Below are 230,686 nucleotides of genomic sequence, written 5' to 3' on the forward strand. Positions count from 1 at the left end.
TTCCGTATTGACCTGCATATCAAAGATCTAGCGAATGCGCTGGACACTTCTCATGGCGTTGGCGCTCAGTTGCCGCTGACTGCTGCAGTCATGGAGATGATGCAGGCGCTACGCGCAGATGGATTGGGTACTGCCGATCACAGCGCGCTTGCATGCTACTACGAAAAACTGGCGAAAGTGGAAGTCACTCGCTAACAAGAAGGGCGCGGATGCGCGCCCTGTATTTCTTGCCTTGCGCGGCACAGTCAGGCTACATAACTATGAAAATCGTAATTGCCCCAGACTCTTATAAAGAAAGCCTTTCTGCCACCGAGGTAGCTCAGGCAATAGAAAAAGGATTTCGGGAAATTTTCCCCGATGCGCAATATGTTTCTGTTCCGGTTGCCGATGGTGGCGAAGGAACGGTCGAAGCCATGATTGCCGCGACGCAAGGGAGTGAACATTCAGCGCAAGTAACGGGGCCGCTGGGCGAAAAAGTGAATGCCTGCTGGGGCATGTCCGGAGATGGTAAAACCGCGTTTATCGAAATGGCGGCAGCCAGCGGTCTGGCGTTAGTGCCTCCTGAAAAGCGCAACCCTTTAGTCACTACGTCGCGTGGCACCGGGGAGCTGATTTTGCAGGCGCTGGATAGCGGTGCGCAGAGCATCATTATTGGCATCGGCGGCAGTGCTACCAACGACGGTGGCGCGGGTATGGTGCAGGCGCTGGGGGCAAAACTTTGCGACGCCAACGGGACAGAGATTGGCTACGGTGGTGGAAGCCTGATGAGTCTGAACACTATCGATATCTCGGGCCTGGATCCGCGCTTAAAAACCTGTTCCATTCGCGTGGCCTGCGATGTGACTAATCCTCTCATCGGTGATTCTGGCGCTTCGCGCATTTTTGGCCCGCAGAAAGGGGCGACGGAAGAACGCATTCTCGAACTGGACCGTAATCTGTCTCACTATGCCGACATCATTAAAAAATCGCTGCGGGTCGATGTGAAAGATGTGCCAGGCTCCGGTGCGGCAGGCGGAATGGGCGCGGCATTAATGGCTTTTTTAGGCGCCGAGCTACGCAGCGGTATCGAGATTGTGACCCAGGCGCTCAATCTGGAAGAGCATATTCACGACTGTACGCTGGTGGTGACCGGCGAAGGGCGGATCGACAGCCAGAGCATTCACGGCAAAGTGCCAGTAGGCGTGGCGAATGTCGCGAAGAAGTACCACAAGCCGGTTATTGGTATTGGTGGCAGCCTGACGCGCGATGTGGAGATAGTGCATCAATATGGTATCGATGCGGTGTTTAGCGTATTGACCAGCATCAGCACGCTGGAAGAGGCCTTCCGTGGGGCATTTGATAATATTTATCGCGCCTCAAGAAACATCGCTGCCACGTTAGCGATAGGAATGCGCAGTGCGGGGTGACATTGCCCCGCAAACCCTCTATACTGCGCGCCGAAGCTGACCAGACAGTCGCCGCTTCGTCGTCGTCCTCTTCGGGGGAGACGGGCGGAGGGGAGGAAAGTCCGGGCTCCATAGGGCAGGGTGCCAGGTAACGCCTGGGGGGGAAACCCACGACCAGTGCAACAGAGAGCAAACCGCCGATGGCCCATGCAAGTGGGATCAGGTAAGGGTGAAAGGGTGCGGTAAGAGCGCACCGCGCGGCTGGTAACAGTCCGTGGCACGGTAAACTCCACCCGGAGCAAGGCCAAATAGGGGTTCACAAGGTACGGCCCGTACTGAACCCGGGTAGGCTGCTTGAGCCAGTGAGCGATTGCTGGCCTAGATGAATGACTGTCCACGACAGAACCCGGCTTATCGGTCAGCTTCAACTTCTTCTAAAACAATACGTTGGTGTGTCTCAGGCCTTCATAGGTGAAAATGTGACACAGACTTTGATACAAACGAGGCACACCAACGGCTGTTCCATCCCGAATATTCTAAAGCGCGGCAACCGCTACTGCCTTCATTTCCGACTACCTTCAGGCGGTTTTTTTCGCGTGTCTCTGGGCTGCGATTCAGCCAGCAGAGCAAGGTTTATATCTTCCCGTCTCACTATGTTCATTTCTCTTGTAAAATCGTCCAAGATGGAGCCAGCCCTACTATTGGACATAGTGCATAAAATGAAGAAATTAGAACAAAAAGACATTGATGATTATTTGCTCAGTATTCAGGCCGCTTTTTATTCCGCAGCAAAAAAAATTCCAACAAATGTACGTAAGAGACTGCGTAGCTCGACTTCATTAATGAATCGCCACGGGTTTAACAGACACCTCGGAGTCATTTAAGATGACTTAAAGAGAGGTGCCCATGAGCGGTAAACGTTATCCCGAAGAGTTTAAAATTGAAGCAGTCAAACAGGTTATTGATCGCGGTCATTCTGTTTCCAGCGTTGCAACACGTCTCGATATCACCACCCACAGCCTTTACGCCTGGATAAAGAAGTACGGTCCGGACTCATCCACTAATAAAGAACAGTCAGATGCTCAGGCCGAGATCCGCCGACTCCAGAAGGAGTTGAAGCGGGTTACTGACGAACGGGACATATTAAAAAAAGCCGCGGCGTACTTCGCAAAGCTGTCCGACTGAGGTACGCCTTTATTCGTGACAACTCCCGTTGCTGGCCTGTTCGTCTGCTCTGCAGGGTGCTGGATGTTCATCCCAGTGGCTTTTACGCCTGGTTTAAGCAACCGTATTCTCAGCGCCACCAGGTAGATCTGAGACTGACGGGACAGATCAAACAGTTCTGGCTGGAGTCCGGTTGCGTTTATGGTTATCGCAAGATCCATCTGGACTTGCGGGATAGCGGTCAACAGTGCGGAGTGAACAGAGTCTGGCGACTGATGAATCGTGCCGGGATAAAGGCTCAGGTCGGGTACCGGAGCCCGTGGGCACGCAAAGGCGAGGCCAGTATCGTATCGCCCAACAGGCTCCAGCGACAGTTCAATCCGGATGCTCCGGATAAGCGTTGGGTAACGGACATAACCTACATCAGGACCCACGAAGGCTGGCTGTATCTTGCTGTGGTTGTTGATCTGTTCTCACGCAAAATTATCGGCTGGTCAATGCAATCCCGGATGACAAAGGACATTGTCCTGAACGCACTGCTGATGGCTGTATGGCGGCGTAATCCCCAAAAACAGGTGCTGGTTCATTCGGACCAGGGCAGTCAGTACACAAGCCATGAGTGGCAGTCGTTCCTGAAATCACACGGCCTGGAGGGGAGCATGAGCCGTCGCGGTAACTGTCACGATAATGCGGTTGCAGAAAGCTTTTTCCAGTTGCTGAAACGCGAACGGATAAAGAAAAAGATCTACGGAACGCGGGAAGAAGCCCGCAGCGATATTTTTGATTACATCGAAATGTTTTATAACAGTAAGCGTCGGCATGGTTCGAGCAATCAGATGTCACCGACAGAATATGAAAACCAGTATTATCAACGGCTCGGAAGTGTCTAGATTATCCGTGGCGATTCAGCTTTGCTTCTTTCTCCATCCTCCATACTGAGACGAACGGGCATAAATTGATTGCCAGTTTGTAACTCAATGACGACATCATTTTTGAAGTCTTTTCGGATTTCTTGAATAGGCCCAGTTATCTCGATTTTTCGTCCGCCGATTTTATTGTTAGCAGCTATTTCGTTCTCACTGTAAATATTGCTCAGGGATTTGGCTGTAGTACGATAAATCAAGGCGTTGCTGAGTGCTATCATCGCTTGTTCAGGTTCAGACACAAAGCTGTTGATGATGTTGTCCTTAAATCCTGGTTGGCTAAGAGCATAACTACCGAAGTCGCCGCAACTATTGAGCATCACGCCATCTTTAGTTGGGCCCCCTCCATTCTTTTTTAGACGGCTTCCGAATCTAGATCCAAATACTATGGAGTTATGCACAACAGCGTAACTTTCTGACTTCTTGTTCATACCGTTGGCAGCGTCAGCGATGAGGCCATCAGTATCGTCATCGTTCATAGCCCCCATACAACCTGCCATGACTAGACCCTTTATGTAAATCGCGACATTCTGTTCATCTAACTGTCCTTTTTTTGTACTGATATCCCTGGCGGCATTCGTATCAGCAAGCACGCAACCATAGACACTAAGTCCTAATGCTACAGCAAAAATCTTTTTCAAAATCAGTCTCCTTACCAAAATGAGTAGAAGTAAAACGGCACAAGATTCTTATATTTTTAATTACTTTAATCGATCGAAATTATAAAATCGATCGGTAAAATTGATCAATGTGATTATCATTTATACATGAGTGAATGTTGGGTGAATTTTCACCCTCCATTGGGAGTTTAGGGGGGAGACATGAAAGGTATTGTGTTGATAGTAATCGGTATGTTGCTGGCTTTTAATGCTTCAGCCGGACGCGTGACCATGAGCAACCCGGACCAGACAACTACGGCGAACGGGCAGACCTTATGCGTGTACAGCAATAGCATTTACACATTCACCTACGTCACCAGGTCGAAACATTGTCCTTACAGCAAAACCTTCAATACTTCACAAGCTGAATGAAAACACAAAAAATATTCATCCAAAGAATGTTTTGAAACGCAGTTTCACTTTAAGGAAAAATCACTTCCTACCTGTGGATGTTATTCGTACAATGAATACCGTATGTGAATTAATGCATTGTAAGTAGAGGGAATTATGGCTAAGGGATACATCCTTCATATGTAGGACCCCACCACTTGTGGCGGTCGCGTACTAGAAGGGGCACCAAACAGAAGAACTAATGGGACTTCTGTTGCCCGGATGGGTGACCGGGTATCATGTGGTAAAGATGGCAATACTTACCGCATTGTCGGTGGCATTGGATGGATTAAAACGGATGGTCGCCTTGTGGCAGGCAGTCTGGACAGCTTCAGCAGTTGCCCCTGTAATGCAAAAATCATCCCGCAAATAACCGTACAAACCTATGAATCGCGCAGTGATTCCAGAACGTCGGCACCAGTAACAGCAACCACACCGCCGACAATCGTTTCCTCAAGTTCATCACCAGCGGCTAGCCCCGCTGCACTGCTGCCTGTCCCAGTCTTCGCTAAATCCCGCGAGCGTGGCTCAGGGAATACTGATGCAGGGAAGCAACAAGAACCGCATACTAATTTTGCAGAGATGGGCCTTTTCCGGGCAGCGCCTGCTGTTGACGCCGTAACAGATTCAGATGCCCCACAACACGCACAAACAGCAAAGAAAAAACCACAAGCCCCGGAAGATATTCCAAAACCGAAAAAGCGAAGCGCCCTGTATAAGTGGCTCAACGGCAATCACGAAGAGGTGCAATATCAGGCCGCAGTCGCAGCCGCTGCCAGTGCGACCAGAGCACAAACAGCCACCGCAGGTGCTGGCGTTCTGGAACAAGTTGCCGGGCGATTTGCTACATATGGAACATGGGCTGTACGAGGTGCGGAAATTGCCGCTGGTGGCGCTGGTGCCTCCGTTGCCGGATTCTTAGTAGGCATGATGCCTGGCAAACTCAATGAAGGAGAACAGGACTTCATCGACCGTATGCGGCTTGCACAAATGCGGGAAGCCCCTACGCGTGTTCGCTATTCGTGGGAGAATGACACCAACGGAAATCCCGTACCGCGTGGATATCACACGCCACCGGGTAAAGATATGGTGCGAGTCCGTAAGATGGAATGGGACCGCCGCTATGAGACTTACACTTTCACCACTGAGGAAGAAAACCCCGTTACCCTTATCTGGACCCCGGACAGTTCGGGAGTTGACACTCCATCAAACACAGGCAACCAGACACCGCCAAGGCTACCGGGAACCATCCTTGTTAATCCGTTACCCGATGGAACACAGATCAGCAGTACGACAACCCCTGCACCGGATGAGAAAAATTTTGCGGATTACATTCTGATCCTTCCGGTATCAGATATCCCACCGATTTATATCTACATTCGAAACAATCCGGGACAAGTCACAGGCAAAGGCCAGAAGGTCACAGGCACCTGGTTAGCTGATGCGAATCAAGGCAACGGATCACCGATACCATCTCAGATTGCCGATAAACTGCGTGGGCGTACATTCTCCAACTTTGATAGATTCAGGGAAGCGTTCTGGCTAGAAGTTTCAAAAGACCCTGAATTGAGCCAACAATTTAAACGAGGAAACTTGGGAAATATTCGGGCAGGTAAAGCTCCAGCGCCAAGAGAATCTGAACAAGTTGGTGGCAAAATAAAATACAATATCCACCATATCAGGCCGATAAGTGAAGGTGGTGAAGTGTACGACGTCGACAACATGGGCGTAGTAACGCCAAAACGCCACATTGAGATCCATCGAGGTGAGTAAGTGAGCAGCATTAACGACTATACAGAAAGTGAATTTTTGGAATTTGTCCGTAAGTTATTCGATGTAGCGAATACTTCTGAAAGCGAAGACATTAAAAACATATTGGAGTTTAAGCGCTTGACTGAACACCCTGACGGATCGGACCTCATTTACTATCCCCGTGATGACCGCGAAGATAGTCCTGAAGGTGTTGTTCAAGAAGTCAAAGAATGGCGTAAAGCCAATGGAAAACCCGGCTTTCGAGATGAATAAGTCGCAAATTTTTGAGGCGAAGATGTTATGTCCCTGTTGTGAGCTGTTCGAGTTTAGCGGAGAGGGAAGTTTTGAATTATGCCCTGTCTGTGACTGGGAAAATGATTCAGTTCAGAGCAGTGATCCTGATTATGCTGGTGGAGCTAATATCATGAGCTTGAACGAAGCGCGCGAAGCATTCCGGCAAGGTCGAAAGGTAGGGTAACCCTGCTTTGGCAAATTCAATCTGTGAGTTGAACGGCTGGGTTTTGCCCCGGCCTTTCTTTTGTCTGTTAACCTGCTTTATCTGCCACACAAAGTGCGATACAGTCTGCGACACAAGACAACTCCAGCGCCGTAGATGCCTGACGTACAGTTGAACGAAGCCGCCTTATCGGTCAGCTTCACTCTTTATAAAACCCCGCTTCTGCGGGGTTTTTGCTTTCTGGGCAGGTTGCCATGCCTGATGGCGCTGCGCTTATCAGGCCTACTGGGGGAGAGACTGGTTTTGTAGGCCGGATAAGGTGTTTACACCGCCATCCGGCAGAGGTTTTACAGCGAGCATTGAGATTGGTTTTCGAGGATGCAGGCGCTTATTTCCTTCTTATCTAATTTTTATATCCCTATTATTTATGCACCGAATTTCTTTTATCTGAGGGGAATGTGTCGGTGGATATTTCTAATTTTGTGACGACCAACACAAAACACTGTGCGATACGTTTTTATCGAGAATAATCGAACGCAATCGATCGCCATCACAAAATTACTTGCTAATAAATTGCACAAAATCAGTGTTAATATAATGTTGTATATGATAATTGTTTGTGTTTTTTAGATTGAATTTTAATAAATGCAATGTTTCTTTACAAACAAATATGGCGAAAAAATGTGATGCATAACGTTATTTAATCGCCATAATCATTAAAATATAATTAAATTTGATAAGTTGTTTATTAAATTTAAGCGCCATCTTGCCTGATAATTGTTCTGTAATTGATTGAAATATAGCCTTTCATGGTTTTAAAAAATAGTGGAAAAAATGGGGTGGTTATAGCCATAAAAAATCGTTATCCCCCCATCTTTTTTTGACTAAAATCAGGATAAAGTGAGATCGATAATTCGTATCTATATGATTATTAAGTGATTTAAATTTCAACGATAGTCTTACAAAATGTAAGTCAAGGGGATTTGTGAGGGGTAGCACATATCCTTGTTCGCTTAATTTGGTACACTTCCTGCCGTCAACAAAGTAATTAACGCAGGTCGATATGAATACTATTACACTCCCTAAAACACAGCACTTAGTGGTCTTTCAGGAAGTCATTAGAAGCGGTTCTATCGGCTCAGCTGCAAAAGAATTAGGTTTAACCCAACCCGCTGTCAGTAAAATCATCAATGATGTTGAGGCTTATTTTGGTATTGAGTTAGTTGTACGTAAAAATACTGGTGTGACATTGACTCAGGCAGGTCAGGTGATGCTCTCATGGTCTGAATCTATTACCCGTGAAATGAAAAACATGGTTGATGAGATGAACAGTATGACGAGCAATGCGGTCGTTGATGTGTCGTTTGGCTTTCCTTCACTGATTGCCTTCACCATCATGTCCGGCATGATTAAAAAATTCAAAGAAGTGTTCCCGAAAGCGCAGGTTTCTATGTATGAAGCTCAGCTCTCCTCCTTCTTACCGGCGATTCGTGACGGACGGCTGGATTTCGCCATCGGTACGCTGAGTGATGAGATGAAACTGCACGATCTGCATGTTGAGCCGCTCTTTGAGTCAGACTTTATCCTGGTTGCCAGCAAGTCCCGAACATGCACCGGCATCACCTCGCTGAGCGCGTTGAAAAACGAACAGTGGGTGTTGCCACAAACGAATATGGGGTACTACAGCGAACTTCTTACCACGTTACAGAATAATGGCATCAGCAGTGAAAACATCGTTAAAACAGACTCTGTCGTTACGATTTATAATCTTGTTCTCAATGCTGATTTCTTAACAGTAATTCCCTGCGATATGACCACACCGTTTGGCTCAAACCAGTTTATTACTATCCCGGTAGAAGAAACCTTACCCGTCGCGCGTTATGCCGCCGTGTGGTCGAAAAATTATCGAATTAAAAAAGCAGCATCTATTTTGGTGGAATTAGCCAAAGAGTATTCATCATATAATTGTCGGAGACGAAGGCAATTAATTGAAATTGATTAAAGATTAAATTTGTTTTAACACGAAATAAACGCCATTTGTCTATATCTGACAATGGTCACGGCTATCTATTTACTTTAATACCCAGGTAAGAGGTTCTAATGCACATTACATACGATCTCCCAGTTGCAATTGAAGATATCCTCGAAGCGAAAAAAAGACTTGCGGGGAAAATTTATAAAACGGGAATGCCTCGCTCTAACTATTTTAGTGAACGTTGCAAAGGGGAAATTTTCCTCAAGTTTGAAAACATGCAGCGTACCGGTTCATTTAAAATCCGTGGTGCTTTTAACAAGCTCAGTTCATTAACCGAAGCTGAAAGATGTAAGGGCGTGGTGGCTTGCTCTGCAGGTAACCACGCGCAAGGTGTTTCTCTCTCCTGCGCTATGCTCGGAATCGACGGCAAAGTGGTGATGCCGAAAGGCGCACCGAAGTCTAAAGTAGCGGCAACCTGCGATTATTCCGCAGAAGTTGTACTGCACGGCGACAACTTCAACGACACCATCGCTAAGGTTAGCGAGATTGTGGAAACTGAAGGCCGCATCTTTATTCCACCTTATGATGACCCGAAAGTTATTGCTGGTCAGGGCACTATTGGTCTGGAAATTCTGGAAGATCTGTACGATGTCGATAACGTGATTGTGCCAATTGGCGGTGGTGGACTGATTGCTGGTATTGCGGTGGCAATTAAATCTATTAACCCGACCATTAAAATTATTGGCGTACAGTCTGAAAACGTTCACGGCATGGCGGCTTCTTTCCACGCTGGAGAAATAACCACGCACCGAACGACCGGCACCCTGGCGGATGGCTGTGACGTTTCCCGCCCGGGTACTTTAACGTATGAAATTGTTCGTGAGTTGGTGGATGACATTGTCCTGGTCAGCGAAGATGAAATTCGCAACAGCATGGTGGCATTAATTCAGCGAAATAAAGTTGTGACTGAAGGTGCCGGCGCGCTGGCATGCGCAGCATTATTAAGCGGGAAATTAGATAGCTATATCCAGAACAGAAAAACAGTCAGCATTATTTCTGGCGGTAATATCGACCTTTCTCGTGTATCTCAAATTACTGGTTTAGTTGACGCTTAATATACTTCGTTGAGGATAGGATATGAGTACTACTGATAGCATTGTATCCAGCCAGACAAAACAGTCGTCCTGGCGCAAATCGGACACCACCTGGACACTGGGTTTATTTGGTACAGCCATCGGCGCTGGGGTGCTGTTCTTCCCTATCCGCGCAGGTTTTGGCGGACTGATCCCCATTCTGATCATGCTGGTGTTAGCATACCCCATCGCTTTCTATTGCCACCGTGCGCTGGCACGCCTGTGTCTTTCCGGTTCTAACCCTTCCGGTAACATCACAGAAACGGTTGAAGAGCACTTTGGTAAAACGGGCGGCGTGGTTATCACGTTCCTCTACTTCTTTGCGATTTGTCCGCTGCTGTGGATTTATGGCGTCACCATTACCAACACCTTTATGACCTTCTGGGAAAACCAGCTGCAGATGCCAGCGTTAAACCGTGGCTTCGTGGCGCTGTTCCTGCTGCTGTTGATGGCATTCGTCATCTGGTTTGGTAAAGATCTGATGGTTAAAGTGATGAGCTACCTGGTATGGCCGTTCATTGCCAGCCTGGTGCTTATTTCTCTGTCACTGATTCCTTACTGGAACTCTGCGGTTATCGATCAGGTTGATATCAGCAATATCGCCCTGACTGGCCATGACGGCATCCTGGTTACCGTATGGCTGGGTATTTCCATCATGGTGTTCTCTTTCAACTTCTCGCCAATCGTTTCTTCCTTCGTCGTCTCTAAACGTGAAGAGTATGAGAAAGATTACGGTCGTGAATTTACCGAGCAGAAGTGTTCCAAAATCATCTCCCGCGCCAGTATGCTGATGGTTGCGGTGGTAATGTTCTTCGCCTTTAGCTGCCTGTTCACGCTGTCTCCGGCAAACATGGCGGATGCGAAAGCGCAAAACATTCCTGTGCTGTCTTACCTGGCGAACCACTTCGCTTCACTGTCCGGTACGAAGTCCACCTTCGCAACTGTTCTGGAGTACGGTGCTTCAATCATCGCCCTGGTTGCTATCTTCAAATCTTTCTTCGGCCACTATCTGGGCACGCTGGAAGGTCTGAACGGTCTGGTGCTGAAGTTTGGTTATAAAGGCGATAAAACGAAAGTTTCTGCCGGCAAACTTAATACCATCAGCATGATCTTCATCATGGGCTCCACCTGGGTTGTGGCTTACGCCAACCCGAACATCCTGGACCTGATTGAAGCAATGGGCGCGCCGATTATTGCCTCTCTGCTCTGCCTGCTGCCGATGTATGCCATCCGTAAAGCGCCATCACTGGCGAAATACCGTGGCCGTCTGGATAACGTGTTTGTTACCGTGATTGGTCTGCTGACCATCCTGAACATCGTCTACAAACTGTTTTAATCCTTAAGCTCAGGATGAGCGGAGTAGTGAAATGAATGAGTTTCCGGTAGTACTGGTTATTAACTGTGGTTCGTCTTCCATTAAATTCTCAGTGCTGGATGCAGCAAACTGTGAAGTTTTAATGGCGGGAATTGCAGACGGTATTAACTCTGAAAATGCGTTCATAGCAATTAATGGAGGAGAGCCAGCTAAGCTGGCTCACCACAGCTACGAAGACGCATTAAAAGCAATTGCCGTTGAACTGGAGAAACGTAATTTAATGGACAGCGTGGCCTTAATTGGCCACCGCATTGCCCACGGCGGAAATATCTTTACCGAATCAGCAATTATTACTGACGAAGTTATCGACAATATTCGCCGGGTATCGCCACTAGCACCGCTACATAATTATGCGAACCTGAGCGGGATTGAATCTGCTCAGCACCTTTTCCCAGGCGTGCAGCAGGTCGCGGTATTTGATACCAGCTTCCACCAGACGATGGCCCCTGAGGCCTATCTGTACGGTTTACCGTGGAAATATTATGAGGAGTTGGGCGTTCGTCGTTATGGCTTCCACGGCACGTCGCACCGCTATGTTTCTCAACGGGCGCATGAGCTTCTTGACCTGCAGAGTGATGACTCCGGTCTGGTTGTGGCGCACCTGGGCAACGGCGCGTCAATCTGTGCGGTACGTAATGGACAGAGCGTTGATACCTCAATGGGCATGACGCCGCTGGAAGGGCTGATGATGGGCACACGCAGTGGCGACGTCGATTTCGGCGCCATGGCGTGGATTGCCAGCGAAACCAACCAGACGCTCGGCGACCTTGAGCGCGTAGTGAATAAAGAGTCCGGTTTACTGGGTATTTCCGGTTTGTCCTCTGACTTACGTACGTTAGAAAAAGCCTGGCACGAAGGACATGAGCGTGCGCAGCTGGCGATTAAAACGTTTGTGCATCGTATTGCACGCCATATCGCCGGACATGCCGCATCGCTGCATCGTCTTGATGGGATTATTTTCACCGGCGGAATTGGTGAGAACTCGGTATTAATTCGTCGTCTGGTTATTGAACATCTCGCCGTTTTAGGGGTGAATATCGACAGCGAAATGAATAGCCTGCCAAATTCCCATGGCGAAAGAATTATCTCTAATAAAGATGCTCGTGTTATTTGTGCGGTTATTCCCACAAATGAAGAGAAAATGATTGCGCGTGATGCCATTGCCTTAGGCAAAATTAATACACCAGTAGAATTTGCATAATTAAATTTCAGCAGAGAGATTATTTTTCATGAAGGTAAATATCGATACCAGCGATATGCTGTATGCCGAAGCCTGGAATGGCTTTAAAGGTACGGACTGGAAAGAAGAAATTAATGTCCGTGATTTTATTCAGCACAACTATACGCCTTATGAAGGGGATGAATCTTTCCTCGCCGAAGCAACGCCTGCGACCACTGCATTGTGGGAAAAAGTTATGGCGGGCATCCGTATTGAAAACTCGACGCACGCGCCGGTTGATTTCGATACCAATATTGCGACCACGATAACCGCGCATGACGCCGGTTATATTGAACAAGAACTGGAAAAAATCGTCGGTCTACAAACGGATAAGCCGCTCAAGCGTGCTCTGCATCCGTTTGGCGGCATCAATATGATCAAAAGCTCTTTTGATGCTTATGGTCGTGAGATGGATGCTGATTTTGAATACCAGTTTACTGAACTGCGTAAAACCCATAACCAGGGCGTATTCGACGCCTACTCTCCGGATATGCTGCGCTGCCGTAAATCCGGCGTGTTGACCGGCCTGCCGGATGGTTACGGTCGTGGTCGTATCATCGGTGATTATCGCCGCGTCGCGCTGTACGGTATCCGCTATCTGGTGCGTGAGCGTGAACTGCAGTTTGCCGATCTCCAGTCGAACCTGGAGTGGGGCCAGAATCTTGAAGCCACGATTCGTCTTCGCGAAGAGCTGTCTGAACACCGTCGCGCTCTGCTGCAAATGCAGGAAATGGCGGCGAAATACGGCTGCGATATCTCCCGTCCGGCGCGTAATGCGCAGGAAGCGGTGCAATGGGTGTACTTTGCTTACCTGGCTGCGGTGAAATCGCAGAACGGTGGCGCTATGTCGCTGGGCCGTACCGCATCGTTCCTCGACATCTACATTGAGCGCGACTTCAAAGCGGGAATTTTAAACGAGCAGCAGGCGCAGGAGCTGATCGACCACTTCATTATGAAGATCCGTATGGTGCGCTTCCTGCGTACGCCGGAATTCGACACCCTGTTCTCAGGCGACCCTATCTGGGCGACCGAAGTTATTGGCGGCATGGGGCTCGATGGCCGCACGCTGGTGACCAAAAACTCGTTCCGCTACCTGCATACGCTGCACACTATGGGCCCGGCACCTGAGCCGAACCTGACGGTGCTGTGGTCTGAGCAGCTACCGATAGCCTTCAAAAAGTACGCCGCCCAGGTGTCTATCATCACTTCGTCTTTGCAGTATGAAAACGACGATTTGATGCGTGCCGACTTTGACAGCGATGACTATGCCATTGCCTGCTGCGTCAGCCCGATGGTTATCGGCAAGCAAATGCAGTTCTTCGGGGCACGTGCCAACCTCGCCAAAACGTTGCTGTATGCAATCAACGGCGGCGTGGATGAGAAGCTGAAAATCCAGGTCGGGCCGAAAACGGCACCGCTGATGGATGACGTGCTGGACTACGACACGGTGATGGAGAGCCTGGACCACTTTATGGACTGGCTGGCCGTGCAGTACATCAGCGCGCTGAACATCATCCACTACATGCACGACAAGTACAGCTACGAAGCTTCGCTGATGGCGCTGCACGATCGTGATGTCTATCGCACGATGGCCTGTGGTATGGCGGGTCTGTCCGTGGCGGCGGATTCTCTGTCGGCTATCAAATACGCTCGCGTGAAACCGATTCGTGATGAAAATGGTCTGGCAGTTGATTTCGAAATCGAAGGCGACTATCCGCAATACGGCAACAACGACGAGCGCGTAGACAGCATTGCCTGCGACCTGGTCGAACGCTTTATGAAGAAAATTAAGGTGTTGCCAACCTACCGTAACGCGGTGCCGACGCAGTCCATTCTGACCATTACCTCCAACGTGGTGTACGGACAGAAAACCGGTAATACGCCGGACGGACGTCGCGCAGGTACGCCGTTTGCGCCAGGGGCGAACCCGATGCACGGCCGCGATCGTAAAGGTGCGGTGGCGTCGTTAACCTCGGTTGCCAAACTGCCGTTCACCTATGCCAAAGACGGTATCTCGTACACCTTCTCCATTGTGCCGGCAGCGCTGGGCAAAGAGGATGGAGTGCGTAAAACCAACCTGGTCGGTCTGCTGGACGGTTACTTCCACCATGAAGCACATGTGGAAGGTGGTCAGCATCTGAACGTTAACGTTATGAACCGTGAAATGTTGATGGATGCCATTGAGCACCCGGAAAACTATCCGAACCTGACGATCCGCGTGTCTGGTTATGCGGTGCGCTTCAACGCGCTGACCCGCGAACAGCAGCAGGATGTTATTTCACGTACTTTCACCCAGGCGCTCTGACGCCGGAGGGACTATGAGAAAAGTAATTGCAACCGAATGTGCGCCAGGGGCGATTGGGCCTTACGTACAGGGTGTGGATCTGGGCAGCATGGTGTTGACGTCAGGTCAAATCCCGGTGTGTCCACAGACCGGTGAAGTGGCTGAAAACGTGTCCGATCAGGCGCGTCAAAGCCTGGAAAACGTGAAAGCGATCGTCGAGTCCGCAGGTTTGAAAGTGAGCGATATCGTGAAGACGACCGTTTTCGTTTCTGACCTGAACGACTTCGCCACCATTAATCAGGTGTACCAGCAGTTCTTTGATGAGCATAAGGCAATTTACCCTACGCGCAGCTGCGTACAGGTCGCCCGCTTACCAAAGGATGTAAAGCTGGAGATTGAAGCCATCGCCGTACGTGGCGACACGCTGTAATCCCTTGCGGGGCGATCTCAGGATCGCCCCGATCCTTAATGAGTGTGAAACCTGGTCTTCACTGAACGGCAATCCGAGGGTGTGGATATGATTAGCGCATTCGATATTTTTAAGATTGGCATTGGACCTTCCAGCTCCCATACCGTGGGGCCAATGAACGCAGGTAAAAGCTTTATCGATCTGTTGGTCAGCTGTGGGGAACTCCCCAAGGCTACGCATATTGTGGTCGATCTTTACGGATCGCTCTCCCTGACCGGAAAAGGTCATGCGACAGACGTCGCCATCATAATGGGACTGGCCGGTAACAGTCCGCAAAACGTTAATATAGATTCAATCGCTGGCTTTATTCAGGAAGTGGCCCGTACCGGACGTTTACCGGTTGCAGAGGGCACGCATATTGTCGATTTCACTCCAGATAAAAATATTCTTTTTCATAGCGAAACGCTGCCGCGCCATGAAAATGGCATGCGTATCACCGCATGGAACGGCACCGAGACGCTATTAAGTAAAACCTATTACTCCGTCGGCGGTGGTTTTATCGTTGAAGAGGAGCAATTTGGTCAGGCGCATGATGTTGAAGCACACGTGCCCTACAATTTTCATTCCGCCAGCGAACTGCTGAAACTGTGTGAGCGTAACGGGCTGTCCGTTTCCGGTCTGATGATGCAGAACGAACTGGCGATGCGCAGCAAAGAAGAAATCGATGCTGGCTTTGCCGCCATCTGGGATGTCATGCACGCCGGGATTGAGCGCGGCATGAACACCGAAGGCGTCCTGCCTGGCCCGCTTAACGTACCGCGTCGCGCCGTAGCATTACGTCGGTTACTGGTTTCCAGCGATAATCTGTCCAGCGACCCGATGAACGTTATCGACTGGATCAACATGTTCGCGCTGGCCGTGAGCGAAGAAAACGCCGCCGGATGCCGGGTTGTGACGGCACCGACCAACGGCGCATGTGGAATTATCCCTGCTGTCCTGGCCTATTACGACAAGTTCCGCCGTCCGGTGAATGCAAACTCCATTGCCCGCTACTTGCTGGCCGCGGGGGCGATAGGGGCGCTGTATAAAATGAACGCCTCTATTTCTGGTGCCGAAGTCGGCTGCCAGGGTGAAATTGGCGTAGCCTGTTCAATGGCGGCAGCCGGGCTGACCGAGTTGCTCGGCGGTAGCCCGTCGCAGGTTTGTATTGCGGCTGAAATCGCCATGGAGCATAACCTGGGGCTGACCTGCGATCCGGTTGCTGGACAGGTGCAAATACCGTGTATTGAACGTAATGCGATCAACGCGGTAAAAGCCGTCAACGCCGCACGCATGGCGCTGCGTCGCACATCTGAGCCACGCGTTTCGCTCGATAAAGTGATCGAGACCATGTATGAAACGGGCAAAGATATGAACGACAAATACCGTGAAACCTCACGCGGTGGTCTGGCGATTAAAGTGGTCTGTACCTGAGATGAAAGGGTGCGTTTGTAGGCCGGATAAGGCGTAAGCGCCGCCGCTCCCTTGCATCCCAGGCTCCCGGCGGGAAAATCGTCGCTGCGCGAGCTATTCGTCTTATTCCGTCTGCCTGTCGGGTCGGGGCCGAGCCTGCATCCATGCAGGCCGTCCCCTCTGCCCGCATCCCTGCGGGCAGTCCCGGTCAGCTGTCAACGCCTCATCGATTTTCAGCCGGACCGGGGTCATCGCTTCAACGCTCTGACTTCCAGTTAAATCTGTTTTGCTGTTTTAACAAAAAACGCAGAAGGTGAGGTGTTAACTGATCAGCATTAGCACTTTGGTGCACATTTTTTGTTGTGATCTGCTTCAAAAATAGAATTTAAATCCCATATGTTCATATAAAAGAGAAAATATTTCTTAACTTTTAGAAATTAAAGGGGTTTGTTTGTGAAGTTTTTCTCTGATCCTACGCGTATGATTTCTTCATTACTCCAATAGCTCACCTGCACCTAAGTACTGCGTATCGCATTGATGCAGTACGAAAAAAATATAAAAACCTCTACCTACACATTGAGCGGGAAATTATGGAAACGGCAACGAATAGTAGCGTAATACTCGACGCATCTGCTCCGGCACGTCGGGCGGGAATGACCGAAAGCGAATGGCGTGAAGCCATTAAATTCGACAGCACGGACACCGGCTGGGTCATTATGAGTATCGGTATGGCAATTGGCGCGGGGATTGTTTTTCTTCCTGTCCAGGTAGGATTGATGGGGCTGTGGGTGTTCTTGCTCTCCTCTATCATCGGCTACCCTGCCATGTACCTGTTCCAGCGCCTGTTTATCAACACGCTGGCTGAGTCCCCAGAGTGTAAAGACTACCCGAGCGTGATCAGCGGCTATCTGGGTAAGAACTGGGGCATCCTGTTAGGTGCGTTGTATTTTGTGATGCTGGTTATCTGGATGTTCGTTTATTCCACCGCCATCACCAATGACAGCGCCTCCTATCTGCACACGTTTGGTGTGACGGAAGGTTTACTGTCCGACAGCCCGTTCTATGGCCTGGTACTGATTTGCATCCTGGTGGCTATCTCGTCACGCGGGGAACAAATGCTGTTTAAAATCTCCACCGGCATGGTAATGACCAAGCTGCTGGTTGTGGCAGCGCTTGGCGTGTCGATGGTAGGGATGTGGCATCTGCATAACGCGGGTTCACTGCCGCCGATGGCGCTGCTGATCAAAAATGCGATCATCACTCTGCCGTTTACGCTGACCTCGATTCTGTTTATTCAGACCTTAAGCCCGATGGTTATCTCATACCGTTCACGCAACAAATCCATCGAAGTGGCGCGCCATAAAGCCCTGCGTGCCATGAACATCGCGTTCGGTATTCTGTTTGTTACCGTCTTTTTCTACGCTGTTTCCTTCACGTTGGCGATGGGCCACGACGAAGCGGTTAAAGCTTATGAGCAGAACATTTCCGCTCTGGCTATTGCCGCGCAATTTATCAATGGTGCGGGTGCTGGCTGGGTGAAAATCGTCAGCGTTATTCTGAACATATTCGCCGTTATGACCGCTTTCTTCGGTGTCTACTTAGGTTTCCGTGAAGCGACTCAAGGGATCGTGATGAACATTCTGCGCCGCTATATGCCGGCTGAGAAAATCAACGAAACCTTTGTTCAGCGCGGCATTATGATTTTTGCCATCCTGCTGGCCTGGAGCGCAATTGTGCTCAACGCGCCGGTGCTGAGCTTCACCTCTATTTGTAGCCCTATCTTCGGCATGGTGGGTTGTCTGATCCCGGCCTGGCTGGTCTACAAAGTTCCTGCACTGCACAAATACAAAGGCGTTTCCCTGTATCTGATTATTTTCACGGGCCTGCTGTTGTGCGTTTCTCCGTTCCTGGCATTTTCCTGAGATATTTGAGCAAAGGTTGTTGTTATGTTTGAGACTACATTGAATCCATTATGGGATAGTTTTATCCGCGCGGTGCAGGAAGAAGTTAAGCCTGCGTTGGGCTGTACAGAACCTATCTCTCTGGCTCTGGCGGCGGCGGTTGCATCCTCTGAGCTGGACGGCGCGGTTGAACGCATTGACGCGTGGGTCTCACCGAACCTGATGAAAAACGGCATGGGTGTTACCGTGCCGGGTACCGGAATGGTCGGGTTACCTGTCGCGGCGGCGCTGGGTGCGCTGGGGGGAAATGCCCGTGCCGGTTTAGAGGTACTGAAAGATGCGTCGCCACAAGCGATCGCCGATGCGAAAGCGATGCTGAGCGCTGGCAAGGTTGCGGTGATGCTGCAGGAGCCTTGCGAGGACATCCTCTTTTCCCGCGCGAAGGTTTACAGTGCTGAAGGATGGGCGTGCGTGACGATTGTGGGCGGTCATACCAACATTGTGCACATCGAGACCAATAAGGGCGTAGTGTTCACCACAGAACAGAATGCTCAGGAAGAGGAACAGGAGTCGCCGCTGGCGGTACTGTCTCACACCTCGCTGGAAGAGATTCTGGCGTTCGTGAACGCGGTACCGTTTGAGTCGATCCGCTTTATCCTAGATGCGGCAAAACTGAACGGTGCGCTGTCTCAGGAAGGGCTGCGCGGTAACTGGGGCTTGCACATCGGAACCACGCTTGAGAAGCAGTGTGCGCGTGGCCTGCTGGCGAACGATCTCTCAACGGCTATTCTGATCCGTACCAGTGCGGCATCGGATGCGCGAATGGGCGGGGCGACGCTGCCGGCCATGAGCAACTCAGGCTCCGGTAATCAGGGCATTACCGCGACTGTTCCGGTGATGGTGGTGGCCGAGCACTTTGGCGCGGATGAGGAGAAACTGGCACGTGCGCTAATGTTGTCTCATCTGAGCGCTATCTACATCCATCATCAGCTTCCGCGTTTGTCTGCACTGTGTGCAGCAACCACGGCGGCGATGGGGGCAGCTGCGGGGATGGCATGGATCGTAGATGGTCGCTACAACACCATCGCGATGGCGATCAGTAGCATGATTGGCGACGTGAGCGGAATGATTTGCGATGGCGCTTCAAACAGCTGCGCGATGAAAGTCTCAACCAGTGCTTCCGCGGCGTGGAAAGCGGTACTGATGGCGCTGGATGATACTGCTGTAACCGGCAACGAAGGGATTGTGGCGCATAACGTGGAACAATCTATCGCTAACCTGTGTGCGCTGGCGTGTCGTTCAATGCAGGAAACCGACAAGCAGATTATTGAGATCATGGCCAGTAAGGCACATTAATCTATAGGCCGGGTAAGGCGTTGACGCCACCCGGCATAAGTCTAAGCCGCCTGTTCAGGCGGCTTCTTCGTCTTCCAGCCGTAGTTCGGCATCGGCCACAATCGCTTCCAGCTCTGTCAGCATTTCTTCATAGCCGAAGGTAACTGTTTCCTGTTTTTTCGGCTCAACCTGAGGCTGGCGTTTTTTTGATGATTTCTTGCTCAATAGTCGTACTCCATTGTTTTCCCTGACTATACGGGCAAATCTATCAGCAAAGCGCGCAGCGGAGTATCGGCGACTAACGTTATGTTAGTTTCGTCACGAATAAATGCCCCATCGCCACAGGTGAGCGCTTCTTTTTCGGCGCCAGACGTCACCGCATGGAATCTGCCGTGAATCGACTGTAAATAAGCACGTGGCCCATGTAACTGAAAACTCAACGATTCACCTTGCTGCAGCTCAACGTGGTGCACCCATACCTGTTGGCGCAGATGTAGGCTGCCTTGTTCACCGTCCGGCGAGGCCAGCAGCTGATGCTTACCGGTGCCCAGCGTGGCTTTCTGTACACAGGCGTTTTCACGCTGTGGGCAGGCGTCCAACCAGAGCTGCATCCGGGTTAACGGTTTGTCTTTGCTGATATTGTGTTCGCTATAGCTAATCCCGGGCTGTGTCGCGAGCAGTAAAACTTCACCTGCTTTGGCCTTGATATGGTTGCCTTCGCTGTCTCGGTACTCCGCTTCCCCTTCGAGGATCAGATTGACGATATCCACCTTCGGATAGGTCCGTGGCTGGAAAGAGGCCCCCGGTGCCAGAACTTCCTGGTTCAGAACACGCAGCGAGGCATAACCCAGCAGTTTAGGATCAAAATAGTGTCCAAAGGAGAAGGTATAACGGGCCTGCAGCCAGCCGTAGTCTGCTTGCCCGCATTGTTTGGCTGTACGGGTAGTAATCATAGTTCTTGACCTCTCTTTACTTCCTTTTATGTTAAATGGCTAGACGCTGCATTGTTAGCCAGATATTCTGCCCGGTATGTTCAAATTTCCTGAATGAGAACGAGATGGCCAAAGAAAGGGCTTTAACGCTTGAAGCGTTACGCGTCATGGACGCAATAGACAGACGCGGTAGTTTTGCTGCTGCGGCAGACGAACTGGGACGCGTTCCTTCCGCACTTAGCTATACCATGCAGAAGCTGGAGGAAGAGCTGGACGTGGTGCTTTTTGACCGTTCAGGCCACCGCACAAAATTTACTAACGTTGGGCGTATGTTGCTGGAGCGCGGGCGCGTACTGCTGGAAGCTGCGGATAAACTGACTACCGATGCCGAAGCATTGGCTCGCGGTTGGGAAACGCATCTGACTATCGTTACCGAAGCGCTGGTGCCGACGGCGGCGTTTTTCCCGCTGATCGACAGGCTTGCCGGGAAGGCCAATACCCAGCTTTCCGTTATTACCGAAGTTCTGGCCGGGGCGTGGGAGCGTCTTGAGCAGGGGCGGGCGGATATCGTGATTGCGCCGGATATGCATTTTCGCTCATCCTCAGAAATCAACTCGCGCAAGCTGTACTCGCTGATGAACGTCTATGTAGCGGCCCCGGATCATCCCATCCATCAGGAGCCGGAACCGTTATCGGAAGTCACCCGCGTTAAATACCGTGGGATCGCGGTGGCGGATACCGCCCGTGAACGTCCGGTGCTGACGGTTCAACTGCTGGATAAGCAGCCGCGTCTGACGGTGAGTACGATAGAAGATAAACGTCAGGCGCTGTTGGCAGGACTTGGCGTGGCGACGATGCCGTACCCGCTGGTGGAAGAGGATATTGCGGCTGGTCGGCTGCGGGTCGTTAGTCCGGAATCGACAAGCGAGATAGATATTATTATGGCCTGGCGTCGTGACAGCATGGGCGAGGCGAAATCCTGGTGTCTGCGGGAAATCCCTAAGCTGTTTGCGGGTAAATAGCCTGACTGTTACGCCGGATGCGGTGCGAAGCACCTTATCCGGCATGGAAGACGGAGTATGTTGTAGGCCTGATAAGCGCAGCGCCATCAGGCATCTACATATGCTACGTCAGGATAACTGTTTGGGATCGGGCCCGAAGCGGTTACTCCCCTGAGTACCGTTTTGACAGTTGAAAATGATGATCACCAGCCAGCCAACGATCGGGATCAGCAGCACCAGTAGCCACCAGGCTGAACGATCGGTGTCATGTAAACGCCGGAACTGTACCGCCCACCACGGAATAAAGACCAGAACCCCGTAAATCGTCGTTAATATGCCTTCTCCACCGGCGCGCTCCCAGCCAAACATTCTGTCCAGAATACCCAGCACGAATGTGAAGATGATGTTGACCAGCACAAACATCCAGTATTCTTTACGACGCGCGCGGCCACCAAAACCAAAGTAATTCTTTAATACGTTTAAATACCAATCCATTTTTGCCTCGTTCTGCATTCAATTACTTGTTTTTAAAGTAATCAAATTAAGAATAGCTGTGAATTAAATGATGGTAAATATTTGCGGTGTTAATTATTTAGCCCCCAAATGGGGGCCTGTGTAAATCATGCGAAACGCTCGTCACGCCCATGAGGTTCGTTGAGGTCCTGCCACGGCCCAACAGAAATAATGCCGGTCGGGTTAATGGTTTTGTGGCTACGGAAGTAGTGATTGCGGATATGATCGAAATTGACGGTTTCCGCAATACCCGGCATCTGGTAGATATCACGCAGGAAACCGTACAGGTTCAGATAGTCGCTAATCCGGTGTTTGTCGCACTTGAAGTGGGTGACATACACGGGATCAAAGCGTACCAGCGTGGTCCACAGGCGAATGTCGGCCTCGGTTAACTGGTCGCCGGTCAGGTAGCGATGTTGCCCAAGGATCTGCTCCAGTCGTGCCAGAGATTGAAAGACGTTATCCACGGCGTCGTCGTAGGCTTCCTGACTGGTGGCAAATCCGGCTTTATACACGCCATTATTAACGTTGTCATAAATCCAGCCGTTCAGCTCGTCGATTTTACTTTGCAGGGCAGGGGGATAGTAATCTCCGGCTTTCGCGCCCAGCGCATCAAACGCGGTGTTAAACATGCGGATGATTTCTGCAGATTCGTTGCTGACAATAGTGTGGTTCTTTTTATCCCACAGCACCGGAACGGTGACCCGACCGCTGTAGTGCGGATCGGCGTGTAAATAGAGCTGATAAAGAAATTCGTGCTGATACAGGGTATCGCCAGTTGCCGCCGGGAAGTTATCGTCAAAGGTCCAGCCGTTTTCCAGCATCAGCGGATGCACAACAGAAACGGAAATAAACGGTTCCAGCCCTTTGAGTTTGCGCAAAATCAGCGTGCGATGCGCCCACGGACAGGCCAGAGAAACGTACAGATGATAGCGGTCTTTTTCGGCAGCAAAGCCACCTTCACCGGTCGGGCCAGGCGCGCCATCCGCGGTGAGCCAGTTACGGAAAGCCGATGCAGAACGTTGAAATTTTCCACCGGTTGATTTGGTATCGTACCAGGTGTCATGCCAGACGCCGTCAATCAGTTGTCCCATGATTTTCGCCTCCTCAGATAGCAAAAGCGAGGAGATATCTCCTCGCTTTTTGATGTGTTCAGTATAGTTTGATTACCACTTTTTATTCAGCACGCGGTCAATACTAAATGCGCCTGGACCGGTGATAGCCAGCAGCAGGAAACCGCCTGCGATGGTCAGGTTTTTCATGAACATCAGAGAGTTCACACCTTCCGCAAAGTTGCTGTGGAAGAGGAACGCCGTCAGCAATGTGAAGCCTGCGGTGAACAGCGCGGTTGTACGGGTCAGGAAACCGAACAGAATTGCCAGACCGCCGCCAAACTCAAGCAGAATCACCAGCGGCAGCATAAATCCTGGGACGCCCATGGCTTCCATGTACTGTTGGGTACCCGCATATCCGGTGATTTTTCCCCAACCTGCGGTAATAAACAGGATTGGCATCAGAATGCGCGCTACCAGTACACCAACATCTTCTAATTTCTTCATCATACTCTCCAGGAAACCACTCAGGCGGCTTATTGTGTTTTTTTGTGCATCGACGCTGCAGAGCGCGTCGTTGCTGTCGATGGAGAGAATCATAAACGTGCTTAATGAGAATTGTTAGCAAGGAAAACTGTCAGTATTTTTCAAAAATTTTGAGGTTGGGGGTAAGGAAAGGATTAGCCGCGCAGTTGCTGCTGTCTGATGGTCGATTTCACCAGACGCCAGATACTCCAGACGCTAAAGCCGCGCTTAGCCCAGCGTACCAGCAGATTCGGGTTGCGGATGGTGCGAACCGCCATAATACTGCTCCCGACCAACACCCAGCCACGCAGGTTCAGTAGCGTCTTCCAGCCACGATCGTAGACCTCGGTGGCTTCCAGCCAGTCGCGGCGAGTAGCAGACAGATCCAGCCGTTGCTGCTGGATCTGTCCAAGCAGTTGCGCCTTACGCTTTTGACGTTCGACTTTGCTGCTCATTATGCATCATCCTCCAGGGCTTGCCTGTCATTAGCGAGTTCCTGGCGTGTATGGCGTAGCAGCGTTGTTTTACGTGCTTTACGCAGCGTCCATATCCCGCCAATCAGCGCTAACAGCAACAGCACAACGGTGGTGGCAATCATGGCGTTCAGGCGGTATTGAGGGTCAATGGCCCAGATGATAAGCACCATCAGGCTCATCAGGCCAAACGCCGCGAACAGCATAGTCAGCCCAAGCATCAGCAGGATCTGGATGAGATTGGCTTTTTCCTCTTCCAGCTCAACGACGGCCAGCCGCAGCCGTGTTTCTACGATCTCAACGAGAATCGTCAGGATCCGCTGTCCAATACCCAGTACGCCTTTGCCTGGACCTTGTGCGTGTTGAGAATCAGCCATTGTTAACGGCGCGACAGCAGTACACCAAGCACCACACCGACTGCAGCGCCAATGCCGACGCCTGTCCATGGGTTTTCGCGCACGTAGTTATCGGCTTTAGCCGCGGCCTCACGGGTCTGTTTGGCGATTACATCGCTGGTTTCACTCAGACGATGGCGGCTCTCGCGCAGCGCGTGTTCGGCTTTGCTGCGAATTTTACTCATCTCTTCCTTCGACTTATCGCCAGAGGAGCTAAGTACTTCTTCAAGCGTATCCGCAAGAGATTTCAGCTCAGCGCGCAGGTTTTCCGTAGCATTATCTTTCGACATAGTTTTCTCCAGTTGAGTGGCTAGTTACCGTACTTAGTAATCGCGGGTCTCGAGTTCTTTTAGCTCTTGCTGAGCTTCAGCAAGCTTGTGTTCACGCTTTGCTACCTTATCCGCATCGCCTTTTTGCTTAGCTTCGGCTAAGTCACGTTGACGCTCGGCAATCTCATTTTTCTGCTCGGCGATCTTTTTCTGATGGTTAGCGCGCAGTTTGCTGTCAGTACAGTTTGCTCTGACTTCGCTCAGCGCTTTGTTCAGCCCATTGATACGGCTCTGATTGTTGTGTTTTTCGGCATAGCTAATCTCCCGCTGAATGTCTTGTTCTTTTTCCTGACAGAGGGTGGTGGCGTAGCTGCCGGCACTGAGAGCGAAAAGGCTAATTGCCAAAGCGATGCGGTATTTCATTCTTGAACCTTCCATTGTGATTCGACCTCTTCGTTTAGGGTCGATGCTCCAGAATAATAAAGCGTTGGGTCATAAACCCAGTTTATTAATCATAGGCGCTAAACGGTGAAATCACCAAAGTGAGTGATCTAATTCAGATTCCTGGAAATTAACCAAAACGGTGTGGGGTCTCACGTAAGCGGGATAACCACTGAACCGCCTGATTATTTTCATCCTGCTGAGCGATAACGAAACCGTGCGGTAACGTTCGATCCAGTACGACTTTTGCCGCTGCGCTCTGCGCACTGGAATCAAAGGTAATCAGCAGGGCGTCATTTTGCGGAGTGATGCTTTTAAAACGAATGCCGTTGGCATCCAGGTGATGCCAGATAGAGAATCCATCAGGCATGCTGGCTCCCTGGTTTACGGCGCGAATGGCAAGCGTTGACTCCTGCTGGCGAATGACCGACCAGGTCAGGAGCAACGCGCCGATGAACAACATAAAAGTGGTGGACCAGGCAAGTCGTCGGAGCGTTATGCATGATTTCAGCATAATTTACCCTCGGTTCCCGTATTTCTTTTTCCAAAGAACAACCAGTGAACCTGCCAGACCAAACACCAGTAACACCACAGGAAGCAGCATCAGGCAAGACATCAGCTGATCTTCATATTTGAGAAACACCGGTGTTTTGCCAAGCAGATAGCCCAACGATGTGAGAATAAGGACCCAAAGCAGTCCGCTCATCCAGTTGAAGAACTGAAAGCGCGCATTGTTCAGGCCGGACAATCCTGCGATGGTCGGCAGTAATGTTCTGACAAACGCGATAAAGCGACCGACCAGCAGCGCAGACAAGCCATGCTTATGGAACAGATGATGTGCACGCTGATGGTAATGTGCAGGAAGATGAGATAACCAGTTTTGCACTGTGCGGGTATTGCCCAACCATCGACCTTGTATATAGCTGAGCCAGCAACCGAGGCTGGCTGCGGTGGTGAGTAATAGCACCGTTTGCGGAAAACCCATTGCGCCTTTGGCAATAAGTACGCCGACCAGTACCAGCAAACTGTCGCCAGGTAAAAAGGCTGCTGGCAGCAGTCCGTTTTCCAGAAACAAAATGGTAAAGAGTACAAAATAGAGCATGCCAATCATGGAAGGATTGGCCAGCGTTTCAAAATCCTGAGCCCATAAAGCATTTAGTAATTGAGTCAGTAGTTCCATTCAATATTCCTGGAGAATCGGTTGTCGTCATGCCGGTTTTCTGGGTTTTGTAACACCACGATTTTATTAATATTTTTTACATGACTCGCGGTTTGATACAAATTCACGGCCTGAACTATTCCCTGTAAAGTTGTGAAGTTAGCAAGCTCTTAAATACAAAAATTCAAACAGCATCTAATTGTAACAAAGGTCAACGTAGTCCGTTATAGAAATTACGGTTGTTGAACTGTGATTTTGCTTATCGCAATGGAGGGTGGCGAGAGGATTTACACAGGCTGACATTTTATACCTAATGCTTACCAAGTGTCAGAAACAGGCGCGTGGTCGCGCCTGCATTGATAAGATTGTTTATTTTGCGCTGTTAGCCGCTGTATCGAGATGAACGACCGGATTTTCGGTAAATAGATAACGGTCCGCATTGAACTCAAAATCATCGCTGGTTTCGTTAAACAGCATCTGCTTCGTGTTCTCAAGATGCTGCCACATCGCCAGTTTGGCGGCATGAGGATCTTTGCGAATCAGCGCCCGAAGGATCTGGTCATGGTCATCACACCAGTTATCAACCGTGCGCAGGTCGATGTGGTCGTGCAGTTTCTTCCAGTAGGGGTTATGAATGCGCTGAGTCCACATTTTTTCAACAATCGCGGCCAGAGCCGAGTTCTGCGTTGCCAGGGCTACCTGCACATGGAACTGGAGATCCCACTCGGAGTCACGAAAGCTTTTTTCGTTACGTGATTTCTCCTGAATCTCCATCAGCTTCATGATGTCCTGTTTGGTCACCTGCGTGGCGGCAAACTCGGCAATGTTACTCTCAATGAGCTGACGCGCCTGGAGCAGTTCGAAAGGACCGTAGCTGGCGAATTCCAGGTTTTCATCTGGCGCGACATAGTGTCTGGGTTGGTTGGAAATGACGTGGATCCCCGATCCTTTGCGCACCTCAACGTAACCCTCCACCTCGAGCATGATAATTGCTTCACGAACCACGGTACGGCTGACATTTTTTTCATCGGCGATAAAGCGCTCGGCAGGGAGTTTGTCACCCACCAGATAGACGCCTTGCTCAATGCGTTCTTTCAGATCAGCTGCAAGTTGTTGGTACAAACGTCGTGGTTCGGTGATTTCCATATGCGCTCCAGGCATGATACGGCAGACTATATTTGTTATACCACTTTTGCGATTACTGCTCCACTCGCGGCGATAAAAAAGCCGCCAGATAACTGGCGGCTTCGCATTATATACCCTTGATGAAAAACAGCGGGTTAATTTTGCGGAGCAGGATCGCCAGTCTGTGATCCCGAGTCGACCTCGCTGGCCGATTTGTTCTGCAATACCGTCCAGATAACGAGTGCGCCGAGCAGGTCGAATACCGCCAGTACGGCGAACAGCGGGCTAAAGCCGATGGTGTCAGCCAGTGCGCCAACAACCAGTGCAAACAGCGTACTTGCAAGCCAGGCGGACATACCGGTCAGGCCGTTTGCCGTTGCCACTTCATTACGACCAAATACGTCAGAAGAAAGCGTAATCAGCGCACCGGACAGCGCCTGGTGAGCAAAGCCGCCGACGCACAGCAGGGCGATAGCAATGTACGGGCTGGTGAACAGACCAATCATCCCTGGGCCAATCATCAGCAATGCGCCCATGGTGACGACCATTTTACGTGAAACGATCAGGTTAACGCCGAACCAGCGCTGGAACAGCGGCGGTAAGTAGCCCCCAACGATACAGCCCAGGTCAGCAAACAGCATCGGCATCCAGGCAAACATCGCAATCTCTTTCAGGTTAAAGCCGTAGACTTTAAACATGAACAGCGGGATCCAGGCGTTGAAGGTACCCCAGGCCGGCTCAGCCAGGAAACGCGGCAGTGCGATGCCCCAGAACTGGCGGTTACGCAGGATCTGACCGAGCGACATTTTTTTCGAGGTGTTGTTTTTATGCTGTGATTCCTGACCATTCAGAATGTAATCACGTTCTTCATCAGACAGTTTTTTCTGGTCGCGCGGGTGTTTGTAGAACACAAGCCAGCACATCGCCCAGATGAAGCTCAGCGCACCGGAAATAATGAATGCCATCTGCCAGCTGTGCATGACGATTGCCCAGACGACCAGCGGCGGAGCAATCATCGCACCGATAGAAGAGCCGACGTTAAAGTACCCCACGGCAATTGAACGTTCTTTTGCCGGGAACCACTCAGAACTGGCTTTCAAACCCGCAGGGATCATTGCGGCTTCAGCGGCACCTACCGCGCCACGCGCCAGCGCCAGTCCACCCCAACTGCCAGCCAGTGCGGTCGCGCCACAGAAGACGGCCCACAGAACGGCGAACATCGCGTAACCAACTTTTGTGCCGAGCACATCGAGCACGTAGCCGGCAACGGGTTGCATTACGGTGTAAGCAGCAGAATACGCTGCGATGATATAGGAATACTGTTGAGTGGAGATGTGTAACTCTTCCATCAGAGTTGGCGCAGCTGCCGCCACAGTGTTACGTGTCAGGTAACCCAGCACGGTGCCAAGCGTCACCAGTGCAATCATGTACCAACGTAACCCTTTAATTTTACGCATGTAAAACCTCATCGTTTTGTTATGTCCGCGAACGAGCGGTCATCTTCCAGTTCAGGGCGGAGGATGTTCTTTTACGAGGGGGGACCGAAAAAAAGCCGGTACTCCCCGAACTTTGCCATGTCAATAATTGTGCTAATTCGGTTTCCGTACCGGTCAATCCGATGGTTATACATCGGTAATTTGCATTCCGTCGGCTTATGTATCGCGACGGCCAAAAGATAACTTGTCATACAGCTTTAAAAGGTGAGTGCCATCACAAAAGTGTGAATCTTCGTGTGGTCATTATTTCGATTCAGCAAAGCCAGCGCTGGCGCGGCTTGACGCGTGATTTACCTCTTTGAGAGTAATTTTTTTGTCACCATTTGTTGATCTAACTCACGAAAATATCTTCAGTGTATGGAAATTGGTGTGATAACTTTGTCAACATCAAAACATAAGCAATCTGACGCACTCGTTGAGAGGAAGACGATAATGACCCCGTTTATGACTGAAGATTTCCTGCTGGACACCGAATTTGCCCGCCGTCTGTACCATGATTACGCCAAAGACCAGCCGATCTTCGATTACCACTGCCATTTACCACCGCAACAAATCGCTGAAAACTACCGTTTTAATAACCTGTATGACATCTGGCTGAAGGGTGATCACTACAAATGGCGTGCGATGCGTACCAATGGCGTCGCTGAGCGCTTGTGTACCGGCGATGCGTCCGATCGCGAGAAGTTTGACGCATGGGCCGCCACGGTTCCGCACACTATCGGTAACCCGCTGTACCACTGGACCCACCTCGAATTACGTCGCCCGTTTGGTATTACAGGTAAGCTGCTTTCTCCTGCGACTGCTGATGAAATCTGGAACCAGTGCAACGAGCTGCTGGCGCAGGATAAATTCTCCGCGCGCGGCATCATGCAGCAGATGAATGTGAAAATGGTCGGCACTACCGATGACCCGATCGACTCTCTGGAGCATCATGCGGCCGTTGCTAAAGACGGAAGCTTTGATGTGAAAGTGCTGCCGAGCTGGCGTCCGGATAAAGCCTTTAACATTGAGCTGGCGACCTTTAATGACTACATGGCGAAGCTCGGTGAAGTGTCTGACACGGATATCCGCCGCTTCAGCGATCTGCAAGCTGCACTGACCAAACGTCTGGATCACTTTGCGGCTCACGGCTGTAAAGTTTCTGACCACGCGCTGGACGTGGTGCTGTTTGCCGAATCTAACGAATCTGAACTGGATAGCATTCTGGCGCGTCGCCTGGCGGGTGAAACCCTGAGTGAGCATGAAATTGCCCAGTTTAAAACCGCCGTGCTGGTGTTCCTTGGGGCGGAATATGCTCGTCGCGAATGGGTACAGCAGTACCACATCGGCGCGCTGCGTAATAACAACCTGCGCCAGTTCAAACTGTTGGGCGCGGATGTTGGCTTCGACTCCATCAATGACCGTCCGATGGCTGAAGAACTGTCCAAACTGCTGAGCAAGCAGAATGAACAGAACCTGCTGCCGAAAACCATTCTCTACTGCCTGAACCCGCGTGATAACGAAGTGCTGGGCACCATGATCGGCAACTTCCAGGGCGAAGGTATGCCGGGCAAGATGCAGTTCGGTTCCGGCTGGTGGTTCAACGATCAGAAAGACGGGATGGAACGTCAGATGACGCAGCTGGCCCAGCTCGGCCTGCTGAGCCGTTTCGTCGGCATGCTGACCGATAGCCGTAGCTTCCTGTCATACACGCGCCATGAATACTTCCGTCGCATTCTGTGCCAGATGATTGGCCGTTGGGTTGCTGCAGGTGAAGCACCGGCAGATATCCAGTTGCTGGGTGAAATGGTCAGAAATATTTGCTTTAACAATGCGCGTGATTACTTCGCCATTGAACTGAACTAAGGCCCGGGTGAAGGTATGCAATACATCAAGATCCATGCGCTGGATAACGTCGCGGTAGCGCTCGCTGATTTGGCTGAAGGAACCGAAGTCACCGTTGATGGGCAGGCGGTAACCCTGCGTCAGGCGGTCTCTCGTGGCCATAAATTCGCTTTACGTGATATTGCGAAAGGCGAAAACGTCATTAAATACGGTTTGCCAATTGGTCATACGCTGGTGGACGTTGCGGCGGGTGAGCATATTCATGCTCACAACACGCGCACTAATCTGAGCGACCTGGACACGTATAGCTACCACCCTGATTTTCAGGCGGAAGTTGCACAACCGGCGGATCGCGATGTGCAGATCTACCGTCGTGCCAACGGCGATGTTGGCGTGCGCAACGAACTGTGGATCCTACCGACGGTTGGCTGTGTTAACGCCATGGCGCGCCAGATGCAGAACCGTTTTCTGAAAGAGACTAACGATGCCGAAGGAATCGACGGCGTACATCTCTTCAGCCACACCTACGGCTGTTCACAGCTCGGCGACGACCACATTAACACCCGCACCATGCTGCAAAACATGGTGCGTCACCCGAATGCGGGTGCGGTGCTGGTGGTTGGCCTTGGTTGTGAAAACAACCAGGTTGATGCCTTCCGCGAAACCTTAGGCGAGTACGATCCTGAGCGCGTTCACTTCATGGTCTGCCAACATCAGGAAGACGAAGTGGAAGCGGGGATTGAACATCTTCACCAGTTGTACAACGTGATGCGTAACGATAAGCGTGAGCCGGGTAAACTGGGTGAGCTGAAGTTTGGTCTGGAATGCGGCGGCTCTGACGGCCTGTCCGGTATTACCGCCAACCCGATGCTGGGGCGTTTTTCTGACTACGTGATTGCCAACGGCGGCACCACCGTACTGACCGAAGTACCGGAAATGTTCGGCGCCGAGCAACTGCTGATGGACCACTGCCGCGATGAAGAAACGTTCGGCAAGCTGGTCACCATGGTCAATGACTTCAAGCAGTACTTCATTGCTCACGACCAGCCGATCTACGAGAACCCATCGCCGGGCAACAAAGCGGGCGGTATCACCACGCTGGAAGATAAATCTCTCGGCTGCACGCAAAAAGCAGGCTCCAGCCAGGTGGTGGACGTATTGCGCTACGGCGAACGCCTGAAGACGCATGGTCTGAACCTGCTGAGCGCACCGGGTAACGATGCGGTGGCGACCAGTGCCCTGGCGGGCGCGGGCTGTCATATGGTGCTGTTCAGTACCGGTCGCGGTACGCCGTACGGTGGTTTTGTGCCGACGGTGAAAATTGCTACCAACAGCGAGCTGGCGGCGAAGAAAAAGCACTGGATCGACTTTGACGCTGGACAGTTGATCCACGGCAAAGCGATGCCGCAGTTACTGAAAGAATTTGTCGATACCATCGTCGAGTTCGCCAACGGCAAGCAAACCTGCAACGAGCGGAATGATTTTAGAGAGTTAGCGATATTTAAAAGCGGCGTAACGTTGTAGTAAATACCTGATGGTACCTGCATGCAGGTCTGCGCAAACCGTAGGCCTGATAAGCGCAGCGCCATCAGGCACAAACCGTTGCCGGATGGCGGCGAACTTGCCTAATCCGGCCTACGAGATAGAATTGGGGTTGCTTGCATGACCGCGTATTGGCTGGCCCAGGGTGTAGGTGTCATCGCCTTTCTGATCGGTATTACCACCTTTTTCAATCGCGATGAGCGCCGGTTCCGGCTGCAACTCGCCGTCTATAGCGCCACCATCGGCGTGCATTTTTTCCTGATGGGGGCCTGGCCTGCGGGAATGAGCGCAGAACTCAACACCATCCGCACACTTGTCTCAATGCATACCCGCAAACTGTGGGTAATGACCGTTTTTATAGTCCTCACCCTGGTTCTCGGGCTGGCGAAATTACAGCATGCGATGGAGCTGTTGCCGATAATTGGCACGCTGGCCAGCACCTGGGCGCTGTTCCGCTGCAAAGGGTTAACCGTGCGCTGCGTCATGTGGTGCGCAACTGCCTGTTGGGTTATCCATAATTTCTGGCTGGGATCGATTGGTGGGACGATGATCGAAGGGAGTTTTCTGGTGATGAACGGCCTGAATATTATTCGCTTCCGGCGAATGCAAAAACGCGGAATTGATCCGTTCAAACTTGAAAAAAGCGTACAAGAAAAGAACCCCTCCGCCCGATGACGGAGGGGCGTAGAGATTATCCGCGCAGGGCGTTATTTGCCAGACGCTCGTCTTCTGCCTGGCAGGCTGCAGCGGTAAACAGGACGTCTGTAGAAGAGTTCAACGCCGTTTCACATGAGTCCTGCAATACGCCGATGATAAAGCCAACGGCAACAACCTGCATGGCGATGTCATTCGGGATACCGAACATGTTGCACGCCAGCGGGATCAGCAGCAGAGAACCGCCCGCCACGCCCGATGCACCACAGGCACACAGCGAAGCCACCACGCTCAGTAACAGCGCCGTCGGTAAATCAACCGGAACACCCAGCGTATTCACCGCCGCCAGCGTCAGTACGGTAATGGTGATCGCCGCGCCCGCCATATTGATGGTGGCTCCCAGCGGAATAGACACCGAATAGGTATCACGATCCAGATTCAGTTTCTCACACAGTGCCATGTTCACCGGAATATTTGCTGCCGAACTGCGGGTAAAGAAGGCATACACGCCGCTTTCACGCAGACAGGCCAGCACCAGAGGGTACGGGTTACGGCGAATTTTCCAGAAGACCAGCAGTGGGTTAACCACAAATGCCACCAGCAGCATACAGCCTACCAGTACGGTCAGCAGTTGGGCGTAGCCCCAAAGCGTGGCGAAACCGGTGGTTGCCAGCGTGGAGGAGACCAGACCAAAGATACCGATTGGCGCGAAACGAATCACCAGCTTCACCATAAAGGTGACGGCGTTGGACATATCATTGACCAGATTTTTGGTCGTTTCATTGCCGTGGCGCAGCGCAAAGCCCAGGCCGACAGCCCATACCAGAATACCAATATAGTTGGCGTTCAGCAGAGCATCAATTGGGTTAGAAACCATGCTCATCAGCAGGCTACGCATCACTTCAACAATCCCGGATGGCGGTACGATATCCCCCGCGCTGCTGGAAAGATGCAGTGTTGATGGGAAAGCAAAGCTGAAGACAACGGCGGTTAATGCCGCTGAAAATGTTCCGAGCAGGTAGAGGAACAGAATGGGGCGGATATTGGTTTTTTGCCCGTGCTGGTGGTTGGCGATAGAAGCCATCACCAGCATCAGAACCAGAATTGGCGCGACGGCTTTTAATGCGCCGACGAACAGCGTACCCAGCAGACCAACGGCTTCAGCCGCAGGTTTTGACACCAGTGCCAGTAAAATCCCCAGTACCAAACCGATCAAAATTTGTTTAACCAGGCTCCCTTGCGCCAAACGCGAGAGTAGCCCCGATGAACGTTGCGTAGTCATGTAGTAATCCTTTCATTGTGTTGTTGCCTTACCTTTGTGCGTTCTGTTGACGCATCTTTCAGGATCGGGCAAATGTTTGCATGGCTGAGTATAAGGAAAGAACGCGGTTCGGGAAGCGAAATATCCTGGATTCCGCGTTGAGATCATATTTTATAACTTTAACTTAACATTATTTTGACATGATAAACAAAAAGCCCGACGCACGAAGTGTGCTGTCGGGCTTTTCAGCTAGCAGATGAAACTTACTGTATTTGCTGCTTTTTATCGTGCTGGTGGTTGACCCACGCGTTAACAACCAGCGTCACAAACAGAATGCCAAATACCACGCCTAACGAGATAGCGATCGGGATATGGTAAAAATCGACGATCAGCATCTTAATACCGATAAACACCAGAATGACCGACAAGCCGTACTTCAGCATGGAGAAACGCTCCGCCACGCCCGCCAGCAGGAAGTACATCGCACGCAGACCCAAAATAGCAAACAGGTTCGAGGTCAGCACGATGAACGGGTCGGTGGTCACGGCAAAGATAGCCGGAATACTGTCGACGGCAAAAATCACATCGCTCAGCTCAACCAGAATCAACACCAGCATCAGCGGCGTAACAAACAGCAGGCCGTTTTTACGCACGAAGAATTTTTCATCTTCGATGGTATCGGTCATGCGCAAATGACCGCGTAGCCAGCGTACTAACGGTCTGTCGCCAATACCGGAGGCATCTTCTTTCGCCAGCGCCATCTTCACGCCGGTAAACAACAGGAACGCGCCGAACACGTACAACAGCCACTCAAACTGGGTGATAAGCCAACTGCCCGCGAAGATCATGATCGTACGCAGCACAATCGCACCCAGCACGCCATACACCAGTACCCGACGCTGCAACGCAGGCGGTACGGAGAAGTAGCTGAACAGCATCAACCAGACAAAGACGTTATCTACCGCCAGCGATTTTTCGATCAAATAGCCGGTCAGGAACGCCAGCGCCTGTGGGTCGGCAACGGCGCGCCCCTGGGTTTCCGCCAGGTACCACCAGAAGGCGGCGTTAAACAGTAACGACAGCGTTACCCAGACGATAGACCAGGCTGCAGCCTGCTTCATTGACATCGTATGCGCGCCACGACGCCCCTGCAACAGCAGGTCGATGGCCAGCATAATTACCACCACGACAGCGAAGCCACCCCATAACAACGGTGTGCCGACAGTATTCATTGTATTTCCCCATGCATAAAAAAAACGGCCAACGCCGAATGACGTTAGCCGCTGCTTTTTATGCATAGACCTTGCCATTCGGCAAGGTCTCACTTACAACAACAAAGGAATACGGTGGCGTATTCCTTTGTTATCGCCCGGTGACCGGATGTGGTTTTTCACACATCGTAATGACGATCAACCGACAACGAAGTTACTCCCCTTTGCGGGTTACAAAATATTACAGGCCATGCATTCAGTCAATGGCCTGCAACATTCGTTTTACACACCTTTACGCAGTCAGCGATGTTTCCGCTTCGTCTGCCGGGAAAACCACGCCGGTCTGGCGGCGAATCTCCGTTTGCAGTTTGGCGGTGATACGGCTGACGGCCAGTGCCGGGTGATCCACTTCGCCGGATTCAACCAAATGGGCAAAAGCCTCTGCCTCATACAGCATAGTATTGATGTGTTGAGGCGTCGTCAGATCCTGCGTTTTCCCACCGCGTGGCACGAAGCACACCTTTTGGCATTCGGAGATATGCTCGATGACCAGCGATCCCGACTCGCCCTGAATTTCACTGGCTAATACCGAGTCGCTTACTTTTGAGTGCTGGAGCGTAACGCTGAAATCACCGTAATTCAGCACCACCACGCCGTGGGCATCCACGCCACTTTCCAGCAGGCTGGCGCTGGCCTGAACGCTCAGCGGTTCGCCCCACAGTGCAACCGCTGAGGCCAGGCAGTAAAAACCGATATCCATAATCGAGCCATTGGAGAATGCCGGATTAAACGTGTTCGGATTTTCACCGTCCAGATAGCGCTGGTAACGCGAGGAGTACTGGCAGTAATTGATAAACGCTTTCCTGATTTTTCCTACTCTGGGTAGTGATTGCTGTAACAGCAGGAAATTAGGCAGGTAGGCGGTTTTAAACGCTTCAAACAGCACGACCTGATTCTCACGCGCGCAGGCGATAGCGGCTTCGGCTTGCGCCAGATTGGAGGCCAGCGGCTTTTCGCAAATAACATGCTTTTTGTGCCGCAAAAACAGCTCGGTCTGTGGAAAGTGCAGGGAGTTCGGGCTGGCGATATAGACAGCGTCGATTGCCTCGCTTTGCGCCATCGCTTCCAGTGAGGTAAACAGATGTTCGACAGGGTAATCGTTGGCGAAGGTCTGTGCCTGCTCAAGGCTACGGGAATAGACTGCGGTTAACTTATACTTGCCGGTTTCATGGGCGGCATCGACAAACTGGCGGGTGATCCAGTTTGTGCCAATTACTGCGAAACGTATCATAAAGGCCTTCAGGCTGCGAAAAGGGATTCTTTTGTCAATTTAGCATGCCCTGAAGACAAAGCCAGTGCGCGACTACGCAGTTTGCTTTAACGATTGTTGCGTTAACCACAGGCGGGTATCGAACTCCAGTTGATGATACTGAGGCTCCATATGACAGCAAAGCTGGTAAAACGCTTTGTCATGTTCTTTTTCTTTCAGATGCGCCAGTTCATGAACGACGATCATGCGTAAAAAGGGTTCTGGGGCGCTGCGAAACACGGTGGCGACGCGGATCTCCGCTTTGGCTTTGAGCTTACCGCCCTGCACGCGAGAGACGGCGGTATGCAGCCCAAGTGCATTCTTCAGAACGTGGATCTTGCTGTCATACATGACTTTATTCAGCGGCGGGGCGTTACGCAGAAACTGATTTTTCAGATCCTGGGTATATTGCCAGAGCGCTTTGTCGGTCGCGAAGTCATGCGTACCCGGATAGCGCTTCTCCAGCACTGCGCCCAGGCGCTGCTCAGCAATCAGCGTTCTCACTTGAGAAAGCAAATGTTCCGGGTAGCCCTGGAGGTAAGTTAGTTGGTTCATTCATGTCCACGCAAATCATAAAAGTGTATACTCACGCACCCTTTTCAGGGATACGCCGAAATTTTACCATTCAGGAGGGCCGATGAGCCACATAGACAACGGTTTCCGTTCGCTGTCACTTAAACGTTTCCCGGAAACGGATGACGTTAACCCGCTGCTGGCGTGGGAAGCAGCAGATGAATATCTGCTGCAACAGCTGGACGATACCGAGATTAGCGGCCCGGTGCTGATCCTGAATGATACCTTCGGCGCGCTGGGCTGTGCGCTGGCGGAACATACGCCGTACAGCATCGGCGATTCCTATCTCAGCGAGCTTGCCACGCGCGAGAACCTGCGTCACAACGATATTGCCGAGTCGAGCGTCAAGTTCCTCGACAGTACCGCTGACTATCCGCAGGCGCCGGGCGTGGTGCTGATTAAGCTGCCAAAAACCATGGCGCTGCTGGAGCAGCAACTGCGTGCGCTGCGCGAAGTGGTAACGCCAGAAACGCGCATCATCGCCGGGGCAAAAGCGCGTGATGTACATACCTCGACGCTGGAACTGTTTGAAAAAGTGCTGGGTCCAACCACCACTACGCTGGCGTGGAAAAAAGCCCGATTGATCAACTGTACGTTCAGCAAACCGGAGCTGGCCGCTGCCTCGCAAACGCTAAGCTGGAAGCTGGAAGGCACCGACTGGACTATCCATAACCACGCCAACGTCTTCTCCCGTACCGGGCTGGATATCGGCGCGCGCTTTTTTATCGAGCATCTGCCGGAAAACCTCGAAGGGGAGATTGTTGATCTCGGCTGCGGCAACGGCGTCATCGGTATGACGCTGCTGGCGAAAAACCCTGAAGCCAGTGTGGTGTTTGTTGATGAATCGCCAATGGCGGTGGCTTCAAGCCGTTTGAACGTGGAAAGTAACATGCCTGAAGCGTTGGATCGCTGCGAGTTTATGATTAACAACGCGCTGTCTGGTGTTGAACCGTTCCGCTTTAATGCTGTGCTGTGCAACCCACCGTTCCACCAGAAGCACGCGCTGACGGATAACATTGCCTGGGAAATGTTCCACCATGCCCGCCGCTGCCTGAAAATCAACGGTGAGTTGTATATTGTGGCTAACCGTCACCTCGACTACTTCCACAAGCTGAAGAAGATTTTCGGCAATTGCGTAACCATCGCCACCAATAATAAATTCGTGGTGCTGAAAGCGGTCAAAACCGGTCGCCGTCGGTAATAGCGGGTGCCGGATGCGGCTAACGCCTTATCCGGCCTACGAAAGATATAACGTTAAATTTCCAGTGCCAGTCGGGTGCCCTGCGCAATGGCGCGTCGGGCATCCAGTTCCATCGCCACATCGCAGCCGCCGATCAGATGCACCGTTTTACCAGCCGCGTGCAGCGGATCGACCAGCTCACGGCGCGGCTCTTGTCCGGCACAAATCACCACGTTATCCACGTTAAAGATCAGCTGTTCACCGTTCAACACAACGTGTAACCCATCATCATCAATCTTCTGATAGCTGACTGCCGGGATCATTTTCACGCCGCGTGAGAGCAGGGTGGCGCGATGGATCCAGCCCGTCGTTTTACCTAAACCTTGTCCCGGTTTGCTGGCTTTGCGCTGTAACATCACTATCTGGCGCGGGCTGCGGGATAAGTGCGGGCCTTCCGGGCGTAAGCCGCCAGGCTGTTGCAGACTGGTGTCGATCCCCCATTCCACGCAGAACTCCGCAATGTTCTGGCTGGTGGGTTCACCGGGTTGACTCAGATACATTGCGGTATCAAAACCGATCCCGCCGCAGCCCACGATCGCCACGCGTTTACCCACTGGCGTTTTATCGCGCAGAACGTCGAGATAGCTCAGTACCTTAGGATGATCGATCCCCTCGATCGGCGGCATACGAGGCTCGATCCCACTGGCAAGGATCACTTCGTCGAAGGTGTGCAGATCGTGTGCGCTGACAAAGTGATTCAGCTTCAGGGTCACGCCAGTCACGTCGATCATCCGACGGTAGTAGCGCAGGGTTTCATAGAATTCTTCTTTGCCGGGGATCTGTTTGGCGATATTAAACTGCCCGCCAATCTCGCCATGTGCGTCAAATAGCGTCACGTGATGCCCGCGCGCTGCGGCATTAATGGCGAAGGCGAGGCCCGCAGGACCCGCACCGACAACCGCCAGATTCTTTGGCGTAGCTGCCGCAACAATCGGCATTTTGGTTTCATGGCAAGCGCGCGGATTGACCAGGCAAGAGGTGACTTTGCCGACGAAGATCTGATCCAGACAGGCCTGGTTACAGCCGATACAGGTGTTGATCTCATCCGCTCGTCCGGTTTGCGCTTTTGACAGCAGCTCGGCATCGGCGAGGAACGGACGGGCCATCGACACCATATCGGCATCACCTTGGGCCAGAATGTCATCGGCGACCTGGGGATCGTTAATGCGGTTGGTGGTGACCAGTGGGATTGTCACATGCCCTTTTAGCTTACGCGTCACCCAACTAAACGCGCCGCGCGGTACCGGGGTAGCGATAGTGGGAATACGCGCCTCATGCCAGCCAATACCGGTGTTAATAATGGTGGCCCCCGCGGCTTCTATAGCCTGCGCCAGCTGAACGGTTTCGTCGAAGGTTCCGCCGTTTTCCACCAGATCGAGCATCGACAGGCGGAAGATAATAATAAAGTCATTCCCGGCACGCTGACGTACCGCTCGCACCACCTCAACGGCAAACCGCATGCGGTTGGCATACTCACCACCCCATTGGTCATCGCGCTGGTTGGTACGCAGGGTCAGGAATTCGTTGATGAGATACCCTTCCGACCCCATCACTTCCACGCCATCGTAGCCCGCTTCCCGCGCCAGCTGTGCGCAGTGGGCAAAATCTTCAATCAACTGCAGCACTTCATCGTGCGTTAATTCATGTGGCGTAAAGCGGTTAATGGGTGCCTGAATAGCAGAAGGTGCCACCAGATGCGGCTGGTAGCTGTAACGTCCGGTGTGCAGGATCTGCAGGGCGATTTTACCGCCTTCATCATGCACAGCATCAGTAATGACTCGATGGTGAGCAAGCTGGCTGGTGTCGTTCAGCATCGCACCGCCTTCCATTCCCACGCCGGAAAGCGCAGGCGCAATGCCTCCACTCACAATTAACGCTACGCCGTGACGGGCGCGCTCGGCGTAGAACGCGGCCAGCCGTTCTGCACCATCGGGATACTCTTCCAGCCCGGTATGCATTGAACCCATCAGCACGCGGTTTTTAAGCGTGGTGAAGCCTAAATCGAGCGGGGCGAACAGCGACGGATAGCTCATAAAGGTGTCCAGTATGTAAAATTATTGTTATGTGGTCGGATGAGTTAATAATTTAGCCGTCGCCGCGTAAAAGGGAAAAGGGGAATGCCGTGATTGTGATGGGATTCAAAAAAGGAGTGGAGCCAGAGGACGAATATGCCGGATATCGGTGCAAGCACCTAATCCGGCCTGTGAAAATGTGTCTTTGTAGGCCGGATAAGCGAAGCGCCATCCGGCGTTATGTCACAGATTACTGTTTTTTAAGAAAATCGTTATACAGCATATAGAGATGCGCCGCGCTCCAGGAGAAGTTCGGTGCGCCCTGCTGTGCGCCGGTCAATGGGTTATAGTTTTCCTGAATCGGACCGTCAGCGGTGAGGCCTTTGGCGTGGCTGAAGAAGGTATCCGCCAGTTTTAACGCGTCATCGCGATAGCCGTAACGCTCCATCCCTTTTAGCCCGAACCAGAACTGATCCACCCAGACGCGCCCGCGCCAGTAGATATCCGCGCCGAAAGCCGGGTTGGTAAGCGCTGCTGTGCCAAGTGGGACAAAGGTGTTGAACTCTTTGGGGTCGAGCATCACCTTAACCACCGCGTCCGCATGGGGCTGCGTTGCTGCGCCGTTAAACAGCGGCGACCAGCCTTCCGGCCCTTTGCCACGTTCGACGATCGGTTTACCCGCACAGCCGTTTGCCAGCGGTTGGTCCTCAATACGAACGTCATAATAGAATTTTGTTGTCGGGTCGAACATGCAGGTGTTGATGTAATCTGCGAGTTTTTGCGCCAACTGGCGATAGCGTTGCGCCTCTTGGTGTTTGCCGAGCAGGGTCGCCATCTGCGCCAGATAATGGTTGTCGCTGTACATGTAGCTGGCCTGATCGACTGACTCCTGCAACAGCGAGTAACCCAGCAAATTACCGTCTTTACTGCGATTTTCGGCAAATTTCACCACCCAGTCGCTGCGTTTTCCACCACCCGCGACGTATTTATCCAGTTGATCTTTATCGATAAAACCGAATACAGCCGCATCGTCACGACCGGACTCCCACGAGGCGGCAACCTGCGCTGGGATCTCCAGGCTGTCATACTGACCCTTATCGATCACAGTGGCGTAGTTGTTAAGCCCGGAGAGCGTTTCTTCCTTGTCGCCTTTTTTCACCGTAAACAACATTTCGCCGCGGTCAGTATTGTGGGCTTTATCGCGGGTAGCACCGTATTCCGGCACGCCGTTGCCGTTGTGATCGCGGTTACGCAACCACCAGTCGTGATACGCAACCAGCTTTGGATACATCTCTTCGAGCCAGGCCTTGTCTTTGGTGACGTTGTAGACCTCCATCACCGACCAGGCTGCCAGGCTGGGTTTGGTGTTGCGCTCGTTCCAGTTACCGCCGTCGCCGCCGCGTTCCGGGCTGAGATTCCAGGCAATCAGGTCGGGAATGAATCCGGCATCCTGCGGGCGAACCGGATCACCGGGTTTAACCTGCCATGAAAAGACGGCGCGAATATTCTCTTTGGCGATCTCCGGGTTAAAGTGCGCCATGGCGAAGGCTTGTTTCCAGGTGTCCCACGGCCAGGTTTGGTTGCCGGAGAACCAGCGGCCGGTGACCGATGGCGTCACGGTATTGTGTTTTACCGCACCGCCTGGCGAGCGCCAGTTGCCGTTCAGCGTTTCAATAGCTTTTACCGCGACCCGGGTTTGTTCCGTTGTGGCATCCGGGTTAGTTAAGCCTTTTTGCAGATAATCTGCCCAGCGCTTTTGTGATGCAGCAAGATACCAGGCCGGGCGCGCCAGAATATCGCGGATCTGCGGCTGCTCTTTCGCCACATCCTCGGCGGTAAGCAGATGAGACCAGGTGGTGTAAATGGTTGTCGAACCACTGATATGGGCCTTCCCCGTAAAGCGATGACCGTTAACCGTGGTTTTCATAGCGACAGATTTATGCACCTGATACTCCGACTCACCGGAGGTGAGCAGATCCCAGGTTGAGCGCACTTTGCCGAAGGTGACTTTCAGACCGTCGTGCGTGGCGGTGATTTTGCGCTGATAGCCAGGGAATTCGCTATCAATGGTTTTATCCGACAGCGCTTTTCCCTCTTTGGCTTCCAGTTTCTCCAGCAGCTCGCCGTCCCACACCAGATCCAGCGGCGTGTTGCTGGTGATTTTGGTTTCCAGCAGCGAGGTGCGCGGGCTGGCAAAACGCAGCGTCATCTCTATTTGCACATGCTTAGATGACAGCTTTTGCACCAGCGCGCCGGGAATGCTGTAGGCCTCAAGCGCGAAATCGACCTTTTTACCGTGCTGGTACACCGTCAGACGGTCAAAATTATTGGCCATAAAATTGATGTATTCTTCGGTCAGCAACGCCACGCCTGGAAAACCACCCATCGTTGCAGGGCCGTCCGGGAGCAAATGACCGTGCCAGGCGCCGAGATCGAAAAATGGATTAAAGCGCTGGTGGTCGTCGTGATCGTAGTCATGCATGTAGCCCGGCGCACCGGTGCGATTAATGATGTTTTTAAAGTCGTTAGCACTGGCGGCATGTGCGGAGAAGTTCATCAGCAGGATACAGGCCAGCGGCGTAAGAATAGGTCTCATGTTCATGGTATTCCGGTCCTTGTTACCAATAGAAATATTGCATCAGGAAGATTTGGTCGCTCGGGTCGCCGGATGCATTCTGCATATAGAACCGACTGTCGAAGGCGGTAGCGAAACGGCCGCCGCCGTATTCATACCAGATACCGAACTGCATAAAGGAAGTGGTTTCGTCCTCGGCGCGATCCGGTCGGTGTTTGGCGTAGCTATAAGCAGTGGAGAGGTAAACGCCTTTTAGCGCTTCATACATTGCGCTGACCATATAGCCGGTTTCGGTGCCGGACACATCCAGCCCGTCGGCGCGGCCCGTGTGGTGCCAGGCGCGGGCGGCGAAGTTGGGCGAAAGGATGCCGGTCAGGAACAGCTGTCCGGTACCATCTGTTATCTCCAGGCCGTTCATCCAGGTTACACCTTCAGTCAGGTCGTACTGGATATAGCCGTTCATCATGGCCGGATAGGTATATTTATCGTCGTAGCGATCGTATTTACCAAAGTGCAGCCAGGCTTTGCTCTCGTCGTGGTGTCCGGCGGGCGTTGCTGTCACGCTGTAGCGCAAAGGACCGGTCAGGTTTTGCACCTTAATGGCAGTCATGATGTCACGGGTGTTGGGAATAACGTAGCCCAGGTCTGGAGTGAAATCCCCCCACCATTGCAGGTCATCCAGCGAAGAGTCCTGGCGCAGGCTGAGCATCAGCTCCGTTCCGTCATTGGTACGATAACCGCCGTAAAAGCGGTTGATCCCGCCCTCGAATCCACCCCAGCTATGGTCAGGAACCCAGGCATTGCCCTGATGGTCGGCCTGCACGGTCCAGCCCTCGCCGTAGATCAGACCAAACCAAGAGCCGTGTTTTATCTCCAGGCCACCTTCTATATAGGTACCATCACTGTATTTATGTTTGTCTTGTCCTTCTAAATCCATATATCCCCCCATGCCCAATTCGCCATAAAAGCGAAATGAGGGGGAAGATATTTCTGGCGTTTTCGTGTCGTCGTGTTCTGCAGGGCGAACTTCTTCTGCACCCAGAGAGGATACGCAGAAAAAGGGCAGGGCAATAATTGCCCTGCAACAATGGTTAATATTTTTCATGCTTCGATCCTAAGCAAATAAAATTTAATTTTTATTGTTATAGCCTTGGCGAATATTGTTTATTGTTATTATGTTTTAGTCATTAATTGATATCTGAAGCAGGGGCTGCCTCAATAGCTTTTTCTTCTTTGGTTAGCCCTTTGATATATTTACTGTATTTCCACCAGGCAAAACCGAGGAAAATAACAATCCCACCGACGTTATAGAAAATAATGGTCATGATATTGCCGCCGGTTGGGAAGGTAGAGGCAATAAATCCGATGGTGAAAAGAACGATCAGCATCGACACTACAACAATGCCGGTTTTTTGCGAACCCATACGGAAGTCGCGCGGTAAGTGGTCCAGTTTTGCACGCAGATTCAGGTAAGCCAGCATAATAAACAGCGGCGGCAGCATCGAGGCAGCGGCGGTCATGTTGATGATAGTGTTCATTAAATCCTGCACGGTATTGGAGCCGAGCGTCGGGATAATCATCAGCGGGATAACGATCAGGAACTGGATCCATGCTGCACGGGCCGGGACGCCGTTTTCATTCAGTTCGACGGTTTTTTTACCGAAAATACCCGCCGGAATTTCAGAGAAGAAGATCTTCACCGGCGTTGCGGTCCACATCAGCAGGGAGCCGAACATCGCAGTAAAGGAGACCAGGCCGACAAAGCGGTTAACGACCAGCTCCGGCAGGCCGAAATATGCCGCCAGGCCGTGGAATACCTGCACCGATCCACCGGTAAACTTCAGCTCTTTGCTGCTGACGAAGACGTTAATCAACACCGAGGAGATGGAATAGAGCACGCCGATAAAAATTCCGGCAATGATAATGACCTTCACGAACGATTTGGAACCACCCTTGACGTCGTTGACGTACACCGCCACCGACTCCGCGCCGCCTGCCGCCATAAAAATCCAGGTGGTGATACCGAGGAAGGCCCAGTTAAAATTCGGGATCATTGCGTCTACGGTGATAGGGTCAGCAGGCTGTACGCCGCCAACCAGCGCCGTACCTGCCAGTAAAATATAGGACAGCGTCAGCAGCAGCATCAACGTGGAGGTGACCGAGGTAATCGGCCCTAACATTTTTGCACCATTGGTCGAAACCCAGGTGGAGAAGGCAAACAGCACCATACTTAACACGGTGGTTGCGAACGGCGTCAGAATGTATTCGTAGCCTAAAAAAGCATATGAGGCGTAGGCAATAACGCGGGGCAAAAGCGAGGTAAAAAAGAACAGGTTAACGAACCAGTAGGTGTAGGCAGTAATAAATGCCCAACGTCCACCCAGCGAACTTTTTACCCATGCGTAGACACCGGCTTCGGAGTTTTTATTCAGCGAAACAAATTCGGCGATGATTAAGCAAAACGGAATAAAGTAGAAAATCGTCGCGAGGAAAAACATCGGTGCGGATGCCAGACCAAGCTCAATATTATTGTTGATTACGTTATTAAAACTATAAACCGCGGCAAAGGTGAGTGAAAGTAAGCCGAACTTGCCGATGGTATTACGTTTGGTATCAGACATAGCACATCTCCGATTCCTGATTATTATAGGGTACTGGCGGCGCAACGTCGGCGCCGCCTGTGTTTTTATTTATTATGAAAATAACCATCTTCGATGGTGACTTTGAGTACGACTTTTTTCACTGCGTTATTACAAATAAAACGATAGGCTTCATGGTTGTCACAAATAACCATTTGTCCTTCGTGCACTTCGACGGTTTTTCCACAACCTTTCAGATATTCGCGATCGGTTTCATCGCGATAATATTCAACCACCTGGAGATCCTCTTTGGCGGCATACTCTATTTTTTGCTGCCCTTGCAGGTAGTAATGGATCTCAAAATAACGACGATGACCGGTAAACAGCGCATCGGTCGCGGAGTCTGTCTCCACGCGGTAGCTCAGGGAATCACCGATAGAGTGGGCGACGCCTGGCTGAATATTGTCAATATTTTCAATAGCCTCGACGCAGCGTTGCCATTTCCGACCTGAAGCATAGCGTTGCTGGAACTGCTCTAAGTTGTCGATGATCCTCATTTTGTATTCTCGCTGTGCATATTCGTGGAAAAGAACCCGGTGCCAAAGGCGCGGTTGGCGGTGGTTTGAGCGCCAGATTCGCTGCCGGAAACCGGCAACAACGTGAAGCCGTAGCTGAATGACGTAAACCAGACGCGCCAGGAATCGAGTACTTCACTTCCCCACGAGTTGGAACCTAAGCCCAGCAACTGGTGGTCCAGATTCAGGGTGATGTCATCGCTACGCTGTAGCGCGTTGCAGTGTTGTGCGGCAAAGATATTTTCTGGCGTATAGCGCCAGGCGCTCAGGTTGACAGGGCGCTGCGGAACCACCAGCAGACCGTTGCCGTGGCGGTTGGTTAGCGTTGCCCAGCGCACGTCCTGACGATTGCCGTTGTTTTGCGGGAAAGGATAATTTTCGAACATCTCATCCACGCTGCTGCGCCAGATGTCGATGATGTTGGCCTGCTGGCTATCGGCATAGTTTTCACCTGGACCACGTCCGTAATACGCCACCTGGCCCAAATCACCGTTGATGCCCATAGTGAAACCGATGCACGGAATAATGTCCCGGTACTCGCCGTAAGGCTGGCCAGAAAGTTCCACATTCAGCTGACCGTCCGCGGCAATACGCCAGCGATAGGTGCAGCGCATACCGAAATCGAATACCGGCGGGGCGATAATGGTCTGGCTGGTTATCAGCAGCGCATCATCGGTTTGCTCAAGGGTAAACTCGCGCAGATGCTCCTGCATAATCTGTAAATGATTCGGCTGCCAGAGACCTTCGAACTCTTGCTTGTGGTTATCAATGGTCGGTTTGAAGAAATTAATCTTCGGCTCGCGGGTAATCAGCTCTTCGCCATTGACGTTCCAGGCGATCGGTTTACCGGTCAGCTTTGAGAAGGTCAGATGGAAGTTATAACCGCGAACGGTGCAGCTCTGGCGGCTGTCTTCCAGCGTCAGAGGGTTGGCGTTTTGCAGGCTAAACGGTACGGCAGTCGCCGTTCTGGCCTTCAGCGGGAACTGATAAGTCGCGATGTGATGCCCGGCTTCGCTGTATGACGTGCGGGAATCTTTCGTCACGGTGACGTTAAGGAACGCTTCGCGCGCATCCAGCTCCGGCAGTGCGCATTGCAGCAGCGCGTCGCTGTTGGGAAGAACGTCGCGCAGTTTTATCTGCTGAACAGAGAGCGTATCTCCTTCGGCGCGAACCTCAATATGCAAGGTGTAGTCGTCAAGCGTGGTGAACCAGAGTTTGTTTTCTACCCGTAGCTCGCCGCGGGCCAGATCCTGTGCGCGCACTTTCACCGGCGCAATTACCTGCTTGTACTCTTTCAGTCCCGGTCCTGGGGTTTGATCGGAATAAATCAGGCCATCAAGGCAGAAGTTGTAGTTGTTCGGATAGTCGCCGTAGTCGCCGCCATATTTGTACCAGACGTTGCCGTCGTCATCTTTAGCCTGAATCCCGTGATCGCACCACTCCCAGACATAGTGCCCCTGAATGCAATCATGCTGATAGAAGACGTTCTGATATTCCGTTAGCCCGCCGGGACCGTTGCCCATGGCGTGAGCATATTCACAGATGATGCGCGGTTTAGGATGCGGATATTCACCAAACTCATTCATCAGCGGCACGCGGGTGTACATGGTGGAGATGATATCCACCACTTCAGCGTCACGATCTTCTTCGTAATGGATCAGACGCGTGTCATCCAGCGCTTTCGCAGCGTGATACATGGCGCGGATGTTACAGCCGTATCCGGATTCGTTACCGAGCGACCAGATGATGATCGAAGGGTGATTTTTCTGCGCATGGACGTGGCGCACGATGCGCTCAACGTAGACATTTTCCCACAGTGGATCGTCGGTGATCCGACTGATATCGCCGATATTGGCGAAGCCGTGAGATTCAACGTCTGTTTCGGCCATCACGAACAGGCCGTAGATATCGCACAATTCATAGAAGCGCGGATCGTTCGGGTAATGGGCGGTGCGTACGGAATTGATGTTGTGCTGCTTCATTAACAGCAGATCTTTTTCAACGCGATCCATACCAACCGCGCGGCCCTTAAGATGATCGTTATCGTGGCGGTTAACGCCATGCAGCATCACGTAGCGGTTATTGATGTAAAACAGACCTTCGCGAACTTTAATATCGCGGAATCCAACGCGCTGTGGCACGACCTCAAGGATGTTGCCGCTGGCATCTTTCAGCGTCATCACCAGATGGTAGAGATACGGCGATTCCGCCGACCACTGCTGCGGCGCGCTAACCTTGAAATGAAAAGCGGTCTGCGTTTGTTTATCCACTTTTAGGGCGTTAATCACATCGCTATGCAGCGCCTTCTCACCGTCAAACAAGGTGTATTCGAGCGACGCTATCGCTGGCGTAGAGGCCAGGTTTTCCAGCGCAATGTCGCAGGAGAGGGTGGCGTCGCGATAGTCATCATCGAACTCGGTGCGAACGGTAAAATCCTGAATGTGGGTCGCCTGTTTGCCGACCAGATAGACGTCGCGGAAAATTCCCGCCGACCACCACATATCCTGGTCTTCAACGTAGGTGGAATCAGCCCATTGCATTACGCGAACGCACAGCAGGTTATCACCGGTCTTCACCACCGCGCTGATATCAAATTCGGCCGTCAGGCGGCTGCCTTTGCTGAAGCCAACGTACTGACCATTCACGTAAACTTCGAAGTAGGTTTCTACGCCATCAAACTTAATCAGCGTCTGTTTGCCCTGCCAGCCTTCGCTGAGGGTGAAAATACGCTGATAGGCCCCGGTGGGGTTATTGGTCGGAACGTAGGGGACATCAATCGGGAAAGGAAAACCTTCGTCGGTATACTGCAGCTTGCCGTGTCCTTCCATCTGCCACATGCCGGGGACGGTGATGCTGCCCCAGTCACTCATAAACTGCGACGTAAAGGCTTCCGGCACCTGTAGCGGATGCTCAAAGAACTGAAAATTCCACTGACCGCTTAGCAGCTGAAAGAGGCTGCTGGTTTCGCGGGCAAACGAGCGAGCCTGCGCAACGGAGTCATAAGAGAAAAAATATGCGCGTGGCGCCAGTCGATTTTCGTGGGTGAGCTGAATGTTTTCCCAGCGATTCATAAGGCCTCCCGGTGGAGAAAAATCGGAACCATTCATTTTAATGGTGAGTAAGTGTAATTGATGGTGATTTTAGTAAAAGTTTTACTAAAATATAGCGAGTGAGGTGATTTACTTTAACTGGATCACGAAAATAATTCGGACGCGGAAAAGAATGCATGACAATGCGCGCCCGGCATCAGAAGAAACCGGGCGGGTTAGCGGGGGATTTTAGCGGGTGGTGCCGCGCAGTTTCAGCTTGCTGGGAACAAAAACCAGCAGGGGAAGCGCACGCCCGTCACGGGCTTTTTCGAACAGCAGGTTGACGCCCTGACTGCCCATCATTTCCGAATGAATGCGAACGGTGGAAAGCGGAGGAAAGGTGAAACGCGCCGTTGGGATATCATTAACGCTAATCAGCGAAATATCCTGCGGAATATTCAAACCACGCTCGTGGATGGCGCGCAGAACGCCAATGGCAATCGAGTCTGAAGCCACAAACAGGGCGCTGGGATAGTCGGGTTTCGCCAGCATTTCTTTAGCCAGTTCATAGCCTGATGAACTGGAAAAACCGCCGCGATAGATGTCCTGTTCAGAAACGACCTGCTGCAGGCGACCGTATTCGACAAACGCGGCTTCGCGGATATCGGCCTTGCCTGGCTGGTCTTCGCCGCCGATGAAACCAATGCGGGTGACGCCCTGGGCAATGAAGAAGTCGATGCTCTCTTTGCTGATGCGGGCCAGATCGATATCGACGGCGTCATATTCGCTGCCGGATTCATGGAAATCGATAAAGCAGATGTTGTCGGTAAGCGCTGTTGCCGCCTCGCGCAGAGCGGGAGAAGGCTTGCCGACAATAAGAATGCCGGTAATGTGTTTGCTCTCCGGCAGCCCACTGTGCTCATAGCAGTTGGTCAGTTCGATCCCGAGTTTCTCACACTGGGTTTCAATCCCATGGCGGATCGCGAGGTAGTAAGGATCGTTGATTTCCAAATCTTGCTGATAGCTGTAGAGCGCCAGAATATGCTGGGGGCCGAGCGCGCTGGTCTGGTTCTTTCGGGCGCTGCTGGTTTTGTACTCCAGCTTTTCCGCGATCTCCAGAATGCGATGCTTAGTCTCTTCTTTTACATTCAGCGTGGGGTCATCGTTTAAAACCCGGGACACTGTCGCCAGGGACACGCCAGCTTCGATTGCGATGTCTTTAAGTGTTGCCATGTTTGCCTTTTCCCTGAGTTACCTGCGCATTGTAAATGAAGTGCTTATCTATTCATCTGTTTTCAGTAAAAAAAGCATGATTAATTGACATGCTCGGGGTAAAACTGGGCTTTCAGAGTGTGATGAGTACGTCATTTTCCCGCTTTTGAGAACAATGCCCGGAAAATATTTTGCTAGTATTTAGTAAAATTTTACCAAGGAGAAAACAATGGATACCGTCGCATTTGCTGATTTTGCCCGAATGGAAATACGTGTTGGAAAAATCGCACAGGTAAAGCGCCATGACAATGCCGATAAGCTGTATATCGTACAGGTAGATGTGGGAGAGCGTACGCTGCAAACCGTAACCAGCCTGGTGCCTTACTACAGTGAAGAGGAGTTGATGGGCAAAACGGTGGTGGTGCTGTGTAATCTGCAAAAGGCCAAAATGCGCGGTGAGACATCAGAGTGCATGCTGCTGTGTGCGGAAACCGACGATGGCAGCGAAAGCGTACTGTTGACGCCAGAACGCCTTATGCCTGCTGGTGTGCGGATTGTTTAAGTTAGGCTAATTGCCGGATGGCGGCTGCGCCTTATCCGGCCTACAAAAGAGTGTCTTTTATAGGCCGGGTAAGGTTGTTACATTTGCTCCACGCTCACCCGTAATGCTGCCAGGGCTTTGCGTGTCGATCGCAATACCAGATCGCATTGCTCGATCGTTAACGTCAACGGCGGTTCGATGCGGATCGTCTTTGCATTGTTAAGCGTGCCGGCAACCAACACCCGCTGGCGGAACATCTCACTGGCAAAGTTGTAGCCGATTTCATTATCGACAAACTCAATCGCCATCAGCATTCCCTTACCGCGTACATCATGCACCAGGTCCGGGTACTCCCGCGCAAGCTGGCGGAAACCATCCAGCAACATATCGCCTTTCTGCTCCGCCTGAGCCGGTAAATTTTGCTCCAGCAGGACGTTAATGGTGGCCAGCGCCGCCGCACAAGCGAGCGGGTTACCGCCAAACGTGGTGGTATGCAGGAAAGGATTGTCGAACAGGACGGAGAACACCTCTTCGGTGGCAATGGTCGCGCCAATGGGCATCACACCGCCGCCCAACGCTTTGGCCAGACACATAATGTCGGGCTGCACGTTTTCGTGTTCGCAGGCGAACATCTTGCCGGTACGCCCCATGCCGGTTTGCACTTCGTCAAGGATCATCAGCGCGCCAAACTCATCGCAAAGTTTACGAACGGCAGTCAAATAACCTTGTGGCGGCAGGATCACCCCGCCTTCACCCTGGATGGGTTCGAGGATCACGGCTGCGACATCGTCACCGGTTTTTTTACACTCGCTGAGCATGGTGCGCATCGCGTTAATATCGCCAAACGGCACATGACGGAAGCCCGGCAGCAGCGGCATAAAGGGTTTACGGAAGGTAGATTTAGCCGTGGCGGACAGCGCGCCCAGTGATTTACCGTGGAATGCGCCGCTGGTGGCAATAAACGTAAATTTACCGCGCGGCGATTGATATGCTTTCGCCAGCTTCAAGGCGGCTTCAACCGACTCGGTCCCGCTGTTACAGAAAAAACTGTATTTCAGTTTACCGGGCGCCAGTGCGGCGAGGGTTTTTGCCAGCATGGCCCGCAGAGGGTCAAGTAACTCCTGGCTGTGCAGAGGTTGTTTCGCGAGTTGATTCTGTACGGCGGAAACCACGACTGGATTACGGTGCCCCACGTTGAAAATTCCAAAACCGCCCAGGCAATCGACGAACTCCTGCCCCTGGGTGTCGACAAGCGTATTCAGGCTTCCCGCTTGCCACTCTACGGCTCCGTAATCCCCGCCTGCAGTTACAGATTTTCGATACTCTAAGAACCCCGGATTGACATGCTCCTTGAAGTACTCAATCACCTCTCGGTTTAACGATTTCATTTCCTCATGATCAAGCGTGCGCTTTTCGATGAGATTCAGTGCGTGTGCGCTGCAGGCCAGGGCCGATGCGCTGGAAGGTAACCTGTTCAAAATATGCTCCCGGAGCTCGCGTATCACATGATACTGATTTAAGTATTGCAGGGATTGCGCCATTCCGGCGCGCTTAGCAAAAATCGGGATAAACACCAGGAAATATCTCATTTGCGCAACATTTAATGCCATTTTTTAACATTTGCTGGCATTTTGCCCAGGTCAGAAGCCTGAAAACAGATCGAATAAACGCAAATTTGCGCTAAAAATGGGCAATATTTGCACTGTGACGGTGCGCTGGTAGAAGTGACGTTGAATAGTTACTAGATGAAAGTATTTTAAATCAATGGATTAGAATGCGTACAAATTTTGAGGTTTAATCGCAAATTGCGATCTAAATCAAATTTAACAACTAAAGATAAAAAAATTATCGCCGAAATAACATAAGCCGAAAGAGTTAACAACCAGATAACCTGCACAGGACGCAATCATGTCTTCTCATCCCTACGTTAGTCAGCAAAATACACCGCTGGATGATGATATCACCCTCATGTCTACCACCGATTTACAAAGCTATATCACCCATGCGAACGATACATTTGTCCAGGTCAGTGGCTATCAGCTGAATGAATTGCTCGATAAGCCGCACAATCAGGTTCGTCATCCGGACATGCCAAAAGCGGCGTTTGCGGATATGTGGTACACCCTGAAGCAGGGCGAGCCATGGAGCGGGATTGTGAAAAACCGGCGTAAGAATGGCGATCACTACTGGGTGAGGGCCAATGCGGTGCCGATGGTGCGGGAAGGACGCGTGACCGGGTATATGTCGATTCGTACCCGGGCAACTGACGAGGAAATTGCGGCGGTAGAGCCTTTATATAAAGCGCTGAACGAAGGACGTTGCAACCGGCGTATTCATAAAGGGCTGGTGGTACGCAAAGGCTGGCTGGGTAAACTGCCGGCGATGCCGATTCGCTGGCGGGTGCGCAGCGTGATGGCATTCCTGTTTGTCCTGCTAGCGGTCGCATTGCAGCAAATGGGCGCCGAATGGCCGTTACTGCTGATGAGCGCGTTGGTGATGGTGCTGGGAACGGCTATTTTCGAATGGCAAATTGTGCGTCCTATTGAGAATGTTACCCGTCAGGCGCTGAAAGTGGCGACCGGTGAGCGGAACAGCGTGTCGCATCTTAACCGTAGTGATGAACTAGGCCTGATGCTACGAGCAGTGGGCCAGCTTGGGTTAATGTGTCGCTGGCTCATTCACGACGTCTCCAGCCAGGTGAGTTGCGTGCGCAGCGACAGCGAAACGCTGGCGAAAGGCAGCGACGATTTAAACAAGCATACGCAGCAGACTGTCGAGAACGTGCAGGAAACGGTGACCACCATGAATCAGATGGCGGCATCGGTGAAACAAAACTCAGAGACCGCCGCCGCGGCCGATAAGCTCTCTATTGCCGCCAGCAGCGCAGCAACGCACGGCGGTGAGGCGATGGATACCGTCATCAAAACCATGGACGATATCGCCAACAGCACCCAGCGGATCGGCACCATTACGACGCTGATTAACGATATTGCCTTCCAGACCAACATTCTGGCTTTGAATGCTGCTGTTGAAGCCGCGCGGGCGGGCGAGCAGGGGAAAGGGTTCGCCGTGGTGGCGGGAGAAGTACGTCATCTTGCTAGCCGTAGCGCCAGTGCAGCCAATGATATTCGCAAGCTGATTGATGCCAGCGCTGACAAGGTGCAGTCCGGATCTGACCAGGTTCACGCCGCAGGGCGCACGATGGACGATATTGTGGCGCAGGTGCAAAACGTCACTCAGCTGATCGCCCAAATCAGCCACTCCACGCTGGAACAATCAGACGGTCTTTCCAGCCTGACCCGCGCGGTGAATGAGCTGAGCAACATTACACAGAAAAACGCCGAACTGGTTGAAGAGAGTGCGCAGATTTCCGCGATGGTGAAACATCGCGCGGGTCGTCTGGAAGATGCGGTTACGGTGCTGCATTAATACTAAAAATACAGGCGGAACGTCGGGCATACGGGTTCCGCCTGCTGTGCAGATTAATCCAGCTGAGTAATATCCAGCGCAGCGCGATCGATAATACCGATGATTTTTTTGATCTGCGCATCGCTGGTATCACCATGATTGACCCGTAGATCCAGCACAGCTTTGAAGTTTTCCAGCGCGCGTTTCATCTGTGGATTTTTGCGTAATTCAAAACCCACGCAGCGGGCTTTAATACGTTCGTGGATATGTTCCAGATGTTCACGGTTCTCATCCAGCCACTGCTGGCCCTGGGTCGTGATCGCAATCTGTTTACGCCCACCTTCCTCGTCGCTGACGGTGATCAGTGCCTGATCCTGCAAGAAATCCAGCGTTGGATAGATAACGCCCGGGCTTGGGGTGTAGTTACCCTGGGTCAGAGTTTCAATCGCTTTAATCAGCTCATAGCCGTGGCTGGCGTCGCGGGTCAAGATATCCAGAATCACCAGGCGTAATTCGCCGTGGCCGAAGAACCGCTGACGACGACCGCCGCCGCGACGATGCCCGCAGCCGTGCTCGTGGTGATGATCTTTGTTACAGCCTTCTTCATGGCGATGTTCTTCACCTTTGCAGCAACCTGCATGGTGCTCGTTGTGGCGGCCTTCGTGGTGATGTCCTTCACCCTTGCAGCAGCCTTCGTGTTGGTGCTCTGTGTGCTTGCAGCAACCTTCATGATGGTTTTGCATCATCGTCTCCTGATGTTATTTAGATATATCTAATTTATATCTAAAAATTATCAGTTTGCAAGTCTACAAATTATATTCTGTATAACGTTATGATTATTAACTATTTTTATATGGGTGTGATAGCCGGGTAATCATAATTTAACTATATCAAAAAGTGCTTGCAATATTTTTGATTAGCAATCATTATCATTTAAAAAATCAATTTAGATATATCGTATTATCTTCACAAGGCGAAAAAATGACAACAAACACCTCACGCTACCCGCAGCGCGTTCGCAATGAACTGCGTTTTCGGGAACTTACCGTCCTGCGCGTAGAACGCATTAGCGCGGGCTTTCAGCGCATTGTACTGGGCGGTGACGCTCTGGACGGTTTTAGCTCACGCGGCTTTGATGACCATACCAAGGTCTTTTTCCCTGAACCGGGCAGCCACTTTGTACCGCCTGTCGTCACCGATGAAGGCATTGTCTGGGCTGACGGCGTACGTCCGTTATCCCGTGACTACACGCCGTTGTATGACGAAGCGTGCCATGAGCTGGCGCTGGATTTTTATATTCATGACGGTGGCGTGGCAAGTACATGGGCGATGAATGCCCGCGAGGGTGACAAGCTGACAATCGGCGGGCCGCGCGGTTCTTTGGTGGTGCCAGAGGATTATGCGTATCAGGTTTATGTGTGTGATGAATCGGGAATGCCCGCGTTGCGCCGACGCCTGGAGTCGCTCAGTCGTTTAGCGGTACGTCCGCACGTCACGGCGCTGGTTAGCGTGCAGGATGCAGCGTACCAGGACTATTTAGACCATCTCGACGGATTTACCATTCAGTGGTTTATCGGTCATGACGAGCATGCGGTGGATGAACACTTATCGCGGCTATCGGTGCCCGCAGACGATTATTACATCTGGATCACCGGTGAAGGAAAGGTGGTGAAAAACCTGAGTGCTCGTTTTGAAACCGAGGCGTTCGATCAGCAACGGGTTCGTGCAGCGGCTTACTGGCATCAACGCCGTTAATCAGTAATTAGAGGGCGGAACGCCAAACGCCTGGCGGAATGCGTAGCTAAATGCCGCGGTACTTGAATACCCAACGTCGAGTGCCACGGCGGTTACGCTTTTATTTTTCTTCAGCATTAATACCGATTCAAGTATTCGCATTTTTTGCTTCCAGACGCTGAAGGGCAATCCGGTTTCTTTTTTGAAATGACGTGAAAAGGTACGGGCAGACATACCCAAATGCTGCGCCCAGTATTCAACCGAATGCTCCAGTGCGGGGGATTCTTGTATTGTTCGGCAGACTTTGGTTAATTCGCGATCCTGCGGCCAGGGTAATACAAAAGCGACTTCCGGGAGTTGCAGAATAATATCGACCAGCACACTAACCAGCTTGCCCTCTTTTGACTGACTATCATAATGGCCTGAAATTGAATTAGTGGCGTAATGAATAAACTCTCTGGCGAAATCACTGATAGCCACTACTTTGCATTCATTGATGCTCTCTTCAAGAAAACCCGGTTTAATATCCAGATTTTCTAAATATACATCATCTAATGCCCAAACTGCATGCTCCGTATTATTTGGGATCCAGATGCCATAATGCGCCGGGATTATCCAGCACTTACCGGCAACATCAATGCGCATGCTGCCTTTGCGGGCGAAATGAAACTGCATAAAAGAGTGTGAATGCTGCGGTACATGGTGGTTGGCTTCCAGGACATAAGAGCGAAAGAATACGTCCTGCGGCAGTTCGGTCATGGAGTTATCCGGGAAGGAGTTCCACTGTTTTTGCGCGAGAGTTTCCATAAATGAATCGTCAATGCTCCCGATGGTGTGTCCGCTGTTCGATAGATCTTGTCCGCGGATCATAATACATACACTCTTTTTTCCATAATAATCTTGCGTAATAATTTTTAGTCCACTTTTGGTAAATACCATGAACTCGCTTTGTTCAGATGCTGTCATCGTCAATGAAACAAATGATAACTGGACCCGAATGGGAAAAGAGCTGCTTTCGCAAGCGGATATCAGAATTAATGGCTCGCGCGCCTGGGACATTCAACTTCATCATACCGGTTTCTTTAAACGGGTATTGCAACAAGGCTCGTTAGGGCTTGGCGAAAGCTATATGGAAGGCTGGTGGGACTGCGAACGGCTCGATATTCTGTTCTGCAAAATCCTGAAAGCAAAACTCGACCAGCAGATGCCAGGTAATCTGAAAGATATTTTACGCATTGCCAGCGCACGCCTGTTTAATTTGCAGTCACGTAGCCGTGCATGGATCGTCGGTAAAGAACATTATGATATTGGTAACGATCTCTTTGCGCTGATGCTTGATCCGCATATGCAATATTCCTGCGGTTACTGGAAAGACGCGACCACATTAGACGAAGCGCAAAATGCCAAATTAAAAATGATCTGCGAGAAGCTGCAGCTTAAGCCGGGTATGCGTTTACTCGATATCGGTTGTGGATGGGGCGGGTTGGCAGAATATGCGGCGCGTCATTATGGCGTGGCGGTAGAAGGCGTTACCATTTCCAAAGAGCAGCAGAAAATGGCGCAGCAGCGCTGTGAAGGGCTGGACGTTAACATTCTGCTGCAGGATTATCGCGATCTTGATAAACACTACGATCGCATTGTGTCCGTGGGGATGTTTGAACACGTCGGGCCGAAAAACTACGACACCTATTTCAGCATCGCTGACCGTTGTTTAAAACCGGATGGACTGTTCCTGCTGCATACCATTGGCAGCAATAAAAAAGGGATGAGCGTCGATCCGTGGATCAATAAATACATTTTCCCGAACGGCTGCTTGCCGGCAATTTCCCATATTGCCGAGGCCAGCGAATCACGGTTTGTGATGGAGGACTGGCATAACTTTGGCAGCGATTACGATAAAACGCTGATGGCCTGGCATGAGCGCTTTAATCAGGCCTGGCCGGAGCTGTCATCACGTTATTCCGCCACCTTCAGAAGAATGTTTAATTATTATTTATGTGCCTGCGCAGGGGCTTTCCGCGCCAGAGATATTGAGCTTTGGCAGGTGCTGTTTAGCCGCGGTGTAGAGGGCGGGATCCGCGTTTATCGTTAACGCATTGCCGGATGGCGGCGCAAGCGCCTTATCCGGCCTACAAAGGTTTGCACTCATCGGCCTGATAAGCGAAGCGCATCAGGCTCTTCTTCGCCGGATGGCGGCGTAAACGCCTTATCCGGCCTACAAAGGTTTGCACTCATCGGCCTGATAAGCGAAGCGCATCAGGCGTATCTTTGCCGGATGGCGGCGCAAGCGCCTTATCCGGCCTACATAGGTTTTGTACTCGTAGGCCTGATAAGCGCAGCGCATCAGGCGTATCTTCGCCGGATGGCGGCGCAAGCGCCTTATCCGGCCTACAAAAGTTTGCACTCGTAGGCCTGATAAGCGAAGCGCATCAGGCGTATCTTCGCCGGATGGCGGCGCAAGCGCCTTATCCGGCCTACATAGGTTTGTACTCGTAGGCCTGATAAGCGAAGCGCATCAGGCATTTATGGCTTAGCTCAATTCACTCTCTGCCAGCGCTTTAAATACCATCGCGACGGCGTGCGCGCCGGGGTCCATATTTCCGAGCAGGCTTTCACTGCTCAGATACGATGCGCGACCCGCATTGGCTTTGCTCGACAAACAGGTTCGTTCGGCTCCCGCTTGCGCGGCGTCGAAGGCGGCCTGCAGATTTTGCGGCTGCGTGAGCAGCGAAGTCAGAGCCGGTTGCAGCGCATCAATCATGGTGCGATCGCCTTCGTCTGCGCCGCCGTAAAACTTCATCTGCGCCAGTCCCGTATTCAGGGCTTCGGCAACGTTAGCTCCCTGTTCCAGTTTCTGCCCCGCAGCGGTAAAGAAAATAGACATCAACACACCGCTGGAACCGCCCATCACCACGGTCAGACGTTCGCCAATCAGCGCAAACAGCGTGGCAAGGTTATCCAGCGGCAACTGCTGACGATGCAACAGGCCGGCAATTTCACGCGCGCCTGCGGCAAAGGTTGAACCGGTATCGCCATCGCCGACTTTGGCATCAAGCGCATTAAGATGGGTCTCCAGATCGGAAAGGGTTGTGGTGACAAGTTCCACAATCCCGGCCACCAGGGCGTTCGCCGAAGGCTGGAATTCCACGCGTGCGCTACGCTGAGATGACGGTACACAGCTGATTTCACGCGGTGGGACCGGCGTCGGCCAGTTACTGGTTTCCACCTCTGTGAGCAGCGCTTTTTCGATGCTCTCTTCCAGCACGATGGCCGTCAGTGAAAAGCCTTTCATATCCAGCGCGGTGACCAGCGAGGCCGGGCCAATCAGCCAGTCGATACGCGGATGCAGCGGGCTGCTGGCCAGTTCGCGGGTAATGATGGCCATTTCGGCAACAGAAACGCCGCCAAGATTGTTAATCATCACCGCCAGACGGCCGGTTTCAGGCAGGGCGGCCAGCAGTTTATCCACCATCAGGTTCACCACCTGTGCACTGTTCTGGGTGTCGATGACCGAGGCGCCTGGTTCGCCGTGAATGCCCATACCCAGCTCCGCGTGGCCCGGATGATGACGCGGGGCGGCGTCGGTTTCTTGCGGCAAATGACAGCTGGAAAGCGCAACGCCCAGACTGAAGGTGTTATTGGCCGCGTATTGCGCTTCACGCAGGACGGTGGCGAGGTTGTAGCCGCGTTCGGCAAAATAGCCCGCGATTTTATGCACCAGGATGGTTCCCGCAATGCCGCGCGGGTGTTTGTTATCCGGCAGGGAGATGTCATCGCCGACAATCAGCATTTCAACGTTGTAACCAAGGCGACGGGCTTTCTCGGCGGCAAGACCGAAATTAAGACGGTCACCGGTGTAATTTTTCACGATCAACAAACAGCCCGCCTCACCGGTTACCGCCTGAATGGCGGTCAGTACCGCATCTACGCTCGGGGAAGCGAACACGTCGCCACAGACCGCGGCCGTTAGCATACCTTTACCGATAAACCCAACGTGCGCGGGTTCGTGCCCTGAACCGCCGCCGGAAATGACCGCCACGTTATTTTTGTTAAGGTCACGGCGGACCACGATGCGAATAGCCGGATCGCTTTCCAGACGCGCCAGATTATTCCACGGGCTGGCGTTAATCGTACCGTCGATGACGTCGCTCACGAGATGGGTGCGTTGATTAAAAAAGAATTGAGACATAACGGCTCCTTGAGGTTGAGTGTAAGACAAACCCCCGGAAGCATGGTCATGGTGCGGAGGCGATAGAGAGATTCTGGCGAAGTCAGCGTGGAAAAAAACAACGTTAAAATGAGTTTCATTACGGAACGTTGTTATTGTTTTTTGTTCCGAAATGAAACCGAAAAGAACGGGGAACGACCACAATGCGAGCTTGCTCGACTTTTTCCTCTCGCGATGAATGCAGGTCACACTGCACTGTCAGCTTTTTTTTACCGGTATTTTGGCAAGTGAGTGGGTAAAAGAGAAAGTGAGATTCGTCTGTGCCGGAGATTTGGTGGTAAATGAACGGATCGGGATCGCAAACCTTATATTTTTTATGGTTAAGCGTTCCAATATGAAACATGTGTTGTTTTTATCTGTTTCATATCAGAACAAAAAGACGAAAGATTTTTTTGTGCACGCCTCGCCATACAGTTATTGCATCGCTCCGGTACCTCCCGTTTTCGCCGTCAGCATCAGGCTAAACAGGTTAACGCCAGGGCTCACCATGTAAAAACATGTACTTATTTGAGGATGAAAGGAATGCTAAAAGTTATTCAATCTCCAGCCAAATATCTCCAGGGTCCTGACGCTTCCACCTTGTTTGGTCAATACGCTAAAAATCTGGCGGACAGCTTTTTCGTGATTGCGGATGACTTCGTGATGAAGCTGGCGGGAGAGAAGGTACTAAACGGCCTGCACAGTCATGACATTAGCTGCCATGCGGAACGCTTTAACGGTGAATGTAGCCATGTTGAAATTAATCGCCTGATTGCCATTTTGAAACAGCACGGTTGCCGCGGCGTGGTTGGGATTGGTGGTGGGAAAACGCTGGATACCGCCAAAGCGATTGGCTACTACCAGAAGTTGCCGGTGGTGGTGATCCCGACTATCGCGTCTACCGATGCGCCAACCAGCGCGCTGTCCGTTATCTATACCGAAGCCGGTGAGTTTGAAGAGTATCTGATCTACCCGAAAAACCCGGATATGGTAGTGATGGACACTGCAATCATTGCCAAAGCGCCGGTACGTCTGCTGGTGGCCGGGATGGGCGATGCGCTCTCGACCTGGTTTGAAGCGAAAGCCTGTTATGACGCCAGAGCGACCAGCATGGCGGGCGGACAGTCCACGGTGGCGGCGCTGAGCCTGGCGCGCTTGTGCTATGATACCCTGCTGGCGGAAGGCGAGAAGGCACGCTTTGCCGCGCAGGCCGGCGTGGTGACCGATGCGCTGGAGCGTATTGTCGAAGCTAACACTTACCTCAGCGGCATCGGTTTTGAAAGCAGCGGTCTGGCAGGGGCGCATGCGATCCACAACGGCTTTACGATTCTGGAAGAGTGCCACCATTTGTACCACGGTGAAAAAGTCGCCTTTGGTACGCTGGCGCAACTGGTGCTGCAAAACAGCCCGATGGAAGAGATCGAAACCGTGCTGAATTTCTGTCAGAAAGTAGGCCTGCCGGTAACGTTAGCGGAAATGGGCGTGAAAGAAGACGTTGACGGCAAGATCATGGCGGTGGCGAAAGCGACCTGTGCAGAAGGTGAAACCATCCACAATATGCCGTTCCCGGTAACGCCTGAAAGCGTACATGCCGCTATTCTGACGGCAGATCTGCTGGGACAGCAGTGGCTGGCGCGTTAATCAGTCGTCGGTAGGTTTTTATCCGGCATCTTCTCCCCCTCTGACAGTCTCTGCCGGAGGGGTTGTCTATGGTTAAACAGCGGAAAGGGATATGACGGCGCACACGCATAGCATCGGGAAGGAAGTCTCTTCAGTCATTGCCCAGTCATGGCATCGTTGCAGCAAGTTTATGCAGCGGGAAACCTGGCAGGCGCCGCATCAGGCGCAAGGGCTGACCTTTGAGTCGATTTGTCGTCGCAAGACGGCGTTGCTGACGATTGCTCAGGCTGCGCTGGAAGATGCCTGGGAGTTTATGGACGGCCGCCCGTGCGCGCTGCTGATTCTGGATGAATCAGCCTGTATCCTCAGCCGTTGCGGCGATCCGCAGACGGTGGAACAGCTGGCGGAGCTTGGGTTTCGCGACGGCAGCTACTGTGCGGAAAGCATCATTGGCAGTTGTGCCCTGTCGCTGGCGACGATGCCGGGCCAGCCGACAAAAACCTCTGGTAAACAGCATTTTAAACAGGCGCTGCATCCGTGGTCGTTCTGCTCGACGCCGGTCTTCGATAACCATGGTCGACTGTTCGGCTCCATCTCGCTGTGTTGTCTGGTGGAGCATGAGTGCGTTTCTGATTTATCCCTGACGCTGGCGATTGCCAGAGAAGTCGGCAACTCTTTGCTGACCGACAGCCTGCTGGCTGAATCCAACCGCCATCTGAACCAGATGTACGGGCTGCTGGAGAGTATGGATGATGGTGTGATGGCCTGGAACGAACAGGGCGTATTGCAGTTTCTCAATGCGCGTGCGGCACTGCTTTTGCATCTCGATGCGCAGGCCAGCCAGGGAAAAAATATTCACGATCTGCTCAATCTCCCCATGCTGCTGCGCCGGGCGATCAAACATGCCCGCGGCCTGAATCACGTCGAAGTTACCTTTGAAAGCCAGCATCAGTTTGTTGATGCGGTCATCACCCTGAAACCGATTGTTGAGGAGCAGGGCAACAGCTTTATCCTGCTGCTGCATCCGGTGGAGCAAATGCGACAGCTGATGACCAGCCAGCTTGGCAAGGTGAGCCACACCTTTGAGCAGATGTCGACTGACGATCCGGAAACCCGCCGCTTGATCCACTTTGGACGCCAGGCGGCGAGGGGGAGTTTCCCGATCCTACTGTGCGGGGAAGAAGGCGTTGGTAAGGAGCTGCTGAGCCAGGCCATTCACAACGAAAGCGAGCGCGCCAGCGGGCCGTATATCGCCGTGAACTGTCAGCTGTATGCCAACAGCGTGCTGGGGCAGGATTTTATGGGCAGTGCGCCAACCGACGATGAAAATGGCCGGTTGAGCCGTCTTGAACTGGCGAACGGCGGCACGCTGTTTCTGGAAAAAATTGAATATCTGGCGCCGGAGCTGCAATCCGCGCTGTTACAGGTGATCAAGCAGGGGGTATTAACCCGCCTGGATGCCCGTCGGTTGATTCCGGTGGATGTCAAAGTGATCGCCACCACCACGGTTGATCTCGCCAATCTGGTGGAGCAAAACCGCTTTAGCCGTCAGCTGTATTACGCGCTGCACTCTTTTGAGATAGTGATCCCCCCGCTGCGGGCGCGGCGTAACAGTATTCCCTCGCTGATTTATACGCGGCTGAATAGCCTGAAAAAACGCTTTTCATCCAGTTTGAAGATCGACGACGACGCGCTGGCACAGCTGGTGGCCTATTCGTGGCCGGGCAATGACTTTGAGCTGAACAGCATTATCGAAAACATCGCCATCAGCAGTGATAACGGCCATATTCGGCTGAGCAATCTACCGGATTATCTGTTTGCCGAACGTCCTGGTCTGGAGACGGCGTCTTCACTGCTGCCAGCCAGTCTGACCTTTACCGCCATCGAAAAAGAGGCGATTATCCATGCTGCTCGCGTCACCAGCGGACGCGTACAGGAGATGTCGCAACTGCTGAACATTGGTCGCACTACCTTGTGGCGCAAGATGAAGCAATACGACATTGATGCCAGCCAGTTTAAGCGCAAGCATCTGGACTAGTTTCTTCAATTCTCGCCATCGAGAACAGCGCGTCTGACAGTCGGTTGATATAGCGTCTGGGTTCATCGCGTAACGTCAGCGTTCTGCTCATCGCGATAAGGACCCGCTCCAGTCGGCGCGTCAGAGTTCGCGCAACGTGTAGCTGTGCCGATGGCAGATTTTTCCCCGGAATAACAAACTCTTTGAGCGGGCCGCTTTGCGCCATATTGCGGTCAATAATCTGCTCCAGCGCCTGAATATCCTCATCGCCAATACGCTGTTGTAAGCGCGCGAGTCCTTTCTCATCGCTGGCGAGTTCCGCACCCAGTACAAACAGCATCTTCTGCATGGCGTGCAGATCTTGGCGTAGTTCAGCCTGGTGCGTGCTGGCATAGCAGACGCCAAGCTGGGAAATCAGTTCATCCACCGTGCCATAGGCCTCAACGCGGATGTCATCTTTGTCGATACGGCTGCCGCCAAACAGCGCGGTCGTGCCTTTATCGCCAGTTCGGGTGTAGATGCGGTACATTTATTTTATCTCGCTGAAGGGAAGTACTTTGACCAGTTGACCGGCATTGGCACCAAGCGTTCGGATCTGCGCAATTCCGGCGCGGATATGCCCACGGATCAGCGCCCGATCTTCGGGCAATTGGGCGTGGGTTAAAGCAATATCACCCGTGGCGTTAAGACCCAGACCGACACGTAGCGTTGAGCTTTTGGCCGCAAGTTTGCTCAATGCCAGCGCGCAGTCATGCTCGTCGCAACAGATTGCCCGGCAAGGGACGCCTTGCTCTTCCAGTCCCCAGCACAGCTCATCAAGCACGCGAGTATCCTGCCAGCGTGAGTGATAAAACAGATTTACGCCCGGTGATGAAAGTGACATTGCGCCCCCTTATTTATCAGAATGCCTGACGGAAGATCTCGGCAATTTCTTTCTCGTTCCCTTTACGCGGGTTGGAGAAGGCATTGCCGTCTTTCAGCGCCATTTCCGCCATATACGGGAAATCGGCTTCTTTAACGCCCAGATCGCGCAAATGCTGCGGAATGCCGATGTCAGCGGAGAGGCGGGCAATGGCGTGAATGGCCAGTTCGGCGGCATCCATGGTGGAAAGTCCGTCAGTGTTTTCGCCCATAAATTCTGCGATATCGGCAAATTTCTCCGGGTTAGCGATCAGGTTATAGCGCGCCACGTGCGGGAGCAGTACGGCATTCGCCACGCCGTGTGGCATGTCGTACAGACCGCCAAGCTGATGCGCCATTGCGTGAACGTAGCCGAGATTGGCGTTGTTGAAGGCCATGCCCGCCAGCAGAGAGGCGTAGGCCATGTTCTCGCGAGCTTTCAGGTTGCTGCCCAGCGCTACGGCCTGACGCAAGTTGCGTGCGATCAGGCGAATAGCCTGAATAGCGGCGGCGTCGGTGACCGGGTTGGCATCTTTGGAAATATAAGCTTCTACGGCGTGGGTCAGGGCGTCCATACCGGTCGCGGCGGTCAGCGGAGCGGGTTTGCCGAGCATAAGCAGCGGATCGTTAATGGAGACCGACGGCAGGTTGCGCCAGCTGACAATCACAAACTTCACTTTGGTTTTGGTATTGGTCAGCACGCAGTGGCGGGTGACTTCGCTGGCGGTACCGGCAGTGGTATTCACCGCAACGATAGGCGGCAGCGGGTTGGTCAGGGTTTCAATCCCAGCATAGCTGTAGAGATCGCCTTCGTGAGTTGCCGCGATACCGATGCCTTTACCGCAGTCATGCGGGCTACCGCCGCCAACGGTAACGATGATATCGCAATGCTCTTTGCGAAAGACCTCCAGACCATCGCGCACGTTGGTGTCTTTGGGATTTGGCTCAACGCCGTCAAAAACCACCACGTCAATGCCCGCTTCACGTAAATGGGCGAGGGTTTTATCTACCGCACCGTCTTTAATAGCCCGCAGACCTTTATCAGTAACCAGCAGCGCTTTTTTACCGCCTAACAGTTTGCAGCGTTCGCCGACAACGGAAATAGCATTGGGGCCAAAGAAGTTCACATTTGGCACCAGGTAATCAAACATACGATAGCTCATAATATACCTTCTTAGATTTAAATTATAATTCAGAGAAACAATTCAGTGCGGCTTCTGCTAATAATCTGTCTTGTTCGACAGTGCCGCCGCTAACGCCAACGGCACCAATTAATTTACCGTTTAATATGACAGGTAAGCCGCCGCCGAAAATAACAATGCGCTGTTGGTTAGTAAGCTGCAAACCATATAGCGAAGCGCCAGGTTGTACCGCGTCGGTAATTTCATGGGTACCCTGACGCAGGCAGCAGGCGGTATACGCTTTATTAAGAGAGATATCACAGCTGGTGACAAACGCATCGTCCATGCGTTGCATTAGCAGCGTATTCCCGCCGTGATCCACCACGGAAAAGACCACCGGAACATTGATCTCAAGCGCTTTAGCCTCAACGGCCTGCGCCATTTTTTTTGCAGCCGCCAGCGTAATGGTGGCAATTTGTTGGCTCTTATTCACAGTCTCTCCTGAAAATGTTGTAGGGCTGAGGTCACGAAACATATCGCGCAACAGCTATTTTTATCATTGGCTTTACCTTATTTTCTCGCCGCACGTTATTAAGTCAATAGGGTGGATTTTTCATAAAGATTAAATTCATCTTCCTGATTTTGCGTTTATTGATAATGATCATTTAACCTCGTCACAATTCACGATGGATATTCCTGAGTTGCGTTTCAATATGAAACGATGCGTTTTTATTAGGTGCCAAATTGGAACGAAATTAATTTTATTTTTTTATTGCTTGGCTCATTTAGAGTTCGGCCATTGCTGATGAAAGGCGAATGCCGGGTGTGGTGTCCCCGGTAATGCGGCCCGGCGTCCCTATTTTTTACCTTTTGAGTCAATAAATCATGAGAAGATCAAAACGATTCGAAGTGCTTGCGAAGCGGCCTGTAAATCAGGATGGGCTGATTGGCGAATGGCCTGAAGAGGGGCTGATCGCCATGGAAAGCCCTTACGATCCGACGTCGTCGGTGAAGGTGGAAAATGGTCGTATTGTTGAGCTGGACGGTAAGAGCCGCGCCGAGTTCGACATGATCGACCGTTTCATTGCCGACTATGCGATTAACGTGGCCGAGGCGGAGCGCGCCATGCAGCTCGACGCGCTGGAGATCGCCAGAATGCTGGTGGATATCCACGTCAGTCGGGAAGAGATTATTGCCATTACCACCGCCATCACCCCGGCGAAAGCGGTGGAAGTGATGGCGCAAATGAACGTGGTGGAGATGATGATGGCGCTACAAAAAATGCGCGCCAGACGCACTCCCTCCAACCAGTGCCACGTGACTAACCTGAAAGATAACCCGGTACAGATAGCCGCCGACGCTGCTGAAGCGGGGATCCGCGGCTTTTCCGAGCAGGAAACGACGGTCGGGATCGCCCGCTACGCGCCGTTTAACGCCCTGGCGCTGCTGGTGGGTTCCCAGTGCGGTCGCCCCGGTGTGCTGACGCAATGTTCCGTTGAAGAGGCCACGGAGCTGGAGCTGGGCATGCGAGGGCTAACCAGTTATGCCGAAACGGTGTCGGTGTATGGCACAGAATCTGTGTTTACCGACGGCGATGACACGCCGTGGTCCAAAGCGTTTCTCGCCTCGGCCTATGCGTCGCGTGGCCTGAAGATGCGCTACACCTCCGGTACCGGCTCGGAGGCGCTGATGGGCTATTCCGAAAGTAAATCGATGCTTTATCTGGAGTCGCGCTGCATTTTTATCACTAAAGGCGCGGGCGTACAGGGGCTGCAAAACGGTGCGGTCAGCTGTATCGGCATGACCGGCGCTGTGCCGTCAGGGATCCGCGCGGTGCTGGCGGAAAACCTGATTGCCTCAATGCTCGACCTTGAAGTGGCCTCCGCCAATGACCAGACCTTTTCCCACTCCGATATTCGCCGTACTGCCCGTACCCTGATGCAGATGCTGCCGGGTACCGACTTTATTTTCTCCGGTTACAGCGCGGTACCCAACTACGACAACATGTTTGCCGGGTCGAACTTCGACGCTGAAGATTTCGATGATTACAACATTCTGCAACGCGATCTGATGGTTGACGGCGGTCTGCGTCCGGTCACGGAAGAGGAAACCATCGCCATTCGCAATAAGGCCGCACGCGCCATTCAGGCGGTGTTCCGCGAACTTGGCCTGCCGCTGATTAGCGATGAAGAAGTCGAAGCTGCTACATATGCTCACGGCAGCAAAGATATGCCCGCGCGCAATGTGGTGGAAGATCTGGCTGCCGTGGAAGAGATGATGAAGCGCAATATCACCGGGCTGGATATCGTCGGCGCGTTGAGTTGCAGCGGCTTCGAAGATATCGCCAGCAATATCCTCAACATGCTGAGACAGCGTGTTACCGGTGATTACCTGCAAACGTCGGCCATTCTGGATCGCCAGTTCGACGTCGTCAGCGCCGTCAACGACATCAATGATTATCAGGGACCTGGTACCGGCTATCGCATCAGTGCCGAACGCTGGGCGGAAATTAAAAATATTGCGGGCGTGGTTCAGCCCGGCTCGATCGAATAAGGCGGTACACAGTGGAATGCACAACTGAACGTAAGCCGGTTTTCACCTTACAGGTGAGCGAAGGCGAGGCGGCTAACGCGGATGAACGCGTGGATGAGGTGGTGATTGGCGTCGGCCCGGCATTTGATAAGTATCAGCATAAAACCTTGATTGATATGCCGCACAACGCGATTTTGAAAGAGCTGGTTGCTGGCATCGAAGAAGAGGGACTGCATGCGCGAGTAGTGAGGATCCTGCGTACCTCGGATGTTTCTTTTATGGCATGGGATGCGGCAAATCTCAGCGGCTCAGGCATTGGGATTGGTATCCAGTCGAAAGGAACCACGGTGATTCATCAGCGCGATCTGCTGCCGCTAAGTAACCTGGAACTGTTTTCTCAGGCTCCGCTGCTGACGCTGGAAACCTATCGTCAGATTGGTAAAAACGCCGCGCGATATGCACGCAAAGAGTCGCCTTCGCCGGTGCCAGTGGTCAATGACCAGATGGTGCGCCCTAAATTTATGGCCAAGGCCGCGCTGTTTCATATCAAAGAAACCAAACACGTGGTGCAGGATGCTGCGCCTGTCACGTTGCATATTGCACTGGTAAGGGAATGACCATGAACGACAACACCATGACCGCGCAGGATTACCCATTAGCCACCCGCTGCCCGGAGAAAATCCGGACGCCTGGCGGCAAGCCGCTAACCGACATTACCCTTGAGAATGTGCTGGCGGGCCACGTAGGACCGCAGGATGTGCGTATTTCTCAGCAAACGCTGGAGTACCAGGCGCAGATTGCCGAGCAGATGCAGCGTCATGCCGTGGCGCGCAATTTTCGTCGTGCGGCAGAACTGATTGCGATCCCGGATGCCCGCATTCTGGAGATCTACAACGCGCTACGGCCGTTTCGTTCTTCGTTCGCCGAGTTGCAGGCCATTGCCGATGAACTGGAGCACACCTGGCACGCCAGGGTGAACGCCGGGTTTGTCCGCGAATCGGCAGAGGTATACCAGCAGAGAAATAAACTGCGTAAAGGCAGTCAGTGACGGAGGCAGCATGCCGTTAATTGCAGGGATCGATATCGGCAACGCCACCACCGAAGTGGCGTTGGCGCAGGATGGCCGGTTTATCGCCAGCGGGATTGTCGCCACGACCGGGATGAAAGGCACGCGGGAAAATATCGCCGGGGTAGTCGCGTCCCTGCAGCAGGCGCTGGATAAAACGCCGTGGTCGCTGCAGGATGTGGCAAAAATCTGCATCAACGAGGCCGCGCCGGTTATTGGCGATGTGGCGATGGAAACCATCACTGAAACCATCATTACCGAATCAACGATGATTGGCCATAACCCGCAAACGCCCGGCGGCGTTGGCGTGGGCATGGGAACAACCATCGCCGTGGAGACGTTGGCGGCGTTGAGCGAGGATCGATTTGCCCAGGGCTGGATACCGTTGGTGGGTGAGGAGATGGATTTCCTTGAGGCGGTTTGGTTTATCAATGAAGCGCTGGATCGCGGCGTCAACGTGGTGGCGGCCATCCTGAAAAAAGATGATGGCGTGCTGGTGAATAATCGCCTGCATCGGCCAATACCGGTGGTTGATGAAGTCACTCTGCTGGAGAAGGTGCCGGAAGGCGTGCTGGCGGCGGTGGAAGTGGCGGCCCCGGGACAGGTAGTGCGGGTGCTGTCGAATCCTTACGGCATCGCGACCTTCTTTGCCCTGACCCCTGAGGAAACGCAAACTATCGTCCCCATCGCCAGAGCGCTGATTGGCAACCGTTCCGCCGTGGTGCTGAAAACCCCGCAGGGCGATGTGCGATCAAGAGTGATCCCGGCGGGTAAGATCTTTATCCGTGGTGAAAAGCGTGGCGGTGAAGCCGACGTAGCGCAGGGCGCTCAGGCCATTATGCAGGCGATGAGCGCCTGTGCGCCCGTGTGCGATATTCGTGGGGAAGCTGGTACGCACGCAGGCGGCATGCTGGAGCGGGTGCGTAAGGTGATGGCCTCGCTGACCGGTCATGACATGAACACGGTGCATATTCAGGATCTATTGGCGGTCGATACATTTATTCCGCGCAAGGTGCAGGGCGGCATCGCCGGAGAGTGTTCAATGGAGAACGCCGTGGGCATTGCGGCGATGGTGAAAGCCGATCGTTTACAGATGCAGGCCATCGCCAGTGAGCTGAGCGTCCGGTTAAACACTCTGGTTGAGGTGGGCGGCGTGGAGGCCAACATGGCCGTGGCGGGGGCGTTAACTACGCCCGGATGCGCCGCACCGCTGGCGATCCTCGACTTAGGCGCAGGATCTACCGATGCCGCCGTCATCAATAGCGACGGCGTAGTGAAAGCGGTACATCTGGCCGGCGCGGGGAATATGGTCAGCCTGTTGATTCAAACTGAGCTGGGCTTAAGCGATGCATTTCTGGCGGAGGAAATAAAAAAATACCCGCTGGCAAAAGTGGAGAGCCTGTTCAGCATTCGCCATGAGAACGGCGCGGTGGAGTTTTTCCGCGAACCGCTCAGTCCGTCAGTATTCGCCAAAGTGGTGTACTTGAAAGAGGGCGAGCTGATCCCGGTCGATAACCAGACCTCGCTGGAAAAAATCCGTCTGGTGCGCCGACAGGCTAAAGAGAAGGTTTTTGTGACCAACTGCCTGCGCGCGTTACGCCAGGTGTCACCCGGTGGCTCTATTCGCGATATGACTTTTGTGGTGCTGGTAGGCGGTTCTTCGCTGGATTTCGAAATCCCGCAGATGATCACCGATGCGCTGGCGCATTACGGCGTTGTCGCCGGGCAGGGCAATATTCGAGGTACCGAAGGGCCGCGTAATGCGGTGGCAACCGGACTGGTTTTAGCCGGAGAAGCAAAAAAGTAGCGCAGAAAACAGCCGCGCAAGCGTTTAGCTGCGGGGTAAGTCAAATAAAGGGGATGTTCTCTTTGATATCCCGGCGGAGTTGGGTACATAGTATAAATGTGTCTCTCACGTGGTTAATTTTAAGGATAAGAGCATGCCAACAGCAATTGAGAAAGCATTGGATTTTATTGGTGGTATGAACACTTCGGCGTCAGTACCACATTCAATGGATGAAAGTACGGCTAAGGGAATCTTAAAGTATTTGCATGACTTAGGTGTGCCAGCGAGTCCGGAAGTTGTGATGGCACGGGGTGAGCAAGAGGGATGGAATCCCGAGTTCACGAAAAAAGTGGCCGGATGGGCAGAAAAAGTCGCCTCCGGTAACCGCATCCTTATCAAGAACCCAGAGTATTTTTCAACCTATATGCAGGAGCAGCTCAAAGAGCTAGTGTGAGCTGACTATCGAATTAAACTCTAACGGACGTTTCCATCCCAGGATGGCGGCGTCCAAATGGTGTTGCCATTAACATGCTGTTTTCTGAACAGGTGTATCGCGTAAATAGCTTTAGTCCCCGCCAGCCATTTTCTTCCGTGTACTCATTCAACATATTAATGCAAGCAAGTATTGATTTTTCCAGGACAAACTCTTTTTTGCTACATACCAATTTCTACGGAATACCCATAAAAAAAGGACCTGCGATTTCTCGCAAGTCCTTGAAATTTGGTGGCCCCTGCTGGACTTGAACCAGCGACCAAGCGATTATGAGTTAGAATGCAACTTCTTACCTGAAAATACTTATCTATAATTTTCAGTAACTTAATTGATATGAAAATACTGTATAAATAACCAGAAATACTCTAAAATACTCCTTTGCGGTATCCTATAGGTATCCTAGAGCAAAACAAGCGATTTTCAGGATACCCCGATCGCTTGGTGTGGAGTGTTTGTGGAAACATTCAAATTTACGAAAACTAAGCTCGAAAACCTCCCACCTGCCGAACGTGGCCAGGTTGAGTACGGCGATACCATCGTTAATGGCCTGCGCATCCGTATTGGCACCAGTGGTGTGAAAAGCTTCTGTATCTCACGTAAGAGAAATGGAAAATTCATCCGGGCCACGCTGGGCCGTTTTCCGGATCTTACTATTGATAATGCCAGGGCAAAGGCACTCGAAATGTTGGGTGACGTAGCGACCACCGGGAAAAATCCTAATGTGGAAAAGCGTGTCAATGAGAAGGCATCTGTCACGCTTGCTGATGCGCTGGATGCCTATATTAAGAACCGTGGCCACCGCCTTAAACCCACAACCGAAAAGCAATATCGCGCTATCTTGCAAAATTACTCCGGCGACTGGATGAAACAGTCCCTCGCTACTATTTCGCGTGATCGTGTTGAGCATCGTCACAAAGCAGTAACTGATGGTTCAGTCTGGTTTGGCGCTGATAAAGAAACGCTCAGGGCTGGGGTAGGAAGCGGTAGCAAAGCTCAGGCTGACCTGTGGGCCAGAGCTCTGCGCGCCGTATATCGTTTCGCACATGATCATTATCGTGATGAAGAAGGGAGAACGCTGTTACCTGACCCGCCAACACAGGTGCTGAGTACAAAGCGTCAGTGGCATGGCACGATCAGAAAGACAGAGCGCATCCGCACCCATGACTTTGCTCGTTGGTTAAATGCCGTCGCTGTAGTTCGTGATAAGGCCGAAGAAGGACGAGATGATGTAGCTGCCGCAATATGTGACGCTGTAGAAATGTCGATGTTCACCGGGCTGCGTAAATCTGAAATATTCGAACTAACCTGGAATCGGGTGAATATTGGCGGTCGTTATTTCTGGATAGATACCACCAAGAATGGCGATCCGCTCGAGCTGCCTATCACTGAAACTCTGCTGAATCTGTTCCGGCGCCGACTGAAAATGAAAAACGGAAATGAGGCTTTAGTGTTTCCTGGAGTTAAAGGAATCATTAAAGAATATCGCCATGTAATTGATCGAATCAGTGCCGCCACCGTCCCAGACCCCAATCCTGATTTGCTCCAGCCAATCCCATTCAAATGGCACGATGCCCGCCGTACTTTCGGTACTGTCGCTGAGCTGGTGGGCGTTGGTAGTTATATCCTCAAACGACTGATGAACCACCGAACGATGCGTAGTGCAGATGTTACTCAGGGCTATCTTCATTTTGGTGCTGATGAACTACTCGAGCCAGCTACCCGAATTGAACGGGCCATCCTGGAACATGCCGGGCTTGTGGAAAGCAAGAAAGCCATCGATGCACAATTATTGTCTGCGTTAGGCAATTTGACTGATGATGAGAAGCGTAAGATGCTTTTTGAAATACTAAGCCAAAATCATATGCAGGTTAAGAAATGAGTTATTTAAAACGAGTGGATGCCGAGCATGTGGCCAGTATGCTTGCATTTCAAAAATTGGCAAAAAGCTATTCTTCGGAAAACGCAGATGAGCATGTAAAACTTATTGAAAAAGAATTAGCTGGAAAAACTATCAGAGAAAAAAAGTGGATAGCGAGTAGCCTTGCCGAAATGCAGATGGAAGAGAAAACCAGACCATTATCGGATGATGAAAATGTGTTGGTTAAAGCTGTGAATGTTTTGGCAGTACTTGGATATACAGACCTTGCCAAAGAGTTAGGCGCTTTGGCTGATAGGTTTGGGCGATGCGTAGCGTTATCGGATATTTATATTAATCACATTATTGACGGTGCTGTTAAAAAAAATAGAAGTGATGCAGCTTCAGGGCACCGGCATCATTTGCATGATGAAATTGTGGCGATTATGAAAGTTACCTGGGAGAATAATCCCGCTTTATCTAAAAAGAAAATGATCGCAAAGTTGATGAACCGTTATGAGGGACGAGTTGATGAAGGAACGGTAGATAGCTGGATAAAAAAAGAAAAGTTATTACCGCCTAAGCCTAAGAAATACATTAATTCTGATTTGGTTTTTCCACCGGATTAGGCATAGCGCTAGATTACAAAATAGGGAGGGGGAATAGCTGATACCCCTCCCCATAAGTAGCTTTCCATCCTGAATATTTGCTTCTCACCTTATTGTCGAAAAATCAAAACATTAGAGTGGCCTCGTTGTTAACCAATAATACACGGAGCTACTTATGCATTTGGTTGAATCGAATTATTCTAAAAGACTCACTCGTAATGAGGCCGCAGCTCATCTTGGTGTGAACCCGCAGACGCTGGCAAACTGGGCGCATACTGGCAAGGTAAAAATTCCCTTTCATAAGGTCGGTCGGAAGGTCATTTACTTCAAGTCTGATCTGGATGCTTATCTGGATTCCACCCGAAGAACGCAGACGGTTTAAGGGGCTGGATATGGCAAATAAAACAAAGGCGGCCATGCCGGGCCGCCAGAGTAATCAAACGAAAATAAATCATGGACAGATTACCAGGCTTAATGCTGGTGGTCAAAATCAGCCTTTTGGTTCGATGCCCTGTCGGCGCAATTCCGCTCTACCTAACTCCTTCAGCCAGTTACTGGTACTGGTGTTCTCAGCTTGTGCTAGCTCATCAAATTGCTTGCGTAATTCAGCAGGAATGCGGATTGGTAGCATTGGTGACTTGCCGCCACCCTTAGGCTGTTTATCTCGAGATATTGACATGTATATGCCTATAGGTTTATGGTTAACTCAAATAGGCATATACACTAACATGTGTGAGTCTATAAAAACAACGCCCCGTAGTGCTAGGAACACATACAGGGCGTCTGACCACAAACCGTTAATAGGAGTAACAGTTATGGCTGGAATACAGCATACCCAAACTCACCCCAAATTTACATGGCTATTCCTCGGCATACCGAAGGGGCAGATCTGTACACCTGTGGTTATCCGCATTGCAGCCGACACCGAAGAAGAAGCCCGCGAATGGTACTCCCGATGGGATCTGACCTTTGCCGCAAAGATTCGCTCTGAATGCTCTCTGTACCAGTACGCCAGCGGTGCTTATGAATTGAATGTGATGGGAGGGTTTCATGGATAGTCAAATCCCGATGCTGAATGTCTCATTGCATGTCTCCCCTAATTTTTCCGGTCGTATTTTGCTTTACGTTGAAAACGGCTTAGTTAAAGGAGATACGGTATTACGTCCGGATGAAATTATAGGTACGCCATCACTCTTTGATCACATCCTTGAACGCGCCGGTTATCGCGTAACGCCAGTCAAAAAGGACTAACGCCATGAAAAAGAAAATTAACAGCTTAACTGCTGGTGGTCAGACTCGGCCTGAAATCTTTCCGGGCGACATTTTCAAGGATAATCGGGGTGAACGGGTAACTGTGAAAATGATTACTGATAATCGTATTACATATATCAGGGAGGGTTATTCCGGAGAGTGTGTTTTCCCGGTCGAACGATTTGAAAGGGAGTTCATCCTGGTGAAACGTCAGACATTCAGCGAATGGTGCAAGTCAAACAACACGGCAGAAAAAATTCAGAACCTGCGGACGTTGATTGCCGCTAAGAGAGCGGGCAAATGAAACGAGCTCCGAACTTAAAATTTCTGCCAAAGGAAAAATTTACAGAGGCAATCATTTTTGCCGGGGCTGATGCTTACGCTCATGCAAAGGGATGGGAAGAGGGCCTGGGTAAACAAATTGCCGAAGATACAACGCCCCCTGTCTGGCTGGGGCCAAAGCAACTTGCGGAACTGGATAACCTGCAAATTATTGATAAAGGTCGCCGAAGCGCCCGTGTATATATTGCTGGAGTTATTGAACCGAGACTGATAAACGCCATTGGCGAGAAGCTGGCGCGGGCAGGAGTGCAAGATGCCAAGCTATACAAGGGGATTCCCGACCGCCAACCAGAGGACTGGCATGATTATCTGGAGAGGATCCGTACGGAAAGTGTTGTTGTCGATCTTCCGGTCATGAAACGCGAACCAGACCATAGCGGAGTCGCACCAGCATTAAATCAGATGGTGGCCAGCCAGCGAGGTGAAGTATTACTGGCTCATTATGATGGTGATCTGGCAATTCATGCCGACTCGGACACCGTACACCACTATAACGGTGTGGTGTGGATTCCTCTCCCCGATAAAGAGCTGCAGCGTGAAATGGCGCAGATTTACATCGATGCAGAGGTGGCCTATTCGCAGAACGGCATCAAATCGGCAGTGGAAACCATGAAGTTAAGCCTCCCGGTGATGGGCGTAACAGCCAGAAATCTGATTGGGTTTAGTAATGGGGTATTTGATACCCGGACGGGAGAATTCCGCGAGCACTGTAAAACTGACTGGCTGTTAATCTCAAGCGAATTACCCTTCAGTCCACCAGCCGAAGGGGAAACCTTAGCCAGTCACGCGCCTAATTTCTGGAAGTGGCTCCGGCGTTCCGTGGCCAGTAATGACCGTAAAACAGATCGTGTGTTGGCTGCGTTGTTTATGGTGCTGGCGAACAGATACGACTGGCAGTTATTCCTGGAGATAACGGGACCGGGTGGTAGCGGTAAAAGCGTGATGGCGGAGATCTGCACTATGCTGGCGGGTAAGGCTAATACGGTGTCGGCCAGTATGAAGGCTCTGGAGGATGCGAGAGATCGCGCTCTGGTGGTTGGTTACTCGCTGATTATCATGCCGGATATGACCCGTTATGCTGGAGATGGTGCTGGGATTAAGGCCATTACAGGTGGTGATAAGGTTTCCATCGACCCGAAACATAAAGCGCCGTACTCGACACGGATACAGGCGGTGGTGATGGCTGTTAATAACAATGCTATGACCTTTAGTGATCGCAGTGGTGGGATATCGCGCAGACGTGTGATATTCAACTTCACCGAAGTCGTACCGGAGAACGAACGTGATCCGATGCTGGCTGAGAAAATAGAAGGGGAACTGGCGGTAGTTATTCGTCATTTGCTTACACGCTTTGCAGACCAGGACGAAGCCAGGCGGCTATTGTATGAACAGCAGAAATCAGAAGAGGCTTTAGCGATTAAACGTGAAGGTGATTCGCTGGTGGATTTCTGCGGCTACCTGATGGCGTCGGTAGTATGTGACGGTATGTTTATCGGCAACGCTGAGATAGTGCCCTTCAGCCCGCGTAAATACCTGTATCACGCGTATCTGGCGTACATGAGGGCCAATGGTTTGAACAAGCCAGTATCATTGATGCGTTTCGGTACGGATATGCCTGGCGCAATGGCTGAGTATGGTAAGGAGTACCAGAAGCGAAAGACGAAGCGTGGTATCAGGTCAAATGTTACGCTGCACGACGATTCAGACGACTGGTTGCCATTATGTTCAGGTACTGCTGATAATACCTAGGAAGTGCAAAGTTATAGATAAAGTGTTCACCAGTATTCACCTTGTAAAAAAATCTATCTATTACATGGTGTTAAGGGGTGAACACTTATTTATGAAGTATTCACCAAGTATTCACCTGTTCACCTTTTGATTGTTTTTTAGCCTGATAGGTGAAGGGTAGGGTGAACACTAGTGAATACTAAAAAGGAAAGTGTACACCACTTAACAATATGAATTTGTTATAAAAATTCCCAAGGGTGAAGGGGTGAACACTTAAACACATATTTTAAAATTTTATATGTGGAGCCTGGCATATGCCTTTAACTGAAACAGAATGGATGGAACACCATCAGCAGTTTGGTACGCAAAGTATTGAAACTATGTCGATAAAAGACTATCGGCGTGCTTTGGAGGAGGAGGCGTTTTTTTGGGATGAACCACACGGTTTTGTCGTGCATACCATTTCTGGAGAGCGTATCGTCACAAACACTGAGCAACTTGACGCTTTACTGGAACACTTAGAAAGATACAGAAATAAATTACCATCACCACTTAAATAAATAGTGACTCAATTAGGCCTGGTGTAGTACCAGGCCAGATTTTAACGATGCAACTCGTTAATTCTATCTTTTGCATTTTTTCTTCTCAATTCATTTAAGAAGAAATAATTAACAAGTATTACCCTAAATATTGCCGTAAACTGCGCAATAGTTAGAAAGCTTATACAGCTAAAATTAAGGTATTTAACATATGGTATATATGTATTTACTATCAATCCTTTAAGTATAGGGGCGAAAAACTGTATTAACAGAACAGCCATTAATACTAATGCTGACACCATAACAATCTCGACTAATTCGCTGAGGTAATTCGCATCCTTATGGGACTCCTTGCTCTCAGATTGGTTATTCTGATTGGAGTTTTTTTTATTAATAATACGCGCCATTGCTCTTGGGTAAACAATTGCAATCCAGGCGCCAATAATAGCGAATATAATTGATGATATATTTAATAAGGCACCCAGTGTATCCTTGTAATCATTGTAACTGAGCGATACAACGCGCCCTTTAAATATAAAGGTTAATAAGGCTGCAATGATCGCATACACTATATATTTTATCATGTCACCCCCCTGTTGGTGGAGTTTTCATTTTGGCTATTAATTCATCTCTGCGCTTTATTATAGCAGAAAGTAATCGGTCTGGGGTGATGATATGATTATCCTTTCGTCTAACATTCAATTCAATTTCGAATGCAACGTTAGCACCGCTAAGCCATATTGCCTTACCGTCACTATATTTAAAGCCAACATTCCTGATGGGAGACGTGCTTTCAAGGGAATTATAACTTTTTATAATGGACTTTAATTGAGCCTCAGTAGGCTTAAACTCCATCTCATGAAATAATGTCCGTTCCTGGGTGCTGTTTGGGGCATTGTTTAGCAAGCCAGAGAAAACTCTTTCAATTATTTTTCTATCGTCTGGAGTTCGGTAGGTGATTTTTTCCCTTTTTAGTATTTTCGTTATTTTGCTAATGTTGCTTATGAGTTCAGCTTGAACTTCATCGTACTTCATCCCTACTGCATAGAATTTTGGATGTAATTTTGATGAGTCATTCGTTTTTTTTCCATCGACAGAAAAACCAATGACTTTGTTATTCTTATCAAAAACTCGATATGGAGATTTGTTAGCAAGGTAACCATTCAAATAATTATCGAGATGTCCCTTGCCCATTAATGAGTGATCAAATTTTATAGAGGCAAATACGTTTAATTGAGGAATGAACCAAAAATAGCAAGGGAAACCAGGAATAGCTTTATCGGTATCGAATCCAGTGGTTAACATATCCACTTTTCCTGGTTTCGCTAGTGGCGGCATACCATAGATTACTCCTGAGTCGTTGGGAACTTCAGCCCATAGCGTTAAAAGGTGATCTCCGTAACGGTTGTCTGTTGCTAAGCCACAGAAATAAGTATTGAGAATATCTTCATCTTTTTCTGCTTTGTAGGTGCCTGTATTGATGAACTCCCTTCCATCAGAAGCCCAATCGTGTAGTTTTAAGAGCATGTCTGATGTATTGCTCAGATCTGGTGCCTTAGAACCATACTTATAATATCCGCATCTATTGATGTTATAAAACTTCACTTTTGCAGTTAGCATTAATTTCCCTTTTTATTCCCACTAACGAAGTGCTGTGTTGCTTAAATAATCTAACAAAAAAACACTTTTGTAAATTACTTATACTTAATGCTACCCCCTCTTACCTCTTGCTCATAAGGGGGTTCTAATTTGTATTCTCATGTATATCTTAACGAGTGGCCCTCAGACGTGAGCCGCCACTGTCCACCCGGTTCTTCCGGCAGATCCGCGGTTTTCTCTCCGGGTGGACATCCCTTAAAGCGCTGGTTTCACGTCTTAACATTAATTGTTACGGAAACCACTCCATGAAGAAATTACTCGAATTACGTCAGCAAAAAACCGAAATCAAAACGCAGATGCGTAACCTGCTTGAAAAAGCCGACAGCGAAAAACGAAGCCTGACTGACGAGGAAGGCACGCAGTTTGATGAACTCCGCACCCGCGCCCAGACACTCGATACTGACATCAGCCGCTATGAAGCCATTGCCACTGAAGAACGCAACCAGCCAGGCCACCCGGTGAACGATAACGGCGTAAGCAACGACGAACTACGTACCTACATTCTGACCGGGGAAGCCCGCAGCCTGTCCACCGGTATTCCGGAAGATGGCGGCTATACCGTTATTCCCGAACTTAACAAACAGATTATGCAGCAGCTTAACGATGAGTCCGTTATGCGCAAAATCTGCACTGTGAAAAAAATCGGCAGTAACGAGTTTAAACAGCTTGTCTCTGTGGGCGGAGCGGGGGTGAACCACGGCGAGGAAGGAAAAGCACGTGGTGAGACAACAACGCCAAAACTGGAAGAAGTCAGTATCCGACTCTTCCCGGTTTACACCTATCCGAAGACTACACAGGAAATCATCGATTTTTCTGGTGTGGATATCATGGGCTGGCTGTCCTCTGAAATTGGCGATGCTTTCGTTGATACCGAAGAAACGGATCTGGCATCCGGCGACGGCGTGAAAAAAGCGAAAGGTTTTCTCTCTTATCACCGCAGCCAGGACGGAGACAAAACCCGCCCGTTCGGTACGCTTCAGTCCGTCACAGGTGCTGCACTAAATGCCGATTTGCTGATTGACCTGAAATTTAAACTCCGGGCGAAATACCGAAAAAATGCTGTATGGGTGATGAACTCCACTATGGCGGCCTCCGTTCAAAAACTGAAAAACGGCAACGGGGATTACATCTGGCGCGACCGTTTACAGGCAGGTGATCCGGATACGCTGCTGGGCCTCCCTGTTGAATATCTCGAAACCATGCCGGACAACCTGATCGGTATTGGCGACTTCAAACGTGGCTATTTCATCGTTGACCATGAGACAGGCACCCGCACCCGTCCGGACAACATCACTGAACCAGGCTTTATCAAAATTCATACGGATAAATACCTGGGCGGTGGTGTGGTTGATTCCGGCGCCATCAAGCTGCTCGAAATCTCTGCTTCCTCCACAAAATAATTCACAGGGGCTTCGGCCCCTTTCTGGTCTTTATGGAGTCCGTTATGGATACCGTTAATTTTGAAATCCGCACCTCAGAACTCATCGCCAAAGAGCGCAGGCTGGTGGGCTATGCGGTGCGCTGGAACAGCCTGTCAGAAATCATCTGGGACGAATTCCGCGAACAGTTTACGCCGGGGGCATTTTCCGGCTATCTCACCTCCGGTAATGATGTGCGCTGTTTATTTGAACATGACTATACGCAACTGCTGGGGCGTACCAAATCCGGCACGCTGATACTGTCGGAAGATGATACGGGTCTGCGATTTGAACTGACGCCACCCAATACACAGTTAGGTAATGATGTGCTGGAGCTGGTGGAACGGGGCGATATAGAAGGCATGTCGTTTGGATTCCGGGCATTGAAAGAGAACTGGGATATTACCCAGTCGCCTTATCTGCGTACCGTCACCGCTGCTGAACTGCGTGAAATTACGATCACTTCTCTGCCTGCTTACCCGGAGTCCGGCGTGGAAATTGCACACCGCTCGCTTTTTTCCCAGCATCCGGAGTTACGCCGGGTGGGTGATAACCGCCGACGCTGGGCCGAACTGGTGGAGGTCTGATATGTGGAGTCTCTGGCCTTTCAGCCGTAAGGCAGAACAACGCAGCATGGCCATCGATGAATGGCTGGCGATGGCGGGCATACCTAATACCGGATCCGGCGAATATGTATCTGCGGGGACGGCGGAATCTCTGCCGGCTGTCATGAACGCCGTATCGGTCATCAGTGAAGCAGTGGCAACTATGCCCTGTTATCTCTACCGGGTAACGAATGATAAAGGGCGTGAGGCGCGGGAGTGGCTGAGTAATCACCCGGTTGATTATCTGCTGAATGAGCAGCCGAACGACTGTCAGACACCGTACCAGTTTAAACGCACGATGATGCGGCACTGTCTGCTGAACGGTAACGCTTATGCGGTGATCCGCTGGGGCCGTGACGGACAGCCTGAATCATTGCATCCATATGCACCGGGGACCGTAGTTCCGGAGCGTCTGTCCGGGCACCGTTACAAATACACTATTACTGAACCCTTTAGCGGAATCACCCGTACTTATCTTCAGGAAGAGATTCTGCATCTGCGTTATGCCACGGACGATGGTTTTCTGGGGCGCTCACCGATAACCATCTGCCGGGAAGCGCTGGGCCTTGGACTGGCCCAGCAGCGTCACGGCGCTAACATCATGAAAGAGGGCATGATGGCGGCGGGCATTGTCAAAGCAAAAGACTGGCTTGACGGCGTGAACGGTAAAAAAGCACTGGATGCACTGGAGCGGTACAAGGGTGCACGAAATGCCGGGAAAACGCCCATTCTTGAGGGAGGAATGGATTACGAAAAATTGGGCATGAGTAATCAGGATGCTGAATGGCTGGCTTCCCGGCGTTTTTCCATTGAAGACATTGCCCGTATGTTTAATGTTTCTCCGATCTTTCTTCAGGAATACAGCAACAGTACCTACAGCAACTTCAGCGAAGCGAGCCGCGCATTTCTCACAATGACCATGCGTCCCTGGCTGGCGAATTTCGAACAACAAATCAAATCCGCTTTGCTGGTGGCCCGTCCTGCATCCGGTACCCGTTACCAGGTTGAGTTCGATTCTGCTGACCTTCTCCGCGCCACACCAACCGAACGCTACGCCACTTACGAACGCGGTATTAAAAACGGGATTATGAATCCGAATGAAGCCCGCGAACGTGAGGGGATGCCACCGCGTGAAGGTGGGGACGAATTCAGCCAGGCATGGAAGCAGCAGATCGAAGTAAATAACAATAAAAGTAAGGAGGGTAGCGAATGAGAGCCGGAGGATTAAAACACCGTATAACGCTGCAGCGCTATGAACAAAGTCAGGGGCCATTGGGAGAACCGATAAAACGCTGGGTGGACTACGCCACGATCTGGGCTGAGGTAAAAGGTATCTCTGGCCGGGAGCTTCTGGATACCGGTTCGTTGTCCTCTGAGGCCACAGTCAGAATATGGATACGCTATCGCAGTGATGTTAAGCAGGGACACAGGGTGAAATATCTGTCACCCGCAGTCAGTGGTGATATTTACGGTATAGAGGCGGCCCTCCCGGATAACGACCGCACCAGTCTTGAGCTCCTTTGTAAAGGAGGCGTGGCCAATGGCTGAATTAATAACTCTGGAAGAAGTAAAACTGCATTGCCGCATCGACGGGGATGATGAGAACGCCCTGATAAACGGGTATATCGTCGCCGCGCTGGAGATTTGCCAGAAACATATCGGCAGGCGTTTTGATGACGGACTCGAGTTTAATCCTGCGCTGAAGGTCGGGTGTCTGCTACTGGTCGGTCACTGGTATGAGCACCGGGAAATAGCGGCGGAAAAAACGTCCGAGCTTCCCTTTAGCACTTCGTCATTGTGGAACTACTACCGGGAACCTGGAGTGTATTAAATGCCATGGCAACCTTTACGACGCTGTACAGAGCCCGGATGTAATAAACGGGTAAAGTCCGGCAAATGTGATGAACACAAACGGAATGCACAACGGCAGAGTGATAGCCGACGAGGCACACGCACAGAACGCGGTTACTCCAACCGATGGGGAGAATACCGGCTCCTCTTTCTGAAGACTAATCCGCTGTGCGCCCACTGCCATAGTGCTGGCGTCTATAAGCAGGCAACTATCGTTGATCACATCATACCTATTGAGGGCGAAGGTGATGTGTTGTTCTGGCCATCCAGTAACCACCAGCCGTTATGTGCTGTCTGTCATGGTCGCAAGACAGCCACAACGGACCCGCTAACTAAGCAGCAGCGTAAAGCCGGAATGTTCCGGGAACAGGAAGAAGCAGCGCAGCGCCGCAACGACTGGGTCTATGAGGTTGTTCATGAGTGAACAGGAATACATGAGTCAGCGTGAACGGGGTGGGGGAGGTTTCAAAGACAACCCCCTCCCGGCGAGGAACCACCCGCTCCCTCAAATTTTTATGCGCGGTAATTTTTTTGACAGCAGTAAGTTAAGGAAAGAATAAGTTATGGCAAGACCACCCAAACCACCCGCCTATCTTGATGAAATCGCGGGACAGCAGTGGAAGACAAAAGCAAAACAGATGGCTGAGCGCGGGGATTTAACCCCTGCGGACTGGAACAACCTTGAGCTGTATTGCGTCAACTATTCCATGTACCGGAAAGCCGTTGCAGATATTGCCCTGCGCGGGTTTTCAGTTGAAGGATCTCGCGGGGCCACAACCAGTAATCCGGCGCTGAAAGCCAAATCTGATGCTGAGAAAATTATCATTAAAATGTCGTCGCTGCTGGGTTTTGATCCGGTAAGCCGTCGCCGGAATCCGGTTGAAACGGAAGAGGAGGACGAGCTTGACCGTCTGGGATGAGTACGCAAACGCTGTAAAATCGGGGGAGATCCCGGCCTGTAAACGGCTGAAACAGGCCGTAAACCGGTACTTTTCAGACCTGTGTGACCCCCGTTATGTGTTCGATACGGCGACTGTAGAACGGTTTATTGCCTTCTCCCGGCTTTGTCCACACGTTAAAGGACCGCTGCGGGGCAAGCCCGTCGAGCTGGAGCCGTGGCAGCAGTTCGCCTTTGCTAACCTGCTGGGCTTTAAAGTCAGGGAGTCAGGTCGCCGGAAGTACAGCAGCGCCTTTATAGAAGTACCGCGCAAGAATGCCAAATCCACCGTGGCCGCCATGCTGGCTAACTGGTTTCTGATAATGGAGAAAGGCCAGCAGGATATTTACACGGCGGCGGTGAGCCGGGATCAGGCCCGTATTGTGTTCGACGATGCCCGCCAGATGTGCCTGCTGTCAAAACCGCTGAAAAAGCGCGTCAATATTCAGGCGCACAAGATCATTTTCCCGAAGAGCAACAGCCTGTTAAAACCTCTGGCGGCAAAAGCGGCCACTATCGAAGGGACTAACCCAAGCCTGGCGATTGTCGATGAGTACCACCTTCACCCTGATAACGGAGTTTATTCCGCGCTTGAGCTGGGTATGGGCGCACGTCCTGAGGCGATTTTGTTCGCCATCACTACTGCCGGGAGTAACGTCGTTTCCGCCTGTAAACAGCATTACGATTACTGCTGTCAGATTCTGGCAGGGGAAGAGAGCAACGATTCGCTGTTTGTCCTGATCTACGAACTGGATGACGAAAGCGAGGTTGAGCAGTCGGACATGTGGATTAAGGCCAATCCTAACCTGCATGTGTCCGTTGACGCGGCAAAACTGGAATCCACCGTCCAGAAAGCGCGGGGTATTCCGTCGCAGTGGGTGGAAATGCTGACCAAACGTTTCAATATCTGGTGTCAGGGCTCTACTCCATGGATGGGGGCCGGTGCATGGGATGCCTGCGCACTTGATTATTCTGAAGAAGACCTGGCTGGAATGGAGTGTTACGCCGGGTTTGATCTGTCCTCAACCAGCGATATCACCAGTGTAAGTTACGCTTTCCCGTTCGACAGGGAGATCCGACTTCTTACCCGTCATTATCTGCCGGAAGCGCAGCTGCTTAACGTCGCTAACAAAAACCGCGCCATCTATCGCCAGTGGGTGAAAGCGGGCTGGATACGCACCACGCCCGGCGACTGCATCGACTATGACCGCATCCGTGATGATATCCTGCGAGACGCTGAAAAATTCAGTATCCGGCTGGTGGGCTTTGATACGTGGAACGCGACGCATCTGCGTACCCAGCTACAGGGGGCGGGGCTCGATGTGGAGCCTTTCCAGCAAACTTATCTGCGGTTCAGCCCGGTTGCTAAATCTTTTGAGGTGTTCGTTAACCGTAAGGTATTACGCCATCGTGGCGATCCGGTTCTGTCCTGGGCGATGGGTAACGTGGTGATGGAGTCTGATGCCAACGCCAACATCAAGCCCAACAAGAAGAAATCCTCTAACAAGATTGATCCTGCGGTCGCAGCGCTGATGGCGTTCGGTACCTTCCAGGCAGAGCATGAAGATTTTGCTTTTGACATGAGCGACAGCTACAAGGAACGGCTGGCGACGTTTAACGGGATTTAAGGCTACTAGATATAAAACTGTAGAAACTACTCAAACAGGCTGAGGGTAAAGGTGTGATCAAGAGATAAGCCATCGAAGCGGCAATCATTGTTCAAGCTTGAATAGAAGGCTGAGAGCTAAACGCCGCTAACAAGCTAACACTCCCCGCCGGATAGCGGTAATGCTGGCTTATGGGAAGTGCTGTATCGCCTATGCCATCATTTCTGCGGGGAGCTATCCTATAAGATTCTTATAGGTTATTTACACGCTTATACCGGAAAGGACGAATCACTTTTTAAGTGTTAGGGGGATATGAAAGGGACATTAGTAGCAAGCCAGTCAGCGTTACAACTCATTTCTACAACGATAAAGTGAATTGAAAATTTGACATAAGGTCCACGATTTTGCTCGCAGTCGTGTCCACATAGTTAGGTTAGATCTGTGTGATGGTATTTAATGTTTTATAGCAGTAGGATAGAAGAGCATAAATTATGCACAGCTATTACTCTGTATATACAAGGAATTACCATGTCATTAGCTCAGAAAATGAAATTACAAGATCTAAAAGCAAAAATTGAAGAGTTAAACGCTCCTCGCCGGGAGTTGCTCATGAAACAGATGGAGACCGCAGCAACAAAAATCCAACAAGATGTATTAGCGTACTTTACGTCTAAGGGTTTTAAAATCAGCGGGCAGATGCCGAAAGTGAAGGCTACTTATAATGGTGGTCTTGAAACCTCTATTGATTTTTCTAATCTGAAAGGTGACTTTATCGGTAGTGATGGTGGTGTTGCATTTAAGTATGAGAATAAAACATTTGTACTTGATTACCAATTAGCAAGAGGAAAAGCTCCTGAGCGTGGTTCTTTATGGGGCAGTCCAGAGGAGATCATGCAAAAGGAAATCAAATACTATGAAGAACAACTCGTCCCTTATTTACAAACTACAGGTGTTTCAGATCTGAGTGGCGAAGTGATCCTTTATTCAAGAGTAAAAAATGCAACCAATGGAATGACTATTCTAAAATACCATAGTGTTGAGGAGGCTCTTGACACCTTCATGGATTAAGCACGAGCGTATATGTACCTTAATTGGTCTTTTTACGAAAATCTACGTTAGTTGAAGTAAATGCTTTATGTCTAGTAACGGCCGCCTTCGCGGCCTTTTTCATACCTATAGATACTTCATTACGGTATCCTATGGGTATCCTAGAAAAGGCTAAGGGCCTACGTTTTCACGTAAGCCCTTGAAATTTGGTGGCCCCTGCTGGACTTGAACCAGCGACCAAGCGATTATGAGTCGCCTGCTCTAACCACTGAGCTAAGGGGCCGTGGCGGTGGATTATAAAGTAACTCCGCGTTGCAATCCAGACATAAGCGTACGGATGCTGTTTTTATAAACAATGTATTTTCAGTCCGTTATACTGGTTCCTCTGATGTATTGTTCGGAGTAATTATGGTTAAGGACATACTGGCACCGGAGCTGCGGGTGGTGTTTTGCGGCATCAATCCGGGGCTGTCTTCCGCAGGTACAGGATTCCCCTTTGCGCACCCCGCTAATCGCTTCTGGAAGGTTATCCATCAGGCGGGATTTACCGATCGCCAGCTTAAACCTGAAGAGGCACAGCACCTACTGGACTTCCGCTGCGGCGTGACTAAGTTTGTCGACAGACCAACGGTACAAGCCAATGAAGTGAAGCTACAAGAGATGCGTAGCGGCGGTCGTCTGCTTATTGAAAAAATAGAAGAGTATCAGCCAGCCGCGCTCGCTATCCTTGGGAAACAGGCATTTGAGCAGGGGCTTAGCCAGCGTGGGGCGCAGTGGGGAAAACAGACGCTGACCATTGGCGCGACGCAAATATGGGTATTGCCGAATCCCAGCGGATTAAGCCGGATCACGCTGGATAAATTGGTGGAGGCGTATCGGGAAGTGAATGATGCCTTGCTCAGGCGGGGACTATAAAGAAAAACGCCACCTTGCGGTGGCGTTTATGCTTATGCGGCGAGATTAATCGTCCAGGAAGCTACGCAGTACTTCAGAGCGGCTCGGGTGGCGCAGTTTACGCAGCGCCTTCGCTTCGATCTGACGGATACGTTCGCGGGTAACGTCGAACTGTTTACCCACTTCTTCCAGCGTGTGGTCGGTGTTCATATCGATACCGAAACGCATACGCAGAACTTTCGCTTCACGGGCGGTCAGGCCAGCCAGAACGTCGTGCGTTGCGGCACGCAGGCTCTCGGTGGTTGCAGAGTCCAGCGGCAGCTCGAGGGTGGTATCCTCGATGAAATCACCCAGATGCGAATCTTCATCGTCGCCGATCGGCGTTTCCATGGAGATAGGTTCTTTAGCAATTTTCAGCACTTTACGGATCTTGTCTTCCGGCATCAGCATGCGCTCAGCCAGTTCTTCTGGCGTCGGCTCGCGGCCCATCTCTTGCAGCATCTGACGGGAGATACGGTTGAGCTTGTTGATAGTCTCAATCATATGTACCGGGATACGGATGGTACGCGCCTGATCCGCGATCGAACGGGTGATCGCCTGACGGATCCACCAGGTTGCATAGGTGGAGAACTTGTAACCACGACGGTATTCAAACTTATCAACCGCTTTCATCAGACCGATGTTACCTTCCTGAATCAGATCCAGGAACTGCAGGCCACGGTTGGTGTATTTTTTAGCGATAGAGATAACCAGACGTAAGTTCGCTTCAACCATCTCTTTTTTCGCACGACGTGCTTTCGCTTCACCGATGGACATGCGACGGTTGATATCTTTAACCTGCTCGATGGTCAGGCCGGTTTCTTCTTCAATCTGCTGCAGTTTCTGCAGGCCGCGGTGAACGTCATCTGCAACATCGTGCAGTTTTTCAGACCACGGTTTGTTCATCGCGATTGCCGCGTTGAACCAGGTTTCGCTGGTTTCATTGCCAGTAAACAGGGTGATGAAGTTTTTCTTCGGCATTTTGCACTGCTCAACGCAGAGCTTCATGATCAGACGTTCCTGAGTACGCACGCGGTCCATCATGACGCGCATGCTGTTTACCAGGTAGTCGAACTGCTTCGGCACCAGGCGGAACTGTTTGAACACTTCGGACAGCTTCTGAATTTCTTCCTGCGCGGCAGCATGGCTGCGGCCTTTCGCTTTGATGGTGTCGCGAGTGATTTCGTACTGAGTACGCAGTTCACCGAATTTTTCACGCGCTAACTCAGGGTCGATGCTGTTGTCATCATCGCTGCTGTCGTCGTCGCCATCTTCTTCATCTTCGTCTTCATCGTCATCCATCTCTTCCTGAGAGAGTTCAGAACCGACGTGGGTCGCCGTTGGCGCCATGTCTTCTTCTGCATTTGGATCGACAAAGCCTGTGATCAGATCGGAAAGACGTGCTTCTTCAGCTTCTACGCGATCGTACTGCTCAAGCAGGTAGGTGATAGCTTCCGGGTATTCGGCAACGGAGCATTGAACCTGGTTAATCCCGTCTTCGATGCGTTTAGCGATGTCGATTTCGCCTTCGCGGGTTAACAGTTCAACGGTACCCATTTCACGCATGTACATGCGGACCGGGTCAGTCGTACGACCGATTTCGGACTCAACGCTGGACAGAACCTGGGCAGCCGCTTCTTCCGCGTCTTCATCGGTGCTGTTGGAGGTTTCAGCAAGCAGCAGATCATCGGCATCAGGTGCTTCTTCCATCACCTGAATACCCATGTCATTGATCATTTGGATGATGTCTTCGATTTGATCTGAATCGACGATATCTTCCGGCAGATGGTCATTGACCTCGGCATAGGTCAGATAGCCTTGCTCCTTACCACGTTGGACAAGAAGCTTCAGCTGTGACTGCGGGTTTTGCTCCATAAGACGGTATCCACACTTAATTCGTTTGATTGGTGTTGGGCGGTAAAACCGCCAACGGCAAAACGAGGGCATACTTATATTTTGCCGCTGCCTCTCCGTGCGGCTGTCGGGGGCTTCCCGATCGATATTCGGCAGTTAAGCCGTTAAATACTTCATCTTTCACGTTGTCTCTGCGTTAGCTGCGTTCGTTACTCGGCTCATCCTGAGCCTCGCCCCTTACGGGGCCGCCGCAAGCAGCGTTCAAATCCGCTCCCGGCGGATTTGTCATCCTGGTCATGTACTTATGTACACTCCCAGGCGTTCGTTCACTTGCTGCCTTGATACAACGCGAATGATTTTGTCTTTGTTTTGTCTTTCTCTTATTTCTTGGCCAGTTCCTGGTTCAGTGTCCAGAGTTCCCGGCGTTCTTCGCTGCTTAAACCGTGTGTGCGCTCACGAGCTATCAACTCTTCCTGGCGCAGTTCAAGCATCGAATCAAACATATGGTTGAGTGAGTCGGTGAAGGTTTTTTCCGCGATATCTTTATCTGCTATATCGTCCCACATCGACAGTTTTTCAAGGGTCGCAGCATCATTTGTGCCACGATAGTGTTCTAAAAGTTGCCCGGTGGTCAGACCTGGCTGAGCCAGACAAGTGTTGACCAGTTCTCTGAATAAGCCAAGTCCAGGCAGCTTATTACTATCCAGTGCGCCTAACGGTGGAACCAGCGGGGCGAGGCCCGGGTTCTGTACCAGCAGCCCTATAAGTATACGCATGGTCGTACGTTTTAGCTGTGGAACAGGGCGGGAAGCCCCATTTTCTGCCAGTTTAGGCATTAAACGTTCAAGCTGGCTGTCATCCAGAATGCCGAGCTTGTTTCCCAACTCCTGTCGCAGGTAAATGCGCAACGTTTCGCCTGGTACCTGAGTAATCAGCGGTAATGCCAGCGTACTGAGCTGTGCGCGTCCGTCCGGGGTACTCAAATCCACCTGCGGCAGCAGGCTGTTAAATAAAAACGCGGAGAGCGGCAGCGCCTGCTCCATCCGGGCTTCAAAGGCCTCTTTCCCTTCTTTACGCACCAGCGTATCGGGGTCTTCGCCGTCAGGTAAAAACATGAAGCGTAGCTGGCGTCCGTCTGTCATATAGGGCAGTGCGGTTTCCAGCGCGCGCCATGCTGCGTCACGTCCTGCTCGGTCGCCGTCGTAACAGCAAATTACGTTGTTCGTCGCGCGGAACAACAGTTGGATGTGATCGGCAGTAGTTGACGTCCCTAGGGATGCAACGGCGTAGTTAATGCCGTATTGCGCCAGCGCCACCACATCCATATAGCCTTCTACCACTAACAGGCGCTGTGGATCGGCGTTATCCTGCTGGGCTTCATAAAGGCCATACAGCTGGCGACCTTTATGGAAAATATCGGTTTCCGGGGAGTTCAGATATTTCGGCAGGGCATCGCCCAGCACGCGTCCACCAAAACCAATGACCCGACCACGTTTGTCGCGAATGGGGAACATCACCCGTTCGCGGAAGCGATCGTAACTGCGTCCCTGATCGTTGGTGACCAACATCCCCGCATCGACCAGCGATTTGCGATTCTCAGCATTGCCGCCAAACCGTTTCAGGACGTTGTCCCAGCCGGGGGGCGCAAAACCAATAGCAAAACGGGTGATCACGTCGCTACTTAATCCTCGCTTTTCCAGGTACTGGCGCGCAGGGGTAGCGGCGGGCTGCATCAAAGACTGTTGATAAAAAGTGTTCAGGCCGTCCATCAATTGATAAAGGCTTTGCCGTTGATGGCGCTCTATCTGACTGGGGCCACTGCCTGCTTCATAGGGCACTTCAAGGTTGTGCATTGCGGCCAGTTCTTCGACGGTTTCCACAAACTCGAGCTTGTCGTAGTTCATGAGAAAGTCGACGGCGTTGCCATGCGCGCCACACCCAAAGCAGTGATAAAACTGTTTTTCACCGTTTACGGTGAAAGAGGGGGTTTTTTCGTTATGGAACGGACAGCACGCGTGATAATTTTTGCCCTGCTTTTTCAGCTTTACCCGCGCGTCGATGAGATCGACGATGTCGGTTCTTGCCAGCAGGTCATTGATAAAAACGCGAGGAATTCGTCCAGCCATAAGCCCCTGTTTTTTGATGACTCATATACACAAAATCATTCAGGATGCATCAAGGCGGCAAGGAAGCGAATCCTCAGGAGCGTACAGCAGTACGTGACTGGGGTGAGCGACTGCAGCCAACACTGAGGCAGCTTGAATGATGACGTGTATAAACGAAAATAAGCCGCGCATTCCTTCCGGAAGCACGGCCTTACAACTACAACTCAGTCTGAATTGAGAGCTTTGGCTCTCAATGGATTAGTACAGACGAGTACGGCGTGCGTTTTCGCGAGCCAGTTTCTTCGCGTGACGTTTCACAGCAGAAGCTTTAGCGCGCTTACGTTCGGTAGTCGGTTTTTCATAGAACTCACGACGACGAACTTCCGCCAGAACACCTGCTTTTTCGCATGAACGCTTGAAGCGACGCAGTGCTACGTCGAACGGCTCGTTTTCACGTACTTTAATTACCGGCATGTAACTCTCACCTTTAATAAATTCGGTTTGCCGCTGGCATCAACGCCAGCTTATTTCAAAATGGTGCGGAATTTTACTGCAATTGCTGCTGCTTTGTAAAGCACCGACGCGATTTTGAAAGGGACTTTTATAAGGACAAGGAGTATACACGAGCCGAACTCCTGGGGCGAACAAAGTTTTACATCAACCCGCATTGGTCCTACACTGCGCGGTAATAGAGCGAGGTAAAACAAGTCATGCGTGTACTGGGTATTGAAACATCCTGCGATGAAACCGGCATCGCCATTTACGACGATGAAAAAGGTCTTTTAGCCAACCAATTGTATAGTCAGGTGAAATTACATGCTGACTACGGCGGCGTAGTGCCTGAACTGGCCTCGCGCGATCACGTACGTAAAACCGTACCGTTGATCCAGGCCGCGCTGAAAGAAGCGGGACTGACGGCAAAAGAGATCGATGCGGTGGCGTATACCGCAGGTCCTGGTCTGGTTGGTGCGCTGCTGGTTGGCGCAACCGTAGGACGTTCGCTGGCGTTCGCCTGGGGCGTACCGGCAATTCCTGTGCACCACATGGAAGGGCATCTGCTGGCGCCAATGCTGGAAGATAATCCCCCTGCGTTCCCGTTCGTCGCGCTGCTGGTTTCCGGCGGTCACACGCAGATGATCAGCGTCACCGGTATCGGTCAGTATGAATTGCTGGGCGAATCGATTGATGATGCTGCCGGTGAAGCGTTCGACAAAACCGCCAAGCTGCTGGGGCTGGATTATCCTGGTGGCCCAATGCTGTCAAAGCTGGCATCACAAGGCGTTGAAAAACGTTTTGTCTTCCCGCGTCCGATGACTGACCGTCCGGGGCTGGATTTCAGCTTCTCCGGCCTGAAAACCTTCGCTGCGAATACCATTCGTAATAACGAAAATGACGATCAGACCCGCGCTGATATCGCCCGTGCGTTTGAAGACGCGGTAGTTGATACGCTGATGATCAAGTGCAAACGCGCGCTGGATCAAACCGGTTTTAAACGTCTGGTGATGGCGGGGGGCGTGAGTGCGAACCGTACGCTGCGCGCAAAGCTGGCTGAGATGATGCAAAAACGTCGTGGCGAAGTGTTTTACGCGCGTCCGGAATTTTGTACCGATAACGGGGCGATGATCGCCTACGCGGGCATGGTGCGCTTTAAAGCGGGTGCAACGGCGGATCTTGGCGTGACCGTGCGTCCACGCTGGCCGCTGGCGGAATTACCGGCAGCATAAGTTTTTTTGCCCGGTGGCGCTGCGTTTACCGGGCTTACAAAACCGTAGGCCGGGTCAGGCGAATCCGCCGCCCGGCGATAGCTCTCACTACATCCGCAACATTCCTTTCTCTTCCAGAAACGCGATAATTTTTTCCAGGCCTTCTCCAGATTTTAAATTACTAAACGTCCATGGACGCTCGCCGCGCATGCGCAAGGTATCGCGCTCCATCACCTCCAGCGATGCGCCGACGTAAGGGGCCAGATCGGTTTTATTGATCACCAGAAAATCGGATTTGGTGATCCCCGGACCACCTTTACGCGGGATCTTCTCGCCTTCAGCAACATCGATCACATAGATCGTCAGATCCGCGAGTTCCGGGCTGAAGGTGGCGCTCAGGTTATCGCCGCCGCTTTCCACAAAAATCAGATCCAGATTGCCGAATTTCTCGCTCAGCGCTTCTACGGCGGCCAGATTCATCGACGCATCTTCGCGGATGGCGGTATGCGGGCAGCCACCGGTTTCCACGCCGACGATCCTCTCTGGCTCCAGTGCGCCCGCCTCGGTGAGAATGCGCTGATCTTCTTTGGTGTAGATATCGTTGGTCACCACCGCCAATTGATAGCTGCTGCGCATGGCTTTGCATAACGCTTCCAGTAGCGCCGTTTTGCCCGAGCCAACCGGGCCGCCAACGCCCACACGCAGGGGATGCTTGTAGTTACTCATTTTTTCTCCTCAGGAGCGGAATAATCGGGAATATTGAGTTTCATGCCGGGCAGACGCGATAGCGGCCAACGGCGTTGCGGAGCCGAGGCTGGTGTCAGGACACGTCAGCGCCTGTGCCAAACCCTGCGCATAGCGATCGCAGAGCGCAATAATCAAACGCTGGGCCGCCTGTTGTCCAAAAGGAACCAGCTTTACGCCAGCCATGACAGCGCTCTCAATCCAGCTGTAGCCGAGGCTTAACGCCAGCTCCATCAGCGGAATTTTCCAGCGCACGCCCAGCCAGGCCATGCCGCAGAGTTGGCTGTCGACAAAGAGGGTGCGCCATTCTCGCGAGCAATCCGACTCCCAGTCGGTGACCAGCCGCGTAAACGCCGCACCCCGACTGCGTTCTTCATCCCGCAGTTCGCGGGTTTCGCGACAGGCCAGCAGGTAAGCGCTCCAGCGGCGTGCTGCGTCGAGATCGTCCAGCTCGCAGGCGCGATACAGTCTCGCCAGCAGCGGTAGGTCAACGGTAAAAAAGTTTTGCTCCATCTGCTGGATTTGCCAGTCAGAGAAGTCATCGACGCTTTTCACCCAGCCGATTTCTACCGCCCACTCCAGCCCCTGAGACCAGGTAAACGATCCTACCGGGAGACTGCTGCTGGCGAGCTGCATCAGGCGCAGCTGTTGGGTGCTATGCATCAGTGCGCATGACCATGGTGATGCCCGTGTGACTCGCTCGCATAGGCACCCGCTTCCGGCTCAAACGGCAACTGGGCGAATGTCACCTCAAGGTTGAACTGGCGCAGCATGTCGTCCAGCACATGATCGTGATGGTAACGCAGCTCATCCGGCAGGATTTGCAGCGGAACGTGGCGATTACCGAGGTGATAACAGGCTTTGGCGAGCAGGAAAGGATCGGCGCAGCGCACCACGGAAACCGACTCCGGTGCGGCGATCACTTCGATCACTTCGCTGCCATCGTCGGTACTTAGCAGATCGCCACCGCGCAGCAGCAAACCACGCGGTAGCATTAGCCCGGCTTCGCGACCGTCGTTCAGTGCTACCCTGGCGCGACTTTTTACCCGGATATCAATGGGCAGCGTGACGCTTGCAGTAACGCGGTGAGCGTGGTCAAGGCGTTGGGTCAGATAGATCATCGTCACTCCTCAAAACAGAAAATAGCGTTGCGCCATCGGCAAAACATCTGCCGGTTCGCTGGTGATAAGTTCGCCATCAATACGCACCTCGTAAGTCTGAGCATCGACGGTGATATTGGGTTGCAGGCCGTTGTGGATCATGTCGACCTTTTTCACTGTCCGACAGCCTTTGACGACGGCGATAGCGCTTTGCAGATTGAGCTGCTGCGGGATGTTTTGCGCGTCAGCGGCCTGCGAAATAAAGGTCAGCCGGGTGTGGTGCCGCGCCGCGCCAAGCGCGCCGAACATCATGCGGTAATGCACCGGCTGCGGGGTGGGGATCGAAGCGTTGATATCGCCCATTGGCGCGCAGGCGATCATCCCGCCCTTGACGACCGTCGCCGGTTTTACGCCAAAAAAGGCGGGCGACCACAGCACCAGATCGGCCAGTTTGCCAGGCTCAACGGAGCCGACTTCATGGGCGATACCGTGGGTTAATGCCGGGTTGATGGTGTATTTGGCGACGTAGCGTTTAACGCGCAGGTTGTCGTTGTCACCGGTTTCTTCTGCCAACGGGCCACGCTGAACCTTCATGCGGTGCGCCACCTGCCAGGTACGCAGGATCACTTCGCCAACGCGCCCCATCGCCTGTGAATCGGACGAGGTCAGGGAAAACGCGCCAATGTCATGCAGCACATCTTCGGCAGCGATTGTTTCCCGGCGAATGCGGGATTCGGCAAAGGCCACGTCTTCGGCGATATCCGGGTCGAGGTGGTGGCAAACCATCAGCATGTCGAGATGCTCGTCGATAGTGTTGACGGTATAGGGCAGCGTCGGATTCGTGGAAGAGGGCAGAATATTCGGATGCGCGCAGGCGGTGATGATATCCGGCGCATGGCCGCCGCCCGCGCCTTCAGTGTGAAAAGTATGAATGGTGCGATCGCCAATCGCCGCCAGCGTATCTTCAACGAAACCGGACTCGTTGAGCGTGTCGCTGTGCAGCGCGACCTGGATGTCCATTTCGTCGGCCACGGTTAGCGCGCAGTCGATAGCGGCAGGCGTGGCGCCCCAGTCTTCATGGATTTTCAGGCCAATTGCGCCCGCGCTGATTTGCTCGCGCAAGGCGTCTGGGTTTGAGCCATTGCCTTTGCCCAGCAAACCGATGTTAACCGGTAACGTGTCTGCCGCCTGCAGCATGCGCGCGATATACCACGGGCCCGGCGTGCAGGTGGTGGCGTGAGTGCCTGCTGCCGGACCGGTGCCGCCGCCGATCATCGTCGTCACGCCAGAAACCAGCGCCTCCTGCGCCTGCTGTGGGCAAATCCAGTGAATATGCGTATCCACGCCGCCCGCGGTGACGATCTTACCTTCTCCAGCGATGACTTCAGTTCCTACGCCTATCGGGATCGTGACGTTGGGTTGAATATCGGGATTACCTGCTTTGCCGATGGCGAAGATCCTGCCGTTTTTGATGCCGATATCCGCTTTCACGATCCCCCAGTGATCGACGATCAGCGCGTTGGTTATCACCAGATCCACGCATGCATCGGCGCGCATTTGTCCCTGGCCCATGCCGTCGCGGATCACTTTTCCGCCGCCGAATTTGACCTCTTCGCCGTAGGTGGTGAAGTCTTGTTCCACCTCGATCCACAGGTCGGTATCCGCCAGGCGCACTTTATCGCCAGTGGTTGGGCCAAACATGTCGGCGTACGCCTGCCGGGAAATGTCACTCATTATCAGCCTCCAGTGCGCCCATCACTTCGCTGCGAAAACCCACGATCCTTTGTGCACCAGCAACGCGCACCAGTTCGACTTCGCGTTTTTGTCCCGGCTCAAAACGCACCGCTGTGCCCGCAGCAATGTTCAGACGAAAACCGCGTGCAGCCAGCCTGTCAAAGCGCAGCGCCGGATTCACTTCGTAAAAGTGATAGTGCGATCCCACCTGGATGGGTCTGTCGCCATGATTTTCCACCACGATCGTGCAGATCTCCCGCCCTTGATTAAGCGCAATATTGCCTTTTGCGATCTGATATTCACCTGGGATCATTGCTGCTCCTTAGACGATCGGATTGTGGACGGTGACAAGCTTCGATCCGTCCGGAAATGTGGCTTCAACCTGAATATCCGGGATCATCTCCGGTACGCCTTCCATCACCTGATCGCGGCGCAGGACGTGACGCCCGTCTTCCATCAGCGCGGCCACGGTTTGCCCGTCCCGCGCCCCTTCCATGATGAAAGCACTAATTAGCGCCACCGATTCCGGGTAGTTTAACTTCAGCCCGCGGGCCAGGCGACGTTCCGCCACCAGCGCAGCGGTAAACAGCAACAGCTTGTCTTTTTCTCTGGGAGTCAGTTCCATTAGGGTTCTCTTAGGTTTGCCAGATTCGCGGGAGTACGGGCGCTTTATGTGTCAGCAGCGGGCGCAGAAATTGCCAGATGTCGCGCATAACGCGCTGGACAACCAGGTTGTCGTTAGCAAGAAAACGGATTGTCAGCAACGAATCGTTAAGCGTTGCCCCGGCGTAATCGCCAAGCGGAGTCAGCCGTTCGCGCACGCCTTCCAGCATCTCTTCATTTGCCGGATAGCACAGCAACGTGCCGACCCAGGGATGATGTGCGACGCCGCTCAGATTCCCCTCCTGCAACTGCAAGCGTTCTATCAGCAGTGGCTGCCCATCTCGCCATACTTCCAGGCGGTTTTGCAGCGTGCCGTAACTGAAGGTCTCCTGCATAACCGGTCGGCCAAGACACAGCAGATCCCAGGCCAGCAGGCGGCTTGCGGATGTCAGATGAAAGACGGTCTGAATAGCGGCGTTGGCGCCGGGAAAGAGGATCGTATCCTGCGGCAACCACTCCAGCGTCGCGTGAGGAGTGAGGGTAAAATGCTGGCGCAGTAATGCCTGCGGTCCACGGCTGCGGTAAAACTTTCCCGCGCCAGGCTGGGTGATTAACGCGTGGCTGTTTTCGTCGAGCGTTACGGCGATATGGAGCTCATCCCCGCCGACGATCCCCGCCGGTGGATGAAGTAAATAGAGATGGCAGACGTCCTCTTCCGGGTAAAACGGGCGTTGAACCGTCAATGGACCATGATGACGCGCCGAGGCGAGCACCGTTTTGTTCCCGGTGCAGGTAAAATGCAGATCCAGTTCGGCCTGCCAGCCCCGTGTGAGTGTCTCGTGCGCAACCGTGTCCAGAGCGTTTCCCCTATCAGCATGAGGGTGTTTGCATACAAAAAAGTATGCCTCAGCGCATCGGGAAATCGATCATATGAGAAGCTTATGGATAAAGGGGCGACAATACGCCGCCCCACCAGGGTTTTACAGTAAAACGAGGGGCATCCAGACCAGACCGGTAATCACCAGTAGCACGAGGAAAATCAGGCCAAAAATAGCACCGAGTCGCCAGTAATCCACCGTTGGTAAATAGCCGCTGCCGTAGTAGATAGGGCTAGGGCCGGTGGCGTACGGGGTCAGAATGCTGCCCAGACCAATGGCGGCGCCGACCATCAGGCAGAAGACCGGTAGCGGGATTTCCGGCATTGCCAGCGCGGCGGCAATCATCATCGGTGCGAGGGCGGAGGTATACGCCGTGGCGCTGGCAAAGAAGTAGCGCAGCAGATAGAACACCACGATAAGCGCCACCATCACCATCATCGGCGAATAACCGCTCAGCCCATTTGCCAGCAGCTTGCCGAACCAGGTAATAAAACCGGTGTTATTGAGCCCGGTGGCCAGCGTGATCAGCGAGGCCAGCCAGAAAAAGACGTTCCATGCGGCTTTATTGCTGACGATGTCATCCCAGCTAATGATGCGCAGCACCAGCATCAACGCCACCACGCTGTATCCGACCATCGCAGCGTCAATATAATCGCCGCCGAAGATCCACAGCACCAGCGCGCCGACCATCAGCACCAGCATCTTTTTCTCGCGAGCGCAGAGCGGTCCCATCGCTTTTAGTTCGGTATCCGCCCAGCGTGGAACCTGATCACCGGATTTCAGCACCGGTGGATACAACACGTACGCCAGCCACGGCACAATCAGCACCAGCAAAATGCTCAGCGGCAGCATGCCTAAGAACCAGTCACCCCAGCTCAGCGCGGTGTGGGACGCGCCTTTCATCAGACCGATCAACAGCAGGTTCGGCGCCATTGCCGTTAAGAAAATGGCGCTGGTAACGCAGTCAGCGACAATGCCCATCCACATGATGTACGAGCCAATAGAGCGTGAACTGGCGCTATTGGGTTGTGAGTTATACAGCGGCGGCAGGTTGCGGATAATCGGGTAGATTATTCCGGCCCCACGGGCGGAGTTGGAAGGTGTGACGGGAGCGAGGATAAGTTCGGAGAACATCACCGCATAGCCGAGAAACAGCGTCCTATGCCCCATCTTTTTCACCAGCATCAGCGCGATTCGCCGACCGAGTCCGGTTTTCTCATAGCCAGTACCAAACATAAAGGCCGCGAAGATCAGCCAGATGACCGAGTTTGAAAAGCCAGATACCGCCCAAGACAGCGATTTGGCGGTAAATTTAAAACCGTCCTGCGCGAGTTGCTCCGGGCTGAACAGCAGCCACGGTGAAAGGACGGCGATGATCGAAATGCCAATCATCGCCACTACCGCGCCCGGTAAAGGTTCCAGAATAAGCCCGACAATCACACCGGTAAAGACGGCAAAATAGAGCCAGGTGTGGCTCTCAAGACCGGTGGGGACGGGTAGAACAGCAATAATGGCGATGACCACCAGCGGAGCCAGGTATCGCCACCAACCAGCTAAAGGTGCCATTGTTGTATCCCTACGAAAGGGGAGAGGCGTAGCGCCTCTCCGGGAGGGTTATTTGATGTAATGCACGTGCTCGCAGATTTCATCGACGATAGGGTCGCGACGTTCAGCGAACAGCTTTTTGTTTTCAGCGATCAGGTTATTGCCGTGGGTATCGATGGAAACGATCAGCGGGCCGAACTCTTTTACCCGACACACCCACAGGGACTCCGGCATGCCGAGTTCCGTCCAGTGCACCTCTTCGATCTCCTCAACCTGGGTTGCCGCCACGACTGCGCAGCCTGCCGGGAAGATGACGTGCAGCGCTTTAAACTGCTTGCAGCCTTCTTCCGTCAGCGGTCCCATGCCGCCCTTGCCGACCACCAGTTTGACGCCGGTCTGCTCGATAAAGTCTTTCTCAAACGCTTCCATACGCATGCTGGTGGTTGGGCCGACGGAAACCATTTCCCATTTTTCACCGTTCTTACGTACGATCGGGCCCGCGTGGAAAATGGCTTTGCCGTTCAGGTCATAAGGAATCGGGCGCTTCAGTTCGATCAGGCGGCGGTGGCAAACGTCACGGCAGGTCACCAGCGTACCGGTCAGGTAAATGACATCGCCAACGCGAATGTCTGCCAGATCTTCGGCTTTGATCGGGGTTGTGAGGATCTTTTTCATAACGCGCTCCGGGTGTGAGACAGGTTTTCGAAGGAGAGGTCAGCATGAACCAACAGCGTGCCGCGACGGTGGGCCCAGCAGCCAGTAGAGACGGCAACGCCGATAGTCGACGGGTGGCGCGCGGCGGATTCGATATGCACGCCCATCACCGAGCTATTACCGGTCAATCCTTGCGGACCAATGCCCAGACGGTTAAGTCCTTCTTCCAGACGCAGTTCCAGTTCGGCCGCTTTCGGATTCGGATGACGTGAGCCGATAGGGCGCAGCACCGCTTTACGAGAAAGAACGGCGGCGGTTTCTACGGAGGTGGCAATACCTACGCCCACCAGCACTGGCGGACAGGCGTTGACTGCCAGCGTGGAGATATTTTCAAAAACAAATTTCACCACACCTTCGTAGCCCTCAGAAGGCATTAACACTTTCGAGCGTCCCGGCAGCGTACAGCCGCCGCCTGCCATGTAGACTTCGATTTCCGCGTCATCGTTATCAGGGATGATGTCCCAGGTGACCCACGGCACACCGGTACCTGTATTTTTGCCGGTATTCACTTCGTCAAAAATCTCGACCGCGTTATGGCGCAGCGGCGCTTTTACCGTGGCGTCTTCAACGGCCTGCTTCAGAATGCTTTGCAGTTCGCCGAGGAGCGGAAAACGGGAACCGACCTTCACGAAGAACATAATCTCGCCGGTGTCCTGACAGGCTGGGCGGTTCAGGTCGATAGCTTTCTGCATGTTGTCAAACATGGTGTGGTAGATGATTTTACCCATCGGCGAGGTTTCGCCTTCACGCAGCTGTTTTAATTTATCCACGACGTCATCGGGCATGCGGGTAGAAATCATGGCGGTAAAATCAGCGACAATGTTCGTCAGCGTATTTATCGCATTTTGGTTATTTTGATTGCTCATCTTGTTAACTCCAGTTCTTTTATTTATCTGGAAATAAATTCTCCGCCACAAACTACCACTAAAAATGTGGATTAATATTATTTGCCACTGTGAATATCTAATTAACAGTTCGTGAATGATGTCCGGATAAGGCAATAAAAATTGCGCAAAGGCAGGGTTTAAGACGCATGAGAGAATTACACTGCGGTGAACAACATTACGGATAGACCGATCATGCTGAACACGTATCCCCTTGCGAAAGACCTGCAGGTGTTGGTTGAAATTGTGCATAGCGGCAGCTTCAGCGCCGCCGCCGCGACGCTGGGGCAAACGCCGGCGTTTGTGACAAAACGCATTCAGATCCTAGAGTCCACGCTTGGGACGACGCTGCTAAGCCGCTCTGCGCGTGGTGTAGCGCTCACGGAGAGTGGTCAACGTTGCTATGAACATGCGCAGGCGATCCTCGCGGGCTATCAGCATCTGGTCGATGACGTCACGCAACTCAAAACGCGCCCGGCAGGGATGATTCGTATCGGCTGTAGTTTTGGCTTTGGGCGCAGTTATATTGCACCGGCAATTACCGAACTGATGCATAGCTACCCTGAATTACAGGTGCATTTTGAGCTTTACGATCGGCAAATTGATTTGGCGCAGGATAATATCGATTTAGATATTCGTATTAATGACGAGATACCGGATTATTATATTGCGCATTTGTTAACGAAAAACAAAAGAATATTGTGTGCGGCCCCACCGTATTTACAAAAATACGGTGAGCCGATGACGTTACAGGAATTAAGTCGTCATGATTGTCTGGTCACCAAAGAACGCGATATGACTCACGGGGTGTGGGAACTGGACAATGGTCAGGAGAAAAAGTCGGTCAAGGTGGCGGGACATCTTTCCTCTAACAGCGGTGAGATTGTGTTGCAGTGGGCGCTACAGGGAAAAGGGATCATGCTGCGTTCTGAATGGGATGTGCAGCCGTTTCTGGCCAGCGGTGAACTGGTGCGTGTGCTGCCGGACTATGCGCAGAGCGCTAATATCTGGGCGGTTTATCAGGAGCCGCTGTGTCGCAGCGTGAAGCTGCGCGTGTGCGTGGAATTTCTGGCGACGTGGTGTCAGAACCGATTAGGCAAACCGGTGGAGGGGTATCACATCCCCCACGCCGGATAAGACGCCGTTGCGTCGCTATCCGACAATAAATTCACTCGGGGTCTCGTTCGCGTTTTTTCTTCAGTTTGGTCCAGATCTTCGGCTCCTGACGACGCCACAGACGCTGAATGTTGTCATGGTGACGTAGCAGAATTAAGCACGACAGCATGGACACCGGAAAAGTGAACTGGGGATTGAACCACCAGACGTAAAAAGGGGCGATCAACGCGCTGACGATAGCGCCTAACGACGAGTAGCCGCTCAACAGGACGGTCAGCAGCCAGGTCCCTGCCATCACGCCAGTTAAGTCCCAACCAATCGGCGCAATCGCGCCAAAGGCTGTGGCAACGCCTTTCCCACCTTTAAAGCCGAAGAACACCGGCCAAATGTGGCCCAGACAGGCGGCGATTGCGATCAATCCCAGCCAGAAGGGGCTGACGCCTAGCGCATAGGCACCCCAGACGGGTAACATACCTTTCAGGACGTCGAAAATCAGTACCGCGACGGCGGCTCCCTTGCCACCGATGCGCAGCACGTTTGTCGCGCCCGGATTCCCAGAGCCGCTGTCGCGCGGGTCCGGCAATCCAGCAAGGCGGCATACCAGAATAGCACTGGAAATTGAGCCACAGAGGTACGCGAAGATAATCATTCCAGGCGCGATTGCACTCATAAGCTGTTCCGTTTTGAAAATGTCGTGTAAAACGCTACTTCTGTGGATAATACGCATATTTCGCCGGAAGTGGTATCCGGGTTAGCCAAAAAGCAGGCAGGTCGTGATGGATATTGTATTTATAGAGCAACTTTCTGTAATCACCACTATTGGTGTTTACGACTGGGAACAAACGATCGAACAACGGTTGGTGTTCGATATCGAAATGGCATGGGATAACCGCAAATCGGCTAAAAGCGATGATGTGGCTGATTGCCTGAGCTATGCTGATATTGCTCAAACGGTTGTTAATCATGTGGAAGGTGGGCGCTTTGCGCTGGTAGAACGGGTTGCGGAAGAGGTGGCAGATCTCCTGCTTAGCCGCTTTAATTCTCCCTGGGTACGGATCAAACTCAGTAAACCTGGCGCGGTAGCCCGTGCGGCGAACGTCGGGGTTATCATTGAGCGTGGCAATAATCTGAAAGAAAATAATTAATTTAATAATTTCTAAAACAAACGGGTATAAAAGGGTCCTTTCGTCGGCTCTTTTTTGCCGTGGTTTCTCTATCTAGGGGTTTATTAATGAGTGATATGCACTCGCTGCTGGTGGCGGCAATTTTGGGTGTGGTCGAAGGATTGACGGAATTTTTACCCGTTTCCAGTACCGGCCATATGATTATTGTTGGCCACCTGTTGGGTTTTGAGGGTGACACTGCAAAAACATTCGAAGTGGTTATCCAGTTAGGTTCTATCCTGGCAGTTGTGGTGATGTTCTGGCGACGTCTGTTTGGCCTGATCGGCATACACTTCGGCAAGGCTCCGCATGAAGGCACTGGCAAAGGTCGACTGACGCTGGGACATATCCTGTTGGGGATGATTCCAGCCGTGGTACTGGGGCTAATCTTCCACGACACCATCAAATCGCTGTTTAACCCGATCAACGTGATGTATGCGCTGGTGGTGGGTGGTGTACTGTTGATTGCCGCAGAATGCCTGAAGCCGAAAGAACCGCGTGCGCCGGGGCTGGATGATATGACCTATCGCCAGGCGTTTATGATTGGCTGTTTCCAGTGTCTGGCGCTGTGGCCGGGTTTTTCTCGCTCCGGGGCGACGATTTCTGGCGGCATGCTGATGGGCGTGAGTCGTTACGCGGCCTCTGAATTCTCCTTCCTGCTGGCCGTGCCGATGATGATGGGCGCGACGGCGCTGGATCTCTACAAGAGCTGGTCTTTCCTCAGCGCATCAGATATCCCGATGTTTGCAGTCGGATTTGTGACGGCGTTTATCGTGGCGCTGGTGGCGATCAAAACCTTCCTGCAACTGATTAAACGCATCTCGTTTATTCCGTTTGCGATTTACCGCTTTATTGTGGCGGCTGCCGTTTACGTCGTGTTCTTCTGATGACTTACCGTGGTGCCGGATGGCGGCGTTCTGCCTTATCCGGCCTACGGGTTATATCTGTTTCGAACCTGTAGGCCGGATAAGCACAGCGCATTCGGCAACGCAGTGTCTAAGCTTTCGGGCAACGCTGCTCCTTCCAACTGGCTACCGCCGCGATGCGACGTCGGGTCAGTTCTTCACGAATTGCCTGACCTTTGAATCCAGCTTCAACCACGTCTTTCGTTGGCACCGCCTGCGCAACCTGCCAGGCTTCGCGCAACAGCCTGCCTTGCGGATAATCTGCCGCTTCAAAACCGGTTCGCCCACGCACATCGGCCTCGCTGGTGAGGGCGATTTGCTCCACGCGCTGCGGTTTGCGCCAGGCATCGATGGAATCAAACAGCTTAACGATGGTTTTCGGCTGCAGGATCGGGAAGGTATGAATGAGGTCGTGGAACTCGGAAACCAGTTTGGCTAAATCACGGATGTCATTCGGCACGCGCAGGCGCTGGCACAGTTGTTCGACAAGCTTAACACCTGCCGGACCGTGGCCATGATGGCGCGGCCACAGCGCTTTAGGCGTCAATGCCTTGCCAAGATCGTGGCACAGCGTAGCAAAACGCACGTCGACTTCCGGACTTAACATGGCTGCCATCGACAGCGTCATCAGCGTGTGAATGCCGGTGTCGATTTCCGGATGCCACTGTGCGGGGGCTGGAACGCCAAACAAAGCATCCACTTCCGGAAACAGGACGCGCAGTGCGTCGCAGTCGCGCAGGACCTGGAAAAATACCTGTGGGTTACGGGTGGTTAATGCGCCTTCGGTTTCTTTCCACACCCTCTCTGGTGTCAGATGCTCCAGTTCACCAGCGGTGGTCATGTCACGCATCAGCGTCATGGTTTCGTCAGCGATACGAAAACCGAGGTGCGCATAGCGGGCAGCAAAGCGCGCCACGCGCAGCACGCGCAGCGGATCTTCGCTAAAGGCAGATGAAACATGGCGCAGCAGACGGTTTTCCAGATCGTCGCGTCCGTTATACGGGTCGATAATCTCCCCGTCGTCATCGCGGGCGATTGCGTTGATGGTCAGGTCACGACGCTGAAGATCGGCCTCCAGCGTGACATCTGCGGCGGCATAGCAGGTGAACCCGGTATACCCCGAGCCTGACTTACGTTCGGTACGCGCCAGCGCATACTCTTCGCGGGTTTGCGGATGCAGAAACACGGGAAAATCGCGGCCTACCTGCTGGTAGCCCGCGTCGAGCATCTCTTGCGGCGTGGCGCCAACAACAACCCAATCTTTATCTTTAATCGGTAGCCCTAATAACGCATCCCGAACAGCACCACCGACCAGATAAATCTTCACGCCACTTTCCTTTTGAAAACTATGATCCCTTAATCATATGTCAGTGTGGCGGAGAAGGCGATTCAGTTCATCCAGCGATCTTTGCGTTTACGGCTTGGGATCATGTGTGGCAGAACCAGGCCGAGCAGCAGACCAAGACCCAACACGCCGCCACCGTACATAAACCACTGCATGATGATGGTGCGCTGTTTGTCATCAAGCTGAAGGTTGGCTGCGCTGACCTTCTTTTGCGCCACGATAAGCTCGTTTTTCAGCTTCTGGTTTTCTTGTTTCAGTCCGTCGATCACGCTGTCGCTTTGCGCGACCTTTTGCTGCATATCGGCGGTGCGCTGGTTCCACGTGGTATCGATATTATTGAGCTTATCGGTCAAGGTCTTAACCTGGTTTTCCAGGTCGGGAACGCGGGTACGCAGGCTCGGCGTACTGTTCAGCTCTTTCAGCGGGATCCAGGCGGTACGACCGGTGCTGTCTTTCACCTGGCCGTAGTTAGTGTTGGCATCGGTCTGTAATAGCGTGACTTCCTCGCCGGCGTTAACCGTACCCACGAGGCGATAATTATCTCCCGGACCGCTGCGGACCCAGGTGTTCAGTTCGTCAGAGACATAGCGCTTTTCTTCGGCATGAGAGACTGCAGTGGCGCTAAGTGCGAGTAAAGTTAATCCAATCAGGCGTAATTTTGGCATCAGGCTGTCGTTATTGTCATAGAAAGTGGAACGATAGTAGTGGCATCAGTGTCTCTACGCAAAGCATTCGACATCAATCGGAATCATCTGTGTCCTTTTTGCCACCACTCGAAACTTTTACGCCCGTCAAATTGCTCGTTGCATGGCAATTTGGCGCAAAATACTATCTACTGACCATAAAGAACGAACTTAGTTCGCAGTCAGTTTTCTCAACTGTGACATAACCCATAAGTACAAGACCATGGCCCAGGAAATCGAATTAAAATTTATCGTCAATAGTGACGCTGTAGATGCGCTACGTGAACGTCTGAATACGCTGGGGGGAGAGCATCATGCGCCCAGTCAGTTGCTGAATATCTACTACGAAACACCGGATGCGTGGTTGCGTGGTCACGATATGGGGCTGCGTATTCGCGGTGAAAATGGTCATTACGAAATGACCATGAAAATTGCCGGACGCGTGACGGGCGGACTGCACCAGCGGCCGGAATATAACGTTGCGCTAAACGCGCCTGAGCTGGACCTCACCTTGTTCCCAACGGAAGTCTGGCCTGACGGCGAGCTGCCTGCTGAACTTGCTTCTCAAGTGCAGCCGTTGTTTAGCACCGATTTTTACCGTGAGAAATGGTTGGTTGATGTTGATGGCAGCCGGATTGAAATGGCCCTCGATCTGGGGGAGGTGAAAGCGGGCGAGTTTGCAGAACCTATCTGTGAGCTTGAACTTGAACTGCTAAGCGGCGATACCCGTGCGGTACTGAAGCTGGCAAACCAGCTGGTTTCGCAAACTGGTTTACGCCAGGGTAGCTTGAGCAAAGCAGCGCGCGGTTATCACCTGGCTCAGGGGAATGCGCCGCGCGAACTCAAACCGACACGCATTTTGAAAGTTCCGGCGAAAGCGAGTATTGAGCAGGGGCTGGAAGCGGCGCTGGAGCTAGCATTATCACAGTGGCAGTACCATGAAGAGCTGTGGGTGCGCGGCGTTAAAGGGGCGAAAGCCGAGGTGCTGGCGGCTATGGGCCTGGTGCGTCACATTCTGATGCTGTTTGGCGGTAATGTGCCGCGAAAAGCGAGCGCTCACTTACGTGATTTGTTGACCCAGTCGGAAGCGATCATTTCGTCGGATGTTTCTGCTGTTTCGGCGGTTTACAGCACGCAAACGGCAATGGCCAAGCTGGCGCTGACCGAATGGCTGGTGACCAAAGGATGGCAGCCGTTCCTTGATGCGAAGGCGCAGGGAAAAATTGCCGACTCCTTTAAGCGTTTCTCGGATACCCATCTTTCACGCCATGCCGCTGAGCTGAAAACCGCTTTTGCGCAGCCGCTGGGCGATCAGTACGCCGATCAGCTTCCACGTTTGACGCGCAACATTGATAGCATGCTGATGCTGGCGGGATACTACGATGAAAATGTCGCATCAGAATGGATCGCCAACTGGCAGGGTTTGCGCCACGCCATTGCGGCCAACCAATATATTGAAATTGAACACTTCCGTAACGAGGCAATTGCACTGGAACCGTTCTGGCTGCACAGCGGAAAACGATAATCAGGGCCGAGGCCGGGATGCCTGATGGCGCTGCGCTTATCAGGCCTACGCGATGTGTGTAACTGTCATGTAGGCCGGATAAGGCGAAAAGACGCATCCGGCACCATTCAAAGGATAACCCGTAAATGAAGCAGCTCTCTTCACCGTTACAGCAGTACTGGCCGACCGTTGTTGAGCGGTTGCCAGCAGCAATATCTGAGTCCTCGCTTAGCGTTCAGGCGAAGTCAGTACTTACATTCAGCGATTTTGTCCGTGACAGCATTATTGCCCATCCCGAATGGCTGTCTGAGCTGGAAAGCGCTCCACCCCTGGCGGATGAATGGCAACACTATGCCGACTGGTTACAGCAAACATTGGCTGACGTTAGTGATGAAAACACGCTGATGCGTGAGTTACGCCTGTTTCGCCGTCGCATTATGGTGCGTATCGCCTGGGCACAGACGCTGTCGCTGGTGACTGAAGAGAGTATTTTGCAGCAGCTAAGCCATCTGGCTGAAACGTTGATCGTCGCCGCGCGTGACTGGTTATACGCCGCCTGCTGTCGCGAATGGGGTACGCCCTGTAATCCTGAAGGTGTGGCGCAGCCGCTGCTGATTTTAGGCATGGGGAAACTGGGTGGCGGCGAGCTGAATTTTTCCTCCGATATCGACCTGATTTTTGCCTGGCCAGAACATGGCAGCACACAGGGCGGGCGACGCGAGCTGGATAACGCCCAGTTCTTTACCCGTATGGGCCAGCGGCTCATTAAGGTATTAGATCAGCCCACAATGGATGGGTTTGTCTATCGGGTGGATATGCGTTTACGCCCGTTTGGTGACAGCGGTCCGTTGGTACTGAGCTTCTCTGCGCTGGAGGATTATTACCAGGAGCAAGGGCGCGACTGGGAACGCTATGCGATGGTCAAAGCCCGCATTATGGGCGATGCCGACGGCACTTACGTCAGCGAGCTTCGTGCCATGCTGCGGCCTTTTGTTTTCCGTCGCTATATTGATTTCAGCGTGATCCAGTCGTTGCGTAACATGAAAGGGATGATTGCGCGTGAAGTGCGCCGCCGTGGTCTGAAAGACAACATCAAGCTGGGGGCGGGCGGTATTCGCGAAATCGAATTTATCGTGCAGGTATTCCAGCTGATTCGCGGCGGACGTGAACCGTCGCTGCAATCCCGCTCGCTGTTACCGACGCTTAGCGCCATCAATGCGCTGCACCTGCTGTCTGATACCGATACGGAACAACTGCGAGCAGCCTATCTCTATTTACGCCGCCTGGAAAACCTGCTGCAAAGCATCAATGATGAACAGACCCAAACGCTGCCAGGCGATGAACTGAATCGCGCGCGGCTGGCGTGGGGGATGAACGTTGATGACTGGCAGCAATTAACTGATGTGCTTGCCAATCATATGGACAACGTACGCCGGGTATTTAACGAGCTGATTGGCGATGACGAAGCTGAAAGCCAGGAAGAGTCGCTCTCAGAACAGTGGCGCGAACTGTGGCAGGATGCATTACAGGAAGATGACACCACGCCGGTGCTGACGCATCTGGCGGATGACGATCGCCGGCGCGTGCTGTCTCTGATTGCTGATTTCCGCAAAGAGCTGGATAAACGCACCATTGGCCCACGCGGACGCCAGGTGCTGGATCATTTAATGCCGCATCTGCTGAGCGATGTCTGTACGCGTGACGACGCCTCAGTCCCGCTATCGCGCATTACCCCTCTGCTGGTGGGGATCGTTACCCGTACGACCTATCTGGAACTGCTGAGCGAATTCCCCGGGGCGCTGAAGCATCTGATTTCGCTCTGTGCGGCCTCGCCGATGGTCGCCAGCCAGCTGGCGCGGTATCCGCTGTTGCTCGATGAACTGCTGGATCCGAACACCCTGTATCAACCTACCGCGACGGATGCTTACCGTGATGAGCTGCGCCAGTATTTGCTGCGCGTGCCGGAAGATGACGAAGAGCAGCAACTTGAGGCTCTGCGCCAGTTTAAGCAAACGCAGCTACTGCGTATTGCCGCGGCCGATATCGCCGGTACACTGCCGGTGATGAAGGTGAGCGATCATTTAACCTGGCTGGCGGAAGCTATTATTGATGCGGTAGTCCAGCAGGCGTGGACGCAGATGGTCGCGCGCTACGGTCAACCCACTCATCTTAGCGAACGCGAGGGGCGTGGTTTTGCCGTCGTCGGCTATGGCAAACTGGGCGGTTGGGAGTTGGGTTACAGCTCGGATCTCGATTTGATCTTCCTGCATGACTGTCCGATGGACGTGATGACGGACGGTGAGCGTGAGATTGACGGGCGACAGTTCTATCTGCGTCTGGCGCAGCGCATTATGCACCTCTTTAGTACCCGTACTTCGTCCGGTATTTTGTACGAAGTGGATGCGCGTTTGCGTCCGTCAGGAGCGGCGGGGATGCTGGTGACATCAGCTGACGCTTTTGCCGATTATCAGCGTAACGAAGCCTGGACATGGGAGCATCAGGCTCTGGTGCGTGCTCGCGTAGTGTACGGCGACCCGCAGTTGACCTCTCAGTTTGATGCGATTCGTCGCGATATCATGACCCTCGTCCGTGATGGGAAAACTTTGCAGACCGAGGTGCGCGAAATGCGTGAGAAAATGCGTGCCCATTTGGGTAATAAGCATCGTGATCGTTTTGATATCAAAGCGGATGAAGGCGGCATCACAGATATTGAGTTTATTACGCAGTATCTGGTGCTGCGCTATGCGCATGAAAAACCGAAGCTGACGCGCTGGTCGGATAACGTGCGCATTCTGGAATTACTGGCGCAAAACGACATTATGGACGAGCAGGAAGCGCTGGCGCTTACCCGTGCTTATACGACGTTGCGTGATGAACTTCATCATCTTGCGTTGCAGGAACTTCCAGGCCATGTGGCGCTGGAGCACTTTGACGCTGAACGTACGCTGGTGCGTGACAGCTGGCGGAAGTGGCTGGTTGCCGAGTGAAGTGTGCTATTATCGCGCGCAAATTTTAAGACCCTCAGAGAATCTCTCAGGAGACAGGAATGAAAGTAACGCTGCCAGAGTTTGAACGTGCAGGAGTCATGGTTGTCGGTGATGTGATGCTGGATCGCTACTGGTACGGTCCTACCAGCCGTATTTCACCTGAAGCGCCGGTTCCGGTGGTGAAGGTCGATACCATCGAAGAACGTCCCGGTGGCGCAGCAAACGTGGCGATGAACATTGCCTCTCTGGGAGCGAATTCGCGTCTGGTGGGCCTGACCGGTATTGACGACGCGGCGCGTGCGCTGAGCAAAACGCTGGCGGATGTGAACGTAAAATGCGATTTCGTTTCCGTGCCGACCCATCCGACGATCACCAAACTGCGCGTGCTTTCCCGCAACCAGCAGCTGATTCGCCTGGATTTCGAAGAAGGTTTTGAAGGCGTGGATCCGCAGCCGCTGCACGAGCGTATTAACCAGGCGCTGGGTTCTATCGGCGCTCTGGTGCTCTCCGACTACGCCAAAGGCGCGTTGGCAAGCGTGCAGCAGATGATTGCTCTGGCGCGTAAGGCTGGGGTGCCGGTGCTTATCGATCCGAAAGGAACCGATTTTGAACGCTACCGTGGCGCAACGCTGCTGACGCCGAACCTGTCTGAGTTTGAAGCGGTGGCCGGTAAGTGCAAAAGCGAAGACGAACTGGTTGAACGCGGCATGAAAGTGATTGCTGATTTCGACCTTTCCGCACTGCTGATCACGCGATCCGAGCAGGGGATGACGTTGCTGCAACCGGGCAAATCGCCGCTGCATATGCCGACGCAGGCGCAGGAAGTGTATGACGTGACCGGTGCAGGCGATACGGTTATCGGCGTGCTGGCGGCGACGCTGGCGGCGGGTAACTCACTGGAAGAGGCGTGCTATTTTGCTAACGCCGCAGCCGGTGTTGTCGTCGGTAAGCTGGGGACCTCTACCGTTTCTCCGATTGAACTGGAAAACGCCGTGCGCGGTCGGGCCGATACTGGCTTTGGCGTGATGAGCGAATCTGAGCTGAAACAGGCCGTTGCCAGCGCCCGCAAGCGCGGCGAGAAAGTGGTAATGACCAACGGCGTGTTCGACATCCTGCATGCGGGCCACGTTTCCTATCTGGCGAATGCGCGCAAGCTGGGCGATCGTCTGATCGTGGCGGTAAACAGCGATGCTTCGACCAAACGTCTGAAAGGCGAAACGCGTCCAGTCAACCCGCTGGAACAGCGTATGATCGTGCTGGGCGCGCTGGAATCCGTCGACTGGGTGGTCTCTTTTGAAGAAGATACGCCGCAGCGTCTGATTGCTGGCATTCTGCCGGATCTGCTGGTCAAAGGCGGCGACTATAAGCCGGAGCAGATTGCGGGCAGTGAAGAGGTGTGGGCGAACGGCGGTGAAGTGCTGGTGCTGAACTTCGAAGATGGCTGCTCCACGACTAATATCATCAATAAGATCCAGAAAGACAGCGATAAATAACACCTGAAAAGTTTGCCGGATGGCGGTGTAAACACCTTATCCGGCCTACGTGACGTAACGTTTGTAGGCCGGATAAGAAGCTTTCGCGTCGCCATCCGGCATTTTTACGTTTTATTCTTGAGCCACAGCGCTACTTTCCACTGATTTTAACAGCTCGGCCAGTGCTGACAGCGAACCGCTGGACAATCCAATTTCACTTAACAGCGAGTCGATCAGCGGCGCTTGTGTACGATAAGGAAGAGTTGTCGGAAACTGTGAACCCGCGCAGTAGATTTGCGCACAATATGTACAGAATAACTTCGTATCCAGGGAAATACTGAAATTAGAAAAAGCATATGGCCTTAGCAGATATTCAATAACTGGAGGGTATGCTCATGAACAGCAATATGTATTCACTGAACAATTTCGATTTCCTGGCCCGTAGTTTTGCCAGGATGCAGGCTGAGGGCCATCCCATTGATATCCAGGCGATAACCGGGAATATGGATGAAGAACATCGTAGCTGGTTTTGCAAACGCTATGCGCTGTACTGCCAGCAGGCGACGGAAGCCAGGAAGCTAGAACTGGAACACTAACAGAAAAACGGGCCTTGCGGCCCGTTGTCGTTTTTACTCTTGCGGATCAACTGATGGGATCGCGGGGGCTGGCTTAACTTCTGCCGTTTTATCACGTGATTCAAGCTCAGTCAGACGTTGCTCAAGCAGCGCCAGCTTTTCGCGCGTGCGCAATAAAACCTGAGTCTGTACATCGAATTCTTCGCGGCTTACCAGATCCAGACGGGTCAGTTGTGACTGCAGCGTTTGACGAATTTTCTTCTCGACGTCTTCGCCAAACTCGCGGATCCCTTTCGGCATCGACTCGTGAACCTGACGAGCAATCTGCTCAATTTTTTTCGGGTCAATCATTGTGGTTTCCCTGAACTGGTACGTGTTGCTGCCTATTGTAGTGCGAACTGGCACAGGCATAAACCAGAATTGTGTGAAGCTAAGACGAGTAAAGGCGTTGATGAAGGTAATCAATAGCGTTATAGTTAACCCGCTTATTCTCAGGGCGGGGCGAAATTCCCCACCGGCGGTAAATCAACTGATGTTGAAAGCCCGCGAGCGCTTTTTGTTACGGCAAAAAGGTCAGCAGATCCGGTGTAATTCCGGGGCCGACGGTTAGAGTCCGGATGGGAGAGAGTAACGATCCAGTCGGGCATGGACCCGCTCACGTTATTTTTTTGCCGCTTAGACGGTACTCCTAAGACTGCCCTGATTCTGGTAACCATAATTTTAGTGAGGTTTTTTTACCATGAATCAGACGCTACTTTCCTCTTTTGGTACGCCTTTCGAACGTGTTGAACATGCGCTGTCTGCGCTGCGTGAAGGACGCGGTGTAATGGTGCTTGACGACGAAGACCGTGAAAACGAAGGCGATATGATTTTCCCGGCAGAAACCATGACCGTAGAACAGATGGCGCTGACCATCCGTCACGGTAGCGGTATTGTATGCCTGTGCATCACTGAAGACCGACGCAAACAGCTCGATCTGCCAATGATGGTGGAAAATAACACCAGCGCTTACGGTACCGGTTTTACCGTGACCATTGAAGCCGCAGAAGGGGTAACCACCGGCGTTTCCGCAGCAGACCGTGTTACAACGGTGCGTGCGGCAATTAAGGATGGCGCAAAACCTTCCGATCTTAACCGTCCAGGGCACGTTTTCCCGCTGCGTGCTCAGGCAGGCGGCGTGTTGACCCGCGGTGGTCATACTGAAGCAACCATCGACCTGATGACGCTGGCAGGGTTTAAACCAGCCGGTGTGCTGTGCGAACTGACCAATGATGACGGCACCATGGCCCGTGCGCCAGAGTGCATCGAATTTGCCGGTAAGCATAATATGGCTGTAGTGACTATCGAAGACCTGGTGGCTTACCGTCAGGCGCATGAGCGCAAAGCCAGCTAATTGCTGACTACCGCGACAACCGTGGTAGGGATAAAAAAACCGAAGTCAGTTTTCTGACTTCGGTTTTTTGTTATTACAACCTGGCTATTTTTTTCTGGCCAGTTTAAGTGCCCAGGCTCCGCTCATTACCAGCAACAGCACTAAACATAAACCAAAAGCGAGCAGGCAAGCCTGCGCCATATTCATAAAATGCCATGGCGGGAGCAGATACCAGCCTTCGGACTGCTGGTACAGATCGACAAACCACTTTTGCATACTGCTAAGCGCCACGCCATCAGGAACGACAGGTGCGTCATAGCCGCAATCTCCAGTGGGCTTAAACCATTCTGGAGCCCAGTTTGCCAGCGGCAAATTGAAAGGGAATGTCGGATCGGTGGAACATCCCTGTACGCCAAAGAGCGAATCCGGGTCCGGGTTATGTACCGCATAATGAATGCCATTAAGTTTGATAGAGAACTTAATGCCCATAATGCTGCCATAAAATGCCGCAATGCAGCCGACCAGTTTTAGAATGAGGTTTTTAGGGTTTATTGCCGCGATCAGCCCACCGAAAACCATCACAAACATGGCAAAGCGGATGTATACACATTGCTCGCAAGGGGCCATGTAGAGATAGATTTGGAAGAACGAGTGCGCCAGAATAATTAACCCACCCATGGCACAAGCCATTAGCAACCACAAAAAGCGTCGCTCCTGCCATCTCACCAGGGTATTAACCGGTGCGGTACATAAGTCTCGCCACAATCCTTTGATAAAATCCATAGCCGGTTCCCTGTTTATTTTGTCGCCAGCTCTCTGACAAGCTCAGCCATGGAATCAATCGATTTGATGCTTTTGGTGTAGATCAGGTACTTACCATTGACGACGTAAGCCGGAACCCCCTGGATTTTGGCAACATCATAAGCCGCTTTCCATTTTTCCAGTGTCTCCTGGACTACGGGTTCTTTTAAGGCGCTCTCGAAGTCTGCTTGACTCATACCTGCAGCGTCCAGTCCTGTTTTGATGAATGAAGCGGGATCTTTACCGTCAGACCAGCGTTCTTTCTTATCGTGGTAGGCAGTGTAGTAAGCAAACTTAGCTTTTTTGAACTGTGATTTGGCATCAAACAATGAAATTCCTGCGGCCTGATCCTTAGCAATCATTACTGCAAATACTTCACTGGCCTGTTTGCCGTATTCTCCTTTGGTCTCGAGATGAAACGGTGTGAAGGCGACGAGATCGGCAACTTTATCTGACACCGGGCCGGTTACGGCTTTATCATATTTGTAGCAGAATGGGCAGGCGTAGCTGAATACTTTGATCAACGTTTTATCAGCATTGGGAATCGGTTTCTCCAGCACCATATAGTCAGTACCTTCAGTAAAAGCCGATGCTGCAAATGGTGATACCAGCGCTACCGTTAATACCACGCTTTTAAATAATGAAGTAATCCATTTAGATGACATAATTAATCCTTAATCTAACGAAATTATTTAAACATTTGTTGTGGGCGAACCAGTAATGCGCGGTAGTGCGTTTGGTTTGGTTTATCGGAAAGGACATCAATTTCGACTTTGACTTCTTTTGTTTTGTAGTCAATTTCGTTGATTTTGCCGATGGTTGGCTGTCCAACGTCAAATAAATTAATAGAACCACCAAATCCAAACATCGTGTCGCGGTCTTTTTGATATTCAATTACCGACGTGATAGGACTGTAGAAATCATAACCGCGCTCTTTCCCGTATTCCCAAACTTGCTGAACGGTTCCTTTTTTCTCGTCAATTTTATATTCGACGAATCGGGAGTATTTCATTGTTGGTAGAGCCGGTTGTTCGAGTCCACGGCCATCGCCATTGTCAAAGATGGTTAGCGTTCCTTTGCTGGAGAGCCAGGCGGTGTGTTGGGTGTAGGTAAAATCGAAATCAGTATTCTCGCACTTACCGTTTTCATCACACTTCAGCGCGTTGCCCTTATCATCAACCGGTTTTAACAGTTTGCTTGCCAGCGCCTTATTCCAGCCTTTAGACGGTGCCAGGATCCATTTCACCTGTTTATCGCGACCGATTTTGACGACACCCTGATGGCGGGAAGAAAGAATGATGGAGTCATCTTTAGCGTCATAGGCAATGGAGTTTACGTGAGCCCAGTTACGGCCCGCACCAACGCCGAGGGCGTCACCATAGGGGGTATCTGGCTCTAGTTTTGCCTGTTGGCCTGCATGAGCGAGATCCACGTTGACGCATACCGCGCCTGCGTCCAGAGCACCCAGCAGCGCGTCACGCATCGGGTCGAGAATTTGTGTCAGATCCCATACGTCAACAACACGTCCAGATTTATCGACTTCAATAATCTGGTCGCGGATGGTATGTACGTGAAGGCCATCTTCTTTGCGGTAATCGCGTTTACCTACGCGTAGCAGTACGGTGCCGTTCACTGTTTCGACCGACTCATGTGAAGCATCCAGGAATCCGCGTGGCAGCTTATGGTCGGCCAGAACTTGCCCCAGCATATCGAATTCATACCAGTGCTGGCCCTGGACGGCGGTAAAGGTGCCTCGCGGTGTTTCACGAATACCCATCAGGTAGCCGCGCTTGTTGATATCCATGTCATGGCCGTCATAGAAGGTGTCCTGATCCAGCCACCACCGATATTCACCTTCCGTATCGACGACAAAGGTAAAGGGTGCGATATCAAAGGGGAGTGCTCCGCCAGCAGGACCCGCATCCAGGATGCCGGCATTTTTATCTTTTTCGCCATGCCAGTGGAATTCTGCACCCTGCGGGGTAAAGGTGTGGGTATTCACCAGATAAAGACGATCTTCAAAACCCGGTGCTACTTTAATCACTTTTGTTTGCTGTAAATCAGATATAGAGCGGTTATCCATGTAGTGATTTACGATGGCGGAAGTTTGCACCACATAATCATCTTTCATGGCCTTACCGTTTTCTTTATATTCAACGGTTACCTTATTTGCGAACTTTTGATAAAGGCCAAAAATAGGAATGCCATCGTACGTGGCGAGTGACTCTTTGCCGACGGTATAAGTCACCGGAACGCCTTTTTCACCTTTACCATGGACGGTAACTTTAACATCTGAAATAACGTGGCTATCTAATTCAACCAGCGCAGTAAGCGGGGCATTTCCATAAGGGTCAACTACTATTGCGCCCAATTTTCCTGCAGGTTGGGCCGGTTGAAAACCAGCGGCAAGAGAGTTTCCTGCTGCTAATCCAAATGTCAGTGCCAGAGTCCCTGCCAGAAGTGTTTTTCGGTATTGTGTAAACATGGATATATCTCCTTATATTACCTATAAATATAATCTTGCTGAATATATTATGTTTTTACTGTTTTGATAAAATAAAGCAGCATTGCTAATACTATTTTTGTAATGCCTTAATTAATATTGATGAAATGTATTATTCTGCAGGAGCTAATTTTTATTATTTTTTTGATAGTATGAGTGAGATATTTTAAGAACAATATTTATTATTGCGTAGTGTGATCTTGTCGACATTGTTTTAATTGTTTATAACGAGTTTGGCTAATAGCGTAGCCGCTGATTTATATGATCGAAATCATATATTTGTTTGTGAAATATGCCACTATATGAGTATGTCAGAATAAGTTTGTGTAAAATTTTAACGTTAAATGTTTAATGATGTTAAATTTTAAGGGTAAAAGAATGTTTATTGCCTGGTATTGGATTGTATTAATTGCACTTGTTGCGGTGGGGTATTATTGCCATATGAAACGTTATTGTCGGGCATTCCGCCAGGACAGAGATGCCTTACTTGAAGCGCGAAACAAACTCTTTCGCCGCTCTGGTGAAGATAACAGCGCGGTTAAGGAACAGGATTAGTCCTTTATATTCTGCTATGGATGAGCGGATGCTGTAAATTTGCAGGGTGGCATCCGCCCTCTGGATTATCCGATTCCCATCGACTGGAGGATGACGAGGCTTAATCCCATCACCGACATTCCACATAACACCCCATAACTAGGATTATTATTGGGATCGATCTCTTTTGCCAACGGCATCAATTCATCGACGGACAGCGCCACCATAATACCTGCGACAGCCGCCATTATTGCCGCCATCACCACTGGTGATATAAGGCTACCGAGAATTAACCACGCCAGTACGCCGCCCAGTATTTCTGCCATACCTGAAATCCCTGCCCAGAATATCGCCGTACGTTTGGAGCCTGTGGCGGCATAGACGGGACCCGCCACCGCTAATCCTTCAGGAATATTGTGCAATGCAACAGCGAGGGCAATACCAAAGCCCAGCTCAAGGTTGCTACTGGCGGTAACAAACGTCGCAATCCCTTCAGGAAAGTTGTGCAGGCTGATGCCGAGCGTTAATAAAATCGCGGTGCGTTTAATAGAGCCGGGTAGAGGCTGCGTTGTTTTTTGTACCAGATCCTGAGGGTGCGCGTGCGGCAATAGACGGTCCAGGCCAAAGTAGCCCAGTAAGCCGACGATAAACATTCCGTAGCCCAGCACTGGCGACATACCTTCAGCGGCCAGCGCAGCAGGTAGCATCTCCATAAGGGAGATCAGTAACATAATCCCGGCGGCGAAGCCTAAAGAAAAGGCGAGAACGCGGTTAGACGGTTTTTGCCCTAACACGCCGAGAAATGCGCCGATAAACGTGGCGGCACCTGCCAGTAAAGTCAGAAGTAAAGGTACTGACATCGACAAATAAAACTCCTTATCAATCTGCTGTCCGGGTTAGATCGTCAAAATAACTGATGATCTTCATCATGGTTATCTGAGTTCTTCATCAACCGAATAAGCGTATTGTGGTGGTATCAAAATGACTCCCTCAGTAAGGATATCATCATGTCTTCAACTCGTATGCCAGCATTGTTTTTGGGTCACGGTAGCCCGATGAATGTTCTGGAAGATAACGTTTATACCCGTGCCTGGCAGCAACTGGGGGAAACGTTGCCGCGTCCGAAAGCCATTGTGGTTGTCTCGGCGCACTGGTTCACCCGTGGAACGGGTGTGACAGCGATGGAAGCCCCCAAAACGATCCACGATTTTGGCGGTTTTCCGCAAGCATTATATGACACCCATTACCCGGCTCCTGGCTCGCCTGAACTGGCGCAGCATCTGGTTGACTTACTTGCTCCAGTGCCTGTGACCCTGGACAAAGAAGCCTGGGGTTTTGACCACGGTTCCTGGGGCGTGCTGATCAAGATGTATCCGAATGCGGACATTCCGATGGTGCAGTTGAGTATCGACAGCACCAAACCCGCGTCATGGCATTTTGAGATGGGCCGTAAGCTGGCGGCGCTGCGTGATGAGGGCATTATGCTGGTGGCCAGTGGTAACGTGGTGCATAACCTGCGCACTGCACGTTGGCACGGTGAGAACACGCCTTATCCGTGGGCGACTTCATTCAATGACTATGTTAAGGCAAACCTGACATGGCAGGGACCGGTTGATCAGCACCCATTGGTGAACTATCTCGATCATGAAGGTGGATCGTTGTCGAACCCGACGCCGGATCACTATCTGCCGCTGCTGTATGTACTCGGGGCTTGGGACGGTAAAGAGTCTGTCACGATCCCGGTAGATGGTATTGAGATGGGAAGTTTAAGTATGTTGTCGGTGCAGGTTGGATGATGAATGCCCGATGGCACTGCGCTTATCGGGCATTAAGTTCGCGTCGTAGGCCGGGTAAGGCGAAGTCACCACCCGGCTCTCTCAATTATTCGACAAAAATATGCGGATAGAAACGTGACAGATCCTGCGTGATTAATGCGCGGTCTTCACGAATGCCGATCCCGGCTGGTTGATCGTTGATCAGCCAGCTGCCAATCAGCATATAGCTGTCGCCAAACTTCGGTAGCTGATGGAACTGCTGCACGATCATGCCTTCTTCACCGTACGGTCCTTCCACGGATTCGATCGTTTTACCGTTCTCAACGATGGAGACGTTAGCCCCCTCGCGCGAGAAGATCGGTTTGACGACGAATTTATCCATCTGCGGATGATCGTCTTCGGCGAAGTACGCTGGCAGCAGGTTCGGATGGTCCGGGAACATTTCCCATAACAGCGGCAACAGTGCTTTGTTGGAGATAATGCTCTTCCAGGCCGGTTCCAGCCAGCGAACGCCAGCGTCTTCCAGCTTGGTGGAGAACATTTCACGCAGCATGAATTCCCACGGATAGAGCTTGAACAGGTTAGCAATTACCTGATCCTGCATGTCGGTGAACTGACCTTTTTCACCAAGACCAATATCTTCTACATAGAGGAATTCTGTTGCGATCTCAGCTTCGGCAGCGCAATCCTGCAGATACTGGATCGTACCGCGATCTTCTACCGTGTCACGACAGCAGGTCAGATGAAGCAGTTGAAAACCATACTGCTCACGCAGCTCGGTGAAACGCTCGATCAGTTTTTCCTGCAGACTGTTGAACTGATCGCTGCCTTCCGGCAGGTTGCCCGCATTGAGCTGATCTTCCAGCCAGATCCACTGGAAAAACGCGGCTTCGTACAGCGAGGTTGGCGTATCGGCGTTGTTTTCTAAAAGCTTGGGTTCACCCGTGCCGTCCCACGCCAGATCGAGACGTGAATAGAGCGACGGTTGCTGTGTCTGCCAGGACTGGCGGACAAAGCCCCAGGTATGCTTCGGAATGCGAAACTTGGTCATCAACTCATCGCTGGCGATGACCGTTTCCACCACCTTGAGGCACATTTGATGCAGCTCTGCGGTGACCTCTTCCAGTTTTTCAACCTGAGCAAGAGTGAGCTTATAGTACGCGTCTTCACACCAGTACGGCTCGCCGTACATAGTGTGAAAATTGAAACCGTATTCGGTGGCTTTGTCGCGCCAATCCGGGCGCTCAACAATACTGACTCTTTCCATGACGATCAGCCACCCATTGAACGTGTGGTGGTGCCGCTTGCGCTACGCTGCATGGTGCTCTGTTTGGCCACAGACTCACCAAATCCGCCGCGGGTTACGGTAGAGGTGGTAGCTGGTTTCGGTGCCATAGCGGTTTTCGGTACGGTCATGGTGCGACCCGGCGTTGCTGCACCGTAGTTTTTACCGCTGGCATCCGTGTATTTGCCGTAAGCCGGGCTGGCTGGGTTTTTCGAGCTGAACAGCGGTTGCTGAGCGCCCATTCCGCCGCCCATCAGTCGGCCCATCATGTAGCCCGCCATCAGCGGCATCCAGAAGCTGCCGCTGCTTTGATTCTGTGCCTGAGCCTGGCCTTCACCGGTCGGCGCCATACCTGCTTGCGCAGGAGCCTGCTGGCACTGGCCTTCGCCGAATTCAGCGATACAGTCTTCGCGTGTGGCGTATTTTGGCGCGGTACGTTCAGCTTCTTTCAGCGCATTGTTAAACGCGGTAGTACATTCGGCGCTTTTACCCGGATTCGCCGCAGAGCAGTCGTCAGCGTTCTGATAAAGCGAAACCGTTTCGTCGCTCTTTTCACAGCCCGCGAGCATAAACACAGCGGTAACTGCCAGGGCGACAGGAGTCAGATGGCGCGCGCTCCAGCTTTTGCGGAACGAGGCGTGATGTATAGATTTTGTCCGTTTCATTTATGTCTTCCAGTACCCAGTGGTAACTCTGCTCAGAATAGAGGATGACTGGTCGAAATTGAAGCGGTAAGAGGCGAGAATGCGGAAGAAGGGGCGGATCTTTACGTTGTCTTACGTTCAGACGGGGCCGAAGCCCCGTCATCAGCATCAGTTACGGAACGGGTTGTTGCCGGTGCTGCTGGTTGAACGTACTGCTGTCGGCTGCGCCGCAGGCGTCGCGCTGTTGGACGTATAACCGTCCGCCGCGGCATCTTGCTGCGCGTTTTCCGGCGCGATCGAATCCGGGGTCGTGGATACGGGTTTACCCAGCGTATTATTCAGTGCCACCAGATCCTGCTCGTTCAGCGTACCGAGCGCAGATTTGACGTTTAACTGGTTGATAAGATAGGTATAACGCGCATTCGCCAGTTGCTGCTTGGCGTTGTACAGCGTGGTGGTGGCATCCAACACATCCACAATGGTACGTGTACCTACGGAATAGCCGGCTTCCATCGCATCCAAAGAACTTTGTGCAGAGACAACCGCTTGTTTGTAAGCGTTAATGCTACTGATAGACGCATTAATGTTGTTGAACGAAGAACGAACGGTCTGCACCACGCTGCGGTGTGCGCTTTCCAGCTGTTCACTCGCGCCAACAAAGTTGTACTGCGCTTGTTTCACCTGCGAGTTAACCATTCCGCCCTGGTACAGCGGCAGCGAGAAGCTCAGACCGATTTTGTTCTGGCCCATGTTGCTGTCGTCATACTGGGAGCTGTTGGTTTTAGACCCGCTGTACGAGGTGTCAGATACCCCGGTAGAGGCGGTCAGGTCCAGAGTCGGTAAATGACCGTCCTGCGCCAGACGAATCTGCTCACGTGCCAGATCCTGGCTCAAGCGGGCCTGCAATAACGACAGGTTGCGGTTTTCTGCTTCTTTCAGCAGCGCGTTTACCGCCTGCGGTTTGTTGGTTTTAAAACCATCAACGTTCAGTGAAGCCAGTTCCGGGTAGTAGTTACCGGTTACCTGGCGCAGCTGTTCTACCGCGTTATCCAGATTGTTACGCGCGGTAACTTCGTTCGCCAGTACAGTATCGTATTGTGAGCGGGCGTTTTGTACGTCAGTGATGGCAACCAGGCCAACGTTAAAACGCTGAGTGGTCTGATCTAACTGACGATAGACCGCATCTTTCTGTGCCTGGGTATAAGAAAGCACGTCAATTGCGTTCAGTACGTTAAAATAGGCCGTGGCGGTATTCAGGATCAGCGTTTGCTGATCGGTCTGATAGGTCACGTCCTGAATGCCTGCTGATTTTTCTTGCAGCGTCAGGGCACGCCATTTAGACATGTCAAAAATAGACTGAGTTAACTGCAAAGATGCGCTGGTGGCGTTGGAGTTGACGCCATTTGCATCACGGTAGCCATTGCTGTAGGTGTAATCGGCACCTAAACCCAGTTGCGGCAGTAATGGGCTACGCGCTTCGTTAATTTTTTCGAATGCAGCATCGCGATCGGCGGCGGATTTACGCAATTCCGGGTTGCTCAGGCGTGCTTGCTGATAAACCTGCATCAGGTTTTCTGCCTGGCTCAAAGTACTGAACCCCGACAGGCTCAGGCCGATAAGGATGGGGAGCAATTTCTTCATTTGCATTCCTTGTTGTGAAGCAGTATTTAGCGCTGATCAAATTGTAAAAATATTTGCTGATTCTAGCAGAATCCGCCACTTCAAAAAGTTGGCGTTACGTGCCATACGGCGTTAATTTGCATCAATTTAACACAAGGGCGTTCAAACATCAGTCAAACGACCTTGAAATTCACATTTTAATCACTATTGGTTTCAGGACAGCACAATGAGTAAACCAGACAACTTGCCAATGACTTTCACTAAAAATGATGTAGAAATTATTGCACGAGAAAAGCTATACCGCGGTTTTTTTTCACTGGATCTTTATCGGTTTCGCCATCGCCTGTTTAACGGGGGGATGAGTGGCGAGGTAACACGCGAAATTTTTGAGCGCGGACACGCGGCAGTCTTGCTACCCTTTGACCCTGAGCGAGATGAAGTTGTGCTGGTCGAGCAGATCCGTATCGCGGCATTTGATACCAGCGAAAGCCCGTGGTTACTGGAAATGGTGGCCGGGATGATCGAAGAGGGCGAAACCGTTGAAGATGTAGCCCGTCGTGAAGCAATGGAAGAGGCCGGGCTGGAAGTTAAACGGACGAAGCCCGTTCTGAGCTATCTGGCAAGCCCGGGTGGCACCAGTGAGCGCCTGTCTATTTTAGTCGGCGAAGTGGACGCCACGACCGCGAGCGGGATCCATGGTCTGGCTGATGAAAACGAAGATATTCGTGTTCATGTGGTAAGCCGGGAACAGGCTTACCAATGGGTAGAAGAGGGGAAAATCGACAACGCAGCGTCTGTCATCGCCTTGCAATGGTTACAGCTGCACTATCAAGAGTTAAAAACTGAGTGGAAAAAATGAAGCGTTACACACCTGACTTCCCTGAAATGATGCGTCTGTGCGAAACCAACTATTCGCAATTGCGCCGCCTGCTGCCACGTAATGATGCAGCCGGTGAAACAGTGAGCTATCAGGTAGCAAACGCACAATATCGGTTAACGATCGTGGAATCGACCCGATACACTACGCTTGTTGCGATCGAACAAACGGCACCGGCCGTCACATACTGGAGCCTGCCTTCATTGACCGTGCGCCTGTATCATGACGCAAGGGTGGCTGAAGTGTGTTCAAGTCAGCAGATCTTTCGCTTCAAAGCGCGGTATGATTATCCAAATAAAAAGTTGCATCAACGCGACGAAAAGCATCAAATTAATCAGTTTTTGGCCGACTGGTTACGGTACTGTTTAGCACATGGAGCGATGGCGATTCTGGTTTATTAGCGTCGTGAAACCTAAGGACACCATTTGGAAAGCCTGTTAACCCTTCCTTTGGCTGGTGAGGCCAGAGTCAGGATCTTACAAATTACAGATACTCACCTGTTTGCCGAAAAGCATGAAACGCTGCTGGGTGTGAACACCTGGGACAGCTATCAATCCGTACTGGATGCAATACATGCAGAGTCGCCTGAGTACGATCTGATCGTCGCGACGGGTGATTTGGCGCAGGATCAATCCGCTGCGGCTTATCAGCATTTTGCTGAGGGCATCGCAAGTTTTCGTGCGCCCTGCGTTTGGCTACCGGGTAATCACGATTTTCAGCCGGCAATGTACAGCGCGCTGCAGGATGCGGGCATTTCCCCGGCCAAACGCGTTTTCATTGGCGAACAGTGGCAAATATTGTTGCTGGACAGCCAGGTGTTCGGCGTTCCCCACGGTGAGTTAAGTGAATTCCAGCTCGAATGGCTGGAGCGTAAACTTGCTGATGCGCCAGAGCGTAATACCTTGCTGCTTCTGCATCATCATCCTCTGCCTGCGGGCTGCAGCTGGCTCGATCAGCACAGTCTGCGTAATGCCGCTGAGCTGGATAACGTGCTGGTGAATTATCCTCGCGCCAGGTATCTATTGTGCGGGCATATTCATCAGGAACTGGATCTGGACTGGAACGGTCGCCGTCTGCTGGCGACGCCGTCGACCTGCGTGCAGTTTAAACCGCACTGTTCCAACTTCACATTGGATACCATCAGCCCAGGCTGGCGGACGCTGGAGCTTTTTGCCGACGGGACGTTGCAGACTCAGGTACGTCGTCTGCAGGGTAATCGGTTCCACCCTGATACCGCTTCAGAAGGCTACTGATGTCTACGCTTCTCTATCTTCACGGATTTAATAGCTCTCCTCGTTCGGCGAAGGCGTGTTTACTGAAAAACTGGCTGGCGGAACACCACCCGCACGTTGAGATGATCGTGCCGCAGCTACCTCCGTATCCTGCGCAAGCCGCAGAGATGCTGGAATCGATCATTCTTGAACACGGCGGAGAGTCGCTGGGGATTGTCGGTTCCTCTTTAGGCGGCTATTACGCCACCTGGCTGTCGCAATGTTTTATGCTGCCGGCAGTGGTGGTGAACCCTGCCGTACGGCCTTATGAACTGCTGGTCGACTATCTCGGTCAAAACGAGAACCCCTACACGGGGCAGCAATATGTGCTAGAGTCACGCCATATTTACGATCTTAAAGTCATGCAGATTGACCCGCTGGAAGCGCCGGATTTGATCTGGCTGCTCCAACAAACGGGCGATGAAGTGTTGGACTACCGCCAGGCGGTGGCGTATTACGCCTCCTGCCGTCAGACAGTTATTGAGGGCGGAAACCACGCATTCACGGGCTTCGAAGATTATTTCAACCCGATTGTCGATTTCCTTGGACTGCACAGTTTCTGACGATCAATTCGAATTGCTTATTTAAACCATGACGCAAACTTATAACGCTGATGCCATTGAGGTACTCACTGGGCTTGAGCCGGTACGCCGTCGCCCTGGGATGTACACCGATACGACCCGTCCGAACCATCTTGGGCAGGAAGTGATTGATAACAGTGTGGATGAAGCACTGGCGGGCCACGCAAAACGCGTGGACGTGATCTTACATGCCGACCAGTCTCTGGAAGTCATTGATGACGGACGCGGCATGCCGGTAGATATTCACCCTGAAGAAGGCGTTCCGGCGGTTGAGCTGATCCTCTGTCGTCTGCACGCGGGCGGCAAGTTCTCTAACAAGAACTACCAGTTCTCCGGTGGTCTGCACGGTGTGGGTATCTCCGTTGTTAACGCCCTGTCCAAACGTGTGGAAGTGAACGTGCGCCGCGACGGGCAGGTATACAACATCGCGTTTGAGAATGGCGATAAAGTGCAGGATTTACAGGTTGTCGGTACCTGCGGCAAACGCAATACCGGGACCAGCGTGCACTTCTGGCCGGATGAAAGCTTCTTTGACAGCCCACGTTTTTCTGTTTCGCGCTTAACGCACGTACTGAAAGCAAAAGCGGTACTGTGCCCAGGCGTTGAGATCACTTTTAAGGATGAGGTCAACAACAGCGAACAGCGCTGGTGCTACCAGGACGGTCTGAATGACTATCTGAGCGAAGCGGTGAATGGCCTACCGACGCTGCCGGAAAAACCGTTTATCGGTAATTTCAGCGGTGAGACGGAGACGGTGGACTGGGCGCTGCTCTGGCTGCCGGAAGGCGGCGAGCTGCTGACCGAAAGCTATGTGAACCTGATCCCAACCATGCAGGGCGGTACGCACGTTAACGGTCTGCGTCAGGGACTGCTGGATGCGATGCGCGAGTTCTGCGAATACCGTAACATCCTGCCGCGTGGCGTGAAGCTGTCGGCGGAAGATATCTGGGATCGCTGTGCTTATGTGTTGTCGGTAAAAATGCAGGATCCGCAGTTTGCCGGACAAACCAAAGAGCGCCTCTCTTCGCGTCAGTGTGCGGCATTCGTCTCTGGCGTGGTGAAAGATGCATTCAGTTTGTGGTTGAACCAGAACGTGCAGTCAGCCGAACTGCTGGCTGAGATGGCGATTTCCAGCGCGCAGCGTCGTCTGCGTGCGGCGAAAAAAGTAGTGCGTAAAAAGCTGACCAGCGGTCCGGCGCTGCCGGGTAAACTGGCGGACTGTACCGCACAGGATCTTAATCGCACCGAACTGTTCCTTGTCGAAGGTGACTCCGCGGGCGGATCGGCCAAGCAGGCGCGCGATCGTGAATATCAGGCGATCATGCCACTGAAAGGTAAGATCCTCAATACCTGGGAAGTCTCTTCCGATGAAGTGCTGGCTTCGCAGGAGGTTCACGATATTTCCGTGGCGATCGGTATCGATCCGGACAGCGACGATCTGAGCCAATTGCGCTACGGCAAGATCTGTATCCTGGCGGATGCGGACTCCGATGGCCTGCACATCGCTACGCTGCTGTGCGCGCTGTTTGTGAAGCACTTCCGCACGCTGGTGAAACACGGTCACGTCTACGTGGCGCTGCCGCCGTTATACCGTATCGACCTCGGTAAAGAGGTGTATTACGCGCTGACGGAAGAAGAGAAAGCGGGCGTACTGGAGCAGTTAAAGCGCAAGAAAGGCAAGCCGAATGTGCAGCGCTTTAAAGGTCTGGGTGAAATGAACCCGATGCAGCTTCGTGAAACTACGCTGGATCCGAACACCCGTCGCCTGGTGCAGCTCATTATCGATGATGAAGACGATCAGCGTACCAACGCAATGATGGATATGCTGCTGGCCAAGAAGCGTTCTGAAGATCGTCGTAACTGGTTGCAGGAGAAAGGCGACCTGGCGGATCTCGAAGGGTAATTGCATGTAGAAAAGCCGGAGACGGGCGTAAAATGCCTTATCCGGCTCTCATCTGACGAAGCGATTTATGCCGGATAGCTAAGCGTCATCCGGCAAATCGACAATCTTAAATGCCCGACTCCAGAATACGAATATTCATGTCCAGCACGTCACCTTTCACGGCTTCGCTGTAGGCTTTCATATGCGGGGTCTGCAAATGCGCTTCAAGATGCGCGATGCTTTCCCACTGCTCAACCATCACGATTGAATCTGGTGCTGTAGTCTGAAAACTCACACCTGCGGCGTGATCCACCATCGGCGCATAGCCGTGGCAGCCTTCTTCTTTCAGTACGGTCGGAACGATTTTGGCAAACTGATCCAGTACCGCCTGGCGGTGATGTTGACCTGGACGTGTACGGATTTCTGCAATAACGGTAAGCATGGTTAACTCCTTCTAATTCCAGGTTACCAGTTAACCAAAAATTTCGGTCAGATGCTTGCGATATTCTGCGATATAACGCGGGACGTCCGGCATTTTAATCACGTCATTGGTGATAAAGGTCGGCAGCGCTTCCATTCCCAGGAACTGGTTTGCTTTATGGAACGGGAGATAGACGCCATCAACGCCAACGCCATGGAAGAACTGGTCTTTTTCAGTGAAGGCTTCCATCGGTGCGTTCCAGGTCAGGGACAGCATGTATTTTTTGCCCTGAATCAGCCCGCCGGAGCCGTATTTTTTTGAGGCATCTGAACGTGTGCGGCCGTCGCTGGCGTACAGCGTACCGTGACCTTCGGTAAACACGTCATCGATGTATTTTTTCACGGTCCACGGTGCGCCCATCCACCAGCCTGGCATCTGCCAGATAACCGCATCGGCCCAGACGAAATTCTGCACTTCTGCTTTTACGTCATAATCGCTGTCTGCGCGTACGACTTTAACATCATGCCCGAGGTCGCGCAGGATACCGTCCGCGACCTCGGTCAGGGTGTCATTCAGTTGACCATTAGAATGGCCGAATTTTTTCGCCCCGTTGATAATCAGAATGTTGCTCATTTTGTGTCCTCAAGGAAATACGTTTGAGGACGATTTTACTCCCACCAGCGGTACGGTGAAATTAGCAAAATGTGCAAAGTCTTTTGCTATATGAGCAACAATAACGCAATTACCAACTGACTTTTGCTTCAAAGCCACCTTCCGGAGCGTTGCCGAACGAGGCTGACATTCCATGCAGTGTTGCGATACGACGGACAATCGACAGACCGAGACCGCTGCCGGTCACGCTTTGTCCCGGTGGACGATAAAAGCGTTCACCGATGTGTGTAAGTACCTCTGGCGCAACGCCAGGACCGTTATCTTTGACGCTGAAGTTACGGGCGTTGAGCGTCACTTCCACAATGCTCCCCTGCGGACTGTAGCGAATGGCATTATCCAGCAGATTTCGTACCATCAGGCTCAGCAACAGCGGCTGTCCTGTGCGCGTGATATTGTGTGCGTTAATCTGCAAACGTACGTCAATATGCGCCTGCTGGGCCGGGTGGTAGATATCCATCACCGCGGATTGCAGTAGCTCCTCCAGCGAGATTTCTGCCACATCCTGAAGATTATCGAGGGAGTCGAGGCGCGAAAGCGTCAGGAGCTGATCGACCAGTCGGGTGGCGCGTTCAATTCCCGCATGCAGCTGCACCAGCGCTTTTTCCCGCGTTTGCGGGTCGTCGTCTGACAGTTGCACCACTTCGGTTTGCACCTTCAGCGCGGTCAACGGACTGCGCAGTTCGTGAGCGGCGTCAGAGGTAAAGCGCCGTTCGCGGACCATCATAGAGTGGATGCGGGTAAACAGCTGATTAAGCGATTCAACCAGCGGGCGCACTTCGCTTGGCACACCTTTCGGGTCGAGCGGTTCTTCTGACTCCGGGGCGCGCCAGCGCAGAGCTTGCGCCAGTTTTTTTAGCGGCCTGAGTTCGCGACTCAGCATGACCACCAGGATCAGCAACATCAGCGGCAGCGCAACCAGCCACGGGGTTAACTGTGCGGTAAGGATCGACAGCGCCATATCCTCCCGGTATTCCCACTCCTGGCCCACCACAATGCGATATTTTCCATCAGCGGAATTCAGCCACAGGAAGCGCCAGGAATCGTTGTCGCCCCTGAGTTGGCCGTCGCTAAACCCCTCCCGGCTGTAGCTGTAGGGAATATCCTGGCCATTGTCGCCATCGTGTAGCACCATTTTGCCGTCGGTGGAGTAGATGGCGAACGCCAGTGCGTCGTCATCAATATGGCCATGTTTCAGTTTTTTTGGCGTGCGGGCCATATTGCTTGAGGTGGTGACATCGCTGATATCCAGCGTGCTAAGCCGCTTGGCGAACAGCATCAGCTGCGTATCAAACAGCTCATCGACATTATCGGTAGTCTGCCTCCAGGCCACAAAACTGGATACGGCCCAGGTTGCTGATGCCAGAATCAGAAAAATAAGCGTTAGCCTGACTCGCAGGCTGAGGCGTTGTGTGAGTTTCATGCGTCACCCAGGGTATAGCCAATGCCATGCACGGTACGGATAAAGTCGCTGCCGAGCTTACGGCGTAAGTGATGGACGTGGACCTCAACCGCATTGCTGGAGACATTTTCGTCCCAGGTATACAGTTTTTCTTCAATCAGTTTGCGGGGCAGGACGCGACCTTTGTTGCGCATCAGCAGTTCCAGCAGCGCGAACTCTTTAGGTTTGAGTGACAAAGGTTCACCCGCCGCCGTGGCGACCAGCGCGCCGGGATCGAGCGTTACCTGGCCATGGCACAATGTGTTGCTGGCCTGGCCACTGGCACGACGTACCAGTGCCTCCAGTCTGGCGGCAACTTCGATCAGCGCAAAGGGTTTGCACAGATAGTCATCTGCGCCCAGGCGCAGGCCTTCTACGCGTTCTGCCAGCGCGTCGCGAGCGGTCAGAATCAGCACAGGCTCCTGCTTTCCGTTGGCTCGCCATTCGCGCAAAATGTCCCGTCCGTCTATGCCTGGCAGCGTCAGGTCGAGGATTACCGCATCATAAGGTGCGCTGTAGAGTGCTTCTTTCCCTTGGCGACCTTCGGTAAACCAGTCGATGCTGAAACCCATTTTACTCAGACCTGTTTTCAGGCCATCGCCAATCAACGTGTCATCTTCGATCAGTAAAATACGCATATGTTCATCCCTGCGATAACTCATTTGCAGTCAGTAAACCTGTGGCTACAGTCTCTGTACAGCAAAAAAAGTATCTTTTTTTGCCTTAAGAACTTGTTAAGGATTAACTTATTTAATAGTCGTAAACCAACATGAAAGGGAGACATGACGATGAAAAAATTAGCTGCAATGGTTGCCGTAATGGCACTGTGTTCCGCACCTGTTCTGGCAGCTCAGCAGGGCGGCTTCTCTGGGCCAACGACAACCACCACGCAGAGCCAAAACGGCGGATTTGTCGGCCCGAACGGTAGCAGCACGACGGTAGAAAGCGCCAAATCACTGCGTGATGACACCTGGGTTACCCTGCGCGGGAACATCGTTGAGCGTATTTCCGACGACCTGTACGTGTTTAAAGATGCGACCGGCACGGTGAATGTGGATATCGACCACAAGCGCTGGAACGGCGTAACCGTCACACCGCAGGATGTGGTTGAAATCCAGGGTGAAGTGGATAAAGACTGGAACTCCGTTGAAATCGACGTAAAACAGATTACCAAAGTTGCTAAGTAATCCCCATCAGGGCCGCATTCGCGGCCCTTTTCTTTGTGACTCAACACGCCAGATAGGGTAGTATCTGCGGCAATATTGCCCTTCAATAGAGGGGTACAAAGTTGAGGAACCACGATTAATGAGCGATATGGCAGAGCGCCTGGCGCTGCATGAATTCACGGAAAACGCCTATCTGAACTATTCCATGTACGTCATCATGGACAGGGCGTTGCCGTTTATTGGCGATGGTTTGAAACCCGTTCAGCGTCGCATCGTATACGCGATGTCCGAACTGGGGCTGAATGCCAGCGCCAAATTTAAAAAATCCGCCCGTACCGTCGGTGACGTGCTGGGTAAATACCATCCGCACGGCGACATCGCCTGCTATGAAGCGATGGTGCTGATGGCGCAGCCGTTCTCTTACCGTTACCCGCTGGTTGACGGGCAGGGGAACTGGGGGGCACCGGACGACCCGAAATCCTTCGCGGCGATGCGTTATACCGAATCACGCCTGTCTAAATATGCGGAAGTCCTGCTGGGTGAACTCGGTCAGGGAACGTCGGACTGGGTGCCAAACTTCGACGGCACCATGCAGGAGCCGAAGATGCTGCCTGCGCGTCTACCAAATATTCTGCTGAACGGCACGACCGGTATTGCCGTTGGTATGGCAACGGACATTCCGCCACATAACCTGCGTGAAGTGGCAAAAGCAGCGATTACCCTGATTGAGCAGCCGAAAACGACGCTGGATCAGTTGCTGGATATCGTGCAAGGGCCGGATTACCCGACCGAAGCGGAGATTATTACTTCGCGCGCGGAAATTCGTAAGATTTACGAAAACGGACGCGGCTCCGTACGTATGCGTGCGGTATGGACGAAAGAAGACGGCGCGGTGGTGATTTCCGCGCTGCCGCATCAGGTTTCCGGGGCAAAAGTGCTGGAGCAGATCGCTGCTCAAATGCGCAATAAAAAGCTGCCGATGGTAGACGACCTGCGCGACGAATCGGATCACGAAAACCCGACCCGTCTGGTGATTGTCCCGCGCTCTAATCGTGTGGATATGGAGCAGGTGATGAACCACCTGTTTGCCACTACCGATCTCGAAAAAAGCTACCGTATCAACCTGAACATGATCGGTCTTGATGGTCGTCCGGCGGTGAAAAACCTGCTGGAGATCCTCACCGAATGGCTGGCGTTCCGCCGCGATACCGTGCGTCGCCGCCTGAATTATCGTCTGGAAAAAGTGCTCAAGCGCCTGCACATCCTTGAAGGTTTGCTGGTGGCGTTCCTCAACATTGACGAAGTCATCGAAATTATTCGTCATGAAGATGAACCTAAGCCTGAGCTGATGTCGCGGTTTGGCATTTCTGAAACCCAGGCTGAAGCCATCCTTGAGCTGAAATTGCGCCACCTTGCCAAACTCGAAGAAATGAAAATCCGCGGTGAGCAGGATGAGCTGGCGAAAGAGCGCGATCAGTTGCAGGCCATTCTGGCTTCCGAACGTAAAATGAGTAACCTGCTGAAGAAAGAGCTGCAGGCCGATGCAGACGCCTATGGCGACGATCGTCGTTCTCCGTTGCAGGAGCGCGAAGAAGCGAAGGCGATGAGCGAGCACGACATGCTGCCATCTGAGCCGGTGACCATTGTGTTGTCCCAGAGTGGCTGGGTGCGTAGCGCGAAAGGCCACGACATCGATGCGCCAGGATTAAGCTATAAAGCGGGCGACAGCTTTAAGTCGGCAGTGAAGGGTAAGAGCAACCAGCCGGTGGTGTTCGTGGACTCGACCGGACGCAGCTATGCCATCGACCCGATTACGCTGCCGTCGGCGCGCGGTCAGGGTGAACCGCTGACCGGGAAGCTCACGCTGCCGCCAGGCGCGACGGTTGAGCACATGCTGATGGAAGGCGACGATCAGAAACTGCTGATGGCCTCCGATGCGGGCTACGGTTTTGTCTGCACCTTCAATGACCTGGTCGCACGTAACCGTGCGGGTAAGGCGTTGATTACGCTGCCAGAAAATGCGCGCGTGATGCAGCCGGTGGTGATTGAAGATGAAACCGACATGCTACTGGCTATTACTCAGGCTGGCCGCATGTTGATGTTCCCGGTGAGCGATTTACCGCAGTTGTCGAAAGGCAAAGGGAACAAGATCATTAATATCCCTTCAGCGGAAGCGGCGAAAGGCGAGGATGGCCTGGCGCAACTTTACGTGCTGCCGCCGCAGAGCACGCTGACCATCCACGTCGGTAAGCGCAAAATCAAACTGCGTCCTGAAGAGTTGCAGAAAGTGACCGGAGAGCGCGGCCGTCGCGGCACGCTAATGCGTGGTCTGCAGCGTATCGACAGCATTGAGATTGACTCGCCTCGACGCGCCAGTCACGGCGACAGCGAAGAATAACGCTACCGTCCGGCTCTCCCTGTTAAAGCCCAGGGAGAGCCAACGTTAAAAATTCCCGTGAAACCGTTGTTTATTCGTGCGTTGCGATTAACAATACGCTTTTCCAGAGAGCCGCCCTTAACAAAGCCCTAACCTGATACCGCGTGATGAATCAGGTGACGTAAAATGCCAGGCTCTTAGGCCTTAGAGGTTGTTATGCTATATATTTTTCGTTTAATTATTACTGTTATTTACTGCGTTCTGGTCTGTATTTTCGGTTGCATATACTGTCTGTTCAGCCCACGAAATCCAAAACACGTTGCAACGTTCGGCCATATGTTTGGCCGCCTGGCTCCCCTTTATGGCCTGAAGGTCGAGTGCCGCATGCCGGCAGACGCGCAGAACTATGGTAATGCTATCTATATTTGTAACCATCAGAACAACTATGACATGGTTACCGCTGCGAATATCGTTCAGCCGCCGACGGTGACGGTAGGTAAAAAAAGCCTGCTGTGGATCCCTTTCTTCGGGCAGCTGTACTGGTTAACCGGTAACCTGTTGATTGACAGAAACAACCGCGCTAAAGCGCACAGCACCATTGCTGCCGTGGTGAATCATTTCAAAAAACGTCGCATTTCTATCTGGATGTTCCCTGAAGGGACGCGTAGCCGCGGTCGCGGTCTGCTGCCGTTTAAAACCGGCGCGTTCCATGCAGCGATTGCTGCTGGTGTCCCGGTCATTCCGGTGTGCGTTTCCACAACCTCGAACAAGATAAAACTCAATCGACTCAATAATGGTCTGGCAATTGTCGAGATGTTGCCACCGGTGGATATTAGCCACTTTGGGAAAGATCAGGTTCGTGAACTGGCAGCGCATTGCCGCACGCTGATGGAACAAAAAATCGCAGAACTCGATAAAGAAGTTGCTGAGCGGGAAGCCGCCGGTAAGGTTTAATCCGCGCAATTCGGGTTTTTTACAGGAAATGACTTCCTGCGTGTTAATAGCCAGTTTTTTATGGAGTTTATATGTCATTCAGTCGGCGTCAGTTCATTCAGGCATCGGGGATCGCACTGTGTGCAGGTGCTGTTCCGCTGAAGGCTAATGCTGCCGGTCAGCAACAACCGTTACCCGTGCCTCCGCTGCTGGAATCCCGCCGGGGGCAGCCGCTATTTATGACGCTGCAACGTGCGCACTGGTCCTTTACACAAGGCACGCGCGCACCTGTCTGGGGAATTAACGGCCGCTATCTGGGACCGACAATCCGCGTCTGGAAAGGGGATGACGTCAAGCTTATCTACAGCAACCGTCTGACTGAAAATGTCTCGATGACCGTCGCCGGGTTACAGGTACCTGGCCCGCTGATGGGCGGCCCGGCGCGCATGATGTCCCCGAATGCTGACTGGGCGCCGGTGCTACCGATTCGCCAGAATGCCGCCACGTTGTGGTATCACGCTAATACGCCAAATCGTACTGCTCAGCAGGTCTATAACGGTCTTGCCGGGATGTGGCTGGTTGAAGATGAAGTGAGTAAATCACTGTCTATTCCCAACCACTATGGCGTGGATGATTTTCCAGTCATTATCCAGGACAAGCGGCTGGACAACTTTGGCACGCCGGAATACAGCGAGCCCGGCAGCGGTGGTTTTGTTGGCGATACGTTACTGGTCAACGGGGCGCAAAGCCCGTATGTCGAAGTCTCCCGCGGCTGGGTGCGCTTGCGTTTGCTGAACGCTTCAAACTCGCGTCGTTACCAGCTGCAAATGAGCGATGGCCGTGCGCTGCATGTGATTTCCGGCGATCAGGGTTTTTTACCTGCGCCTGTTTCGGTGAAGCAGCTCTCGCTGGCTCCGGGCGAGCGTCGTGAGATCCTGGTGGATATGACGAACGGTAATGAGGTCTCTATCACCTGTGGTGAGGCGGCCAGTATTGTCGACAGGATCCGCGGGTTCTTTGAGCCTTCCAGTATTCTCATCTCCACGCTGGTGCTGACTCTGCGTCCAACGGGCCTTCTGCCGCTGGTGACCGATAGCCTGCCAATGCGCCTGCTGCCAACGGAAATCCTCAGCGGTTCGCCGATTCGCAGCCGTGATATCAGCCTGGACGACGATCCTGGCATCAACGGTCAGCTGTGGGACGTCAATCGTATGGATATTACTGCCCAGCAGGGCTCCTGGGAGCGCTGGACGGTGCGGGCGGATATGCCCCAGTCCTTCCATATTGAAGGTGTTTCGTTCCTGATCCGTAATGTGAATGGCGCGATGCCGTTCCCGGAAGACAGAGGCTGGAAAGATACTGTCTGGGTTGATGGCCAGGTTGAATTACTGGTTTATTACGGACAGCCTTCCTGGGCCCATTTCCCGTTCTACTTTAATAGCCAGACGCTGGAAATGGCGGATCGTGGCTCAATCGGACAGATGTTGGTGAACCCGGCGCCGTAATGCGCCGGGGTATTCGTTACGCCCGCCAGAACATGCGCGAGAACAGGATCAGAATGGGGTAAATCTCCAGACGCCCCATGATCATGGCCGCGCACATCAGTAGCTTTGCTTCCTCGTTTAAGGTGCCAAATGTCGTGGCGGTGACGCCAAATCCTAGCCCCATATTGTTGATGCAGGCGGCAACGGTGGCGAAAGAGGAGAAGAGATCGTAGCCCATCAGATTGAGCGCCCAGATAAAAACGCTGGTGAACAAAACGTAGAGAAAGAAAAAGCTCCATACCGAACGCACCACCCGGTCGCTTACCACGCTATTGCCCACTTTGATGTTAAGCAGGGCACGGGGATGCGCGAGCTGGTGTAACTCCTGACGGCACTGCTTGAACATAATCAAAAAGCGCAGCACCTTAATCCCCCCGCAGGTCGATCCCACACAACCGCCGAAGAAACTGGCGCTGAGCAGCATGAAGATCGTGTGCGAAGGCCACTGCGCGTAATCCGCCGTCGACAGGCCATTATCTGTCAGCATGGAACTGGCCAGAAAAAAAGCATGCACCAGGCTGTCCGTTAATCCGTACATGCCTGCCCGCCAAACTTGCCAGGTGGCGATCAGCGTGACCACCAACGCAATAAGCAAAAAGAAACGCAATTCGGCATTACGACGAAAGGGTTTGAAGGTACGTTTCACGATAGCAACGTACCAGAGGGTGAAGTTAAATGCAGACAGCAGTGAAAATATCCCGGCGACAAGCTCAATGGCATGGCTGTTATAAAAGCCGATGCTCTCGCTGCGAGTGGAAAATCCGCCGAGAGAGACCGTCGACAGCCCGTGGCATAAGGCGTCGAAAAACGACATCCCGGCAGCCCAGTAGGCCAGAGTACAAATAAGACCCAGAATGACATAGGTCATCCACAGCGTGCGTGCAGTATCAGCAAGTCTTGGCGTGAGGCGTTCTTCTTTAAAAGGGCCCGGCATTTCAGACTGATACAGCTTCATGCCACCAATACCCAGCAGCGGCAATACCGCCACGGCGAGGACGATAACACCCAGACCGCCAATAAAATTGAGCTGAGCCCGGTAGTACAGATACGACTTCGGCAAGACGCTGACGTCATCAATCACCGTTGCGCCTGTAGTGGTAATCCCAGAAACTCCTTCAAACAGGGCATCCGCAAAAGAGAGGTTTAAGCCATCGTCCATCCACATCGGCATCGCGCTGATAAACGAAAACAACAGCCAGAACAGGACGATAATGACGAAACCATCCCGGGTGCGCAGTTGAATCCCCGCATGTTTGGTTGCCAACCACGCCCCGCCGCCGAGGGTGAAGAAAGTCATAAACGTGCTGAAAAAGGCGAACAAGCTCCGCTCTTTGTTTAACAAAGCGATGAGCATCGGTGGCAGCATAGAAAAGCTGTAGAGAAGAACCAGAAATCCGCACAGGTGAACAACAACCCGTAACTGGGAAATATGCAGTGAATCGTTGAGTCGCAATGAAAAATCCCCCGCCGAAAAAGAGTTATCTCAGCTGGCCGGCATGGTCTTAATTATGATTGATAAAAATGATCGTCGTAAAATTTAACAATTTATATAACTTTCTACTGGTCTGGTTCAGACTCCACTTCATTTCTTGCCGACATACAGCGTATAATCCTCGGCCTTTGATTATTTTTTTACCATTTTTGGAAGCATTATGAGCGCAATATCCCTGATCCAGCCGGACAGAGACCTTTTCTCCTGGCCGCAGTACTGGGCTGCCTGTTTTGGCCCGGCACCGTTTTTGCCGATGTCACGCGACGAAATGGACCAACTTGGCTGGGATAGCTGCGACATCATTCTGGTTACCGGCGATGCATACGTCGATCATCCCAGCTTTGGCATGGCAATTTGCGGACGTATGCTGGAAGCACAAGGCTTTCGCGTAGGGATTATCGCCCAGCCGGAGTGGAACAACAAAGACGATTTTATGCGTTTGGGTAAACCGAACCTGTTCTTTGGTGTGACCGCAGGCAACATGGACTCGATGATCAACCGTTACACCGCCGATCGCCGACTGCGCCATGACGATGCCTACACACCGGACAACGTTGCGGGCAAACGTCCGGACCGCGCCACGCTGGTCTATACCCAGCGCTGTAAAGAAGCATGGAAAGATGTGCCGGTTATTCTCGGCGGTATTGAGGCCAGCCTGCGCCGTACCGCGCACTATGACTACTGGTCCGATACCGTTCGTCGCTCTGTTCTGGTGGATTCCAAAGCCGACATGCTGATGTTCGGCAACGGCGAACGTCCGCTGGTGGAAGTGGCGCATCGTCTGGCGATGGGCGAAACCATCGATCAGATCCGCGACGTGCGTAACACTGCGATTATGGTTAAAGAAGCGCTGCCGGGCTGGAGTGGGGTGGATTCCACGCGCCTCGACACGCCGGGTAAGATTGACCCGATCCCGCATCCGTATGGTGAAGATCTGCCGTGTGCTGACAACAAGCCGGTCGCACCGAAAAAGCAGGAAGCGAAAGCGGTAACCGTACAACCGCCGCGCCCGAAACCGTGGGAAAAAACCTACGTGCTGCTGCCGTCCTTCGAAAAAGTGAAGGGCGATAAAGTGCTGTATGCGCATGCGTCGCGTATCCTGCACCACGAAACCAACCCAGGCTGTGCGCGTGCGCTGATGCAAAAGCACGGCGATCGCTACATCTGGATCAACCCGCCAGCCATTCCGCTCTCTACCGAAGAGATGGATAGCGTCTTTGCGCTGCCGTACAAACGCGTGCCGCATCCGGCGTATGGCGACAGCCGCATTCCGGCCTATGAGATGATCCGTTTCTCGATCAACATTATGCGTGGCTGCTTTGGCGGCTGTTCGTTCTGTTCGATCACCGAGCACGAAGGTCGCATCATCCAGAGCCGCTCTGAAGACTCGATCATCAATGAAATCGAAGCCATTCGCGACACCGTTCCAGGCTTTACCGGCGTGATTTCCGACCTCGGCGGCCCAACGGCGAACATGTATATGCTGCGCTGTAAGTCACCGCGCGCCGAGCAAACTTGCCGTCGTCTGTCATGCGTTTACCCGGATATCTGTCCGCATATGGACACTAACCACGAACCGACGATTAACCTTTATCGTCGTGCGCGTGATTTGAAAGGCATTAAAAAGATCCTCATCGCTTCGGGCGTGCGTTACGACATCGCGGTTGAAGACCCGCGTTATATCAAAGAGCTGGCGACCCACCACGTTGGCGGCTACCTGAAGATTGCGCCAGAGCATACCGAAGAAGGCCCGCTGTCGAAGATGATGAAGCCGGGGATGGGCAGCTACGATCGCTTTAAGGAATTGTTCGATACCTACTCTAAGCAAGCGGGTAAAGAGCAATACCTGATCCCGTACTTTATTTCCGCGCACCCGGGTACGCGTGACGAAGATATGGTGAATCTGGCGTTGTGGTTGAAGCAACGTCGTTTCCGTCTGGATCAGGTGCAGAACTTCTATCCATCGCCGTTGGCGAACTCCACAACCATGTATTACACCGGGAAAAACCCTCTGGGTAAAATTGGTTATAAGAGTGAAGACGTGGTGGTGCCGAAAGGTGATAAGCAGCGTCGTTTGCATAAAGCCCTGCTGCGTTACCACGATCCAGCCAACTGGCCGTTAATCCGCCAGGCGCTGGAAGATATGGGTAAAAAACATCTGATCGGCGGTCGTCGCGAATGTCTGGTCCCGGCGCCTACGCTGGAAGAGATGCGCGAAGCGCGTCGCCAAAACCGTCATACTCGCCCGGCATTGACCAAGCACACACCGGTGGCGCATCAGCGCCAGACGCCTGCCGCAAACAAAAAACGCGGGAAAGTGGCAGGGCGCTAATCTGCCTTGCCCGGTGGTGAAACGCTTATCAGGCCTACAAATAGCACGATTTTGTAGGCCGGATAAGGTGCTTGAACCGCCATCCGGCAGAGAGACTCAGTATTTATGCTTCACGAATTCTGGCCGCTAATGCGGCCAGTTTTGCATCATCCGCCCGTTCATGATCGTGTGACGAAAGATATCCTTCATACTGCTCGAAAAATTTGTTCTGCCGCGCTTCAATCGGTTTCCAGTGGGTTAGATCGCCAGTACCGTGCATGGGGCTTAATTTGCTGTGCACATGGTCTACGCCGAAACCTTCGAAGAACATCCCCGTACGACTGACATCCGGGAAAGCTTTATCCAGTTTCTTAGCCACTTTTTGGGTCGCCAGCATCAGATCAGCCAGTGCCTGCGGCGGCATGTCGAAGGCATAGCTGGGATAATGCTTTTTCGGGATCACCACGGTAAAACCGTCGGTGTTCGGGAAAATCGACAGAAAAGCCAGATGATGCTCGTCTTCCCAGACCTTATGGCAGGGTGCTTTACCTTCAACTATTTGACAGAAAATACAGGTCATTCCTTTTCTCCGCAGGTAAGGTGATTCGTCAGGACGCAGTCAGTTTAGTACAGACCCAACACCTTCCACCACATCAGACCCACGGTGATAAACACCGCCTGGTTAAACAAGCTGATGATAAATCCTGTACGCCACCAGACGCCCGTTGGAACGTACCCGGCACCAAACAGGATTGGACCGCGAGCGTGGGTGTACTGGGTGAGCGAGCAGTACAAACTGCTGGTGAAGGCCAGCATTAATGCCGTGGGGGCTGCGGGAATATTCAGATGCAGGCCGACACCAAGGAAAACGGCGTACAGCGCGGCAATCTGTGCATTACCGCTGGCAAAAAAGTAGTGGGTATAGAAGTAGGCGGCGTTCAGCAGCAGTAAGACGATCACCCAACTGGTACCGTGCATAGTACTGCTCAGGCTATCGCCGATCAGATTGCCAAACCAGGTGGTGAAGCCCAGTTTTTTCAGCTGGTTCGCCATCATCAACAGCGCGGCAAACCAAATCAGTGTGTCCCATGCGCCTTTCTCGCTCTTCACATCTTCCCAGCTCAGAACGCCGCTTAGCAATAAAATGGACAGTCCCACGAACGAGGCAGTGGTGGCGTCGACGCCTAACGTATCGCCAAAAATCCACAGCACCAGCAGTACGCCGACGGTAGCCAGCATCAGCCATTCGCCGCGAGACATACTGCCCATTTCCGCCAGCTCTTTGCGCGCCAGGTTAGGGGCGTCCGGCGTGTGTTTAATTTCCGGGCGCACGATCCAGTAGACCAGCAGTGGAACCAGCAGTAATGACACAAGGCATGGCAGCAGAGCCGCCATAAACCAGCCGCCCCAGGTCAGCGTGACGCCCGCATTGGCCGCCAGTTTCACCGCCAACAGGTTGCCGGTATAGCCGGTCATAAAGAGCGCGGCGGTGACGTCGTTGACGTTGCCAATACAGGTGATAAGAAAGGTACCGATTTTACTGCGGGACTCATCTTCCGGGTTCGAATGGAAACTGCGTGCCAGAGAGTCAGCAATCGGATAGATGACGCCGCCGCAGCGTGCTGTATTACTCGGCATTGCCGGGGAGAGGATCAGATCGGCAAAAGCCAGACCATAGGCGAGTCCCAGCGTGCGCTTGCCGAGCAGACGGATCATCTGCAGCGCAATGCGTCGTCCGAGGCCTGTTTTGATAAACCCGCGGGCAATCATAAAAGCCACGACAATAAGCCAGATAAGTGAACTGTTCAGCTCACTCAGTGCCGTGGTGATAGCGCCGCTGGCGGTTTTATCCCCGGCAGCATAGGCGAGTGCAAAAACCGTAATCCCAATAATGCCGACCGCGCCGATGGGTAAAACTTTTGCCACGATAGAGGCAATAGTCGCGACGAAAATAATTGCCGAATGCCAGGCTGGCGCACTTAACCCGGAAGGTGGAGTAAGCTGCCACAGTCCGGCAGAAATGAATATTATAAGAATTAATGGGAGCCATTTGACTCCGCTACTTTTTTTCTCAGTCACGTTTACGCACCTATGGATATGGTGAATGTATTCATCAAATAAATATATTTATTTAATAATTAACAGGTTATGTTGCGTAATGCTGCTCCAGCGACTGCAAGAAATACATCAATATATGTGTGCGAATTGTTTCCTGATATTTCAAATCAGTAAAGGCCCGACGAGAGTGTCGGGCTGGAGGGAAGGGCTTAACCGCCGAACTGATCCGGGTCTGGCCCCAGACGTTTGCCCTGATCGAGTTTCGCGATTTCGCCTAATTCGTCTTTATCCAGGCGGAAGTCCCAGACGTTAAAGTTTTCTGCGATACGCGCAGGGGTGACCGATTTTGGAATCACCACCAGCCCGCTATCCAGGTGCCAGCGGATGACAATCTGCGCCGGTGATTTGCCATATTTCTCAGCGAGGTCACGGATGATCTTTTGATCAAAGACGTCTTTGCCGCCCTGCGCCAGCGGGCTCCAGGATTCGGTCTGGATTTTATGCGTTGCGTTCCAGGCGTGCAGTTGGCGCTGTTGCATAAGCGGATGAAGTTCGATCTGGTTAATCACCGGAGGTACGCCGGTTTCATCCATCAACCGCTGGAGATGATTGATCTGAAAGTTGCACACGCCGATGCTCTTAATCAGCCCTTCTTTTTGCAGGTCGATCATGTTTTCCCACGCTTCAACGTAGTGGTCGATCGCCGGAACCGGCCAGTGCATCAGGTATAGATCGAGGTAATCAAGCTGGAGTTTTTCCATGCTTTCGAGCAAGGCTTCCCGGGGGCGTTTTTGGTCATCATTCCACAGCTTGGTGGTGATGAATAACTCGTCCCGTGGTACGCCAGCATCGCGTATTGCTTTGCCGACACCTTCTTCGTTTTTGTACGCCGCAGCGGTATCAATTGAGCGATACCCCACTTCCAGCGCTTTATGAATGGCGGTGATGACTTCTTCGTTGCTTGCCTTCCAGACCCCCAGGCCCAGTTGTGGCATGACGTTACCATCCTGTAGCTTGATAATGGTTGGACTGGTCATAATTCCCCCCCACACTTAATCCTTCTAATCCTTCAGGCTGCCTCTTTGTTGGCTGCTTGCGTTTACCCCGGTCACGTACTTATGTACGCTCCCGGGGATTCACTTAATTGCCGCCTCGATGCACCATGAATGATTGGGTGTAAATTGAGTTCACCGGGGCAGCCCCCGGTGAGTTAGGTGTGACTTAAGCCTGGTATAAATACCCAAAAACGAAAGGCGGAGGTTAAAAAACCTTAGCGGGCAGCTTCGTAAATCCGACGGCTGACTTCAAGCGTAATGTCCTGATGTTCGCCCAGTTGCGTACCACCGTGTGCTTCCAGTTTTTCCAGCAATGCCGGGATGGAGCTACCGTCCAGGCCATAGTCAGACAGGCGAGTGGGTACGCCCATTTGTTCGAAGAAAGCGCGGGTAGCGGCAATGGCGGCGTCGATGCGCTGGTCGTCGGAACCTTCGGTGATATTCCAGATACGCTCTGCGTATTGCAGCAGTTTGGCACGCTTGGTATCACGTTTTTCATTCCACAGCGCTGGCAGAACGATGGCCAGCGTTTGAGCATGATCCAGACCGTGCATTGCGGTCAGTTCATGGCCCAGCATATGCGTTGCCCAGTCCTGCGGTACGCCTGCGCCAATCAGGCCGTTCAGCGCCTGGGTTGCCGCCCACATGACGTTCGCACGCACGTTGTAGTTTTCCGGCTCCTGCAAGGCTTTCGGACCTTCTTCTACCAGCGTGAGCAGAATGCCTTCGGCAAAGCGATCCTGAATTTTCCCGTCTACCGGATAAGTTACATACTGCTCAACGGTATGCACGAAGGCATCTACAACGCCGTTCGCAACCTGACGTGGCGGCAGGGTATAGGTGTAAACCGGATCCAGAACGGCAAATACTGGCTGCACAAACGGGGTCATAAAGGCCAGTTTATCGCCGGTGGTTTTACGCGAAATTACCGCGCCGGAGTTAGATTCAGAGCCGGTTGCAGGCAGGGTTAATACGGAGCCCATCGGGATGGCGCTTGTTACGTCGTTGCCGTGGGTTTCCAGAATGCGCCATGGATCGATGCCATCAGCGTACTGTGCCGCTGCCGCGATGAATTTGGTGCCGTCCAGCACTGAACCGCCACCTACCGCCAGCAGAAACGTCACTTTCTCATCACGCACGATTTTTACTGCGTTCATCAGCGTTTCATAAGACGGGTTTGGCTCGATACCGCCAAACTCCAGCACATCCAGGCCTTTCAGCGCGTCCTGAACCTGCGCCAGGACGCCAGTTTTTTTCACGCTGCCGCCGCCGTAGGTAACCAGTACGCGAGCGTCCTGAGGAATTTGATCGCGCAGCTCAGCAATCGCGCCTTTACCAAACAAAATACGTGTTGGGGTATGGAGATTAAAGTTGTTCATTGCTCGTTCCCTTTGGTGGGTAATAAAAGAGGGCAGGTGAGTGTCTGCCGGATGATGAACATTGTGGTCGCCCGCCGCGCTGCTCTCAATGCTCATTTCTGCCGATGTCTTGCCCATTTCTACAGACTGCTGGAGAAAACGGATAAATCTGCGCATTATGTCAGGGTCGAAAACCGATGATGAAATGGTGTCCCATGAACCGTGATGAGATCTGTCTTCTGCTGACAGATAAAATTAAGCAGCTGAAAAACAATGAAAATAGACTTAACGAACTGCTGCCAGATGTCCGCCTGCTACACGGTACGGAGCCGGCGGCGCGTACACCGGTCATGTATCAGCCAGGCATCATATTTCTCTTTTCGGGACATAAAATTGGTTACATCAATGAGCGCGTATTTCGCTATGACGCCAACGAATACCTGCTGCTAACCGTACCTTTACCCTTTGAATGTGAAACCTATGCGACGCCGGAGGTTCCTCTGGCCGGTATTTATCTGAATGTCGATATCCTGCAATTGCAGGAGCTGCTGATGGACATTGGGGAAGACGAGCTGTTCCAGCCCGCCATGGCGGCCAGCGGGATTAACTCTGCAACGCTCTCTGACGAAATTCTCTGCGCTGCTGAGCGCCTGCTGGATGTGATGGAGCGACCGCTGGATGCGCGTATTCTGGGGAAACAGATTATTCGCGAGATCCTCTACCATGTGCTGACCGGACCGCGCGGCGGCGCGTTACTTGCTCTGGTCAGTCGCCAGACGCATTTCAGTTTGATAAGCCGGGTACTGAAGCGGATTGAAACCAAATACACCGAAAACCTCAATGTAGAACAGCTGGCGGCAGAGGCGAACATGAGCGTGTCGGCGTTTCATCATAATTTTAAAGCGGTGACCAGCACGTCGCCGCTGCAATATCTTAAGAGCTATCGCCTGCATAAAGCACGGATGATGATGGTTCACGATGGGATGAAGGCCAGTGCGGCTGCCATGCGCGTCGGCTATGAGAGCGCATCGCAATTCAGTCGGGAGTTCAAACGTTTCTTTGGCGTAACGCCGGGGGAAGATGCGGCAAGAATTCGTATGATGCAGGGGAGTTGATTTCTTGTAGTAGGCCTGACAGGTATACCGTAGGCCTTAAAGCCGCGCGCCATCAGGCATAATGCCGGGAATTACCCCGGCTACGGATAATACTCAGGCGCTACAGTATTTTTTTTTAATCACCACGAACAATGTTCCCAACAATCCTGCGGTTAACAGGGCAATCGGCAGGATCATTAGAAAGGTCATCACCTGATCTTCATGGCGTTTAACGAACGGGATCATGCTCAGCGCATAGCCGAAACTGGTGACGACGGTGACCCACAGCAGGCCACTCAGCCAGTTAAAAAACTGGAACCGACGGTTAGGAAGCCCTGAAATGCCCGCCATCGTTGGCAGTAAGGTGCGAACAAACGCCAGGAAACGCCCTGCCAGCAGCGCCATCAGACCGTGTTGGTCAAACATGCAGGTCGCGCGCTGATGGTATTTTTCCGGTAATTGCGCCAACCAGCCTTTCACCGTGCGCGTGTTGCCTAGCCAGCGTCCCTGAATATAACTCAGCCAGCAGCCCAGACTGGCTGCGGCCGTCAGAATAGCTATGGTAGGTAAAAAACTCATCACGTCCTGAGCGATCAGCGCTCCTGCCAGTAATAACAGGCTGTCTCCGGGTAAAAAGGAGGCGGGCAGCAGGCCATTTTCTAAAAACAGCGTGGCGAACATGACGAAGTACACCACGCTCACAACGTGCGGATCCGCCAGTGCGGCAAAATCGTGTTGCCAGAGCGCGGAGACAATATCTTGAATGACTACCATGGACTTTCCTGTGGAACAGCGTTTATGTGTGGATTGTACTCCTGAATTGCCCGGGATGCCTTGATCCCGGACGCAACAATTGCAGACTTTTCCACCAGAAGTGTCTGCTTATATGTCCATCTGTGGCAATTTTACTCGATTCGGGCAAATCCTGCGGCCAAATCGGCAATCAGATCGTCAACATTCTCTAAACCGATATGTAAACGGATGAGCGTTCCGCTGAAATCCACCTCGCCTTGCGGACGGATTGCCGCAATGTGTTCCGGCTGGTTGGCGAGAATCAGCGACTCAAAACCGCCCCAGGAGTAGGCCATGCTGAACAGGCTGAAGTGATCCAGATACGCAGCAAGCTCCTCATTATTGAGCTTCTTGTTCAATACAAAGGAGAACAGGCCGCTACTACCGGTAAAATCACGCTTCCAGAATTCATGCCCTTTACTGCCGGGCAGTGCCGGGTGGTTCACGCGGGCGACCTGCGGATGGCTGGCCAGCCACTCGGCGACCTTTAAGCTGCTTTCATGGTGCTGACGCAGGCGAACGCTCAGCGTACGCAGTCCACGGCTGGTCATATAGGCGGTATCGGCGTCCAGCATTTGCCCCATCAGATAGGCATTTTCGCGCAGTTGATCCCAGCAGCGGGCATTAGATACCGCCGTGCCGACCATGCCGTCAGAATGACCAATCAGATATTTGGTGCCTGCCTGAATAGAGATATCGATGCCAAAATCCAACGCTTTGAACAGCACCCCGGCAGCCCAGGTGTTATCAATCATGATGATTGCATCCGGCGCGACGCTTCTGACGGCGGCAACAATAGCGGGAACATCATGCACTTCCATAGTGACAGAACCGGGAGATTCCAGAAATACGACTTTCGTGTTCGGCTGTATGTGCTTAACGATATTGGCGCCAACCAGCGGATCGAACCAGCCGGTGGACACGCCGAGCTTACCGAGAATTTTGGTGCAGAAATCCTGACTGGGTTCATAGGCGGTATTGGTCATCAGCACATGATCCCCTTGCTCCACAAAGGCAAGGATGGTGTTGGCAACGGCCGCCGCACCGCAGGGGAACAGCGCGCAACCCGCGCCGCCTTCCAGTTCGCACATCGCTTCCTGCAGAGAGAAATGCGTCAGGGTTCCGCGACGCCCATAGAAAAGCGCACCGTTCGCCCGGTTGTGCGTGGCCTGTTTTTTGGCCTCTACGGTGTCAAAAACCAGCGAAGAAGCGCGCTGGATCACGCTATTTACCGAGCCCAGCGTGTACTTTTTACTGCGTCCTGCGTGAACGAGTTTGGTTTCAAGTTGCTTATCTGCCATGTTGTCTTACCTGTTTTTATACGTCTGGATGTCTAAACTACCATGAATCAAAGATGACGCATCCTGCAGAACGGTCATACAGTAGAAAATAATCTCAAAATGCTTCTGGTGACTTTTTTACTGCGTAAGCGCAAGGAAAAGAAACCAAAGGTGCGGCAATATGTAAATAGTAATGAGAACGACTATCAATTCGACGTCGTTTTGATATGATTACGCTCAGATTTTGTGATTTGCGTCCTGGAGATACAGAGTGGGTAATAATTTGATGCAGACGGATCTTTCCGTCTGGGGTATGTATCAGCACGCCGATATCGTGGTTAAGTGCGTGATGATTGGGCTGATTTTGGCGTCAGTGGTCACCTGGGCTATCTTCTTTAGTAAGAGCCTTGAGTTCTTTACTCAGAAACGCCGCCTTAAGCGTGAACAGCAACTGCTGGCGGAAGCCCGCTCTTTAGATCAGGCAAGTGAAATTGCCGCAGGATTCGATGGCAAAAGCCTGGGCGCACAGTTGATTAATGAAGCGCAGAACGAGCTGGAACTGTCAGAAGGCAGCGACGATAACGAAGGCATTAAAGAGCGTACCGGCTTCCGTCTGGAGCGTCGTGTGGCGGCGGTAGGTCGTCATATGGGCCGCGGTAACGGATACCTGGCCACCATCGGGGCTATCTCTCCATTCGTCGGTCTGTTCGGTACCGTATGGGGCATCATGAATAGCTTCATCGGGATTGCACAAACTCAAACGACCAACCTGGCCGTTGTTGCGCCGGGTATCGCAGAAGCGCTGTTAGCGACCGCAATTGGTCTGGTTGCAGCAATTCCAGCGGTTGTTATCTACAACATTTTCGCACGTCAGATTGGCAGCTATAAAGCGATGCTGGGTGACGTCGCGGCACAGGTGCTGTTGCTGCAAAGTCGCGATCTGGACCTGAATGCAAGCGCATCCGCGCATCCGGTACGTGCAGCGCAGAAATTACGTGTAGGATAATGTTCCATGGCAATGAGCTTTAATGAAAACCTGGACGACAACGGTGAAATGCATGAAATCAACGTGACGCCGTTTATCGACGTTATGTTGGTTTTATTGATCATCTTTATGGTTGCCGCGCCGTTGGCAACCGTAGATGTGAAGGTGAATCTCCCTGCCTCCACCAGCACGCCGCAGCCGCGTCCGGAAAAACCGGTTTACCTGTCAGTTAAAGCCGATAAGAGTATGTTTATTGGCAACAATCAGGTGACGGATGAAACCATGATTAACGAGCTAAATGCGTTAACTGACGGGAAGAAAGACACCACGATTTTCTTCCGGGCAGATAAAACCGTTGATTATGAGACCATGATGAAGGTGATGGATACGCTGCATCAGGCGGGCTTCCTGAAGATTGGTCTGGTTGGCGAAGAGACTGTGAAAGCGAAGTAATCCTCATCATTGCCGGGTAATGGTTGCCGCCTTACCCGGCGTGTCTCTCCTGATTCAACTCCCTTGCACACTTGTTCTTATCTGTTCTCATCTAACGCGACCGTGGTTATCCTGGTGGGTTCGTAGTTCCCTTCAGACAGCTTTCGCGTCAGGCGTAAGGTGGCCGTTTCCCGCGCGAGTATATGCTGGTAGGTGCTTTCCAGTCGGGCCATGATTTTGTCCCGCAGTTCTGGTTGCTGCTCCATAATGGCTTCGATCGCGGCACCGTAGATCTCTTCTTTAGCCTGTAGCGAGTAAATTTCACGGCGATTTTGCCATTTCATCCGCACCAGTGCAGCGGGAATAGAGACTATCTCCTGAGCAACGCTTTCCAGTGTCGCGTTTTTATTGGCAATCAACACGGCTAAATTTTGCTTTAAGACAAACTCATCGCTTTTATGGTTATCTAAAGCCAAATAAACATTATTATCCTCAACATCTTTCATTTTATTTCTCTTCCAGAGAATAAAAAATAGGGTCGCTGGTTTCACGGGTAATTAAATTAAGCCAAATTTTGTTGCCCTGTTCATTTATGATGGCTGTTTTTTGAGTCAAAATTTTACTTAATTCTTGTGCATTAATGTCGCCTTCTGCCTGTAGTGAATTGAGTAGACGAGAGAATGACTCAATTTTTGCTGCACGAAATAGACGCTCTTTTAAATGGCGGTCGCACTCTTCAAATAGCATATTTCGTGACTGACCGGTAGCGGTTGAGCTAATCAAAATATCGGATTCGTAATCGCTTAATGTTATCTTCCCCTGAGTCAAATTTTCACTATTATCTGTGGAGGTGGTATTGTCAGGTGAGTTGGATAAGTGAAAACACGAGGGAACAAGATGCTCGGGAAGCATGTTGAAATATCCTTTGATGCCAATGATATGTTGTTTTAAATAAACCATGCCGCGTTGACAATAGCATGGCGTAATTTTAAAATCAAAAAAAATGGAGCCAGTATATGAACAGTATATTTTATTCTGTTATTACCCTGCTATTGCTGACCTGCGGGGTACTTTTGTTGATGCGCAGTGCAAATAAAAACCGTAATGCAGAAAATGGATACGCTGAAAACCAGCCGGAAATACTGAGTAAAGAAGAGGGTGAAGATCATTTCTCGGTACTGATGAATTCGATTACTCCGGTTTGGTATTGGCGCGTCAATCACGAATATATCGATTTTATCCACTCGACGATCAAACGGATGACAATGGTGGAGCTGAATGAGACGCCAGGGCTATTTGATGCACAGCGGCGTTGCAGCGATCTCAACTCTGCAGTGTATAAATATTACGACAATATTAAAAAACGCTGTCTGAGTGGCGAGAAAGTCCCGCATGCCGATCTGGACGTGCTTAACTTACGTCAGTGCTTCAGGGAGTTCAGCCTGGAAGCCTACCCTGCACTTGTCGCGCTGGTGTGGCCGGAATATCAGCGCCCAGAAATCAAAGCAGAAGAGGTGTGAGGGACTGGCTGGCCCGTATTACGTGCCGGGAAGAACAACGTTGCTACCCGGCACGGTGTTACCTACGGTTATTTGTCAGATGAGGCCTGCCACAGGTTCAGCTTACCGTCCGCGACGTGCTTATCGATCTGCGCCAGTTCTTCGGCGCTGAACGTCAGATTCGCCAGCGCCTGAACGTTTTCTTCCAGTTGCTCCGGTCGACTGGCGCCAATCAATACCGACGTTACCCTGTTGTCTTTTAGCAGCCAGCTTAAGGCCATTTGTGCCATCGACTGTCCACGCTGTTGCGCCATCTCATTAAGCAAACGCAGGCTGGTAAGGTTTTCTTCCGTCAGCATGTTTTCCGTTAACCCACGAACCTTTTTCCCTTCACGCTGCATGCGTGAACCTTCCGGAATACCGTTAAGGTATTTCCCCGTCAGTAGTCCCTGAGCCAGCGGCGTAAATGCGATGCAGCCCATACCGTTGGATTCCAGCGTATCCAGCAGGCCGCTGCTGTCTACCCAGCGGTTAAGCAGGTTGTAAGACGGCTGATGGATCAGCAATGGAATTTTCCATTCCCGCATCAGCTCGGCCATTTTCTGCGTACGTTCCGGAGAATAGGATGAGATGCCGACATACAGCGCTTTACCGCTTTGCACGGCGTGGGCCAGCGCCGAGGCGGTCTCTTCCATTGGCGTATTTTCGTCAACGCGGTGAGAGTAGAAGATATCGACATAGTCGAGACCCATGCGTTTCAGACTCTGGTCGAGGCTGGCGAGCAGGTATTTGCGCGAACCGCCAGAACCGTATGGCCCAGGCCACATGTCATAGCCTGCCTTGGTGGAGATAATCAGTTCATCGCGATAGTGTGCAAAATCCTCGCGCAGCAATCGGCCAAAATTCTCTTCTGCGCTGCCCGGTGGCGGCCCATAGTTATTGGCTAAATCAAAATGCGTGATGCCTAAATCAAATGCTTTACGCAACAGGGCGCGCTGTGAATCCAGCGCCTGAACGTTCCCAAAACTGTGCCATAAACCCAGCGATAGCGCGGGTAAACGCAAACCGCTGCGCCCACAGTAGCGATAGAGCATCTGCTCGTAACGTTCAGGATTGGCAAACCAGGCCATGAGATCTCCTTAGTGCAGGTGAATTTCGAAACAACGTTTCTATTCTAGCGGGTTCACGGTGAATATCCCGTTCACCAGGTCACACTGAGATGAAAAACTGGGCAAAAACAGGTCACTGTGCTTTGCTTAAAAAAACATCAATCAGGAGTGCGACGATGCCGCGTTTGACTGCCAAAGACTTTCCGCAAGAGCTGCTCGACTACTATGACTATTACGCGCATGGCAAAATAACGAAACGCGAGTTTCTCAATCTGGCAGCGAAATATGCAGTGGGTGGCATGACGGCGTTGGCCTTATTCAATTTATTGAAACCCAACTATGCCCTCGCAACGCAGGTAGAATTTACCGATCCCGATATTCTGGCGGAATATATTACCTATCCTTCGCCTGAAGGGCATGGTGATGTGCGGGGGTATTTAGTTAAACCTGCGAAGGTGACAGGGAAAGTTCCGGCGGTGGTGGTAGTGCATGAGAATCGTGGGCTGAATCCGTATATTGAAGATGTGGCGAGACGGGTGGCGAAGGCGGGCTTTATGGCACTTGCGCCGGATGGATTAAGTTCGGTAGGGGGATATCCTGGCAATGATGATAAAGGTCGGGAATTGCAGCAGCAGGTTGATCCCGTAAAGTTGATGAATGATTTTTTTGCCGCCATTGAATTTATGCAACATTATTCAGGGGCGACGGGAAAGGTAGGTATTACCGGATTTTGCTACGGTGGTGGTGTGTCGAATGCCGCTGCTGTGGCTTTCCCTGAACTGGCCTGCGCGGTGCCTTTTTATGGGCGGCAGGTTCCTACATCAGATGTCCCTAAAATAAACGCGCCTTTATTACTGCACTATGCGCAATTAGACACACGTATTAATGAGGGATGGCCTGCCTATGAAGCGGCGCTTAAGGCCAATAAGAAAGTCTATGAAGCCTATATCTATCCCGGTGTTAATCATGGCTTTCACAACGATTCGACCCCCCGTTATGATAAAGCTGCCGCTGATTTAGCCTGGGAACGTACTCTTGCGTGGTTTAAAAAATATTTGCGATAGAAAACAATAGATTATTTAATGCTTATAACTAATTACCTGAATAATAATGCTACCTAATTTCATTAGCATTCATATTGATATAGTGTGGAGAGATAGTGGATGTACTTAAGAAAGTAAAAAAATAAAGAACGCATTATATCTTCTCTACTGCCTGCCGATAACAAGGATAAGTATCGCCTGATGGCGAATTCCTCATCAACGGCAAGGAAATTATTATGCGTTTGCTGAAAAACTTCACTATTCGTATTGTCATGTTGGCAATATTGGGACTTTTTTGCCTGCTCTGGTCGGGCGTGGGTTTATTCAGTCTTCATTCGTTATCAAAAATATCTGAAGGCAATGATATTGACCGTCATCTTGTCCATCAGATGACGGTTCTCAGTCAGGGTAACGATCAGTACTTTCGCTTCGTAACGCGCTTAAGTCGCGCCATGGATGTCAAAATGAGTGGCGGAACGCCTGATTTTGCGCCAGCGCAACAGTCCCTGGAGAATATGAGCAAAAAACTCCAGGAGATGAAAACATTATCTCCGGGCCCTATGGATCCTGACGTCGCTAACGCAGTACTGACGAAGTGGCAGGCGCTGCTGGACAACGGCGTGATCCCGCAAATGCAACTGGCGCAGCAGGGCACGCTTACGGCCTTTGCGGAGCATGCCAGCACTATTACACCCGCGTTGAGCCGTGAATTTGGCGCCAGTGCCGAGCGTTTTAACGCCACGGCAGGTGAGCGACTCGATACCACCCGCGTGATGGTCGATGGCAAAACCTCTATCATCCGGACGCTAATTATCACCGCCGTGATCCTTGGGATTGCCCTCCTTTTCTTTACCGACCGCTACCTTGTCTCCATGATGGTGAAACCGCTGGGACGTATTCGCCAACAGTTCCAGCAGATTGCGCAGGGCGATCTTAGCCATCCCATCGAAGATTTTGGTCGTAACTGTGTGGGTCAACTGGTGCCGTTATTGTGCGCGATGCAGGATAGCCTGCGCGAAGCCGTCAGTACCATCCGTTCAGGTAGTGACAACATCTGGCGAGGGGCGACGGAAATTTCGACCGGGAATAACGATCTCTCCTCACGTACTGAAGAGCAGGCTGCGGCACTGGAAGAGACCGCTGCCAGCATGGAGCAACTGACCGCAACGGTAAAACTGAACGCAGAAAATGCGCGTGAAGCCAGCCTGCTTGCCGATACGGCCACAGAAACGGCAGGCAAAGGGAGCACGCTGGTTTCAGAAGTGGTAGAGACGATGGACGGCATTGCCGCCAGCTCTAAACAGATCGCGGAAATCACGTCAGTTATTAATAGCATTGCTTTCCAGACCAACATTCTGGCGCTGAACGCGGCGGTTGAAGCAGCCAGGGCAGGCGAGCAGGGGCGCGGTTTTGCCGTCGTCGCCGGTGAAGTACGTAACCTTGCCAGTCGCAGCGCCGGGGCGGCGAAAGAGATTGAGACGCTGATTGGCGAGTCATCGCGTCGTGTTGATCAGGGTGCTCGTCTGGTTAAAGAAACAGGATTAACCATGGAGGCGATTCTGCGCGGCGCCACCGAAGTGACTGTCATCATGAAGCAAATTGCCTCTGCCTCGGAAGAACAGAATAAGGGTATCTCGCAGGTGAGCGTGGCGATCACGCAGATGGACAGCGTAACGCAACAGAATGCTGCGCTGGTAGAACAAGTTTCCGCCGCGGCAGTGGCGCTGGAACGACAAACAGAGGAGCTGCAACGCTCGGTGCAACAGTTCCGCCTTTCCGCTAATGATGTGCAATACGCAGCCAGCCAAACCACTTCCTCTTCAGCAGACAGCAAAACGTCTGCGGCCGCTAAAACGGATGAGTGGGTGTCCTTTTAAGCCGTTATAAAAAGTTCGTGATACCTCTGGTCTTTGCTTAAAAAATCGCTATATAATTTATTATATAGCGATTGGAGGTTATGCATGGACAACCATTTTGGTAAAGGCCTGATGGCCGGATTAAACGCCTCAAGTGCGGACAGTGCACGCTCGGTGGCGAATTTTTGTGCGGATTATAAGCGTGGTTTTGTGCTGGGATTTTCACATCGAATGTTTGAAAAAACGGGCGATCGACAGCTCAGCGCGTGGGAAGCGGGGATCCTGACGCGCCGTTATGGGCTGGATAAAGAGATGGTGATGGATTTCTTTAAAGAGAACCAGTCCAGTACAACAATTCGGTTTTTCATGGCTGGCTATCGACTCGAAGCTTGATCCGAAAGGGGTATTATCTTGCTTTAATTAATTACACTATTGACCTACGCCTTCGTTTTGTTGCTCCGCCGAAGTATTATAATGCACATAACCATATAAAAAGTGTGGTAATGGCGCGCCGATCGCAATATGCAACATGCGAATGGTGCAAAATAAAAGCCAGGTCTTCGCAACGGAATAACTATAAAATGACTGGAGATAACTCTCTCATCAATTCGAGCGGCATTAATCGCCGTGATTTCATGAAGCTTTGTGCAGCACTGGCCGCTACCATGGGGCTCAGTAGCAAAGCCGCCGCAGAAATGGCCGAATCAGTTTCTCGTCCTCAGCGCCCACCGGTTATCTGGATTGGTGCTCAGGAGTGTACGGGTTGTACTGAATCGCTGCTTCGCGCGACACACCCTACAGTGGAAAACCTCGTTCTGGAGACAATCTCTCTGGAATACCATGAGGTACTCTCTGCCGCCTTCGGCCATCAGGTTGAAGAGAACAAACATAACGCTCTGGAGAAGTACAAAGGGCAATATGTTCTGGTAGTAGATGGTTCTATCCCACTGAAAGATAATGGTATTTACTGTATGGTTGCCGGCGAACCGATCGTGGATCACATCCGCCGGGCCGCAGAAGGCGCAGCCGCTATCATTGCCATCGGCTCTTGCGCCGCGTGGGGTGGTGTTGCTGCCGCTGGCGTTAACCCAACGGGTGCCGTCGGCCTGCAAGAAGTTCTGCCAGGCAAAACCATCATCAACATCCCCGGCTGTCCGCCGAACCCGCATAACTTCCTCGCAACGGTCGCGCATATCATCACTTATGGTAAGCCGCCGAAGCTGGATACCAAAAACCGTCCGACATTCGCCTATGGCCGTTTGATTCACGAACACTGCGAACGTCGCCCGCACTTCGATGCTGGTCGTTTTGCCAAAGAGTTTGGTGATGAAGGCCACCGCGAAGGTTGGTGCCTCTACCATCTGGGCTGTAAAGGACCAGAAACCTACGGCAACTGCTCAACGCTGCAATTCTGCGATGTGGGCGGCGTGTGGCCGGTGGCTATCGGTCACCCTTGCTACGGCTGTAACGAAGAAGGCGTCGGCTTCCATAAAGGTATTCACCAGCTTGCTCATGTAGAAAACCAAACGCCGCGTTCCGAGAAACCTGATGTCAACATGAAAGAAGGCGGCAATGTTTCTGCCGGAGCGATTGGACTGCTGGGTGGCGTAGTAGGACTGGTTGCCGGTGTCAGCGTGATGGCGGTTCGTGAACTGGGGCGTCAGCAGAAGAAAGATAACGCTGACTCACGGGGAGAATAACCGTGAACAGACGTAACTTTATTAAAGCAGCCTCCAGCGGGGCATTGCTGTTGGGCGCAGCGCCGTCCATCAGCCATGCGGCTGCAGAAAACCGTCCGCCGATCCCTGGTTCTCTTGGGATGCTCTATGACTCGACGCTGTGCGTAGGCTGCCAGGCCTGTGTCACCAAGTGTCAGGATATCAACTTCCCGGCGCGTAACCCGGAAGGCGAGCAAACCTGGTCGAACAACGACAAACTGTCGCCGTATACCAATAACATCATTCAGGTGTGGCGTAGCGGAACAGGCGTTAACAAAGACCAGGAAGAAAATGGTTACGCATACATCAAGAAACAGTGCATGCACTGTGTTGATCCGAACTGCGTTTCCGTTTGCCCGGTCTCCGCGCTGAAGAAAGATCCGAAAACCGGCATCGTCCATTATGACAAAGATGTCTGCACGGGCTGTCGTTACTGCATGGTCGCCTGCCCGTACAACGTGCCTAAGTACGACTACAACAACCCGTTTGGTGCGCTTCACAAATGTGAACTGTGTAACCAGAAAGGCGTTGAGCGTCTGGACAAAGGTGGTTTACCGGGTTGTGTTGAAGTGTGCCCAGCCGGTGCGGTGATTTTTGGTACGCGTGAAGAGCTGATGGCTGAGGCGAAAAAACGTCTCGCGCTGAAGCCAGGTAGCGAATACCACTATCCGCGTCAGACGGTGAAAGCAGGCGATACCTATCTGCATACGGTACCGAAGTACTACCCGCACCTGTACGGTGAGAAAGAAGGTGGTGGTACGCAGGTTATGGTACTGACGGGTGTTCCTTACGAGGATTTGGATCTGCCGAAGCTGGATGATCTTTCAACTGGTGCGCGTTCCGAACATGTTCAACATTCCCTGTACAAGGGCATGATATTACCCCTGGCTGCGCTGGCGGGCTTAACCGTGCTGGTTCGTCGTAACACGAAAAACGACCATCACGATGGAGGAGACGATCATGAGTCATGATCCTAAACCGCTGGGCGGAAAAATAATCAGCAAACCGGTCATTATTTTTGGGCCGCTTATCGTCCTGTGTATGCTCCTGATCGTGAAACGTCTGGTCTTCGGACTGGGCTCAGTCTCCGATCTGAACGGCGGTTTCCCATGGGGTGTATGGATCGCGTTTGACCTGTTGATTGGTACTGGCTTCGCGTGCGGCGGTTGGGCGCTGGCGTGGGCGGTGTATGTTTTCAACAGAGGCCAATACCATCCGTTGGTTCGTCCGGCGCTGCTGGCGAGCCTGTTTGGCTACTCGTTGGGTGGTCTGTCGATCACCATTGACGTCGGTCGTTACTGGAACCTGCCGTATTTCTACATTCCGGGCCACTTCAACGTGAACTCGGTACTGTTCGAAACGGCGGTCTGTATGACCATCTATATCGGCATCATGGCGCTGGAATTTGCTCCGGCTCTGTTTGAACGCTTGGGGTGGAAAGTTTCCCTCAAACGTTTGAATAAAGTGATGTTCTTTATTATTGCCCTCGGCGCGCTGCTGCCAACCATGCACCAGTCTTCAATGGGTTCATTGATGATTTCTGCGGGTTATAAGGTGCATCCGCTATGGCAAGCTTATGAAATGCTGCCGCTTTTCTCGGTATTAACCGCCTTTATTATGGGCTTCTCGATCGTCATCTTTGAAGGCTCGTTGGTACAAGCCGGTCTGAAAGGTAACGGTCCGGACGAGAAAAGTTTGTTCATCAAGCTGACGAATACCATCAGCGTGCTGCTGGCGATTTTCGTCGTTCTGCGCTTTGGCGAACTGATCTATCGCGACAAGCTGTCCTATGCGTTCTCAGGCGATCTTTACTCCCTGATGTTCTGGCTTGAAGTCGTGCTGATGGTCTTCCCGCTGGTGGTGCTGCGCGTCACTAAGCTGCGTAATGACTCGCGCATGCTGTATCTGTCTGCGCTGAGCGCATTGCTGGGTTGTGCAACATGGCGTCTGTCCTATTCGCTGGTGGCGTTCAATCCTGGTGGTGGCTACCACTACTTCCCGACCTGGGAAGAGCTGTTGATTTCTATTGGTTTTGTGGCTATTGAGATTTGTGCATACATCGTACTCATTCGTCTACTGCCGATACTTCCTCCTTTAAAACAAAACGATCAAAATCGTCATGAGGCGAGCAAAGCATGAGCCAGAGAATTACTATTGATCCGGTAACCCGTATTGAGGGTCATTTACGCATCGACTGCGAAATCGAAAATGGCGTGGTATCTAAAGCATGGGCTTCCGGTACCATGTGGCGCGGCATGGAAGAGATCGTGAAAAACCGCGATCCGCGCGATGCCTGGATGATTGTGCAGCGTATCTGTGGTGTTTGTACGACCACTCACGCTATCTCTTCCGTTCGTGCAGCAGAAAGTGCGCTGAATATTGATGTTCCGGTGAACGCACAGTATATCCGTAACATCATTCTGGCCGCGCACACCACGCATGACCACATTGTTCACTTCTATCAGCTGTCTGCGCTGGACTGGGTGGATATCACTTCTGCACTGAAAGCTGACCCAGCGAAAGCGTCTGCCATGCTGAACGGCGTGTCCTCCTGGCACCTGAACAGCGCAGAAGAGTTCACCAAGGTTCAGAACAAGATCAAAGACCTTGTTGCCAGCGGTCAGTTAGGCATTTTTGCTAACGGTTGCTGGGGGCACCCGGCAATGCAGCTGCCGCCGGAAGTGAACCTGATTGCGGTCGCACACTACCTGCAAGCGCTGGAATGCCAGCGTGATGCCAACCGCGTTGTGGCACTGTTGGGCGGTAAAACGCCGCACATCCAGAACCTGGCAGTAGGTGGGGTTGCTAACCCAATTAACCTTGATGGCCTCGGCGTGCTGAACCTTGAACGCCTGATGTACATCAAGTCCTTCATCGATAAGCTGAGCGACTTCGTTGAGCAGGTGTACAAGGTTGATACCGCGGTTATTGCTGCGTTCTATCCTGAGTGGCTGGAACGTGGTCAGGGTGCGGTTAACTACCTGAGTGCGCCGGAATTCCCGACAGACGGTAAAAACGGCAGCTTCCTGTTCCCGGGCGGTTACATCACCGATGCCGATCTGTCGACCTATCGTCCGATCACCTCTCACTCCGATGAGTACCTGATCAAAGGGATTCAGGAGAGTGCGAAACACGCGTGGTACAAAGACGAAGCGCCGCAGGCTCCGTGGGAAGGCACAACGGTTCCTGATTACACCGGTTGGTCAGACGACGGCAAATACTCCTGGGTTAAAGCACCGACCTTCTACGGTAAAACGGTTGAAGTGGGTCCGCTGGCCAACATGCTGTGTAAACTGGCGGCCAAACGCGAGTCTACCCATGCCAAGCTGAATGAAATCATCGCGATTTACACCAAGCTGACCGGTAAAACTATCGAAGTGTCGCAGTTGCACTCTACGCTGGGCCGTATTATTGGCCGTACTGTTCACTGCTGTGAACTGCAGAACGTTCTGCAGGATCAGTACAACGCGCTGATTGTGAACATCGGTAAAGGCGACCACACCACCTTCGTGAAACCGGATATTCCGGCAACAGGCGAATTCAAAGGTGTTGGTTTCCTCGAAGCGCCACGCGGTATGCTGTCTCACTGGATGGTGATTAAAGACGGCATTATCAGCAACTACCAGGCGGTTGTACCGTCAACCTGGAACTCTGGCCCACGTAACTTTAATGATGAAGTGGGACCGTATGAGCGCTCGCTGGTAGGTACGCCGATTGCCGATCCAAACAAACCGCTGGAAGTGGTTCGTACCATTCACTCCTTCGACCCTTGTATGTCATGTGCGGTGCATGTGGTGGACGTTGACGGGAACGAAGTGGTCTCAGTTAAGGTTCTGTAATGCGGATATTAGTCTTAGGGGTCGGCAATATTTTGCTGACCGACGAAGCCATCGGGGTACGTATCGTTGAGGCATTAGAGCAACGATACATCCTGCCAGACTTTGTTGATGTTCTGGACGGTGGTACGGCTGGGATGGAGCTTCTCGGCGATATGGCGAACAGAGATCATCTGATCATTGCTGACGCCATTGTGTCGAAGAAAAACACGCCAGGAACGATGATGGTCCTGCGGGATGAAGAGATCCCGGCGCTGTTTACCAACAAAATCTCACCGCACCAGCTTGGCCTGGCCGACGTATTGTCGGCCCTGCGTTTTACCGGCGAGTTTCCGAAAAAGCTGACCTTAGTCGGCGTTATTCCGGAATCGTTGGAACCGCATATCGGGCTAACGCCAACGGTTGAAGCGATGATTGAACCTGCGCTGGAGCAGGTTCTTGCCGCGCTTCGCGAATCAGGCGTTGAAGCGATCCCTCGGGAGGCGGCTCATGTCTGAGGAGTTTGTCGGTTTTCAGACGGCCCCGAAGACGCAGATTCAGGCAGCGTTTGAAGAGGTTGCCCGGCGTTCGATGCACGATCTCTCTTTCTTGCATCCGAATATGCCGGTGTATGTCTCTGATTTTACGCTGTTTGAAGGACAGTGGACGGGGTGTGTTATCACCCCCTGGATGCTCAGCGCACTGATTTTCCCCGGACCGGACCAGATCTGGCCGGTGCGTAAAGTCAGTGAAAAAATCGGGTTGCGTCTGCCGTACGGCGAGATGACCTTTACCGTTGGTGAACTGGAGGGCGTATCGCAATACCTTTCCTGTTCACTGATGTCGCCGCTTTCGCACAGTATGTCGGCGCAAGAAGGTGTGCGTCTGACTGACGATTGCGCGCGCATGCTGTTATCGCTGCCGGTGAGCGATCCGAATGCGCCGCAGCTAAATCGCCGCGCGCTGCTGCTGGGTCGTCGGAACTGCGAAAATGCATGAGCTGTCCCTTTGTCAGAGCGCGGTTGAGATTGTTCAACAGCAGGCAGAGCAGCACGGTGTCAAACGTGTAACCGGCGTTTGGCTGGAAATCGGAGCGCTCTCGTGCGTTGAAGAGAGCGCCGTCCGTTTCAGCTTCGACATCGTCTGTCAGGGCACGCTGGCGCAAGGGTGTGAGCTGCATATTGATTACAAACCAGCCCAGGCATGGTGCTGGGATTGCAGTCAGGTTGTGGAAATCACCCAGCATGATGCGCAGTGTCCACTATGTCAGGGCGATCGTCTGCGGGTTGATGCAGGCGATTCACTGAAAGTGAAAAGTATTGAAGTCGAATAACCCATAGGTTGCTATGGGGCGGAGTCAGATATGTGTATTGGAGTCCCTGGTCAGGTTCTGGCCGTTGGTGAAGATATTCACCAGCTTGCGCAGGTTGAAGTGTGCGGCATCAAACGTGATGTCAATATTGCCCTGATTTGTGAAGGTGATACCGCTGAGCTGGTCGGGCAATGGGTGCTGGTGCACGTAGGGTTCGCCATGAGCATCATTGATGAAGATGAAGCTAAAGCCACGTTAGACGCACTTCGCCGCATGGAGTACGACGTCACCAGCGCATGACAATCGGTTAGTGCCTGATGGCGTTGCGCTTATCAGGCCTACGCCTTCTATGTAGGCCGGATAAGGCATTTATGCCGCCATCCGGCATCTTGCGTTAACCCTGGCGCTTATCTTCGGTATTGGTGTCGAAGTCGCTGGCGTCATGGCGTTCATGAAGCTGTTCGTTCAGCGGCCCGTTGGTACGGTTTACAATACGGCCACGCTTAACCGCCGGACGCGCGGCAACCTCTTTTGCCCAGCGCTGCACGTGCTTGTAGCTTCCTGCGTCAAGGAACTCTGCCGCGTCGTACACGTTACCCAGCACCACATTGCCAAACCATGGCCAGACCGCCATATCGGCAATGGTGTATTCATCTCCTGCCACAAACTGATGCTGTGCTAACTGTTTATCCAGCACGTCGAGCAAGCGTTTGGCTTCCATCGTGAAGCGGTTGATCGCGTACTCGATTTTTACCGGCGCATAGTTATAGAAGTGGCCAAAACCACCGCCGAGGAACGGCGCCGCGCCTTGTAGCCAGAACAGCCAGTTCAGCGTTTCGGTACGTTTTGCCAAATCTTGCGACAGGAAATAACCATATTTTTCCGCCAGATAGAGCAGAATTGCGCCAGATTCGAATACGCGAACCGGTGGGTTTTGCGAGTGGTCGCGCAGTGCCGGGATCTTCGAGTTCGGATTCACCTCAACAAAGCCGCTGGAAAACTGATCGCCATCGCCAATGCGAATAATCCAGGCATCGTATTCCGCGCCCTTCACGCCCTGCGCCAGCAGCTCCTCCAGCATAATCGTCACTTTCTGCCCGTTTGGTGTACCCAGCGAATAGAGCTGCAGCGGATGCTTGCCAACCGGCAGCGTTTTTTCGTGGGTGGCGCCGGAAATCGGGCGGTTGATATTGGCGAATGCGCCGCCGTTCGATTTTTCCCACGTCCAGACTTTCGCGGGCTGATAGGTATTGTCTGACATATTGACCTGCCTTCTGAGTGGTTGTGTTGATGCAGTGTAGCAGTTAGGTAGAACTCAATTTAACAGATTGGGACTTTATGTCGCTTTGTGCTGAAAGGGGAAGATAAATCTAACCCGTTCATTGTACCTGGCCCGTACTCCATGAAGAGGAAATCAATGTTGGACGGAAATTGCTACCGTATTCACCATCAAAAATTGGCGGTGAATAAGCAGTAATAATGAAAAATGGTGTTCCAGGAGTAAGCGGTTATCAGGGCCCTGCGGGTGGGTGGGGTGCGGTAAAAGCCGTCACTGCTTCGGTGTTTTCGCAAAAGGCTGTCGCGCGCGACATTATCGCGATGTTCAAAATGAACCAGGTGAAAGGGTTCGATTGTCCGGGCTGTGCGTGGCCGGACCCCGGGCATCGTGCGCCAATGGAGCTGTGCGAAAATGGCGTTAAGGCGGTTTCCTGGGAGACAACCAGTAAGAAAGCGTCACCGGAATTTTTCAGTCGTCACCCGGTTTCCACACTCTGGCACTACAGCGATTATGAACTGGAAAACATTGGTCGTTTGACGCATCCAATGAAATACGATGCAGTGTCTGACACCTGGCAGGCGGTGGATTGGGATATCGCCTTTCGGGAGATCGGCGAGCGTCTGCGCAGCTATGACTCAGCACAACAGGTTGAGTTTTATACCTCCGGCAGAACGTCAAATGAGGCGGCGTTCCTGTATCAGCTGTTTGCCCGCGAATATGGTAGCAGCAACTTTCCTGATTGCTCAAACATGTGCCACGGACCGACCAGCGCAGGGCTAACGCCGGCCATTGGCCTTGGGAAAGGGACCGTTGAACTTGATGATTTTGACCACTGCGATCTGGTGATTTGTATCGGGCATAACCCTGGTACTAACCATCCACGCATGCTGACCACCTTACGCGACGTTGCCAAACGTGGAGCCAAAATTATCTCCATCAACCCGCTGAACGAAAGGGGGCTTGAGCGCTTTAGCTTCCCGCAAAGTGCGAAAGAGATGTTCACCGGTCAGGCGACGGAGCTGAGCAACGACTACTACCAGGTAAAAATGGGCGGTGACGCCTCGTTGCTCAAAGGCATAATGAAGGCGCTGATCGAAATGGACGAAGCGCGGATCCTACTGGATCAGCAGCCGACGCTCGATCATGCGTTTATCGACCAACATACCGCGGGATATGCAGCGCTGTATGACGACTTACGTCAGCATAACTGGGCGGAGCTGGAACAGGACTCGGGTCTGACGCGTAGTCAGATGGAAGATCTGGCGCACAGCTACAGTAAATCCAGCGCCACGATTGTTTGTTATGGTCTGGGCATCACTCAGCATAAAAACGGCACCGAGAACGTCCAGCAGCTGGTAAATCTGTTGTTGCTGAAAGGCAATATGGGTAAGCCGGGGGCGGGGATCTGCCCGTTACGCGGCCATTCTAACGTGCAGGGCGATCGTTCTGTGGGGATCAACGAAGCGGCGTCCGAAGACTTCCTGCAACGCCTTGAGAAGCATTTTTCTATCCGCGTTCCGCGCAAACATGGACGCTCCAGCGTGGAGAGCATTCGGGCCATCGAGCGGGGAGACGCAAAAGCGCTCATCTGCATGGGCGGCAATCTGGCGGTAGCGATGCCCCAGCCGCAGCGTACCTTTGCGGCGATGAAAAATCTGGATCTGCAGGTCCATGTGGCGACCAAACTGAACAGATCGCATCTGCTGCTGGCAAAGCATAACTACCTGCTACCTGCATTAGGCCGAACGGAGCGCGACATGCAGGCGACGGGGATCCAGTCGGTGACCGTTGAAGATTCTATGTCGATGGTCCACGCTTCCTGTGGCGCGCTGAAGCCGGCTTCCCGCTGGCTAAAATCGGAGCCCGCGATTGTGGCGGGCATGGCGCGTGCCACGCTGCCGCATTCTCCGATCAGCTGGGAAGCATTTACCGGGGACTACGCGTTGATCCGTGACGCCATTGAAGCCGTGATCCCGGCGTTCCACGATTACAACGCACGTATTGCCGAGCCGGGCGGATTTCGTATGGATACGCCTGCTTCGCGCCGTGAATGGCGAACGGAGAATGGCAAAGCCAACTTTATCGTCAGCCATCAGCGGGCGGTAGAGCGGGAACATCAGCCTGCTGATGCACTGGTTCTGGCGACGCTGCGTAGCCACGATCAGTACAACACCACGATTTATGGTATGAACGATCGCTATCGTGGCATTACTGGCCGTCGGGATGTGGTGTTTTTAAGCGCCGAAGAAACAACGAGCCGCGGTCTGAGCCAGGGTGATGTGGTCAACGTTCAGGCGCTGGACGACAACGGTCAGCCCTGCGCGGATCGCATCATGTACGGCTTAACGGTGGTGATTTACAACATGGCGGCTGGCTCAATTGGCGCTTATCTGCCTGAAGCGAATGTCCTGCTTTCGCTGGATGCGGTAGATACACAAAGTTTGACTCCGGCGTATAAAAGCGTACCGGTCACCCTGACCAAAGCGTAGTTCCTGCTGTGAATTTTTCGCCTCTGAGCGCCAGCCGCTGCGTTGAGGTGTATGATGATGTCGACCTCTGTCCGGTTAGTGTCGCAGAGCAGGTAATCAGAGCGAAAAATTCACGCCAACCTGCTCAGGCTGTATTGTTTTGAGGTAAGGTGCATGAGCAAAGGAACGACCAGTCAGGATGCCCCATTCGGGACATTATTGGGCTATGCCCCAGGTGGCGTAGCAATCTACTCTTCAGATTACAGCTCCCTCGACCCACGGGACTACGACGATGATGCAGCATTTCGCAGCTATATCGACGATGAATACATGGGCCACAAATGGCAGTGCGTAGAGTTCGCACGCCGCTTTCTCTTCCTTAACTATGGCATGGTCTTCACCGATGTGGGCATGGCCTGGGAGATCTTCTCCTTACGCTTCCTGCGCGAAGTGGTGAATGACAATATCCTGCCGTTACAGGCATTTCCGAATGGTTCGCCCCGCGCGCCGGTAGCAGGCGCACTGCTTATCTGGCAAAAAGGCGGCGAATTTAAAGATACCGGGCATGTGGCGGTCGTCACCCAGTTGCTGGAAAACAAAATCCGTATTGCCGAACAGAATGTGCTCCATACGCCGCTGCCTCCCGGACAGCAGTGGACCCGCGAACTGGAGATGGTGGTTGAGAACGGTTGTTACACCCTGCGTGATACCTTTGACGACACGACTATTCTTGGTTGGATGATCCAGACCGATGATACCCGTTTCAGCCTACCGCAGCCGGAGATCGCCAATGATTCGCTGAAAATTGGCGGCGCGCGACTGGAAGATAACGGGCAATTTGACGGTAAATGGCTGAATGAGCAGGATCCGCTGCAAAAAGCCTACGTGCTGGCGAACGGCCATGTGATTAATCAGGACCCGCATCAGTACTTCACCATTACCGAGAGCGCCGAGCAGGAGCTGATTAAAGCCACCAACGAGCTGCACCTGATGTATCTGCATGCGACCGATAAGGTGCTGAAAGACGACAACCTGCTGGCGCTGTTTGATATCCCGAAAATCCTCTGGCCGCGCCTGCGCCTTTCCTGGCAGCGTCGTCGGCATCATATGATTACGGGGCGTATGGATTTCTGTATGGATGAACGTGGACTGAAGGTGTATGAGTACAACGCCGATTCCGCATCGTGTCATACCGAAGCCGGTTTGATTCTCGAAAGATGGGCCGAGCGTGGTTACACAGGGCAGGGACACAACCCGGCTGAAGGGTTGATCAACGAACTGGCAGGTGCCTGGAAGCACAGCCGTGCACGTCCGTTTGTCCACATCATGCAGGATAAGGATATCGAGGAAAACTATCACGCGCAGTTTATGCAGCAGGCGCTGCGTCAGGCCGGGTTTGACAGCAAAATTCTGCGAGGTCTGGATGAACTGCGCTGGGATGACGCCGGTCAATTGATTGACGGGGACGGCCGTCTGGTGAACTGCGTCTGGAAGACCTGGGCGTGGGAAACCGCAATTGAACAGGTGCGCGAGGTCAGCGAAACGGAGTACGCCGCGGTGCCAATTCGTACCGGGCATACGAATCAGGAAGTGCGCTTAATCGATGTGTTGCTGCGCCCGGAAGTGCTGGTCTTCGAACCTCTGTGGACGGTTATCCCTGGCAACAAAGCGATTCTGCCGATCCTCTGGCAACTGTTCCCGCACCACCGTTATCTGCTTGATACGGATTTCACTGTTAATGAAGAGCTGGCGCAAACCGGTTATGCGGTGAAACCTATTGCAGGACGTTGTGGCAGCAACATCGATCTGGTGAGTCATCAGGAAGAGCTCCTGGATAAAACCAGTGGTAAGTTTGCCGAGCAGAAGAACATTTATCAGCAGCTTTGGTGTCTGCCAAAAGTTGCCGGTAAATATATCCAGGTTTGTACCTTTACCGTAGGTGGTAACTATGGCGGTACCTGCCTGCGTGGTGACGAGTCGCTGGTGATTAAAAAAGAGAGCGATATCGAACCGCTGATTGTGGTGAAGGAAGACTAATCTTTCTGCTCGCTCATGAGTGAGATATGAAAAGCCGGAGTATATCTCCGGTTTTTTTTATTTATGATTAGATTGATAGCACTTATATTTAAATGAGAGTCTATATTTATATAAATGACAGCAAATATTCTCATGGCAAATGATATTTAATGATTAATGCATTCGTTAAATGAATTCATCAATCATTAAATAATTATTTTCGTTTGTATTAGATAAATATTTTCTTGGTTGTCATTTTAAATATAAAAACATAATGTGTTATTCGATTAATTAATGACATTGATCATGTTTTTACCTATGGAATATATCGGATTGCATTAGCGTGATAATTATAATAGTTAATTGTCATCAACAGCCATTGTTAACTGCCTGCAGAAATGACGTTGTAAGAAACATGTTGAGCGATTGGAACGTGCTCCATTAGGAAACGCAAAATACCGGCAGGAGTCGCCGGTCTGAGAGGGACGTATGGGTGACAGTTTTCAGAATGAAGTGCCGACGGCACGCGTTAATATTAAGTTAGATTTACACACCGGAGGCGTTCAAAAGAAAGTTGAATTGCCTTTAAAACTACTAACTGTCGGTGATTTCAGTAATGGCAGAGAGCAGCGACCATTATCTGAGCGTGAAAAGATAGATATTAATAAAAATAACTTTAACGATGTGCTGGCCAAGTTTTCACCAGTGGTTAATTTAAGTGTTAAAAATACGTTAGCTGATGATGACAGAAAGGACGATATTAACCTTACCTTTAAGAATATCCGCGATTTTGAACCTGAGCAGGTCGCACGAAATATCCCACAATTACGTGTTCTGTTGGCTATGCGTAACTTACTACGTGACCTGAAATCTAACTTACTCGATAACGCTGCTTTTCGTCGCGAGCTGGAAGCAATCCTTAAGGATCCAGCCCTGAGTCAGGAATTGCGTAATGAGCTGGCAACTATGATGCCAGAAGAGATTTAACGCTCTACAGGGTTTCCTCCGCTAAATCGGCAGGAATAGTAAAGGAACATAAAAGGAATATGTTGATGTCTGTTCAGGAACATACCTCTTCAGCCGCGACCACCACGACCAGTGAACGCAGTGTTTATCAGTCCCTCTTTGACAAAATTAATCTTTCCCCCGTCGCGTCATTAAAAAATGTAGATGCGTGGCAGAGTGATGAAGCGCTTTCTGATGCCGCTCCGGCGGAGCGTGTGACCGCTGCTATTCAGGTTCTGGTCTCATGTCTGGCGGATGCCACACAACCCTTAGAACGCCTGGATAAAACGCTACTCGATGAGCAGATTGCTCGTCTGGATAAGCAGATTAGCGATCAGGTTAATGAAGTTATGCATCATGCTGAATTTCAAAAACAAGAATCGCTCTGGCGTGGTTTGCATTCAATGATCTCTGGTATCGATTTTCGCCGAAATGTCCGTGTCGAAATGATGGATGTCAGTAAGGATGCGCTGCGTGATGATTTTGATGACGCGCCGGAACTTATCCAGAGTGGGTTATATCGTCATGTTTATATTGAAGAATATGACCAGCCAGGTGGCGAACCTATTGCGGCAATGATTTCAGCGTACGAATTTGATAACAGCCCGCAGGATATCGCGCTACTGCGCAACATTTCTGGCGTATCGGCGGCCTGCCATATGCCATTTATTGGTTCAGTTGGGCCGAAATTCTTCCTGAAAGAAAATATGGAAGAGGTCGCAGCCATAAAAGATATCAATGATTATTTCGAACGTGCTGAATACATCAAATGGAAAGCATTTCGTGATAGTGATGATTCACGCTATATCGGATTAACTATGCCGCGTGTACTCGGGCGTTTGCCGTACGGCCCTGATACCATTCCTGTGCGCAGCTTTAACTATGTCGAGGAAGTTAAGGGCCCGGATCACGAAAAATATCTGTGGACCAGCGCATCTTTCTCTTTCGCTGTGAATATGGTGAAAAGTTTTATCAAGAATGGTTGGTGCGTCCAGATCCGTGGACCACAGGCGGGTGGCGCGGTTAAAGATTTACCTATCCATTTGTACGATCTGGGGACGGGTAATCAGGTGAAAATCCCGTCTGAAGTGATGATTCCGGAAACTCGTGAATTTGAATTCGCCAACCTCGGTTTTATTCCGCTTTCTTATTATAAGAATCGTGATTACGCCTGCTTCTTCTCTGCTAACTCGGCTCAAAAACCTGCGCAGTTTGATACCCCGGAAGCAACAGCTAATAGTCGAATTAACTCACGTTTGCCGTATATCTTCCTGCTTTCTCGTATTGCTCATTACCTGAAAATCTTGCAGCGAGAAAACATTGGTACGACCAAAGATCGCCGCCTGCTTGAGCTTGAACTAAACAACTGGTTACGCAGTCTGGTAACCGAAATGACCGATCCTGGCGATGATTTGCAGGCTTCACATCCGCTTCGTGATGGGCGTGTCGTGGTGGAGGACATTGAGGATAACCCGGGTTTCTTCCGCGTGCGCCTGTACGCCATCCCGCATTTCCAGGTTGAAGGTATGGATGTCAGCTTGTCGTTAGTTTCACAGATGCCTAAGTCGAAATCTTAACGGCGTAATGCACAGGAGGTGCGATGAAGATCTATCGTCCGTTATGGAGCGAGGGGGCTTTTCTGGCTCCCCAACAGTTTCAGCAACAGACACGTTGGGATGCTTACGTTGCTGACGTTGTTGCTCACATGTCACTTTCATCACCGTGGGGCGTCATCAGCGCGGAGTTTGATGAAAGTGCGCTAACGGTTTCCCGTTTGAATCCCGTTAATCTGGTTGTGCGCTTTCCTGACGGTACGTTAGTGGATACAGGTATTTCAGATAACCTGCCTCCAGCGTGTGATTTATCGCATCTTACTGGCTACAACAGCGTTGATATCGTGCTGGCATTGCCGCTGCTTTCAGCTAATGGCGGCAATCTTTCATCAGGCAACGGTGTCAGCCGTCCGTGTCGCTGGCAGCAGGAATGGCTGCCAGTTCAGGATCTCTCCGGTCAGGAACGGACTGATATGGCAGTGCTGCGGCATGCTATCACCCTCCGGTATGCCCATGACGATAACAGCGCTTACCTGACTTGTCCGGTAGCTTGCCTTATTCGTAATGCTCAGGGGCAATGGGAGCTGGGACGTGATTTTTTACCCCCCTCGCTTTCACTCTCAGCCAGCCCCTTGTTAATCAACTCGCTCAGTGATTTGGTGCATCGTATCCAGGCTCGTTGTCGCCGCCTGATGTCCTTGCGCCGAGAAAGTAACGAACGAATGGCGGATTTTGCAGTAGCAGATGTTTCGTTGTTTTGGCTGCTGAATGCGCTTAATAGTTCGGAACCTGTTCTGAAAGAAATGCTGCAAAACCCAGGCCGTCATCCCGAACTTTTGTGGCGTGAGCTGGCGCGGTTAGCGGGCAGCCTGCTGACCTTCTCGTTAGAAAATGATGTCAGCGTTGTACCTCCATATCAGCATGCAAATCCGCAGCAGGTATTCCCGCCGCTGTTTGCTCTGCTGGTGGAACTGCTGGAAGCCAGCCTGCCGTCTCGTGTTGTCGCTATTGAACTGACGCAGGAGCGACAGTTCTGGTATGGCGCTCTGTCGGATGCCCGACTGCGTGAAGGTGCTGATTTTTACCTGTCCGTTCGCTCGGGTCTCCCCGCACATGTTCTCCTGGCGCAATTTCCACAGCTCTGTAAAGCAGGGAGCCGGGCGGATGTGTCAGATGTCGTCAATGTGGCACTCAGCGGTATTCCATTAAAACCGCTGACACATGTACCCGCAGCCATCCCGTTACGACTGGAAAATCAATACTTTGCTCTTGAAATTAATCATCCAGCAGCCCAGGCCATGTTGGACGCCGGTAATTGTGCTTTCTATGTGCCGGGAACGCTGGGAGAGATTCAACTTGAGCTGTTTGCAGTATTAAGGGATTGAAATAAATGAATAAGGAAATTGATCAGGTTTTCTGGCCAACATGGCTTGCTGTAAGCCAGCTACGTGACGGGGCAGAAGTCGACGACGGAGCTGTTCTTTATCGTCGGGCCAGCCAATGGGTTGAATCTGCACGTGAGGCATTGCGTGATATGGGGTACAGCGAACACAGCGTTGAACATATGCTCTACACGCAATGTGCGTTACTGGATGAAAGCGTGTTGAACCGCAACCGGCAGGATAGCGGTTATATCACCTGGCTTGCGACACCCTTACAGGCCCGTTATTTCAATACCACCAACGCAGGGGAAGAGTTCTGGGAACGCATCCGGTCTGTGCTGCGTGAGCCCGTTCCTGATACCGCCGTAATAACCTGCTTTTATCGCGCAATCACGCTCGGTTTTGTTGGGCGCTATCGTGAGCAAGGTGACGAACGTCGTGAAGATGTTCTTGAGGCGCTGGCGGCTCAGGCGAAGCCTTTTAAGTTAACGCACGATGCGCCCGTAATCATGCAGGCGTCCGGTTTCTCTGGCAGTAAGCGTCGCTGGTGGCAGGCATGGATTGTCGGCGCGGTGGCGTTGGGGGCTTTATGGTTAACATTTTCTCATGTCTTACAAGGGCTGGTTGCTCAGCTTATTGGGCAGGGCTAAAACATGGCTCAGTTGCGAGGGATCGTTAACTATGTGCTGACAGCTGTGCTGGCTTTGTTGCTGGTTTGGGGATTCAGTCCGTTAAGTACGGGTGTCCGGGGCGGCCTGACCGTCTTTATTTTATTGTTTTCCATTCCAGGGATCGTTTACGGCTGGCGTCAATATGGCCAGTTGAGATCAGCGCATTCCGAGCATGAAGTTCCGCTCCCTCCGGAGAGTTTCAGTGGGCCAGTTGTGCTCGTGTGTGGCGATAATGCCCCCTTGTTTGCCGGACGCAGCGGTTCTTGCGAGAGCTCGCAGGGCTGGTATTTATCTGTCCAGTCCCCTGAGCATTACATTGCTCTGGTTCGTCAGATAGCTGCTCAGCGTCCAGGGCTTCTTATGCGCGTCTCCGTAATGCTGGCATTAACTCCGGAACGGCATACTGATGAAGATGCGCTTAAGCACATACTGCTCAGTTGGCGGCGAGTGGTGACCCAGAGTCGGCGTTGGTTATCAGGTGTACCGCCGTTTTGGTTGTGTTGTTGGCTGAATTCTCCTCAATGTAATGAGGCTGTACGCTGGTTTATTCGAACCCCTCAGGATGCAGAAGTGCAGTCGGCTACGGGATTAGACGACTTTGCTCCTTTCTCTTCGCAAGAGAGCCCAGCCCGCCATTTTCATCTTACACATGCAGTGTGGTTAGATAATTTACTGGGCTGGCTGAAGAAGGTACAAGGCGATACTGAACACCATGCTCTGCCTGTTTTCTTTGCATTACGGGTTGTGTGTTTCACCTCATCAGCGGTCTGCGAAAATAACCTCTGGCAACGGCATATCATTGCTCAAACAACGCTTTCCCCTGCGGCGTCAGCAGCGCCCGCACTGCTGCCTTTTCCAGATTTAGCATTGCCATTCTTATCCCGCCGTCGGGCGTTGACAGCATTTCAACGGACGGTGGGCGTAAGTGGTCTGTTATGCGGCATTTTCATCGGAATGGCGATGGCATGCAGTTTTATCAATAACCAACATCTCATCAGGATCACAAATGATCACCTGATGCTATACCGCCAACTTAGCGGTAATCCTGCCGAGCCAAAGATCCTGGCCCAGGATCAACTTCGTCGTGATGCACAACTCCTTGAGCGCTGGTATCAGCGTGGCGAACCACTTTCTCTTTCAATGGGACTGTATCAAGGAATGAGATTGATCCCCCCTTTGCAGGTTGCCATAAGTGACTGGGGGTCACCCGAAAAACCGAAAGTGACTGCCCCGCAAACTGTACGTCTCGACAGTATGTCGCTGTTTGATACGGGTAAGTGGGCGCTAAAAGCGGGTTCAACAAAAGTACTCATTGGGGCTTTGGTCAATATCAAAGCCAAACCCGGGTGGCTGATAGTCATCGCCGGACATACCGATGATGTGGGTGACGATAAATCTAATCAGCTGCTCTCTCTCAAACGCGCGGAATCTGTTCGTGACTGGATGCGAGATACCGGTGATGTCGCGGAGAGCTGTTTTGCCGTTCAGGGCTACGGCGAATTACGCCCCTACAAAAACAACGATACGCCGGAGGGGCGGGCAGCCAACCGCCGTGTAGAGATCAGTCTGGTACCGCAGGCTGATGCCTGTCGGGTGCCGGGCATGAAGGAACCGTCACCGCAAGGTGGTGACGCATTAGCGAAGTAAAAATGGAGAAAGAATTATGGCAATTCCAGTCTACCTTTGGCTGAAAGATGATGGCGGCGCGGATATTAAAGGTTCTGTTGACGTAAAAGACCGTGTAGGCAGTATCGAAGTGGTGGCACAGGAACATAACCTGTACATCCCTACCGATAACAATACAGGTAAGTTGACCGGTACGCGCATCCATACCCCGTTCCTTTTCACTAAGGAAATCGATGCCTCCAGTCCATATCTGTACAAGGCTGTAACCACCGGTCAGACCCTGCGCCAGGCAGAGTTCAAATGGTATCGCATCAATGACGCGGGTCAGGAAGTGGAATACTTCAACACCACGTTACACAACGTGAAAGTGGTGAAAGTAAACCCTGTGATGTACGACATCAAAGATCCCGCAAAAGAGAAGCATAACCACCTGGAACAAATTGAACTGCGCTACGAGAAGATCGTCTGGACGTATAAGGATGGCAACATTATCCATTCTGACGCCTGGAACGAGCGTACCACCGCGTAATGCGCTAACGGATGAGGATTTCCTCATCCGTTTTTTTATGCCCTCTGCTGAGCTTCCGGGGCGGGGGTTAAGCAGAGAGTATCAACATCACTATTACCTTATGGGCATTGGATTACGGCTACGGGCGGTAGCGTGCCTGAATACAGGGAGTCAGGAAGCAAATGGAACACCATTCAGCAGTGCTATTACGACGTCTCAACCCCTATTGTGCTCAGGCGCTTGAAGCAGCGGCATCGTTATGTCAGACGCGCGCGCATGCAGAAATCACTCCAGAACACTGGTTGCTGAAGCTGTTGGAGCAGGGGGAGGGCGATATTACTGTCATTGCTCGTCGTTATGAATGGGATATCGATAATCTCTGGCAATCGCTGCTGAAGCATCTGGATGTTCAGCCGCGTTCCGTGAAAAGCCGCCCGCAGTTGTCTGATGCGCTCCTTTCTTTAATGCAACAAGCGTGGCTGTGTGCCGCAACGGATGAAAATTCGCAGATACGTGGTGTGCATCTACTAATGGCGCTGGTGGGAAAGCCTTCGCTACTGAAGTGTGACGGCCTCTGGCCGCTTCTGAGTACCGGACATACTCAACTGGAACGACTCCTGCCGCTATTAAATTCCCAGTCGGATGAACGTCCGGAAAGGCAGCAGGAAGCCTCTCTGGTGCAGGTTTCCCCTGAAGATGAACCGCGTCCGGGTCAGGTTGAGTCGACGTTGTCGCCAGCATTACAAGGCGTGCTCGATAAATTTACGCTGGATGTAACCGCGAAAGCGCGTGTCGGCGATATCGACCCGGTATTTGGTCGCGATAATGAAATCCGGCAAATGGTGGATGTGTTGTCCCGTCGGCGAAAAAATAATCCCATTCTGGTCGGGGAACCCGGTGTCGGCAAAACCGCTCTGGTGGAAGGTCTGGCGCTGCGTATTGCTGAAGGTAACGTGCCGGATAGCCTGAAATCAGTAACATTACGCACGCTGGATCTTGGGCTGTTACAAGCAGGTGCCGGGGTGAAAGGTGAGTTTGAGCAGCGGTTGAAAAATATCATTGATGCCGTTCAACAATCGCCAACGCCTGTTCTGCTCTTTATCGATGAAGCGCACACCATCATTGGGGCCGGTAATCAGGCGGGAGGCGCTGATGCAGCCAATCTGCTAAAACCCGCTCTGGCCAGAGGTGAATTACGAACTATCGCGGCGACCACATGGAGTGAATATAAACAGTATTTTGAGCGTGATGCTGCGCTGGAGCGGCGTTTTCAGATGGTTAAAGTGGATGAGCCGGATGATGACACTGCCTGCTTAATGCTGCGTGGTCTGAAATCACGCTATGCAGAACACCATGGCGTTCACATCACCGACGAAGCGGTTAAAACTGCTGTTACGCTCTCTCGCCGCTATCTTACCGGGCGACAATTACCCGACAAAGCCGTCGATCTGCTGGACACCGCAGGTGCAAGAGTGCGGATGAGCCTTGATACCGTTCCTGAACCACTGACGCGTTTGAAGTCAGAGATCACCGCGCTTGAAATGGAAAAGCAGGCATTGCTTGCAGACCTCACGGTAGGAAATGGTCAGCATGGTGAAAGGCTGGCCACCATTGAACAGCGTGAAAATCTTCTGCTTGTCGAACTGGATGAACGAGAAACTCAGTATGGTCAGGAATTAGCGCTCATAGAGCAACTGCTGGCCAGTCGCCGTGATATTTATCGTCAGGCGGAAACGGTTGAGTTGCAGCAGCAGCTAAGTATGCTTCAGCAGGGCCATCCGCTACTGTTTCCGGATGTAGACGCGCGCACCGTGGCTACGGTAATCGCCGACTGGACCGGTATACCATTGTCTTCATTAATGAAGGACTCCCAGGCAGACTTACTGACGCTTGAAACCCAGATGGGAAACCGGGTTGTCGGCCAGGATTACGCGCTGAATGCGATCGCACAGCGGCTGCGGGCAACAAAAACAGGACTTACGCCGGAAAACGGCCCACAGGGTGTGTTCCTGCTTACCGGGCCGAGTGGAACCGGCAAAACGGAGACGGCGTTAGCCCTGGCTGACATTCTGTTTGGTGGTGAAAAATCGCTGATCACGATTAATCTGTCTGAATATCAGGAGCCGCACACCGTGAGCCAGCTAAAAGGCTCACCTCCAGGATATGTGGGTTATGGTCAGGGAGGGATCCTGACCGAGGCGGTGCGAAAACGCCCCTATAGCGTGGTACTGTTGGATGAAGTAGAAAAAGCGCATCGCGACGTCATGAATCTGTTTTACCAGGTATTTGACCGTGGTTTCATGCGTGACGGCGAAGGCCGTGAAATTGATTTTCGCAATACCGTTATTTTGATGACCTCCAATCTTGGCGGCGACGCTGTAATGCAGATGCTGGAAGAACAGCCGGAAACCACAGAGTCTGAGTTGCACGAACTGCTGCGCCCACTTTTGCGCGAACACTTCCAGCCAGCGCTACTGGCCCGCTTCCAGACGATTATCTACCATCCGCTCAGTGAATCTGCGCTACGTACGATTGTACAAATGAAACTGGATCAGGTTAGCCAGCGATTACTGCGTCATTACGGCATCACCACGACGATATCCGAGAGCCTTTTTGATGCTCTGACCGCCGCTTGCCTGCTACCGGATACGGGGGCAAGGAATATTGATAGTCTGCTCAACCAACAAATCTTGCCTGTGCTTAGCCAGCAGTTGTTAACGTATCTTTCCCGGCAGCAAAAACCTCAGCAACTCACTTTAAGTTGGAGTGATGAAGAGGGAATTGAACTGATAATTGATAGCGAGTGAAAAATAAAACCCAGTGATAATACTAGCGCTGGGCTTTACTTTGTATCGGGATATGTTTTGCGCTAAAGGACTAAATATGGATGGTGCTAAAGATCTTGCAAAAGATATGCTCGAAGCTATTAACGTTGATGATTCTGGGTTTATAGCTGCTTTGGCTAAAGGGCTTATATCATTTCCTGTGAGTATGGGATATCTGGCCTACGATTTTATGGATACAGAACATCGCAGAACGAATGAAGATGATAAATACAGGTTTGCCAGACTTCTTAATAAAGCAAAGTTAAATAAGGAGTTGATAGGTCAGGTTATTGATATTTTTATTAGTGATTTTTCTTCGCGACTGGACGTTGCTTTAATGACGGAGAAAATTGTTGGGAGTAATGCTGGAAGGATAATTTTCTCAGAGCTAACTGGCGTTAAAATTGGGGCTGTTATTTCTAATCGGTTAGTCACAGCATTTTTTTCAGGTGCTCTTATAGGCTCGCTTCTTACGTTGGGAGCGGAAGTATCCAGAGCAATCTATACATCTCGCTATCTGGCTGCAAGGAGTCCGGGTTGTTATCAGAAATTGAAAGATATGTGGGATCTGGATTTGCTTTATTTTCTGATAGAAGATCTTGTTTCACCTTTTGAAAAAGCAATTGAACTTCACAATGCAAATGAAGTGTTTTTTAATGAGGTTTGCCAATGTTTTCTGGACGGCTTGGGAAGTTTAGAGAAATAGCTATATATTTAATGTATTGTTTTTCATATCTTCTAGGTAATATCTTATGCATGTTTGGTATTGCCTTTTCTATTTGGTTTTTCTTCATTTCAGACGATGGGTTTAGATATTTATGGGGCATGGGTAATTTTTTATTGATTGTTTTAGGGTATTTTGTGATGAAATTTGGCTGGCCTCATGTGCGTAGTAATTGGGATGATTATCTGTAATTTTTTTATTTAATGGAAAACTGTGTCGATCAGTTTTTATTATTATTTCATAAGCGCGTAAATATAGTTTATTAAATAGCGTTAACTCCATGAATATGGAACTAACAATATCAGGGCCTACGCTTAACCGCTACAGCTTAACGATCTCTTCATGCCCGTATGCACTGGATGTGTTGCGTTTTGAGGGACTGGAGCAGTTAAGTGTTCTCTACCATTATTCAGTCCGTTTCATCAGTAGTATTGAGTTTGAGTTATGAAGAGCGAATGACTCTGGAGTTTAATGATGAGTAAACGTAACGATATTATTGAACCTTCCGAGTGGACATCGGATCGTAAAACAGGGCTTGTTTACAGCGAAATATTGGGATGGATAGATATAGGCCATGCACAGGGAAGTGATATTAAAAACCTACTGTCAGATATAAAACGAGGTGAATCAAGTCGTGATGGTTATTATGACGTCACCTATAGCCAAAAGATGTTTGTATATCATCGCCAGTTTGGTACAGGAAAGTTTGTTAAGTGGCGTATCAAACAAGGTTTATCTGCATGTGAGAAAAATAGCGTTGCGTTAGCCATGATGACGACGACGGCACGCTTGTTTGAAAGTTTGCAATCTAATTGGTGTTTTAGTTGGTATACCGACAGTGGGTTTAGCGGTGAGGATCTTACCTCCGATCTTTTAGGCTTCTACCGGGCAATCCTTCCTTCAGACTATCAGTCAAGACTGAGGCTTGTCAGTAAAGAGCAGGCCCTGAGTAGATGGGATTATTATGGGCCGATAGGCAATTATAAAAATAAAGGATTTTTACCATTACTGTTTCCAGCCCCCAAGGATAACTGTGCTGTCCATAAACCCTATAAAGGGCAACTGCCTTCATTTATGACATGGGTGCAACCGTGGAGTGATTTCACTTCTGGTCGGGTAGAAATTATCCCCGGGGATGGCGGTTATTATTCATTTTTGTCGAGGTGAATGGTAATGAGCTACTATAAAATAATACTGGTGATGATTGTTTTGATTTTCTTGTCACCGCTGTTAATACCCTGGCCAGATAAATTAGAATATCGGGAAAGCGATCTTTTTGACTACTATTTCTATACTGATGTTGATATCAAGCAGGCTCCAAGGATATCAAATAATTATCGCTTTGAATATATTTCTCCTGATGGGAGTACACGAGAAACAAATCTTATTATTTTTCGCGGTGGTGATGTAGGCATTATTCGTAATTATCTAACAGGTCTTGGCTTTCACCTTTATGATTATAGTGATAATGGAAGAGAAGAACTTTGGATATCAAATGATAATCGTCGATTTACTTTTTCTATTGTTACTAACAAGAAAAAAGATTTGGTCAGTTTAATAAAAACAATGCGTTGAAGGTAGGTTTTGTTCTGGAAGTGACGCTTTATAATATTACAGGGGGTAAATATATGGGAATGAGTGAATCACTTGACGGTGGGATGTCATTTATATCTGAAAATACGCTGAATCGCTATCAATTGTATATCCCTTCATGTAAATCGATACTGGATGTTATTAACTTTAATGGTACAGAGGAAATGAGTTCGCTGTATCGATACGTAGTACACTTTTCCAGCCAGGATAAAGATATTGCGGCCGAATCGATACTTAGAAAATCAACGACATTGACTATGGGAATGGGGAAGTTAAGTGAGTTAACTGCCCGTAAAATGGTACATGGTATTGTGACATCTTTCCATCGTATCAGTGGTTCAAAAGACCAGGCAATTTATCAGATAATCATTGAACCCTTTGTCGCGTTGCTGAAAAACCAATTTCGTACACACCGTTTTTTTATTAATATGTCAGTTCCGGAAGTTGTTACTCAAATTTTACAAGAGCATGGTTTAAAAGACTGGGAATATAATTTTGATTTAGTAATGGAATATCCCAAAAGAGAGCAAATTAATCAGTATCAGGAGAGTGATCTGGTTTTTATTGAACGCCTGCTCTCTGAAGTTGGGATTTTCTTCTTCTTTAGGCTTCAGCCTGATGCTGGCACTGAGGTGATCTATTTTGCTGACAAACAAAGCGCATGGGAGTTTGGCAAAACATTACCGCTGAATAGTCCCTCCGGAATGAATGACAATGGCATCGACTCAGTCTGGGATATTCAGTTCCAACAGTCTGCGGTGCAGGCATCGGTTACTGCCGGGGATTATAACCATCGCCAGGCTCAGAAAATATTATTTTCTGCACAAACTGATATGACTTACGGTGAAGGTGACGAGGTGACTTACGGGGATGTTTACCACTATCGCCCACGCCATCTTGAAACGGGTGATAAGGTTTCGCCGGCGCCTGAGACAGGGAATTTTTGGGCGCGTCTGGAACATGAGCGTTATCTCTCCTCACAAGCGACAATCTCTGGATTATCAACCGATGTAAGCCTCAGCCCGGCTCAGGTCCTGAATATTACGGAATCCACACCTGTCCCAACGCTTCCTGCCAGTGTGCGTAACAGCTTGCTGGTTACGGCGGTTTCATTCAGCGCAAGCCGAAAGGAAGCGCTACAAGTGGTGTTGATGGCGACCATTTACAGTGAAACGCGCTGTTGGAGACCTCCACTCAAACCGCGACCAGTGATTAGCGGCACACTAATGGCACGTGTTTCAAGCCCGAAAAAGAATGATGAATATGCTCATTTAAATCAGAGCGGGCTTTATTGGGTTAAGTTTGATGCGGATCGCGATGAAAAACAACAGGGCTACGAAAGTATGCCGGTACGCCTTGCCAAACCCTACGGCGGCGACACTTATGGTATTCACTTCCCGCTGATACAGGGCACAGAAGTGGCGGTGGCGTTCCATGAAGGGGACCCGGACCGGCCCTATATCGCCCATGCGCTGCATGACTCCCGGCATCCGGACCACGTGACACAGGCAAACCATACCCGCAACGTCATCCGCACGCCTGCGAACAACAAGCTGCGCATGGAGGACAAACGAGGTGAGGAGCACGTCAAGCTCAGTACCGAGTATGGCGGGAAAACGCAGCTGAACCTGGGGCATAACGTGGATGCGGGGCGTGCGCTGCGGGGAGAGGGGGCCGAGCTGCGCACAGACGACTGGGTGGCGGTACGCGGCGGTAAAGGGGTTTTTATCACTTCGGACAGGCAGAGTGAAGCTTCGGACAGGATGCTGGAGATGAAAAATGCTGCCGCGCAAATGGTTCAGGCGCTGTCTGTGAGTGATGCCCTGGCGAATGCTGCCGATATCGCACAGGCGTGGCCGGCAGACTCAGATACAGCAAAGGCACTGAATACAGCGTTAAACAATCTTACTCAGCCAGGGATTGTGCTCAATGCACCGGAGCACATAAGCATCAGTAGTCCGAAGTCGGTGCGTCTGTCCTCAGGCAGTGAAAGCGTGGGGCTGGTCGCGGGTGGTAATACAGATATCAGCGTGATGAAGAAATTTACTGCCGTGGCGGGGGAAGCCATCAGTCTGCTGGCCCTGAAGCTGGGTATACGTTTATTTGCCGCAAAGGGGAAGGTTGAAATCCAGGCCCAGGATGACGGGATAGATACCGTGGCGAAAAAGGACATTACCATCACAAGCGTGGAGGGCAAAGTGTTAGTGACGGCAGCCGACGAACTGGTGCTGAACTGCGGAGGAGCCTATATCAAACTCAGCGGAGGTAATGTGGAGATAGGCTGTCCGAAAAATATTCTGCTCAAATCTATCAGCGTGCAGAAATTAATGGCTGCTGATTATGATCTGCCAAAGCCAGAGCTACCGAAAGGATTTAATGATTTCTTTATCGCCAAAGATGAGGATTCTGGGGAGATTATGCCTTTCGTACCTTATCGAATTAAAACAGGAGAGGGAAACGTATATGAGGGGGTAACGGATGCTGAAGGTAAAACCATTACCGTATATACCGCACAGCCTGAATCTTTAGATATCGAATTACTTTGATTTTTTAATTTTAAACAGGGAGGTATTTATGGCAACAGGTGAAGAGAAAACTAAAACATCTGCGCAAGGCTCAGGAAAAGTTGTTAAAGGTAAACACGATCCAGAAATTTATCTCCACCCTGGCAGCGCGACAGTACTTTGTGTTGATGCAACTGCTGAAAAAACAATTAAGGAGGAGCATTACTTTTTATCAGGGTTACTGGAAAAACAGCTAAAGGCACAGAAAGATCTTGATGAAGCCAATTATGCGGCAATTTTACAGGCTGATACTGTACCAGAAAGACAGCTTCAGAGTAAGGTAACAGAAGCATACGCCGCACTCAATAAAGCCAATAAAGCATTTCGCCAGGAATTAATGACTCTCACGGCCAATGTCCCTGAAGGGGAACTTTTGGATGAAAAAATGAAGGAGAGTGCTATTGGCATTATGGAGTTAATTCCCCTTAATAAAAACTCTGTCACTGGATTCAAAAAAACTTATATTCGTTCTGAAAAGATCAAAGAAGATTGGCGTAGATATAAGCTTAGCAATGTTGACAAAAAAACAGGCGAAGCCAGCTTTATTAAGTACCATGACAAAAACATTTCCGTGCAAGATGAAAATGGTAAAACTGTTAATAAAACTGTACGTCAGGCGAAAATAGACCCCCAGGAGCTAAAAAAACAGCTGAAAGAAGCCTCTGTTAAGTTCAAGTTTGATATTTGTGAAGATAGCAACATTATTGTCAGCGATTGGGCAAAAGAGATGAATAAATCGCTGTCCTGGCCGAAGGGGGGGAATGCTGATGAGTCCGTCTATCATCAGTATGTTGATATTAGCGCTCAGGCCCAGCTCATGCGATTTAGCCATGGCGCAGGGATATCCGCGGAATTTAATCCACTAAAGGGTAAGGTTGAAGGGAAATTAGAGGGGCACGCCAGTTTTGCGTTAGGTGAAGCGAAAGCAGAAAGCACTTTATATGTTCCGGACAGGCTAGGCATCAGTCTGCTGTTTCCGGCAAAAGCCGATACCCCGCAAACGCCAGGCGGTATCTGTAATATGGGGGCGCTGCGTTTTGCCCTGAAAATGGTGTTGTCCGGCAGTGTCGGAGCCAGTGTGGCAGTTGAGGTTGGCGCAACGCTCGACTGGAGCGGTGAAATGGGCAAAGGTTACGGTATTAAAGGCCGTCCAGCGGAGCTTCCTCCCCCGCCGCTACCGGGCAAACGAACAATTAATTTACATACTCCGGAAACACCTGAAGCACAGGGCGGAGGAGAAATTGGCGCTTTTGTGGGTGCCCAGTTCGGGGGCAATATCAGCGGCGCCATAGAATGGTTCGATCCGCATCCTGACGACACGCCTCCCGCTAACGTCGGGAAGACGGACGATAAAACCATCGTCACTAAAGAACGGAAATTTGCGGCAATTGCGAAGCTGGAAATGGGGGTATCGCTACAGGCGGGTGCCGGGGGAAGTGCGGTTTTCTATGTCACCTACATCCAGGGGCGTTTTCGTATTTTTTGTAAAGCGGCATTTTGCTGGGGGGCCGGTGCAAAGGGGAGTCTGGGGTTTGAGGTTGATGGCGGCTGCTATTTAGCCTTTATGAAAAGTTTTATGTATATGCTACGCAACGTTGATTATCAAAAGTTAGCCGACATGATGGAATTAGATGCCTTTCAGGCATTGTGCGCCATCCCCTTAATTATGGCGGCCCGCGGCGTTCAGGCGGCGGTCGCTATGGCGGATCAGGCAATGGATATCATTACCCAATTAGGAGATGATCTAACCGAGGAAAATAACCGGGTTAAGCTGATGGAGAGTGTGCTGAATAACCCGGATCAGTTTAAATACTCGCCACCGGAAACCAAAGGCGCGCTGATTGCGCAGTTAATGGATATCAATTGGGCGGACCCTCTCGACCCGCGAAACCAAAACAATAACCCGCTCACGTTTAACTCCTGGAAATTAGGGCCAATGAAACGCCGTAAGCAGGCCATCTTCCTGGCGTTGAAATGGGTGCAGAGTAAAGCGGATTACGACAATGTTATGCAGCATATTACTGAAAGTCCTGGAAAGGGAAAAGGTGACCGTAATAAAAATGAACAAGCAGTGATTACATTCCTCTCTGATGGTGAGAATGATTCTATATTTTTTACCCATTACGGTAAGAAGCTACCTGAGTTATATAACAATCTTCCGGAGAGGGTTTCACCAGAGGAACCGTTCAAGCCTATTCCCGATAAATTAATGGATCAGTATTTAGCGTTGATTGACCAGCAACAGACATATGACCCCATGAGTGATGATGGACAGACCAGAACGGTTTAATTAAGGATATCATAATGAATAAGCAATACTGCGCCGCGCTATTAGTAACAATAGCATTTTGTAATGGCTGTGATAACAGCACCAGTACGGAAAGCCAGCAGCTCACGCAGGCGCTGGTGAAGCGCTCGCTGGATAATATGGTCCCGGTCACGGGCGGTGAGTTTTTAATGGGGGACTTCGGTCCGCTGATTTGGGAAAAACTGCCCTTCAGCATGAACCAGGATGATAAATACCTGCATAAGGTCAGGCTGAGTGACTTTATGATTGGCAAATATAAGGTCACGCATAAAGATTATAATGAGTATATAAAAATCACCCATAGCAAAAAGCTTACGTATGTATTTGGTGGAAAATTACTGGCGGATGACGTTCCCGTCAGTGTCCCCTGGCAGATGGCCAAAGACTACTGCCTGTGGCTGGGTAAAATGTCGGGTAAACGGGTGGATTTACCCACTGAAGCGCAGTGGGAATACGCGGCCCGCTCCCGGGGACAGTATTTGCCCTATGCCACCAGTAACGGAAAAATAGAGCGCGGAGTCAATGTTCCCACCTTTGATGAAAGAGCAAAAATGAACGATGTAGGGATATCGATTTACCCGGTCGGGAAATATCCCCCCAATCCACTGGGATTGTATGACATGGGACTAAGTGGTCTGGAGTGGGCTAATGACTGGTATGCGGCGGACTACTATGCGCACTCGCCGGTTGATAACCCGCAGGGACCGGAGAGCGGCGACAGGAAGGTACAAAGGGGCTATCCGGGAGGGGATTATCAGTATGCCCTGACCATGTTTCGTGAGTCAGACTTCCCTTCTCCACTTTTGAATGGGCGTAAGGCAGAAGATTATAGATTTTCTCCTAAATATGTTTTTCGCTGCGTGGTGAATAACGGATGACGGCGCATATTCTGAAACTTCTTACCCCGGGAATATTTTTGCTGGCGCTGACCGGCTGTGATAACAGCACCAGTACGGAAAGCCAGCAGCTCACGCAGGCGCTGGTGAAGCGCTCGCTGGATAATATGGTCCCGGTCTCGGGCGGTGAGTTTTTAATGGGGGACTTTGGTCCGCTGATTTGGGAAAAATTGCCCTTCAGCTCGAACCAGGATGATAAATACCTGCATAAGGTCAGGCTGAGTAACTTTATGATTGGCAAATATAAGGTCACGCATAAAGATTATAATGAGTATATTAAAATCACCCATGGAAAGAAGCTTACCTATGTATTTGGTGGGAAGTTACTGGCGGATGACGTTCCCGTCAGCGTCCCCTGGCAGATGGCCAAAGACTACTGCCTGTGGTTGGGTAAAATGTCGGGTAAACGGGTGGATTTACCCACCGAAGCGCAGTGGGAATACGCGGCCCGCTCCCGGGGACAGTATTTGCCCTATGCCACCAGTAACGGAAAAATAGAGCGCGGAGTCAACGTTCCCACCTTTGATGAAAGAGCAAAAATGAATGGTGTAGGGATATCGATTTACCCGGTCGGGAAATATCCCCCCAATCCACTGGGGTTGTATGACATGGGACTAAGCGGTGATGAATGGGCTAATGACTGGTATGCGGCGGACTACTATGCACACTCGCCGGTTGATAACCCGCAGGGACCGGGGACCGGCGACAGGAAGGTTATGAGGGGATATTCAGGAGGAGATTATCAGTATGCCCTGACCATGTTTCGCAAGTCGAACCTCCCTTCCCCACTTTTTGACGGGCATAAAGCAGAAGATGACCAATTTCCTCCCAATTTTGGCTTTCGCTGTGTGGTGAATAACGGATGACGGCGCATATTCTGAAACTTCTTACCCCGGGAATATTTTTTCTGGCGCTGACCGGTTGTGATAACAGCACCAGTGCGGAAAACCAGCAGCTCACCCAGGCGCTGGTGAAGCGTTCGCTGGATAATATGGTCCCGGTCGCGGGCGGTGAGTTTTTAATGGGGGACTTCGGCCCGCTGATTTGGGAAAAACTGCCCTTCAGCTCGAACCAGGATGATAAATACCTGCATAAGGTCAGTAGAACTCATGCCTTAGGCGCTAGAATTGAAGTTCTTGGAATGTTTTTGGCATCATGGAAGTATTGCCGTATTTTTTAACACCACCCAAACGACGGAATGGAAAGAGTGTAAGGTACCTAACAGTCCTTCTTCATGCCGCAGGATTCGTAAACGGCTTCCCATCGAGACCAGATTGTATTTGGTTCCTGAACTTATTTTAGAGGCCAGTCAAAAGGCGAATGAAGCACAAAAAAGATTCACTCAATTATTAACAAAGATGGATAAAGAAGACTGGTTTCCTCCTTATACTAACCCTGATTTAGATCATGCGACGAACGTTGGCAGGCATTCCATGCCAGATCAATATTTGAGTTATCTTAATAACCAACTAAAAGAATGTACTCAGCCAACATTGACCATGATGAGGAGAATCAACAGAGAGAAATTTTTAAAGCAAATGAAAACGTATGAGAGTAGTTCCCCGGTGGAAGAGTTTACAAGAAATAGTGCTTTCATTGAGATTCATGATGTAGTCGCATCGACGCTGGATATGACGCGTGGAGTTAAGGGAGGAAATGAAGCCTTGGAATATATAAAGCCACTTAACTTTGAGGAGTTTGAACTATGATTGAAAAATGCTTTATTTTAACCCTGGTGATTATGTTATCGGGCTGCGTTTCAGAGCGGAATCGAACATTATCTCCTCCAGAGGATACCCAATGGGTCACAGTAGGAGTCAATGTCCCTGAAGAACTTATGGTGCTTCCTTTGGCGGTAATTTATCGTTCAGAAATATGTAAACGCACTCGGCATAATTCGTCCGGGGAAGCTTATGAAGTTCCCGGGTATAACTCAATGGAATTTCCAGTATCCCAAAAAGATAGTACAAAGAATTTCTATGATGTGAAACTTGCCCGGCAAGGCGGAGGGCGTTGTCAATGGCATCTGTCTGTGGCTGATATACGGTTGCAATACAAAAATACCCTACAGTTTGGTCAGGGTACAGAGTCGGTAGAAAGTAGCATCAGGCTGGAATTTGATTACCTTGCGGCGAATCAAGGTGGTTGGCATCAAAGAATCAACAGTGATGGCTTGATTTCAAAAGATTATTTTCCATATTTAACTGAGGATTTTATTGGTGGTTATGAAAAAATTATATGGATATATAATGGAAAAATGGACGAGCGGTACTCTGCGTTAAATATAAATTCGATTACATTTTATCCCCTATTGCATTCAGATAAATTAATAAAGAGCATAGGCCCGAAAAAGAAAGAGAAAGGAGCTCATAGGACGTTGATTTATCCTGATGGTACGACGATTCCGATAACTGAAGCCTTTCCTGATATTGACGTATTGAAGAAATTTATAAAGTGATGAAGGACAGAGCAATCGCTCATATTATTATAAATACAAATCTCTTTATTCATTTCAACTGATTTAGGTTAACTAGTTGTTCATGGATTAAAAACTTTGTCGAGGGATTGGTATATGATATGGACATATTTTTTCGCACCGCTGGTAATGTTATCGGGCTGCGTTTCAGAGCGGAACTGGACATTATCTCTCCCAGAAGATACTCAATTGGGCACGGTGGTCGTTGAAATGGGTACAAAGCAAAGCCGATTACGACAATGTTATGCAGCATATTACTGAAAGTCCTGGAAAGGTGAAAGGTGACCGCATTAAAAATGAGCAGACGGTAATTACATTCCTTTCCGACGGTGAGAATGATTCTGTGTTTTTTACCCATTACGGTAAGAAGCTACCTGAGTTATATAACAATCTTCCGGAGAGGGTTTCACCAGAGGAACCGTTCAAGCCTATTCCCGATAAATTAATGGACCAGTATTTAGCGTTGATTGACCAGCAACAGACATATGACCCCATGAGTGATGATGGACAGACCAGAACGGCTTAATTAAGGATATCATAATGAATAGGCAATACTGCGCCGTGCTATTAGCAATAATAGCATTTTGTAATGGCTGTGATAACGGCACCAGTGCGGAAAGCCAGCAGCTCACCCAGGCGCTGGTGAAGCGTTCGCTGGATAATATGGTCCCGGTCGCGGGCGGTGAGTTTTTAATGGGGGACTTCGGTCCGCTGATTTGGGAAAAACTGCCCTTCAGCTCGAACCAGGATGATAAATACCTGCATAAGGTCAGGCTGAGTGACTTTATGATTGGCAAATATAAGGTCACGCATAAAGATTATAATGAGTATATTAAAATCACCCATCGGAAAAAACTCGTTTACCTGTGGGGGGGGAAACTACTGGCGGATGATGTGTCCGTCAGCGTCCCCTGGCAGATGGCCAAAGACTACTGCCTGTGGCTGGGTAAAATGTCGGGAAAACGGGTGGATTTGCCCACTGAAGCGCAGTGGGAATACGCGGCCCGCTCCCGGGGACAGTATTTGCCCTATGCCACCAGTAACGGAAAAATAGAAGAGGGAGTCAATGTCCCAACCTCTGATGAAATATTAAAAATGAATGATATGGGATTTCCTTTCTACCCGGTCGGGAAATATCCCCCTAATCCACTGGGATTGTATGACATGGGACTAAGTGGTCAGGAGTGGGCTAATGACTGGTATGCGGCGGACTACTATGCGCACTCGCCGGTTGATAACCCACAGGGACCGGAGAGCGGCGACAGGAAGGTACAGAGGGGCTATGCGGGAGGAGATTACCAGTATGCCCTGACCATGTTTCGAGAGTCAGACTTCCCTTCTCCACTACGGGATGGGTACAAGACAGAAGATGACTTGTTTTCAGCTAGTTTTGTTTTTCGTTGCGTGGTGAATAACGGATGACGGCGCATATTCTGAAATTTCTTACCCCGGGAATATTTTTGCTGGCGCTGACCGGCTGTGATAACAGCACCAGTGCGGAAAGCCAGCAGCTCACGCAGGCTCTGGTGAAGCGCTCGCTGGATAATATGGTCCCGGTCGCGGGCGGTGAGTTTTTAATGGGGACTTCGGTCCGCTGATTTGGGAAAAATTGCCCTTCAGCATGAACCAGGATGATAAATATCTGCATAAGGTCAGGCTGAGTGATTTTATGATTGGCAAATATAAGGTCACGCATAAAGATTATAATGAGTATATTAAAATCACCCATCGAAAAAACTCGTTTATATTTATTAAGTGAAGGCTGTACTTTGAAGAAGAAAGTGACTGGATTTTTTTTAATATTTTTATTAATTGTCGATTTGTTTCCTTTTTTACTGGAGTGAAATATGTCAAAAGGTTTTGTTTTGCTTGGTGATAAAACGACTCATGGTGGAAGTGTAATATCTGCATCTTCAACCATGTTTGTTCAAGGGAAAAAAGTAGTTCTTCTGGGGGATATGGTCAGTTGCCCGATACCATTCCATGGCATTAATCCTATTATTGAAGGTTCGCCAGAATGGTTTTCTGATGGTAAGCCGATAGTTGTCGATGGATGCCACAGTTTGTGTGGATGTCAGGTTATTTCAAGTGCGCCGGAAGCATCAATAGGATGAAACCATGGGCTGGGAACGCCATAGAATTATCACGCCCATACCTCCTGAACCTCTTTCTCTCTGGCGATGGATACTGGCTGGTGTATTATCAGTAATAGTAAGTGTCTTATTTTTTGTATTGCATGCAACAGAGCATCTGTTTTTTATTAATGATGTCAATATCTGGCTGATTTCAATTTTTCCAGTTTTCCTGTGGTTAATAATTGCTAGTGTTAGAGCATATTTATATGGGCGGGCGCTTGAATATTATGAATTTTTGCAAAAAGAAATATTGATTTCTCAGCGTGAATGGCAGTCCTGGGGACAGCGCTCTATTGTCGTGATGAATAGCTGCATATTGTTACCAGAGAAAATTACCGTTTCGTTTATTGCAGGTAATCCCACAAATATTGAGAATAAATGTGGTTTAGCTCATCGTATTGACTATTTGCCTAATGTCAAAAATCAAGACAATGCAGTGACTGTTTTGCTGAACAGTATTGCTGAATCTCTGAGTATATTACCGATAGCCATTCCTTTGCATGTAACACTCATCACCGATGGTTCAACGGAAGAACGGCATTTACTGCAAAATAACTTTAATAGCATCTGGCAGATGACTTTCCCTGGCAGGCCACAACCTTCCTCTGTACGAGTAGAAATGGAGTTTCCTTTTTATCGACTGGAAACGAACCTGAAAAATGCAGAAGTCAGGAGCGATCTTGTTCTGGTTTTACAATTTAACGGGCATCAGAATTATTCTGATGGAATGGCAGTCTTTCTTTTAACCAGTGATGACGTAGCGCGTATTTATGGGTTCAACGGTAAGTGCCATTTTCTACGTCCAATGCCTCTGGATAAAGCGTGTTTACCTCAAGATTTAACCACTTTTTTTACTACTCAGGTAAGCGCGATAAATACAAAAAACATTGTGTCTGATGGTCAGTTAATTGATTTGTTGAGTGCGCAACTCTATCCAATTGGTCACAATCATGGCGCTCATTGGCAGGTTGAAAACAAAATTATTCTTGAAAGATTTATGGGGATCCCCGGTCCATTTTCCGGTTGGCTATGCGCTGGCGTGGCGGCTGATATGTCAAAGCATAACTTAGAGTCATATTTAGTCGTTTCTGTTCAGGAAGAACAATCATATATCTGCACCGTTTTACCCTGGAGTAATAATGAATACGACAAGCCATCTGTGGCGTAGGGGAAGTCTGCTTGTTTTAATTGTGGCATTTTTAGCGGGGCTGACATGGCTGATTAGGAGCTATGGTGATCTCCTGGGGGCTGATTCACTTACGAAAAAAGTCATCTTAGGTATATTGACGGTAATTTTGATTATTGTTGTTCGCTGGTATCCACTTATCAACATTTATGCCAAGGAGCACCTTTTTCGGGTAAAAGAAGAAAACGATAGAGTTTTTCCAGACAAAGAATCCCGAATAGAGGAACCGCCCTCCGGGAATATGCTGATAGGGGAAATTCGTGATGTACTCAAGGTATATTACAGTTATCGCTGGCGCGCCAAAACGCGTCTCCTGCTGGTGATGGGGGATGCCTCCCAGGTTGATCAATTAGTACCTAAACTCACCTCTCAACGCTGGGTTGAAGGGGATGGCGTGGTGTTAATCTGGGGAGGTACGCTCACTGAAGCGCCAGATGCCTCGTTGTTTGATGCGATACGCAAGCTGCATCGGCGTCCGCTGGATGGGATTGTATGGGTAACCCCCACTTTTCAGCACCAGGATACACTGGTTCAATCGGCACCTGTTGTCTCTTTAACCGCAGAACAAATAGATAATGCCGCCCGCCATTTTCAGGCTGTTTTTACCACGCTCCGCTGGCGAGTACCGTTATACCTTTGGTCGCTGTATGGCGCTCAATTCGTCCGGGATGACGTAACCTTGCACTCTGCGACATGTTTGTTCCCTGCAGGATGCACCACGGCTTTATGTCGTTCGCAGTTGACCTCGCTGGCAATGCAGATGGCGGAGCAGGGTACGCAGCAGGTTACGCGCAATATCCGTGATAACTTCTTACTGAAAATGGCTAATTTGCTGATGCCTGGCGCAGAAGCTATCAGCGAATCGTTGTCCACTTTTTTCAGCCCGCATCGGCCTCTGCCGCTGGCGGCGGTAATCCTGAGCCAGTATGCGGAAAATACTTCATCGCACGTCGCGCATGCCTGGATGCGTGATGAGCGCTGGCGTGCGCTGCTTGATTCACTCCCTGCGTTACCTGCTGAACTTAAGGCACAGCGTACAGGCCGTTCAGGGATGCGCGTGCTGGCAGTCGGTACAGCCGGTTTGATGCTGCTATGGGGAGCGGGAATGGTGGTGTCTTTCCTGGCGAATCGCAATCTGATTGGCGAAAGTCTGGACCAGGCGAGCCTGGCAGGCGGTGCGGATAAACCGCTCGCCGAGCGTCTTACGGCGCTGTCTGCTCTGCAGCAAACGCCAGGCATGCTTCGCTGGCGTCAGCAGAATGGGACGCCGTGGTACTACCGTTTCGGCTTAAGCCAAAATGATGCTCTGCTGGATGCGCTATGGCCGCGCTATACGCGTATCGCTATTCCACTCCTGCGTGATGAAGCCGCCCAACATCTTACCCAGGAATTAACGGCGTTAACCCGACTGGCTCCAGACAGCCCGCAGTTTGCCGCCCAGGCAAAGATCGCCTACAACCAGTTGAAAATGTATCTGATGCTTTCCCGGCCTGAACAGATGGAGGCGTCATTTTTTAGTCAGGCGCTGATGCAAGACTGGCCGGAGCGAGCGGGTATTTCGCGCGCATCATGGCAGGGCGTTGGCCCTGTGCTCTGGCAATTCTGGGGAGAGAACCTTCAGGCGCATCCTGAATGGAAGATAGCAGCCGATAAAAATCTTATTAGCCAGGTGCGAACGCTGTTAATTCGTCAGATGGGGATCCGCAATGGCGAAGCCGCCCTGTATCAGAAAATCATTGAACAGGTAACGCCGCATTACACCGATCTTCGTCTGGAAGACATGACCGGCGATACCCGGGCAGAGCACGTATTTTATACCCACAGTTCGGTTGCTGGCGTGTATACCCGCAAAGCCTGGGAAGAGGAGGTTTTGCCCGCCATTGAGAAAATCGTCAACAACCGTCGGGAAGAAATGGATCAGGTGCTGGGAGATGATACGCATTCTGCAAGCGACCCTCTCTCTCCACAGGCCTTAAAGGTGCGTCTTAGCGAGCGTTACTTCACGGATTTTGCCGACAACTGGCTGGATTTTCTCAACAGTATTCGCTGGAAGCGCACCCAGACGCTAAGTGATGCTATCGATCAACTCACGTTGATTGCAGATATCCGTCAGTCTCCTCTGGTTGCGTTAATGAATACGCTCGCCGTTCAGGGACGCACAGGGTTAACCGGAGAAGCGCTGTCGGACTCACTGGTGAAGTCGGCAAAGGATCTATTTAACACCAAAGAAAATCAAACCATTGACCAACATGCGCGGGAAGAAGGCCCTATGGCGAGTACCTTCTCGCCAATCCTGGCATTAATGGATGAACAATCGGCTGGGCAGGATATCAGTCATCTGAGTCTGCAAACCTACCTGACCCGGGTAACGCAGGTCAGGCTGAAACTCCAGCAGATTACTAACGCTGCCGATCCGCAAGGCATGAGCCAGGCCCTGGCGCAAACGGTGTTTCAGGGTAAAACCGTCGATCTCACCACCACGCGTGACTATGGCAATCTGGTGGCTGCCAGTCTGGGGCAAGCATGGAGTGGATTTGGTCAAACGATGTTTGTACAGCCGCTGGAGCAGTCATGGCAGCAGGTGTTGCAACCAACCGCGGCGGGCCTGAATGCGCAATGGAAGGCGCTGATTGTGAATGACTGGAACAGCGCATTCGGCGGACGTTATCCGTTTCGCGATGTTGGCAGCGAGGCTTCTCTGCCGCTGCTGGCGCAATATCTGCGAAGCGATAACGGGCGAATCCCGCATTTTCTCGAAAGTCATTTAAGCGGTGTGCTGCATAAACAGGGAAGTCACTGGGTTGCCGACACGGTGAATGCTCAGGGGCTGGAGTTTAATCCGGCGTTCATTGAGGCAATGGATCAGCTCAGTCAAATTGCGGATGTCGCATTTATTCGTGGGGAAGCTGGGATGCGTTTTGAATTGCGTCCTGGAACGGCGCGCGACGTGATGCAGACTGACCTCGTGCTGGATGGACAGAAACTCACCTACGTTAATCAGATGCCAGCGTGGAAAAATGTTGTCTGGCCTGCTGATACTCAGGCTTCAGGGGCAACCCTAAGCTGGGTGAGCACCAATACGGGAACCCGAATCTACTCCGATAATCCTGGTACCTGGGGCTGGATAAGATTGCTTGAGAAAGCGGAGATAACCGATAACGCTGGCGTGGGCAGCGGTTTTAACCTGCGCTGGACTGCGCAGGATGGATTGCCGCTGAACTATACCCTGCGAACGGAAGCCGGTGAAGGTCCCCTTGTATTACTCAAACTCCGCGATTTTGAACTACCAGAAGCAATTTTTGTTGTAAGCGGCAATATTTCCTCAGAGGAAGAAGAATGAGTGCCCTGAAACGTCTACTGGCCGCCAGCACGGCTTCGCCAGATGAACAGCAGCAACTAATGGAACAGGCGCAAACGCAGACTACGCTATGGAAAAACTGGCTATTGCCCATTTCAGCAGCCAACCCCGGTGGTGAAGATCCTGGCTATGACGATGATTTTCAGCGCATGCGAGAGGAGGTGAATAAACTTTCTGGCGCACAAACGGATCTCATCATTGAGCTTGCGGAAAAACTTCTGATCACCACCTGTAAGGATGTCCGTGTTGTCACTTACTACACATGGGCACGTTTGCATCAGGATGGTGAGTCCGGCCTGGCGGATGGTCTGATTTTGCTGGCTGGGCTGATGCAACAATATGGCGATTCTCTCCATCCCTTAAGAGCCAACAGTCATAAAGCTGCTCTTGAATGGCTGGCTGGCGGGCGGATGCTGGATAGTCTGGCGCGTTTTCCCGAAGTTTCACGACCTGACGCGCAACGGATCGCCGGTGCGCTGATGCTGCTGGAGCAGCAGTTTAGCCTGCGAGAGGAGAGTATTCGTCCTGGGCTTGGGGCGCTGTATAGCGCGCTGGAGAACCGTCTGGTCCAATCTGGCGGGGCTCAGGCATTGGTACCGCAAAATATCAGTGCTCAACCCAGTCGGCACAGCGCAGAAACCCCCGTCTTCAAAGGTATTGCCTCTGGCCGTGAGCTGATGGAGCAGGCGCGGGTGTTGGCGAAATACTTAAGCGATCAGCCGGATGGCTGGCTGGCGGCGCATCATTTGATGAAAAGCGTGCGGCTCGATACGGTCAGCCAGCTTCCACCGCCAGATGGCGCCGGACGTACGCGCCTGGTACCGCCCAAGAGTGATTATCGCGCGCAGCTCAAACGTCTCTATTTGCAGCAAAGTTGGACTGAACTGATTGAGTTAACGGACAGCTTATTTGTTGAGGGAGTGAATCATTTCTGGCTGGACGTGCAGTGGTACCTTCATCAGGCATTAACAAGAGCGGGATCGCCATGGGATAAAAATGCCGGGATTATTATCAGCGATCTGAAAATGCTGCTGCATCGGATGCCGGGGCTGGAAACGCTGGCGTTTAACGATGGGACTCCCTTTGCAGATGATGTCACGCGTGAGTGGATAGCCCGTGACGTGCTACAGGAAAGTGACTGGCAGATGGAAAAAATCGCTGCGGCTAGTGCAGGAGCGGACGACGATATTCTGCTACTTGAAGGCGAAGCTTTGACGTTAGCGGATAGCGAAGGCGTTGAAGCCGCGCTCGCCTGGGTTCAGGCACGACCAGGTATTGTTTCACGTCGACAGCGTTGGTTACGCCAGCTGTTGATGGCCCGTCTGACAGAACAATGTGGGCGCAACGATCTCGCGCTGCATTTGCTTGGGGAATTGAATACTACAGCACACTCTCTCACTCTCAAACAATGGGAGCCTGAGCTGCTGTTTGAAGTTAAAGCGCGACGGCTGAAACTTTTGCGTTTAAAAGCCAACCGCAGTGAAAGTGACAAAGCGCGTCTGGCACCAGAGATGGACTCACTGTTGTCCGGTTTGGTCGCCATTGATCCCGCCAGAGCCGCCGTTTTGTGCGGTTAAAACAAAATAAGCGAACTGTGAAATGGAAGATTTAACTCTGCGTTATTATGACGCGGAAATGCGTTATTTAAGGGAAGCGGCAAAAGAGTTTGCGCAGGCGCATCCGGATCGTGCAGCGATGCTGGATCTGGATAAAGCCGGCATCCCCGATCCCTATGTGGAACGGTTATTTGAAGGTTTTGCATTTTCGATGGGGCGATTGCGCGCCAAAATAGACGATCATCTCCCTGAATTTACCGAAGGGTTGATGAGTCTGCTGTGGCCACATTATTTACGTACCATTCCCTCCTTAAGTATTGTCGAGCTTTTACCTGATATTGATGTGCTGAAAATGAGCGAGCGGATTAACGCGAGGTTTGGCGTATTGTCACAGCCCGTTGGCCCTAAAAAAACGGTATGTCAGTATCGTACTACCCAGCCCGTCACGCTCAATCCGCTGTCTGTCGCGGCGGTGAATATTGATGCCGAACCTGATGGGCGCTCGGTTATCCGTATGCGAATAAAGTGCAATCCACAGATGGACTGGTCGCAAACCGATCTGACGCGTCTCAGCCTTTACCTCAGCGGTGACGCGCCGGTAACCCACGCGCTGCACCTGGCTTTGACAAAGCGTCTGGCTTCTCTTTATTTGAGACTCCCCAACAGCGTAGAACGTATTCGACTGGAGGGTTTCTTTTCCCCGGGTGGATTTGCCGATGAAGACAGTTTGTGGCCAAAAGGCGATACGGCGTTTGGCGGCTGGCAATTATTGCTTGAGTATTTTACGTTCCGCGAAAAATTTATGTTTGTCCATCTTAACGGTCTGGAAAAAATATCGTTTCCTGAGGGTATAGACTGCTTTGAAATAGAAGCGGTACTGACTCAACAGTGGGATTCTGAGCTTCCTGTGCGGAGTGAAAACATTCGTCTTCATTGTGTTCCGGTTATTAATCTTTTCACTATCGAAGCCGATCCGCTGGTAGTTAATGGTCTGGAAAGCGAATATTTGCTGCGTCCGCGAAGGTTGCAAGATGGCCACACGGAAATTTATGCAGTCGATGCGGTTTCAGGATCACAGCGAACGCGTAACGCCGTTTATGCCCCTTTCACCAGTTTTCGCCACAAGGGAGGCATGATGCGCCGAAACGCACCCGAGCGTTATTACCATACTCGTGTCAGACGCGGCGTATCCGGGTTGTATGATACATGGCTGATCCTCGGCGGAGATGCCTGGGAGCGGGATCGCCTTGCTGAGTATGAAACCTTGTCTTTGAAAGTGACCGGAACAAACGGTCAGCTACCGCGGCGAGCTTTGCAAAGTACATTGCTCAATCGTTGTGAGCAGATCCTCCAGACGCCGCTTGCCGTGCGCAATCTGTCTAAACCGACACTACCTGCTTACCCTCCCGCTGAGGATCGTTTTCACTGGCGAGTGTTGAGTCACCTGGGATCCAGCTTTCTGAATATGATGGCCAGCGCTGAAGTGCTCAAAGGAACGTTGTCTCTCTATAACTGGCAGGATGATGAACTTAATTATCGTCGTCTGGATGCGATCATGGATGTTCAACAACATGAAATACAGCGCTTTGAAAAAGGATTTCTACTCCGTGGTGTGGACATCGAAGTAACGCTTGATGAAAACGGATTTACAGGCGAAGGCGATATTCATCTGTTTGGTGAAATGCTTAACCGCTTTTTTGCATTGTATGCGGATATTCATTTGTTTAATCAGCTTACTTTAATCATACAGCCGGCAGGGAAAAGCTTGCGATGGAAAGAGAATCACAATCAGCGACTACCCGGTTGCTAACGAGCCTTGGCGAACACCTGCCCCGTACTAATTTTTATCGTTTCTGTCAGTTGCTGGAACAGTGGGAGCCACAAGCGCCCTGTCCCGGAAGCCAACAAAGCCCACGTTTCGATACCATTCGTTTTCGCCCTCATCCGGGGATGGGATTCCCGGCGGGTGAACTAAAAAGTACAGAATATGATCCGCAGCAACCCACACTTCCACCAACGGTTCGTGTCACTTTTATGGGGCTGTATGGCGTGGAATCGCCGCTGCCGACAACCTATCAGGATGATATTGCCCAGCGTCAGGAAGGTGCGGACGTTGCCGCTGAGTTTCTGGATATTTTTAACCATCGCTTAATTACGCAATTTTATCGAATCTGGCGTAAATACAGCTATCCAGCGACTTTTCGCTCAGGCGCGACAGATGAGACTTCACAATATTTGCTGGGGTTGACTGGGCTGGGAATTCAGGGGTGCGCCACACAAACAACTACCCCGATATCACGTTTTTTGGCGCTGCTGGGAATAATGAGAATGCCAACGCGTACGGCAGAAGGTATATCCGCGCTGGTTTCTTTATTATCGCCAACAACAAATACCACCGTGGCCCCTCATGATAAACGCTTAATCCTGCTGGATAAGGCGTTAAAAATGAGTGTGCGGCAACCCGTTAGCCTCCATTCTCGTCCGGTGATGGGAAGTAGCGCCGTAGATATTAACAGTCAGGTGCTAATTACGCTTACAACGGACGTTCCCGATGAGGCTCGCGAATGGTTACCGGGTGGCCAGCTTTACCATGATTTTCTCGCGCTGATGCACGTTTATTTAGGTGCCAGAGTGAATGCGAGACTGCAATTACGCATTCCTCGATCGGTGCTTCCGGATGCTCAACTTACCAGTAATAAAAGCGAGCATGCAGTTCAGCTTGGCCGCACGGCTGTGATGCGTCTGGATAATCCGGAAGATAAGAATCAATTTATAACAATTAAGCTTGGGCTTTGGCAGAGCCTTACTCAACATGTTCAACGGAGGGAAGCCGATGAGACTGGCGATTATCGCTATTAATTTTGCCGTAATAACCGGAATGGTCAGTTTAGTTACTGGGTGTGGTCTGACACAAAAAGTATCTGAAGGTACCGTGTCATTAACGAAGTCGATTTTTTATAAGGAAATTAAAACCCTGCATTTGGATCTTTCCGCTAGAGAAGCCGCAAATAAAAATGCGCAGGGCATAGCGCTTTCGACGGTCGTGCGTATTTACCAACTCAAAGATCGAAAAGCATTTGACTCGGCTAATTATCAGTCCTTATTTGCGCAAGATAGTACGGTGGCGAAAGCAGATTTATTGGCTCAGAGAGATGTTCGGGTACGACCTGGTGAAAGCGTAACTGTCGATATTCCATTCGAAAACGAAGCGCAATATGTTGCCGTGGCGGGAATGTTTATTTCTCCCGATCAGTCTGAAGATTCATGGCGTGTGGTATTACGTCGTGAAGATCTCGATCCTGATAAGGCGCGAGTGATTGAATTAAATTCTCAGGCTCTGGTTCTCCTGATGCCGGAGGATGAGTAATGATTAAACAGCCTTCTCTTTATGACATCTTGCTGGGTAATTTTTCCGGTGGTTTTCCTTTGCACGCAGTCAGCGAAAATACGCAGGTCATCTTGTCCGTCCTCGATAATATGCAGCGCATTTTGAATACTCGTGCCGGTAGCCTCAAACATTTACCCGATTATGGTCTACCGGATATGACCAAAATCCTCCAGGGTATGCCGGGAACAGCACATCAGCTTATCAGCACGCTTTCTCAGGTTTTGTTGAAGTATGAACCGCGACTAAAAGACATTCAGGTAACGATGCAGGAGCAGGAAATGCCGGGGCATTTGCGTTATTCCATTGATGCGGAACTTCATGATCTTGGCATTGTGCGCTATGGCACTGATTTTACCCCTGAGGGGCGGGTTCTCATTCGTCATCTTAAGAAGCAGGGGGGGCTTGAGACGGGAGTGTACTGACATGGAAAAGAATCGCATCAGCACCGGCGGCGATCCGCGTGCTTTCACGGAGTTTGGTCAGTTACGCGATGAAATCAGCAAGCTGACTCACCCCGCACGCCCGGACGTTGACTGGCAAAAAGTGGAACAGTTAAGCCTGGCGCTGTTTCGTCATAACGGAGTCGAACTGCAAACACTGGCCTGGTATACCGTCGCCAGAATTCGTAGCGCAGGTCTGGCTGGGCTGGCCGAAAGCGCTGAACTGCTGGAGGCATTACTGACGCATCACTGGAGCGTAATATGGCCGCAGCAAACCCATGCCCGCGTTGAAATATTGGCATGGCTGTCAGCTCGTTTACAGCAAGAATTACGCACGCTAACGTTGTCATATGCAGATTTATCGATGGTGTATCGGGTTGAGCAGAGTCTGAAACATGTCTGTGAGGTGCTGCAACGCCTTGAGTTAAAATCGTTAAGTAAACTAGACGCTGTCGTTACCTGGATGCATAACGCAGCTTTACGCCTGGAGAAGTCTGAAGCGGATTCGGGATCCACCTCTGTGATGATACCGGCTTCAGTTACGACTAATCACGCTGAGACGTCTTTGCCACAGTTGGTCTTTGTGGTTAATGAGGCATCGTCGCCCGATCAATCAAGCGCAGCGGAGTTTGCTACTCAAAGCGTTCATCGACCCCGGCGAATGTGGGTGGGATTCACCATCGGTGTCATGGTTACGGCAGTGGTGAGTACAGGCGCTTTTCTTGGTATCAGCCCTATGTGGGCCGACAGATTTGAACTGGTTCAGCCATTGCCACGGGGGCTGACACCTGAACAATTGTCCACATTGAAACATTCCTCAGATTTGAAGGAGAAGAAACAGGAATTAATCGCCGCAACGCAAGGGCAATTGGACGTTTTACATCGCCTGTCACCTTTGTGGTCAAGAGAATATGCCACATCATTAGCACAGCAGTTAGTCACCCTGTGGCCGGAAGAATCGCAGACTACGGTATTCGCCAGTGGATTACAGAAACAGTTAAACACGGAAGCGTTGCCGGAAAGTGCTCTGCAAAACTGGCATCATGCCCAGCAGGGGCTGGAGGCGTTAACTGCCCAGCTAAATTCGCTTGATGAACGTAAAGGTAAATATCTGACGGGTTCGGAGCTGAAATCAGCCATTTTCACTATCCGCCGCCAGCTTGACCAATCGCCGCCGACAGAAGAGTTATTGCGTCAAATTGATGAGGAGTTAAAAAAGCAGGGAAGTGTATCACCCGCTTTGTATCAGCAACTCGATATGCGGATTAATCAGCTTCTTAATCGTTATGCGCTGTTGAAACAAAGTTCGGTGAGGAGAGAATAGTGATTATTCGCCAAAAGCAAAAACCCGCCTTTTGGGCGGGTTCTTTAAATGAGTGCTGCCTGGACTCGGACTAACGCTGTAAGCGTTGAACAGCGCGCTTGTCGCGCTGGCCCCGAAGGGGTGAGCCGCTGGCGGCGAATAATCGAACGAAGTTCGATGAAGAGTCCGTTTCGCCAAAAGCAAAAACCCGCCTTTTGGGCGGGTTCTTTAAATGAGTGGTGCCCGGACTCGGAATCGATCTTTTGTTTTACTTTTATGATTTATAAGAAAAATTTTTGATGTGATTATATTTATGCCCTCATTTGTACCCTCATTCCCGATTGGTATGAATCCGAAACCCAAATCGGTGACGATAAGGGGGATACTCGCATCAGGCTGATATGTTGATACTTTATGATGGTCCTTTGTCTGGTGACGCTCCTGGTGCGTTACAGAATCCAGTAACAAACCACCAGAAGAAAAGCACCAGGAACGCCAGTATCATATTGTCCATAAGCAGGCGAACCTGGCAAGGGGTTTGTTTAATACTGCACTGGTACTGACATTTCACATATGTGCAGGCCCCTGATTACTGTCCGGATGCCAGCATTCCAGGGTAGTGACGGGCGATGATGTCATTCAGCTTATCGACCAGTTCTGGCCGCTTAAAGGTGATGTGCGCTGTCCCCTTCTGAAAGTATTTGATCGAAAACATCTCATCCTCGTAACGATTGCTGTGCCGTTAGCATGGATATGATCGGCGAGACGACGGGTGATGTCGGCACGGTTGTCGGGAACCGGTTTTCCGTCCAGAAGCATCAGCATGCGCTCAAGGTCCGACAGCCGATCACGTCGCCAGCCCCAGTTAAGTCCAAATCCCCAACGGTCATATTTCACCAGCCCTGTCACGATGATCTTTTTTCCAAACTTACACGGGCTGTTGCTCTTGTAGTCCCAGCTCAGACCCTTAAATACGTTAATCACACCCCGCTCAAACACATCACCTTTATTCAGATGCAGTTGCTCAAAAGTGCTCAGAATGTTGGCTTCGCTGACTGCAGGAATGCCATCCCCCTCAAGGTTTCTGTACCACTGATCACGCGCCTGAGCGTCCATGATGGAAAGCATCCCTGACTTTTTCATTAAATCGCGCCATATACCACGATCGAGATTACGGGTAATGGCTTTCATCGCTGTTTCTGGTTTTTCCATCAACCAGCAACCACAGCGGAATTCCTGCTTCATGGCCCAGTCCAGAGCGGTTTTACCGCCAATACTGCGGGTCAGTGTTGAAATATCGTTGAGTTGCTGAATGAGCGCTTCAATCTGTGCCAGCGCGGCATTACGTCCGGTGACGATGCGTTCAATGCTGGTCGAGCAAATCACATCGGTATGGTCGGTTAACACTTCGGATTCGGTGAAGTTAAGGTCTGACATCTTTTCTTTCCTTTATCTAAAAGCAAAGCGCCAGCCGGTAAGGGCTGGCGCTTATACGTGTGTAATGAGTATTGCCTGGTGGTTAATCAGTTCTGGTCTGTTGCAGAAGCTGGATTGAGCGGGTGCGAACATCATTTCGCACCCGCTCAATCCAGGACAACAACTTTGCTGAGTTGGTGTTGTCTTCGTCGTTGTCGAAGATGATCCTCGTACTGTTATCGATATTGTCCTGCAGCCAGCCAGACTATTGAGAGCGACTTCAGTGGTTAACTCTGGAATTAGAGTTTTTTGTGGTGATTGATGTTGTGTTACCAGTCAAATGTGGGAAAACCTGGCAGCACTTCGCCACAGGCATCAAGATGAATAATGCTGACGGAGTAACGACGCATAAGTGCTACCACCAGACGACGACAGGCTTTCGACAAACCGAGTCGTTTTAGCCGCAACACCGGAAATGACCACGCGCTCAGACGGAGCAGATAGCCGGTGCCCGAAAAATGGATCCATTCTGACTCGCTAAAGTCTTCATGCTGATGCGACTGTTTGTACAGCAGGGTGTTGTCGGCTTCGGTGATATGCGCGGTACTGCAATGGATACCGGTAAGGTGGGCGGCGGGTAGTAATGGATCTTCAACAACCCGCTTTCCGGGGGTATCAGCAATACGAAGTGAATATCCGTTGTCGCAGATCGCGTTAATAATGTCGTCCAGTTCAATGCCATCGATATCCACGATGATACGACCCATGTTGAGGGCCAGTACATTGATAGCATCGGCTTCTGCCGTCAGGGATAGTTTCATGAATGTTGCTCCTGAGCTGCATTTCCAGCGATGAGAAGAGTGATCCTTTTATACCCGTTACGTTGCATCAAACCCGTTGCCCGTCTGGCCCGGAGAATATCAATCACCCCGATAAAAGGGGACTGATGCTTAATGGAGAAACCGGGACGATCAATCCGCACCAGTTCAGATTTTTCAACGAGAAAATTGAGTGCATCTGACAGTGAGATACCGGCGTCAATATATTGCGTAATAATCTCCTCATCGGAAAATTGCGTGTCGCTAAGCGAAAGGCCGTAATGTCTTTTTAACAGATACGTAAGAAGTTGCTGCCAGATTTCAACGGGCGTCGGGCGTGACGGTGCCTTCCGCTTCGGGATGGCGGATAAGGTTTGCATAATGAAATGTTCCTGAATGAAGTCGGGTTAAAAAGAATGAAGGATTATGGGACGGGGTTACCGGGTTATGCTGTCGTCTGGTGTCGGATAAATTGCTGTATAAATGTAGCCATGTGATCCGAGGGAATCTGCTTCACAGGTCAGCCCTTTTGCATATAACGTGACACAGTGCTGATGGCAGGGATTGAGCTCACCGGAAACCAGCATTAATTCCAGCTGTTTGAGCAGTACCGGAAATGCTTGATCGAGATGGCGTAAATCCGCATCGCTGAACACACCGGCGATACTGGCCCGATCAGCCAGATAATGCAGGCGGTTGCCTTCCTGTACCAGTCGTGCGCCAAAACACGGAGTGATGCCCGGTTTCAGCCCCCACCAGGGCTCAGAGACATCATGGTTTACTGGAGGTATTGGATTCGACAATTTAGTGCTCCTTAATTAAGGTTAATTGAGCGTGACGCTACGCAATACGACATACGGGCCGTTACGATCCTGGCGGCGTTCAGCGAATACAGCCAGCACACCACTGATATCCTGCACCTCCCGGCCGGCATAGCGGCAGATACTGCCGGACCACACGTATTTCCCGGTACAGAAGCGAAACAACCGGGACTGCGGGTGTTGACGGTATATTGCCATTGCCTGACGTTTGCTGATTATTTTCATCGCTGTTTACTCCTTACAGCCAGCCGCGCTCAGCAAAAGAGACAATATCCATCCCGCCGATGATCAGATGGTCCGGCAGGCGAATGTCAACCAGTTCCAGAGCCTGTTTCAGACGTTCCGTAATCAGCCTGTCGGCTTTACTGGGTTCAGCCTCTCCCGACGGGTGGTTATGCGCAAGAATGGCTGCGGCAGCGTTATTTTTCAGGCCGGATTTAACGACCTCACGCGGATGAACGGTGACAGTGTTGATCGTCCCCAGGAACAGTGTGTCGTGGGCTATCAGTCGATTCTGGTTATCAAGCCACAGGACGGTGAAAGCTTCGCGGTCAAGTGTGGCAAGCTGCAGACGCAGCCAGTCACGAACCGCATGGCTGGAGGTAAATGACGTGCCGGGTTCACGTAGCTGGTACTCCAGCAGGGTTAAGGCTTCCCGGATAGTGTGTTGTTCTGATGACGTTAATGAGGCGGCAAATAACGGTAGCTGTTGTTCCATACCAGAGCTCTCTCAGTCAATAATACGCATAATGGCGTTGCATTCCGCGTGGTTAATCGCGTAATCGCGCAGGCGGTAATAGTGTCCGGTCATGGTATCGCATTCCGTACGGCAGGCGTGGTGGCTGTAGGCGATGAGACAGACCGCAATCCCGGCGGCTTCAGCGCTCATCTCCGCGCCGTTGCCGTTCATGGGGTTAAACAGCACCCATTTTTCATCGTCGCCTATGTCAGTGTCCGGAGCCATAAATGCCCCACCGTTGGCCAGAGTATAAAAATTCCAGATGCCGCCGTTGTAGTGCTCACAGAAACGCTCCATCCACGCAAAAACAGCCGGTTCAAGGATTATCCATTGTGGAATGCTGCCAAAGTGCTGCGGCCAGAAGGCAATGCGCTGTTCATCCGGTACAGGTGTGCAGACAATTGCGGTTGCGTGCTGTTGTTCAGTGGATGCTGAGTCGACGGTATTGTCGTCCAGGGTGAGCATGTTGTTCATTTGATTTCCTTTGTATTTTCGGATGGGTTGTTAAAACGAAGTGACGGACAGGACTGTGCGTAGCCATTCTCATCACAGCGTGAAGGCCAGGGCCCCTCAGGGATACTTACGCTGCACTGGCTGAGTTCACCGGGACGATAAAGAAGGTGAGAGTACCAGGCGCACAGGTCGTCATCAGAGATGGAGCGGCAGCCTTGCTCACTGTTCAGGGGGAACTGATGTGGCGAAACCTGAATCACGCCGCCGGGAATACACTGCATTACTTCAGACTCTCGAGCAGGCTTTCCGCCATGATCCACAGGGCTCGGTTGAGCTTCACGTCGCCGTCAATGCCTTTAACCGCACGGGTGTGGGCCCGTTTACCTTTCGTTGTTCTGCCCGGCAGACCGCCTTTAATCAGGTTTTCCTGGATACGCTGGTAGGTGGTCCACAGGTCGGAGCTTTCATCCTGCCAGCGTCGCGCAGACAGAATCTGTGCTTCCGTCACCGGCTGGTGCTCTTCCCCAAAGCGGTACGTCAGGGCGGCTTTAGCAAACGCCTGTTGTGCCGGCGGAGGAAGTAGCAGTGACTGCATGGCATCCCGCTTCTCCTCCACCCGGTCAAATATCCCCAGTACCTCATAAGCCCCTTCAATGACTTTCTCCACCACATTGCCCTTATGCGGTACGCGAACCTCACCAAAGGTTTCGCCACAGACAAGTCCGTTCTGGCAGACAAAGCGAAACAGGCCCGGCAGCATCTGGTATGAACTGGAGCCGTCGTGGCTGTTAAGCAGAATGATTTCGGGGACCTGTTTGCCGGTGATTTGCCCCTCACGCCGCAGACGCAGCATGTGCTTTGTGTGGTCGCGTTTATTCAGGTCGCGCACGCGGGTCTGGCAGGCAAAGAACGGCTGGAAGCCTTCCCGCTGCAGATTATCAAGCAGTGTGATGGTCGGGATATACGTATAACGTTCTGAGCGTGATTCGTGCTTTTCTTCACTGAATACGCTGGGAACGTAATGGGACAGTTCGTCGCGGGTCAGTGGGCGGTCGCGGCGTACGAGACTGGCCGCACCAAAACGGCTGGCTAAGCGCATGGTTAATACCTCTGATATCAGGTGAAAGGGCATAAAAGCAGAAAGGCCATGTTCCGGAAGGTGCATGGCCTGTGGGGGACTGTGTGCTGTTGAAAAATGAGCAGGACTCCGCCGCTCAGTGGCTCAGTGACTGCGGTGACTGCGGTGACACAGGGATACCGTCGCTGATGAGATAGCGGTTCAGTATCTCTCCGGCCTGCGGGGCAAAATTCCAGTCCCGCCATATCAGCATTTCGCTGCAGTCGCGGATGACCAGACGAAAATGGGTGCCCTGGTCGTCTTCGATAGTGACGTTGAGGTAGCGTGCGGCCATGGCTTCCGCCTGTGCCCGGGTGAAGGAGCCGGGTGGCAGCGATGTATTATCAGTGGTCTGCATATCTGATCCCTGATGAGAAACAAAAGAAAACGCCCCACTCAGGTGAGCAGGGCGTCGGCGGTGTGAAATACTGCTGCAGTGGTCAGGGCTGGCGGGTTTGTACTGCCGGAACCGGGATATGCGTCATGGACTGAGGTTCCTGTTGTCGTGAGCGTGAATGAATTCAGAAAAAAGGCGTTACCTGTCTTTATTACGGCAGGGCATATTTCGGCAGACAGCCGCTGTCCCCGAACGCGGGAAGGACCTTCCCCGCACCGTTAAGCGTAAACACGGCTGCCTTTACGCCTTCCCCGGACACAATGACCCGCTTACCGGTGCGCAGTTTATCCCATGCCCATGCCACGTTGTCTGAGCCCACATGTGACTCGCTGTCACTGACGCTGACAGGCTTCTCATCGTCAATTTTCATGTCCAGCGACTGGCCGTTATCCATCCTGACCTGATGGCCTTTTTCGTCGGTGAAACTCAGCGTGGCCGCGCGGGAGCCGGTGTCTTCGCAGGTCAGGTAAAGCTGCGACGGTCCTTTCCCCAGAATCACAAACTCAGACACCCCCTGACTCCAGCCGCTGACCCAGACATCACGACTGCCAAAGGCCTGTGACACTGCCGGAGTCAGGGCCGATATCAGAAGAGTGGAAAGCAATATTTTCTTTTTCATGGTATTCCCTGAGGGTGATGGTTAAGACGATACGGGTCTCTCCTGAAGACGGTGAGACGCATTAAGAAAGAGGGCGGATAAGTGATACTGACCATATCACTGGCTGACGGTGAATGTACCCTGGTCGGTGAACACCCTGGCCTCAACAAAATTGCAGGCTTTACCAAAGTCGAGAGTGTGACCAAATTTCCAGAAGACACTGTCAGCGAAGGTCATTTTGCGGGGTGTGAACGGTTTATCTGTGGGCCACCAGCCATCCACGTTCCGGCCCCTGTAGGCTATTTTTCGGTGTGTCAGCATCGGGCATTTTCCCCGGTTAACATCGATTTTCTTTATCAGAACGGTGTCGGTTTTTGCTGTCACGGTGACATAGACGCAGCCATAGCACTCATGACCGGCATGGCTGACCTCCACTTTAACGGGCATATCGCTGCCGGCCAGGGAAGGAAGTGAGGTGAACAACAGACTGGCGGTCAGCGCCATAAAAAACCTTTTCATTACTTTTCTCCGGATGAAGGCATTCCTGCAATTCATCGCATTGATTTTTAATCAGTAAATGGCTGAATACAGTATCCCTGAGGGATTCTATAACCGGAAATTCATCATGAATAATGAATAAAACCGATCGGGTCGATCGACAAAATCGATCGTGACAGAGCCAGATTATTTATCGAAATGGAAGACAGGCTTATCGATGCGGAAGTCAGCCAAAGAAGAAGGACCAGACGGTTCGGGCAGCACGGGCCACGGTGTGTGTGACGGTCTGAAGTGCGTAACGTGCAGCCTGCGGCAACGGGGCCAGGTCGATGACCGCATCAATCACTTCCACCACGGCATCGCCAAAGCTGTTGCGGGCGGTACTGATAATGTCGGGGGTGTGGTACCCGCTCTGCAGGTGAGGTACCAGCGGGCTGCGGGCCTGCTTTGGGAGACGGGTAATCATCGCCTCCACCAGACGGGGAAGGTGGTACCGCCCCCTGACTGACACCGGAAGAATATCCGTCTCTGCTGTTCCCACCTGACGGGCGACGGCCTGGCGCTTCTGCGTAATATGCTCACTCTGTGATACTGAAGGCTGTGCCGACAGCCAGTTCCACTGTTCAGCCGGTTCGGTTTTATCCACCTGGTTGAGGACCCACAACACCGGTGGCAGCGGTCCGCTGCATTGTGCGAATACCCCCTGATAAAAATGCTCTTCCACCGAAAACGCCCGGTCATCGGCCTTCAGCACCCACAGCACCATATCGAGCTGTGGCATGAGTTCGCGGTACAGCTCACGGTATTCGTCGTCGCGGCTGATGCTCTCTCCCACACCGGGCAAATCCACCAGTGTCAGGTAATGACTGCCGAAGCGCAGGCGCACACGTTGTGGCTGTCGGGTGCAGGCTTCCACGGCATTCACCGCACAGACTTCACTCCGAAACAGCGCATTACACAGCGAGGATTTTCCGACGCCGGTTTTGCCCATAATGCCAATAACAGGTTCATACGTGACCAGGCGGCTGAGTTCCTGGAGAAGATGCTGCCGCAGAGCACGGGGATAGCGCCGCAGATGGCGACGGATAAGGGCATAGCCCGAAGGATGTTTCATATAAGCCTCGGCATAATAAAAGGCCATCCGGTGGGGATGGCCTGACTGAAGTAAACGGGAGGGAATTCACTGAGGTGATATATAACTGAGAAAATTTTAAAAATGCGGATATAGCATTTAATCCAGATATCAGCAGGGGCGAGCGCCCCCCGCAGATATGTTGATTCAGTTTATGGTACGCATAAAAGGAATTTTGTTGATTTTTTTTGCAATTCTTAAAAAATATTCCCTGTGAATTGCAGGTGTGTTTTTTAGTTTGTCATAACCACTCTTTTTTTTAGTCGCACTGATTTCTGTCTCCCTGTCAGCAAGACGTCGTCTGTGGGTTCTGTTGATGTTATCTTCCCTTTCTGTTCTTCTGACCAGACGGGAAAATAATGCACAGGGTTCACGGTTATCATATCCGGTAGCTGTGACGTCAGGGAACGGGTTCAGTATATCGGATATGAAAAAAGTTATTCCTCCTGGCGTGGGAGAACTTTTTTGTTCATTGATGACTACACGCTGGAAGTTGAGTAAGAAATTAAAGTCAAAACCAGAAACACCCACCAGGCATTCAATGTCTCCAGGGATGAAAGAGTACCAGACCTCAATAATTTCCCTGATGAAGTCATGACTGACGGCCCCGTCCTGAATAAAAAATAACACATGGGCGAAAGGCTCAAAATTTTCATCCAGTATGCCCAGCCTTACATGTCCGGCTATCCGGCTGTACATTGTGCGATGCTTTATTTTACTCATCATCGAGGCAAAGGCCATGTTAATCATGGTTAAGTCATCGATGATGTGTTCAAGTTTTCCATTTGTCCTGCGGTTGAGGTGAAAGCTGATTGGGATTATTGTGATTTTTCCGGATATTTTATTTTTTATTTTGTTATATTCAGTCTGGATTTTAAGTAACACATCTTCTTTATGAATAAGATTTTTCTTCAGTTCTTCTTTATATTCTGGGGTTGCTTCGTAATGAAGTTTCAAATATTTATGCGTTCCCGCGAGAGAACGGGGTGAGCCAGGGCGTAATGAATGCTCATATTTAAGAATGTCCAACAAAAGATTGCATGCGTAGCCGTCTGTTACCTGTGTTTTTCTTTTTTTAGTGGAAGCTTCATAAGGCGGTATTTTTTCACATCCTGCATCTTTAAAGCTGATGAAGCTGTATATGTCAGCCAGGTCCGCGTAACGTATGGGTTCCGATGGATACGTGGCATCTATCTCCCTTAACCTCAGAAAGTTCACTTCATAAAAATCATTCAGTCCGTCCCTTCTCATTCTGCTCTCCCGAATACTGGTTCTGTTTTTATACCTCCGAATTATATTGTATAAAGCTCTGAATTAAGAGCGATTGGATCACAAATCCGGCATGGTAAAACATAGCCTTTTAAGCATTATTCAGAGCTTATGATTGTATTTTAATTCATTGTATTCATTGCATTATGCGTCATAGATTGTCATTTTTTTTGCGTTCGTTTTTTTTGGTTGTTTCAGATTGTTATGGCATGGTTTTAAGGTGAAAACGATTCTGACTGTCTTTTCAGGCGGCTGAGCGTGTTCTGTTACTGCTGGTCAGCGTCTTACGGGGAGGCTGTTTTTCCGACTGTGTTTACCTGGTCAGGGGATATCTTATCCTGTCAGCCAGTGCAGAGCATTCTGTGCTCTTATGGTTATCTCCGGGGAGAATGCGGTTTTTCCCTCGAAAATAAATACGTCAGACCGTCATAAACTTGCTTTTTTTCATGTTTTTCCGGGCCGCTCATGGAATATTTTTCCGGAGTAACCAATAATTACTCTCTTACTTCTACGTTTTTTGTGCCTGAAAATACCGGGGGCGTAATCAGGAAAGAAACCCCGTATCGGTATAAATAACGGAAAAATACTATTGCAGTAAATATTACAGTGGCAGGGTGACCCGTTCCGGGAGTCAAACAGTGTGCGTATACAAATCTTTCATGAACACATGCCTGTACAGGTATCAAGTCCGGAAGACAGAAATGGTGGCTGATATCATTTGAACACCAGGGTGTGAATAACTTAAACCTGCGTGATGTGTGTATTCTCTGGAGGTGACTGACTGTGTGAAATGAAACATTAAGGTTATTAGTGTTATTTTATAAAAGATGTGTTATTTATCCAACTGCTTACACCTTTGTATCCATGAATACTGACTCTTCAGTAAGTACAGTATTCCTTCGTCTACCGGGTGATGATTTCTTTTCAGACATCCCGGTACGTTCAATGATTACTAACATCATTGTTTATTCTTTGCCGTAAATCATAATGATTGTCAGACTTTTCTGTGTGATGAACATCCATTCCATTGCACGATAAGAAATTACTGTTACAGCACGTGTGAAAAATGATACTCAAGAAACATACTTTAATGGCTGAAAGCCTGAATCGGTATTCTGCATAAAAAATTAATCTCTCCCGTAATCTCATGACCAATAACTGTTATGGGATATTTATCATGGAATACGTAATCAACTCAAACCACAAACCAGACTGTTCTCTTCAGTCAGTATTATTTAACCATCAGGACCGGTTATTTGACTGTCATTCGAAATTACTCCTGCTTCGGGTGGATTTTGCATACAGGAAAAACTCTGATTCATACGCGTATGGTGATATTCATCAACTGGTGGCTGAGATGACATGGCTGACTGAGCAATGCGCAGAGATATCTGGTCTGGAGGGATATGCCTGGGTAATGGAATATGGGGGAGATCACCGTTACCACATTCATGCGGCGTTTTATATCAATGGTCAGAGCCACCGGAAGGCCTGGTGCTTCTGGAAATCCATCCAGTTGCTGTGGGAGGACATTACGGACGGAGAAGGCTACGCGCACCGGTGTGAGCCTAAGGGACATTACCGGGTGCGAGGTGAACGAGTAATCAACTTTTCAGATCGCAGAGGAAGGGAAGGTATGCAGTACATCCTGAGCTATCTGGGTAAACAGTCGCAGCGTACAGAGCGCCGGATTTACAGAGTCAGCGCAGTCCCGGTAGTGTCCGTAACAGGCAGACCCCGGAGTCGCGTTATCGGCTAAAAAATTACGCCAGTGCGTCATCGTTTGAAGAAGTCTGCACCATTCGAATACCTGGCTTCTTCTCCCTTATCACCAACGGAGAAAAAACGATGACCACACCAACCAGCCTGCTTAACGATAAGTTTGTCGATATGGCATTCATTACACAGCTCACCGGCTTAACCGACAAATGGTTCTACAAATTGATTTCATTGGGTGAATTCCCAAAACCCATTAAGCTTGGGCGTAGCTCCCGCTGGCTTGAAAGCGAAGTGGAAGCCTGGCTACAGCAGCGTATCACCGACTCCAGAGGCTGACTGAATCGCCACGGGTTTAACAGACACCTCAGAGTCATTTAAGATGACTGTAGTGGTCAACTAAAACTGGCCACGGCTTTAGAGTTTTTCCAGTATCGGTTTTCCGATTCGTTTGGGGGCAACCCACCGTTATAGTCATGCGGCCTTAGCGAGCTGTAATACCCGACGATATAGTCTGTGATCGCATGAGCAGCATCGCTAAAGTTTATATAACCTGTCACTGGCACCCACTCGTTTTTCAGACTACGGAAGAAGCGTTCCATCGGGCTGTTGTCCCAACAGTTTCCACGTCGGCTCATACTCTGCCTGATCTGGCAACGCCACAGTAACTGCCGGAACTGCCTGCTTGTATAGTGGCTACCCTGGACGCCCTTCTAAGAGTCAAGCTGTTATCGGGATACTGTTGATCCGCCTGTTTTGATTGCGCAGTAACGTGTAAACTTCGCGGGAGATATATCGCTTTAGACAGCGTATCGCTTCCATTTTTGTATGTCCTTCGGCTACACGCCTGGCGACATATTCCTTTGTTTTTGCGTCAGTTCGTAAGCGTCCGATGGCGATGATGTGAAGTGCACTATTTGCAGCACGATCTCCACCACGATTAAGTCGGTAACGGTTCGTTTTTCCAGAAGAAACGGGGACCGGGATGACACCACACAGTGCCGCAAATCCTGATTCTGATCTTAACCGTTGAGGATTGTCTCCGGCAGTGATCAGCAACTGTGAAGCGCTTTCGTATCCGATAGCATTACGTTTAATCAGCTCAGGTGCCAACTCGTCGACAATTGCCGCAATCATGACATCCAGATCAGCGATTTCGTCATGTAACTCGAGATAGCGTCGGGCAAGGGACTTTAATGAAATGCGATAAACGTTGGTTACATTGCGGTATTCACTGGCATCAGGTCTCCAGGAACCCAGGGTCCTGATGAGCTGCATGCGCGTCATATTTCTGAGCTGTTCACGTAATTCATCCGGGGCAGAGATAATATTTGAATGGATAATCTGGAGAGCGACTCTGCGGGCTGATATTGCTGTTTTTCGGCAAGTTTTTAATACCCGCAGGGACTCAATCATGCCATCACGCGTTTTGGGAGTAACTGTCCTGATGCCTGAGAATGCTGCATGAGCGGCACATTCAGCATCAATTGTGTCACTTTTACCCCGTTTGCGTCGCTCCATCCGGTCTGGAGCAGTCACCTCAAGAACTTCTAACCCGGCGTTCTGAAAATAACGAAGCAAACCGGAACCATAGGTACCTGTGCACTCAACACCAATTCGCTTTAATGTCCCAAACGAGGTCATCCATGCCAGCATCTGCCGGTAACCTTGTCGTGTTGTGGAGAAATACTGAGTCCCAAGGACTTTATTGTTCTGATCTACGACAGCGGCAACGTGCAAATCTTTATGTGTATCCACGCCACCCACAACGGCAGCTTCGGTAACTTTATCAACCATGACAGAGCTCCTGTGAGGAAACAGAGTTGAATCTCCAGACAGATAACCCGGACAGGACAGTAACGAGACAAGCCGTCAGGCCCTTCTTGAGTCACGCGCATCGGTGAGGAGATGCCTCGCATGAAGGCGCTTCCGGCAACCGACGGGTCCAGGGCAGGACACAAAAGGTCGATCGCTGTGTGAGTCAGGATGCGGGAAGGTCTTCACTGCATCAGTAATCACACCAATCTGGTTAAACGGCAAACTAAGTGGTGGTAAAGACTGACATCGGCATTATTACTATCGCTATGTACGATAACCTCGCCGTCCGGTTTTCGACGCCACACGGCCATCATCAGAGCGTCCAGCGCGAGTTCGCGAGAGAGAGTGGGCTTCATCGACCAGCCAACCACGTTACGGGCGAAGAGATCGATAACCACCGCCAGATACAGCCAGCCCTGCCAGGCGCGGAGTAGAGTAAGAGGCAGGGCGTAGTCGCACTATTTCCCTGCCTCTCCTCTCCGAACCGGACGTGCACCTTTCAGCGCATCCGGCTCTCCATTTAAACACTGGCAAACGCCATTGCCACTTCTGTGAAACGCGATGTATACGTATTTCTGGCTTCTGTCCTCAGGTAAGGGTTACCTTCTGGCAAGCGCCAGCGGAACAGCTTCTTGCCTTGCCCGACCAACCGATAAAGTACTTCACCGTTGAGCTTCCCGTGGTTGGTTTTACCAAATAAAACCCACGTTTTACTCTGCCCCGGTTTCGGTGATTTACACCACCACCTCATCAGGTAGGCAATACCTTTACGATATTTTCGGGCCAGCCAGTGAGCCAGCTTCCAGAACACCACTCGATCGATATAACTGAATACTTTGGCTTTAAAATCAACGAACTGATAGAACGCAGCCCAGCCTTTCAGTTTCCGGTTGAGTGTCTCAACCATATCGATTTTGCTTTCACTGTAATTGCCTGATAACAAAGCCGTTAGCGACGCAGCGAAGTTTCTGGCTTTCTCCTTCGGGATCGTCGAGACCATCCGCATATCGCCGTAACGACTGCGTTTACGGATGATCCTGTGACCCAGAAAGATAAAACCGTCATTAACATGGGTGATCCGGGTCTTGTCCATGTTCAGCCTGAGTTTCAGACAGCCTTCAAGTACGCTTCGGCACTCTTCTCTGATGGTTTCCGCCTGCGCTTTGGTGCCTTTGACAATAAGCACGAAGTCATCGGCATACCGACAGTACGCCACAGCGGGCTTCCATTGCCAGTTTTCCCTGACCGCTGTACTTCGACCTCGCTGGATACTGTTGTTCCAGTACCAGCGGTCCTTTCGGGCTTTCCCGCTCAGGTAGCGTTTATGCAGATACTGATCGAACTCATTCAGCATAATGTTCGACAGCAACGGCGAGATCACTCCGCCCTGCGGTACGCCTTCACTGGCCGCCCGGAAGAGACCGACATCAACATGCCCCGCCTTGATGGTTTTCCACAGCAGAGTCATGAAACGTGCATCACTGATCCTGCGGCGTACAGCCTTCATCAGCAGTCGATGATGTACGGTGTCGAAGTAACTGGACAGGTCGCCTTCAATTACCCAGCGTCCCCGTGTTTCACCGCAGTCAGTGAGCTGTAATTTCACCGTTCGGATCGCATGGTGGACACTGCGCTCAGGCCGGAAGCCATATGAGAGCGTATGAAAATCACTCTCCCATATTGGTTCCATCGCCATCAGCATGGCTCGCTGAACAATACGATCCCGTAACGCGGGGATGCCCAGTGGTCGCAGTTTGCCGTTGCTTTTAGGAATGTAAACCCGTCTGGCGGGCAAGGGCTGGTAGTGACCTGAGAGTAATTCATTCCTGAGGATTTGTAGCTCAACAGCCAGTCTGGCCTGTAGCATTGTCTTGTTCACGCCATCAACGCCGGGGGTATGCGCCCCCTTTGATGAAAGCGTGATCCGCGCCGCATCAGCCAGCCATTCTGGTTGTGTTATCAGACGCAGCAGCCGTTCAATCCGTCGGGACGGATCGGCTGTTGCCCATGTGGCAAGCTTGCGTTGCATTTCGCTGATTATCAAAGGTCTTCACCTCATTGGGTCAGTTAATTCACTTCGCAAACATATTTAAACTGCTTCCCTTCGCCATGTAATGGGCTTTCCCCACCGCGGACTACTACGGAAGCTCCGCCAGCCAGTGCGTTATCAGGGCCATGCCCCCTTAATATCCGTCACTGACCTTCCCCGGTTCACCTGCCTGGACTCAGACATACTGAGGAGGCTGCCCGTCGCACTCTTTATCCTTGCTTGCCGCAAGTTGGCAGAAGTCAGCAACGCGAGCGTGATAGGCGCTGCTGCCCCGGTGTTTTGCATACATGTCAAAACACCTTCGACCGACAGTGCTTACGTATCACTGGCAGTTCCTCCTGCACGGCCTGTCAGATCACGTAGGCCGTGGTGACATTTTCAACCCACAGAGGCGGATTAACGGGTTCATGTTCTTCAGCCTTTCAGCACTCAACCTTGAGGATCATCTCGGCTTAGTGATCTCGCCTCAATCCCCGTTGTCAGCGGGTTACATCACCCTGCGGGCATGCCGCAGGTCACTGCCGCTCAGGCTCTCCACCGTCACACCCGGTGGGATTGTTGGGCTTCTCGTCATGAGTTGCCGTTTCAATATTCCAGACAGACTCGTGGTTCATTTGAGCATCCATGCCCGCCCTGAACTCCGGGCACACTATAAGTAATATCGGTGACCCAGACCTGATTGGCCCGGACAGCGGTAAACTGCCGCTGCACACGATTAGGCGCAACCACTGAAGGTCGGCCAGCGATACGACGCGGAGCTTTATAGCCGCGCACGGCTTTAATCCGGTTCAGTTGCATAATACGGCCCACCCGGTTTTTGCCGCAGGTTTCACCGATCTCATTCAGATCGCCATGAACCCGACGATAGCCATAGACGCCACCGCTCAGGGAATATGAATCGCGGATGAGCGTCAGCAGACGCTGGTTATCTTTATCCCGCGCAGAGACCGGATTATGCAGCCACGCATAAAACCCGGCCCGGGCAACGCACAACACCCGACACATCGTCATGACATCCCATACAGTGCGGTGCTCATTGATAAAGCGGTACTTCAGTCGGGCTCCCTTGCAAAGTACCGCGCGGCCTTTTTCAGAATATCCCGTTCTTCCTCAGTGCGCTTCAGCTGTGCCCTGAGCTTCAGGATCTCGCTTTTAGCTTCCAGTAAATCCCGGGCATGCTGTTCGCTGTAACGGCTGTGGTGAGTGTCTGGTCCAGTGCGACCGTCATGCAGTGATGCTGCATCCGGTGGTATAACCCCTGCCAGCCAGAGCCTTTTTCACAGGAAGTACATTCAGCGCACTTATAAAGGTGATACAACTTGTACGGGGGAATTACCGTGTTCATTCGAAGCTCCCGATGCCTCTCTCACACATCGAAGGAACCGGAACGTATGCTACTGCATTAACACACTATTTTATTAAAAATGAGATTTATGTTGTCGAAGTTAACAGGCCAGAACGCTCAAAACACAGGCTTGAAGGGAAGTCAGATCCACTGGATGCAGAAAATGCAGTGCGGTGCGAGTGAATCTCTCAGGATTATTAGTATTGCCCGACGTAGTACAGTAAAAGCCCACACTCAGGCGATTAATCAGCTTCGTGCGCTGCTGGTCAGTGCCCCGTAGGATGTTCGTGACAACCTCTGTATATCGAAACTGCACGAATGCGTAGCCTCCTGCATTAGCTGAGAAGTTTCAAAGTACTCTCCATTGCGTATAGCTTTCTACAGCACGCTTTGAAGCCTTGCGAAACGATGAATGGCCCTGACTGAAGAGATGAATGAACTGGATGAATCATTGGATAAACTGACCCGTAAATATACCAGTAATCTTCGTAGTCAGTTTGGTGTAGGTCCACAGGCGACAGCCATACTGCTGGCCATTGCAGATGCTCACCCCGAACGTTTAAAAAATGAAGCGGTCCCGGCATCGCTCATTGGCGTAAATTCACTACCAGCATCACCAGGAAAAACAGTCAGGCATAGATTAAACCGTGGAGGCTCACGTGAAGCAAAAAATGCTCTGTGGATAATAGCCCTTGTGCGTATGCGTAGTGATCCGCGCACCAGAATCTATGTTGACAGATGAACTGGTGAAGGACTATCGACTAAAGAGATCCTGAGATGCCTCAAACGCTACATCGTCCGAGAACTCTACTTATTGATTTTATCGGACCCAGCCTATGCCCAATAGCCCGCTCTTGACATATGAGCGTCAATAGTCCAAAGGAACGCTTCTTCCGAAGTCTGAAGAATGACTGGGTGCCAGTAACGGATTACGTAAGCTTCAGCTATGCAGCCCACGCAATAACGGACTATATCGTTGGATATTATGGCATACTCAGACAGCACGAATATAACAGTGAGTTGCCACAAAACGAATCAGAAAATAGATACTGGAAAAAATCTAATGCAGTGGTCAGTTTTAGTTGGGCACTGCACATCGAGCCGTGGGCATGTGTTGTTAATAACAGCCTGGCGGCAGCTGAACCGTCTTCACTATTCCTGAAGACCAGGGCGAACCGCGAGCAGCCTCTCATCTCTGATGTGGAAGAGCAGTATGCAAAGCGTATTGCATTAACAGCGCTACAGAGCGAAGAGCCGGTTGGTATTTGCTGGAAGAAATGACGAAATAAAGATGAAGGGGGCAAATGCCCCCTTCATCTTTATTTCAGTCTTTTAACTGCATCATTAACGACTTTTTCACCATCTTCTTTGGTGAAAGCCGTTTTCTGGGCATCTGGAAGGATATCCAGAACCACCTCCGAAGGACGGCAAAGTTTAGTTCCCAGTGGCGTCACTACTATCGGACGGTTAATCAGAATCGGATGTTTCAGCATAAAGTCGATTAGCTGGTCGTCAGTAAATTTATCTTCTGCAAGACCCAGTTCCTCATACGGGTCGACGTTCTTACGTAGCAAAGCCCGAACGGAAATGCCCATATCTGCAATGAGTTTGACCAGCTCATCGCGTGACGGTGGATTTTCAAGGTAATGAATAACGGTCGGTTCATTACCGCTGTTGCGGATCATCTCCAGCGTATTACGCGACGTGCCGCAGGCCGGATTGTGATAAATAGTGATGTTGCTCATATCTGTATCTCATTACAAAGTGAAAGAGAGACGTAGCGCCAGCGCGGTCAGCGTTACAAACAGCACAGGCAGAGTCATGATGATCCCGGTGCGGAAATAATATCCCCAGGTGATGGTCATGTTCTTCTGTGAAAGTACATGTAGCCAGAGCAGCGTTGCCAGGCTACCAATAGGTGTAATTTTCGGGCCCAGATCGCAGCCAATCACGTTGGCGTAGATCATCGCCTCTTTAATAACGCCAGTTGCAGTGCTTCCATCGATAGAAAGAGCGCCAACCAGCACGGTAGGCATGTTGTTCATGATGGAAGACAGGAAAGCCGTCAGGAAGCCAGTACCCAGCGTCGCAGTCCAGAGTCCTTTATCCGCCAGTACGTTCAGCACACCTGAAAGGTATTCGGTTAGCCCTGCGTTGCGCAGACCGTAGACCACCAGGTACATCCCCAATGAGAAGATGACGATCTGCCAGGGTGCCCCACGCAGCACTTTACCGGTGTTAATGGCATGGCCGCGTTTTGCCACCGCAAACAGAATGATGGCCCCTGCCGCCGCAATCGCGCTGATCGGGATACCCAACGGCTCCAAGACGAAAAAGCCAACCAGCAGAAGAATTAAAACTATCCAGCCGGTTCTGAAGGTTGCCAGATCTTTAATCGCCTTTGCGGGTGCTTTCAGGAGAGCCAGGTCGTAAGTCGGCGGAATATCTTTGCGGAAGAAAAGATGCAGCATAACAAGAGTGGCAGCAATGGCTGCAATATCCACCGGCACCATTACCGATACATATTCGGTGAATCCCAGACCAAAGAAGTCCGCCGAGACGATATTCACCAGGTTCGACACGATAAGCGGCAGGCTGGCTGTATCGGCAATAAACCCGGCAGCCATGACAAATGCCAGAGTAGTACCTTTACTGAAACCTAATGCAAGCAGCATGGCGATGACAATTGGAGTAAGAATCAATGCCGCACCATCGTTGGCAAACAGGGCCGCCACCGCTGCACCGAGCAGAACGATATACGTAAAGAGCAAACGGCCACGACCTTTACCCCAGCGCGAAACATGCAATGCCGCCCATTCGAAAAAGCCTGATTCATCAAGCAGCAGGCTGATAATAATCACGGCAATAAATGTTGCCGTCGCGTTCCAGACGATATTCCACACCACCGGAATATCGCCCACATGCACAACACCAGATATCAGAGCCAGTCCCGCGCCCAGCATTGCACTCCAGCCAATCCCTAATCCCTTTGGTTGCCAGATAACCAAAACAATGGTCAGGACAAAAATAGCGCCTGCCAGTAACATAAAACCTCCTGACAGGGCGACTTTGTCGCCCTGTATATGCCAAAAAATTAACTCATCAACTCTCTGAGCTTTTCAATACCGGTGGGCTCTGACGCCAGCACCGGAACAAGCGCTATACGGTCAGCGTGTTGATTCTTAACAGCCTCAATCTGAGGCAGTTCCTGATGAGCACGCTGGCAAAGCAACGAAGAACGCGTATCCGCAATGGAAAAGCTGTCATTGATAATCCAGCCCCACGGATGAATCCCCGCTCTTTCAAGGTCAGCCTGCAGGTTTGCCGCTTCCTGCACTGGTGTGGTTTCAGGAAGCGTAACAAGCAGAACTTTGGTTCTATCCGGATCCTGAAGCTGCATCATTGGGGTAGTAAAATGACCTTTACTCCCCATTTTTTTGGCAATCTCCCGGTGGTAAGCCCCGGTCGCATCCAGCAGCAATAGCGTGTGTCCCGTAGGGGCGGTATCCATGACAACAAACCGTTTACCCGCTTCACGAATCACCCTGGAAAAAGCCTGAAACACGGCAATTTCTTCAGTACAGGGAGAGCGTAAATCCTCCTCCAGTAGCCGTTTCCCTGCTTCGTCCAGATCTCTTCCCTTCGTCTCAAGAACATGCTGGCGATAGCGTTCGGTTTCATCGTGAGGGTTGATGCGGCTGACCTGCAGGTTTTTGAGGCTGCCGTTCAGCGTTGTACTCAGGTGTGCAGCAGGATCAGAGGTCGTGAGATGCACGTCAAATCCCATGTCCGCCAGCCTTACGGCGATGGCAGCAGCCATCGTGGTTTTCCCTACGCCACCTTTGCCCATCAGCATAATCAGGCCGTGTTCACTGCGAGCGATATCATTGACCAGGCCAGAGAGCGATAAGTTTTCAGGTGTGTACTGGATGTTCGTTACCGGGAGCGGTAATGCCTCAGAACGGGTATCCAGCAGTCCCTTCAAGGCTGAAACACCAACCATATTGACTGGCTGTAGTGATAGGGTATCTGTCAGTAGCTCAGATAAACCGGCAGGAAGATTTGCCAGTGCCTCCTGCTCACGTTGCCATATCGCAGCGGCCAGGGCGTCATGTTCAGCTTCGGTTTTAGGTAGCACACCATTAATAACCAGGTACTGGTTTTTCAGGCCAATTGCAGCCAGTTCTTCATGGGTGCGGGCGACTTCCTGCAGCGTAGATTTTTGCAGTCTTGCAACCAGAACCAGGCGGGTACGTTCAGGATCGGATAACGCCTCTACTGCATTAGCATACTGCTCATGCTGCTTTTCCAGCCCGACCATTGGGCCAAGACAGGAAGCACCATCTGGATTATTTTCAATGAAGCTACTCCAGGCACCGGGAAGCTGGAGAAGGCGAATCGTGTGGCCCGTCGGCGCTGTATCAAAAATGATGTGATCGAAGCGGGTCAGAAGGGAAGCGTCTGTCAATAAGCCGGTGAACTCATCAAACGCCGCAATTTCAGTGGTACAGGCTCCTGAAAGTTGCTCGCTGATACTGTTAACAACGTCATCAGGCAGAAGACCTTTGACAGGATCAACGATTCTGGAGCGGTATTGTTGGGCGGCTTCCTGCGGGTCAATCTCCAGAGCGGAAAGTCCAGGAACTGCCGTCACAGGGCGAATGGTGTTACCGATAGCCTGGTCGAATACCTGTCCGACATTCGAGGCAGGATCGGTACTGACCAGCAAAACCCGTTTACCCTGTTCGGCAAGGCGGATAGCCGTCGCGCAGGAAATGGAGGTTTTTCCTACGCCTCCCTTACCGGTAAAAAACAGATAAGGCGGGATGTTCTGTAAGAATTTCATATGTCCTCCTGACATATCAGCAACAGGAAGTATTACCACCACAGCAACTGGTGGGAGCTAACCCTACCCTCTCCAGCGGTATACCAAACCAGCGAGCTATCTCAGCACGTTTTGGGTACCGCCCTGCCATCACCGTTTCGCCATCCAACAGCAGTAGCGGAAGCCCTTCTGCTCCAGATGCTTCCAGGAATGCTTTCGCTTTCTCGTTCTGAACAAAGCTCATAGGCTGCTGTGCCAGATTGTAACGTTCAACCTGTACGCCACGTCCTTTCAGCCACTGCGCATCTGCAGAGAAATCAACCAGAACCTGATCGACATCTGAACCACATACGCCGGTACTGCAGCACATTGCCGGGTCAAACACCGTTAACGTTTTCATTCCAAATACCTCACATTCGAAAAATCATATGTGTTCAGGCAAATTTTTTAGATGCAAACAGTCTTACCGCTACCAGAGCAGTTTGCCGATGCCAACTTACGGGCGATGGCCTGTACGTCGTCCTGTTGGCTTAACCAGGCCTGCTCAATCACCTGAGCGGCCCAGGAAGGAATATGCGGGGATAAGCGGTAGTGAACCCACTTGCCCTGTTTGCGATCCTGCAATAATCCACTTTCACGTAGCATTGCCAGATGACGGGAGATCTTGGGCTGCGACTGATTCAACGCCGTGCAAAGATCGCACACGCATAGCTCTCCCATCTCCCTGAGCAGCAACACGATGCTCAGACGGGTTTCATCGGAGAGGTTTTTGAAGAGTTGTAAAGAAGTGAGAGACATCAAACCTCCAGAGTATTTACCTACAGGATACTCGGTATGAACCAAAATTCAACTAATATACGGAAAATCATATGTGTTTTTTCAAACAGAGTCGATCGCACCAAAAATTTGTGCTTAGGATAGTATTAAATTACATTCTGTGCTAATAATAACTTTATTGATAATTGAAAAACTTAGTGGACCATCAATAATTACCTTTCAGGCAGGGAAAAATCCTTTTCTACTATTCGAAACACCCATTCCTACGAATTCAGTATATTTTAGATTTTCCTTTAGTAACGGAGATGGTTCTTCATTTTAAAGAACTATTATCTGTCCTAATGTAGTTTCGTTTCCTGGACATAAATAGAAACGTTCTTTGATGCTTTTATCTAAAATTTCTTCATCTTCATTATCCACTAAATGCTTTGGTTATTTATAATTAACCACTGGGAGCCAATAATCAGAAAATCTGAGGTAGGGTAACCATTATTAATTCCCTTTTCCGTCAAACAATCATGAATGCAGTTAAGAAAAGCCTTCTTTTATCTTTGCCGAAAAATATGTGTTGACGATGGTTTGCATAAAGCAATTCTACTTACTAATAAATCCCTAATGGCTTTATGCTTAGTTCTTTTTGTTTTCTTTGCTACCTCAGCAAGACGAGCGCTTAAACTATCTATTTTTTTTCATCGTTCTCCTGTTTACTGAGAAGAAGATATTATTACCCGATCAAAATGAACTTCTGTTTAGCAACCTGAGGACTGATTACCATACGTGTTGTCCATTATCAGAGCCAGCTATGATCCCTGGTTGTTTTATTCCAGTCATGAAGGATAGACAGTAAAACCGTTCGGACTGCGCAGAGCCCACGGGGGAGTCAGAATCTGTAACGCACTCATAACCCAGGTGTAGCCCGACTGCAGGAGCATACTGAGTGACCAGAATTCACTTGCTGCAGCTGTAAGTAATAGCGTGACCAGAATGAGCACAATGGCCGATGTTATTCGCTCAACCCGGTGATATGACCGTATTGCGGCCTTTACGGGAAAACCTGCCAGTTCCTGATAATCCTGTTCATCCAGAAAACCATATAACTTACTTCTCCAGATGGTTCTGTTTTTTTCCAGCAGTGAAAGGGCATGACGGTTGATATAGACCGACATTCCGTATGAGATGGCGATATACAGGGCCAGTGCACAAAATGCCAGGGCATACACTTTTTGCGGGCCACTTTCCTTCAGGGCCTCCAGACTGTAGCGAAGGACCAGAGTGCTGATGACCAGAGCCATATCTTTCCACAACGCGGAAGACAGATCCCGCGACTGCTGCAAAATTTTTTGGGTGTCCTCTGTCAGGCCTTTTCGCAAATCACCCAGTGATTTCAGGGTGTCTTTTCCCCCTGTCCGGATATGGGCCTTGTAGAGCAGCCGGGCTGACTCCAGTGCCGGGGGAAGTCGACACACAATGCCTTCACAAAACGTGACACCCTCAGGCCATTCTCTGGCCAGTTCACTGGAGAGAAAGGTATGTTTAAGCTCTGTTTCATTTCCTTCAAGAAAAATCCATTTTGCCGTTTCCTGAATGACATAAAAGGCGGGCAGGGCCGCATGTTCTTCTCCGAATGGGATTTTTCGCGGCGGTTTTCCTGATAGTCCGACCTTTTTTATTTCGGCGGCAAAAAGCTCATTGACGAAACATTTCAATAACTCCCGGCAGGCGAGTGATGCCCAGAGCCTCATTGGTCCGTCTGTCAATTTGTCTCCGGACACTAAGATCCAGGGGGCTATAGTATCCGGAGGAAGAAAGTCGGTCGAAAAGCATCTGATGATACTTTTTGTGACGGAGGTTGTCTGGGGAATAACGTCGATGCCACTCTCCTCCGGGTGCATTTTTTCCCACGGCTCGACCTTCCACTGTTGTGTTTCAAATGCCTCGCTGACGAACAGGGCGTAGATAAGGCGATACTGACGAAGCCCAGGATCCCCGAGTAAAAATGTACGCCACCCTTCAGGGGTAAAGAGTCGCAGAATCCCGGGAATCTCATCGCTGATGATAGTGATAAAGTGCTTCTGACCGGGGATACCCTGCGCAGGGTGGATATCATCCCGGCTGTCATCAACAAAGGTGATCCGGAGGTTTTCGGAATCAGCATCTGTCACTTCCCCCCATAACTGAAGGGTGTCATTATCCATGGTACCGGAAATGAACAGTTTCCGGGTGGTTGTCTGCTGATCCTCCGTGATCACCAGATCAGATGCGCGGCGTGAGCAGTCAATTGCCTTACCGATTTTTTCCAGTATCGATGTCATCTGTCACCAGCCCTGCAGTCACTATCACTATACGTTTTCGCCCGTCTTCCATCGTTTGGATGTCCGGGGCATTATCCTCATCGTAGATAACAATAACATCTTCCAGAGTTTCCAGTTTTCTTTTCCGTGGCTTAGGGATGTTCTCAGGGGTGATCCGGAAAGATTCACCTGAAATTCCCAGGTCTTTTATTTTACGGGTAAAGGATTTGACCAGTGGATGATCTTCTTCCATTGGCCCAAAAATCTGGTTCAGCAGGGAAAGGGGCTCATCGGTGTTAAAATCCTGCGCCCCGTGATGTAGCGTTTCATAAATCTTGTTAACACCGCTACGTCTGATGTCGTCCGGTAACAGGTCGCGGTGCTTTTTGAAGACATCCTTGAGTGCGGCAACCAGTTTGTCGCTGAGGTCGGTTGTATTGTTGACGCGCTGTACCTGTAGAAAACGCTCAAAATAAACGGAGATATTGGTTCGTTTGCTGCGATCCCGTACAACAACTTGTCCACCCTGAGCATCTGCCGTCAGGCGGACCAGAGCAATTTTCTGCATGGCTTCTGCTTTCTTGACGAAGCTTTCGCGGAAACGTTCGAGTCTGGGAACCTGAAACTCGTTCCCCTCCGCATCCAGCACGTAACGTACCACATCCTCATTATCATATTTAATGAGAGCAAACAGTTTCTCATCGTTGAGGGCGTGAAGCTCAAAAAGAAAAAATACTCCCATACTGGCATTTTTTGTGTGGTGGTGAGACTGAAAATCGTTTGCCAGAAAAGTGGACTGTTCAGTGAAGCAACTGGTATCAGTATCGGCATTGTTCCTTATGAGGCGAAGAATACGTTCGGTATTGGACAACTCCGTAAACCGGAACATGTTACCGCTTAATGCAGACTTAATCCGTTCCAGAAAAAAATCGACGTGTTCAGGTGGTGATATTTCACTGAGCAGCACGGGGATCTCCAGTTCTCCACCAACGACATGAAAAATCATTCGTTTTATTGTCAGTGCATTAATTTCTTCATCCGTTAAAAAACTCATAGTGATATCTCGTTATTTTGTGTCTTATCTTATCGTTAATTGCTGTGACCTGCTTTAAAGCAGGTAGTATAGATAATCCCCAGGACATACGTAACATATTTCAGCACAGGGTCCGGTGTCAGTGAGTCATCAACCCCTCTGTGAATAAAGGTATACAGGGAAAGGAAAAAAAGAAGGAAACATTCTCCCGGCATCCTTGCCGGGAGAATGGATTATAAGTGTTGTTGTCTGATGTAATCGAAAGGTGAGACCGGATTTTCACGGTTTGCATCCAGAAAATCAGCCCACCATTGCAGCATCAGCCTGCGCTCATCCAGAAATTCCGCTTTATGGATATACGCGGCACGAACACCGTTACGCTCCTGATGGCTCATTTGTCGCTCCACAGCATCTTTTGACCACAATCCTGACTCAATCAATGAACTGCATGCCATTGCCCTGAAGCCGTGCCCACAGACATCGACCTTTGTATCATAGCCCATAAGACGCAGCGCGTTATTCACCGTATTTTCACTCATGGGTTTCCACGGATTGTGATCGCCAGTGAAAATCAATTCATATTCCCCGCTGATGGTGTGGATCTCTTTCAGAATATCCAGTGCCTGAGTGGAGAGCGGTACCAGATGTTCTGTTCGCATTTTGGATCCACGATGGGAATACTTAACCCCTTCAATAGGTTTTCGTTCCGGAGGAATGGTCCACATGGCTTTCTCGAAGTCTATCTCAGTCCACCGGGCAAAGCGTAGTTCACTGGAACGGATGAAGATAAGCAGGGTGAGTTTGGTCGCCAGTCTTGTAAGGGGCTGGCCTTTGTATGCATCAAGATGTTCAAGGAGTTCTGAAATACGACTCAGGGTAAGAGCAGGGCGGTGCTGGCGTTTCACCGTCGTTAAAGCACCAGCCATATCCACAGCAGGGTTATAGCTGATAATGCCTGATTGGGCAGCATAACGCATAATTGCTGTGATACGCTGCTGAAGGCGGGCTGCAATCTCATATATCTCTTTGGCTTCGGCAGCCTTTACGGGAACAAGTAAATCGGGAGTTCTGAGGGTGGTGATATCGCGTAAACCTATATAGGGAAATACGTGACCCTCAAGACTTTTGAGCACCTTCTCGCTGTGAGTTTCGGACCATTTTTTATTGCTCTTATGCCATTGACGGGCAACGAGCTCAAAAGTATTTATGGCCTCCGGTGCTGCTTTCTTCGCTCTGCGTTGCTCGCACGGGTCAATGCCATCAGATATGAGTTTTCTGGCCTCATCGCGTTTTTCGCGCGCTTCTGACAGTGAGACTTCGGGATACTGACCAAGCGCCAGTGTTTTCTCTTTGCCGAGATGACGATAGCGCAGCCGCCAGTACTTTGAGCCGTTAGGGTGAACAAGCAAAAACATGTTATTGGCGTCGGCGAGTTTGTAGGATTTTTCGTCCGGCTTTGCTGCCCGGATCTTAGCGTCAGTCAGTGCCATAGCTGGTTTCCTGGGTGATTTGAGGGTACACCGATTATCGAACCAGACTATACCCTCATTTGTACCCTCGCAAGGGACTTGATGCGGGTAGAATTTGGTTGAGTTCAGTGGAATTGGGAGATTCGCGAGACACTGATTTTGGTGGGCCTGGAATGCAAAAACGGACCTCCGTGGAGGTCCGTTGATATGAATTTGGTGCCCGGACTCGGAATCGAACCAAGGACACGGGGATTTTCAATCCCCTGCTCTACCGACTGAGCTATCCGGGCAACGAGGCGCATTAAACCCGATTCGCTTCGCTTCGTCAACGAAATTTCTTCAAATCAATGCAGACTGCACAATCTATCACCACATTGTTGCTATTGCACGCATTCTCAGGCAAAAAATGCCGTCCACGCGGCGGAAAGCGGCATTGCCAGCAGAAGGGCAGGAAGCATATTCACAACCGCAAACATTTTGATTCCACAAATACGTAAACCGGTTGCCAACAACAGCAGTCCACCTACGGCGCTGAAATCGGCCATCATGGCTGGCGTCGTTAGGGGCAAAATCATTGCCGCGCAGGTGGCAAGCGTTAACTGGATTGCCAGCATTGGTACACAAATTGCCGATACCGCGATACCTAATGAACAGGCAAAAATGATGGCCGTGAAGAAATCAAGAAACGACTTGGCGATTAAAATATTTGGATCGCCGGTCATCCCTTCATGTATTGCCCCGAAGATCCCGGTACCACTGGCGCAAAATAGCACGATGATGGCCACATAGCTCTGGATGAAGGATTCGTGCGTGGTGTTGGCATCCGACCGGGTGAAAAGCTGCTGCGCTTTGGCAACCGCGGTATTGATCCCTTTTTCCAGATAACAGAACTCACCAATTAATGCACCGACCAACGTAGCCAGGACCATCACCGGTAGGTTAGCGCATTTGATAACCAGCAAAATACCAATTCCCAAAGAGCACAATCCGAATATGGAGGTCATGGAGGCACGAATGCGTTCCGGTAAATGCTGGCTGAGTAGTGCGCCGAGAACACCACCAAATAAAATGGCGCCAGCATTAATAAAGGGTCCAATTACCACGTTTGCTCCTGCATACCCATTATCGTCTTGATGCTAAAGGCAATTCTCTGGGTAAAATATGTTTTCAGATTGCATTATTATGCCGCGATTGACAGGCGGATTGCTTGTTTATCTGTGAGGTTCAGGCTCCGGATTTTATCTTGCGCCTGAAAGTGAAAGGTGCCATGATTGCGCGAATTTTCTCCTGTCTGAATGGGGCTGCCTGGGATGATATTACTCCCCCTACATCGCCTTCAACATCGCCTTTTTGCGCGACGTTTGCCCCTTCCTGCGACTTATCTTTACGCTCCCACCATGCGGTGAGGGCAGCGCACGCTCACTGCAGGATAACAGTAAAATCAGAGGCTATCTGCTTTTACTGATGTCTGGCGGTCGGGGCTGGTAACCAGTTTGACCTGTCATTTCGTGGGCAAAGCAATATGGCTTTGTCCGGGACTTTTGATTTTCCCGAAACGGGTTATTGCGCTTATGAAATCAATGAAAATTGCCGCCAGTGGAGAACTGGTTTCTCGTTTGTCCAGCCATCGTCAGGTGGTGTCGCTGGACAGTACTGATTTTACTGACGTTGCGGCAGTCGTCATTACCGTTGCGGATAGCCGCAGCGGGATCCTTGCTTTGCTGAAACGC

The 230,686-nt window shown here is 51.2% G+C and carries 217 protein-coding genes, 2 tRNA genes, 1 other RNA gene, 9 pseudogenes and 1 riboswitch (2 of these 230 only partly in view); of the genes and pseudogenes, 124 read left to right on the forward strand and 105 right to left on the reverse strand.

What is annotated here, in order from left to right; translation table 11 throughout:
- From garR to JQN59_RS02800, 4 genes are all read left to right on the forward strand, one after another.
- Positions 1-195 carry the end of a 2-hydroxy-3-oxopropionate reductase gene (garR, locus tag JQN59_RS02785; protein WP_003828600.1) on the forward strand. 696 nt of this gene lie to the left of the window's left edge, so the window shows 195 of its 891 coding nt (coding positions 697-891); the start codon falls outside the window, past its left edge; it ends in the stop codon at positions 193-195.
- A 65-nt stretch (positions 196-260) separates the two neighbouring features.
- Complete coding sequence (garK, locus tag JQN59_RS02790) at positions 261-1,406, forward strand: glycerate 2-kinase (protein WP_149607322.1); 1,146 nt, start codon at positions 261-263, stop codon at positions 1,404-1,406.
- 32 nt (positions 1,407-1,438) lie between these two features.
- An RNA gene (rnpB, locus tag JQN59_RS02795) (RNase P RNA component class A) lies at positions 1,439-1,815 on the forward strand.
- 476 nt (positions 1,816-2,291) lie between these two features.
- A protein-coding gene (locus tag JQN59_RS02800; RefSeq protein ID WP_191238548.1) for an IS3 family transposase occupies positions 2,292-3,439 on the forward strand; the annotation gives its coding sequence in 2 pieces (ribosomal slippage) (positions 2,292-2,529 and positions 2,529-3,439; 1,149 coding nt in all).
- Here JQN59_RS02800 and JQN59_RS02805 read toward each other — a convergent pair.
- Positions 3,436-4,113, reverse strand: coding sequence for an OB-fold protein (locus tag JQN59_RS02805; RefSeq protein WP_149608062.1), 678 nt, complete (start codon positions 4,111-4,113; stop codon positions 3,436-3,438). The two genes, JQN59_RS02800 and JQN59_RS02805, sit on opposite strands and share 4 nt — an antisense overlap.
- Before the next feature lie 180 nt (positions 4,114-4,293).
- Here JQN59_RS02805 and JQN59_RS26870 point away from each other — a divergent pair, with 180 nt between their 5' ends.
- From JQN59_RS26870 to JQN59_RS02865, 14 genes and pseudogenes are all read left to right on the forward strand, one after another.
- On the forward strand, positions 4,294-4,503 hold the full coding sequence (locus JQN59_RS26870) for a hypothetical protein (protein WP_149608061.1): 210 nt from the start codon (positions 4,294-4,296) through the stop codon (positions 4,501-4,503).
- 225 nt (positions 4,504-4,728) lie between these two features.
- Positions 4,729-4,821: pseudogene (locus tag JQN59_RS26875) on the forward strand (hypothetical protein); the annotation flags it as partial.
- 9 nt (positions 4,822-4,830) lie between these two features.
- A complete protein-coding gene (locus JQN59_RS27210) occupies positions 4,831-6,294 on the forward strand; it encodes an S-type pyocin domain-containing protein (RefSeq protein ID WP_442781402.1) in 1,464 nt (487 codons plus the stop codon).
- The gene (locus tag JQN59_RS02815) at positions 6,295-6,546 is read left to right on the forward strand and encodes a bacteriocin immunity protein (protein ID WP_149608060.1); all 252 of its coding nucleotides are present in this window, start codon (positions 6,295-6,297) and stop codon (positions 6,544-6,546) included. It begins immediately after the preceding gene.
- A gap of 22 nt (positions 6,547-6,568) precedes the next feature.
- Complete coding sequence (locus JQN59_RS02820; protein ID WP_149608070.1) at positions 6,569-6,751, forward strand: CPCC family cysteine-rich protein; 183 nt, start codon at positions 6,569-6,571, stop codon at positions 6,749-6,751.
- Between the two features lie 1,042 nt (positions 6,752-7,793).
- Positions 7,794-8,732 carry a transcriptional regulator TdcA gene (gene tdcA, locus JQN59_RS02825; protein ID WP_003828596.1) on the forward strand — a complete coding sequence of 313 codons (939 nt, stop codon included), beginning with the start codon at positions 7,794-7,796 and terminating at the stop codon, positions 8,730-8,732.
- Between the two features lie 98 nt (positions 8,733-8,830).
- A complete protein-coding gene (gene tdcB / locus JQN59_RS02830) occupies positions 8,831-9,820 on the forward strand; it encodes a bifunctional threonine ammonia-lyase/L-serine ammonia-lyase TdcB (protein ID WP_003828594.1) in 990 nt (329 codons plus the stop codon).
- A 22-nt stretch (positions 9,821-9,842) separates the two neighbouring features.
- A complete protein-coding gene (gene tdcC, locus JQN59_RS02835) occupies positions 9,843-11,174 on the forward strand; it encodes a threonine/serine transporter TdcC (RefSeq protein ID WP_008785886.1) in 1,332 nt (443 codons plus the stop codon).
- A 31-nt stretch (positions 11,175-11,205) separates the two neighbouring features.
- On the forward strand, positions 11,206-12,414 hold the full coding sequence (gene tdcD / locus JQN59_RS02840; protein ID WP_008785885.1) for a propionate kinase: 1,209 nt from the start codon (positions 11,206-11,208) through the stop codon (positions 12,412-12,414).
- Positions 12,415-12,442: 28 nt separating this feature from the next.
- Complete coding sequence (gene pflB, locus JQN59_RS02845; RefSeq protein WP_043017750.1) at positions 12,443-14,737, forward strand: formate C-acetyltransferase; 2,295 nt, start codon at positions 12,443-12,445, stop codon at positions 14,735-14,737.
- A 13-nt stretch (positions 14,738-14,750) separates the two neighbouring features.
- Positions 14,751-15,146 (forward strand): enamine/imine deaminase, encoded by a 396-nt coding sequence (locus JQN59_RS02850; protein ID WP_003024870.1) that lies wholly within the window; start codon positions 14,751-14,753, stop codon positions 15,144-15,146.
- A gap of 87 nt (positions 15,147-15,233) precedes the next feature.
- Positions 15,234-16,598: an L-serine ammonia-lyase gene (gene tdcG / locus JQN59_RS02855; protein ID WP_071446349.1), complete on the forward strand. Its 1,365-nt coding sequence runs from the start codon at positions 15,234-15,236 to the stop codon at positions 16,596-16,598.
- A 569-nt stretch (positions 16,599-17,167) separates the two neighbouring features.
- Positions 17,168-18,499, forward strand: a complete 1,332-nt coding sequence (locus JQN59_RS02860) for an amino acid permease (protein WP_048215483.1) — start codon at positions 17,168-17,170, stop codon at positions 18,497-18,499.
- A gap of 24 nt (positions 18,500-18,523) precedes the next feature.
- On the forward strand, positions 18,524-19,834 hold the full coding sequence (locus JQN59_RS02865) for an L-cysteine desulfidase family protein (RefSeq protein ID WP_071446350.1): 1,311 nt from the start codon (positions 18,524-18,526) through the stop codon (positions 19,832-19,834).
- Between the two features lie 54 nt (positions 19,835-19,888).
- On the opposite strand, the gene JQN59_RS02870 is transcribed toward JQN59_RS02865, so the two are convergent.
- Both JQN59_RS02870 and JQN59_RS02875 read right to left on the reverse strand, forming a co-directional pair.
- Positions 19,889-20,038: a hypothetical protein gene (locus JQN59_RS02870; RefSeq protein WP_003828578.1), complete on the reverse strand. Its 150-nt coding sequence runs from the start codon at positions 20,036-20,038 to the stop codon at positions 19,889-19,891.
- Between the two features lie 26 nt (positions 20,039-20,064).
- Positions 20,065-20,766 carry a pirin family protein gene (locus tag JQN59_RS02875; protein ID WP_003024860.1) on the reverse strand — a complete coding sequence of 234 codons (702 nt, stop codon included), beginning with the start codon at positions 20,764-20,766 and terminating at the stop codon, positions 20,065-20,067.
- 104 nt (positions 20,767-20,870) lie between these two features.
- On the opposite strand from JQN59_RS02875, the gene yhaJ reads away from it, so the two are divergent.
- A complete protein-coding gene (gene yhaJ, locus JQN59_RS02880; RefSeq protein ID WP_003024855.1) occupies positions 20,871-21,767 on the forward strand; it encodes a DNA-binding transcriptional regulator YhaJ in 897 nt (298 codons plus the stop codon).
- A gap of 108 nt (positions 21,768-21,875) precedes the next feature.
- Here yhaJ and JQN59_RS02885 read toward each other — a convergent pair whose 3' ends face one another.
- The 11 genes from JQN59_RS02885 to JQN59_RS02935 form a co-directional block, all read right to left on the reverse strand.
- On the reverse strand, positions 21,876-22,241 hold the full coding sequence (locus JQN59_RS02885) for a DUF805 domain-containing protein (RefSeq protein WP_008785879.1): 366 nt from the start codon (positions 22,239-22,241) through the stop codon (positions 21,876-21,878).
- A 125-nt stretch (positions 22,242-22,366) separates the two neighbouring features.
- Entirely contained in the window at positions 22,367-23,353 is a 987-nt protein-coding gene (yqjG, locus tag JQN59_RS02890; RefSeq protein WP_008785878.1) for a glutathionyl-hydroquinone reductase YqjG, read from the reverse strand.
- Positions 23,354-23,425: 72 nt separating this feature from the next.
- Complete coding sequence (locus JQN59_RS02895) at positions 23,426-23,818, reverse strand: DoxX family protein (RefSeq protein WP_003024847.1); 393 nt, start codon at positions 23,816-23,818, stop codon at positions 23,426-23,428.
- A 173-nt stretch (positions 23,819-23,991) separates the two neighbouring features.
- Entirely contained in the window at positions 23,992-24,291 is a 300-nt protein-coding gene (locus JQN59_RS02900; RefSeq protein ID WP_003828569.1) for a YqjK-like family protein, read from the reverse strand.
- Positions 24,291-24,686, reverse strand: coding sequence for a phage holin family protein (locus tag JQN59_RS02905; RefSeq protein WP_003828567.1), 396 nt, complete (start codon positions 24,684-24,686; stop codon positions 24,291-24,293). Before JQN59_RS02905 ends, JQN59_RS02900 begins: the two co-directional genes overlap by 1 nt.
- Before the next feature lie 2 nt (positions 24,687-24,688).
- Entirely contained in the window at positions 24,689-24,994 is a 306-nt protein-coding gene (locus tag JQN59_RS02910) for a DUF883 family protein (RefSeq protein ID WP_003024832.1), read from the reverse strand.
- Between the two features lie 33 nt (positions 24,995-25,027).
- Complete coding sequence (locus tag JQN59_RS02915; protein ID WP_032941739.1) at positions 25,028-25,396, reverse strand: DUF1090 domain-containing protein; 369 nt, start codon at positions 25,394-25,396, stop codon at positions 25,028-25,030.
- A 148-nt stretch (positions 25,397-25,544) separates the two neighbouring features.
- Entirely contained in the window at positions 25,545-25,913 is a 369-nt protein-coding gene (gene mzrA, locus JQN59_RS02920) for an EnvZ/OmpR regulon moderator MzrA (protein WP_165690002.1), read from the reverse strand.
- Between the two features lie 18 nt (positions 25,914-25,931).
- Entirely contained in the window at positions 25,932-26,594 is a 663-nt protein-coding gene (gene yqjA / locus JQN59_RS02925; protein ID WP_003828561.1) for a DedA family general envelope maintenance protein YqjA, read from the reverse strand.
- 348 nt (positions 26,595-26,942) lie between these two features.
- Complete coding sequence (gene exuR / locus JQN59_RS02930) at positions 26,943-27,719, reverse strand: transcriptional regulator ExuR (protein WP_003828559.1); 777 nt, start codon at positions 27,717-27,719, stop codon at positions 26,943-26,945.
- Between the two features lie 134 nt (positions 27,720-27,853).
- On the reverse strand, positions 27,854-29,155 hold the full coding sequence (locus JQN59_RS02935) for an MFS transporter (RefSeq protein ID WP_048215487.1): 1,302 nt from the start codon (positions 29,153-29,155) through the stop codon (positions 27,854-27,856).
- Between the two features lie 471 nt (positions 29,156-29,626).
- On the opposite strand from JQN59_RS02935, the gene uxaC reads away from it, so the two are divergent.
- The 3 genes from uxaC to JQN59_RS02950 all read left to right on the forward strand — a co-directional run bounded on the left by uxaC (position 29,627) and on the right by JQN59_RS02950 (position 33,235).
- On the forward strand, positions 29,627-31,039 hold the full coding sequence (gene uxaC, locus JQN59_RS02940) for a glucuronate isomerase (RefSeq protein ID WP_032945079.1): 1,413 nt from the start codon (positions 29,627-29,629) through the stop codon (positions 31,037-31,039).
- Positions 31,040-31,054: 15 nt separating this feature from the next.
- Positions 31,055-32,542, forward strand: a complete 1,488-nt coding sequence (locus JQN59_RS02945; protein WP_149608059.1) for a UxaA family hydrolase — start codon at positions 31,055-31,057, stop codon at positions 32,540-32,542.
- A 138-nt stretch (positions 32,543-32,680) separates the two neighbouring features.
- Positions 32,681-33,235 (forward strand): YgjV family protein, encoded by a 555-nt coding sequence (locus JQN59_RS02950; RefSeq protein ID WP_032945077.1) that lies wholly within the window; start codon positions 32,681-32,683, stop codon positions 33,233-33,235.
- A gap of 16 nt (positions 33,236-33,251) precedes the next feature.
- On the opposite strand, the gene sstT is transcribed toward JQN59_RS02950, so the two are convergent.
- The 4 genes from sstT to JQN59_RS02970 form a co-directional block, all read right to left on the reverse strand.
- Positions 33,252-34,496 carry a serine/threonine transporter SstT gene (gene sstT, locus JQN59_RS02955; protein WP_048215489.1) on the reverse strand — a complete coding sequence of 415 codons (1,245 nt, stop codon included), beginning with the start codon at positions 34,494-34,496 and terminating at the stop codon, positions 33,252-33,254.
- A gap of 242 nt (positions 34,497-34,738) precedes the next feature.
- Positions 34,739-35,707 (reverse strand): TerC family protein, encoded by a 969-nt coding sequence (locus JQN59_RS02960; RefSeq protein ID WP_048216385.1) that lies wholly within the window; start codon positions 35,705-35,707, stop codon positions 34,739-34,741.
- A gap of 271 nt (positions 35,708-35,978) precedes the next feature.
- Entirely contained in the window at positions 35,979-36,977 is a 999-nt protein-coding gene (locus JQN59_RS02965) for a Gfo/Idh/MocA family protein (RefSeq protein WP_149608058.1), read from the reverse strand.
- A 72-nt stretch (positions 36,978-37,049) separates the two neighbouring features.
- A complete protein-coding gene (locus tag JQN59_RS02970) occupies positions 37,050-37,550 on the reverse strand; it encodes a M48 metallopeptidase family protein (protein WP_008785867.1) in 501 nt (166 codons plus the stop codon).
- An 82-nt stretch (positions 37,551-37,632) separates the two neighbouring features.
- Between JQN59_RS02970 and rlmG the strand changes: the two genes are divergently transcribed.
- Positions 37,633-38,769, forward strand: coding sequence for a 23S rRNA (guanine(1835)-N(2))-methyltransferase RlmG (rlmG, locus tag JQN59_RS02975; RefSeq protein ID WP_008785866.1), 1,137 nt, complete (start codon positions 37,633-37,635; stop codon positions 38,767-38,769).
- 53 nt (positions 38,770-38,822) lie between these two features.
- Here the strand turns inward: rlmG and JQN59_RS02980 are convergent, their stop codons facing one another.
- The 7 genes from JQN59_RS02980 to ebgR all read right to left on the reverse strand — a co-directional run bounded on the left by JQN59_RS02980 (position 38,823) and on the right by ebgR (position 50,811).
- Entirely contained in the window at positions 38,823-40,841 is a 2,019-nt protein-coding gene (locus JQN59_RS02980) for an NADPH-dependent 2,4-dienoyl-CoA reductase (RefSeq protein ID WP_048215492.1), read from the reverse strand.
- Positions 40,842-41,070: 229 nt separating this feature from the next.
- Entirely contained in the window at positions 41,071-43,422 is a 2,352-nt protein-coding gene (gene ygjK / locus JQN59_RS02985; protein WP_149608057.1) for an alpha-glucosidase, read from the reverse strand.
- A 16-nt stretch (positions 43,423-43,438) separates the two neighbouring features.
- Complete coding sequence (ygjJ, locus tag JQN59_RS02990; protein ID WP_149608056.1) at positions 43,439-44,500, reverse strand: protein YgjJ; 1,062 nt, start codon at positions 44,498-44,500, stop codon at positions 43,439-43,441.
- 82 nt (positions 44,501-44,582) lie between these two features.
- Positions 44,583-46,016, reverse strand: a complete 1,434-nt coding sequence (locus JQN59_RS02995) for an amino acid permease (protein ID WP_003828538.1) — start codon at positions 46,014-46,016, stop codon at positions 44,583-44,585.
- Positions 46,017-46,081: 65 nt separating this feature from the next.
- The gene (locus JQN59_RS03000; RefSeq protein ID WP_003828536.1) at positions 46,082-46,531 is read right to left on the reverse strand and encodes a beta-galactosidase subunit beta; all 450 of its coding nucleotides are present in this window, start codon (positions 46,529-46,531) and stop codon (positions 46,082-46,084) included.
- Positions 46,528-49,620 (reverse strand): beta-galactosidase subunit alpha, encoded by a 3,093-nt coding sequence (gene ebgA, locus JQN59_RS03005; RefSeq protein ID WP_149608055.1) that lies wholly within the window; start codon positions 49,618-49,620, stop codon positions 46,528-46,530. Before ebgA ends, JQN59_RS03000 begins: the two co-directional genes overlap by 4 nt.
- Positions 49,621-49,827: 207 nt before the next feature.
- Positions 49,828-50,811, reverse strand: a complete 984-nt coding sequence (gene ebgR / locus JQN59_RS03010; RefSeq protein WP_032945068.1) for a transcriptional regulator EbgR — start codon at positions 50,809-50,811, stop codon at positions 49,828-49,830.
- Between the two features lie 208 nt (positions 50,812-51,019).
- Between ebgR and JQN59_RS03015 the strand changes: the two genes are divergently transcribed.
- Entirely contained in the window at positions 51,020-51,352 is a 333-nt protein-coding gene (locus JQN59_RS03015) for a tRNA-binding protein (RefSeq protein WP_016157522.1), read from the forward strand.
- 77 nt (positions 51,353-51,429) lie between these two features.
- On the opposite strand, the gene ygjG is transcribed toward JQN59_RS03015, so the two are convergent.
- On the reverse strand, positions 51,430-52,809 hold the full coding sequence (ygjG, locus tag JQN59_RS03020) for a putrescine aminotransferase (protein ID WP_167371260.1): 1,380 nt from the start codon (positions 52,807-52,809) through the stop codon (positions 51,430-51,432).
- A gap of 430 nt (positions 52,810-53,239) precedes the next feature.
- On the opposite strand from ygjG, the gene JQN59_RS03025 reads away from it, so the two are divergent.
- Complete coding sequence (locus JQN59_RS03025) at positions 53,240-54,760, forward strand: methyl-accepting chemotaxis protein (RefSeq protein WP_079934933.1); 1,521 nt, start codon at positions 53,240-53,242, stop codon at positions 54,758-54,760.
- A gap of 53 nt (positions 54,761-54,813) precedes the next feature.
- On the opposite strand, the gene JQN59_RS03030 is transcribed toward JQN59_RS03025, so the two are convergent.
- Positions 54,814-55,485 carry a PadR family transcriptional regulator gene (locus JQN59_RS03030; RefSeq protein ID WP_164084789.1) on the reverse strand — a complete coding sequence of 224 codons (672 nt, stop codon included), beginning with the start codon at positions 55,483-55,485 and terminating at the stop codon, positions 54,814-54,816.
- Positions 55,486-55,720: 235 nt separating this feature from the next.
- Here JQN59_RS03030 and JQN59_RS03035 point away from each other — a divergent pair, with 235 nt between their 5' ends.
- The gene (locus JQN59_RS03035) at positions 55,721-56,494 is read left to right on the forward strand and encodes a siderophore-interacting protein (RefSeq protein ID WP_149608053.1); all 774 of its coding nucleotides are present in this window, start codon (positions 55,721-55,723) and stop codon (positions 56,492-56,494) included.
- On the opposite strand, the gene JQN59_RS03040 is transcribed toward JQN59_RS03035, so the two are convergent.
- Positions 56,495-57,343, reverse strand: coding sequence for a helix-turn-helix domain-containing protein (locus JQN59_RS03040; RefSeq protein ID WP_020996343.1), 849 nt, complete (start codon positions 57,341-57,343; stop codon positions 56,495-56,497).
- Positions 57,344-57,410: 67 nt separating this feature from the next.
- On the opposite strand from JQN59_RS03040, the gene cfa reads away from it, so the two are divergent.
- On the forward strand, positions 57,411-58,565 hold the full coding sequence (gene cfa, locus JQN59_RS03045; protein WP_048215499.1) for a cyclopropane fatty acyl phospholipid synthase: 1,155 nt from the start codon (positions 57,411-57,413) through the stop codon (positions 58,563-58,565).
- A gap of 438 nt (positions 58,566-59,003) precedes the next feature.
- On the opposite strand, the gene JQN59_RS03050 is transcribed toward cfa, so the two are convergent.
- Positions 59,004-60,662, reverse strand: coding sequence for a glycerone kinase (locus JQN59_RS03050; protein WP_149608052.1), 1,659 nt, complete (start codon positions 60,660-60,662; stop codon positions 59,004-59,006).
- A gap of 561 nt (positions 60,663-61,223) precedes the next feature.
- Between JQN59_RS03050 and JQN59_RS03055 the strand changes: the two genes are divergently transcribed.
- Positions 61,224-62,321 carry a glycerol dehydrogenase gene (locus JQN59_RS03055; RefSeq protein ID WP_003024745.1) on the forward strand — a complete coding sequence of 366 codons (1,098 nt, stop codon included), beginning with the start codon at positions 61,224-61,226 and terminating at the stop codon, positions 62,319-62,321.
- 91 nt (positions 62,322-62,412) lie between these two features.
- Complete coding sequence (dhaR, locus tag JQN59_RS03060; RefSeq protein ID WP_016243887.1) at positions 62,413-64,338, forward strand: dihydroxyacetone kinase operon transcriptional regulator DhaR; 1,926 nt, start codon at positions 62,413-62,415, stop codon at positions 64,336-64,338.
- On the opposite strand, the gene JQN59_RS03065 is transcribed toward dhaR, so the two are convergent.
- Genes JQN59_RS03065 through JQN59_RS03080 form a run of 4 tightly spaced genes read right to left on the reverse strand, consistent with a single transcriptional unit; the run spans position 64,316 to position 66,831 of the window.
- Positions 64,316-64,846, reverse strand: coding sequence for a cob(I)yrinic acid a,c-diamide adenosyltransferase (locus tag JQN59_RS03065; protein ID WP_149608051.1), 531 nt, complete (start codon positions 64,844-64,846; stop codon positions 64,316-64,318). The genes dhaR and JQN59_RS03065 overlap by 23 nt on opposite strands.
- A complete protein-coding gene (locus JQN59_RS03070; RefSeq protein WP_057067394.1) occupies positions 64,847-65,200 on the reverse strand; it encodes a glycerol dehydratase reactivase beta/small subunit family protein in 354 nt (117 codons plus the stop codon). It abuts the gene before it with no gap.
- A gap of 16 nt (positions 65,201-65,216) precedes the next feature.
- Positions 65,217-66,380, reverse strand: a complete 1,164-nt coding sequence (dhaT, locus tag JQN59_RS03075; RefSeq protein ID WP_003024734.1) for a 1,3-propanediol dehydrogenase — start codon at positions 66,378-66,380, stop codon at positions 65,217-65,219.
- Between the two features lie 22 nt (positions 66,381-66,402).
- The gene (locus JQN59_RS03080) at positions 66,403-66,831 is read right to left on the reverse strand and encodes a GlcG/HbpS family heme-binding protein (protein WP_071445936.1); all 429 of its coding nucleotides are present in this window, start codon (positions 66,829-66,831) and stop codon (positions 66,403-66,405) included.
- Positions 66,832-67,223: 392 nt separating this feature from the next.
- Here JQN59_RS03080 and JQN59_RS03085 point away from each other — a divergent pair, with 392 nt between their 5' ends.
- The 13 genes from JQN59_RS03085 to JQN59_RS03145 all read left to right on the forward strand — a co-directional run bounded on the left by JQN59_RS03085 (position 67,224) and on the right by JQN59_RS03145 (position 78,559).
- Positions 67,224-68,891, forward strand: coding sequence for a propanediol/glycerol family dehydratase large subunit (locus tag JQN59_RS03085; RefSeq protein ID WP_048215504.1), 1,668 nt, complete (start codon positions 67,224-67,226; stop codon positions 68,889-68,891).
- Positions 68,892-68,902: 11 nt separating this feature from the next.
- On the forward strand, positions 68,903-69,487 hold the full coding sequence (locus tag JQN59_RS03090; protein ID WP_008785852.1) for a propanediol/glycerol family dehydratase medium subunit: 585 nt from the start codon (positions 68,903-68,905) through the stop codon (positions 69,485-69,487).
- A gap of 2 nt (positions 69,488-69,489) precedes the next feature.
- Positions 69,490-69,918, forward strand: coding sequence for a diol dehydratase small subunit (locus JQN59_RS03095; RefSeq protein WP_128317111.1), 429 nt, complete (start codon positions 69,490-69,492; stop codon positions 69,916-69,918).
- A gap of 10 nt (positions 69,919-69,928) precedes the next feature.
- Positions 69,929-71,743 carry a diol dehydratase reactivase subunit alpha gene (locus JQN59_RS03100; RefSeq protein ID WP_149608050.1) on the forward strand — a complete coding sequence of 605 codons (1,815 nt, stop codon included), beginning with the start codon at positions 69,929-69,931 and terminating at the stop codon, positions 71,741-71,743.
- Between the two features lie 109 nt (positions 71,744-71,852).
- Positions 71,853-72,176, forward strand: coding sequence for a DUF1889 family protein (locus JQN59_RS03105; protein ID WP_001573898.1), 324 nt, complete (start codon positions 71,853-71,855; stop codon positions 72,174-72,176).
- 493 nt (positions 72,177-72,669) lie between these two features.
- A complete protein-coding gene (locus JQN59_RS03110) occupies positions 72,670-74,094 on the forward strand; it encodes an integrase family protein (RefSeq protein WP_149608049.1) in 1,425 nt (474 codons plus the stop codon).
- Positions 74,091-74,699: a hypothetical protein gene (locus JQN59_RS03115; RefSeq protein ID WP_149608048.1), complete on the forward strand. Its 609-nt coding sequence runs from the start codon at positions 74,091-74,093 to the stop codon at positions 74,697-74,699. The genes JQN59_RS03110 and JQN59_RS03115 overlap by 4 nt, the downstream gene beginning before the upstream one ends.
- Before the next feature lie 154 nt (positions 74,700-74,853).
- Complete coding sequence (locus JQN59_RS03120) at positions 74,854-75,060, forward strand: helix-turn-helix domain-containing protein (RefSeq protein ID WP_064542224.1); 207 nt, start codon at positions 74,854-74,856, stop codon at positions 75,058-75,060.
- 10 nt (positions 75,061-75,070) lie between these two features.
- Positions 75,071-75,736 (forward strand): host cell division inhibitor Icd-like protein, encoded by a 666-nt coding sequence (locus tag JQN59_RS27215; protein ID WP_394810795.1) that lies wholly within the window; start codon positions 75,071-75,073, stop codon positions 75,734-75,736.
- The gene (locus JQN59_RS03130) at positions 75,729-75,929 is read left to right on the forward strand and encodes a hypothetical protein (protein WP_133086978.1); all 201 of its coding nucleotides are present in this window, start codon (positions 75,729-75,731) and stop codon (positions 75,927-75,929) included. The genes JQN59_RS27215 and JQN59_RS03130 overlap by 8 nt, the downstream gene beginning before the upstream one ends.
- A gap of 4 nt (positions 75,930-75,933) precedes the next feature.
- Complete coding sequence (locus tag JQN59_RS03135; protein WP_149608046.1) at positions 75,934-76,233, forward strand: DUF4222 domain-containing protein; 300 nt, start codon at positions 75,934-75,936, stop codon at positions 76,231-76,233.
- Positions 76,230-78,020: a DNA primase family protein gene (locus JQN59_RS03140; RefSeq protein WP_149608045.1), complete on the forward strand. Its 1,791-nt coding sequence runs from the start codon at positions 76,230-76,232 to the stop codon at positions 78,018-78,020. The genes JQN59_RS03135 and JQN59_RS03140 overlap by 4 nt, the downstream gene beginning before the upstream one ends.
- A gap of 293 nt (positions 78,021-78,313) precedes the next feature.
- Positions 78,314-78,559, forward strand: coding sequence for a hypothetical protein (locus tag JQN59_RS03145; RefSeq protein WP_071667629.1), 246 nt, complete (start codon positions 78,314-78,316; stop codon positions 78,557-78,559).
- A gap of 41 nt (positions 78,560-78,600) precedes the next feature.
- On the opposite strand, the gene JQN59_RS03150 is transcribed toward JQN59_RS03145, so the two are convergent.
- Positions 78,601-79,122, reverse strand: coding sequence for a hypothetical protein (locus JQN59_RS03150; RefSeq protein WP_097505051.1), 522 nt, complete (start codon positions 79,120-79,122; stop codon positions 78,601-78,603).
- A gap of 1 nt (position 79,123) precedes the next feature.
- Positions 79,124-80,158, reverse strand: coding sequence for a hypothetical protein (locus JQN59_RS03155; RefSeq protein ID WP_071667631.1), 1,035 nt, complete (start codon positions 80,156-80,158; stop codon positions 79,124-79,126).
- 284 nt (positions 80,159-80,442) lie between these two features.
- Between JQN59_RS03155 and JQN59_RS03160 the strand changes: the two genes are divergently transcribed.
- From JQN59_RS03160 to JQN59_RS03200, 9 genes are all read left to right on the forward strand, one after another.
- A complete protein-coding gene (locus JQN59_RS03160; RefSeq protein WP_149608044.1) occupies positions 80,443-81,597 on the forward strand; it encodes a phage major capsid protein in 1,155 nt (384 codons plus the stop codon).
- Positions 81,598-81,641: 44 nt separating this feature from the next.
- Positions 81,642-82,202 carry an HK97 family phage prohead protease gene (locus tag JQN59_RS03165; protein ID WP_079773308.1) on the forward strand — a complete coding sequence of 187 codons (561 nt, stop codon included), beginning with the start codon at positions 81,642-81,644 and terminating at the stop codon, positions 82,200-82,202.
- 1 nt (position 82,203) lies between these two features.
- Positions 82,204-83,433 (forward strand): phage portal protein, encoded by a 1,230-nt coding sequence (locus tag JQN59_RS03170; RefSeq protein WP_079773307.1) that lies wholly within the window; start codon positions 82,204-82,206, stop codon positions 83,431-83,433.
- A complete protein-coding gene (locus JQN59_RS03175; protein WP_149608043.1) occupies positions 83,430-83,768 on the forward strand; it encodes a phage head closure protein in 339 nt (112 codons plus the stop codon). The genes JQN59_RS03170 and JQN59_RS03175 overlap by 4 nt, the downstream gene beginning before the upstream one ends.
- Positions 83,761-84,051, forward strand: a complete 291-nt coding sequence (locus JQN59_RS03180; RefSeq protein WP_001650759.1) for a head-tail connector protein — start codon at positions 83,761-83,763, stop codon at positions 84,049-84,051. Before JQN59_RS03175 ends, JQN59_RS03180 begins: the two co-directional genes overlap by 8 nt.
- Positions 84,052-84,495, forward strand: coding sequence for an HNH endonuclease signature motif containing protein (locus JQN59_RS03185; protein WP_149608042.1), 444 nt, complete (start codon positions 84,052-84,054; stop codon positions 84,493-84,495).
- A gap of 139 nt (positions 84,496-84,634) precedes the next feature.
- Complete coding sequence (locus tag JQN59_RS03190) at positions 84,635-84,991, forward strand: phage terminase small subunit P27 family (protein WP_071692247.1); 357 nt, start codon at positions 84,635-84,637, stop codon at positions 84,989-84,991.
- On the forward strand, positions 84,975-86,636 hold the full coding sequence (locus tag JQN59_RS03195) for a terminase large subunit (protein WP_149608041.1): 1,662 nt from the start codon (positions 84,975-84,977) through the stop codon (positions 86,634-86,636). The genes JQN59_RS03190 and JQN59_RS03195 overlap by 17 nt, the downstream gene beginning before the upstream one ends.
- 507 nt (positions 86,637-87,143) lie before the next feature.
- Positions 87,144-87,683, forward strand: a complete 540-nt coding sequence (locus JQN59_RS03200; RefSeq protein WP_149608040.1) for a hypothetical protein — start codon at positions 87,144-87,146, stop codon at positions 87,681-87,683.
- Positions 87,684-87,869: 186 nt separating this feature from the next.
- Here the strand turns inward: JQN59_RS03200 and JQN59_RS03205 are convergent.
- Positions 87,870-87,945, reverse strand: a tRNA-Ile gene (locus JQN59_RS03205).
- A 125-nt stretch (positions 87,946-88,070) separates the two neighbouring features.
- Here JQN59_RS03205 and mug point away from each other — a divergent pair.
- Positions 88,071-88,577, forward strand: coding sequence for a G/U mismatch-specific DNA glycosylase (gene mug, locus JQN59_RS03210; protein ID WP_071446141.1), 507 nt, complete (start codon positions 88,071-88,073; stop codon positions 88,575-88,577).
- 45 nt (positions 88,578-88,622) lie between these two features.
- Here mug and rpoD read toward each other — a convergent pair whose 3' ends face one another.
- The 3 genes from rpoD to rpsU all read right to left on the reverse strand — a co-directional run bounded on the left by rpoD (position 88,623) and on the right by rpsU (position 93,028).
- Positions 88,623-90,470 carry an RNA polymerase sigma factor RpoD gene (gene rpoD / locus JQN59_RS03215; RefSeq protein WP_003024699.1) on the reverse strand — a complete coding sequence of 616 codons (1,848 nt, stop codon included), beginning with the start codon at positions 90,468-90,470 and terminating at the stop codon, positions 88,623-88,625.
- Between the two features lie 359 nt (positions 90,471-90,829).
- Positions 90,830-92,575: a DNA primase gene (gene dnaG, locus JQN59_RS03220; RefSeq protein WP_003828467.1), complete on the reverse strand. Its 1,746-nt coding sequence runs from the start codon at positions 92,573-92,575 to the stop codon at positions 90,830-90,832.
- Positions 92,576-92,812: 237 nt separating this feature from the next.
- Positions 92,813-93,028, reverse strand: coding sequence for a 30S ribosomal protein S21 (gene rpsU / locus JQN59_RS03225; protein ID WP_001144069.1), 216 nt, complete (start codon positions 93,026-93,028; stop codon positions 92,813-92,815).
- Positions 93,029-93,264: 236 nt separating this feature from the next.
- Here rpsU and tsaD point away from each other — a divergent pair, with 236 nt between their 5' ends.
- Positions 93,265-94,278 (forward strand): tRNA (adenosine(37)-N6)-threonylcarbamoyltransferase complex transferase subunit TsaD, encoded by a 1,014-nt coding sequence (tsaD, locus tag JQN59_RS03230; protein ID WP_149608039.1) that lies wholly within the window; start codon positions 93,265-93,267, stop codon positions 94,276-94,278.
- A gap of 87 nt (positions 94,279-94,365) precedes the next feature.
- Here the strand turns inward: tsaD and ureG are convergent, their stop codons facing one another.
- The 10 genes from ureG to ttdA all read right to left on the reverse strand — a co-directional run bounded on the left by ureG (position 94,366) and on the right by ttdA (position 102,441).
- Positions 94,366-94,983, reverse strand: coding sequence for an urease accessory protein UreG (gene ureG / locus JQN59_RS03235; protein ID WP_003828463.1), 618 nt, complete (start codon positions 94,981-94,983; stop codon positions 94,366-94,368).
- 9 nt (positions 94,984-94,992) lie between these two features.
- Positions 94,993-95,664, reverse strand: a complete 672-nt coding sequence (locus tag JQN59_RS03240; RefSeq protein ID WP_149608038.1) for an urease accessory protein UreF — start codon at positions 95,662-95,664, stop codon at positions 94,993-94,995.
- On the reverse strand, positions 95,664-96,122 hold the full coding sequence (gene ureE, locus JQN59_RS03245; RefSeq protein ID WP_048215518.1) for an urease accessory protein UreE: 459 nt from the start codon (positions 96,120-96,122) through the stop codon (positions 95,664-95,666). The genes JQN59_RS03240 and ureE overlap by 1 nt, the downstream gene beginning before the upstream one ends.
- Positions 96,123-96,131: 9 nt before the next feature.
- Positions 96,132-97,835, reverse strand: a complete 1,704-nt coding sequence (ureC, locus tag JQN59_RS03250) for an urease subunit alpha (RefSeq protein ID WP_149608037.1) — start codon at positions 97,833-97,835, stop codon at positions 96,132-96,134.
- Complete coding sequence (locus tag JQN59_RS03255) at positions 97,828-98,148, reverse strand: urease subunit beta (RefSeq protein WP_003828455.1); 321 nt, start codon at positions 98,146-98,148, stop codon at positions 97,828-97,830. Before JQN59_RS03255 ends, ureC begins: the two co-directional genes overlap by 8 nt.
- Positions 98,149-98,157: 9 nt before the next feature.
- Positions 98,158-98,460, reverse strand: coding sequence for an urease subunit gamma (locus JQN59_RS03260; RefSeq protein WP_003024678.1), 303 nt, complete (start codon positions 98,458-98,460; stop codon positions 98,158-98,160).
- Between the two features lie 10 nt (positions 98,461-98,470).
- The gene (locus JQN59_RS03265) at positions 98,471-99,295 is read right to left on the reverse strand and encodes an urease accessory protein UreD (RefSeq protein WP_204528205.1); all 825 of its coding nucleotides are present in this window, start codon (positions 99,293-99,295) and stop codon (positions 98,471-98,473) included.
- Between the two features lie 123 nt (positions 99,296-99,418).
- Positions 99,419-100,882 (reverse strand): anion permease, encoded by a 1,464-nt coding sequence (locus JQN59_RS03270; RefSeq protein WP_149608036.1) that lies wholly within the window; start codon positions 100,880-100,882, stop codon positions 99,419-99,421.
- A gap of 48 nt (positions 100,883-100,930) precedes the next feature.
- Positions 100,931-101,536: a L(+)-tartrate dehydratase subunit beta gene (ttdB, locus tag JQN59_RS03275; protein WP_003828447.1), complete on the reverse strand. Its 606-nt coding sequence runs from the start codon at positions 101,534-101,536 to the stop codon at positions 100,931-100,933.
- The gene (gene ttdA, locus JQN59_RS03280) at positions 101,533-102,441 is read right to left on the reverse strand and encodes a L(+)-tartrate dehydratase subunit alpha (RefSeq protein ID WP_003828445.1); all 909 of its coding nucleotides are present in this window, start codon (positions 102,439-102,441) and stop codon (positions 101,533-101,535) included. Before ttdA ends, ttdB begins: the two co-directional genes overlap by 4 nt.
- A 213-nt stretch (positions 102,442-102,654) precedes the next feature.
- On the opposite strand from ttdA, the gene ttdR reads away from it, so the two are divergent.
- Positions 102,655-103,596: an L-tartrate utilization transcriptional activator TtdR gene (gene ttdR, locus JQN59_RS03285; RefSeq protein WP_149608035.1), complete on the forward strand. Its 942-nt coding sequence runs from the start codon at positions 102,655-102,657 to the stop codon at positions 103,594-103,596.
- Between the two features lie 31 nt (positions 103,597-103,627).
- Here the strand turns inward: ttdR and plsY are convergent, their stop codons facing one another.
- Positions 103,628-104,245 carry a glycerol-3-phosphate 1-O-acyltransferase PlsY gene (plsY, locus tag JQN59_RS03290; RefSeq protein ID WP_003828443.1) on the reverse strand — a complete coding sequence of 206 codons (618 nt, stop codon included), beginning with the start codon at positions 104,243-104,245 and terminating at the stop codon, positions 103,628-103,630.
- Positions 104,246-104,351: 106 nt separating this feature from the next.
- On the opposite strand from plsY, the gene folB reads away from it, so the two are divergent.
- Together folB and bacA are read left to right on the forward strand one after the other, a co-directional pair.
- Positions 104,352-104,720, forward strand: a complete 369-nt coding sequence (gene folB, locus JQN59_RS03295; protein WP_003024659.1) for a bifunctional dihydroneopterin aldolase/7,8-dihydroneopterin epimerase — start codon at positions 104,352-104,354, stop codon at positions 104,718-104,720.
- A gap of 86 nt (positions 104,721-104,806) precedes the next feature.
- Positions 104,807-105,625, forward strand: a complete 819-nt coding sequence (bacA, locus tag JQN59_RS03300) for an undecaprenyl-diphosphate phosphatase (protein ID WP_003828439.1) — start codon at positions 104,807-104,809, stop codon at positions 105,623-105,625.
- 109 nt (positions 105,626-105,734) lie between these two features.
- Here the strand turns inward: bacA and JQN59_RS03305 are convergent, their stop codons facing one another.
- Both JQN59_RS03305 and JQN59_RS03310 read right to left on the reverse strand, forming a co-directional pair.
- Positions 105,735-106,970, reverse strand: a complete 1,236-nt coding sequence (locus JQN59_RS03305; RefSeq protein WP_048215522.1) for a multifunctional CCA addition/repair protein — start codon at positions 106,968-106,970, stop codon at positions 105,735-105,737.
- Positions 106,971-107,032: 62 nt separating this feature from the next.
- A complete protein-coding gene (locus JQN59_RS03310; protein WP_003828434.1) occupies positions 107,033-107,653 on the reverse strand; it encodes a TIGR04211 family SH3 domain-containing protein in 621 nt (206 codons plus the stop codon).
- Positions 107,654-107,894: 241 nt separating this feature from the next.
- Here JQN59_RS03310 and JQN59_RS03315 point away from each other — a divergent pair, with 241 nt between their 5' ends.
- The 3 genes from JQN59_RS03315 to hldE all read left to right on the forward strand — a co-directional run bounded on the left by JQN59_RS03315 (position 107,895) and on the right by hldE (position 113,655).
- Positions 107,895-109,196: a CYTH domain-containing protein gene (locus JQN59_RS03315; protein WP_048215523.1), complete on the forward strand. Its 1,302-nt coding sequence runs from the start codon at positions 107,895-107,897 to the stop codon at positions 109,194-109,196.
- A 125-nt stretch (positions 109,197-109,321) separates the two neighbouring features.
- Positions 109,322-112,162 (forward strand): bifunctional [glutamate--ammonia ligase]-adenylyl-L-tyrosine phosphorylase/[glutamate--ammonia-ligase] adenylyltransferase, encoded by a 2,841-nt coding sequence (gene glnE / locus JQN59_RS03320; protein ID WP_149608034.1) that lies wholly within the window; start codon positions 109,322-109,324, stop codon positions 112,160-112,162.
- Positions 112,163-112,221: 59 nt separating this feature from the next.
- Positions 112,222-113,655, forward strand: a complete 1,434-nt coding sequence (gene hldE, locus JQN59_RS03325; RefSeq protein WP_128611689.1) for a bifunctional D-glycero-beta-D-manno-heptose-7-phosphate kinase/D-glycero-beta-D-manno-heptose 1-phosphate adenylyltransferase HldE — start codon at positions 112,222-112,224, stop codon at positions 113,653-113,655.
- Positions 113,656-113,766: 111 nt separating this feature from the next.
- Here hldE and JQN59_RS26890 read toward each other — a convergent pair.
- Positions 113,767-113,895: pseudogene (locus tag JQN59_RS26890) on the reverse strand (hypothetical protein); the annotation flags it as partial.
- Positions 113,896-114,023: 128 nt separating this feature from the next.
- On the opposite strand from JQN59_RS26890, the gene glgS reads away from it, so the two are divergent.
- Entirely contained in the window at positions 114,024-114,230 is a 207-nt protein-coding gene (glgS, locus tag JQN59_RS03330; protein WP_008785836.1) for a cell surface composition regulator GlgS, read from the forward strand.
- Between the two features lie 33 nt (positions 114,231-114,263).
- Here glgS and ubiK read toward each other — a convergent pair whose 3' ends face one another.
- Positions 114,264-114,560, reverse strand: a complete 297-nt coding sequence (ubiK, locus tag JQN59_RS03335; RefSeq protein ID WP_048215526.1) for a ubiquinone biosynthesis accessory factor UbiK — start codon at positions 114,558-114,560, stop codon at positions 114,264-114,266.
- Between the two features lie 132 nt (positions 114,561-114,692).
- A riboswitch (FMN riboswitch) is annotated at positions 114,693-114,842 on the forward strand.
- A 106-nt stretch (positions 114,843-114,948) separates the two neighbouring features.
- Here ubiK and ribB point away from each other — a divergent pair.
- On the forward strand, positions 114,949-115,602 hold the full coding sequence (ribB, locus tag JQN59_RS03340; protein ID WP_003828424.1) for a 3,4-dihydroxy-2-butanone-4-phosphate synthase: 654 nt from the start codon (positions 114,949-114,951) through the stop codon (positions 115,600-115,602).
- 84 nt (positions 115,603-115,686) lie between these two features.
- On the opposite strand, the gene dsbI is transcribed toward ribB, so the two are convergent.
- The 3 genes from dsbI to JQN59_RS03355 are packed head-to-tail and all read right to left on the reverse strand — an operon-like array spanning position 115,687 to position 118,867.
- Entirely contained in the window at positions 115,687-116,364 is a 678-nt protein-coding gene (gene dsbI, locus JQN59_RS03345) for a protein-disulfide oxidoreductase DsbI (RefSeq protein WP_048236780.1), read from the reverse strand.
- 14 nt (positions 116,365-116,378) lie between these two features.
- On the reverse strand, positions 116,379-117,047 hold the full coding sequence (locus tag JQN59_RS03350; protein ID WP_149608033.1) for a thiol:disulfide interchange protein DsbA/DsbL: 669 nt from the start codon (positions 117,045-117,047) through the stop codon (positions 116,379-116,381).
- A gap of 23 nt (positions 117,048-117,070) precedes the next feature.
- Positions 117,071-118,867, reverse strand: a complete 1,797-nt coding sequence (locus JQN59_RS03355; RefSeq protein WP_048215529.1) for an aryl-sulfate sulfotransferase — start codon at positions 118,865-118,867, stop codon at positions 117,071-117,073.
- Between the two features lie 396 nt (positions 118,868-119,263).
- Between JQN59_RS03355 and JQN59_RS03360 the strand changes: the two genes are divergently transcribed.
- Positions 119,264-119,440: a hypothetical protein gene (locus JQN59_RS03360; protein ID WP_071446370.1), complete on the forward strand. Its 177-nt coding sequence runs from the start codon at positions 119,264-119,266 to the stop codon at positions 119,438-119,440.
- A gap of 65 nt (positions 119,441-119,505) precedes the next feature.
- Here the strand turns inward: JQN59_RS03360 and zupT are convergent, their stop codons facing one another.
- On the reverse strand, positions 119,506-120,279 hold the full coding sequence (gene zupT / locus JQN59_RS03365) for a zinc transporter ZupT (RefSeq protein WP_003024600.1): 774 nt from the start codon (positions 120,277-120,279) through the stop codon (positions 119,506-119,508).
- A 147-nt stretch (positions 120,280-120,426) separates the two neighbouring features.
- On the opposite strand from zupT, the gene ygiD reads away from it, so the two are divergent.
- Entirely contained in the window at positions 120,427-121,215 is a 789-nt protein-coding gene (ygiD, locus tag JQN59_RS03370; protein WP_048215530.1) for a 4,5-DOPA dioxygenase extradiol, read from the forward strand.
- An 85-nt stretch (positions 121,216-121,300) separates the two neighbouring features.
- Here ygiD and JQN59_RS03375 read toward each other — a convergent pair whose 3' ends face one another.
- The 3 genes from JQN59_RS03375 to tolC all read right to left on the reverse strand — a co-directional run bounded on the left by JQN59_RS03375 (position 121,301) and on the right by tolC (position 124,770).
- Positions 121,301-122,461, reverse strand: a complete 1,161-nt coding sequence (locus JQN59_RS03375) for a glutathionylspermidine synthase family protein (protein ID WP_048215531.1) — start codon at positions 122,459-122,461, stop codon at positions 121,301-121,303.
- Positions 122,462-122,466: 5 nt separating this feature from the next.
- Positions 122,467-123,144 (reverse strand): DUF1190 family protein, encoded by a 678-nt coding sequence (locus tag JQN59_RS03380; RefSeq protein WP_003024591.1) that lies wholly within the window; start codon positions 123,142-123,144, stop codon positions 122,467-122,469.
- Between the two features lie 147 nt (positions 123,145-123,291).
- On the reverse strand, positions 123,292-124,770 hold the full coding sequence (gene tolC / locus JQN59_RS03385; RefSeq protein ID WP_095533102.1) for an outer membrane channel protein TolC: 1,479 nt from the start codon (positions 124,768-124,770) through the stop codon (positions 123,292-123,294).
- A gap of 199 nt (positions 124,771-124,969) precedes the next feature.
- Between tolC and nudF the strand changes: the two genes are divergently transcribed.
- The 5 genes from nudF to parE are packed head-to-tail and all read left to right on the forward strand — an operon-like array spanning position 124,970 to position 129,375.
- Positions 124,970-125,602, forward strand: coding sequence for an ADP-ribose diphosphatase (nudF, locus tag JQN59_RS03390; protein WP_048215533.1), 633 nt, complete (start codon positions 124,970-124,972; stop codon positions 125,600-125,602).
- Positions 125,599-126,021, forward strand: a complete 423-nt coding sequence (locus JQN59_RS03395) for a DUF1249 family protein (RefSeq protein ID WP_149608032.1) — start codon at positions 125,599-125,601, stop codon at positions 126,019-126,021. The genes nudF and JQN59_RS03395 overlap by 4 nt, the downstream gene beginning before the upstream one ends.
- A gap of 24 nt (positions 126,022-126,045) precedes the next feature.
- Positions 126,046-126,873, forward strand: a complete 828-nt coding sequence (gene cpdA / locus JQN59_RS03400; RefSeq protein WP_008785825.1) for a 3',5'-cyclic-AMP phosphodiesterase — start codon at positions 126,046-126,048, stop codon at positions 126,871-126,873.
- A complete protein-coding gene (gene yqiA / locus JQN59_RS03405; RefSeq protein ID WP_003024575.1) occupies positions 126,873-127,454 on the forward strand; it encodes an esterase YqiA in 582 nt (193 codons plus the stop codon). Before cpdA ends, yqiA begins: the two co-directional genes overlap by 1 nt.
- A 28-nt stretch (positions 127,455-127,482) precedes the next feature.
- Positions 127,483-129,375, forward strand: a complete 1,893-nt coding sequence (gene parE / locus JQN59_RS03410) for a DNA topoisomerase IV subunit B (protein ID WP_003024571.1) — start codon at positions 127,483-127,485, stop codon at positions 129,373-129,375.
- A gap of 106 nt (positions 129,376-129,481) precedes the next feature.
- Here the strand turns inward: parE and JQN59_RS03415 are convergent, their stop codons facing one another.
- The 4 genes from JQN59_RS03415 to qseB all read right to left on the reverse strand — a co-directional run bounded on the left by JQN59_RS03415 (position 129,482) and on the right by qseB (position 132,523).
- Entirely contained in the window at positions 129,482-129,796 is a 315-nt protein-coding gene (locus tag JQN59_RS03415; protein ID WP_003024557.1) for a putative quinol monooxygenase, read from the reverse strand.
- Between the two features lie 30 nt (positions 129,797-129,826).
- On the reverse strand, positions 129,827-130,408 hold the full coding sequence (locus JQN59_RS03420; RefSeq protein ID WP_003828397.1) for an NAD(P)H-dependent oxidoreductase: 582 nt from the start codon (positions 130,406-130,408) through the stop codon (positions 129,827-129,829).
- Positions 130,409-130,517: 109 nt separating this feature from the next.
- Entirely contained in the window at positions 130,518-131,867 is a 1,350-nt protein-coding gene (qseC, locus tag JQN59_RS03425) for a quorum sensing histidine kinase QseC (RefSeq protein WP_048225549.1), read from the reverse strand.
- Positions 131,864-132,523: a quorum sensing response regulator transcription factor QseB gene (gene qseB / locus JQN59_RS03430; protein ID WP_003828394.1), complete on the reverse strand. Its 660-nt coding sequence runs from the start codon at positions 132,521-132,523 to the stop codon at positions 131,864-131,866. Before qseB ends, qseC begins: the two co-directional genes overlap by 4 nt.
- Before the next feature lie 150 nt (positions 132,524-132,673).
- Between qseB and JQN59_RS03435 the strand changes: the two genes are divergently transcribed.
- The 4 genes from JQN59_RS03435 to ftsP all read left to right on the forward strand — a co-directional run bounded on the left by JQN59_RS03435 (position 132,674) and on the right by ftsP (position 137,866).
- Entirely contained in the window at positions 132,674-133,072 is a 399-nt protein-coding gene (locus JQN59_RS03435) for a YgiW/YdeI family stress tolerance OB fold protein (RefSeq protein ID WP_003024544.1), read from the forward strand.
- Positions 133,073-133,190: 118 nt separating this feature from the next.
- Complete coding sequence (gene parC / locus JQN59_RS03440; protein WP_057068261.1) at positions 133,191-135,449, forward strand: DNA topoisomerase IV subunit A; 2,259 nt, start codon at positions 133,191-133,193, stop codon at positions 135,447-135,449.
- A 195-nt stretch (positions 135,450-135,644) separates the two neighbouring features.
- Positions 135,645-136,382 (forward strand): 1-acylglycerol-3-phosphate O-acyltransferase, encoded by a 738-nt coding sequence (gene plsC, locus JQN59_RS03445; protein ID WP_003024540.1) that lies wholly within the window; start codon positions 135,645-135,647, stop codon positions 136,380-136,382.
- Between the two features lie 71 nt (positions 136,383-136,453).
- Positions 136,454-137,866: a cell division protein FtsP gene (gene ftsP / locus JQN59_RS03450; RefSeq protein WP_008785819.1), complete on the forward strand. Its 1,413-nt coding sequence runs from the start codon at positions 136,454-136,456 to the stop codon at positions 137,864-137,866.
- A 16-nt stretch (positions 137,867-137,882) separates the two neighbouring features.
- Here the strand turns inward: ftsP and JQN59_RS03455 are convergent, their stop codons facing one another.
- Positions 137,883-139,358, reverse strand: a complete 1,476-nt coding sequence (locus tag JQN59_RS03455; protein WP_149608031.1) for a TrkH family potassium uptake protein — start codon at positions 139,356-139,358, stop codon at positions 137,883-137,885.
- A 199-nt stretch (positions 139,359-139,557) separates the two neighbouring features.
- On the opposite strand from JQN59_RS03455, the gene JQN59_RS03460 reads away from it, so the two are divergent.
- The gene (locus tag JQN59_RS03460; RefSeq protein WP_003024532.1) at positions 139,558-141,729 is read left to right on the forward strand and encodes a YgiQ family radical SAM protein; all 2,172 of its coding nucleotides are present in this window, start codon (positions 139,558-139,560) and stop codon (positions 141,727-141,729) included.
- A gap of 103 nt (positions 141,730-141,832) precedes the next feature.
- Here JQN59_RS03460 and JQN59_RS03465 read toward each other — a convergent pair whose 3' ends face one another.
- From JQN59_RS03465 to yqhD, 4 genes are all read right to left on the reverse strand, one after another.
- Positions 141,833-142,288 carry an HIT family protein gene (locus JQN59_RS03465; protein WP_008785817.1) on the reverse strand — a complete coding sequence of 152 codons (456 nt, stop codon included), beginning with the start codon at positions 142,286-142,288 and terminating at the stop codon, positions 141,833-141,835.
- A gap of 44 nt (positions 142,289-142,332) precedes the next feature.
- A complete protein-coding gene (locus JQN59_RS03470; RefSeq protein WP_003828381.1) occupies positions 142,333-143,787 on the reverse strand; it encodes a DASS family sodium-coupled anion symporter in 1,455 nt (484 codons plus the stop codon).
- 188 nt (positions 143,788-143,975) lie between these two features.
- Positions 143,976-144,803, reverse strand: a complete 828-nt coding sequence (gene dkgA / locus JQN59_RS03475; RefSeq protein ID WP_032945014.1) for a 2,5-didehydrogluconate reductase DkgA — start codon at positions 144,801-144,803, stop codon at positions 143,976-143,978.
- A gap of 233 nt (positions 144,804-145,036) precedes the next feature.
- A complete protein-coding gene (gene yqhD / locus JQN59_RS03480; RefSeq protein WP_048215537.1) occupies positions 145,037-146,200 on the reverse strand; it encodes an alcohol dehydrogenase in 1,164 nt (387 codons plus the stop codon).
- Between the two features lie 194 nt (positions 146,201-146,394).
- Here yqhD and JQN59_RS03485 point away from each other — a divergent pair, with 194 nt between their 5' ends.
- Positions 146,395-147,294 carry an AraC family transcriptional regulator gene (locus JQN59_RS03485; protein WP_048215538.1) on the forward strand — a complete coding sequence of 300 codons (900 nt, stop codon included), beginning with the start codon at positions 146,395-146,397 and terminating at the stop codon, positions 147,292-147,294.
- Positions 147,295-147,387: 93 nt separating this feature from the next.
- Here the strand turns inward: JQN59_RS03485 and yghB are convergent, their stop codons facing one another.
- The gene (gene yghB / locus JQN59_RS03490; RefSeq protein WP_003024510.1) at positions 147,388-148,047 is read right to left on the reverse strand and encodes a DedA family general envelope maintenance protein YghB; all 660 of its coding nucleotides are present in this window, start codon (positions 148,045-148,047) and stop codon (positions 147,388-147,390) included.
- A 131-nt stretch (positions 148,048-148,178) separates the two neighbouring features.
- A complete protein-coding gene (gene metC, locus JQN59_RS03495; protein WP_149608030.1) occupies positions 148,179-149,366 on the reverse strand; it encodes a cystathionine beta-lyase in 1,188 nt (395 codons plus the stop codon).
- 250 nt (positions 149,367-149,616) lie between these two features.
- Between metC and exbB the strand changes: the two genes are divergently transcribed.
- Positions 149,617-150,351 carry a tol-pal system-associated acyl-CoA thioesterase gene (gene exbB / locus JQN59_RS03500; protein WP_003024507.1) on the forward strand — a complete coding sequence of 245 codons (735 nt, stop codon included), beginning with the start codon at positions 149,617-149,619 and terminating at the stop codon, positions 150,349-150,351.
- 6 nt (positions 150,352-150,357) lie between these two features.
- Entirely contained in the window at positions 150,358-150,783 is a 426-nt protein-coding gene (gene exbD / locus JQN59_RS03505) for a TonB system transport protein ExbD (RefSeq protein WP_008785812.1), read from the forward strand.
- Between the two features lie 77 nt (positions 150,784-150,860).
- Here exbD and JQN59_RS03510 read toward each other — a convergent pair whose 3' ends face one another.
- Positions 150,861-151,268 (reverse strand): hypothetical protein, encoded by a 408-nt coding sequence (locus JQN59_RS03510; protein WP_008785811.1) that lies wholly within the window; start codon positions 151,266-151,268, stop codon positions 150,861-150,863.
- A gap of 1 nt (position 151,269) precedes the next feature.
- Complete coding sequence (locus JQN59_RS03515; RefSeq protein ID WP_048215539.1) at positions 151,270-151,674, reverse strand: hypothetical protein; 405 nt, start codon at positions 151,672-151,674, stop codon at positions 151,270-151,272.
- A 104-nt stretch (positions 151,675-151,778) separates the two neighbouring features.
- Between JQN59_RS03515 and JQN59_RS03520 the strand changes: the two genes are divergently transcribed.
- Complete coding sequence (locus JQN59_RS03520) at positions 151,779-152,282, forward strand: ESA_00282 family adhesion-associated protein (RefSeq protein ID WP_008785809.1); 504 nt, start codon at positions 151,779-151,781, stop codon at positions 152,280-152,282.
- Positions 152,283-152,350: 68 nt separating this feature from the next.
- On the opposite strand, the gene JQN59_RS03525 is transcribed toward JQN59_RS03520, so the two are convergent.
- Positions 152,351-153,391 (reverse strand): aldo/keto reductase, encoded by a 1,041-nt coding sequence (locus JQN59_RS03525; protein ID WP_048215540.1) that lies wholly within the window; start codon positions 153,389-153,391, stop codon positions 152,351-152,353.
- 155 nt (positions 153,392-153,546) lie between these two features.
- Here JQN59_RS03525 and yghX point away from each other — a divergent pair, with 155 nt between their 5' ends.
- From yghX to hybG, 11 genes are all read left to right on the forward strand, one after another.
- On the forward strand, positions 153,547-154,434 hold the full coding sequence (gene yghX / locus JQN59_RS03530) for a YghX family hydrolase (protein WP_149608068.1): 888 nt from the start codon (positions 153,547-153,549) through the stop codon (positions 154,432-154,434).
- A gap of 215 nt (positions 154,435-154,649) precedes the next feature.
- Positions 154,650-156,290 carry a methyl-accepting chemotaxis protein gene (locus tag JQN59_RS03535; protein WP_057068274.1) on the forward strand — a complete coding sequence of 547 codons (1,641 nt, stop codon included), beginning with the start codon at positions 154,650-154,652 and terminating at the stop codon, positions 156,288-156,290.
- An 84-nt stretch (positions 156,291-156,374) separates the two neighbouring features.
- On the forward strand, positions 156,375-156,662 hold the full coding sequence (locus JQN59_RS03540; protein ID WP_003024490.1) for a DUF2623 family protein: 288 nt from the start codon (positions 156,375-156,377) through the stop codon (positions 156,660-156,662).
- Positions 156,663-156,850: 188 nt separating this feature from the next.
- Positions 156,851-157,969, forward strand: coding sequence for a hydrogenase 2 small subunit (gene hybO, locus JQN59_RS03545; protein WP_003024486.1), 1,119 nt, complete (start codon positions 156,851-156,853; stop codon positions 157,967-157,969).
- A gap of 2 nt (positions 157,970-157,971) precedes the next feature.
- The gene (gene hybA / locus JQN59_RS03550) at positions 157,972-158,958 is read left to right on the forward strand and encodes a hydrogenase 2 operon protein HybA (RefSeq protein WP_003828357.1); all 987 of its coding nucleotides are present in this window, start codon (positions 157,972-157,974) and stop codon (positions 158,956-158,958) included.
- Positions 158,948-160,126, forward strand: coding sequence for a Ni/Fe-hydrogenase cytochrome b subunit (hybB, locus tag JQN59_RS03555; protein ID WP_003828354.1), 1,179 nt, complete (start codon positions 158,948-158,950; stop codon positions 160,124-160,126). The genes hybA and hybB overlap by 11 nt, the downstream gene beginning before the upstream one ends.
- Complete coding sequence (gene hybC, locus JQN59_RS03560; protein ID WP_003828353.1) at positions 160,123-161,826, forward strand: hydrogenase 2 large subunit; 1,704 nt, start codon at positions 160,123-160,125, stop codon at positions 161,824-161,826. The genes hybB and hybC overlap by 4 nt, the downstream gene beginning before the upstream one ends.
- On the forward strand, positions 161,826-162,320 hold the full coding sequence (locus tag JQN59_RS03565) for a HyaD/HybD family hydrogenase maturation endopeptidase (RefSeq protein WP_032944999.1): 495 nt from the start codon (positions 161,826-161,828) through the stop codon (positions 162,318-162,320). Before hybC ends, JQN59_RS03565 begins: the two co-directional genes overlap by 1 nt.
- Positions 162,313-162,801 carry a hydrogenase-2 assembly chaperone gene (hybE, locus tag JQN59_RS03570; RefSeq protein WP_008785804.1) on the forward strand — a complete coding sequence of 163 codons (489 nt, stop codon included), beginning with the start codon at positions 162,313-162,315 and terminating at the stop codon, positions 162,799-162,801. The genes JQN59_RS03565 and hybE overlap by 8 nt, the downstream gene beginning before the upstream one ends.
- Entirely contained in the window at positions 162,794-163,135 is a 342-nt protein-coding gene (gene hypA, locus JQN59_RS03575) for a hydrogenase maturation nickel metallochaperone HypA (RefSeq protein WP_003828349.1), read from the forward strand. The genes hybE and hypA overlap by 8 nt, the downstream gene beginning before the upstream one ends.
- A 30-nt stretch (positions 163,136-163,165) precedes the next feature.
- A complete protein-coding gene (gene hybG / locus JQN59_RS03580) occupies positions 163,166-163,414 on the forward strand; it encodes a hydrogenase maturation factor HybG (RefSeq protein WP_003024459.1) in 249 nt (82 codons plus the stop codon).
- A gap of 94 nt (positions 163,415-163,508) precedes the next feature.
- Here hybG and yghU read toward each other — a convergent pair whose 3' ends face one another.
- A complete protein-coding gene (gene yghU, locus JQN59_RS03585; protein ID WP_149608029.1) occupies positions 163,509-164,375 on the reverse strand; it encodes a glutathione-dependent disulfide-bond oxidoreductase in 867 nt (288 codons plus the stop codon).
- A gap of 218 nt (positions 164,376-164,593) precedes the next feature.
- Between yghU and JQN59_RS03590 the strand changes: the two genes are divergently transcribed.
- The 31 genes and pseudogenes from JQN59_RS03590 (at position 164,594) to JQN59_RS03740 (ending at position 202,395) form a co-directional block, all read left to right on the forward strand.
- Positions 164,594-166,882, forward strand: a complete 2,289-nt coding sequence (locus JQN59_RS03590) for an FdhF/YdeP family oxidoreductase (protein WP_149608028.1) — start codon at positions 164,594-164,596, stop codon at positions 166,880-166,882.
- Between the two features lie 153 nt (positions 166,883-167,035).
- Complete coding sequence (gene gss / locus JQN59_RS03595) at positions 167,036-168,898, forward strand: bifunctional glutathionylspermidine amidase/synthase (protein WP_079934132.1); 1,863 nt, start codon at positions 167,036-167,038, stop codon at positions 168,896-168,898.
- 468 nt (positions 168,899-169,366) lie between these two features.
- Positions 169,367-169,864 (forward strand): type VI secretion system contractile sheath small subunit, encoded by a 498-nt coding sequence (gene tssB, locus JQN59_RS03600; protein WP_149608027.1) that lies wholly within the window; start codon positions 169,367-169,369, stop codon positions 169,862-169,864.
- A gap of 65 nt (positions 169,865-169,929) precedes the next feature.
- Complete coding sequence (tssC, locus tag JQN59_RS03605; protein WP_149608026.1) at positions 169,930-171,459, forward strand: type VI secretion system contractile sheath large subunit; 1,530 nt, start codon at positions 169,930-169,932, stop codon at positions 171,457-171,459.
- A gap of 23 nt (positions 171,460-171,482) precedes the next feature.
- Positions 171,483-172,820 carry a type VI secretion system baseplate subunit TssK gene (gene tssK, locus JQN59_RS03610; protein ID WP_079934133.1) on the forward strand — a complete coding sequence of 446 codons (1,338 nt, stop codon included), beginning with the start codon at positions 171,483-171,485 and terminating at the stop codon, positions 172,818-172,820.
- A gap of 5 nt (positions 172,821-172,825) precedes the next feature.
- A complete protein-coding gene (gene tssL, locus JQN59_RS03615; RefSeq protein WP_003828335.1) occupies positions 172,826-173,467 on the forward strand; it encodes a type VI secretion system protein TssL, short form in 642 nt (213 codons plus the stop codon).
- 3 nt (positions 173,468-173,470) lie between these two features.
- Positions 173,471-175,135: an OmpA family protein gene (locus JQN59_RS03620; protein WP_149608025.1), complete on the forward strand. Its 1,665-nt coding sequence runs from the start codon at positions 173,471-173,473 to the stop codon at positions 175,133-175,135.
- 16 nt (positions 175,136-175,151) lie between these two features.
- Positions 175,152-175,643 (forward strand): type VI secretion system tube protein TssD, encoded by a 492-nt coding sequence (gene tssD, locus JQN59_RS03625; RefSeq protein ID WP_003024437.1) that lies wholly within the window; start codon positions 175,152-175,154, stop codon positions 175,641-175,643.
- A 161-nt stretch (positions 175,644-175,804) separates the two neighbouring features.
- Positions 175,805-178,429 (forward strand): type VI secretion system ATPase TssH, encoded by a 2,625-nt coding sequence (tssH, locus tag JQN59_RS03630; RefSeq protein WP_149608024.1) that lies wholly within the window; start codon positions 175,805-175,807, stop codon positions 178,427-178,429.
- Between the two features lie 76 nt (positions 178,430-178,505).
- Positions 178,506-179,153: a hypothetical protein gene (locus JQN59_RS03635; protein WP_149608023.1), complete on the forward strand. Its 648-nt coding sequence runs from the start codon at positions 178,506-178,508 to the stop codon at positions 179,151-179,153.
- Between the two features lie 492 nt (positions 179,154-179,645).
- Positions 179,646-180,338, forward strand: a complete 693-nt coding sequence (locus tag JQN59_RS03640; protein ID WP_149608066.1) for a hypothetical protein — start codon at positions 179,646-179,648, stop codon at positions 180,336-180,338.
- Between the two features lie 6 nt (positions 180,339-180,344).
- Complete coding sequence (locus JQN59_RS03645) at positions 180,345-180,746, forward strand: hypothetical protein (RefSeq protein WP_149608022.1); 402 nt, start codon at positions 180,345-180,347, stop codon at positions 180,744-180,746.
- A gap of 53 nt (positions 180,747-180,799) precedes the next feature.
- The gene (locus JQN59_RS03650; protein ID WP_149608065.1) at positions 180,800-183,310 is read left to right on the forward strand and encodes a type VI secretion system Vgr family protein; all 2,511 of its coding nucleotides are present in this window, start codon (positions 180,800-180,802) and stop codon (positions 183,308-183,310) included.
- A 28-nt stretch (positions 183,311-183,338) separates the two neighbouring features.
- The gene (locus JQN59_RS26895) at positions 183,339-185,618 is read left to right on the forward strand and encodes a hypothetical protein (protein ID WP_239484210.1); all 2,280 of its coding nucleotides are present in this window, start codon (positions 183,339-183,341) and stop codon (positions 185,616-185,618) included.
- Between the two features lie 14 nt (positions 185,619-185,632).
- A complete protein-coding gene (locus tag JQN59_RS03660; RefSeq protein ID WP_079934139.1) occupies positions 185,633-186,514 on the forward strand; it encodes a formylglycine-generating enzyme family protein in 882 nt (293 codons plus the stop codon).
- Positions 186,511-187,398 carry a formylglycine-generating enzyme family protein gene (locus JQN59_RS03665; protein WP_149608021.1) on the forward strand — a complete coding sequence of 296 codons (888 nt, stop codon included), beginning with the start codon at positions 186,511-186,513 and terminating at the stop codon, positions 187,396-187,398. Before JQN59_RS03660 ends, JQN59_RS03665 begins: the two co-directional genes overlap by 4 nt.
- Positions 187,395-187,631, forward strand: a pseudogene (locus tag JQN59_RS03670) (hypothetical protein); the annotation flags it as partial. The gene JQN59_RS03665 and the pseudogene JQN59_RS03670, both read left to right, overlap by 4 nt.
- Positions 187,632-187,806: 175 nt before the next feature.
- On the forward strand, positions 187,807-188,241 hold the full coding sequence (locus JQN59_RS03675) for a hypothetical protein (protein WP_149608020.1): 435 nt from the start codon (positions 187,807-187,809) through the stop codon (positions 188,239-188,241).
- Entirely contained in the window at positions 188,238-188,990 is a 753-nt protein-coding gene (locus tag JQN59_RS03680; protein WP_149608019.1) for a hypothetical protein, read from the forward strand. The genes JQN59_RS03675 and JQN59_RS03680 overlap by 4 nt, the downstream gene beginning before the upstream one ends.
- A 223-nt stretch (positions 188,991-189,213) precedes the next feature.
- Entirely contained in the window at positions 189,214-189,534 is a 321-nt protein-coding gene (locus JQN59_RS03685) for a hypothetical protein (RefSeq protein ID WP_188110111.1), read from the forward strand.
- A gap of 14 nt (positions 189,535-189,548) precedes the next feature.
- A complete protein-coding gene (locus JQN59_RS03690) occupies positions 189,549-190,430 on the forward strand; it encodes a formylglycine-generating enzyme family protein (protein WP_149608018.1) in 882 nt (293 codons plus the stop codon).
- Positions 190,427-190,743: pseudogene (locus JQN59_RS26900) on the forward strand (SUMF1/EgtB/PvdO family nonheme iron enzyme); the annotation flags it as partial. The gene JQN59_RS03690 and the pseudogene JQN59_RS26900, both read left to right, overlap by 4 nt.
- Positions 190,744-190,855: 112 nt before the next feature.
- Positions 190,856-191,122 (forward strand): PAAR domain-containing protein, encoded by a 267-nt coding sequence (locus tag JQN59_RS03700; RefSeq protein WP_079934142.1) that lies wholly within the window; start codon positions 190,856-190,858, stop codon positions 191,120-191,122.
- Between the two features lie 4 nt (positions 191,123-191,126).
- Complete coding sequence (locus JQN59_RS03705) at positions 191,127-192,311, forward strand: hypothetical protein (RefSeq protein WP_149608017.1); 1,185 nt, start codon at positions 191,127-191,129, stop codon at positions 192,309-192,311.
- Positions 192,283-195,669 carry an ImcF-related family protein gene (locus JQN59_RS03710; protein WP_188110110.1) on the forward strand — a complete coding sequence of 1,129 codons (3,387 nt, stop codon included), beginning with the start codon at positions 192,283-192,285 and terminating at the stop codon, positions 195,667-195,669. The genes JQN59_RS03705 and JQN59_RS03710 overlap by 29 nt, the downstream gene beginning before the upstream one ends.
- Entirely contained in the window at positions 195,666-197,264 is a 1,599-nt protein-coding gene (gene tssA, locus JQN59_RS03715; protein WP_149608015.1) for a type VI secretion system protein TssA, read from the forward strand. Before JQN59_RS03710 ends, tssA begins: the two co-directional genes overlap by 4 nt.
- 22 nt (positions 197,265-197,286) lie before the next feature.
- A complete protein-coding gene (gene tssF / locus JQN59_RS03720; RefSeq protein ID WP_149608014.1) occupies positions 197,287-199,053 on the forward strand; it encodes a type VI secretion system baseplate subunit TssF in 1,767 nt (588 codons plus the stop codon).
- Entirely contained in the window at positions 199,014-200,102 is a 1,089-nt protein-coding gene (gene tssG / locus JQN59_RS03725) for a type VI secretion system baseplate subunit TssG (RefSeq protein WP_149608013.1), read from the forward strand. Before tssF ends, tssG begins: the two co-directional genes overlap by 40 nt.
- On the forward strand, positions 200,077-200,610 hold the full coding sequence (tssJ, locus tag JQN59_RS03730; RefSeq protein ID WP_137377731.1) for a type VI secretion system lipoprotein TssJ: 534 nt from the start codon (positions 200,077-200,079) through the stop codon (positions 200,608-200,610). Before tssG ends, tssJ begins: the two co-directional genes overlap by 26 nt.
- On the forward strand, positions 200,610-201,053 hold the full coding sequence (gene tssE, locus JQN59_RS03735; protein WP_149608012.1) for a type VI secretion system baseplate subunit TssE: 444 nt from the start codon (positions 200,610-200,612) through the stop codon (positions 201,051-201,053). Before tssJ ends, tssE begins: the two co-directional genes overlap by 1 nt.
- Before the next feature lies 1 nt (position 201,054).
- On the forward strand, positions 201,055-202,395 hold the full coding sequence (locus JQN59_RS03740; RefSeq protein WP_149608011.1) for a VasL domain-containing protein: 1,341 nt from the start codon (positions 201,055-201,057) through the stop codon (positions 202,393-202,395).
- Positions 202,396-202,963: 568 nt separating this feature from the next.
- On the opposite strand, the pseudogene JQN59_RS03745 reads toward JQN59_RS03740, so the two are convergent.
- The 14 genes and pseudogenes from JQN59_RS03745 to JQN59_RS03805 all read right to left on the reverse strand — a co-directional run bounded on the left by JQN59_RS03745 (position 202,964) and on the right by JQN59_RS03805 (position 211,614).
- Positions 202,964-203,619 (reverse strand): annotated as a pseudogene (locus JQN59_RS03745) (DUF4942 domain-containing protein).
- Positions 203,620-203,893: 274 nt separating this feature from the next.
- The gene (locus tag JQN59_RS26905; protein WP_077909516.1) at positions 203,894-204,046 is read right to left on the reverse strand and encodes a DUF957 domain-containing protein; all 153 of its coding nucleotides are present in this window, start codon (positions 204,044-204,046) and stop codon (positions 203,894-203,896) included.
- A 73-nt stretch (positions 204,047-204,119) separates the two neighbouring features.
- Entirely contained in the window at positions 204,120-204,611 is a 492-nt protein-coding gene (locus JQN59_RS03750) for a DUF5983 family protein (protein WP_024156452.1), read from the reverse strand.
- Positions 204,608-204,988, reverse strand: coding sequence for a TA system toxin CbtA family protein (locus JQN59_RS03755; RefSeq protein ID WP_024156451.1), 381 nt, complete (start codon positions 204,986-204,988; stop codon positions 204,608-204,610). The genes JQN59_RS03750 and JQN59_RS03755 overlap by 4 nt, the downstream gene beginning before the upstream one ends.
- Positions 204,989-205,045: 57 nt before the next feature.
- A complete protein-coding gene (locus JQN59_RS03760; protein ID WP_038807908.1) occupies positions 205,046-205,411 on the reverse strand; it encodes a type IV toxin-antitoxin system YeeU family antitoxin in 366 nt (121 codons plus the stop codon).
- 21 nt (positions 205,412-205,432) lie between these two features.
- Positions 205,433-205,654: a DUF987 domain-containing protein gene (locus tag JQN59_RS03765; protein WP_024156449.1), complete on the reverse strand. Its 222-nt coding sequence runs from the start codon at positions 205,652-205,654 to the stop codon at positions 205,433-205,435.
- 13 nt (positions 205,655-205,667) lie between these two features.
- The gene (gene radC / locus JQN59_RS03770; RefSeq protein WP_024156448.1) at positions 205,668-206,147 is read right to left on the reverse strand and encodes a RadC family protein; all 480 of its coding nucleotides are present in this window, start codon (positions 206,145-206,147) and stop codon (positions 205,668-205,670) included.
- Positions 206,148-206,159: 12 nt separating this feature from the next.
- Entirely contained in the window at positions 206,160-206,633 is a 474-nt protein-coding gene (locus JQN59_RS03775) for an antirestriction protein (RefSeq protein WP_024156447.1), read from the reverse strand.
- A gap of 268 nt (positions 206,634-206,901) precedes the next feature.
- Positions 206,902-207,720, reverse strand: a complete 819-nt coding sequence (locus tag JQN59_RS03780; RefSeq protein WP_204528159.1) for a DUF932 domain-containing protein — start codon at positions 207,718-207,720, stop codon at positions 206,902-206,904.
- Between the two features lie 115 nt (positions 207,721-207,835).
- Positions 207,836-208,096, reverse strand: a complete 261-nt coding sequence (locus JQN59_RS03785; RefSeq protein ID WP_048242035.1) for a DUF905 family protein — start codon at positions 208,094-208,096, stop codon at positions 207,836-207,838.
- A 190-nt stretch (positions 208,097-208,286) separates the two neighbouring features.
- Entirely contained in the window at positions 208,287-208,754 is a 468-nt protein-coding gene (locus JQN59_RS03790; RefSeq protein ID WP_048242036.1) for a hypothetical protein, read from the reverse strand.
- 96 nt (positions 208,755-208,850) lie between these two features.
- Complete coding sequence (locus JQN59_RS03795; protein ID WP_048242038.1) at positions 208,851-209,252, reverse strand: hypothetical protein; 402 nt, start codon at positions 209,250-209,252, stop codon at positions 208,851-208,853.
- A gap of 205 nt (positions 209,253-209,457) precedes the next feature.
- Positions 209,458-210,345 (reverse strand): GTPase family protein, encoded by an 888-nt coding sequence (locus JQN59_RS03800; RefSeq protein ID WP_204528160.1) that lies wholly within the window; start codon positions 210,343-210,345, stop codon positions 209,458-209,460.
- Between the two features lie 165 nt (positions 210,346-210,510).
- Positions 210,511-211,614, reverse strand: coding sequence for a hypothetical protein (locus JQN59_RS03805; protein ID WP_096755718.1), 1,104 nt, complete (start codon positions 211,612-211,614; stop codon positions 210,511-210,513).
- A 1,195-nt stretch (positions 211,615-212,809) separates the two neighbouring features.
- Between JQN59_RS03805 and JQN59_RS03810 the strand changes: the two genes are divergently transcribed.
- Both JQN59_RS03810 and JQN59_RS03815 read left to right on the forward strand, forming a co-directional pair.
- Positions 212,810-213,391, forward strand: a complete 582-nt coding sequence (locus tag JQN59_RS03810; RefSeq protein ID WP_048242042.1) for an inovirus-type Gp2 protein — start codon at positions 212,810-212,812, stop codon at positions 213,389-213,391.
- An 89-nt stretch (positions 213,392-213,480) separates the two neighbouring features.
- A complete protein-coding gene (locus JQN59_RS03815; protein WP_024156440.1) occupies positions 213,481-213,687 on the forward strand; it encodes a helix-turn-helix transcriptional regulator in 207 nt (68 codons plus the stop codon).
- A gap of 56 nt (positions 213,688-213,743) precedes the next feature.
- Here the strand turns inward: JQN59_RS03815 and JQN59_RS03820 are convergent.
- From JQN59_RS03820 to JQN59_RS03840, 5 genes and pseudogenes are all read right to left on the reverse strand, one after another.
- A pseudogene (locus tag JQN59_RS03820) lies at positions 213,744-214,052 on the reverse strand (integrase core domain-containing protein); the annotation flags it as partial.
- A 16-nt stretch (positions 214,053-214,068) separates the two neighbouring features.
- Positions 214,069-215,145 (reverse strand): IS110 family transposase, encoded by a 1,077-nt coding sequence (locus JQN59_RS03825; RefSeq protein WP_096755725.1) that lies wholly within the window; start codon positions 215,143-215,145, stop codon positions 214,069-214,071.
- A 224-nt stretch (positions 215,146-215,369) separates the two neighbouring features.
- A pseudogene (locus JQN59_RS03830) lies at positions 215,370-215,606 on the reverse strand (DDE-type integrase/transposase/recombinase); the annotation flags it as partial.
- A gap of 80 nt (positions 215,607-215,686) precedes the next feature.
- A complete protein-coding gene (gene ltrA, locus JQN59_RS03835; RefSeq protein ID WP_047358972.1) occupies positions 215,687-217,195 on the reverse strand; it encodes a group II intron reverse transcriptase/maturase in 1,509 nt (502 codons plus the stop codon).
- Between the two features lie 672 nt (positions 217,196-217,867).
- Positions 217,868-218,403 (reverse strand): annotated as a pseudogene (locus JQN59_RS03840) (IS3 family transposase); the annotation flags it as partial.
- Between the two features lie 570 nt (positions 218,404-218,973).
- On the opposite strand from JQN59_RS03840, the gene JQN59_RS26910 reads away from it, so the two are divergent.
- The gene (locus tag JQN59_RS26910; RefSeq protein WP_225624031.1) at positions 218,974-219,303 is read left to right on the forward strand and encodes a transposase; all 330 of its coding nucleotides are present in this window, start codon (positions 218,974-218,976) and stop codon (positions 219,301-219,303) included.
- A 128-nt stretch (positions 219,304-219,431) separates the two neighbouring features.
- A pseudogene (locus JQN59_RS03850) lies at positions 219,432-219,641 on the forward strand (IS3 family transposase); the annotation flags it as partial.
- Positions 219,642-219,880: 239 nt separating this feature from the next.
- Here the strand turns inward: JQN59_RS03850 and arsC are convergent.
- The 10 genes from arsC to JQN59_RS03905 form a co-directional block, all read right to left on the reverse strand.
- Positions 219,881-220,306, reverse strand: a complete 426-nt coding sequence (gene arsC / locus JQN59_RS03860) for a glutaredoxin-dependent arsenate reductase (protein ID WP_047660537.1) — start codon at positions 220,304-220,306, stop codon at positions 219,881-219,883.
- 12 nt (positions 220,307-220,318) lie between these two features.
- Positions 220,319-221,608, reverse strand: coding sequence for an arsenite efflux transporter membrane subunit ArsB (gene arsB / locus JQN59_RS03865; RefSeq protein ID WP_075847412.1), 1,290 nt, complete (start codon positions 221,606-221,608; stop codon positions 220,319-220,321).
- Positions 221,609-221,655: 47 nt separating this feature from the next.
- Positions 221,656-223,407 carry an arsenite efflux transporter ATPase subunit ArsA gene (gene arsA, locus JQN59_RS03870; protein WP_075847414.1) on the reverse strand — a complete coding sequence of 584 codons (1,752 nt, stop codon included), beginning with the start codon at positions 223,405-223,407 and terminating at the stop codon, positions 221,656-221,658.
- Positions 223,408-223,423: 16 nt separating this feature from the next.
- Positions 223,424-223,786: an arsenite efflux transporter metallochaperone ArsD gene (gene arsD / locus JQN59_RS03875; RefSeq protein ID WP_075847416.1), complete on the reverse strand. Its 363-nt coding sequence runs from the start codon at positions 223,784-223,786 to the stop codon at positions 223,424-223,426.
- 47 nt (positions 223,787-223,833) lie between these two features.
- Positions 223,834-224,184, reverse strand: coding sequence for an As(III)-sensing metalloregulatory transcriptional repressor ArsR (arsR, locus tag JQN59_RS03880; protein WP_075847418.1), 351 nt, complete (start codon positions 224,182-224,184; stop codon positions 223,834-223,836).
- A gap of 806 nt (positions 224,185-224,990) precedes the next feature.
- Complete coding sequence (locus JQN59_RS03885) at positions 224,991-226,475, reverse strand: hypothetical protein (protein ID WP_075847420.1); 1,485 nt, start codon at positions 226,473-226,475, stop codon at positions 224,991-224,993.
- Positions 226,447-227,508: a nucleoid-associated protein gene (locus tag JQN59_RS03890; RefSeq protein ID WP_047660531.1), complete on the reverse strand. Its 1,062-nt coding sequence runs from the start codon at positions 227,506-227,508 to the stop codon at positions 226,447-226,449. Before JQN59_RS03890 ends, JQN59_RS03885 begins: the two co-directional genes overlap by 29 nt.
- A gap of 212 nt (positions 227,509-227,720) precedes the next feature.
- Entirely contained in the window at positions 227,721-228,977 is a 1,257-nt protein-coding gene (locus tag JQN59_RS03895) for a tyrosine-type recombinase/integrase (RefSeq protein ID WP_131380048.1), read from the reverse strand.
- A gap of 193 nt (positions 228,978-229,170) precedes the next feature.
- Positions 229,171-229,246, reverse strand: a tRNA-Phe gene (locus JQN59_RS03900).
- Between the two features lie 105 nt (positions 229,247-229,351).
- A complete protein-coding gene (locus tag JQN59_RS03905) occupies positions 229,352-230,059 on the reverse strand; it encodes a DUF554 domain-containing protein (RefSeq protein WP_048215570.1) in 708 nt (235 codons plus the stop codon).
- 468 nt (positions 230,060-230,527) lie between these two features.
- Between JQN59_RS03905 and JQN59_RS03910 the strand changes: the two genes are divergently transcribed.
- A protein-coding gene (locus JQN59_RS03910; protein ID WP_128611708.1) for an ornithine decarboxylase crosses the window boundary here: on the forward strand, positions 230,528-230,686 show its 5' end (the start). Its footprint extends 1,977 nt past the window's final position; 159 of the gene's 2,136 nt are visible here — the first part of the coding sequence; it begins with the start codon at positions 230,528-230,530; the stop codon falls past the right edge of the window.

It is taken from the genome of Citrobacter sp. B72 (assembly GCF_016894305.1).
Lineage (GTDB): Bacteria > Pseudomonadota > Gammaproteobacteria > Enterobacterales > Enterobacteriaceae > Citrobacter > Citrobacter portucalensis.

What these genes read in the sequence shown, in the direction of transcription:
- JQN59_RS03260 (WP_003024678.1), bottom strand. Translation starts at nt 98,460, where the DNA reads ATGGAACTGACTCCCAGAGAAAAAGACAAGCTGTTGCTGTTTACCGCT.
- JQN59_RS03790 (WP_048242036.1), bottom strand. Translation starts at nt 208,754, where the DNA reads ATGAAAAAGAAAATATTGCTTTCCACTCTTCTGATATCGGCCCTGACT.
- tdcA (WP_003828596.1), top strand. Translation starts at nt 7,794, where the DNA reads ATGAATACTATTACACTCCCTAAAACACAGCACTTAGTGGTCTTTCAG.
- JQN59_RS03535 (WP_057068274.1), top strand. Translation starts at nt 154,650, where the DNA reads ATGCGTTTGCTGAAAAACTTCACTATTCGTATTGTCATGTTGGCAATA.
- JQN59_RS03645 (WP_149608022.1), top strand. Translation starts at nt 180,345, where the DNA reads ATGAGCTACTATAAAATAATACTGGTGATGATTGTTTTGATTTTCTTG.
- yqjG (WP_008785878.1), bottom strand. Translation starts at nt 23,353, where the DNA reads ATGGGACAACTGATTGACGGCGTCTGGCATGACACCTGGTACGATACC.
- JQN59_RS03740 (WP_149608011.1), top strand. Translation starts at nt 201,055, where the DNA reads ATGGAAAAGAATCGCATCAGCACCGGCGGCGATCCGCGTGCTTTCACG.
- tssJ (WP_137377731.1), top strand. Translation starts at nt 200,077, where the DNA reads ATGAGACTGGCGATTATCGCTATTAATTTTGCCGTAATAACCGGAATG.
- JQN59_RS03650 (WP_149608065.1), top strand. Translation starts at nt 180,800, where the DNA reads ATGGGAATGAGTGAATCACTTGACGGTGGGATGTCATTTATATCTGAA.
- hybB (WP_003828354.1), top strand. Translation starts at nt 158,948, where the DNA reads ATGAGTCATGATCCTAAACCGCTGGGCGGAAAAATAATCAGCAAACCG.
- garK (WP_149607322.1), top strand. Translation starts at nt 261, where the DNA reads ATGAAAATCGTAATTGCCCCAGACTCTTATAAAGAAAGCCTTTCTGCC.
- bacA (WP_003828439.1), top strand. Translation starts at nt 104,807, where the DNA reads ATGAGTGATATGCACTCGCTGCTGGTGGCGGCAATTTTGGGTGTGGTC.
- plsY (WP_003828443.1), bottom strand. Translation starts at nt 104,245, where the DNA reads ATGAGTGCAATCGCGCCTGGAATGATTATCTTCGCGTACCTCTGTGGC.
- JQN59_RS03640 (WP_149608066.1), top strand. Translation starts at nt 179,646, where the DNA reads ATGAGTAAACGTAACGATATTATTGAACCTTCCGAGTGGACATCGGAT.
- dhaT (WP_003024734.1), bottom strand. Translation starts at nt 66,380, where the DNA reads ATGAGCTATCGTATGTTTGATTACCTGGTGCCAAATGTGAACTTCTTT.
- zupT (WP_003024600.1), bottom strand. Translation starts at nt 120,279, where the DNA reads ATGTCAGTACCTTTACTTCTGACTTTACTGGCAGGTGCCGCCACGTTT.
- JQN59_RS03825 (WP_096755725.1), bottom strand. Translation starts at nt 215,145, where the DNA reads ATGGTTGATAAAGTTACCGAAGCTGCCGTTGTGGGTGGCGTGGATACA.
- tssB (WP_149608027.1), top strand. Translation starts at nt 169,367, where the DNA reads ATGGGTGACAGTTTTCAGAATGAAGTGCCGACGGCACGCGTTAATATT.
- sstT (WP_048215489.1), bottom strand. Translation starts at nt 34,496, where the DNA reads ATGACTACGCAACGTTCATCGGGGCTACTCTCGCGTTTGGCGCAAGGG.
- JQN59_RS26895 (WP_239484210.1), top strand. Translation starts at nt 183,339, where the DNA reads ATGGCAACAGGTGAAGAGAAAACTAAAACATCTGCGCAAGGCTCAGGA.
- JQN59_RS03700 (WP_079934142.1), top strand. Translation starts at nt 190,856, where the DNA reads ATGTCAAAAGGTTTTGTTTTGCTTGGTGATAAAACGACTCATGGTGGA.
- JQN59_RS03795 (WP_048242038.1), bottom strand. Translation starts at nt 209,252, where the DNA reads ATGAAAAGGTTTTTTATGGCGCTGACCGCCAGTCTGTTGTTCACCTCA.
- JQN59_RS03355 (WP_048215529.1), bottom strand. Translation starts at nt 118,867, where the DNA reads ATGTTTACACAATACCGAAAAACACTTCTGGCAGGGACTCTGGCACTG.
- ttdB (WP_003828447.1), bottom strand. Translation starts at nt 101,536, where the DNA reads ATGAAAAAGATCCTCACAACCCCGATCAAAGCCGAAGATCTGGCAGAC.
- tsaD (WP_149608039.1), top strand. Translation starts at nt 93,265, where the DNA reads ATGCGTGTACTGGGTATTGAAACATCCTGCGATGAAACCGGCATCGCC.
- arsA (WP_075847414.1), bottom strand. Translation starts at nt 223,407, where the DNA reads ATGAAATTCTTACAGAACATCCCGCCTTATCTGTTTTTTACCGGTAAG.
- JQN59_RS03025 (WP_079934933.1), top strand. Translation starts at nt 53,240, where the DNA reads ATGTCTTCTCATCCCTACGTTAGTCAGCAAAATACACCGCTGGATGAT.
- JQN59_RS02950 (WP_032945077.1), top strand. Translation starts at nt 32,681, where the DNA reads ATGACCGCGTATTGGCTGGCCCAGGGTGTAGGTGTCATCGCCTTTCTG.
- ftsP (WP_008785819.1), top strand. Translation starts at nt 136,454, where the DNA reads ATGTCATTCAGTCGGCGTCAGTTCATTCAGGCATCGGGGATCGCACTG.
- JQN59_RS03040 (WP_020996343.1), bottom strand. Translation starts at nt 57,343, where the DNA reads ATGATCCGCGGACAAGATCTATCGAACAGCGGACACACCATCGGGAGC.
- JQN59_RS03035 (WP_149608053.1), top strand. Translation starts at nt 55,721, where the DNA reads ATGACAACAAACACCTCACGCTACCCGCAGCGCGTTCGCAATGAACTG.
- JQN59_RS03525 (WP_048215540.1), bottom strand. Translation starts at nt 153,391, where the DNA reads ATGGCCTGGTTTGCCAATCCTGAACGTTACGAGCAGATGCTCTATCGC.
- JQN59_RS03435 (WP_003024544.1), top strand. Translation starts at nt 132,674, where the DNA reads ATGAAAAAATTAGCTGCAATGGTTGCCGTAATGGCACTGTGTTCCGCA.
- JQN59_RS03465 (WP_008785817.1), bottom strand. Translation starts at nt 142,288, where the DNA reads ATGACCTGTATTTTCTGTCAAATAGTTGAAGGTAAAGCACCCTGCCAT.
- rlmG (WP_008785866.1), top strand. Translation starts at nt 37,633, where the DNA reads ATGAGCCACATAGACAACGGTTTCCGTTCGCTGTCACTTAAACGTTTC.
- JQN59_RS03460 (WP_003024532.1), top strand. Translation starts at nt 139,558, where the DNA reads ATGAGCGCAATATCCCTGATCCAGCCGGACAGAGACCTTTTCTCCTGG.
- hybE (WP_008785804.1), top strand. Translation starts at nt 162,313, where the DNA reads ATGTCTGAGGAGTTTGTCGGTTTTCAGACGGCCCCGAAGACGCAGATT.
- cfa (WP_048215499.1), top strand. Translation starts at nt 57,411, where the DNA reads ATGAACTCGCTTTGTTCAGATGCTGTCATCGTCAATGAAACAAATGAT.
- JQN59_RS03155 (WP_071667631.1), bottom strand. Translation starts at nt 80,158, where the DNA reads ATGCTAACTGCAAAAGTGAAGTTTTATAACATCAATAGATGCGGATAT.
- JQN59_RS03140 (WP_149608045.1), top strand. Translation starts at nt 76,230, where the DNA reads ATGAAACGAGCTCCGAACTTAAAATTTCTGCCAAAGGAAAAATTTACA.
- JQN59_RS02860 (WP_048215483.1), top strand. Translation starts at nt 17,168, where the DNA reads ATGGAAACGGCAACGAATAGTAGCGTAATACTCGACGCATCTGCTCCG.
- hybC (WP_003828353.1), top strand. Translation starts at nt 160,123, where the DNA reads ATGAGCCAGAGAATTACTATTGATCCGGTAACCCGTATTGAGGGTCAT.
- JQN59_RS03115 (WP_149608048.1), top strand. Translation starts at nt 74,091, where the DNA reads ATGAGTTATTTAAAACGAGTGGATGCCGAGCATGTGGCCAGTATGCTT.
- JQN59_RS03030 (WP_164084789.1), bottom strand. Translation starts at nt 55,485, where the DNA reads ATGATGCAAAACCATCATGAAGGTTGCTGCAAGCACACAGAGCACCAA.
- JQN59_RS03065 (WP_149608051.1), bottom strand. Translation starts at nt 64,846, where the DNA reads ATGTACCGCATCTACACCCGAACTGGCGATAAAGGCACGACCGCGCTG.
- JQN59_RS03540 (WP_003024490.1), top strand. Translation starts at nt 156,375, where the DNA reads ATGGACAACCATTTTGGTAAAGGCCTGATGGCCGGATTAAACGCCTCA.
- pflB (WP_043017750.1), top strand. Translation starts at nt 12,443, where the DNA reads ATGAAGGTAAATATCGATACCAGCGATATGCTGTATGCCGAAGCCTGG.
- ttdA (WP_003828445.1), bottom strand. Translation starts at nt 102,441, where the DNA reads ATGAGCAATCAAAATAACCAAAATGCGATAAATACGCTGACGAACATT.
- rpoD (WP_003024699.1), bottom strand. Translation starts at nt 90,470, where the DNA reads ATGGAGCAAAACCCGCAGTCACAGCTGAAGCTTCTTGTCCAACGTGGT.
- JQN59_RS02970 (WP_008785867.1), bottom strand. Translation starts at nt 37,550, where the DNA reads ATGAACCAACTAACTTACCTCCAGGGCTACCCGGAACATTTGCTTTCT.
- JQN59_RS03775 (WP_024156447.1), bottom strand. Translation starts at nt 206,633, where the DNA reads ATGCTCACCCTGGACGACAATACCGTCGACTCAGCATCCACTGAACAA.
- JQN59_RS03185 (WP_149608042.1), top strand. Translation starts at nt 84,052, where the DNA reads ATGCCATGGCAACCTTTACGACGCTGTACAGAGCCCGGATGTAATAAA.
- ureE (WP_048215518.1), bottom strand. Translation starts at nt 96,122, where the DNA reads ATGATCTATCTGACCCAACGCCTTGACCACGCTCACCGCGTTACTGCA.
- ubiK (WP_048215526.1), bottom strand. Translation starts at nt 114,560, where the DNA reads ATGATTGACCCGAAAAAAATTGAGCAGATTGCTCGTCAGGTTCACGAG.
- yghB (WP_003024510.1), bottom strand. Translation starts at nt 148,047, where the DNA reads ATGGTAGTCATTCAAGATATTGTCTCCGCGCTCTGGCAACACGATTTT.
- JQN59_RS02980 (WP_048215492.1), bottom strand. Translation starts at nt 40,841, where the DNA reads ATGAGCTATCCGTCGCTGTTCGCCCCGCTCGATTTAGGCTTCACCACG.
- tssC (WP_149608026.1), top strand. Translation starts at nt 169,930, where the DNA reads ATGTCTGTTCAGGAACATACCTCTTCAGCCGCGACCACCACGACCAGT.
- tssH (WP_149608024.1), top strand. Translation starts at nt 175,805, where the DNA reads ATGGAACACCATTCAGCAGTGCTATTACGACGTCTCAACCCCTATTGT.
- JQN59_RS03395 (WP_149608032.1), top strand. Translation starts at nt 125,599, where the DNA reads ATGAAGCGTTACACACCTGACTTCCCTGAAATGATGCGTCTGTGCGAA.
- JQN59_RS03805 (WP_096755718.1), bottom strand. Translation starts at nt 211,614, where the DNA reads ATGAGAAGGGACGGACTGAATGATTTTTATGAAGTGAACTTTCTGAGG.
- JQN59_RS03175 (WP_149608043.1), top strand. Translation starts at nt 83,430, where the DNA reads ATGAGAGCCGGAGGATTAAAACACCGTATAACGCTGCAGCGCTATGAA.
- JQN59_RS03310 (WP_003828434.1), bottom strand. Translation starts at nt 107,653, where the DNA reads ATGCCAAAATTACGCCTGATTGGATTAACTTTACTCGCACTTAGCGCC.
- JQN59_RS02910 (WP_003024832.1), bottom strand. Translation starts at nt 24,994, where the DNA reads ATGTCGAAAGATAATGCTACGGAAAACCTGCGCGCTGAGCTGAAATCT.
- JQN59_RS03190 (WP_071692247.1), top strand. Translation starts at nt 84,635, where the DNA reads ATGGCAAGACCACCCAAACCACCCGCCTATCTTGATGAAATCGCGGGA.
- JQN59_RS02945 (WP_149608059.1), top strand. Translation starts at nt 31,055, where the DNA reads ATGCAATACATCAAGATCCATGCGCTGGATAACGTCGCGGTAGCGCTC.
- JQN59_RS03375 (WP_048215531.1), bottom strand. Translation starts at nt 122,461, where the DNA reads ATGGAAAGAGTCAGTATTGTTGAGCGCCCGGATTGGCGCGACAAAGCC.
- yqjA (WP_003828561.1), bottom strand. Translation starts at nt 26,594, where the DNA reads ATGGAACTACTGACTCAATTACTAAATGCTTTATGGGCTCAGGATTTT.
- JQN59_RS03635 (WP_149608023.1), top strand. Translation starts at nt 178,506, where the DNA reads ATGGATGGTGCTAAAGATCTTGCAAAAGATATGCTCGAAGCTATTAAC.
- ttdR (WP_149608035.1), top strand. Translation starts at nt 102,655, where the DNA reads ATGCTGAACACGTATCCCCTTGCGAAAGACCTGCAGGTGTTGGTTGAA.
- yqiA (WP_003024575.1), top strand. Translation starts at nt 126,873, where the DNA reads ATGTCTACGCTTCTCTATCTTCACGGATTTAATAGCTCTCCTCGTTCG.
- JQN59_RS03360 (WP_071446370.1), top strand. Translation starts at nt 119,264, where the DNA reads ATGTTTATTGCCTGGTATTGGATTGTATTAATTGCACTTGTTGCGGTG.
- JQN59_RS03485 (WP_048215538.1), top strand. Translation starts at nt 146,395, where the DNA reads ATGAACCGTGATGAGATCTGTCTTCTGCTGACAGATAAAATTAAGCAG.
- tdcG (WP_071446349.1), top strand. Translation starts at nt 15,234, where the DNA reads ATGATTAGCGCATTCGATATTTTTAAGATTGGCATTGGACCTTCCAGC.
- JQN59_RS03680 (WP_149608019.1), top strand. Translation starts at nt 188,238, where the DNA reads ATGATTGAAAAATGCTTTATTTTAACCCTGGTGATTATGTTATCGGGC.
- tdcC (WP_008785886.1), top strand. Translation starts at nt 9,843, where the DNA reads ATGAGTACTACTGATAGCATTGTATCCAGCCAGACAAAACAGTCGTCC.
- JQN59_RS03085 (WP_048215504.1), top strand. Translation starts at nt 67,224, where the DNA reads ATGAGAAGATCAAAACGATTCGAAGTGCTTGCGAAGCGGCCTGTAAAT.
- hybO (WP_003024486.1), top strand. Translation starts at nt 156,851, where the DNA reads ATGACTGGAGATAACTCTCTCATCAATTCGAGCGGCATTAATCGCCGT.
- arsC (WP_047660537.1), bottom strand. Translation starts at nt 220,306, where the DNA reads ATGAGCAACATCACTATTTATCACAATCCGGCCTGCGGCACGTCGCGT.
- arsD (WP_075847416.1), bottom strand. Translation starts at nt 223,786, where the DNA reads ATGAAAACGTTAACGGTGTTTGACCCGGCAATGTGCTGCAGTACCGGC.
- JQN59_RS02965 (WP_149608058.1), bottom strand. Translation starts at nt 36,977, where the DNA reads ATGATACGTTTCGCAGTAATTGGCACAAACTGGATCACCCGCCAGTTT.
- JQN59_RS03890 (WP_047660531.1), bottom strand. Translation starts at nt 227,508, where the DNA reads ATGAGTTTTTTAACGGATGAAGAAATTAATGCACTGACAATAAAACGA.
- JQN59_RS02915 (WP_032941739.1), bottom strand. Translation starts at nt 25,396, where the DNA reads ATGAAATACCGCATCGCTTTGGCAATTAGCCTTTTCGCTCTCAGTGCC.
- JQN59_RS02905 (WP_003828567.1), bottom strand. Translation starts at nt 24,686, where the DNA reads ATGGCTGATTCTCAACACGCACAAGGTCCAGGCAAAGGCGTACTGGGT.
- JQN59_RS03255 (WP_003828455.1), bottom strand. Translation starts at nt 98,148, where the DNA reads ATGATCCCAGGTGAATATCAGATCGCAAAAGGCAATATTGCGCTTAAT.
- arsB (WP_075847412.1), bottom strand. Translation starts at nt 221,608, where the DNA reads ATGTTACTGGCAGGCGCTATTTTTGTCCTGACCATTGTTTTGGTTATC.
- JQN59_RS03180 (WP_001650759.1), top strand. Translation starts at nt 83,761, where the DNA reads ATGGCTGAATTAATAACTCTGGAAGAAGTAAAACTGCATTGCCGCATC.
- JQN59_RS02960 (WP_048216385.1), bottom strand. Translation starts at nt 35,707, where the DNA reads ATGAATACTGTCGGCACACCGTTGTTATGGGGTGGCTTCGCTGTCGTG.
- JQN59_RS03130 (WP_133086978.1), top strand. Translation starts at nt 75,729, where the DNA reads ATGGATAGTCAAATCCCGATGCTGAATGTCTCATTGCATGTCTCCCCT.
- JQN59_RS03895 (WP_131380048.1), bottom strand. Translation starts at nt 228,977, where the DNA reads ATGGCACTGACTGACGCTAAGATCCGGGCAGCAAAGCCGGACGAAAAA.
- JQN59_RS03515 (WP_048215539.1), bottom strand. Translation starts at nt 151,674, where the DNA reads ATGCTTCCCGAGCATCTTGTTCCCTCGTGTTTTCACTTATCCAACTCA.
- JQN59_RS03145 (WP_071667629.1), top strand. Translation starts at nt 78,314, where the DNA reads ATGCCTTTAACTGAAACAGAATGGATGGAACACCATCAGCAGTTTGGT.
- dkgA (WP_032945014.1), bottom strand. Translation starts at nt 144,803, where the DNA reads ATGACCAGTCCAACCATTATCAAGCTACAGGATGGTAACGTCATGCCA.
- JQN59_RS03765 (WP_024156449.1), bottom strand. Translation starts at nt 205,654, where the DNA reads ATGAAAATAATCAGCAAACGTCAGGCAATGGCAATATACCGTCAACAC.
- JQN59_RS02850 (WP_003024870.1), top strand. Translation starts at nt 14,751, where the DNA reads ATGAGAAAAGTAATTGCAACCGAATGTGCGCCAGGGGCGATTGGGCCT.
- JQN59_RS03170 (WP_079773307.1), top strand. Translation starts at nt 82,204, where the DNA reads ATGTGGAGTCTCTGGCCTTTCAGCCGTAAGGCAGAACAACGCAGCATG.
- JQN59_RS03270 (WP_149608036.1), bottom strand. Translation starts at nt 100,882, where the DNA reads ATGGCACCTTTAGCTGGTTGGTGGCGATACCTGGCTCCGCTGGTGGTC.
- JQN59_RS26870 (WP_149608061.1), top strand. Translation starts at nt 4,294, where the DNA reads ATGAAAGGTATTGTGTTGATAGTAATCGGTATGTTGCTGGCTTTTAAT.
- tssK (WP_079934133.1), top strand. Translation starts at nt 171,483, where the DNA reads ATGAAGATCTATCGTCCGTTATGGAGCGAGGGGGCTTTTCTGGCTCCC.
- JQN59_RS02900 (WP_003828569.1), bottom strand. Translation starts at nt 24,291, where the DNA reads ATGAGCAGCAAAGTCGAACGTCAAAAGCGTAAGGCGCAACTGCTTGGA.
- tdcB (WP_003828594.1), top strand. Translation starts at nt 8,831, where the DNA reads ATGCACATTACATACGATCTCCCAGTTGCAATTGAAGATATCCTCGAA.
- JQN59_RS03710 (WP_188110110.1), top strand. Translation starts at nt 192,283, where the DNA reads ATGAATACGACAAGCCATCTGTGGCGTAGGGGAAGTCTGCTTGTTTTA.
- dsbI (WP_048236780.1), bottom strand. Translation starts at nt 116,364, where the DNA reads ATGGATTTTATCAAAGGATTGTGGCGAGACTTATGTACCGCACCGGTT.
- JQN59_RS03000 (WP_003828536.1), bottom strand. Translation starts at nt 46,531, where the DNA reads ATGAGGATCATCGACAACTTAGAGCAGTTCCAGCAACGCTATGCTTCA.
- JQN59_RS03520 (WP_008785809.1), top strand. Translation starts at nt 151,779, where the DNA reads ATGAACAGTATATTTTATTCTGTTATTACCCTGCTATTGCTGACCTGC.
- ygjJ (WP_149608056.1), bottom strand. Translation starts at nt 44,500, where the DNA reads ATGAAAAATATTAACCATTGTTGCAGGGCAATTATTGCCCTGCCCTTT.
- JQN59_RS03590 (WP_149608028.1), top strand. Translation starts at nt 164,594, where the DNA reads ATGAAAAATGGTGTTCCAGGAGTAAGCGGTTATCAGGGCCCTGCGGGT.
- folB (WP_003024659.1), top strand. Translation starts at nt 104,352, where the DNA reads ATGGATATTGTATTTATAGAGCAACTTTCTGTAATCACCACTATTGGT.
- JQN59_RS02820 (WP_149608070.1), top strand. Translation starts at nt 6,569, where the DNA reads ATGTTATGTCCCTGTTGTGAGCTGTTCGAGTTTAGCGGAGAGGGAAGT.
- tssD (WP_003024437.1), top strand. Translation starts at nt 175,152, where the DNA reads ATGGCAATTCCAGTCTACCTTTGGCTGAAAGATGATGGCGGCGCGGAT.
- JQN59_RS03240 (WP_149608038.1), bottom strand. Translation starts at nt 95,664, where the DNA reads ATGCATAGCACCCAACAGCTGCGCCTGATGCAGCTCGCCAGCAGCAGT.
- arsR (WP_075847418.1), bottom strand. Translation starts at nt 224,184, where the DNA reads ATGTCTCTCACTTCTTTACAACTCTTCAAAAACCTCTCCGATGAAACC.
- JQN59_RS03800 (WP_204528160.1), bottom strand. Translation starts at nt 210,345, where the DNA reads ATGAAACATCCTTCGGGCTATGCCCTTATCCGTCGCCATCTGCGGCGC.
- ureG (WP_003828463.1), bottom strand. Translation starts at nt 94,983, where the DNA reads ATGAGTAACTACAAGCATCCCCTGCGTGTGGGCGTTGGCGGCCCGGTT.
- tssL (WP_003828335.1), top strand. Translation starts at nt 172,826, where the DNA reads ATGAATAAGGAAATTGATCAGGTTTTCTGGCCAACATGGCTTGCTGTA.
- JQN59_RS03885 (WP_075847420.1), bottom strand. Translation starts at nt 226,475, where the DNA reads ATGACATCGATACTGGAAAAAATCGGTAAGGCAATTGACTGCTCACGC.
- ygiD (WP_048215530.1), top strand. Translation starts at nt 120,427, where the DNA reads ATGTCTTCAACTCGTATGCCAGCATTGTTTTTGGGTCACGGTAGCCCG.
- ygjK (WP_149608057.1), bottom strand. Translation starts at nt 43,422, where the DNA reads ATGAACATGAGACCTATTCTTACGCCGCTGGCCTGTATCCTGCTGATG.
- uxaC (WP_032945079.1), top strand. Translation starts at nt 29,627, where the DNA reads ATGACCCCGTTTATGACTGAAGATTTCCTGCTGGACACCGAATTTGCC.
- exbD (WP_008785812.1), top strand. Translation starts at nt 150,358, where the DNA reads ATGGCAATGAGCTTTAATGAAAACCTGGACGACAACGGTGAAATGCAT.
- qseC (WP_048225549.1), bottom strand. Translation starts at nt 131,867, where the DNA reads ATGAAACTCACACAACGCCTCAGCCTGCGAGTCAGGCTAACGCTTATT.
- rpsU (WP_001144069.1), bottom strand. Translation starts at nt 93,028, where the DNA reads ATGCCGGTAATTAAAGTACGTGAAAACGAGCCGTTCGACGTAGCACTG.
- yghX (WP_149608068.1), top strand. Translation starts at nt 153,547, where the DNA reads ATGCCGCGTTTGACTGCCAAAGACTTTCCGCAAGAGCTGCTCGACTAC.
- JQN59_RS03815 (WP_024156440.1), top strand. Translation starts at nt 213,481, where the DNA reads ATGACCACACCAACCAGCCTGCTTAACGATAAGTTTGTCGATATGGCA.
- glnE (WP_149608034.1), top strand. Translation starts at nt 109,322, where the DNA reads ATGAAGCAGCTCTCTTCACCGTTACAGCAGTACTGGCCGACCGTTGTT.
- yqhD (WP_048215537.1), bottom strand. Translation starts at nt 146,200, where the DNA reads ATGAACAACTTTAATCTCCATACCCCAACACGTATTTTGTTTGGTAAA.
- ribB (WP_003828424.1), top strand. Translation starts at nt 114,949, where the DNA reads ATGAATCAGACGCTACTTTCCTCTTTTGGTACGCCTTTCGAACGTGTT.
- JQN59_RS03415 (WP_003024557.1), bottom strand. Translation starts at nt 129,796, where the DNA reads ATGCTTACCGTTATTGCAGAAATCCGTACACGTCCAGGTCAACATCAC.
- parC (WP_057068261.1), top strand. Translation starts at nt 133,191, where the DNA reads ATGAGCGATATGGCAGAGCGCCTGGCGCTGCATGAATTCACGGAAAAC.
- JQN59_RS03705 (WP_149608017.1), top strand. Translation starts at nt 191,127, where the DNA reads ATGGGCTGGGAACGCCATAGAATTATCACGCCCATACCTCCTGAACCT.
- JQN59_RS03620 (WP_149608025.1), top strand. Translation starts at nt 173,471, where the DNA reads ATGGCTCAGTTGCGAGGGATCGTTAACTATGTGCTGACAGCTGTGCTG.
- JQN59_RS03150 (WP_097505051.1), bottom strand. Translation starts at nt 79,122, where the DNA reads ATGATAAAATATATAGTGTATGCGATCATTGCAGCCTTATTAACCTTT.
- metC (WP_149608030.1), bottom strand. Translation starts at nt 149,366, where the DNA reads ATGGCAGATAAGCAACTTGAAACCAAACTCGTTCACGCAGGACGCAGT.
- tssG (WP_149608013.1), top strand. Translation starts at nt 199,014, where the DNA reads ATGGAAAGAGAATCACAATCAGCGACTACCCGGTTGCTAACGAGCCTT.
- JQN59_RS03810 (WP_048242042.1), top strand. Translation starts at nt 212,810, where the DNA reads ATGGAATACGTAATCAACTCAAACCACAAACCAGACTGTTCTCTTCAG.
- nudF (WP_048215533.1), top strand. Translation starts at nt 124,970, where the DNA reads ATGAGTAAACCAGACAACTTGCCAATGACTTTCACTAAAAATGATGTA.
- ebgA (WP_149608055.1), bottom strand. Translation starts at nt 49,620, where the DNA reads ATGAATCGCTGGGAAAACATTCAGCTCACCCACGAAAATCGACTGGCG.
- JQN59_RS02995 (WP_003828538.1), bottom strand. Translation starts at nt 46,016, where the DNA reads ATGTCTGATACCAAACGTAATACCATCGGCAAGTTCGGCTTACTTTCA.
- JQN59_RS03095 (WP_128317111.1), top strand. Translation starts at nt 69,490, where the DNA reads ATGAACGACAACACCATGACCGCGCAGGATTACCCATTAGCCACCCGC.
- plsC (WP_003024540.1), top strand. Translation starts at nt 135,645, where the DNA reads ATGCTATATATTTTTCGTTTAATTATTACTGTTATTTACTGCGTTCTG.
- parE (WP_003024571.1), top strand. Translation starts at nt 127,483, where the DNA reads ATGACGCAAACTTATAACGCTGATGCCATTGAGGTACTCACTGGGCTT.
- JQN59_RS03660 (WP_079934139.1), top strand. Translation starts at nt 185,633, where the DNA reads ATGAATAAGCAATACTGCGCCGCGCTATTAGTAACAATAGCATTTTGT.
- JQN59_RS02935 (WP_048215487.1), bottom strand. Translation starts at nt 29,155, where the DNA reads ATGCGTAAAATTAAAGGGTTACGTTGGTACATGATTGCACTGGTGACG.
- JQN59_RS03780 (WP_204528159.1), bottom strand. Translation starts at nt 207,720, where the DNA reads ATGCGCTTAGCCAGCCGTTTTGGTGCGGCCAGTCTCGTACGCCGCGAC.
- ebgR (WP_032945068.1), bottom strand. Translation starts at nt 50,811, where the DNA reads ATGGCAACACTTAAAGACATCGCAATCGAAGCTGGCGTGTCCCTGGCG.
- tssE (WP_149608012.1), top strand. Translation starts at nt 200,610, where the DNA reads ATGATTAAACAGCCTTCTCTTTATGACATCTTGCTGGGTAATTTTTCC.
- JQN59_RS03120 (WP_064542224.1), top strand. Translation starts at nt 74,854, where the DNA reads ATGCATTTGGTTGAATCGAATTATTCTAAAAGACTCACTCGTAATGAG.
- JQN59_RS26910 (WP_225624031.1), top strand. Translation starts at nt 218,974, where the DNA reads ATGGCCCTGACTGAAGAGATGAATGAACTGGATGAATCATTGGATAAA.
- JQN59_RS03100 (WP_149608050.1), top strand. Translation starts at nt 69,929, where the DNA reads ATGCCGTTAATTGCAGGGATCGATATCGGCAACGCCACCACCGAAGTG.
- gss (WP_079934132.1), top strand. Translation starts at nt 167,036, where the DNA reads ATGAGCAAAGGAACGACCAGTCAGGATGCCCCATTCGGGACATTATTG.
- ureC (WP_149608037.1), bottom strand. Translation starts at nt 97,835, where the DNA reads ATGAGTGACATTTCCCGGCAGGCGTACGCCGACATGTTTGGCCCAACC.
- JQN59_RS03750 (WP_024156452.1), bottom strand. Translation starts at nt 204,611, where the DNA reads ATGAAACTATCCCTGACGGCAGAAGCCGATGCTATCAATGTACTGGCC.
- tolC (WP_095533102.1), bottom strand. Translation starts at nt 124,770, where the DNA reads ATGCAAATGAAGAAATTGCTCCCCATCCTTATCGGCCTGAGCCTGTCG.
- JQN59_RS03070 (WP_057067394.1), bottom strand. Translation starts at nt 65,200, where the DNA reads ATGTCACTTTCATCACCGGGCGTAAATCTGTTTTATCACTCACGCTGG.
- JQN59_RS03315 (WP_048215523.1), top strand. Translation starts at nt 107,895, where the DNA reads ATGGCCCAGGAAATCGAATTAAAATTTATCGTCAATAGTGACGCTGTA.
- tssF (WP_149608014.1), top strand. Translation starts at nt 197,287, where the DNA reads ATGGAAGATTTAACTCTGCGTTATTATGACGCGGAAATGCGTTATTTA.
- hldE (WP_128611689.1), top strand. Translation starts at nt 112,222, where the DNA reads ATGAAAGTAACGCTGCCAGAGTTTGAACGTGCAGGAGTCATGGTTGTC.
- hypA (WP_003828349.1), top strand. Translation starts at nt 162,794, where the DNA reads ATGCATGAGCTGTCCCTTTGTCAGAGCGCGGTTGAGATTGTTCAACAG.
- JQN59_RS03785 (WP_048242035.1), bottom strand. Translation starts at nt 208,096, where the DNA reads ATGCAGACCACTGATAATACATCGCTGCCACCCGGCTCCTTCACCCGG.
- yghU (WP_149608029.1), bottom strand. Translation starts at nt 164,375, where the DNA reads ATGTCAGACAATACCTATCAGCCCGCGAAAGTCTGGACGTGGGAAAAA.
- JQN59_RS27215 (WP_394810795.1), top strand. Translation starts at nt 75,071, where the DNA reads ATGGCAAATAAAACAAAGGCGGCCATGCCGGGCCGCCAGAGTAATCAA.
- JQN59_RS03135 (WP_149608046.1), top strand. Translation starts at nt 75,934, where the DNA reads ATGAAAAAGAAAATTAACAGCTTAACTGCTGGTGGTCAGACTCGGCCT.
- JQN59_RS02865 (WP_071446350.1), top strand. Translation starts at nt 18,524, where the DNA reads ATGTTTGAGACTACATTGAATCCATTATGGGATAGTTTTATCCGCGCG.
- JQN59_RS03690 (WP_149608018.1), top strand. Translation starts at nt 189,549, where the DNA reads ATGAATAGGCAATACTGCGCCGTGCTATTAGCAATAATAGCATTTTGT.
- JQN59_RS02885 (WP_008785879.1), bottom strand. Translation starts at nt 22,241, where the DNA reads ATGGATTGGTATTTAAACGTATTAAAGAATTACTTTGGTTTTGGTGGC.
- JQN59_RS03510 (WP_008785811.1), bottom strand. Translation starts at nt 151,268, where the DNA reads ATGAAAGATGTTGAGGATAATAATGTTTATTTGGCTTTAGATAACCAT.
- tdcD (WP_008785885.1), top strand. Translation starts at nt 11,206, where the DNA reads ATGAATGAGTTTCCGGTAGTACTGGTTATTAACTGTGGTTCGTCTTCC.
- JQN59_RS03050 (WP_149608052.1), bottom strand. Translation starts at nt 60,662, where the DNA reads ATGTCTCAATTCTTTTTTAATCAACGCACCCATCTCGTGAGCGACGTC.
- qseB (WP_003828394.1), bottom strand. Translation starts at nt 132,523, where the DNA reads ATGCGTATTTTACTGATCGAAGATGACACGTTGATTGGCGATGGCCTG.
- JQN59_RS03665 (WP_149608021.1), top strand. Translation starts at nt 186,511, where the DNA reads ATGACGGCGCATATTCTGAAACTTCTTACCCCGGGAATATTTTTGCTG.
- JQN59_RS03755 (WP_024156451.1), bottom strand. Translation starts at nt 204,988, where the DNA reads ATGCAAACCTTATCCGCCATCCCGAAGCGGAAGGCACCGTCACGCCCG.
- JQN59_RS02895 (WP_003024847.1), bottom strand. Translation starts at nt 23,818, where the DNA reads ATGAAGAAATTAGAAGATGTTGGTGTACTGGTAGCGCGCATTCTGATG.
- JQN59_RS03165 (WP_079773308.1), top strand. Translation starts at nt 81,642, where the DNA reads ATGGATACCGTTAATTTTGAAATCCGCACCTCAGAACTCATCGCCAAA.
- JQN59_RS03055 (WP_003024745.1), top strand. Translation starts at nt 61,224, where the DNA reads ATGCTAAAAGTTATTCAATCTCCAGCCAAATATCTCCAGGGTCCTGAC.
- radC (WP_024156448.1), bottom strand. Translation starts at nt 206,147, where the DNA reads ATGGAACAACAGCTACCGTTATTTGCCGCCTCATTAACGTCATCAGAA.
- ltrA (WP_047358972.1), bottom strand. Translation starts at nt 217,195, where the DNA reads ATGCAACGCAAGCTTGCCACATGGGCAACAGCCGATCCGTCCCGACGG.
- JQN59_RS03565 (WP_032944999.1), top strand. Translation starts at nt 161,826, where the DNA reads ATGCGGATATTAGTCTTAGGGGTCGGCAATATTTTGCTGACCGACGAA.
- JQN59_RS03380 (WP_003024591.1), bottom strand. Translation starts at nt 123,144, where the DNA reads ATGAAACGGACAAAATCTATACATCACGCCTCGTTCCGCAAAAGCTGG.
- hybG (WP_003024459.1), top strand. Translation starts at nt 163,166, where the DNA reads ATGTGTATTGGAGTCCCTGGTCAGGTTCTGGCCGTTGGTGAAGATATT.
- yhaJ (WP_003024855.1), top strand. Translation starts at nt 20,871, where the DNA reads ATGGCCAAAGAAAGGGCTTTAACGCTTGAAGCGTTACGCGTCATGGAC.
- mug (WP_071446141.1), top strand. Translation starts at nt 88,071, where the DNA reads ATGGTTAAGGACATACTGGCACCGGAGCTGCGGGTGGTGTTTTGCGGC.
- exuR (WP_003828559.1), bottom strand. Translation starts at nt 27,719, where the DNA reads ATGGAAATCACCGAACCACGACGTTTGTACCAACAACTTGCAGCTGAT.
- JQN59_RS03160 (WP_149608044.1), top strand. Translation starts at nt 80,443, where the DNA reads ATGAAGAAATTACTCGAATTACGTCAGCAAAAAACCGAAATCAAAACG.
- glgS (WP_008785836.1), top strand. Translation starts at nt 114,024, where the DNA reads ATGCTCATGAACAGCAATATGTATTCACTGAACAATTTCGATTTCCTG.
- tssA (WP_149608015.1), top strand. Translation starts at nt 195,666, where the DNA reads ATGAGTGCCCTGAAACGTCTACTGGCCGCCAGCACGGCTTCGCCAGAT.
- JQN59_RS03200 (WP_149608040.1), top strand. Translation starts at nt 87,144, where the DNA reads ATGTCATTAGCTCAGAAAATGAAATTACAAGATCTAAAAGCAAAAATT.
- JQN59_RS02875 (WP_003024860.1), bottom strand. Translation starts at nt 20,766, where the DNA reads ATGATTACTACCCGTACAGCCAAACAATGCGGGCAAGCAGACTACGGC.
- JQN59_RS03350 (WP_149608033.1), bottom strand. Translation starts at nt 117,047, where the DNA reads ATGTCATCTAAATGGATTACTTCATTATTTAAAAGCGTGGTATTAACG.
- JQN59_RS03015 (WP_016157522.1), top strand. Translation starts at nt 51,020, where the DNA reads ATGGATACCGTCGCATTTGCTGATTTTGCCCGAATGGAAATACGTGTT.
- dnaG (WP_003828467.1), bottom strand. Translation starts at nt 92,575, where the DNA reads ATGGCTGGACGAATTCCTCGCGTTTTTATCAATGACCTGCTGGCAAGA.
- JQN59_RS03420 (WP_003828397.1), bottom strand. Translation starts at nt 130,408, where the DNA reads ATGAGCAACATTCTGATTATCAACGGGGCGAAAAAATTCGGCCATTCT.
- dhaR (WP_016243887.1), top strand. Translation starts at nt 62,413, where the DNA reads ATGACGGCGCACACGCATAGCATCGGGAAGGAAGTCTCTTCAGTCATT.